The sequence below is a fragment of the Clostridium sp. LXY-7 genome, assembly GCF_056172015.1.
In genome coordinates, this window is record NZ_JBLLJL010000001.1 from 865,071 (window position 1) to 1,095,756 (window position 230,686).

Sequence of the window (230,686 nt, forward strand, 5' to 3'; positions counted from 1 at the left end):
TTCCTTCGGTTTTGTTCATTTGTGTATTTTTCTAAGGAAGTACAACTACAATTATGAGGTATACTGAAAACCTTTATAAACGTTTAATTTAGGTATCCCAATAAATGTAATAAATACAACTCCATCTGTACTGAACGTATGGGTGAGTTTTTTTAGGAAAAGCATAAAACTCTGTTATTACTATAAAAATACAGTTTAGAACTTAACTTAAAATGTCATTTTCTCACAACCTGACGGGGGACGTAAACAAATTCAAGCCAGAGTTTTAGTTCATATGAATTAATACTCTGACTTAATTTGTTTTGTATAGAGGAATATTTTAGTTATATAGTTTTAAATACTTCTTGCAACCTCATAAGCATCCCAAATAGCATTCATAATATTTTTAACCTTACGAGAATCACCTATATTGCAAACTGGAATAGAAGAGTCTTGTAATTCCTGCTGTAATTTGTTTTCACTAAAATATCCAACAGCAGTGATTACAGTATCAGCCTCAATTTCTTTTGTACCATTCTCATTTTCTACAATCACAGAATTGTCTTTTACTTGTATTAACTTTGTTTTGCAGTAAACATCTACCTTATTATAAACCAATAAATCTTTTAACATATCATAATTCATAAATGGTATGCCATGTGGACCGCCAAGAATATCTGTCATCATTTCTACTACACGTACCTTCTTACCTTTTTGTGCTAGCCAAAGAGCAGTTTCGCAACCTACAAGGCCACCACCTATAATGGTAATGTTTTCTCCTACTTGGCATTTTCCATTTAAAACATCATTTGCTGTACAAATATTATTCTTATCACCAAAATTTGGTTGAATCGGTTTAGATCCAGTTGCTGTAATTACAACATCCACACCACTATTTTCAATATAAGCACGATCTACCTTAGTATTTTTCTTTATTTGTACTCCTAATTGTACAAGCTGATTCTCATACCATGCAATTAGCTTGTGATCATCCTCTTTAAAGTCCGGTACACCACCAGGAATAATATTTCCACCTAGTTGTCCACTAGCTTCTGCAAGCACTACTTTATGACCACGTTGTGCACAAACACGTGCGCTTTCTAAGCCTGCTATACCACCACCTACAACAAGGATATTTTTTTCTCTAGCAGCAGGAGTTAAACCGTAAGCAACTTCACGTCCACAAGCAGGATTTACTGCACAAGATAAAGGAAGTCCATGAGCGATACGGCCCATACATCCATCATGACATGAAAGACAAGGTCTAATATCTTCCAATTTATTTGTTTTAATCTTGTTTACCAAATATGGATCAGCAAGTAAGGGACGACCATATGCAACAATATCACAGCAATCATTTAGTGCATCAACGGCGATTTCAGGATCATCCATACGTCCAGAAAGTATAACAGGTACATTTACAGCTTTTTTCACAATACGTCCAAATTCACGATACATTCCTTTTCCAAAATACATAGGTGGATGATTCCAGTACCAAGAATCATAAGTACCAGCATCTACATTAAGTATATCATATCCAGCATCTACAAGAATTTTTGCTGATTCAATCCCTTCCTCATAATCCTTACCTACTTCTATAAATTCTTCACCTGGTAGTGCACCTTGACGTATTCCCTTCATAAAACTTTTCACACTAAAACGAAGTGATACAGGGAAATCAACGCCACAAACAGATTTAATACCTTTTATAATATCGGTAGCAACTTTTAGTCTACTATGTAAATCTCCACCATATTCATCTGTACGTTTATTAAAAATAGATAATGCAAATTGATCAAGAAGATAACCCTCATGCACAGCATGAATTTCTACACCATCAAAACCAGCATTTTTTGCTACAGCTGCACTTTTTATAAAATCTTGAATTAGTTTTTCAATTTCTTCCTTTGTCATTTCTCTATGATTAATACTTGGATCAAAGCGATTGCTATTTTCTGAAGGTGCAATTGCCTTTTTTATAAATGCAGGCATTGCAGAACGTCCAAGACCACCAGTAAGTTGTAGGAAAATTTTTGAATCATGTGCATGAATTTTTTCTACCATTTGTGCTGTAGATTTACAAAACATTAAAGGATTATGTGTTGGACAAGGCAATGATTGCTGTGGAAGCTCCTCATAGTTTACACAACAAATACCTGTAACAATTAGACCAACTCCACCTTTAGCACGTTCAATATAATAATTTTGTGCCTCGTCATTAAATCCACCATTTGCATCAGAATAACATACTAAGCCCATTGGAGCCATTGAAGTTCTGTTTTTAATTGTCAATTTCCTAATTGTAATTGGTTCAAAAATTTTTTCAAATTTAGTTTTCATAAAAATTCCCCTTTCCAAATTGTTTAATCACAAATTCTTACTATTCCATCTGGAGTAATCTCTACCTCATCGCCTTCTTGAATTGTTTCAAGAAAATCATCTCCAAGACCATCAACAGTAATAATTTTTTTATTTTCCCAAACATCAGCAAGAAGAACACCAGCAATTGCCAATGATTCTGCTGTACGAGCAAAAAGAATAGCCTTTGGCTCTACACCTAAAGCTGCAGCTGTTTGAATAATCATTCCTGCTGTAGTTGATCCTATAGCCTGTGGAATACAAATAATATTTCCAGTGAGTTGCTTGCCATAAAGCTCCTTATTATTTTGATCTGCACATATACATGGATTTTGTCCTTCAGTCATACTTTTCATAAAGGCAGCTAAAGGATTAAAGCCTTTATGAGAAACAAGAACCTTACCTTTTAGTTCTCCCGGAATTACTGAACGTCCCTGAAATACTTTCATTATTTAATCCCTCCTTTTACAATGACTTGAACTAACTCATCGTCATCCATATAGCGAGCAGGTGAATAAGTACGGAATTTATTAGAATTAGTAATAACCTCTTTAGTATTACAAAGTGGATTGCTCATATACATTAAAGGACATATAGCTGTAATTTGTGCTCCTGTAGCTATCAAACGCTTATAATATTCTGTCTTTTCAAATTTTTTAATTACATCTGGTGCACTTGAAAAAACAGTAGGTATGTTAACGTTTTCTTGATCTGCATTTCTTAAAGCAGTTTCAAGAATTTCTGTCCATTCACAAAGCTGAGTAAATGATAGATGAGGACAACCTATAAATGCCATCTTAGGGGTTGCATTTATATCTTTCCACATAACAGGATATGATGCTACCACACGTTCTAACTCTGCATCATCAATTACATATGTCTTTGCATTCGAACGTATTAAATTTTCACCAAAATCTTTCGCTTCAGGAGTTAAATTTTCTACATGATATAATCCAACTGCACCATTTGAAGCAGTTGCTGCCCCCATATCTTTCAAATAATCTTTTACTTCAAGTATCAACTCTGTACCCAAATATTTATCTAATCCCTTAATATAAGGTACCTGTTCTACCACCTTCATACCAATAGCACTACCTAATATTTGAGGACGAGGTTTCTTTGTAGTTTTAATCTCAACTGTCCAATCTGCTTTACGTCCTTCATCTGTTAGAAACCCGAATTTTGGAGTTTTTCCTATAATGCCACTAAATAATTCCATTACACCAGAAGTACGATTTGTTCTCGCCCCAATAACAGAATTTGCATAAACTACTGCAGAAGATTCTGCCCATGCTAACACGTCGCCGCGCTTAGGGATATTTCCAACTTCATCCAAATAGCATGTACAACTAAATGCATTGTTATCCTTTAAGCCAATTTTTTTAAGTATATTCTCATATTTTTCTTGATCAGAATAAAGCATTTGAAATGCTTTTTTTTCTTGTTCACTAGTCTCTATATTCTTATAGTCAATAGGACGAGGATCTGCTGTAAATGGTAGTTTAGTTTTGATTCCCTCTGATACATAACTCTCCATAATCTTGAATAAAGGTGTAAATGCTGGCATTCCAAAAGAACATACCATATGTATTGGACCATCTAATGGTACAAGACATTCTGAATCATAAGCATTCCCATATTTCACAAGGGTTTCCATTGTCTTTCTCATACTTTCCCCTTGACTTCCACTTAGAATGTCTAGTTCATCCTGCGTCAATTTCATTTTCGTTTCAATCATATATTCCACTCCCTTCGCATAACAATGTTCACCGAACATTGTTATTTGTTATAAATATAACATTATTTGATTATTCTGTCAATTATAAAATATATAATTTGGGGTAAAGCATTCTTTATTTACCAAACCGAAAATATGTTATAATAGTATTGTTATTTTATTTAAGCTAGGAGTGGAACTTTTGAAACAACTAACGTTTAGACAAAAACAATCACTAGAAACAGAAATGAAAATTGTGAGAACTACATTAGAATTAATGAAAGAAAAAGGATATGAAAATACTAGTATCAGAGAAATTTGCTCAGAAGCCAATATTTCAACAGGTGCTTTTTATCATCATTTTAAGTCCAAAGAGGATATGATTAATATTGCATTTAGCATGTACGATAAATATTTAGCCGAAGTTTTGGATAATTGTAGCGAAACTGATCCTTTGAAAATGCTATACTTTGTACTGTTAAATCAAACTGAGTATCTTGTAAAAGAAGGTGGTAACTTAGTGACCGAGCTTTACCGTGCACTATTTTCCACCCATACTAAATATGCTATCGAGAAGGATAGACTTTATTATCGCACAGTGTGGCTATATACAGATCAATGTATCCGTGAAAAAAAAATCAAAACTTCCATTTCCTGCGATTACCTTTCAGAATTTCTAATTCGTGTGGTGCGTGGTGACATTATTGATTGGTGCCTTCATGAGTTTTCTTATAATTTACAAGAATATGTAAAAAAAGATTTGGATGTAATTTTTAATGGACTTTTTCTTGGCTAAATATATGGGTATTGGATGTAGCTACATTTTTTATAATATTATATTCATTAAAACGTAAACTTGCAAAGCATAAACCCATTACCACCTATTCTTCTTGGTCCTCTAAGGTGTGATAATATGTAAAAAATCACTATTTGTAAATTGAAAACAAATAGTGATTTTTCTTTTATTTATTTGAATACTTATGCATAAATATTCATTTTATAGAACTCAATTTAGTTGTATCACAACATAACTTAATTATATTTCTACTATAACAGTACACGTACAATTATGAGGTATACTAAAGACTCTTATAAACGTTGAAACTACGTAACCTAATAAATGTTAAAAATAGAACTCCACCTGTACTGAACGTATAGGTGGGTTTTTCTTTAATACAACTATGTGGTGTACTGAAGCATAATTATTTTATGATATGCAATATTAAATCTTTTATAACCAGTTTGCAGCGTTATCAAGATTATTAAAACTTTTATAGAGTACTTAAGTAATGTAATATTGGAGCATCATGTTATAAGTTAAAGAATAGCTAATACTTCTAGAGTAATATATTAGAGTATTTTACTTTTTTATGTATATATAGAAGGATATTTATGGACGATTGTTGAATTGTGTTATATAGAATATTTTAGATGAGGTAATAGACAGAGGTTACATATTGTCTATAATTTAGAAGTTGAAAAGGTGGGCGAAATTTGATATGTATATATCAAAATTGAACATTGAAGGATATAAAAATTGTAAAAATAAATCTGAAATACAATTAAATAAAGGATTAAATATATTAGTCGGCGAGAATGCCTCAGGAAAAACAACAATAATAAATGCTTTAAGGATGATTTTAAGAGAAAATGAATTTTCTTTTATGAATATTAATGAAGATGATTTTTATAAATCGTTTAAAGGAAATGAACAGTCACGAAGCATCAAAATAGATATAAGTTTAGAAGAATTAAGTTCTGATGAAGAAGTAACTTTTTTGACTTGGTGTGATGCAGATTTCAAGGCGAAATTGAATTTAGAGATTGATAGTAATCCAAATAGAAAAGGTTATTTTAAGAAGAATATATGGGGTGGTGCTTCTAAATCCAGTGCTTTTGAAGAAGAAATTTTTCATTGTATAGATTGTATTTACTTACCACCGTTAAGGGATGCTGAGGAAAAGTTAAGCAATGGTAAAAAATCAAGATTAGCAACTTTACTAAAGCATCAGTATAAAGACAAAAATGATGAAAAAACTTTAGTTGAAAAAGTTTCAGAATTTAATAATAAAATTACAACAAATGAAGATAACAATTATAAAGAAATATCCAAAGCAAAGGATTATATAAATTCTAATATAAAAAATTCAATGGGTGAAATATTTGGTCAAAGTATTAATTTACAATTTGCAGATGTTTCATTTAATAAAATACTCGAAAATATTAAAATGGTATTTTCCCCTGAAATAAATGTCACAGACATTAAAAGATTTAGGGATGTAGCAATAAATAGTTTAGGATATAATAATTTGTTATATATAGCAACTGTATTCGCTGAATTACAAATAGCAGGAAAAGCAAAAGATTTATTTACAGTATTACTTATAGAAGAACCAGAAGCACATCTTCACCCTCAATTACAAATAAAGCTAATAAAACATCTTGAAACATTGGCAAATCAAAATACTAACACTCAAGTTATTGTTACTACACACTCTCCTATATTAGCATCTTCTGTAAGTATAGATAACCTTATACATATATAATGCAGTTGTCTGGGCTTGTGGTGGTGATGTAAGTGATTAAAGAAGAAATGCAAAATCAAGTAGCTAAAATATTATGTCAAAAAAATAGTGATTTACAATGCGATGAGTGTTATAAGAGTAAAAAGGATATAGATGATATTTGTAGAAATGCAAAAGGTTGTAGGATATCAGAAAAAACAGAAAAACAACTTCTGTATATTTTATCTTCTATAAATGAAAATACACTTTTGGAAGCTTGTCCTGGAAGTGGAAAAACAGAAGTAGTTGGTATGAAATCAGCTTATGAAATAAAAAAATGGAATAGTTACAAAAATGGCATTGCTATTTTAACTTTTACCAATGATGCGACAGATGTTATTAAAGAAAGAGTAAATCAATTTAGTAAAAAGACATATTTCCATCCTCATTTTATAGGCACTTTAAGTAGTTTTATTCATAAATATATAGCTCAACCTTTTGGGTATAGCGAAATAAATTATTTGGGTATAAATGGAGATTATTCTCTTGGATTAATAGACATTGATTTAAGTATCTTTACTAATCCTTGGCTACAAAAATATAAATGTTCAATACCATATATAAATAAGAGTGGAAGCAGAATAGATATATTTGCTCATCAAATATTTTACGATGAAAAAAAAGAAGAATTTCATATAAAAATTGATAAAATTAAGATATCAGTAAATGAATATTATGAGAGTGACCAAATGCAAAAACATATCAAAGATAATAGAAAAAAGTATAATAATAGTAATTACTACTCTAATGTTTATTTTAATAATGAATTTCAAAAGTGTAAAAATATTTTTCTTAAGGATGGATTTGCAACATATGAAGATATGAATTGTATTGCATATCAAATATTGGACATAGATAAAATAACGCAAAAGATTGTAAAAAAATTCCCAGTAATTATAGTGGATGAATGTCAAGATTTATCTTGGATAGAAATTCAAATCTTAAATAAGATGAAAGAAAAAGGAACAATATTACACTTTGTAGGGGATATAAATCAATCTATATTCGAGTTTAAAGAAGTAGCACTAGATTCTCAATACACATCTGAATACATTAAAAATTTTAAAAAGTTAGAACTTATTTATAACTTTAGAAGTTGTCAACCTATTGTAAATTTATCTAATAAGTTGATTGAAATAAATAAGACAATAAAAGGAGCTGAAGAAAATAAATTTTTAGAAAATAGCATTTTATATTTAGAATATGAAACTCCAGAAGAAGCTGTTAATAGATATTTAAGAGTGCTAAATCATGTTGGAATATCTAAGGACAAGTCTTGTATAATTGTAAAACAAAACATACTAAAGGAGCAGCTATTAGGTAATAAAAATATTAATGAAGAGCATTTGTTAATATCAGCTATTCAATTTTGGGGAAGAGGAACCCTTAGCTTGAAAAAAAATCATTGGAGTATGCAGGAAAGCAGATTTCAAAGTAGTTTGGAGGAGCGAAAAACAAAAGTAATTACTATTGTCCTAAAGATATAAGTTCAGTATTTGCTTGGAGAATATTTTTAAAAGATATTTTAAATGAGTGTAGTGCTAATAGTAAATTGATAAATTATGATAGAAAATATGGTAAGTGGTATGATGATGCAAGAAAAGAATTGCCTAGCATTATTGAGAAAAACTATTTTAAAATACAAGATTATGATAATAGTATAAGAGATTTTGATGAAATTTTTTTCTTTAAGATGGTATGTAGGAAAAAAAGTACAAGAAGATATTATTGTAATAGATAATGAATTTAAAAATGGTAATAATATAGTTTAATTTTCTACTATTCATATACTAAGTTTGCCTATTATGAGAAGTTGAAAGTAAAGAATTGTATTGTAAGAAATAATAATCTTAATATATTAAAAAGAGTTAATAACAATGAGTTATGATATGAAGGGGTTAGAGTCAGAAGATTTTGAAAAGTTAACGAGAGATATATTGCAAAAAATATATGCAAATTGCCATATAGAACGTTTTGGAAAAGGTACAGATGGCGGAATTGATCTTAGATTTAAAAATTATTCAAAAGAAACTATAATAGTGCAATGTAAACATTATGCAAATTCTACAGTTTCTAATTTAATTACTGTGCTTAAAAATACTGAATTAAAAAAGGTAGAAAAACTTAATCAGAGTTATCTCTTTCCCAAAGTCTATCTTTTATATAGTCTTGAACAAATTTAGTTGTAAGTATATTTGAATTGTATCTGCCCATTTATATTCCTCCTGATAGTTTAAAAGGATTTATTTGTAACAATTTGTTAAAAATAAAAACCCCCTGGAGTTTCCGCCAGAGGGTGAAGTGCAAAAATCAAACATTAGGATAATGATTTTTAATTTACAAGATGTTCACCTTCTTAGAGAACTAATGTTCTTATAAATTAGTATATTCCAAATTATATATCAATATGTAACAAAAATGACTATTTATATTAAATTTATAAATAGTCGTTTAAAGTTTTATTTAAAAGTAAAATTATATAAATATACATTTTAATAAAAATTTCAGTATACAACAAAGTTGTATTAGGATATGAGATTGTTGTTTGAGTATACAACATAGTTGTTTCGGTATACAACTATGTTGTCTTTATACTAAGGAGCAAAGCGATTGCTTATTTTTTAACTACATCCAGTGGTAGTCCCACAGTCCTGACAAACTTTACAAGTGCCATTTTTAACAAGTCTAGTACTAGAGCAACTAGAACAAGTTTCGGAGTAAATTCGCTCACCTTCTGTAGAAGTTTTTTTATTTTCATTTGACATATTAGTAGTTGATAATTCATTTTCAGCATTAGTTATGCCAAAAGGGAATTTATTGATTGGCGCTACATCAGGCTTAATTTGGCAACGTGAGAAATCACCTAATTCAATATCAATTATCTTGCTTATTAAGTCAGAAATAGAAGTAACATGCTTTATATATGGATGCTTTTGTACAAACCCATAAGGTTCATATTTTTGACCCCTAAGCATTTTAGCTATATCTTTAGCAGGCACGTGATATTGTAGCATAACAGAGATAGATTTAGAGAGAGAACCTAAAAGTCCTGTTATAATTGTACCTTCTCTATCTGTAGTAATATAGATTTCTGATATATCACCATTCTCGCGTCTATTTACTGTGGTATATACTTTAACATCATCTATTTGAGCAGGATGAGTAGTGCCATATCTTATGCCAACAGGTTTTTCTCTAGTAGATATAACATTGGTAGTTGAGTTAACCTTAGCTTGAAATTCTTTAGCCTTTTCAAGTAGTTCTACATAAGTTAAATCTTCTAAAGAGGTATTATTGTTTTCATCCATAGTAGTGTTTAATGGTTGACTAGCTTTACATCCGTCTCTGTAAAGAGATATACCTTTAACACCAAGTTTCCAAGAATCTAATACTACTTTTTTAAAGTCATCTATAGAAGCAGTTTTAGGAAGATTTACAGTTTTAGATATAGATCCTGAGATTAATGGAGTAATAGTTGCCATCATTAAAACATGTCCCATTGGAGATATATATCTTTCACCACTTCCACATTTATTTGCAGTATCGAATATTGGTAAGTGTTCCTCTTTAAGGTGAGGAGCACCCTCTATTTTCCCATCTATAATCTTCTCATATTCAAAGCCATTTTCATTAACTACTTCTTTTCTTAAAATATAGTTCACTATATCTATAACTTCTTCCTCATTATATCCTAGATTTTCAAGAGAAGCTTCTATTACGGGATTTACTATAGTCATAAATCCACCACCAGATAGCTTTTTATAAATAAAGTGAGAGAAATAAGGTTCAATAGAGGTAGCACCACAATCCATAGCAAAAGAAATAGTTCCTGTAGGAGCTACTACAGATACCTGTGCATTTCTAAATCCAAATTCTTCTCCATATTTTATAGCATTTCTCCATAAATTTTTAAGAGGAGCGGAAATATAACTTAAATCATTATTTTCAAGAATAGAATGATTTACTTCTAAAGGAGTATAGTGTAGCTCTTCATAAGGAGTATCTATAGCTTTAGAAACTCTAGCATGATTTCTAATTACTTTCATCATGTATTCACTATTTATATCATATTTTTCAAAAGTCCCAACAATTTCAGCCATATAAGCAGACGTTACATAGGAACCAGCTGTAAGAATTCCTATTAATGCTGAAGAAAGAGTTCTTGCTTCCTCAGAATCATAAGGTAGTCCCATAACCATAAGTAGTGAAGCTAGATTAGCCACTCCAAGTCCTGTGGTTCTAAACATATATGTCTTTCTGGCTATATCTTCTGTTGGAAATTGTCCCCAATGAACAGAAGCTTCAAGAGCTAGTTGAAGTATTGAAACTAAATGAATATACCCTTCAATATCAAACCTTTTATTCTCTAAATCATAGAATTTATACATATTTATAGAAGCAAGGTTGCAAGAGGTGTCATCCAGGAAGGCATATTCGCCACAGGGATTTGTACAATTAATTCTGTTATGTTTCGCACCATATTTGCCATCTTCTCCAGCAGGACATGTATGCCAAGCATTAAAGGTATCATCAAATTGTGGAGCAGGATCAGCACATTGCCATGCAGCAGTGTTAAAGTTATCCCATAAGTCCATTATTTTAACATCTCTATTAATTGCATCATCTACTCTTCCTTTTAAGGTAAGCACTTCATCTGGACTATTATTAAGATTGTCTACCTTGCTCATAAACTCATCACTGAATCTTATGGAGTTATTACCGTTTTGACCTGAAACAGTTTCATAAGCTTCACCCTCAAAAGTAGAATCGTATCCCATTTTTCCAAGAGCACGGACTTTATTTTCTTCTCCAGCTTTCCAATTTATAAATTCCATAATTTCAGGATGGTCCACATCAAGACAAAGCATTTTAGCAGCTCGTCTAGTAGTGCCACCAGATTTTATAGTGCCAGCATTTCTATCAAAGCCTTTTAGAAAGCTCATTACTCCAGAAGATACTCCTCCACCAGATAAGTGCTCATTCTTAGCTCTTAATGTTGAGTAGTTTGTTCCAGTACCAGAGCCACCCTTAAATAGTTTTGTTTCTGTTACATATTGCTCAGAAATTGAGTGAGAACCAAGAAGTCTATCAGCTATTGATAATATAAAACAGGCAGAGGCTTGAGTACGGCTATAATTATCCTTACTTTTAACTACTTTCTTTAAATTTTCATCATAATAGAAATTGTCTTGAGGTTCTCCAGCTATATCATAGGATAATTTTAAGCCAGTATTAAACCATTGAGGAGAGTTAGGCGCATACATTTGACTCAAAAAGCAGTACACCAACTCATCATAAAGAATGTTGAATTCTTCATTAGAAGCAATAATGCCTTCATCCTTTAAGGCTTCACACCAAAAATTCACTATTCTATGAGCAACAAGCTTTAAACTATTTTCATAACCTACTTCGTTAGGTACCATTGCTTTTTTAAAATATTTAGAGGCGATGATATCACAAGCATTCTGTGAATATTCTATAGGGAATTCTAAGTCTTTCATATCTACAAGTATAATATCTTTTTTATGATCCTTTAAAAACACATCCACCTTTTTCCATTTAAATAATTCATAAACAGTTAGTGTATCATTATTCTCTAAGGCCTTTGTGTAGTATCTTTTAATTACTTTATTAATATTTTTCATTATAAAAGCTAATCACATATTACATGATTAGCAGGTCACCTCCTAAATAACTTTTTAAAACCTAAAATAATTATGTACAATATATAGTATTACAACTCAACTTAAATACTATATGTGGTATTATATAATAAAAATTTATATTAATCAATAAAAATTATCCACAAAATTTTTTATGTATTTACATTTTATACCAAAATGAGAGCTATAATTTAAAAGTAATGTTACTAAGTCATAAGTTATATTCTATATAGAAATACAAAAAAATTCAAAGGTTTTTTTGTGGGAATATTTTTCAAAAAAGGACAAAAGAAAATTTTTGTAACCAAATATTTATTCATTATGTTATTATATAAATAAAAAGAATTAAAATTAGAAAAGGGATTAAAAGTTAATTAAAATATAATGAAATAAAATGTAAGGTAAGGTGACAGTAATGATTAAAACTATAAATGGTAAATCTCCTATTATCCATGAAGATTGCTTTGTGGCAGAGAATGCTACAGTAGTAGGAGAAGTTACTATAGGGATAAATACAAATATATGGTATGGAGTAGTTATTAGAAGTGACATGGACATAACCACTATTGGAGAAAATACTAACATACAAGAGAATAGTACAGTACATAATGACTTTGGAATTTCCACTACAATTGGAGATAATGTAACTATTGGTCACAACTGTGTAATACATGGATGTACCCTTGGAAATAATGTGTTGGTGGGTATGGGTTCCATAGTGCTAAATGGAGCAAAAATTGGCGAAAATACTATTATAGGTGCAGGAAGCCTTGTAACTCAAAATAAAAAAATTCCTTCAGGAGTATTATGCATGGGAAGTCCAGCTAAGGTTATTAGAGAGCTGACAGAGGAAGAGATACAATCTATAAAAGATTCAGCAAAGCATTATGTTGAGCTTGCAAAGATACATAAATAATTACCCAAAATTAATTGAGAATGGATTACGAATAATGGGAATTAAAAGAGGGGTTGATATTTTGATAAAATTAGATGCAGTTAAAAATATGACAAAAGAACAAAAATATAAATATATGATTATGGCACTAGAAGCACAATTAAGTTCAGAAAAGGATATCTACGCCAATATATCTAATGCCTCTGCTATCATTTATTTTATTATAGATAAATTAAATTGGAGTGGTTTTTACTTTATGAGAGAGGGAGAGTTGGTGTTAGGACCTTTCCAAGGAAAGCCAGCTTGTAATAGAATAAAAGTAGGAAATGGCGTGTGTGGTACCGCTGTTAGAGATAGAGAAGTTCAAAGAATAGATAATGTTCATGAATTTCCAGGTCATATTGCCTGTGATAGCGACTCTAATTCAGAAATTGTAATACCTATTATAAAGGATGAGGTAGTTTATGGTGTCCTCGATATAGATAGCTATGAATTCAATACTTTTACAGAGCTTGAGGAAGTATATTTAATAAAATTTGTGGAAAAGCTTAACCAATATATAGATTGGAATAAATTATAGGAAATGGAGAATTTAGATGATAGAAATAGGAAAAATGAACGCCTTAAAGGTAGTTAGAGATTGCGAATTTGGACTTTATCTTGATGGAAAAACTGAAAGGTCTGCTGATGATATACTTATACCTACTAAAAGCATAAGAGGAGAGGTTAAGATAGATGATACTGTAGATGTATTCATATATAGAGACTCAAAAGATAGAGTTATTGCTACAATGAAAGAAGTAAAGGCTCAAGTTGGAGAACTTGCTTATTTAGAAGTAGTAGATAAGTCAGCTATAGGTGCTTTTGTTAACATCGGATTAGAAAGGGATGTACTTGTACCTTTTAAAGAGATGGTTTATGATTTAGAAGTGGGTAAGAGTTACTTATTTTATTTATATTTGGATAAGACTGATAGAATAGCAGCCTCTACAAAGGTAGATAGATATCTTAATAACACAAACTCATATCTCATAGGTGAAGAGATAGAGGGGATAGTTTATGGTAAACATAAAAGTGGTAACATAATGATAGCTCTTGAAAATGCTTATAGAGGAATAATACTCACTAAAGAGTATTTTCATGATATACCAATGGGATCCGTATTAAATGTTAGAGTTAAAAGATATTTTGAAGATGGAAAGACTGAGGTAAGTCCTAGAAAGAAACGTATGGAGGAAAGGGATGAGCTTCAAGAGACAATTTACAATTACTTAAAAAGTCATAAAGGAGCTATGAGATTTAACGATAAAAGTTCTGCAGATGACATAAAAAAGCAGTTTAATGCAAGTAAAAATGCCTTTAAACGTGCTTTAGGAGGATTAATGAAACAAGGATTAATAGAGCAGAATGAGAATGGAACTAGGATTAAATAGTTAATTCTATATTAAATATTTAAAAGCATTAGGTTTTCTATAGAAGATAAATCTAAGGCTTTTTTATTGTATTGCTAAAAGATTAGTTTAGTGTTCTTAGAGCTCATAAAATATGTGTTGAAGTAAATAGTTTTATATAAGTTATGGGAATTTAGATATTCTGTAGAAATAAAAACAGGACATGATGGAGAGGTTCTCCAACACATCTTTAGTTAATATTATTTCTACTAGATATTTGATTACATCAAATAATAAATATGCTATTTATTGAATTTAAAAAAGTTAGTATATAAATAATAGCTAGATACTAGACATTGAAGAAATGGAGTCATTTAATAGATTTGTAGCTTCTATAGTGCTTATGTTTTTTATTAAGCTTATTTCATCAATTAAGAATTTTTTTGTATTATTTAACATTTGTTTTTCATTTGAATTTAAAGGCTTACGACTATTAACTTCTGTAAGGTTACAGATTACTTCAACGTAGTCTGTTAAGCTACCGGATTTTAATTTAAGGTTATTAGCATGCATTCTTTCTTTGCAATTACTATTGTTTAAATCTTCTAGTCTACTACTAAAATCATTAATACTATTTAGAAAATTATCTAAAATAGTTCCATCACTAATTAATCTTATATTAGAAGATTCTAAGCGGCTAATTGGAATCATTATTTCTAGGTTGTTATTTAACAGGTTTATCTTGTAGTAATTTTGTACTTTACCTCGAATTTCCTTTTCCTCCACTGAATCAATTATACCTACACCTTGGCTAGGATAAACAATTTTATCACCGATATTAAACAAATAAATCGCCTCCATATTTAATCATAATATAAGTATAACATAAAATGAATTAATTAGCAAAATTCCAATTTTAGCATAAAATAATAAACGTGTCAATTAGTAATTTGGAAGTTTAATATATTAAGGAAATAGTATTAAATTTAAACTTAAGGAATTTATTACTTGTTAAGGTAATCTATTAGAGAGTGTAGAAAATTTTATATTGTGCGGGTAAAGTTTTACTAATAATTAAGTAATGATCATGAATGATTAAAAAGAAAGCATTAACAAATTGCCAATATAATTTGTTTTGCTAGCTATGATGGGTTAGGAGAGAGAGTTATCTAGTAAACTAGTAGCCTCCACAGTAGTTATGTCTTTTGCTAAACTTATTTCTTCAATTAAAAACTTTTTTGTAGCCTTTAACATCTGTTTTTCACTTGAGGTTAAAGGTTTACGCTTATTAACCTCCGTAAGGGTATAGATTACTTCAGCATAATCTATTAAGGTACCTGATTTAAATTTAAGTGTGTTAGTAACCATTCTTTCCTTACAATTGCTATTAAGGGAATCCTCTAGTGTACTATTAAAAGCATCAATATTATTTAATAAATTATCTAAGGTTGTTACATCACTAATTAATCTTATTTGAGAATTTTCTAAACGGTTAGAGGGTATGGTTATTTTTAAATTATTATTTAATAGATTTATTTTATAATAATTTTGCATTTTTCCAGAAAACATCTTTTCTTCGATTACATTAATTATCCCTACACCTTGGCTAGGATAAACAATTTTATCACCAATATTGAACAAATAAATCGCCTCCATATTTTTGTATAATATAAGTATAACACAAAACAAATTTAATAGCAAAATTTCAATTTTATCATAAATTTATTTGTATGTCAATTAGTAATTTAGTGTAAAAATTAAAAAGGATTTGGGGAAATCTAAATGGCAATTTTAATATGAATTCTATATTCTTAGTTAACATATATAGGTTTAAAGAAAAGAAGATTTTCATAATAACTATATAAAACCATATAGGATGGTGGACAAAAGACATATCGAATTAAAGAGACAGAAGCAAGAGGCTCTATAATAGACATAATGAGAACGTAAGAGTTGATTGCAGCCTTTGAAGAGAATTCAGATTTCATCATAGAAAAAACTTAGATAATAGAATGATATAATAAAAGAGGTTAAGGGTTATAAATATACTAAAGTCAAAAAGTTTATTATATATTAAAAGAGGTGAATACATATGAGAATATTAATGATGAAGTTGGGGTTAAGGGCTAGCTGGGTTAATTCTTTAAAGGAAAAAAGAATGGTTATTAAAAGCCTAATGCAGAGAATTAAAAACAAATTTAATGTTTCTGTAAGTGAGGTAGATGACCAAGACATCCATAAAAGCATAGTTATAGGCATAGTCGCAGTTGGTACCAGCCAGGAGATTCTAGACTCGACCTATGAGGCCTTAGTTAATTTTATTGAAGATAACACTGATGGAGAAATAGTATCTATAGAAAAAGAAATAGAGGTATTTTAAATAGTTTTTTCATTAAATTAAGAAATGATTTCTTAAATTTAGTTGTAGATTTATACTTAAAGCATTATTGTACTATAGAAGGATGGTTTTAAGAGAATGTTTATATGATATAATGATTATGCATATTACAAAATATAAAATAGAAAAATTTAAAACATTAATATTTTAGGGGGAAACCAATGAGAAGAAGGGAAATTGATTGGATTAGGAACATTGCTATTTTAATGCTATTTATTTACCATACAGCAGTAATATTTGCAGATTTTGGAGATTTTTATATTAAGGCAGAAGATTCTAATTTGTTTTCGAACCTATTTATTTTATTTACGTTTTCGTGGTATATGCCACTTCTATTTTTTTTAGCAGGAGCTTCTACCTATTTTGCGTTGCAAAGGAGAAGTGGAGGGCAATATATAAAAGAGAGAATTAAGAGACTGCTTATCCCATTCATTTTTGGAATAGTAGTTATAGTTCCACCACAAACATATCTAGCAAGACTATGGAGAGGGGAAACCCATATTAATTATTTTCAGCATTTAGCACAATTTTTTACCAGTGTAAGTGATTTTATGGGGTTTGATGGAAAGTTTAGCCCAGCTCATCTTTGGTTTATAGTTTTTTTATTTATTATTTCAATAGCTGGCGTATATATAATCAAAGGACTTAAAACAACAGTAGGAGAATTTATACTTGAGAAAATTAAGCCTATACTCTTAGGAAAGCAAGGAATTTTTTGGTTGTTTTTTCTCATAGTGGCTATGGAGTTTATTCCTAGTGTAGGTGGAAAAGGAATGATAACAAATTTATTGCTATTTATTTTGGGGTATATAACTTATAGTGATAAGGACTACTTAACACAAATTTCAAAGTATAGGAGAACTTTCTTTATATCAAATATAATAATAATTATATTAGGGGCATGCTATTCACTGGCTATCCGGAATATACTTCAAGGAGAATTAGGATATATATTAGATACTATTATAAAAAATATTCTCTTGATAACAATGGGAATTACAATAATAGGGTATAGTATAAGATACTTAAATAAGGATCATAAATTATTATTCTATTTAAACAAAGCATCCTTTCCTGTATATATATTACATCAAACTATACTTCTTTTAATAGCTTTTTATATTATGCCATTGATGTTACCAGCTTGGATTTCCATGCCACTAATAATTGGATTATCTTTTGGAATGACCTTTTGTGCATATGAAGTATGTAAGAGAATAAAACCAATTAGTATATTGCTTGGAATGAAATAGATATTTCAAAATAGGACAGATTTAAGAAATTTAAATTTCTTAGAATTGAGAGTTCTTATATTTTAGAAAAAAATGACCCTGCATTTAAATGTGAGGTCATTTCTGTTAGAGTTACTAAATATTATAGATATTCTAAATGAAAATTTAGTATTTAGTTACAAAAGTTGTTTAACTTGGATTATAATAATAGTAATTTATATTAAACCAATTAAATTTAAAATGGTTTAATAATATAAATTGTATAGATGAATTTCACTATATATTAATAGTAGTGAAGGTAGGTAATATACTATGGAGGTGTAATAATGTCAGATGTACAAAAATTAAAAACTAGAGAAGAAGTAGAAGAAAAGTATAAATGGAAGGTAGAGAAGATGTATTCTTCTGATGAAATATGGGAAAGAGACTTTAAGAAATTAAAAGAAAGTGTAAGTGTTCTTTTAAAATTTAAAGGAAAGCTTAATAATGGACAGGAACTTTTAGAATACTTAGAAAACTATGAAAAAATATCTAGCCTATATGAAGATTTAATTGTATATGCTCATTTAAGAAGTGATGAAAATACAGCTAATTCAAAATATCAAGTTATGATGGAGAAGATATCTACATTTGGAGCAGAGTTTAGTGGAATTACATCTTATTTTGTGCCTGAATTATTATCTATGGATAGCAAAAAGGTTGAGGAATTAATAGCTAATGTTAGTGGTTTAAAGCATTATGAGATTTACATTAGAAATATTCTTGAGGAAAAACCTCATATTTTAAGTGAAGAGGAAGAGAAGATTTTAGCTACTGTAAGTGATTGTTTAAGTGCTCCTAGTAACATATATAAAATGCTAGCCAATGCAGATATGACATTTCCAATGATTGAAGATGAAAATGGCAATAAAGTAGAACTTACAGATTCAAACTACGGATTGTTTATAACGAACAAGGATAGAACTGTTAGAGAGAATGCTTTTAAAGCATTATTTGGAACCTATAAGAAGTTTGAAAATACGATTTCAACCTCTTATACTGCCTCTGTGAAAAACTTTATTTTTGATGCTAAAATTAGAAAATATAATTCATGCCTTGAAAGTTCACTGAAGCCAGACAAAATACCAGTGGAAGTGTATCATAATGTAGTTAGTACTATAAATAACAGAATAGATTCACTTCATAGATATGTAGAATTAAAAAAGAAACTATTGGGCTTAAATGAAATTCATATGTATGATTTATATGTGCCAATTATAGAAGCCCCAAAATTTAATATTCCATATGAAGAAGGATTGAAATTATGTGAAAAGGCTCTAAAACCAATGGGAGAGGAGTATATATCTATCTTCAATAAGGGAGTTGAAAGTGGATGGATAGATGTGTATGAAAACAAAGGAAAACGAGGAGGAGCATATTCTAGTGGTAGCTATACTTCTATGCCATATATTTTATTAAATTACAAGAATCTTGTAAATGATGTATCTACCCTAATTCATGAAATGGGTCACAGTATTCATTCCTATTATTCAAAAAAGCATCAACCATATATTTATGCAGATTATGTATTATTCTGTGCAGAAGTTGCATCCACTACTAATGAATGTTTACTGATGGATTATTTAATTAAAAATGAAACAGATAAAACAAAAAGATTATATTTGATAAATCAACAACTAGAAGGTATAAGAACTACAGTGTTTAGACAAACCATGTTTGCAGAGTTTGAATTAATTGTTCATGAAAAAATGGAGCAGGGGGAAGCACTATCCAGTGATGATTTATCTAGTATATATCATGATTTAAATGTAAAATATTTTGGAAGTTCTATGACAGTTGATAGTGAAATAGATATTGAATGGGCTAGAATTCCGCACTTCTATAGAGATTTTTATGTATATCAATATGTAACTGGTTTTGCTGCTGCAAACTCTTTCTATCAAAAGATTTTAAATGAGGGAGCAGAAGCTGTAGAGAAGTACAAAGGATTCTTAAAGGCTGGGGGTAGTGATTATCCAATAGAGATTCTAAAAAGGGCGGGAGTAGATATGACCACTCCTAAGCCACTAGAAGATACTATTAATAGATTCGATGAGCTTTTAACTATGCTAGAAGCAGAATTACAATAAAAAATATATATTAGAGAAAGTCTTCATATAATGTCTATGAGGACTTTCTCTAATATATTGATTTTTAAAATTTAAAAGAAAATTCTCAAACTAATTATAGTTAATGTAGGAGATATTAAGCTTTTCTTTGTAGTGACGATAATTATATCAGGTGATGATAATTATGTTAAATGTGGAAATTATTTCAAAGAATAAAAAGTATATTCCATATAAATATATAGGTACTACAAAGGAAAAAAAGGGTGAAGATGAATTGGATTTTAATAAATTACTTGATAATGAAGTTCATAGTATTAGAAGCCAATACAAAAAAGCACAAAATTTTGTAGCAATACTTAATTCATTGTCTCTTGAGGAAAATGAAGATATATACTTAAAAGAAGATGGTAGGTGGGATATTATAAGAATTATTCTTGATTGTGGTTTAAATCCTGAGAATTGTAATTATGAAGAATTAAATAAATGTATAATGGTTATGGTAGATAAAGGAATCATAGAAGATTCAATGGTTAATGATTTTATAAGCATGCCAATGTATCCAATTATTCAAGTAACAAATAATTTTAAAAACAATTTTAATTTTATAAGTTACTTAGAAGAACAAATAAATCTAATGAAATCTTTGGAATTTGATGAAAATGTTGATTTGTTTGAAAGAATAAAAGAAATTTTTATAGATGAGGATTTATAATATAGGATCTAAAAAAAAAGATCTATTAATTATATTATACTAGGAGGTTTCATATGTATTCCATAGTAAAATTGGAAAGTAGTCAAAGTCTTGATTTAGCTAGAATATGTCTTAATGCTTACCCAGGGGTTCCTCTAACCCCAGAAAAATATGCAGAGGGTATAAATATTCAAAATTCCTATGACTTTATAAACTTTTATTGCTTATTTAAGGATAAAGAACTCTTAGGTGGAATGAGGTTGCATGATTTCCAAATGAATTTACTTCAGAAGAAAGTTTTTGCTGGGGGGATTGGGGCTGTCGCTGTAGATTTGCTTCATAAAAAGGAAAAAGTAGCATTGGAGATTATAAAATTTTTTATTTATCATTACAGAGCAAGAGGAGCTTCCATGGGCTTATTGTATCCATTTCGACCAGATTTTTACAAAAAAATGGGTTTTGGATTTGGTACAAGTATTAATCAATTTAAAATCAAGCCTTCTGATCTTCCGAAAGGAAATTCTAAAAAAAATATTGTATTTTTAAATTGTAGTGATAGTGAAGAAATGTGTAGATTCTACAATAGTATGGGGGATAAAACTAATGGACTTATTAAAAAAGTTCCGAAAGAGTTTGAATCTATACTTAATAGAGAATCAAATAAGGTTATAGCATATAAAGCAGGAGAAAGGATTTTAGGATATTTAATTTTTTACTTTCAAAAAGGAGAAACTGGATCTTTTGTGATAAATGATATTTTTGTATCTTCATTATTGTTTGAAAATTATGAAGTTTTCTTGCAGCTTATGACATTTTTATATACACAAAATGATCAAATAAGATATGTAATAATAAATACCCAGGATGAAAATTTTAGATTTGCATTAAATGACCCAAGAAATAACTCGGATAGAATCTTAACATCTGTATATCACGAGTGCAGTACTCAAGGAACCGGTATAATGTATAGAGTTATAGATGTTACTAAACTTTTTATAGACTTAAAGGAGCATAACTTTAATAATATAAATTGTAAATTGAAGTTAAATATAATAGACACCTTTATACCTGAAAATCATGGCAGCTACGTAGTTCACTTTAATAATGGTGTAGCCTCCATGGTGAAAAATTACAATTATGAAGTTCAGCTAACTTTAGATATTGCTGATTTTTCATCATTAATTACTTGTGCAGTTGACTTAAAATCTCTTTATAAATATGGAAGAGCACAATTATATAACAAAGAGTATTTAAATACTTTAAATGAACTTTTTTCAAGTGATAGCAAGCCTTTATGTATGACTGATTTCTAAAACTATAAGTTAGGAATCTTCAAAAAAATAACTAGTTAAGCTACTGTCTATTTGACTAGTTATTTTCTTCAAATGCTTTAAATAAAATTATTGTGGTATAGATTAGTATAACATCATAGACTAAGGAGGGTATTATGGGGAAAATTTTAGTTATGGGAGGAAGTACTTTCGTAAGTAGTTCCTTAGCTCAATATTTAATTCAAAGAGGATATACTGTAGATTTGCTGACAAGGGGAATAAAGGAGATTACATATAGCGGATATAATCAGCATATAGTATGTGATAGAAAAAATAGAGAAGATTTGAAAAAGCATCTAAAAAATGAACAATATGAATTTATCTTCGATATAACAGCTTATTCTAAGGAAGATGTGGAAATACTTTTAGATTCTGTAGCCATTGACAGCTTACATAAGTATATATTTTGCTCCAGTGGTGCTGTATACAAACCATCTGAGGTTGCTGTAACCGAAAGCTATGAAAGAGGGGAGAATATTCACTGGGGCCAATATGGGATAGATAAAAAATCAGCAGAGGATTATATAATATGTAGCGGAATAAATTATACTATTTTTAGACCTACTTACATATATGGAGAGGAGAACAATCTATATAGAGAGGGATATTTTTTTGAGAGAATTAAAGATAAAAAAGTTGTACCAATGCCATATGGTAAGAATATAAGAACCCAGTTTATTTATATAGAAGATCTAATAAAAACCTTTGAAAGTGCTATGCATAGTAAAAATAATTCAGGGATATATAATATTACGAATCCTGATATAATCTCATGGAAAGATTTTATAGAAACTTGTGGATTAGTGATTAAAGAAAAACCTATGATAAAAGAAGTGGATAGTAATAAATATGAGGTGAGAACATATTTCCCATTTAGAGATGTGACTTATATACTAGATATAGAAGCTCTAAAAAGAGATGGATTATATATACCTAACACTTCTTTAAGAGAGGGTTTAGAGAAAACTTATAAATGGTATATAAAAAATAATATAAAATTAGTAGATAATAGAATGGCAAAAATTGAGGAAATAGTTAAAGAGAAATTTTAGACATTCTGAATTTAGAGGGAGAGATTCTGTTTATTGAGAAGAGGCTAGTAATATTGCAAGAGATATGAAATGTTCAGTGGCACTAGTGGCATTAAATAGAATTATAGAGAATCTGATAAAGAAATATCTGTATAAAGGGTATTTCTTTTTTATGACTAGAATAAAAAATGAACTATATTAATGGTGGTGAATAGCATAATAATATAAGTAATAACTATAATAAATATGACTAGGAGAAGGAAAATGGATTTGATTTATATGTTGCCATTTTTTATTAATGATAGTAAAGAGCATTTTAACTATGAAATGAACATGGCTAAGGAGTGCTTTGAGAGTCTAAAGGATTGTGGATCTATAAAATTAATAATATACAATCAAGGGATATTAACTAATAAGGAAATTGAAAATTTATTAAATAACTATTCTAATATTAGCTGTGACATAATAGGAAGTGGAGTAAATGAGGGAATTCCTAAGGCTAGGTATAGAATGCTACAATATATATTTGATAAATATAGGGAAGCTAAGTATATTGCAGAGATACATTTAGACATGATTTTTACTCCTAATTGGGATAAGCCTCTAATAGAATATTTAGAGAATAGTGATGAACCTATAATATCCCCAAGAATCTTAATTCAAGAGGCGTGCGGAAAATATAGATTCATTGATAATGAAATAGGAGTAGATTTTCCAAGCAGTTTATTAGAGCGAGTAAATATGCTTAATAGCTGTTGTGAAGATATAGTTATAGAAGGATTTGCCCATCCTATAATTCACAAGGTAGAAATATTAAAAAACATAAATCCATATGATGTAGGGTTTTTAACAGGAAAACAGGGTTATGAAGATGATAGCATAATTCTTGGATATAATTATTATATTGGAACAAGGCATAAATGGAGCCCTAAAATTAGTTTTAAAACTTGTGTATATCATAAGGGGGTAGGGCAAAGGGATAAAGTTGATAATATAAATATAGATTTTAACCAGAATGTTAATGGATTAAATGCTCAATATGGAGCTTACGGGTTTAAAGAGCTATATAGAATTACGGGGAAATTATCTTTTTTAGATTTATATAATCAATGTGTAAGGGATAAAAAAGCTTACAAATATGACCTGTTTTACGATGACGATTATACTTCAAGATATATAATTACTACAGATATTAACACTAACAATTGCACATTAAAATTTCCTATGGATTGGTGGAGTAGGCTATTTGAATATCCTTGGGCCATGAAATTTGTGAAAAAAGAAGATAGATGTTTAGATGCTGCTTGCGGTGCTCCTCATCCTTTCAAATTTTATCTAGCCAGTGTATGCGAAAAGGCTTGGGCCTGTGATATTGATGAAGACATCACAGATAATAATAAGATACTGTCAAGGGTAGCACACTATTTTAGTAGAGAAGATGTAGTTCTAGCAAAAAAATATATAGATAGAATTGATTTTAAAAAAGCTGATTTAACAAAATTACCTTATGATAATGAAATGTTTACTAAAGTATTTTGCATTTCAGTTATAGAGCATTTACCACTAGAAGCTATAGAGAGCACATTAAAGGAATTTTATAGAGTATTACAAAAGGATGGATTGCTAATATTAACTGTAGATATTCCTACAGCAAATCTACAGCAATTATTAGGATTTATAACAGAAGTAGGCTTTAAATTTGCAGGAGAGGTAATTTTAGATAAACCTAATAATGCAATTTACTCTACATTACTTGGTGGATTAAATTGTTTTAGATTGTTATTAAAGAAATGATTTATTTATTAAAAGGCTCTATCTAAGTCAACATGCTTTTAGATAGATCCTTTTTTAGAAAATTTTATTATTAAAATTCTTGTAATTCCAAGTTAGCTCTTCTATTATCTAAAGGATTAAGATTAATGTGATGGACATTTTCATTATCACTAGGAGTCATAAGAAGCTCATCTAAATAAATTCTTCCATTAGGCGTATTAGCGACAACGAAGATATCATCATATTTCTTATATACTACCCAGTTGTATTCAGCAGTGATAACACTATGTAAGTCTTCTTTAGAAATTAAAGCCTTGGCTTGAGCTTTCCCATATTTATCTTTTAGGATTATACCAATAGTGTTTTCATCTATTTCTTCATGATCATTTATAGTGTTTCTTTCAACTATTTCTAAATTACATTTCCTATTATCTAAGGTATCTCCATTTATATGTCTAATTGGAGCTTTAGGATTAATATTTAAGATTACACTTTGAAGAGTTTGCTTTAGTGGTTTAGATTTTTTATTGGTTTTTGTTGAACTTATATTTTGAGCTATGTAGTTGTTAAAATCTTTATGCCATTCAACAAACCAAGTTCCCATAGCTTTAATTCTCTCTAAATCATCAGCATCTATTTTAGCAATAACCTCTGAGCCATTCTTTTTTTGCATTGTAATTAAAACAACATTGTCTTTAATTTGGTATATGTTTTCTATATTTTTATAATTAGTATTTATGTAAAACACCTCTTTCATGTTCTTTAATATCCAAAAGAAAATAATAAATTAAAATACACTAAATAATAATTAGTGATTTTCTTTCAGATGCTTTAATAATAATAACAAGTATAACAGAGTAAGTGATAAAATGATACTAGGATAAATAATACTGTAATTTGAAAAATAAATACACTTTGTCCAGTAGGAATTTTATTGGAACTTAGGTGTATAAATAAAATAAATAGTTGAGGTGTTTTATGGAGAAGATGTTAGTAACGGGTAGTGAGGGATTTTTTGCTTCAAGGCTTATTGAGTACTATAAGGATAATTATGAATTTATATTGTTAAATAGAAAGAATTTTGATATTACAAATGAAAAGGAGGTAATAGAACTTTTTAAAAGAGAAAATATAGATTTTGTTTTACATACTGCTGCAATTGCTGATACTCAAAAATGCGAGAAATTTCCTAACTTAGCACAACAGATAAATGTAGATGCTACAATTAATATGGCAAAAGGATGTGCTTTGAAGAATAGTACTTTAATATTTACAAGTAGTGAACAAATATTTAATGGAAATATAGAAGAGGGACCTTATAGTGAAAATATTATGCCCATGCCTAATACTGTCTATGGACATAATAAACTAAAAGGAGAGGAGGAGATTATTAAATTCCTTGATAAATATTATAATTTAAGGTTAACATGGATGTTTTCCTTTCCAGAAAGAAATAAAAAAATAAATCATAATATAATTTATAATACGTTAAATGCCTTAATAAATAATAGCGCCATGAAGATGCCAGATGGTGAGTTTAGAGGGATGACCTATGTGTATGAGGTTGTTAAAAACTTTAATAAAATTTTAGAGATTCCTTATGGTACCTATAACACAGGCAGTGAGAATGAATTATCTACTTATGATACTGCACTAAAGATACTTAAGCACATGAACTTAGAGCATAGAGCAGGTGAAATCATAATTAGAGATAGTGAAAAGTTCAAAGAAAAAAAGAGAGATTTAAGAATTTCCAATAAAAAGTTAAGAGATTATGGAATTAAGTTTTCAAATACAGAAGAAGGTATTAAAAGATGTATAGAGGAATTTAGTAATTAGAGATTATTGAATTTAAATATAGTATTTGCTATATTTAAATTCAAGTTATTTTAGATAAATATATTTATGAGGAGGAAACACTATGAAGTGTAGACCAAAATGTGGAGCTTGTTGTATAGCACCTTCTATAACTTCGACTATACCAGGGATGATTAAGGGAAAACCAGCAGGAGTAAGATGTGTGCAACTAGATGAAAATAATATGTGCAAAATATTTGGAGATAAGAGAAGGCCTAGGGTATGTGGTAGCTTAAAACCTTGTAAGGACATGTGTGGTAATAGTAGAGAAGAAGCTATAGAATACCTAGCTAAATTAGAAAAAGAAACAAGTCCAAATTAATTGAACCGTTTCTATATTTTAAATTAATTTATATCATGGACTAGAAGTTCTTTAACATAGTTTGGTAGTGCGAAAGCTCCTAGATGTAAGTCAGTATTATAATATTTTGTATCAATATTTAGAGAATTCCAACAATCGGCATTGAAATCTTTTATTGGATGAAAAAATTTCGATGCAAAACAGAACATCCAATGTCCAGATGGATAGGTTGGCATGTGATATTGATAAGCTTCACATATATTGAATAATTCTTTAAGTTTTGTAAAAGATCTCCTCATTTCTTTTGAATTATTAGGATAATAAGGACTTTCACATTGATTTATTAATATTCCTTTTTCAGTTAAGGAAGTAAAGCAATCATTGTAGAATTCTTTTGTAAATAGACCTTCGCCAGGTCCAATGGGGTCTGTAGAATCTACTATAATTAAGTCATATTTATTTTCTTTGCATTTAATGAATTCTATTCCATCTTCAAAATATAAATTAACACGAGCATCTCTCAATTTATTGGCAGTGATAGGTAAAAATTCTTCACAGACTTTAACTACTTGTTCATCTATTTCAATCATATCTATATTATCTATAGTTGTATATCGAGTTAACTCTCTTACAGTACCGCCATCACCAGCACCGATTACTAGTACATTTTTAATATCAGGATTTATTGCCATAGCTACATGAGATATCATTTCATGATAAATAAATTCATCTTTTTCAGTAACCATTGTCCAGTTATCTATAACAAGAACTTTACCAAACTCATAAGTATCTAAGATATCTATTTTTTGAAAGTTACTTTGAGAAGAGTAAAGGTGATTTTTAACTTTCATTGAAAAATTTACGTTGTCAGTTTGATTTTCTGTATACCATAATTCCATATTAGCCATATCACTTAAGCCTCCATCTTATAGTTCATTTTCATATGGTCATAAGCACCATGACTAAAGGTTTTCACCTTATCAATTAAGCCTCTTGCAACCTCTGTGGATTCACTTCGTTCAGCCTTCAGAACTTTTTCAAGATAAGCAAATCCTAACCATGGGTTAACAGTATCACCACAGGTAAATAAGTCTACTGAAGCATAGCCATACTCTGGCCAAGTGTGTATAGTAAGATGAGATTCCTGGATTATTACAGCACCGCTGACTCCCCAGGGATTAAATTTATGAAAGCAACTTGTGACTATTGTTGCATTAGCCTCAATTGCAGCTTGTTTCATATATTCTTCGATAATAGCATGATCCTTTAAGAGTTCTATATCGCAGTTATAATACTCTACTAAAATATGTCTACCTAATTGTTCAATTTTCATAATAAATCCCTCCGTAAATTAATTTTAATTCTATCCAACAGACAAATATTTAACTAATAAAAATGCTTCACTCATGTGACCTCCTTAAAAAATATAGAAAAGTTTAGTATTTATAAACTCAAAGTTAAATTATACTAACTTTAATTATTTTAACAGGAAAATTATTTGTTGTCAATAATAGTAAATAAAATTATATTATAGTAAATTTATCCAATTTGAAAACAATAGATTTCGAGATTCTTTCCAAAGCTCTTTTATACCTAAATTAGGATTATGATTCTCAAAATAATTATCAGGAATATTTATAGGTAACCCCTTACTTAAATCCCTAAAATACTCATTTTTTAATATCTCTTTATCATATTCGATATGACCTAGAAATAAGACATTTTTATAATCCTTTGAGGTGATAGAAAAAGGACCTACTTCACTAGAGTCTGATAATATACTAAGCTCTGATATCTTTAATATATCCTTCCTATCTATATAGGTATGACGTGAGTGTGGAGCATAAAATTCATCTTTTATACCTTGAACTAAGGGATTAGGATTTACTATTCTATGAGAAAATACTCCAAAGGCTTTTTTCTCTAAAGGATATTTATTTATATTGTAAAAATGATACAGAGCAGCTTGTGCCCCCCAACATATATAAAGAGTTGACTTTATATTTTTATGGGCAAAATTCATTATTTCTTCTAATTCATTCCAGTAATTAACATCAGTAAAATCCATTTTTTCCACTGGTGCTCCTGTTACTATTAGGCCATTATATTTTGAAAACTCCATTGACGAAAAAGTAGTGTAAAAGTCATTTAAATGGCTCTCAGATACATGGGTAGGCTTGTGGGTTTTTGTATATATAAAATCTACCCATATATTTTTTTCATTATGGCCTATAGATTTTAATAATTGTAATTCTGTTTCGATCTTATTAGGCATTAGATTTAATATAGCAACTGATAGTTCTTGCTCTTTTCTCCAGTTTTCTTTAAAGATAACATCTATGCCATTGGTTATTAATTCGTCAATATAAGGTAACTCTTTACTTAAAATTAATGCCATTACTTTATCCTCCTAATAAGGCATATTAAAAAATAGCTAGTTAGTATCCTAGTCTATTTTGTGTCATATGTCTAAAATTTTATTTCAAAGCAAAACCCCCTTTTATCTGTAAAGATAAAAGAGGGTAACTAAACATTATTATTATTAGCTCTTCTTATCTCTCAGGATAAACCTGCTGGATTTGGCACATTGCATATAAGCTGTTGCCAAGACTTCATAGGGCCAGTCCCTCCGCCTTTCTTGATAAGAACATTATTCAATTTTAAAAACATTTTAGAATATAGGAGAGGTTTTGTCAATGGTTTTAGAGAGGTTTTATGGTAAAAGCTTTTATAACTATATTAAGGTATCTTCAAATATTTGTAATTTGTGAAGAATTATAAAAATATAATTAGAGTAGAGCAATAATTAAAATAATGTAATTTTTAACATATGAATAAATATATAAGAATTATAGGTTAGTACATTGAATTTTTTCAAGATACAATCAAAATAGTACTAAATACAGTCAAAATCATATTAAGTACAGTTAGTTGTTGAATATAAATTTATGAGATATATAATATAATTATCAAGTGATTCTTAGCTTTAGATGTAGTTTGCTTATATATGAATACTTTCGCCAGTTGAAGCTTAGGAATTCTACTATCTCCCACTTAAATAGGATGGGAGTGTTACGGATGATAGCCATCGGATAAAAAAATAGGGGTGAATATTTTGGAAAAAGAGATTTTAAATTTACAAGAAGTGTGTGAATTATTAGAAGTAGGAGAAAAAACTATGTTAAAACTGCTTCGAGAAGAGAGTATACCTGCTAGAAAAATAGGAAGAGAATGGAGAATGAGTAAAAAAGCCATTATAGACTGGATAGCTGCAGGAGTGTCCTTAAATTATAATATTTCTGAGTCAAATGTTAGTTATTCTGAATATAAAAGGGATAATTTTAAGGTTTTAATTGAGGAATTAAAAGATAAACTAGACAAATTAAGTTCAACAAATACTGTAAATTCTATAATAAAAGATATGGATAAGAATATAGAAATACCCAAAGAAGTAACCTTAGATGTTTCGTATAAACAGAAAAAAGGAATGGAGAAGATTGGACTTAAATTTTATTGGCCGATAAGAGAAGAATAATAAATGGGGGATTACTATGAGGAATAAAAACAATACAATATTTGCGCCACCTAAAAATGGAGAAAAATTAATATCATATATTATAAAATATCAAAGGCAGTTTTGGATAACAGCTATTACAGGAATAGTTTTTAATACAGCAATTGTATTTGGTCCTATCTTTCAAGGAAAGTTACTGGATGCAGCTATTTCTTCTAAAGGCATAGATGATATAATTGGCGCTGGGTTGCAATTTATAGGAATTACTTTAGGGTTTCAAATAGCTAGATTCTTCAAGAGATATTATGTAAGAAATATGGCAAACGGCATTAGTGGAGATATGCGTATAGGTATAATGGGAAGTATATTACAGGACGATTTAAATAATGTAGAGAAACAAAAAATAGGAGATATGATGTCGAAGACTATTGGGGATGTCGACATTGTAGTGGAAGCTGTAAGAAAAACCATCACTGAATTATGGGATACTTGGGTACTCATGATTGCTTACTTTGTTACACTGATGATCTATGATATAAGAATAACTTTAATAGCATCTATACCAATTCCTTTAGTTATTATATTGGCTCAGAGAATGAAAAAAGTTGTGAGTTTGAAAGCTAAGGCTTCAAGAAAAGCTAATGGTAGAACCACTAACCAAATTAGAAAAATGATTTCTGAAATTAATATTTTACGATTATTTGGAAGAGAAGAAGGAGAGTTGGAAAGGTTAGAAGAAAAGTTAAAAATTCAAGCTAATAAAACAGCGGTGGCTACAGTGCTGAAAAATGGGTTAGCACCGATTTATGCATCTTTAGCAACAGTAGGAATTCTCATAGTTATAGCATTAGGTGGAGAGAAAGTTATAAATGAAAGTTGGAGCATAGGAACATTTACTGCGTATATTACTATGTTTTTATCACTAGCAACTAGAACTACTACAGCTGCTAAGGTTTTTAATATTCAACAAGGAGCTAAGGCTTCTTGGGATAGAGTTAAAACTTTATTAACCAACAATACATTACAGGACTATCCAAAGAAAAATAGTCTTGATCCTCACAGAATAAAAATTAAAAATCTATGTTTTAAATACCCAACAGGAGATAGGTATGCTGTAGAAAATCTTTCAATGGATTTATCTGGTGGAATGATAGTAGGAATTACTGGTGCTGTGGGTTCAGGTAAAACTTCTTTAGCACTTGCATTAACTGGCCTTTATGATTATGAAGGAGATATATTTTTAGATGATGTTGAGTTAAGAAATATATCCTATGAAGATAAATTAGCTACTATAACCTATATGGGTCATGATTCTTTTCTATTTTCTCAAAGTTTAGAGGAGAATATTACTTGGGGAAATACTAATGAGGAGAAGCTTGATGACATATTAAAAATAGTAGCATTAAAACAGGATATCAATATTTTTGAAAAGGGTATAAAAACAGAAGTTGGAGAAAAAGGTATTAAGGTTTCAGGGGGACAAAGACAAAGAATAGCTTTAGCTAGAGCCCTATATAAAGATGCTAATATCGTAATATTGGATGATCCATTTTCAGCTATAGATATAGGTACTGAAAAGAAAATTATTCAGAAATTACGAAAGAATATTCAAAATAGAACTATATTTATTTTTTCCCATAGGCTTAATATGTTTAAGTACACTGATGGGGTTATAGTATTAGATAAGGGGAAAATAGTAGAAAGAGGTACCCATGAAGAGCTTGTTAATTCTCAAGGAATCTATAATAAAATTATAGATTCACAAAGTTTTATAGGGGGTGGTGAGTAATATGAAAAGAAATAAAACAGTAACTACGGCAATTAAAAGTACTTGTAAAAATAGGCCATTAGCTATAATAGGCTTAATTTTAGCTATTATCATGGGAATTGCTATGCAATTACTTCCACCTCAAATTTTAAAAAATATTATAGATAATAATATTTCAAAAGGGATAAGTGAAGGTGTTTGGAAATTGTCTTGGCTTTATCTAATGGCTGTAATCATAAGTGGTATGGCTGATTTTCTACGAGAATTTATGATGGCAATTATAGGACAAAATATACTTTCTAATATAAGACTTAATATGGGGAAAAAATTAAGTAGGCTTCCTATATCATATTTTTCTAATAATAGTGTGGGAGGAATAATGAGCTATTTTACATCTGATGTGGATGCTGTGGGAACTCTATTTACTACCGGAATAATAGGAATGTTGGCAGATGGATTAAAGGCATTAGGAATATTAATATCTCTATATATATTAAGTCCATATTTAATGATGTATGTGATAATTCTAGTTCCTATAATATATCTGTTGGCTAAATTCTTTAAAAACTCTACCTTTAAAGCACAAATGGAAGTTCGTAAGGCTGTAAGTAAAATTAATGGTTTCATACAACAATTATTTAATGGAATTAGAACAGTGAAAGTTTTCGGTATGGAAAGACAGTTCATAGATGATTTTCAAGAACCATTAAATGAAAATATAGAAGCAGTTAATAAAACAAGTATCTTTGATTCAGTATTTCCTTGCTTAATGCAGGTGCTTAGAGCAACTGTTATTACTATAGCTGTGATTATATCAGCTCCAACAGGATTAGGTACACTAGGATTGACTATGGGAGCAATTGCAGCAGCGGTTGACTTAATATCTAGAATGCTTGCTCCTATTGAATCTATAGCTATGGAATTTCAAACAATACAAGAAGCGGTTTCAGGACTAAAAAGAATAAATGAATTTGATGAATTAGAGGAAGAAGTAAGAGATGTGGCACCTGAAGATAAGAACTCAAGAAATTTATTTATAGATAAAAACTTTGATGATATAGCTATATCCGTAAATAACATTTCATTTTTCTATTCAGATGAAAAGCAAGTGGTTAATGGTATTTCTATTAATATAAAGGCTGGAACTAAGGTTGCCTTAGTTGGAAGAACTGGAGCAGGGAAAAGTACTATTCTTAATCTTATAGCAGGATTATACAAGCCTAAAACAGGGGATATAAAAATAGGAGAATTTGACCCGTTTTTAATGCCAGCAAATCTACGTCGAAGAATTATAGGTATAGTGCCACAATCTATTCATATATATGATGGAACTATTAAGGAGGCAATTACCTTATATGATGATACAATTACAGATGAACAGGTTATAGCTGCGGCCAAAACTGTTGGATTGCATAAGGACATCATAAAATTACCCAATGGATATGAAACTGTCATTGGGGAGGGGGAGATTCAGCTATCTAACGGGCAATATCAGTTATTAACTCTTGCTTGTGCATTAGTGTGTAATCCACCTATACTACTTTTAGATGAGGTTACATCAGGACTAGATGCACTAACAGAGCAAAAGGTATTTAAAACCTTAAAAGAAATTTCCAAGTATAGGACTATTCTTACTATAAGTCATAGAATATCTGGAATTATCGATGCTGATGAAGTTGTACTTTTAGAAAATGGAAAGATTGTAGAAACAGGAACACCAGATGAATTAGCAGGAAAGAATGGATGGTATTCCAAATATAATCAAATTGAACAGTTAGGATGGAAAATATAATAGAGGTGCTAAAATGAAGAAAACTATAGGATTATTAGCTCATGTAGATTCTGGAAAAACTACATTAGCTGAAGAGTTACTTTATATAACTAATAGTATAAGAACTAGAGGAAGGGTAGATCATAAAGATGCTTTTTTAGATAATAACATCATAGAGAGAGAAAGAGGTATTACAATATTTTCAGAGCAAGGAGTTTTTAAATATAAAGAAGATACCTATTATTTAATGGATACTCCAGGTCATGTAGATTTTTCACCAGAAATGGAGAGAGCAATGCAGATTATGGATTATGCTATTATCATAATAAGTGGAGTTGAAGGGGTACAGGCACATACAGAAACAGTGTGGAGGTTACTTAGAAAGCATCAGATTCCAACTTTTTTCTTTATAAATAAAATCGATAGGGAAGGTGCAGATGATAAAAGAGTATTAAAAGAGATAAGGGCTAAGCTTACAGAGGATGTTTGTTTTATTGATAGAGAACTAAATAATAAAGAGATGTCGGAAGAGCTTATAGAATTTATTGCAGAAAGAGATGAAAGCCTTCTTCAGAAATATTTAGAAGGAGGATATGAAGAAGGGTTATGGTTAAGTTCTATAAAAATAATGATTAAAGAAAATAGAATATTCTCATGTCATAGTGGTTCAGCTCTACAGCATATAGGAATAGAGAAATTTATAAAAAATCTTCATGAATTAACCTATACAGAATACAGTGATGAAGGCAGATTTGAGGGTAGAGTATTTAAAATACGCCATGATGAGAATGGAGGTCGAATAACTTATATAAAGGCTGTTAAAGGAAATTTACGAGTTAAAGAGGAATTAACTTATGGACGTGAAGATAATAGATTATGTGAAAAAATTAATCAAATAAGAATTTATAATGGAAGTAAGTTTAAAACTGTTGATAAAATTTCCGCAGGAGAAATTTTTGCAGTTACAGGATTATCTACTGCAATGGTTGGAGATGGAGCTGGTGAATTAAGCGAGAGAATTAACTATGAATTAATTCCAACTTTAAAGTCTAAGGTTATATTTCCAAGGAATATAAATGTGAAAGAAGTTCTAGGGTATTTTAAAATTTTAGAAGTAGAAGATCCTATATTAAATGTAGCTTGGGATGAAAGATTGCAAGAAATACAGGTTCAAATTATGGGAGTAATTCAACTTCAGGTTTTAAAGGATATTATTGAGGAGCGATTTAATTTATTCGTGGAGTTTGGTTCCTGTGAAATTCTCTATAAAGAAACTATTAGGTCTCAAGTTGTGGGTTATGGACATTTTGAGCCATTAAAACATTATGCTGAGGTACATCTTAAGTTAGAAGCTATGGAGAGAAATAGTGGTATAACATTTGAGAGTAAATGCCATTCAGATAATTTAACTAATGGAAATCAAAACTTAGTTCGTACTCACATTTATGAGAGAGAGCATAGAGGGATATTGGCAGGTTTTCCGTTGACAGATGTAAAGGTAACCCTTTTAACTGGAAGATCACATAATAAGCATACCAGTGGAGGGGATTTTAGAGAAGCAACCATTAGGGCATTAAGGCAAGGGTTGGAAAAAAGTGAAAATGTAATACTTGAACCTTATTATCAGTTTAGGATAGAAGTTGAATTGGATTATATGGGGAGGGTATTATCAGATATACAAAGATTCAATGGTACCTTTGAGGCACCAGAAAATTTGGGGGACAAAGTGATTATAAAGGGGAGAGGACCTGTAGCTACATTTATGAACTATAGTATAGAATTCATTTCATTTACTAAAGGTAAAGGAATCCTTAGTTTTATTTTTCAGGGGTATGATTATTGTCATAATGAGGAAGAAATTATTAAAAAAGTAGGGTATAATAGAAATGCTGATCCAGAATACACCTCAAGTTCTATATTTTGTTCTAAAGGTCAGGGTTTTATAGTAGAGTGGGATAGAGTAGAGGAATATATGCATTGTTTAGAGTAAGAATAATTTCTAATTTTAAATAGTATGTTCTTATTTCAATTCAATTAAGGTGTAGAAAAAGTAGCAGGACACTTAAATAAAAATACTTAACTTTGAAAGGAATTTAATTATGGAATTTGATAATTATGCTAAAACTTGGGATAGTGATAAAAGAATTGTTAGAGCGAAAACTATAGCAGAAGAAATGATTGGTTCGATAGAAAATAGTGGACAAAGTTCTGCCATGGAGTTTGGATGTGGAACTGGGCTTATAAGCTTTAATATCTATGATAAATTTAAAAGTGTTGCCCTTGTGGACTCTTCGGAAGAGATGATAAATATATTAAAGTCTAAAATCAATAAGTATAATGCAGATAATATGACACCATATCTTTTAGATTTATCTAAGGGAGACGTATTACAGAATAAATTTGATGTTATTTATAGCTCTATGGTATTACATCATATTGATGACATTGAGGGTATAATTGAAAAGCTTTATGGACTTCTTAATAGTGGTGGATGTCTATATATAGTTGACATAGATGAAGAAGATGGTAGCTTTCATAAAAATTATCCAGAATTTAGAGGTCATAATGGATTTAATCAAGAAGCTTTAAAAAATATTTTAAGTAAGGGTGGCTTTAACGATATAGAATCAAATACTTTTTATTATGATCATAAGATTATAGAAGGAGAAAAAATTGATTATTCATTGTTTTTAATAAAAGGTAAAAAAAATTAATCATATTATAATCTATGATTTAATCTTTAGGATGAAAGAATCTTAAATTATATTTTTTATTATAAATTCCAAGGTATGATAAAATAAAACCATAAAACCATAAAACCATAAAACCATAAAACCATAAAACCATAAAACCATAAAACTATAAAAGAAGATATAGATTTCATACAGGATAGAGCTACTTTGATATGAGATTATACTTTGAGCCTGTGTAAAAAATCCTCATTTGATGTTTGTAACATTGAAGTGAGGATTTTATATTATTTATGGTATAAATAACTAAAATTTACTTATATATGGTAAAATTGTTGTAAACTCATTTAAGAGGAGGATATGGTATGAATCGGCTGATATTTATAATAACTATGGCAACATTTTTATAAATGATTTCAGTCCTAAAACATCATGGCATTTAAGTGATGGTTGGAAATTTAAAAGATTATTTAATTACCTTATTGAGAAAAAAATATGGAGGAAGAGAAATGTATTTTAGGGAATATATATTTAATCTAGTATTCTTTTCAATGGCATCTATAGTATTATCAATAAGTCTTTGCTATTTACTTTACCAAATAGTTATGGTAAAGATGCAAAAGGAAAAAAAGAAGATTGAAGTATCAAATTGGAGAATTATTTTGATACTGATATTTGGAGCAATCACAATGATTAGAACTATACCTAATGGCAATATATTTGATGTTTCCATCTCAATTTTATTTTTCAGTGCAGGAATTCATTTATATCAGTATAATTTTATATTAAAAGATGGAATGTTTATAAAGGGGAGATTTATTCCTTGGAGTAGAATAGAAAATTGGGATTATAAAAAGAATAATTTTTATGAAATAAAGATAAGTTATTTATCAGGTAAAAAGGGCATTAAACCAAAAGAGATAGCTTTTGGTTTAAGTGAAAGTATTATGTTAGAATTAGAAAACATATTAAAAGATAAAATTGATAATAGAGCTTATGATATAAGTTTTAATGTGGATAAATTTGGGATAAATAAGGAAATAAAAATATTCTTATCCATGTTCTTAGTTCTATTCATAATAATGGCTATGCTTGGAGTATATAGAACCTTTAAGTTTAAATCTATAAATCAGGTATTAAAAGAAGCCTTTAAACATACCCAAACCTCTACCGTAGCAGTTTGGTATGAAGGGAAGCATACAAAAGCTAATGAGTATGAGATGAATTTTGATTTAGGGATAACAGGAAGAGAAAATAAAATAGAAGAACTTCATAATTATTTTGATACTTTTCAGTTAGGAAGAATTCAATATAAAGACCTATCTTATGATGCAATAATGGGAAAAGCATATCGGATAGAGCTTAATAAGTTAAATGGAAGTATAGAAGTTTTAATTTCTAAGGAAACTCCATTAATAGAAATTACTCATAATAGAAAGACTAGAAGTTATTTTATTTATAAAGGACCAGAGAATTTAGAGTTTATAAATATATTTGGAGAGAGCATAGATTAAATTTTAAAAATAATTTTTACAGAGGAGAGTACAATGATTAAAATTATAGAAGATAGTTTACCAATCAAAATTTCAGATAAATACACAGTTAAATATATTAGTAAAGCTGATACAGAAGCTCTTTTTCAGCTTTATAGTAATGAAAAGATAGCAAAATATGTGGTAAGGAAAGTACACAAATCTATAAATGATACTGAAGAATTTATAAAAATTATAGAACAGCGTATGAAAGTCGGAAATAATCTATACTTGGGAATTTATGATGAATATTTAAAAAAACTTATAGGTGTAGTAAGATTTCTAAAAAAAGAGGAGTTAGGAGTTTTGACTTTAGGATATGCGCTAAATGAGGATTATTGGGGACGTGAAATATTACCAATGGTAGTTAATAATTTAATAGAGCTTATTAAATTAGAAGGAGAGTATTTTAGGCTTAGAGCAACTATAAGACTAGAAAATATTAATTCCCAAAAGTGTATAGAGAAGCTTGGATTTAATTTTCAAGAAACCATTTTAAAGAGTGAAATTATAGAGGATAAAGAAATTGCAACTGAGAGATTGCTATATTATAGAAACTTAGTATAAAAAATAAGAATATATCCTATTGAAAACAGAACACATGTTTGTTATGATAATTTATGTAATCATTGTAATTTATTTGGAGGTATATATGAATATTAATGAGAGACATAAAAAAATCATGGACATTGTTAAAGAGGAATTAACTTGCTCAGCACACAATTTAGATCATGTATTTAGAGTTTATAATTTATGTTTATTAATTGCAAAATATGAGAGAAATGTAGATTTAGAAGTACTTATCCCAGCAGCTTTACTGCATGATATTGCAAGAGTAAAGGAAAGTGAAGATAAAACAGGAGAAATTGATCATGCAATTTTAGGAAGTAATATAGCAGAAGATATTCTTAGAAATTTAGAATATGAAGATGAAAAAATTAACAGTATAAAGCACTGCATTACCGCTCACAGATTCAGAACTGGAAATGAGCCAAAAACCATAGAGGCTAAAATACTTTTTGATTCAGATAAACTTGACGTTATTGGCGCTGTGGGGATAACTAGAACTTTTATGTTAGCAGGACAATTTGGGCAAAGGATAATTATAGATAGTTCTATAGGAGATTATATTAAAGATAACACCGTAGAAAATGGAAGGCTAAAGGATGTATCAAAACACACTCCTTTTATTGAATATGAAATAAAATTTAAAAAGATACCAGAAAAGTTATATACAAAAAAAGCAAAAGAAATTGGCGTTAAAAGATTGAATTTTATGGATGAATTCTTTAAAAAATTAAAGCTAGAAATGGAAGGAGCACAATAAATTGAATTAAATTAATCCTTAGATTATAGGTAACTAGGGATTTTTTTATATATACATTGAAAAAAACAGGATATGGAGATGATGATTTATGCTTAAAATTAATTTTTATAATTTAGATGAAATAGAAGAGAGTAAATTAACCTTTGTAGTTATGATGGCACGGTATAGGGATAAATGGGTGTTTGTAAGACATAGACAAAGGATCACATGGGAGATTCCAGGGGGTCACATTGAAAAAAATGAGAAAGTATTAGAGGCCGCATCAAGAGAATTGCAGGAGGAAAGTGGTGCAAGAGAGTTTAAATTAACTCCTATATGTATTTATTCAGTAGAGAGATTGGATGATGAGTCTTATGGTCAGCTTTTTTATGTAGAAATCAGTGAAATGGGACAACTACCAGATTCTGAAATTGGAGAAGTAAGGTTGTTTGATGAAATGCCTGATAATTTAACCTATCCACTAATACAACCATTTTTATATGATAAGGTCATAGAAATGAGAGCAATTAAAAATGATTAATTATTTTTCAAGAAAAAATTATCCACAGAATCAAACAGAGGCTGAGGCAAAGGCAAAAGAATTGGGATTTGAATCTCTGTTATGTATAACCGAAAGTGAAATATTTATGGGAAGAAGTAAATCTGGAATATGGTGTGTAGGTGTACCTAAAGATTATAAAAGAATAGCATTAAATGTTAAATATGAAAATAACAATGGAAGAAATAATATTATATGGTCAAAGTTTGTTAAAGACTTTCAGAATTTTAATAAACAACTTAAGAGTTATATAGAAAATAGTGAAGAATTATATTTAATTGATGATGAAGAGCTATTATGTCATTCTACACCATTAGAGAGTTTTATAGATATTTTACATGATGGAAAGCTACTTAGTTATAGCCAATTAAAGAAAGAGGAAAAGCATATAAAAAGTGTTAGAGATCTATTAGGAGAGCCAATTGATTACTTTGAATATATAGATTTATGTACTGCTGAGAGTGTTAACTCTGAAATTGTTGTGGCATCTAAGCAGTATGGGAAAATTCCAGATGATGTTAATATAAAATATAAGCCAGGTGTTAGAATATATTTTAGAGGTAGGAATTTAAAGAAGATACTTGGATTTGAAAGTGATGGATTACATATATCTATGGTACGAAATGAGTTAGATTTAGGAATAAGCTATGCTATTGTGGTACCAGATAGGGATGAATTTCAAAGATATATAATAAAGAAAAATATTAATATTTGCGATTATATAAAAAATAAAATTATATATCTAGAAAAAAAGCAATTTTGGACACCTATAGAATTTATAAAGCAGTGTAATAATGTAGTTAAGAGGATTAATTCCAAGGAATGAATATTTTATATGTGAGCTTTATAACAATATAATTGAAGATCCAGATAGTAAAATACCTTTCATAAAAGTAGAAGGAGAATATAGGTTTAGTAAGCAAGCTATAGACTAATGAATGAGATCAGGAGCAATTATAAAATAAATATATCATTATAGCTGTACATGAATTAAAGAAGTTTCTAGAATTAAATATATGATTCTAGAAATTTTTTCATATCTTACATTAATCGAAAATGATAAACTTATGGCAAAATAGTTTATACAAATATAGACAAAATAAATAAATGTTTATATAATGTATTTGAGAGGTGATTTTTATGGAAGGTAACTTAAATGAATTATTTTGGAGTTCAACCATTGAGGAAATAAAGAGGGGATATACTGAAAGTGAAGAAACTTTGCAATGTATAATTTGTGGAGAGATTTTTACAAAAGGAAAGATATACAATATTCAAGATGAATTATATGATGCAAAAAAAGCAGCAAGACTTCATATAAGAAGTAGCCATGAATCTATGTTAAAATATCTACTAGAAATGAATAGAGATTTTACAGGACTAACAGGATCACAGCAAGAGCTTCTACTATTATTTTCGAGAGGAATGTCAGATAAGGATATTTCTAGTAAATTAAAAATAGCTCAATCAACTATAAGGAATCATAGATATAAACTTAGAGAAAAAGAGAAACAAGCAAGATTATTTCTATCAATGATGGAACTCCTTTCAGAGAATACGAATAAGGAGATAAATACACTTGATAGGGACGTTATCTGTGATGCTCATAAGACTGCTACCACCTTAGATGATAGATATAATATAACAGAGGCTGAAAAATTATCTACTATTAAAGCACACATCACTGAATATGGAGCTTTAAAGAATTACCCATCAAAAGAAAAGAAAAAGATAATTGTATTAGACCATATAATGAAAAACTTTAAGAGAGACACTATGTACTCAGAAAAAGAAATAAATAGAATTTTAAAGAGAATTTATGAGGATTATGCTACTTTAAGAAGAGCGCTTATTGAGTATGGATTTATGGATAGATCAGATGATTGTAAGAATTATTGGGTAAAAGAATAAATAGATTTAAGCTGTTGATAGTATTTTTGTCAACAGCTTTTATGGTGATCTATGTTTTTGGAATTGATTTGTTTTCCCCATAATATAGGCTAGTTTAATTATAGATATTTCTTCTTCAGTCATTTGACGATTATACATTTTTTCAAATTGTTTTATCAATCCTTCAGTATCAAGGTCTTCTTTTTGTTGAGATTTCCTAGAGATTTTATTAAATGTGTATGTAGTTGGTTTCATAGAGGGACTATAGATTCTCTTAAATACTTCTACTGTATAGTGTGCATCACTAAGTGCATTATGAAAATCATCATTTATAGGTATGTTTAATAGTTCAACTGAGGTGCGTAATCCAATACTGGATCCCTTGGGAGAGTTAAAGTAGGTAGAGGCATGCTTTTGAATATTTATATATTGTTTAGGAATATTCTTTGAGGAAAGCTGATAATAGATTATATTTCTAAACAATTCCTTTATATCTATAACACCCCATACACAAAGTATAGTTTCTTCATTTCCTAGAAAGGTTAGTAAATCTTCATAAGCATCTTCAAAATCTTCACCATGGCTTAATTCTTTAGTGGATAGGTTGGTTATCTTTTCAACATAGGGGTGGAGAACTGGGTAAATTTTGGGTTTAATAATTTTATTTAAAGTAGAAATAATATTAAAATCTTCATCTAATTTTACAGCTCCAATTTGAACTATTTCAAAGGGACATTTAGGATTAGAATCATTATAATGAGGATTATCATTATATCCTTGATTAAACTCTAAATCATATATTAAATATTGCATATTTAAAATCTCCTAATATATTATTAATTCATTGTGATATAATAGTTACATTAATTTTACCCTAAATAATTAATTTATATAAGTGTAAAATTAAAATTAAGTGTTAACTATAAAAGACAGGAGGATTTTAGATGAGTGATCATATAGATATAGAAGAGTTAAATGAAAGAGAAAGTATAATCATAGATAATAAGGTTTGTATAGATTCAAATGAGGAGGCTTGGAACAAGAGCTATGAGGCATGGATTCAGAGATTTGGAGAGCCAAGAGAGGCGGCAGAGAAAATTAAAGACAATCCAATAAAACCTCTTTCTGTACTTTATGAAAAGTTTGGAGATATTAAAGGTAAAAAAATTATGAACTTGATGGGATCTAATGGAAACAAAGCCGTAGCATTAACTTTGTTAGGTGCAGAGGTGAGTGTAGTTGACTTTTCAGAGGGAAATAGGAGATATGCTATGGAACTTGCAGAGCAGGCTCAGGTTAAGATTAATTATATATTGAGTGATGTGTTAAATATTCCATCGGGGGAACTGAAAGAAGATTATGACATAGTTTTTGCAGAAATGGGTATATTGCATTATTTTACAGATCTATCTCCATTTATAAATGTAATATATAAGCTATTAGCACCTAATGGAATATTTGTGCTTAGAGATTTTCATCCAGTATCAACAAAGCTTATTACTTCAAGAGGAAGTACAGCAAAGGTTCGTAAACATAAGGTTACAGGAGATTATTTTGATGTCTCCTTAGAAGAAAAGGAAATAGCTTATTCAAAATATTTAAAACATGGGGAAGAATCTAAGAAAGTGATGCTAAGAAAGTGGAATATTGGAGAAATTGTTACCGAAGTAGCTAATGGAGGTTTAGTTATTAAATCATTAACAGAAGAGCCCAACTTATCTTCGGAAATGTTTGATAAGGGAATACCAAAAACTTTTACCTTAGTTGCTAAAAAAATATAAAATCAGATGTAAGGGGATATATATGAACTCATATGAAAGTATAGTATATGGAGAATTACAGCATTGGAAAAAGAAAATGACCAAAAGGCCAAGTATAGGAGGCACAATATCTAAAAAGGCACAAGATAAAATTAATAGCTACATCCCAGAAAAATTTCATAGTATAATTACTGAAGCTATAAAGAATATGGTTAAGGTCGTTATCTTTGGTTCAGAGTATACTACTATGGAGCCTATATTTTATGCCCCATTATCCTATAGGGAAACATTAGTTAAAGAGAAAATAGGCTTTTATAAGAAAGCTGCAACTATAAGTGGAGCAAGTACGGGGGCAGCGGGATTTGTAGCAAGTATGGCTGATTTCCCAATACTTATAGGCTTTAAAATGAAACTTTTATTTGAAGCGGCAAGCATATATGGTTATGATGTAGCAAATTATACTGAGAGATTATACATACTTTATGTATTCCAAATTGCCTTTTGTAGTGATAAAAGAAGAATAGAAGTATTTAATATTTTAAACAATTGGGAAGATTATTTAAAGACTCTGCCTAAAGACAAGGAAAAATTTGATTGGAGAACTTTTCAACAGGAGTATAGAGATTATATAGATTTAGCTAAGCTACTTCAGATAGTACCTATTATAGGAGCAGCAGTGGGAGCTGTGGCAAACTATAAATTAGTTGAAAAGCTAGGATATACAGCTATGAATACTTACAGATTAAGATATTTTAAACAAACATAGAAATATAATTATAAAGTATAAATAAATACATTAAAAAAAACTAATACTAATACTAATTCATTAGTAAAGGTAGGGATATAAATGTATTTAGTTATGTTAATGTTATTTAATTTTGTAATTTACTCGTTGTTTGGGTGGATATTAGAGAATGTATATTGCTACTTCATAAAAGGACATTTTCAAAAGGATGGATTTCTAGTAGGGCCTTTTAAACCAATGTATGGATTTGCATTAAGCTTCTTAATAGCTTTCAAGATTATTTTTAATCCTAATATATTTGTTATGTCTTTATTATGTCTAATAATACCAACCACTGTAGAATATTTAAGTGGATATATGTTAAAACAGAGCTTTAATAAAACTTATTGGGATTATTCTAATTTAAAATATAACTTTCAAGGATTAATAAGTGCAAGATTTTCTATATATTGGACAGGGTTGAGTCTACTTACAGTTTATTATATACAGCCCATTATAAATTCATTTTATTATAGATTGATTAATGCATGGGTAATTATAGTTCCTATAATAACTATAGAAATACTATTAGACTTAATGTTTAGCGTAAATGAATTAAAAAAATTCCAAAAATTATCAGAAAACTAAAGTAGATGAATTATACATTGTAGTTAGATAGGGGTTTATACTTAAATTTTATATTTAAATATAAATCTCTTCTAATTTTATAAATTATTATTTTTAAAAAGATATAAAAGATTATTACAATTTAAAACATTGAAATGGGAAAATTTATTTTAATGTTATATATTGAAATAATCATCAGAAGGTGATATATTTTATCAAGAGCTTTAATTTAGTCCAGCGAGACTAAGAAGGAGGTAATAGTTATGATAAATATAGATAAAAATTCAAGTACAATTGTGGATGTAGGTGAAAAACTTCCACTTACAAAAGCAATTCCGTTAAGTGTTCAGCATTTATTCGCCATGTTTGGTGCATCGGTTTTGGTTCCCATTTTGTTTAACATTGACCCAACTACGGTATTATTTTTTAATGGTATTGGAACATTGCTTTATGCTTTTATAACAAAGAAAAGTATTCCTGCTTATTTAGGATCTAGCTTTGCGTTTTTAGCGCCAGTATTTTTACTCATGAGTGAAGGATATAATTTTCAAACCATTCAAGGTGGGTTTGTTATTTCAGGATTAGTATTTTCTTTAGTGGCAATGGCTGTGGGTTATGCAGGGACGGCATGGATAAATAAGCTTTTTCCACCAGCAGCTATGGGAGCTATTTTAGCTATAATTGGACTGGAGCTAGCACCTACTGCAGCAGATATGGCTGGCTTTGCAGTGGGAGGGACAAATTCTCCTGTAATGAATGGTCAGTGGATAACAATATCTATGATTACATTGATTACAGTAATACTATGTAATGTATTATTAAAAGGATTTTTAAAAGTAATACCAATATTAATTGGAGTAGTCACAGGGTATGTAACAGCATGTTTTATGGGTGTAGTAGATTTTACAGCAATAAGAGAAGCTAGCATATTTGTTGTACCTCAAGTAAAATTAGCACATTTTGATTTTAAAGCTATAGTTACGATTTTACCTGCTACCTTTGTGGTAATAGCAGAACATATAGGTCATTTAAAAGTAACAAGTAGCATCGTGGGAAAAGATCTTTCAGAGAGTCCAGGCCTACATAGGTCTTTGCTAGGGGATGGTCTATCTACTATGATTTCAGGTATGTTTGGTTCAGTACCAACCACTACTTATGGTGAAAATATTGGAGTTATGGCATTAACAAAGGTATATAGCGTATATGTTATATGTGGTGCAGGGTTAATATCCATAATACTTGGATTTTCAGGTAAACTATCAGCTTTAATAAGTAGTATTCCAACTCCTGTAATAGGGGGAGTTAGTTTCCTACTGTTTGGGATTATAGCTACATCAGGGCTTAGAACCCTTATAGAGGGAAAAGTAGATTTTTCTAAATCAAGAAATTTGATACTTACTTCTGTTATATTAATTGTTGGACTCAGTGGAATAAAGGTGGTCTTAGGTACTGTAGAATTAAAAGGAATGGGCTTAGCTACTATAGTAGCTATAATACTTAGTATAGCATTCATGGTATTTGATTATTTAGGAATAATGAATGAAGAAGAATAAACTATATAGAATAGAATTGAAGTGAAATATAACTAAGGCTACAGAGAAATCTTCTCTGTAGCCTTAGTTATATTGTAAAAAATATTTTTAGAGACATACTAGATTTTATTAAGATAATCAGAAAATTTCTTAAATCCAGCTATTCCTTTTTCATTCTGTTTAAAGACTCCTGAACACTCTAAAATATTAACAAACTTCTGACCAAGTTCATCATTAATAAATTTGTCAATGTCTAATTTAGAGTTATAGCGTACCTTAAGGTCTAGAGCCCAGAATTTATGATAAGCTTTAACTGAATCCTTTCCAGTTAATATAAAACTTTTAATATCCTCTAGTTCTTTTAGTAATCTTCCAGGGAGTATAGCAAGTCCCATAACTTCAATTAACCCTATATTTTCCTTTTTAATGTGTTGTACATCCTCGTGAGGGTGAAATATTCCTAAAGGAAATTCTTTAGTAGTTCTATTATTTCTTAGAACTAAGTCCATGACAAAAAGGTTATCTTCTTTTCGGCATATTGGAGTAATAGTATTATGAGAAATTTCTTTGGTATTACATAGGATATTTCGTGTTTTATCACTATAGGTTTTCCAATTTTCAAGGATATAATTAGAACATTCTACTAAATTATCTATATCCGCACCCTTAAGCCTAAGGGTGGATAGAGGCCATCTTAGTGCAGTAATATCTATATTAGTAAACGATTTAATTTTAAACCTAAAAAGCTCTTTAGCATTATTTATGGGAAATATATAGTGACCACCTTGATAATGCTCATGAGATAATATAGAACCACCAACTATAGGTAAATCAGCATTTGAGCCTAGGAAATAATGTGGAAATTTATCTACAAAGCATAATAGATTTTTAAAGGTATCCTTAGTCAATGACATAGGTTCGTGAGATTTTGATAGTAATATACAATGTTCATTATAATACACATAGGGAGAATATTGTAGTTTCCACTTCTTATTATTCAACTCTACTTCTATTAATCTATGATTTGATCTATCTGGAGTATTGATGCTACCATCGAAACCCTCATTTTCGATACAGAGCAAACAATATGGATAATGGGAAGATATCTTATTTCTACCTAAGGCAATTTCTGATGGATCTTTTTCGGGTTTAGAAAGATTAATGGTTATATCTACAGATCCATACTTAGAAGGAGCTTTAAAAAAAATATTTTTATTTATTCTATCCATTCTAATATAATTGGAATTTTTACTTAAATTATAAAAATATTCAGTAGCCATCATAGGTAAAGTGTTATATAATTTATAGAATTCATTATTTATTATAGAAGGCTTATCTAGGAAGCAGTTCATAATTTTACTAGAGAATATATCCTTTTCATAGCTTAAATTAGAAATTATATGATTATTAACTGCTATTTCTATTAATTTATCTAGAGTTTCATATAGGTTAAGGGATAATTTCTTATCTGCTTTATAATTATTTTCTTTATAAAGAGATAGTAATCTATTACGGATATAAATCTCATCTAAAGAAGAGATAAGTTCATTTTCTATACCTAGTTCTACTAATCTGTGGATTAATGAGCCCAAATTCATTATGTCACCTCCTAACATCTATTCAATTTCATTTGGACCATCACTGGTGTTTGCAATATAAAAGGAAGCTTCATAGCCAATATGTTTTTTATAGTTGTTTCCTACATTTTTCATAAAAGTATCTACCTTCTGAGAGTCAACGAGTGCTATGGCACATCCACCAAAGCCAGCACCAGTCATACGTGCACCATATACACCCTCTTGGGCCCAAGAAGAAGAAACTAAAGTATCGAGTTCTATTCCAGTAACTTCATAGTCATCTCTTAAAGATATATGAGATTCATTTAAGAGGTGCCCTAAGGTAACAAAATCATTTTCTTGTAATGCATCTATAGATTTTTTCACTCTTTGATTCTCAGATATAACATGATTAGCTCTTTTAACATTGATTTCATCTGTTATAACGTATTTGTATCTTTTAAAATCCTCAAAGGAAAGTTCGCATAATGAGGAAATATTAAATAGATTTTTCAAATCTAAAAGAGCAGCTTCACATTGACTTCTTCGCTGATTATAGTTAGAAGAGGATAATTCTCTTCGCTTATTTGTATTCATAATCACTAGGGATATATCTTTTAGATTGACAGCTATATATTCATACTTTAATGTATTGCAATCAAGTAATAGAGCTGAATTTTTATGTCCTAAGGAGATGGCGAACTGGTCCATAATACCACTGTTCACACCAATATATTCATTTTCAACTTTCTTACCTAGAAGGGCCATAGTAATTTCATTTATCTTTAAACTAAACATATATTTAAGCATTTTACAAATTAGCATTTCTAGAGAAGCTGAAGATGAAAGTCCAGCTCCATTAGGAAGGTTTCCATAGATCAATATGTCAAAACCGCTAGAAATTATATGTCCATCTTCAATTAAAGCTTTTAGAACACCTTTTAAATACTTTGTCCAATTATCATCCTTCTTGCAATCTAGATCATCTAAGGAAATTTCAGTGATTCCGAGGTGTTGAAAATTAAGAGAATAAGCTCTAATTGTCTTATGTTTAGTTAGTTTTATAGCACCATAGGTGCCCAAAGTTATAGCACAAGGGAAAACAAGACCTCCATTATAATCAGTGTGTTCCCCAATTAAGTTAACTCGCCCAGGACAAAAAAATAGTTTTTCACATGAATTTTCAAATATATTATAAAAAGAATTTTTTAATTTTGATGATAAATTCATAGTAATCCTCCTTACAATTTTATACCTTTATAAGGTTATTATAATTGTTTAGTAAAAAAAATCAATATTTTACTAAACAATTTATAGAATTTTACTAATGAAAATTATTATAGTAATTTATAGTTAAAAATGTTTGATTAGGAGAATTAGCAGCTGATAAAATAAAGTCATTAGAGAATAGGGGGAGAGTTATGGATATTAGGGTTGAAACCATATACTTAGGGGAAAAAGATATCTTAAAGTATCAGCTTATAAATGATAATAATATGATAGTGGAATTTTTAAGTCTTGGAGGAATTATTACTAAGATTTTAACTAATGACTATGAGGGGAATTTTGAAAATGTGGTATTGGGATATAGAAATTTAAATATGTATGTTAAAAATCCATCCTATTTAGGTGCTATTATAGGTAGAACTGCAGGAAGAATATACAGGGGAACAATAGATTTCGAAGGTAAAAAAATAACTTTAAACAAAAATAATCTAGAAAATACTCTTCATGGTGGAAACATTGGTTTTGATAAAAAAGTTTGGAGTGGAGAAGAATTTAGAAATAGTGATAGTGTAGGAGTAAAGTTAAAATATAGAAGTGAAGATGGAGAGGAGGGGTATCCAGGAAATTTAAACATAGAAGTATATTATATTCTTAATAATAAAAATGAATTTATGATTTCTATTAAAGGAGTATGTGATGAAGACACCTTATTAAATATTACAAATCACAGTTATTTTAATTTATCAGGAGAAGGAAAAAGAGATATTTTAAAACATGAACTCTATATAAATAGTGATGAGATTTGTCACATTGATGATAGCTGTATTCCTACAGGAAGCTATATGAAGGTTGGAGGGACACCCTTTGATTTTAGAATTAAAAAAGAAGTAGGGAGGGATTTAAATAAGGATCATATACAATTAGTTAGAGGAAATGGTTATGATCATCCTTGGATTTTAAAAGATAATGAAAATATTAGTGTAGAATTTTATGATAATAAATCGAAAAGAGCATTGGAAATTAAAACGGACCAAAAAACTGTAGTTTGTTATTCAATGAATTTTACAGATGGTCTCCCTTTGAACAATGGGAGAAATGCAAAGCCGAGAATGGCATGTTGCTTTGAAACTCAAGCACCACCTATAGGACATAATCAATGTTTTAAGGAGTATTCTATAGTAAAAAAACTCCAGGAATATAGAGCGAATACTAGTTATAGATTTTATATAAAGGAATAATAAAGTAATTATAAATGAAAATATAGAGAATAACTTTCTAAGAGGGATGAGTATAAGTGAAATTACAGGGAATTTATTATTAATATAAAAAGTATTCACTGATGAGTTTGGTAGGTATACTTATTAAAAGATAATTCCCTGTAATTTTATTATAATTATTGATTATTTTTTCTTAAGGTATTTTCTTATATCTATTGCAACAGCACCTATTATAATCAAGCCTTTAACGATGTATTGTAAATATGGATTTAAGCCTATAAAAGCCAATCCGTAGTTTATTACCTGAAAAATAAGCACTCCAGTAACAACGCCACCAACAGTTCCGATTCCCCCAGAAGTAGAAACTCCACCAACCACACAGGCTGCGATTGCATCTAATTCATACATGTTGCCTGTATTGTTTGTAGCGCTTCCAACACGTCCAGCCTCCAGAGTTCCAGCAAAACCATATAATACTCCAGCTAAAAAATACACTAATAATAGAGTTCTAACTACATTTACACCAGAAACTGTTGCTGCTTCAGGATTTCCACCTATTGCATATATATTTTTACCAAATTTAGTTTTATTCCATAAAATCCATATTAAAAATGTAACTATCATAGCATAAATTATTAGATAGGGTATCTTAAAACCAAATTTATCTATGCCACCTAAAGCAAATTCAGTAAAGGCTTTAGATAATCCGCCTACAGGCTGAGCACCATAAGGTGGCCGATCAAAGTAGATAGAGTTAAGTCCATATACTATAATCATCATACCCATGGTAGCTATAAAAGGTGGAACTTGAAATCTAGATACAATAAAGCCGTTTATTAAACCTAACAATCCACAGACTATCATGGCTACTAGGATAGGTACTATAATTGGAAGCTCAGAGAGTTGAGGATACATTTTATAAGCATAGCCTGCAGCTTGGAGTAAAGAAGCTGATAAAACTGCAGAAAGTCCGACAAGTCTACCAGCAGAAAGATCAGTACCAGCGGTTATAAGTATTCCTCCAACTCCTAAAGCTATTATTATGCGAGTAGAAGCTTGACTTAAGATGTTAGTAAAGTTTTTTAAGGATAAAAAATCAGGAGATACTATTATAATAATCAAAAGTAGAACAAATAATATAATATATATGGCGTAATTCATTATCCAATCTTTGTTTAATATTTTAGTAAAGTTTTTCATTTTGTTCTTACACCTCCTATAATTATAAGTATAGTGCTGAAAGATGCATGATTTCTTCTTGAGAGGTAGAATCGGCATTCACAATTCCAGCTACTCTTCCATTACTCATTACTAGGATTCTATGACATACTCCAAGAAGTTCTGGCATTTCAGAAGAAACCATTAAAATTGATTTACCTTCTTCAGCTAATTTATTCATTAATTGATATATTTCGTATTTAGCACCTACGTCGATACCTCTTGTAGGTTCATCTAACATAAGAATTTCGGGATTTGTTAAAAGCCATCTACCAATTATAACTTTTTGCTGATTTCCACCAGATAGTGAGGAAATATGAGTTTTCTGAGAAGGTGTTTTAACGTTCATGGATTCAATAACCCATTCAGTATCAGCTTCTATGTGGCTATTGCTTAGAAAGCCAAAGGTTACATATCTTCCCATATTGGCAATGACTGAATTGAAACTTATACTACTATGCGGAAAAATCCCTGTTTCTCTGCGTTCTTCAGTAACTAGAGAAAAGCCATTTCTCATTGACTTAAAGGTAGTAGAGTTATCTAGATCTTTACCATTAAGCACTATTCTGCCATTAGAAATTTTTCTCATACCAAAAATGGCTTCTAGAATTTCAGTTCTTTTAGCACCTACTAATCCAGCTATACCTAATATTTCACCATGATTTAAATTGAAGGATACATCTATTAGAGAGGGTTGTTTAAGCCCAGTAAGATTTTTAACTTCTAATACCACAGTACCTATATTAGAGCTTTTAGGAGGAAATCTACTGTTTATTTCTCGTCCTACCATTTTTTTTATAATCATATCCATGGTTAAAGATTTTGTGGGTTGAGTAGTTACCCATTTTCCATCCCTCATTATAGTCACTTCATCAGAAATTTTAAGAATTTCATCCATTTTGTGAGAAATGTATATTATACTTATGCCTTTAGCTTTAAGCTTATCAATTATAGAAAATAGATGAATTACTTCTTTTTCTGTTAAAGATGAAGTAGGTTCATCCATTACTATAATTTTTGAGTTGTAGGATACAGCTTTAGCTATTTCAAGCATTTGCATCTGAGATACAGAAAGGGCATTTACCTTAGTTTTAGGGTCTATATAGATATTTAGCTGTTTAAAAATTTCAAGGGTGTCTTTATACATCTTTTTTTCATCTACAAATATCCCTTTATATGGATATCTGCCAAGCCATAAGTTATCCATAACATTTCTTTGACGTACTTGATTCAACTCTTGGTGGACCATAGAAACACCATGATCTAAGGCATCTTTAGAGCTACTAAATTGAATTTTCCTACCATCCAAATAAATTTCGCCTTCATCTTTATAGTATATTCCAAATAAACATTTCATTAGAGTAGATTTTCCAGCTCCATTTTCACCCATGAGAGCATGGACACTGCCTTTTTTTACTCTAAGATTCACTTCATCTAAGGCTTTTACTCCTGGAAAAGACTTGGAGATATTAATCATTTCTAAAATATATGAATTGTCTTCGTTTACAGTAATTTTTGACATATATATACCTCCTTAAATAGCATATATAAATGAGGTGCACATATAATGCACCTCATTTATATATGCTATTTATATGCATCCTCACCAATTTTGATATTATCTTTATTTATACCAATGTAAGGTACACGAACAGCTTTATTATTATCTAATTTCCAGCTAGTACCCTCAACTGGATCTTTACCATTAGCCGCATTTATTGATAATTCAACAGTAGCTTTACCTTGATTTTTAGCATCGTTTAATACCGTTCCTACTATTTTACCGGCTTTTATATTATCAAGAACCTCGGGAATCGCATCAACACCAAATATCGGCATAAATTTATCATCTCTAAAGTATCCTGATTTTTCAAGAGAGGCAAGAGCACCTAGTGCCATACCATCATTATTACAGATTACCATTTCAATATTGTCTCCGTACTTAGCAAGCCATGCATCCATTTTTTCAGTAGCCTTAGCTGCATCCCACATAGCCGTATCCAAAGCCAATTCCTCTGTTTGTATACTAGCATTTTTTAATTCTTCTATAGAATACTTAGTGCGTGCTTCCGCATCAGGGTGTCCAGGTTCACCTTTAAGTAAAACATATTGAATTTTACCATCTTTATTTTTATCCCATTTATCCTTATTTTTGTTCCATTCATCTGATATTATTTTACCTTGAATAACACCAGATTCTTTAGATTCTGTACCTACGTACCACGCTTTATCATAACTTTTAAGAGCAGAAGCTTCGGGCTCCTTATTAAAGAAAACCACAGGGAGATTAGCGGCTTTTGCTTTTTCAATAATTGTTGGTGCAGCTTTAGGGTCAACTAAGTTTATAGCTAAAACTTTTACTCCTTTAGCTATCATGGTATCAATTTGCTCGATTTGTTTACTTTGATCATTTTGAGAGTCATTCATGATAATAGTAGCTTTATCTTTACATTCCTTGTCAATGGTTCTACGAACATAAGACATGAAGTTATCATCATATTTGTAAATTGTAGCTCCTATTGAAGGAAGACTACTATCATTAGTTCCACTATCTCCACTAGATTTATTACAGCCAACTACACCAACTAATAGTAGAGAAGCTAAAATGGTAGCTAATAGACGTTTTCTTTTCATAAATTCACCTCATTAATATTATTTTCAAATTAATAACCATATAAATCAATTATTTACATATTATGTATTTAAAAATATTATAACAACTGGCAAGTTTAAATGTCAATTACTTTATGATATAATATTAAGTAAATATTATGATATTTTTAGTAAAATAACGTAGATGTAGGGAGGAGTTTAATGGCCACTATAAAAGATATAGCTACCATAGCTGGAGTGTCTATAGCTACGGTGTCTAGAGTCTTAAACTTTGATGAAACTTTAAATGTATCAGAGAGTACAAGAAAAAGCATATTTGAGACGGCAGAAGAATTAAATTATATTACAAAGAGAGATAAGAAAAATAAAAATAAAAGCTATACAATAGGAATTCTAAATTGGTATACAGAAAGTGAGGAAATAAAAGATCCTTATTTTTTATCAATTAGAATTTCTATTGAAAAGAAGTGTAAAGAAGAGAATATTGATTTTAAAACCATAACACTTCATGGAAAAAATTCTTGGAGAGATATTAATGGAGTTATAGCTATTGGTAAATTTGGAAAATTAGATGTAGAAAAAATAAAGCATATAAGCAGTAAGGTTGTTTTTGTGGATTCATGCCCAGATGATTTAAATTATGATTCTGTTATTGTGAATTATATTTGTGGGGTAGAAGCTGCATTAACTCATTTGACATCTTTAGGGCATAGAAACATTGCATACATAGGTGGAGAAGAATATATAAATGATGGAAATGAAAAAATTAAAGATTATAGACAAGAAGTTTATGAGAAATTTATGAAGAATATTAGTAATTTGAATAATAGTTGGATATATTTAGGTAAATTTTTACCCGATGATGGATATTCTCTTATGAAAAAGGCTTTAGCTGCACAACGAATACCAAGTGCCTTCTTTATTGCAAGTGATCCTATGGCTATTGGAGCTTATAGGGCTGTATTAGAAGAAGGTTATAAAATACCAGAAGATATAAGTATAGTAGGTTTTGATGATATATACACATCTCAATTTTTAACTCCGGCATTAACCACAGTAAAGGTTTATACAGACTTCATGGGAGAGACTGCTGTAGATGTATTAATGGATAGCTTAAAGTCAGGTAGAGACATATGTAAGAAGACAGTAATACCTAGTAGATTAGTTATAAGGGAAAGTACAGGAACATGTAGATAAAAAATGGTTTGAAGTAAAATGTTTTACTTCAAACCATTTTTTATCTAAGTACAGAGAAATTACAGAAGCGCTATTTTGAGCACTGGGAAGTGCTTAAAATAGCGCTTTTGTAACATCAATTATATTTAAATATCTTTTTTAAACAGTTTAATCACTTCATTAACAATTAATGGGATTATACTCAATCCAAACACTATTGCCCAATCAGAAATAGTTAATGGAACAACATTAAATACATTAGCTATTGGTGGTATATAGATAACTGCTAACTGTAATAAAACTCCAAGTAAAATTGAACCAATTAAGTACATATTTGAGAATAGTCCTATTTTAAATATAGATTTATTTTCATTTCTCATATTTAGAGAGTGAATTAATTGAGTTCCACTTAATACTACAAAGGCTAAAGTTTGAGCATGCATTAATGCTTCTGGATTGCTACCAACAGAAGTAAGAGTTACTGCAGCGCCACCATATGTGTGAACTCCGTATATAAAACCTATAAGTGTTAGAGCACCAATTAACACACCATTAAATAAAAGTGTAAATAAAGAACCTTTAAATATGCTATCTTTTTGATCTCTAGGTTTGTTTTTCATTACATCTTTATCACCAGGATCTATACCAAGGGCAAGAGCTGGGAAAGAGTCTGTAATTAAGTTAACCCATAGTATATGAGTAGCGTTAAGTGGTGATGCCCAACCAAATAAAATTCCAAGGAACAGGGTTACTATCTCACCAGCATTACAAGAAATTAAGAAGATAACAGATTTTTTAATGTTATTAAAGATGTTTCTTCCTTCTTCAATAGCAGATACAATAGTTGAGAAGTTATCATCTGTAAGCACCATATCAGAAGCACCTTTAGCTACGTCTGTACCAGTAATACCCATTGCAACTCCAATATCAGCAGCTTTTAAGGATGGAGCGTCATTAACTCCGTCACCAGTCATAGAAACTATGTTTCCACTAGCTTTAAAGGCTTTAACTATTTTTACCTTATGTTCAGGGGAAACTCTAGCAAATACACTTAGGTTTTTAACCTTTTCCTTAAGCTCTGAGTCAGATAATTTATCTATTTCAGCCCCAGTAGCTACTTGAGATATATCTTCCGCAATCAGTAGTTCTTTAGCTATGGCAAAAGCTGTATTCTTATGGTCTCCGGTTATCATAACTGTTTTAATACCAGAAGTCTTACATAGAGCTATAGAATCTTTAACTTCAAGTCTTGGTGGATCAATCATTCCCACTAAACCAATAAATGTTAAATCTTTTTCAAGATTAGCTTTGTCTATGTCATGTGAAGGTAATATTTTAAAAGCAGAACCTAAAACTCTTAGAGCATCATTTGACATTTCAGTGGCTGCGCTTAAGAATTTGTTTCTAAGCTCTTCAGTAAGTGGAACTATTTTTCCATCTAAATAAGCATTACTACATAGGTTAATAAGATTATCAGTAGCACCTTTAGTCATTACATAATAATCATCACCATAGGCATTCACTGTGGTCATTAATTTTCTATCTGAGTCAAATGGAATTTCATCAACTCTTTTATATTTACTTTCTAAGCCTTCTTTAAATAGTTTATATATATTACCAGCTTCTAATAATGCTATTTCTGTAGGGTCTCCAGTTTTTGAATTTTCTGTAGCAGTTGCATCATTACAAAGTACAATGTTTTCAAGAAGAAGCTTACTTGCATTATTATCAATGTCTAAGTTAGAAATTTCATCTAATTTATTATCAGCAAAAAATTTAACTACTGTCATTTTATTTTGTGTTAAGGTACCTGTTTTGTCTGAACATATTACATTTACAGAACCTAAGGTTTCAACTGCAGGAAGCTTTCTTATAATAGCATTTTCCTTAATCATTCTTTGAACGCCAAGAGCTAGCACAATTGTAACGATGGCGGCAAGTCCTTCTGGAATAGCTGCAACTGCAAGGCTGATAGAAATCATAAACATGTCGGTCATATCTCTACCTTGCATTAGTCCAACTACAAACATAACTAGACATATACCAATAGCTGCAATACCTAAGATTTTTCCTAATTGTTCTAATTTCTTTTGAAGAGGAGTAAGTTCGTTTTCACTTTCATCTAACATTTTCGCTATCTTACCAATTTCAGTATTCATACCTGTAGCGACAGCAATACCAAGACCTCTACCATAGGTGGCAAGAGTAGACATAAATGCCATGTTCTTCTTATCTCCTAAAGGTACATTTTCATCTTGAATAACTAAAGTGGCATTTTTATCCACGGGTACAGATTCTCCAGTTAGCGCAGATTCTTCAATTTGTAAGTTAGCACTTTCCACTAATCTGATATCACAAGGAATAAATCTACCAGCATCAATTACTATCAAATCACCTGGTACAATCTCTTCAGAAGAGATTTCTACAAGTTCTCCATTTCTTTTAACTAGTGCCTTTGGAGAAGAAAGTTGTTTTAGTGCATCAAGAGCTTTCTCAGCTTTAGCTTCCTGAATCATTCCTACAAAGGCATTTACTAAAATAACTATACCTATAATCACGGCATCTCCAAATTCTTTAGCAACTATTACGGAAAGCACAGCAGCTACGATAAGTATATAAATTAAAATATCGTTAAGTTGTGCAAGGAATAGCTGAAGTTTGGTTTTTTTCTTTTTTTCAGCAAGTTTGTTTAGCCCATATTTCTTTTTATGGTCTTCAACTTGAGAAGAAGTTAGTCCTGTAGAAGTATCAGTATTAAATTTACTAATCACTTCTTGGCTTGAGTCATTAAAATACATAAAATCACCTCATAAAGTATTATTTACAAAATGGAGTTAAGATATAATTCCATTAGAAATTACAAAATTTAACTTATTATTATAATAAAAAAAGCTCATGTGTAGCAAATATATGCTATACATGAGTCTCATTATTTAATGCAAGACCAGACTATGAAGTCAGGATGTTGAACCTTGCAGCATAATAAATTATGCCAATTACTCCCTCATTATAGGTATTCAATTTAACTTTATAAATATTATATCATGAGAATAAATAAATAACAATAATATATAGCTATTTATTTGAAAACATATACATCTAAGCTATAATATAAGGAAAGAATCCATAGAATATAATTCCTAATATGCCTGATATTGCTATAATCAATATAGGATGAAACTTAGTTTTGTATAGTAGGAATCCTATGATACAAGCAATAAAAATGCTAGGTAGGTCTTTATAAGCTTCAAAACCTAAGGATAAAAACACAGATATTATTAGACCAATTAAGGCTGGTCTCATACCCTTAAGAGCATTTGATAATAAAGGTGAATTTTTAAATTTATTAAAAAAATAATTAGCAATAGAAACTAATATAAAGGAAGTAGTAACTACTCCTAAAGTAGCTACAATACTACCTAAAACTCCGGCCGTCCTATAACCAACGAAGGTAGCTGAATTTATAGCGATAGGTCCTGGAGTCATTTGTGATATACCTATAATATCTATAAAATCTCTAGGACTTAACCATCTATAAGTATCTACAATTTCTTTTTCTATTAAAGGAAGCATAGCGTAACCGCCACCAAAGCCAAAGGTACCAATCTTAAGGAATACAAGGTAAAGCTTTAAGAGTATCATCTTTCCACCTGCTTTCTATTAGAAAAAATACCATAAGCCGCTGAAAGAATTATTATGTAAACAGGATTAAGATCTAAAAATAGACTTAAAATAACCGTAACTATCACTATAATAATATTAGTGGTAGTTTTGTCCAATACTTTTGCTAAGCTATTTACTCCAACTAATATTAAAAGTGGTACTGCAGCATTTATTCCTTTGAAAATTAATTCTACTAAATACATATTTCTGAATTTACTAAAGATACTTGCGATTATAAGTATAATTATAAAGGAGGGTAGAGCAACTCCTAAAAGTCCAAGTATGGCCCCTAAGGTTCCACATATCTTATAACCTATAAAGGTGCAACTATTTATGGCTAATGCACCAGGGAAACTTTGTGAAATAACTATAATATCTAAAAACTCTTCTTTTGAAATCCAGTTATTTTTTGTTACAACCTCAGCTTCAATAAGAGGAATCATGGCATATCCTCCTCCAAAGGTAAAAGCACCAATTTTAAAAAAGGTAATAAACATATTAAATAAGTTAGTCATTGAACAACCTCCTTTTTTACATACAGGTAAATTATACTCTCTATAAATAATATAATCAATTTTATGGATTAAATACTATAATTTATTTATAATATAATAAAGAAGAGCATTCAAAAGAAAATAAATAAACATACGGGACTAGGTATTTTTTTGAAGATGCCTAAGTTAAAGAGGGGGAGAAACTTTGGAAATATCAAAACTTGGAAGAAACACACCAATTAAAAGAGAAACTTCGGCTATTAGTAGTAAACATGATTTTTCAAGAAACTTTAATTTCGCCCGCCAAAAAAAGTCTGAGGAAGAATTAAAGAAAATGCTAGAGGCAATAAAAAATAAGGGAAGTAGGTTAGTAATATCTAAGTGTTATGCTGATGTACATGCCTATAAAAAAGCTATAAAGGAATATTTAGAATCAGTTTTAGCATTTATGTATTCTGTAAAGAAAGATATAAGTTTTTGGCAAACTCAATATTTTATAACAGTGGAGACTGTTGATAAAAAATTAGAGGAATTAACTCAGATGTTATTGGATGAAGAAAAAGAAAATTTTAATATAGCTATGACCATTGACGAGATATCAGGGCTTATAGTTGATATTTATAAATAAAAAATTAAGGTACTTTATTTAGTGAAGTACTCCCTTTAGTCGCAATGAATTGTGAGCAGTGCTCACAGTGAATTACAACTTGCAGTTGCAGTGAAGCCTTCGATTCTCTCAGCAATAAAGGAAGCTTTTGCTTAGGCAAAAGCTTCCTCTGGTGAATCTTAACGTCTGTGCCGAAGGTGCACTTCACTGCGAACAACGCAAGCCCTTCACTACGAAGGAAGTGAGTAATTCACTAAATAAATCCATTATAGCTGCTATCTGATGGCATTCTTAAATCTCCTCTTGGTGATAAACCTATAGAACCAACCTTTGGACCATCAGGAATACAAGAACGTTTAAATTGTTGAGCAAAGAACCTTTTAATAAATATATTTAACCATTTAGAAATTTCCTCACCAGAATATAAATCTTTGAAAGCTATATTAGCTAAGAAATCTATCCTTTCCTTAGAAGCACCATGCTTCATGAAATGATATAAAAAGAAGTCGTGAAGCTCATAAGGACCTACTATATCTTCAGTTTTCTGAGCAATTTCACCATTTTCATCCGTTGGAAGAAGTTCAGGGCTTACTGGGGTGTCTAATATATCTAGAAGTATATCACATACCTTTGAGTTACTTTCCTTTTCTGCTACATATCTTACTAAATATCTTACAAGAGTTTTTGGAATAGAACAGTTTACTGAGTACATAGACATATGGTCTCCGTTGTAGGTTGCCCATCCAAGAGCTAGTTCGGATAAATCTCCAGTTCCTATTAATAGGCCACCTTCTTTGTTTGCTAAATCCATAGCTATTTGAGTTCTTTCTCTTGCTTGAACATTTTCATAAGTAACATCATGAACATCTACAGGGTGACCTATATCTTTAAAATGTTGAAGACAAGCAGCTACAATGTTTATTTCTCTAAGGTCAGTACCTAGGTTTTTACAGAGCTCTAGAGCATTGTTATAGGTTCTGTCGGTAGTACCAAAGCCAGGCATAGTAATAGTAACGATATTTTCTCTAGGAATTTTAAGCATATCAAAGGTTTTAACTACCACAAGAAGAGCTAAGGTAGAATCAAGTCCTCCAGAAATAGCAATGACAGCTTTCTTAACTCCAGTATGGGTAATTCTCTTAGCAAGAGCTGAAGATTGAATGTTAAAAATCTCTCTAGAACGTTTTTCTCTTTCAAGTTCATTACTTGGCACAAAAGGATGTCTATCGATATATCTATTAAACTCATCTATATTTGTATTTTTAAAGCTAAATTCAATAGTTTCTATGTCAAAAGGAACTACTGATTTATTATCTCTAAAACTAGTGTTTTTAAGTCTTTCAGCTTTTAATCTACCAATGTCAATTATAGAAGTAATGATTTCACTTTCACGGCTAAATCTTTCATTTTCGCAAAGTAGGATCCCGTTCTCGCAGATTAATAGATGACCACTAAATAGTACATCAGTGGTTGATTCAAAAACACCACTGGAAGAATATATATAGGCACTCATACATTTAGCACTTTGGTTTTTAATCAGCTCTTTTCTATAATCAGCTTTGCTGACAAGTTCATTAGAGGCAGAAAGGTTGCATATTATATTGCAGCCAGCAAGAGATAAAAAGCTACTTGGAGGTATTGTAACCCAAAGGTCTTCACAAATCTCAAAACCTAATTTAACCTCATCATTTTTAAATACTAAATTTGTTCCAAAGGGAACATTTTCTTGGAAAGCTAGATTTATCCTTTGTGAAAAAATATTTAAACCAGTAGTAAACCAACGCTTTTCATAGAACTCTGAATAATTTGGTATATAACTTTTAGGAACAATTCCTAATACCTTTCCATTGAGTATTATGTAAGCTGCATTGTATAGTACCTCATTGTACTCAAGAGGGGCACCAACAGCTATTAAGATATCTTTACCTACAGAATAGTCACATAGAGCCTTAATAGCACCTTGAGAATTTTCTAGCAATCTTTCTTGAAAGAATAAATCACTACAGGTATAGGAAGTGATTGAGAGTTCAGGAAAAATTACAATTTTACATTGATTTTCTATAGAATCCTCAATACAGTTTTTTATTTCTGATAAATTAAAATCTATATCTCCTACATTAGTAACTGGGCATGCAGAAGCTACTTTTATAAAATCCATTTAAAAACCACCTTTCATATTGATATTATTTAGTTTTCTTCTTAGCTTTATTTTTATGAATAGATTTATTAATAAAATTTTTTACTTGTTTTTGTTCCTTAGTCTTTTTTAAAGCTGTTTTTTTCTTCATTACGGAATATCCGAATTTGCCAAGGGCATTAGACTTAAGTCCAAAGTATTCTCCATGGGAATAGCTTAATAAATCTGCTTTTTCAAAGTGGATTTTCCCTTGTTCATCTATTAGATTATCATCTACATGGCAGCATACCACTTCTGCTAAAAACAAATCATGACTTCCAAGGGGAGTTATAGATTTTAACTTACATTCAAAAGCTACAGGGCATTCATCAATAATTCCACAATTAATTTCATTTCCTTCACTAAGGGTAAGGTTCATTTCTTTAATCTTATCTACTTGTCTTCCGCTTCTAACTCCGCAAAAGTCTACCTTTTTCACTAAAGATGTAGAAGGTAGGTTAACTACAAAGCACTGTTCTTCTTTTATGTAATCATAGGATAATCTTTCAGGCCTTATAGCCACTGTAATCATAGGAGGTTTAGTGCAAGCAGTACCTATCCAGCCTACAGTAAACACATTATCCTTTCCTTCACTATTTCTACTAGTTATTAATACAGCTGGTACTGGGTTTAGCATAATACTACCTTTAAAAGTAGTCTTAGCCATAATATCACATCACTTTCTAGTTTTAACTCAAACATCTTTATAAAGGTAAATAATTTTTAAAATTATTACTGCAGATGCTTTACAAATGTATTATATATTAAATTGGGTATATTTATCAAAAAATAAGTAGACTTGATGAAAAATATTCATCAAGCTTACTAAAATACGCCTAATTAAATATGCTTTAATATAGTATTGAGTTAAAAGATATATATTAAGACATATCATCTTCTCTAGTTAAGGTTTTTCTAACATTTACAATTTCATAAAGAGCTTCTCCAATATCAACTCCTGAGCGCATACCTCTGTAATTAACAGCAGTGTCAATGAAGTTTATTCCATTTTCTAAACCATAGACTAAAGCTTCTATATACATATTTGAGTCTTTATCTGAAAAATCACCAAGATGAGTTCCCATAGCTATAGGGGAACAATAAAAATGGTCACAAGATTTAAAAGGAATATTTTTATTAAGAAAATAATTTTTACTGTTTATAAGCATGGCGTATCCATTTATTATTAATAAACACCTCAAAAACATTAACTTCATTAACGGTATATGTTAATGAAGGATAAAAAAATAGACTACAAATATGGATAAAATTGTATTATAATATAATTATAGGGAATTGATAAAGTAGAAACTAAATACTAGCTACCTATTTAGTTGCTTTAATTTTTACTAATACCATTGAAAGGCGCATAATCAATATATATTATTAAAAATATATATTCTTATAAATATACAAATATATATTTTTATATTTATGAAGGGTAGTAAAATGTAGAATATAATTATATAAAATAAAAAAAGTTAAAGAGGGGGATTTAATATGAAGATTTATATTTCAGCAGATATTGAGGGAATTAGTGGAGTAATAGATGGAAGTTTCACTGGTGAAGGTGGATATAATTATGATAGAGCAAGAAAGCTTATGACAGAAGAAGTTAATGCAGTCATAAGAGGATTAAAAAAAGCAAGAGCCAGTCATATTTTAGTAAATGATTCTCATGGTCCTATGACAAATATACTAATTGAAGATTTAGATGAAGAAGCTACTTTAATAAGTGGAAATAAAAAAAATTTTGGAATGATGGAAGGTATAGATGAAAGCTTTAATGCAGCAATATTTATAGGATATCATGGGAGGCATAATACCAGTGGAGTATTAGCTCATAGTTATCATGGAGGGGTAGTATCAGAGATTAAAATAAATGGACAAGTAGTGGGTGAGTTTGAGTTTAATTCCTTAATAGCTGGGTATTTTGGGGTTCCAGTAGTTATGGTTTCAGGTGATGATATTTTAGTAGATCAAGCTAAGACATTTAATGAAAACATAGAAATTGTAGAGGTTAAAAAGGCACATAGCAGATATGCAGCAGAATGTATTCAACCTAAAAAAGTTCATAGAATGTTAGAGGAAAGTGCAACTAAGGTGTTAAGTTCAAATTTTAAAAAATTTATCAAAGCTAATGTTATAGAAGGGGAAATTGAATTAGAAATTGCATTTTTAAATAGTGGGTTAGCTGAGGCAACCCTATGTATTCCAGGAGTAGAGATTATAGCCCCTAATAGAATTAAATATTTAGCAAAGGATATTTTAGAAGCCTATAAAATTAGGGGAGGACTAATAACCTTGGCAGCTAGTACATTAAAATAAGGTATTATATTGATATCCTTGTTAAAATATAAAATAACTAAAAAGAACTGAGCAATCAGTTCTTTTTTATGTTTAAACAATTACCTTATTGAATTTAGTATAATTAAGAGTGTAAATTTTATAATGCATATGTAAATTACTTTAATTATATTAGTATATAATTTATAATCAATGATATGTATATAATAAGTTAAGGATGTGTTCATATGAAGTTGAGGAGAGTTAGAGATTTAATATTAATAGATATAGATGATGAGAAAATCTTAGTTATAGCCTGTGATAGCTGTGGAGGAGCTGGAAATAAAGAGAATGATGTTTTGAAAGTACCTCCATTTATTACAGGAAAATATATTGCAAGAGGACCGCTATTAGAGGTAATGTGCAGTGGAGCTAAGGTTATGACAGTTACAGATAATGTATGTTGTGAGATGAAACCTACAGGAGAGGAAATAATTAGAGGAATAAACAGTGAGCTTAAGGATGCTGGGCTTGTGGATGTTGCTTTAGGAGGCAGTACAGAGGAGAATTTTGTAACTTCAATGACAGCACTAGGTATGAATGTTATTGGAATTGCAGAAAAGAAAAATCTTAAGGTGAATAATGTGAAAGAGGGAGGGATAATATACTCAATTGGGGTTCCTAAGGTTGGGGGAGAGGTCAACTTAGAGAAGGGTAGTGATTATTTTTCTTATGATATACTTAATAAGCTTATAACCCTAGAAGGGGTATATGAACTAGTACCTGTAGGATCTAAAGGGATTCTATATGAAGCAGAGGAGTTAGGAAGAAACAATAATAAAACCTTGATATTAGAGAAAAATTTACATGTAGACATATACAAATCAGCAGGTCCATCTACTGTAGCTATAGCTTGTGTTTCGGAAGAATTGTGTAAATACATAGAGCAAATACCTTTTAGCAATAGAATAGGAACTTTAAAGTAATTATAAAAAGGTAACTATTGTTACAGTTTGCAAATTGGAAAAAATGTATAATAAACTTAAAGTTAATTATACACAAATAAGAAAGTAATTTAATGCAGGGGGTTTTATTATGAAGAGAAGAATAATTAAAATACATGAAGAAAAATGCAATGGATGTGGACTATGTGTAACAGCTTGTCATGAAAGTGCCATAGAATTAGTAGATGGTAAAGCAAAGCTTGTTAGTGATATATACTGTGATGGACTTGGAGATTGTCTTCCAAACTGTCCTACAGGTGCTATTGAAATGATAGAGAGAGAAGCTGAGGAATATGATGATGATGCAGTGAAGGAAAGAATAAAAGAGGTTAGGGGAGAGAAGAATTCTGAAGAAAAAAAACTTCCTTGTGGTTGCCCAGGAACTATGGCAAAAACTATAGAAAGAAAGCCAATAGTTACCTTACAGACTCAACCTAAGAAGTCAGAAGTTATAGGTGATATAGCTTCAGAACTTATGCAGTGGCCAGTTCAATTAAATTTAATAAATACTTCAGCACCGTATTTAAATAATGCTAATCTATTAATAGCTGCAGACTGTACAGCTTATGCCTATGGAAATTTTCATAAGGATTTTATGAAAGATCATATTACAGTAATCGGATGTCCAAAGTTAGATGATAATGAGCATTATAAGAACAAATTGACTGAAATATTAAAGAAAAATAAAATTAAGAGTATAACTGTAGTAAGAATGGAAGTTCCTTGTTGTGCTGGAATAGTAAGTTCTGTAAAAGGAGCAATGCTCAATTCAGGGATTATTGTACCTTATAGGGAAGTAACTATTGGAACTAATGGGAATATAATAGAGTAATTTTAATATAAAAGAAGGCGAAATTAAAGCAGTAAAGGTACTTCCTTACTGCTTTGTTTCGCCAATTTTATATACTATTTTTATAGTGTATAAAGAGTTAGTTTTACCAAAATTGGTCACACTTAACTATTGATAAATTTAACTCATCTTTTGTTCTATCTTCTTCTCTTGTTATTAGAAATTTCTATATTAACTTTTCTCTTACCAAATTTCTGACCCTTACAGTTAGTGATTATTACATCAACTAGTTTTGATGGTACATCAATGAAAGAGAATTTATCTAACATATCAATTCTTCCAACTTCTTTTCCTTTAACGCCAGCATTGTTATCAAGGAATTCTAGAATATCCTTAGTTTTTGCTTTATCAAGCTTACCGATAGATAAGAAAAGTCTTGTAGTATCTTCTTCATCTATAATTTCTTCGCTATAGTTATAGTTTAATTCTTTATCAAACATTAACTTAAGAAGAGATGCAGCTACATCTTCACTTCCATATTCACTTATAAGTTCTTTAGCCATTGGAAGGAAAGTTTCATAAGCATTTTCTTTTAATATATTACCAATGTTTTCAAGTAAACTACCTGATTTTGCTGAGAAGATATCACTTAATGTAGGAATTTCTTTCTTTTCAATTTTAGCTTTAGTGTGATTCTCTATTTCTCTAATGAAAGAAGTTTCTTTTCTAGTAGCAAAACTATAAGCTATCCCCTCTTTATTAGCTCTACCAGTTCTACCTATTCTGTGAACGTAAGATTCAACATCTTGAGGTAAATCATAGTTTATTACATGAGTTACATTTTCAACATCTATTCCTCTAGCAGCTACATCTGTAGCTATAAGGAAGTTTAAATTACCACTTTTAAATTTTTTAAGAGTATTTAATCTTTGGCTTTGCTTCATATCTCCATGCATACCTTCAACTACATATCCTTTTCCTTGAAGTGCATCTACTAATTCGTCAACGCCTTTTTTAGTTTTACAGAATAATATTGCACTTGTTGGATTATCTACATCTAATATTCTACAAAGGGATTCTAGTTTGTTAGATTGATTAACTAGGAAATAGTACTGTTTTATCTTAGAAACAGTCATAGATTTTTTAGCAATAGCTATATGCTCAGTATCAGGTTTCATATAGTTTTTAGCTAGATTTTTAATTTGTCTAGGCATAGTAGCTGAAAATAGAAGTGTTTGTCTGTCTTCATTTAAATTTGATAAAATACTTTCTATATCATCTATAAATCCCATATTAAGCATTTCATCAGCTTCATCTAAAACCAAGAATTTAACATCTTGTAGTTTTAAAGTTCTTCTATTTATATGATCTAATATTCTACCAGGAGTTCCAACAACAATATCTACACCTCTTTTAAGAGCAGAAAGTTGTCTTTCAAAGGATTCCCCACCATAGACAGCTAATATTTTATACTTTTCATATTTGCATAGTTTGTTTAATTCTTCGCTAACTTGTAGAGCAAGCTCTCTAGTAGGAGCAAGAATTAAAGTTTGGATTTTACCACATTTTGGTTCCATATTACTAAGTATTGGAGCTCCAAAAGCAATGGTTTTTCCAGTTCCTGTCTGTGCTTGGCCTATTATGTCAAAGCCCTGTAAGCTTACAGGTATACTTTTTTCCTGTATATCACTTGGGTATTCAAAATTCAGATCTTGTATAGCTTTAAGTACTAATTCACCCAAGCCTAATTCTTCAAATTTAGTTTTGTTCATCCATATTCCTCTTCTCTATTTTCTTTAAAATACACTTAATAGTATCATAGTATAACCATAATAGCAAATAAAATAACAAATTTTATCAGATTATTTATATTAAATTTAAAAATAAAATCTACAAATAATCAATTACAAATTATTTAAGAGAAAAATGTAATCCAAAATGTATAATATATAGAATTTTAAAACATAGCTTATTAGTAAAAAATCATATATTATAGTATAGTAGATAAAATTTATAATATAGATAGAGGAGAGTATTAAGAAGAATATATGGATAAACAATTGTTTGATACTTTAGAAATGAATTTAGAGAATGGAATACAATTAATTACTATAAAAAAGACCACGCAAATATCTTCAATTCATATAGGGGTAAAAGTTGGAGCTACAAATGAGGAGAAGAAACAAAGAGGAGTATCCCATTTTATTGAGCATATGCTTTTTAAAGGAACCTGTAATAGAAATAATGAGCAACTTAATAGTGAATTAGAAAATCTAGGTGGGGAGTATAATGCCTATACAGATTATACTTCTACTGTATTTAATACTACTATGTTAAATGAAGAATTAGAGAATGGCATAAAGTTATTAGGAGATTTAGTTCAAAATCCAACCTTTAGAGAAGAGGATATAAATAAGGAAAAAGGGGTTATTTTGGCTGAGCTTAGAAGTGGCAAAGATGATGTAGAGGATTTATCTTTTCAAAAGGTAAATGAAATAGCTTTTGATGAAAGTCCTTTAAAAATAGATGTCATAGGAAAAGAGAGTGTAATAAAAAATATACAGAGAGATGAAATCTTGGAGTATTATAAAGCTCATTATACTCCTAATAATACAGTAATAACTGTGGTTTCTAACTATGATCATGAATATGTAAGAGTGTTAATAGAAAAATACTTTGGACAGTGGAAGAAAAAGTTATTAAATAAGAAACAGGCATTGTTTGAGAAAAATAAAGGTAAAATAAAAAGAACTCACAAGAATAATATGGAGCAAAGCACTATAGTGTATCTATATACATTTAATGATTTAAGCAAGGCAGAAGAATTAGCTTTAAGGGTGTTAAATCATAAATTTGGAGAAAGTTCTAATTCTATTTTATTTAGAGAATTGAGAGAAGACAAGGGACTTGTTTATGATGTGTATACAAGTCTAGACTTAACCACTAATATTAAATCTCTATATATTTATGCATCAGTAGCTAAAAAAGACATAGAAGAAGGGATAAACACTATAGAAGATTGCATAAAAAAGGTCAAGGAGGGAATAATTGTATTTGATGAGCACACCATAAATCTTATGAAGAAGGTATTTAAGACAGCAGTGGCATCTACTTTAGAAGATTCTTCAGATTTGGGAAATTATGTATTACATCAAGCTATGGAAGGTGAATATATATATGAATTTTTAAATGATATGGAAGAAATGAATAGAATAACTTCAGAAGATTTATATAGTGTAGCTAGGAAAGTATTAAATAACCCTACAATCCATGTACTAATATGTGATGGTGATGAGTAAAATGAGTAATACAATAACTAAGATTGAAATACAAAAGAAAAATGAAAATAGGGTAAATATATTTGTTGATGGTGAGTTTTCATTTTCTTGTAGTAGTGAGCTTGTATATTATCATAAGCTTCACAAGGGGAGAGTTATTGAGATAGAGGATTTTAAAAAGGTTATAAGTGAAGATAATTATATTAGAGGGAAAAATATGTCTTTAAAGTATATTGAAAGGACTTTAAAAACTGAAGTGCAAATTAGGGAGTACTTAGTAAAAAAAGAATTTGATGAAAATACTATTGACAGAGTAATAAATTTTCTAAAGGAATATAAATTCATAGATGATTATTATTATACTAAGGCTTTTATAAATACTAATATAAAATCTTGGGGAAAAAATAAAATTATATACAACTTGAAAAGTAAGGGCATAGATGATGATATTATAAATAGAGTGATTAAGGAACTTCCTATGGAGAGTGAAATTACTATTGCATTATCTTTGGCAGAAAAAAAGTTAAAACTGTTATGTAATAAAGAAAATAGCAAAATAAAAATTCTTCAAAAACTTAGTAGTTATTTAGTTTCTAGGGGATATAATTTCGAAATAATTAATGAAGTTATTTCAAAGATGCATATTGAACCTAAACAAGATAGTGAAAAATGCGAAGAGGATAAGTATTCCAAATTACTGAATTTGGCAAGTGGAAGGTATGAAAAATTAAAGAAATCAGAGCAAAGTCATATTAAGTTGAGAAAAAAGCTTCAAGATTTTCTGTTGAGAAAAGGATATAACTATGATGAAATAAAGAAATGTATTAAACATATAGAGGAAGAAGATTTTTAATAATTGGAGGGTAAAATTTTGGATATAGGCAAGGAGATAGGACGTTATATTATGGAATTTGTTAAAAATGTGAATATAGTTTCACTAGGTATATTTATAGCACTTCTTTATCCAATATTGATAGGATTTGTGTTTAAATTGAGGAGTAGCTCTTTAATTAATACTATAAAAAGTGTATTAAATTCTGTATCTATACTAGTGTCTTTAGTTATCAGTTTTCATTTAATAAATAACATATTTGTTTTAAATAAATATAATTTATTAGATTATTTAGCTAAAAAATTATCACCCACTATAATAACAGTAATCACCACCTCTAGAGTTTTTATAACCATAATAAGTATAGTTATATTTATAGTAATACATCAATTAATAAAGCTAGTTATTAGCTTTATTAGTAGAATTACCTTTGAACCATTATTAGATATTTTGGATGAGTTCATTAAAACTCAAAGTAGTATATTAAAGCGTGTAGTTGGAGCTATATTTCAAATTCCTAGAGGGTTGTGCTATGCTTTAGTATTAACTTTTTTATTAAACCTATCTTCAGGATTTCTATTTGATAGTAAAATTAAAGGTATACTAGAGGAATCTAAAATTTATAACTATATTAATAACAATGGTGTAATACCAGTATTTAATTCTCAACTAGCAAAAACCTTACCTAACATAATTAATGATTCATTTAAAATATATGATGGCGAAAACAATTCTATAGATATCGGAAATAATTCTATAAAAGGATTGGTATATTATAATGGAGTTACTCTAGACCAAGGAGTAAAGTCAGATAGTACCATCGATGAAACTGCTAAGGCTATTGCAGAAGAATATAGTTCAACCTTTGAAAAAGGTAAGGTATTATATAGTTGGGTTGGAAGAGAGATAACCTATGATGATGAGAAGGCAGTTAATGTAATGAACAATGATAACAATATTAAATCCGGAGCTATGGAAGCCTTCTATAGTAAAAAAGGAGTATGTTTTGATTATGCATGTTTATATGTTGCCATGAGTAGGGCAAACAATATAAAGGTTAGGTTAGTTGTTGGTGAAGGATATAATGGAGAGTCATGGGTAAGTCATGCATGGAATGAAATCTTTATAGAAGAGTCTCAGAAGTGGATAAGTGTAGATCCAACTTTTTATGATGCAGGGGATTATTATGGGAATGAAAATTTTAATGCAGATCATAGAAAGAGAACAGTTGCAGGAGAATGGTAAAAACAAGCATAAACACTAGGTTTAGCTTGTTTTTTTATATTTAGAGAGAATTAAATTTATGGCTTTTTCACATTCTTCATCAGAGTTATCTAAAGCCCAAGCTGTATTGAAATAATTAAGAGCTTTTCCATTTTCATTTAACATTGCATAGCAGTAGGCAAGATTAAAATAATATTTGCTTTCTTTTTTTAGTTCTATGGCTTTATATATTAAATCTATGGCCTTATAATAATCTTTTAACTTTATAAAACAAACTGCAGAATTATATAGAGCTGGAGCTTCATGTTCCTTTATTTCTACTGATTTTCTGTACATACTTATAGCATTTTTATAATCCTTTGAATTGTACAATTCATTTGCTTTACTGAAATAATTCAAAGTTATTACCTCCTAAATTAGATTACTTTACCTAAATAATTTCCAAAATAATAAAAAATATACCATAAATATGAAGAAAACATTTTAAATTATAATTAATTATATATATTATTAAATGGAGACTATTGATTAATAGAATAATTATTTTTAGTAAATTAATTTAATAAGAAAATATCCTATACTATAGAGATTTAGATAAGTTGAAAAATAAATTATATAGAGATATACTTTATACATATATTGCAATAATTATAATGATTTCTATTTAAAATTGCAAAATAGATGTTAGTGGGGGAGTTAATGTGGGCACAATGCATTTTGGATTAGATATAGGTTCTACTACAGTAAAGTTAGTAGTTGTTAATGAAAGTAATAAAATAATTTATAGTAACTATAAGAGACATTATTCTAATATTAGAAGTAGTATTTATGAACTATTAAAAGAAGCGATTGAAGTTATTTATTGTAATAATATAACAATAACTATAACAGGTTCTGGTGGACTTTCAATTTCAAAATGGTTAGATGTAACATTTGTTCAAGAAGTAATAGCTTGTAGTATAGCTGTAGAAAAATATATTGAAGAAACTGATGTAGCTATAGAGCTTGGTGGAGAAGATGCAAAAATAACCTATTTTAGAGATGGAGTTGAGCAGAGGATGAATGGTACCTGTGCTGGTGGGACAGGTGCATTTATTGATCAAATGGCAATTCTTTTAGAAACAGATGCTGAAGGGTTAAATAATTTGGCCAAAGAACATAAAATTATTTATCCAATAGCAGCAAGGTGTGGGGTGTTTGCTAAAACTGATATCCAGCCACTTCTAAATGAAGGTGCTAGAAGAGAAGATATTGCAGCATCAATTTTTCAATCAGTAGTAAATCAAACTATTAGTGGATTAGCCTGTGGTAGACCAATTAGAGGTAGGGTAGCTTTTCTAGGAGGTCCTCTTTATTATTTGTCAGAACTTAGAAATAGATTTATAGAAACTTTAAAGATAAAAGAGGAAAATATAATTTTCCCAGAAAATTCAAATATATTTGTGGCACTAGGTGCAGCTTTATACTCTAAGGAACAAAAAGTAATAAATATTGAGAGATTAAAGGATAAGATTGAAAAAATAAACAACTATGAAGTTCAAGAAGTAGTAAGACTTAAGCCGCTATTTTCTAACTCAGAAGAGTTACAATGTTTTAAAGAAAGACATAATAAGAATAAAGTTAAAAGAAAAGATATAAAAGATTATTCAGGAAGAGTATTTTTGGGCTTAGATGCAGGGTCTACTACTACAAAAGGAGTTCTAATATCTGAAGAAGGAGAATTATTGTATTCATATTATGGAAGTAATAATGGGGATCCACTATCTCAAGCGGGTAAGATTTTAAAAGAGATGTACAAAGCTATAAATCCTAATATTACTATAGCAGGAGCTACAGTTACAGGCTATGGTGAAGGTTTAATTAAGACAGCTTTTAAAATAGATTTTGGTGAAATAGAAACCATTGCCCATAAAAGAGCAGCAGAATTCTTCCTTCCAGGAGTGGATTTTATTTTAGATATAGGTGGTCAGGATATGAAATGCTTAAGAATTGAGGATGGAGTAATTGAAGGAGTTATGCTTAATGAGGCTTGTTCTTCAGGATGTGGCTCTTTTATTGAATCTTTTAGTAAATCCTTAAGTGTACCTATAGAAACATTTGTAGACGAGGCTATAAAAAGTGAAAAGCCAGTGGATTTAGGGTCAAGATGTACTGTATTTATGAACTCTAGAGTAAAGCAAGCTCAAAAAGAAGGAGCTACCCTTGGAGACATTGCAGCAGGACTTTCTTATTCTGTTATTAAGAATGCGCTTCATAAAGTAATTAGAATCAGAAATCCAAAAGACATGGGTAAAAATATTATTGTGCAAGGAGGAACTTTTTATAATGATGCAATTCTTAGGGCTTTTGAATTAATCTCTGAGAGAGAGGCTATAAGACCAGATATTGCAGGATTGATGGGAGCATTTGGGGCAGCTTTAATTGCAAGGGAGAAAAGTCATAAGGATTCTATAACATCACTTATCTCAAAAGATGAACTAGATAATTTTACTGTTAATACCGATATGAATAGGTGTAGAGGATGTGGAAACAATTGTTTATTAACCATAAACAAATTTTTCAATGGAAAAAGCTTTATATCAGGAAATAGATGTGAAAAAGGTGGTAGTAATATAGAAAAGGATAACAAGCTACCAAATTTATTTCAATATAAATATGATAGATTATTTAATTATGAAACTATACCTAGTAATGAAGCACAAAGAGGTGTAGTAGGTATACCTAGAGTTTTAAATATGTATGAAAATTATCCTTTTTGGCATAGGTTTTTTAGTGAATTGGGTTTTTCAATTCAGCTTTCTAGTAGATCTTCTAAAGAGATTTACGAATTAGGAATAGAAACAATACCTTCTGAATCAGCCTGTTATCCTGCTAAATTAAGTCATGGTCATATTATAGACTTAATAAATAAAAAGGTAGATTTTATATTTTATCCTTGTGTTTTTTATGAACAAAAGGAGCAACAGGGAGCACAAAATCAATATAATTGTCCTATGGTTATATCTTATCCAGAAGTTATAAAAAATAATATTGATTATTTGGATGAAAGTAATGTGAAGTTTCTAAATCCATTTTTAAGTTTTCATAATAAATCTTTATTAAAAGAAGCATTATATAAGGCTTTTAAAGAATTTAATATTTCTAAAGTAGAAATTGGTAAGGCAGTAAATTGCGCTTGGGAAGAGGATATAAGGTTTAAACAAGATATTAAAGACAAAGGTGAAGAAGCTTTAAAATATTTGAAAGAGAATAATAAAAAAGCTATTGTTTTAGCGGGAAGGCCTTATCATATAGATCCGGAAATTAATCATGGCATTGATAAGCTTATCACTAGCTTTGGTATAGGAGTTTTAACTGAGGATTCTGTGGCACATCTTTCAGAGGTAGAGAGACCTCTTCGAGTAGTGGATCAATGGACCTATCATTCAAGACTTTATGCTGCAGCTAGTTTTGTAGCAAAAGAAGAAAATGTGGAGCTTATCCAATTGAACTCCTTTGGATGTGGACTAGATGCAGTTACTACAGATCAAGTTCAAGAAATATTAAAAAGTACAGGTAAGATATACACTCTAATAAAAATAGATGAAGTAAATAACTTAGGTGCAGTGAGAATAAGAATACGTTCTTTAAAAGCTGCTATGGAACAAAGAGAAAAGAAAAAAGTAAAATTAACAATTGCAGAAAAATGTGAAAAAAGAGTAATATTTACTAAAGAAATGAGAAAGAATCATACTATTATTGCTCCTCAAATGTCTCCAATTCATTTTGAGTTGTTACAGGTTGCATTAAGTTCTTCAGGATATAATATAGAAGTTTTACCTGCAGTAGATGAAAAAGCAGTAGAAGAAGGACTAAAATATGTAAATAATGATGCTTGTTATCCATCAATTATAGTAATTGGACAAATTATTACAGCACTAAAATCAGGTAAATATGATCTTAATAATACATCTGTAGCTATAACTCAAACAGGCGGAGGATGTAGAGCGACTAACTATATAGGATTTCTGAGAAAGGCATTAAAAGATATTGGATTAGAGCATATTCCTGTAATATCAATTAATGCAGGAGGATTAGAGGATAACCCAGGATTTAAATATTCTTTCAATATGGTAAAGAAAGCTTTAATGGCCATGTTATATGGAGATTTGTTTATGCGTTGTATTCTAAGAGTAAGACCTTATGAAAAAATCAAAGGTTCTACTAATGAACTTTATAATAAATGGAATGAAATTATTAAGCTACAGATATCCAAAGGAAATTTTAAAGAACTAAAAAATAATATGGAAGAAGTAGTTAAAGATTTTGATAATTTAGAGATAGTTAATATCCTTAAACCTAAGGTAGGAATTGTAGGAGAGATTTTAGTTAAATTTCATCCTACAGCTAACAACGGAGCTATTGATATTCTTGAAAGTGAAGGTGCAGAAGTAGTAGTACCAGATCTTATAGATTTCTTCTTATATTGTGCTCATAACAATTTAGCTAAATATAAAAACTATTTAGGTGGAAAAAAAGGGGAAGTAGTAAGTAAGATATCTATTAATTTTATTGAATATTATAGGAGAACCATGAAAATAGCGCTAGAAAGAAGTAATAGATTCTCACCACCACAATCCATAGAACATTTAGAGAAATTGGCAGAACAGATACTATCTACTTGTAATCAATCAGGTGAAGGATGGTTCTTAACTGGTGAGATGATTGAACTTATAGAAAGTGGAGTAAATAATATTATATGTATGCAGCCCTTTGCATGCTTACCTAACCATGTTACAGGAAAAGGTATGATTAAAGCATTAAAGAAGAAATTTAAAGACAGTAATATTGTTGCTATTGATTATGATCCAGGTGCAAGTGAAGTTAATCAGCTAAATAGAATAAAGCTTATGCTTTCTGTAGCAAATAAAAATTTATATAATGAAGAAAAAATAGCTTTAGAAGAAGTAGCAGCTAATTTAAATGCAGATGATTAGTAATTTAAAAAGCTATTGACAAAATCATCATTATGTATATAATAATATGCAAAGAGTTTAATATAAATATGCTATGATGAAGAGGAGTAAAAATAGAGAATATTAAGAGAGGGAAACTCATCGGCTGAAAGGTTTCCTATAGGAAGTATTTTGAAGGTAGCTTCGGAGCTTTTTTAGCGAAATTTATAGTAGCTAAAAACGGTGGTTCTCATCGTTAAAATTAAGAGAGTCTTAGGAATATTTCCCGAGAAATAAAGGTGGTACCACGCGCTGTCGTCCTTTGGATGATAGCGCTTTTTATTTTGAAAAAATACATCTAAATAAAAAACAAAAATATGTTTACATAGAAAGGTAGGAATTGACATGGATGAAAATAAAAATATAGCAAAAAATTATGATCCAAAAGAATTTGAAGAAAGACTTTATAAGTGGTGGGAGGAGAATGGATTTTTCACCCCAAAGGTAGACGAAAATAAGAAACCATATACTATAATAATGCCACCACCAAATATAACAGGACAATTGCACTTAGGTCATGCTTTAGATAACACTCTACAAGACATGCTTATAAGAACAAAGAGAATGCAAGGATATAGCACTCTATGGCTTCCAGGACAGGATCATGCAAGTATTGCTACAGAAGTAAGAGTTGAAAAATCTCTACTTACCAAAGGTCTTAAGAAAAAAGAGATGGGCAGAGAAGCCTTCCTAGAAAAAGTTTGGGAATGGACTGATGAATACAGGGATAGAATCAGAACTCAACTTAAAAAAATGGGATGTTCTGCTGATTTTACTAGAGAAGCCTTCACTATGGATGAAAATTTAAGCAAGGCTGTTAGAGAAGTGTTTGTTAAGCTTTATAATGATGGTCTTATATATCAAGGAAATAGAATAACTAACTGGTGTCCAAAATGTATGACAGCTATTTCAGATGCAGAGATTGAATATGAAGAGCAAGATGGACATTTCTGGCATATTAATTATCCAGTAATAGGTAGTGATGAAGTAGTTGAGATTGCTACTACAAGACCAGAAACATTGCTTGGAGATACAGCGGTTGCAGTAAATCCTAAGGATGAAAGATATAGTCATTTAGTAGGTAAAAAGCTAAGATTACCATTGGTAGATAGGGAAATAGAAGTAGTTGCTGACGACTATGTTGATATGGAATTTGGAACTGGTTGCGTTAAGATAACTCCAGCTCACGATCCTAATGACTATCAAGTAGGTAAGAGACACAACCTTCCAGAAGTGGTTGTAATTGAAGAGAACGGAACAATATCTAAGGGATATGGAAAATATTCAGGTCTTGATAGATATGAAGCTAGAAAACTTATGGTTAAAGACTTAGAAGAGCAAGGATACCTTGTAAAAATTAAGAATCACAGCCATAACGTAGGAACTCACGATAGATGTAGCTGTACTATTGAGCCAATGCTTTCAAAACAATGGTACGTAAAAATGGAGCCTCTTGCAAAGCCAGCAGTTAAAATTGTAAGAGAAAAAGAAATTAAATTCATTCCAGAAAGATTTGAAAAAATTTACTTTAACTGGATGGAGAATATTCAAGACTGGTGTATTTCAAGACAGTTATGGTGGGGACATAGAATTCCAGTTTGGTACTGTAAGGACTGTGGAGAAATGATAGTGCAAACAGAGGTACCAACTCAATGTACCAAGTGTAATTCTGAGAAGCTAGAGCAAGAAAGTGATGTATTAGATACTTGGTTCAGTTCTGCATTATGGCCATTCTCAACTTTAGGTTGGCCTAATAACACAGAGGATTTAAAATATTTCTATCCAACAAGTACACTAGTTACTGGTGGAGACATAATATTCTTCTGGGTTGCAAGAATGATATTCTCAGGTTTGTATAACATGGATGCTATACCATTTGAAACAGTATTTTTTCATGGAATGGTTAGGGATGATCAAGGAAGAAAGATGTCTAAGTCTCTAGATAACGGAGTTGATCCACTAGAGGTTATAGATAACTATGGAGCAGATGCACTAAGATTCTCATTAGTTACAGGTAATGCACCGGGAAATGACATAAGATTCTATGAATCAAGAGTTGAAGCAGCAAGAAATTTTGCCAATAAGATTTGGAATGCTTCAAGATTTGTTATGATGAACTTTAATGAGGAATTAATGGAAAAATATAAAGGCTCTAAGAATTATTCAATAGCAGATAAGTGGATATTATCTAGATTAAATACAGTAGTTAAGGAAGTAACAGATAATATAGAGAAATTTGAATTAGGAATAGCGCTTCAAAAGATTTATGACTTTATGTGGACAGAATTCTGTGATTGGTATATAGAACTTATAAAACCTGCATTGTATAGTGATGATGAAGAAGCTAAGGGAACTACCTTAAATGTATTAAATAAAGTTTTAATTACAGGGCTTAAGCTTCTACATCCAGTAATGCCATATATTACGGAGGAGATATATACTCACATAACTAAGGAAACAGATTCAATAACTATTGCACCTTGGCCAGTATGGGAAGATGAGCTAGAGGATAAGAAGGCTGAAGAATATATGAATTATATTATAGATGCCATCAGAAATACAAGAAATGCAAGAAGTGAGATGAATGTACCTCCTTCAAGAAAAGCTAAGACTTTTATATTTGCTACAGAAGCTATGGATGCCTTCCAGGAGGGAATACCATATTTTGAGAAATTAGCTTCAGCTAGTGAGGTTGTAATATTAGAGTCTAAAGAGGAAGCTCCAGAAAATGTAGTATCAGTAGTTTCTAAAGGTGCAGAGATATATATGCCACTTTTAGAGCTAGTAGATGCAGAAAAAGAGTTAGAGAGATTAAATAAAGAGAAAGCCAAATTAGAAGCTGAAATAGATAGAGTTGAAAAAAAATTAAACAATGAGAGATTTGTATCTAAAGCACCACAGGCTGTAGTAGATGAAGAAAAGGCCAAAGGTGAAAAATACAAAGAAATGTATCAAGCTGTACTTGAAAGTATAGAGAATCTAAAATAAAACAATAAGTTAAATTTAAAAAATATATTTTTAGAAAAACTCCAGTTATTCTGGAGTTTTTCTATTGTATATAGGAATATAGTAATGTAAAATTAGATAGGAAAATTCTATGATTAGGGGGCAATTTTATGAACTATAATGAAGCTATAAATTATATACATGATACGGCTAAATTTGGTAGTAAACTAGGATTAGAAAGAACAGAAAAAATTCTGGAGTTATTAGGAAACCCACATAAAAAGGTAAAATGTATACATATCGCAGGAACCAATGGAAAAGGGTCTACTACGGCAATGCTTACTAATATTCTTATCAATAGTGGGTATAGAGTAGGATGCTATATATCTCCTTATATTGAAGAATTTGAAGAACGAATACAAATAAATAATACTAATATACCTAAGGAAGATTTAGCTCATATTATTACTGAAGTTGCGAGAGCAGTGGATAGTGTAGCAACTATGGGATATGGAAATCCCACTGAATTTGAGATAATAACCTGTGCAGGATTTTTATATTTCTATGAGAAAAAGGCTGATTATGTAGTGGTAGAGGTTGGTCTTGGGGGAAGGTTAGATTCTACGAATGTTATAGTGCCAGAACTTTCTATAATAACATCTATAAGTTTAGATCATATGAATATATTAGGAGATACAATAGATAAAATTGCCTTTGAGAAGGCTGGTATAATTAAAAATGGGATTCCTCTAGTATTGTATCCTCAGGAGCCTATGGCTGAAGAGGTTATTGAGAGAATTGCATCAGAAAGAAATTCAGAAGTTATAAAGGTCAAAAAAAATAATTACAAGTTTATCAATAGCTATATGGCTGAAGTAAATGGCAAAGATAAAATGTTACAAAACATCATTTATACTACAAAAGAAGATAGTTATAATATAGAACTAGGTTTAATTGGAATACATCAAATAGATAATTGCAATGTGGTAATTCATAGCTGTGAAAAATTAAGAGAGTTAGGTGTTAACATAACTAAGAATAGTATGTTAAAGGGCATTAGAGAAATGGTATGGCCTGGGAGATTAGAAATTATGAGTACTGCACCATTAGTAGCAATTGATGGAGCTCATAATATAGATGGAATAAAAAAGCTAACAGAGAGTGTAGATAAGTATTTTACCTATAATAAGATGATACTTATTATAGGAATTTTGGCTGACAAACAAGTGAAAGAAATGATAAATATTATAGCACCAAAAGCTGAAAGGGTTATAGCTGTAACACCTCATAGTGAGAGAGCAGAGTTATGCGAGGATTTAAGAGCGGAAATAATTAATTATGTTCCAAAATGTGAGGCTATAGCTGATTATGAAGAAGCCTATAAAAAGGCGTTATCCTATTGCGATGAAGATGATTTATTATTAATATCAGGTTCCTTATACATGGTGGGAGATATGAGAAAAATAATAAGACAGCTTTAAAAGTAAAAATTCGTAGCACAAACCCCACTCAATTCATAGTATATGGTGAGGGGGGATTCCATTGAGGTACTTATATATTTGTAACACCACAAGAGATTGCATAAATAAAATAGATGCTAACAGTTTTTCCATAGAAGAAAACATAAGCCTTAAGGGAATAAACCGTGGTAAGATAGGACCACATGGCTTATGTATACAGGGAGAAACATTGTTTACTTCAAATTGTTATGATGGTTCTGTTTCTATAATTGATTTAGAATCCTTAAAAAGCGAGAGTTATTATTTAGGAAGAAATTGTAGAGATTTATGTGCTATAGGTAATCATATTTATATAATTTGTGGAGATTCTAATAATGTTGTTAATTTTGATATATCAAAAAGGGAGATTGTAGAGCTCATACCTTGTGGTAATGCACCTCATAGTATTGATTATTGTAGCAGAACAAATCAAATTGTAGTTGCCAATATGAATGATGATAGTATAACCTTATTTGATGCGCTATATGGATGTAATATTAAAAATATAAAAGTTGGGCCGTTTCCTACTAAGGCTTTAATTAGTAGAAATGGAGATTATATATTAGTATGTGAGAGCAATATGGGGTATTCTGATAAAGGATCTATAAGTATAATTTCTTCTAAAACCTTTAAACTTATAAATAGAACTCCTGTAGGTAATTGCCCTTTTGATATGCATTGCGATGAGAAATATTGCTATGTATCAAATTATGGAGAAGGGAGCATATCTTTAATTGATATGAATAATTTTAAAGAGGTAGACAAAATTAGAATTGGTGGAATGCCTAGAGGTATTGTATGTGACGATGAATTTATGTATGTTGGGGATAGCTATAACGATGTGGTATTAAAAATACATAAGAAAAGTAATGGAAAAATAATCATCCCATTGAAGGGAGAACCTACAGGGATGATTTTAAAGTAATTATTCAATTAAAACACCTATAATTTTATTATATAAGTCAGAAGCATTGTTTTTCCATTTATAGCAAAGCTCTCTGGCTTGTTTATTTGATGCTACACTTATTTTTAAATCAATTAAAGTTATATCATTCTCTGAAGCAGAGAGATTAACTAAATAACTGTTACTATTTTCTATAGTATAATCTGCAGACACCGTAAGTTCTTTTTTTATTATAGACATTTTTTCGCTGATATATTTATTGATATTTTCTATGGTTGATAATGGTAGTCTGTTTTTGAATAGAGAAAGTACTTCTTTACCTTTATCAGACATAATTAGTCTATCTTTATTTTTATAATTAATTATATTTATTAAATCAGAAGAAACTAACTCTACAATATATTGTTGAAGAGTAAAGTAATTTAGTAAATTATTCTCTAGGACAATTTGAGTAAGTTGCATATTTGATATAGGTAAGTTTATATTTTCTATTATATATAATAAGACAAGCTTATTTTCTGCTAGGTTTAAAGACTCATCAAACATAACATCCCTCCTTTAAACTAAAATATAATTAAAACAATACTACTTCAATATTATTATAACATAAAAATTTAAGAAATAAATTAACTTTAATGTGAATATGAATATATTCACATTAAAGGAATATAAATTTAAGGAAAGTTTGATTATTTTAAGGGGAAATATGAAGATAAAATATAAATTAAGAAAAAGAGATATGCTATTAGCTATAATGATAGTTGCTTCCATTACATTGATATTCTGTAGTAGTTTGGTTTCACGGATGGTTATTGCAACAGTAGATAAAGATTCACCAATTTACAGTATAAACACTGGAGAAAAGAAAGTAGCATTAACCATGGATTTTAATTGGAACAATAATAATATAGATAGTATATTAAATACTTTAGATACTTATAAAGTAAATACAACATTTTTTGTAATGGGAAATTGGTGTGATGAGTATCCTAGCAAAGTTAAGGATATGGCTAACACAGGGCATGAAATAGGAAATTTGTCTAATAAATATCCTAATTTCACAGCTATATCTAAAGAGAGAATCGAAAAAGAAGTTCAAATTACAAATGGCAAAATATTAAATTTAACAGGAAAAATACCAACTTTATTCAGATTTCCAGAAGGAAAGTATAATGATCTAGCTTTGGAAACAGTAATGTCACTAGGACTTAATTCAATACAATGGAACGTAGATAGTAAAGATTGGGAGAATTATGAATGGGGAAAAATAGATAAAATATTAAAGAAAGATATTAAAGGTGGAGATATAATTTTGCTCCATAGCAATGATAAAAAAATAGTAGAAAACCTTCCTAAAATCATAGAATCTCTACAAAGTCAAGGCTATGAATTTGTACGGATATCTGATTTAATATATAATGAAGGTTATGCTTAAGATAGTGATAGAGTTCAAAATTGAAAATAAGTGAATATTTAATAAACTAAATCTTGTAAAATTTCCCTAATTATCTTATAATAATTCATATGTTAGGTTTTCAAAGAAACAAATTAATTATGTGAATTTTCAAAAAATAAGTAATACTTTAGATGCTTAAGAATATAAATTATAGTAAACAATTACAAAACTAAAGGGAGAGGGGTTACAATGGATAATCTTATGTTTAACAACAAAATTTACTTAGAGGGGAAAGTAGTATCAGAATTAGAATTTAGCCATGAAATGTATGGTGAAGGATTTTATAATTTTAACTTTGAGGTTTCAAGATTAAGTGATACAAGTGATATACTTATCATTACTGTATCCGAAAGATTAATAACTGGGATAGATGTTAGTATTGGAAGTGACCTTGCTATAGATGGACAGCTTAGGTCTTATAATAAATTTGTTGATGGTGCTAATAGACTTATATTAACTGTTTTCGCCAGGGATGTTCATGAGCTTCAAGAAAGAGGGAAAAATCCTAATCAGATCTTCTTAGATGGATATATTTGTAAAGAACCGGTTTATAGAACTACACCCTTTGGTAGAGAAATAGCAGATATGCTATTAGCTGTAAATAGATTATATAATAAATCTGATTATATACCAACTATAGCGTGGGGAAGAAATTCAAGATTTTGTAGAAGCTTAGAAGTTGGAGATAATATAAGAGTTTGGGGAAGGTTGCAAAGCAGAGAATATCAAAAAAAAGTTTCTGATACAGAGGTAATTAAAAAAATTGCTTATGAAGTTTCTATTTCTAAGATGGAAAAGGTTACTGATGAAAATAGAGATGTCATAACTGATATTCCTCAAAGAGAAGAAATTACTAGTGAAGTTAAACAAGTTAATAAAGAAGAAGTTGTATAAAATTAAAAATGCTATGGTTTAAACCATAGCATTTTCTTACTTTCTTAAATCATCTAAAAGCTCAGTTTTACCTTTTGTTTTTTCATCCACAGTCTTTATTATTTTAGCTGGAGAACCAGCTACTACTACGTTTTCTGGTACATCAGCAGTAACTATGGAGCCAGCAGCCACAACAGAGTTTCTACCTATTTTAACTCCTTCTAAAATAACTGCATTGGCACCTATTAACACGTTATCTCCAATTTCACAAGGGTCTTTGCTAGGGGGTTCTAAAACTCCTGCTACCACTGCACCAGCTCCAAGGTGGACCTTTTTGCCAAGCTTTCCTCTAGCACCAACTACAGCATTCATATCAACCATAGTTTCTTCGCCAATTTCTGCTCCAATGTTTATAACAGCGCCCATCATAATAACAGCATTTTTACCGATAGAAACTCTATCTCTAATGATGGCACCTGGTTCAATTCTAGCATTAATATTTTGTATTTCTAGCATAGGAATAGCTGAATTTCTTCTATCTAATTCTATTTTGTAGTTATGTATCTTATCTTTATTATTATTGATAAATTCCATAATCTCGTTGCTATCTCCAAATAAAACATAGAAAGCACCTTCTCCAAAGCATTCTACGGATCCAAGATTACAGCTAGCTATGTTGCCTTGTACATAAACCTTTAATGGAGTAGATTTTTTTGATTCTTTAATAAATCTTGCTATTTCATAGGGGTCTGTTAAATTATATTCCATTTGATTCACTCCTTTTAAGAGATATTATATTATCTTATTATACATATATATATATTAGTTGAAAAGGAAAAATTAATTTAATTAAAGAGCAACTGTAAGAATTCATATGAAACTGATATAATAATAAATAAAATATGTGATGGGAAGCAGTATGAAATATATAATAATTTTATTAGTTAAAGGAGTTTACAATGAGAAATTTATCAATAAATGTAGAAAATATAGAAATATCAGGTATAAGAAAATTTTATAATAAGGTGAGTAAAATTCCAGGAGCTATTTCATTAACTTTAGGAGAGCCAGATTTTAAAGTGCCAGAAGAAATTAAGAAAGGAATGAAGAAAGCTATTGATGAAAATAAGACTAATTATACCCAGAATGCAGGTATATTGGATTTAAGAGTAGAAATTTGTAGATATTTGAAGATGATGAACATAGAATATGATGCAGAAGAGGTATGCATTACAGTAGGGGGAAGCGAAGGACTATTATCTACATTTACAGCACTCTTAAATCAAGGTGATGAAGTGCTAATTCCTTCTATTGCATATCCAGCCTATGAAAGTTGTGTAAAAATGCTAGGTGGAAAGGTTGTTAACTATGGAATTAAAAAAGATTTATCAATAGATATAGATGAATTGGCAGAACTAGTTAAAAAAAGAAAACCAAAAGTATTAGTAATTTCATATCCATCTAACCCAACGGGTGTGATAATGAATAAGAAAAGTAGAGATAAGTTGCACCATATTTTAAAAGATGAGGATATTATTATAGTTAATGATGAAATATATAGTTCTATAGTATTTAATGAATATTATTCCCTATGTCAATATGAAGATTTAAAGGATAAATGTGTGCTAATTGGAGGATTTTCAAAAATGTTTTCAATGACAGGGGTAAGGGTAGGATATGTGTGTGCACCTTCTAGTATAATGAAAAATATAATTAAGGTACATCAATACAATGTATCTTGCGCACCATCTATAGGACAATATGGAGCTTTAGAAGGATTGAAAAAGTGTTCTTATCATATTGAGCATACTAAAGCCGAATTTTTAAAAAGAAGGAATTATATATATGATAGATTAAAATCTATGGGACTTGAAGTTAATATGCCTGAAGGTGCTTTTTATATTTTTCCAAATATTAAAAAGTATAATATGACCAGTGAAGAATTTTGTGAAAAATTATTAAATGAGAAAGGAATTGCTATAGTACCAGGAAGTGCATTTGGACCAGGAGGAGAAGGATATGTTAGAATTTCTTATTGTTATAGTATGGAAGATTTAAAAAAAGCTTTAGATGGAATAGAAGAGTGGTTAGATGAAATGAATAAAAATATTCAACAAAATTCAACATATATTTAGAAAAAAACCCATTTAGTATAAAATTGAGAGATTTTATACTAAATGGGTCCTCTTATTGATTTATTATAATATCTAGGCAAGAATTTCTATAATGTAAAAAATGTACCAATCATTGTCAATGATAACTATAGTTACATCTATATCATGGTAAATCCTTTTATATCATAGATGTACTTATCTTTACTATATCTTCCATAGAATAAAATCCATTTTCTTTTCCCTTCATAAAAACACAAGCTTTTAATGCCCCTATGGCAAAAACTTCACGAGAAAGTGCAGAGTGCTTAATCTCAATTACTTCGCCTTTACCAGCAAAGATAACTTCATGATCTCCAATGATGTTTCCTCCTCTTATGGCATGAACAGCAATTTCATTGTGGACTCTCTTTTTTATACCTTCTCTACCATAGACTATTGAAGTATCTTGGTCTATGGAATTTTTTATGGTGTTAGCTAACAATAAGGCAGTTCCGCTTGGAGCATCAACCTTTTGATTATGATGTTTTTCTATGATCTCTATGTCAAAATCATCATATAAAATATCACTTATAGATTTCAATATATTATTAACTATATTAACGCCTATGGACATATTAGCTGAGAAGAACACAGGAATAGAATTTTGTAAGGATTTAATCTTTTCTATTTGTTCCTTCGAATATCCTGTAGTACAAAATATTACAGGACAGGTATTATTAACAGCATACTGTACAATAGAATCTAATGTTTCAGGTCTAGAGAAATCAAGAATTACATCAACTTCTTCTTTAACATCATTTATATTTTCATATATATTGTAATTAAAATGGGTTTCAGTATTTCTATCGATACCAGCGCAAATTGTAAGGTTATCCATAGTATTTGCAATTGAGGAAATCATTTGTCCCATTTTTCCATTACATCCAACTAATAAAATTTTTATCATTATAGCTCTCCTTTATATTAATCCATAGTTCTTAAGTTCATTTTTTAATAATTCTAATGTATAATTATCCATATCAACTAGAGGTAGTCTGAGATTTCCTATTTCTTTTCCCATTAGATTAAGTGAAGTTTTTACGGGGATAGGATTAGTTTCAATGAATAGGGCATTAGTTAATGGAATAGTTTTTATAAATAACTCTTGCGATTCTTTAATTTCACCTTTAAAGAAGAGCTCACAGATCTCATGGATATCATCAGGTATAATATTTGCCAGAACAGAAATAACTCCTATACCGCCAATAGCAAGAGTAGGTAGAATTTCATTATCATTTCCAGAATAAATATCAATAGCGTCACCACAAAGAGCTTTAATTTCTGCTATTTGGCTTATATTTCCACTGGCTTCTTTTACAGCTACAATATTTTTAAGTTTACTAAGCTCCAGAAGTGCTTTAGGTGAAATATTCATACCAGTTCTTGATGGAACATTATACACTACTATAGGTGTATTTACGGCTTCTGCAATAGCTTTAAAATGAGCTATTAACCCCTTGGGAGAAGTTTTATTATAGTAGGGATTTATTACCAAAAGACCATCTACCCCAATATTTTCTGCATATTTACTCATTTCTATGGAAGCAATAGTATTATTACTTCCAGTTCCAGCAATTACAGGGATTCTTTTATTAATCACATCTACAGTAAATTTAATAGTTTCCTTTTTCTCGTTCTCACTCATAGTTGAAGCCTCTCCAGTAGTGCCACATACTATAATAGCATCTGTTTTACTAGATACATGCCACTCTAATAATTCCCTTAGTTTGATAAAGTCTACTCCCTTTTCAGTAAAAGGAGTTACGATTGCAACACCTGAACCTTTAAAAATACTCATATTTCATTACCTCTCTAACTTTAAATTATCTTCAACAAAGCATTCAGCGATCTGAATAGCATTAAGAGCTGCACCTTTTCTTATATTATCAGCCACAACCCAAAGGTTAAGTCCATTATCTAAACTGAAATCTTTTCTTACTCTACCTATATATACTTCATCTTTACCAGCAATATTAAATGGCATTGGATAAATTTCATTAGAAATGTCATCCATTAAAATAACTCCAGGGCTAGATTTATATAAGGTAAAGATATCTTCCAAGGAAAAGTTATTTTCAAGTTCAACATTAATACTTTCACTATGCCCATGAAATACTGGAACTCTAACAGTGGTAGAAGTTATTCTTAAGTTATCATCATGAAGTATTTTCCTTGTTTCCTCAATCATTTTCATCTCTTCTTTAGTGTATCCATTATCAAGGAATACATCAATTTGAGGAATAACATTATAAGCTATAGAATGCTTGAATTTTTTAGGAGATTCATTATTAACTCCTCTTTTTAGATCATTAAAACCCTCTATTCCTGCTCCAGAGACAGCTTGATAGGTAGAATACACAATTCGTTTAATGCCATACTTTAATTGAAGAGGCTTAAGTGCAACCATGGCTTGTATGGTTGAGCAATTAGGATTTGCTATTATTCCACTATGCCATTTCAAATCTTCTCTATTAACTTCAGGTACTACAAGAGGTGTATTTACATCCATTCTCCAAGCACTACTGTTATCAATAACTATAGAACCGTTATCTACGAATAATGGAGCATATTCTAAACTAATACTGCCACCAGCAGAGAAAAGGGCAAAATCTATTTTTTTATTTCGTATATTCTTCTCACAGAGTTCTTCGATAATAATATCCTTTTCTTTAAATTTAATCATACTACCAGCTGAACGAGAAGATGCAAAGGCATATAAGTTGTCAATAGGAAAGTCTCGTTCTTCTAATATCTTTAAAAATTGTCGGCCAACCATTCCGGTGACGCCAACTACAGCTACATTGTATTTCAAAAGTATCACTCCTTTGTAATTCTTATAATACATTATATAACTTTATAGCTTTAAGTTATATAATATATTATATAATTATTATTAAGTTTTGATAAAATATATGTTTTTATAGAAAAATAAAACAAAATCATTTTAGAAAATAATTATAATTAAATTTTAAATAATCAAAAATTGATTACAAATAATATGTAAATCAATTATAAAAGTTAATTAATATGCAAACTTTACACTTTTGCACTGCAAAGTGGAGAAGAAATCAATATATAAATTAAAACAAAATGTAAAAAAAATTGACAAATATTAAAAGACTGTGATATATTATAAAAAAATCAATTATTATAATATTTCTAAATTTAAAAGTTCAAATTTGTTTAAGGTTAACTTAAATAGAATGGAACACCATTAAACTATAACAAAATTATCTTTAAGGACAATTTTATAGTTTAGTGAAAACTTAAGATAATACCTTGAATTACAAGAGAAAAGTCTATACAGTAACAAAGAATAAAGCTGAGATTAGCAAAAGAAAAAAAGCTTAATTAAAATATGGAGTAGGTTACAGAAATGTATACGATATCATATTAAATTAAGTTAGTTAATGTACATAAGGATTTTACATATTAGGATTTAATTTTAAAGAAGTTTTAGTAAACTAAAGAAGTATTTTAACATACAAAGGTAACTCAAGGAAGTTGAAATACTTAAAGGATTATTGGTATTTTCAGAATATTTTAAATATAAAGCTGTGCAAAATAAGTAATATTACTTATTTTGCATTTATATATTAAGACTTCTAAGAAATTATTCTTAATTCTAAAATCCAACATATTTAAAATGTAAAGTCAAGGGGATTGTTGAAAGATTACTAAAATGGAGGGATGATGATGTTAAAATTTACTCTTAAAAGGTTTGGGTATATGTTAGTAACGTTATTTCTTGCTTCGTCAATAACGTTCTTTCTTATACATGCCATACCAGGAGATCCGTTAGCCAGCTTAGGTAGAAAATTGCCAGAGCAAATTAGGGCTAACTATTATGCAAAATATGGCTTAGATGAACCAGTGGTGGTTCAATATGGTAAATTTGTAAAAAATCTTGCACAGGGCGATTTAGGACAATCTTTAAATTACCCAGGAAGAAGTGTTAATGACACTATAGTTAAACATGCGCCGATATCAGGTAGAGTAGGTGGACAGGCTTTATTATTAGGAGTAAGTATAGGAATATTTTTAGGAATTATAGCAGCGTTTAATAGAGGAAAGTGGCCAGATTACGTTGTTATGTTTATAGCAATACTAGGAATTTCAGTTCCCATGTTTGTTGTAGCATCTATATTGCAATTTGTTTTCACAGTAAAAATGACTTTATTACCAACTACAGGTTGGGGAGAATTTAAACATACAATTCTTCCAACTATTGCAATGAGCTTTGGATCTATAGCTACTTATGCAAGATATATGAGAGCCAATTGTCTAGATGTAATTGGTCAAGATTACATATTAACAGCAAAAGCTAAAGGGGTATCTAAAGTTAGCTTAGTATTTAAACATGTTATAAGAAACGCAATATTACCAGCTATTACACTTTTAGGACCTCAAATTGCAGGTATATTTATAGGTTCATTCGTTATAGAAAGTATATTCTCTATACCAGGACTAGGACAATATTTCGTGTCTTCAGTTAATGATAGAGATTACACTATGATTATGGGACAAACTATTTTCTTTGCTGCAATATATATAATTGCATTATTTTTAGTAGATGTGGTTTATGGAGTGGTTGACCCAAGAATTAGAATTACTGGTAATAAGCGTTAGGAGGGACAAAGATGGCAGAACTTTCAAAAGAAAAGTTTCAGATTATAGGCTGTGAAAATTTAAATGCAGAGGAAATTCTAAGGCCAAGTATGACCTATTGGCAGGATGCTTGGAGGAGACTTAAAAAGAATAAGGTTGCTACATTTTCTTTGATACTATTGATAGTAATATCAATAATGACTATTATAGGACCTTACATTGCAAAATTTAGCTTTGAAGTGAAAAATAATGATATGGTTAATCTAAAGCCAAATTCAACTTATTGGTTTGGTACAGATACATTAGGTAGAGATATTTTTGCAAGAGTATGGATAGGTGGAAGAGTATCTATATTTATAGGTATAATTGGAGCTATATTAGATACGGTTATTGGAGTTACTTATGGTGGAATAGCGGGATTCTTTGGAGGATTAGTAGATGATATCATGATGAGAATTATAGAGATATTAGCTAGTATTCCTTATCTTGTGTTAGTTATTCTTATCAGGGTTATAATTGATAAACCAGGTTTAACTCCTATTATTATAGCAATGACCATCACAGGATGGACATATATGGCAAGACTTGTAAGAGGGCAATTATTACAAATAAAAGAACAAGAATATGTTTTAGCAGCCAAGGCATTAGGTGCCAATCCGTCAAGAATTATAGCTAGACACTTAATTCCAAATACCATAGGGGTAATGATAGTTGCAATAAGTTTTGATATTCCTGGGTTTATATTTGGTGAGGCTTTCTTAAGCTACTTAGGATTAGGGGTACAATCACCATATACAAGCTGGGGAGCACTATGTTCATCAGCTCAACAGTACTTAATATTCTATCCTTACCAATTGTTCTTCCCAGCATTGTTTATATCCTTAACAATGTTATCATTCCAGTTACTTGGAGACGGTTTAAGAGATGCGCTGGATCCAAAATTACGTCAATAGGGAGGAGTTAAGAAATGGAAAGAATTTTAGATGTACAAGACTTAAGAGTTTCATTTCACACTTATGCTGGGGAAGTTAAATCTGTTAGAGGAACTACCTTCCATTTAAATAAGGGTGAAACTTTGGCTATAGTTGGCGAATCTGGTTGTGGTAAAACTGTTACATCAAAGGCCATTATGAGATTATTACCTGAACCAATGCCAGCAGAGATAAAAGAAGGTTCAAAAATCACCTTTGAAGGTAAAGATATATTAAAAATGAATGACAAGGAATTAAGACATCTTAGAGGTGCGGATATATCTATGATATTCCAAGATCCTATGACTTCTTTAAATCCAACTATGACAGTTGGTAAACAAATAGCAGAGAGTTTGGTCATCCACAGAGGAATGAACAAATCTGAGGCTATGGCAGAAGCTATAAAAATGCTTAACCTTGTTAATATACCAAATGCTGATAAAAGAGCTAATCAATATCCTCACGAATTTTCGGGTGGTATGAGACAAAGAGCTATGATAGCTATAGCACTAGCTTGCAATCCGAAAATTCTAATAGCTGATGAGCCTACTACAGCACTAGATGTTACTATTCAAGCTCAAATTATGGAGCTTATAGGGGATTTACAAGAAAAGCTAGGTACCGCAGTTATACTTGTTACTCACGATTTAGGGGTAGTTGCGGATGTTGCTGATAGAATTCAAGTAATGTATGCGGGACAGATTATTGAAAGAGGAACTGTGGAAGAGATATTTAGTGCTCCACAACATCCTTATACTTGGGCATTACTTCAATCAGTACCAAGATTAGATACAAAGAATAAAGATACATTGTATTCACTAAATGGAACGCCACCAGATTTAATTAAGCCACCAGTGGGATGTCCATTTGCAGCAAGATGTGAATATTGCATGCAAGTTTGTTTAGAGGAGATGCCAGAAGCTAGTACAATCTCAGAAACTCATGAGGTATTATGTTGGTTAAAGCATTCTATGGCACCTAAAGTAGAAATTCCTCAAAGCTTAAGAAGAGGTGAATAATTATGACAGGAAAAAGTAATAGAGAAGTTTTAATAGAGGTTAAAAACCTTAAGAAATACTTTAATGTAGGTAAAAATGCTACACTAAAGGCTGTTGATGATGTATCCTTTCATATTTATAAAGGAGAAACATTAGGACTTGTTGGTGAGTCAGGCTGTGGTAAAACTACTTGTGGAAGAACTGTTATGGGGCTTTATGGAGCTACAGGCGGAGAAATATTATTTGATGGACACGATGTTAGTAAACTTAGTAAAAGTGAAAAGAAAGAGTTTACTAGAAGGGCTCAAATAATATTCCAAGATCCTTATGCGTCATTAAATCCTAGAATGACAGTAGGAGATATTGTTGGAGAAGGTATAGACATCCATGGTCTATATAAAGGAAAAGAAAGACAAGAAAAGATATATGAATTATTAGGATTAGTAGGATTAAATAAAGAACATGCTTCAAGATTTCCACATGAGTTTTCAGGTGGACAAAGACAGAGAATAGGAATAGCTAGAGCTCTTGCTATAGAACCAGATTTTATAGTTTGTGATGAACCTATTTCTGCTCTAGATGTTTCTATACAAGCACAAGTTGTTAATTTATTAATAAAGTTACAAAATGAATTAGGATTAACATATCTATTTATTGCTCATGACTTATCTATGGTTAAACATATTTCAGATAGGGTTGGAGTAATGTATTTAGGTACTATGGTAGAGCTTGCATCTAGTCATGATTTATATGAGAAACCATTACATCCATATACTCAAGCGTTACTTTCAGCTATTCCAGTACCTGATATAGAGGTAGCTAAAAATAAAAAGAGAATACCACTTGAGGGAGAGGTGCCAAGTCCAATTAATCCTAAGCCAGGATGTAGATTTGCGCCTAGATGTAGATATGCTAAACCAGAGTGTAGTGAGAGAAATCCTGAATTTAAAGAGATTGAACCAAATCATTTCGTTGCATGTCATTTATTTTAAAATAAAAACAGTAAGAAGAGAACAATCTAAATGATTGTTCTTTTTGCATATAGAAAAATAACTAATGCTAATAAAATTATTATATATTGAGATGCAACTGTATATAATATTGAAATAAAGAAAAAATTACCAATAAATCCTGTATAAATTTAAGGATATATATCTAAAAAATATATATATTATATAAAATTTTACAATTATCCGTTGACATATAATATGAAATAATGTAATATATTAGCAAGAAAGAAAAGTTTTTACTAACAATAAATGTAATACATTTATTGTTAGCAAAATTATATTCAACTAGGTAAGGGGGATTATTTGTGAAAAGTAAAAAAACGATAGCATCATTATTGGCATTATCATTGATTGCTTCTGTAGCTTTTGTGGGGTGCAATAAAAAAGAAGATAAGCCAGCTACAGATGATAAAAATCAGGAGAATTCAGGTACTGCTAAACTTGATGATGAGCAATATTTAAATTTACTATTAGCTGGAGAACCAAAAACCTTAGACTTATCTAAAGCGACAGATGCTTATTCTTCTCAAATACTGGCTCAATGCCAAGAAGCTTTGACAAGAGTAATACAAGATGAAAATGGAAAAGATAAAATGGAACCAGGTGCAGCAGAAAAGTGGGAGCCTTCGGATGATGGATTAGTATGGACTTTCCACTTAAGAGATATGAAGTGGAGTGATGGACAAGCTGTTACAGCAGATCAGTTTGTGTATTCAATGCAAAGAACATTGGATCCTAATACAGCAGCTGAATATGCAACACTTCTTTATCCAATAAAAAATGCTAAAGCTTTTAATGCAGGTAAGGCAAAAGCTGAGGAATTAGGAGTTAAGGCTATAAATGATAAAACTTTAGAAATTACTTTAGAACAAACATGTCCATATTTTTTAAGTTTAACAAGCTTTAAACTTATGCAACCACAAAGAAAAGATATGATTGATAAAGTTGGAGATAAATATGGATCAGAAGTAGATACACTGGTATATTCTGGACCATTTATAATGAAAGAATGGGTACATCAAAATAAGATTGAATTTGTAAAAAATGATCAATATTGGGATAAAGATAATGTTAAACTTGAAAAGGCTACATTTAAAATTATAAAAGAGCCAAGTGCTAGAATGAATGAATTATATAATGGATCTTTAGATATGGCTGGAGTAAGAGATCCGAACTGGATTACAAAATTAGATGAGACGAAAAATTTCACTGTTAACAAAGGTTATGAAGGAGCAACTGCATATACAATGTTTAATACCAAGGAGAAAATATTTAGTAATGCAAAAGTAAGAAAGGCTTTCTTAATAGCTGAAGATAGAGAAGGAATAGTTAAAACTTTACGTAAAGGCATAGGAGAAGTTGCGTATGCATGGTGTCCACCTGGAGTACAGATAGATGGAAAAGATTATAGAGAGGTAGTCAATTATCGTCCTATAGAAGATTTAATTAAAGAAAATCCAGATCCTAAGAAGTTATTATCAGAAGGTTTAACAGAATTAGGAATGGATCCAGATCCAGCAAAACTAACTGTTAAAGAATTACATTCGGGAACAGATTCTGAAACAAGAACTTGGGCTGAATTTTCCCAACAAAACTTCCAAGAAAAATTAGGTGTTAAAATGGAAATCGAATATGTTGAGTGGCCTATATATCAACAAAGAACAGATAACATGGAATATCAGATGGGAGGAGTAGCTTGGGGAGGAGATTATAATGACCCTAACACATTCTTTGATTGCTTTTTATCAGACGCAGGTTTAATAAATTCAGGATGGAAAAGTGAGAAGTATGATAAGATAATAGAAGAAGCAAATAAAGAATTAGATGTAACTAAGAGAGCTGAGAAGTTTAAAGAAGCAGAAAAAATATTGATATATGATGAAGCGATAGTAAGTCCAAATACTTTTAGAATATTAAATACTTACAAGAGAAATTATGTTAAGAATTTATATACACCGACTTTTGGATCAACTTTTGATATGAAATATGCTTATACTGAAGGTAGATAAGCAAAATAGAATATTAAATCGATTTTAAAATAATTTTATAATAAAAAGAACTAGAGAGAAGATTTTCTTCATCACTAGTTCTTTTTATTTTGAAGAGATTCACAAAAATATTACAAATATCAACATCGTTTATTAAGATAACCGACAAATTATACAAAATTAATACATTGATAATCAAATTGTTTATATACAATTTAACAATTTATCTGTGTAAAGTAAGAGAGGAAATGAAACATGTCGAAAATAGTTATTCCTAATTCTGAAAATTAAGTTGACTTTGAATAAAAGTTAATATATTATATATTTAAGTTAAATGTAAACAAATTTTATGAGTCTTTATGGGATTTTGTGGCATATTCTTAATGATTTTTTTGTTAAGAATGTATTAATTGGGTAAAAACTAAAACATAATTCAAAGGGGGATTATTTGTGAAAAGTAAAAAATTATTAGTATCATTACTAGCCGTATCAATGATTGCATCAGTAGCATTGGTTGGATGTGGTAGCAAAGACGGTGATAAGACTGGAACAGACGGTGGAGATAAGCAACAAGAAGCAAATATGGATAAGGATCAATATTTAAATGTGTTTCTGAAAGCAGAACCTAAGACTATAGATCAATCTAAAAGTACAGATTTGTATTCTTCTCAAATATTATCCAATGTTCAAGAAGGACTTACAAGAATAATTCAAGATGAAAATGGTAAGGACAAAATAGTAGAGGGTGCTGCGAAAGAGTGGAAAACTTCTGATGACGGATTAACTTGGACATTTAGTTTAAGAGACATGAAATGGAGCGATGGACAACCTGTAAAGGCTGAAGATTTCGTTTATGGAATAAAAAGAACTTTAGACCAAGCTACAGCATCTCAATATGCATTCTTATTAGCACCTATAAAAAATGCAGTAGAATTTAATGGGGGAACAGCTAAAGCAGAAGATGTAGGAGTAAAAGCTTTGGATGATAAAACAGTGGAATTTACACTTCACCAACCATGCCCATACTTCTTGGATTTAACATATTTTAAAGTAATGCAACCTCAAAGAGAGGATTTCATTGAGCAAAAGGGAGATAAATATGGTACTGAACCAGAAAATATGCTATATACTGGACCATTTGTAATCTCTGAATGGGTGCATCAAAATCAAGTAGTGTTAACTAAAAATCCAGAATATTGGGATAAAGACAGTGTTAAACTTGAAAAAGTTACCATGAAAATAATAAAAGACGAAAATGCTCAAATGAATGAAATGCTTACGGGTGCTTTAGATGTAGGTCCGGTAAGTGATCCTAACTGGATTACTAAATTGGATGAGACGGGAAACTTTGATATTAAGAAAGGATATGATGGTTCTACAACATATACCTTCTTTAATACAAAAAATAAATTGTTCTCTAATGAAAAAATAAGAAAGGCATTTGCAGTAGCCGAGGATAGAGAAGGAGAAATAAAAACTCTACGTAAAGGGTTAGCAGAACCAGCTTTAGCTTGGTGTCCACCAGCAGTACAGGTAGGTGGAAAAGACTTTAGAGAAACAGCGGATTCACTACCAGTTCAACAGCTTATAGATGAAAATAAGGATCCAAAAGCTCTATTTATAGAAGGATTAAAAGAATTAGGAATGGATCCAGATCCAGCTAAAGTAACAATTAAGTACTTGGCATCAGGTACAACTGCAAAGGATAAGGAATGGTCAGAATACAGACAACAAAACTATAAAGAAAAGTTAGGTATAAACGTTGAATGTGAATATACTGAATGGGCTATATTCCAAAAGAGAACAGATGATTATGATTATGAAATAGCTTCAATGGCTTGGGGTGGAGATTATAATGACCCTAATACTTTCTTTGATATGTGGGTATCTACATCAGGTGTGATTCCAACAGGTTGGGGAAATGAAGAGTATGATAAGTTAATTGATGAGGCTAACAAAGAAGAAGATCAAGCTAAGAGAATAGAAATATTTAAAAAAGCAGAAAAAATATTAATATATGATGATACTGTAGTTAGTCCAGGAGCTTGGAGATTTAAGAATACTTTTATAAGAAACTTCATTAAGGATTATTCATCACCATTATTTGGAACACCAGATTTCAAATATACTTATACTCAAGGAAGAAAATAAAAAATATATAGGGTAAGGCTTAAGCCTTACCCTATATATTTTTGTTTTAAATGTATTTTTAGAGAGTGTTGATATAGCAGATATGCAGGAAATATATGGCTAAGGTTCATTTAATTTAACTAGATAAAGAGGAGGAGATTTCTAATTTGATATGTAAAAATATGAATGAGATTTAAATAAATATACATTCAAAAGTTAATATGGTTATCAATGTAAAAAGATGTAAAGACAATAAAATCTAATTATATAATTTAAGGTATAGTTAGATTTTATTTTGGGGAGGAAAATAGTTTTTTTATTAGGTCGAAGTCAATAAAGAACTATTGAATAATAATATATATAATTTATTGAAGGCTATTCTCACATATATGTAAAATATATGAACAAAACTTTAAAAAACAAGGAAATCTTAAAATATTATTAAGTTTTATGTAAAAAAAACTTGCTTTTTAAAATTTTAGGATATATTATGTTAATAACAGAAAATTATAAAAAATGACAAAGTTAAAATAGAAAATAGTTTATGTTTTAACTTGATAAAACTTTTAACTATATTATATTAGTTATAAGTTGAGAGTGTTGAAAAAAGGGGGATTATAAATATGAAAAGTAAAAGATTACTAGCTTCATTACTTTCAGTTTCATTAATTGCATCTCTAGCATTAGTTGGATGTGGAAGTAAAGATGAAAATGCGGGTGCTACAACCGGAGAAGGTGGTGTAGACAAAGAGCAATACTTAAACTTATTAATACAAGCTGAACCTAAAACATTAGATCAATCAAAATCTACTGATTCCTATTCTTCTCAAGTATTAACTAATACTCAAGAGGGGCTAACAAGAATAGTACAAGATGAAAGCGGTAATGGCAAAATAGAGCCAGCTGGAGCAGTGGATTGGAAAACATCTGAAGATGGATTGACTTGGACTTTCAACTTAAGAGATATGAAATGGAGTGATGGTCAGCCAGTAACTGCACAAGATTATGTTTATGGAATAACAAGAACTCTTGATCCAAATACAGCATCAACATATGGATTTTTATTATTTCCAATAAAAAACGCTACAGAATTTAATGCTGGAAAAGCTAAAGTTGAAGAGGTTGGAGTTAAAGCTATAGATGAAAAAACTCTAGAATTTACATTGGAGCAACCATGTCCGTATTTTTTAGATACAACATATTTTAAGGTAATGCAACCACAAAGAAAAGATATTGTTGAAAAAAATGGAGATAAATATGGATCAGAAGCTGATAGCATGGTATATAGTGGTCCTTATGTAATTTCTGAATGGGTACATCAAAATCAAATAGTACTAACTAAAAATCCTGAGTACTGGGATGCTGAAAATGTAAAGCTTGAAAAAGCTACAATGAAAATAATAAAAGAAGAATCAGCTAGAATGAACGAGCTATTAAATGGCTCACTTGATATGGCAGCAGTTGTAGATCCAAACTGGATTTCTAAATTTAATGAAAGCGGAGAATACGATGTTAGAAAGGGATATGATGGTTCAACAACATACACTTTCTTTAACCAAAAGGATAAATTATTCTCTAACGAAAAAGTAAGAAAAGCCTTTTTAATAGCAGAGGATAGAGAAGGTGAAATTAAAACACTACGTAAAGGTATTGGAGAACCAGCTATGGCTTGGTGTCCACCAGCAGTTCAAATTGGTGGAAAAGCATACAGAGAAACTGTAAACTATTCTCCAGTAAAAGATTTAATGGCTGAAAATACAGATGCTAAAGCATTATTATCAGAAGGATTGAAAGAGTTAGGTATGGATCCAGATCCATCTAAAATAACCATCACTTATTTACAATCAGGAACTGATCAAATATCAAAACAATATGCGGAATACAGACAACAAACCTATAAAGAATTATTAGGGATTAATGTTGAGTGCGAATATGTAGAATGGCCAATATTCCAACAAAAAACTAAAGGACTAGAATTTCAAATAGCTTCACAAGGATGGACAGGAGACTATAATGATCCTAATACATTCATGAATATGTGGACATCTACAGCAGGAATAGTTCCAACAGGATGGACGAGCGCAGAATATGATAAATTAATAGAAGATGCTTCAAAAGAAGTAGACCAAACTAAAAGAGCAGATTTATTTAAACAAGCTGAAAAAATATTAATCTATGATAATGCAGTAGTAAGTCCAGGATGTTGGAGATTTAAAAATACGTATGTAAGAAAATATGTTAAAAATTACTCTCATCCATTATTTGGATCAATTGACTTAAAATATACTTATACAGAAGGCAGAAAATAGTATTTGCTATTTTAAAACAAAGGGGACTTGAAATTCAAGTCTCCTTTATTTTTTATATAACTTAATGATATTTGAATAAAAAAGCACCCATTGTAAAAAATATAAACATATTATTATTGGTGAGGTGCATGGGTATGGGAAAAACGCCACTTAAAAAAATTATTAAATCAAAGTTGAAAGCTAATAAACAATTGACATCTAAGGAGATAGTTAGAGAACAATTAAAGTATGAAATAGCGGAAGAGTTAGGATTAACTGATAAAGTAAAAGAATTAGGTTGGAGTGGTCTTACAGCAGAGGAGACAGGAAGAATTGGTGGTCTTATGACTAAAAAGAAAAAAAGTTTAAATTTACCTAAAAATAAGGATATGATATAATAATTTCTTAGACAAAACCATGATATTGAGGTAAAATGTATGAGGTATTATATAAAAAGTTGGTGAATGTATGGATTGCTATAATGATTTCGCGAAGGTATATGATAGATTAATACATAGTGATATTAATTATGAGGATTGGGGGAAAAAAATCCTAGATATATGTGATGAACATAAAATAGTAAAGAAAGATTACTTAGATCTTGCTTGTGGAACTGGTAATTTAACTACGGTTATTGGTGAAAAATTCATTTTTACTACAGCTATAGATTTGTCAGAACAGATGCTAACTATAGCAGATAGGAAAATGAAAGATTTAAGGATGAAGGGGAAAACCCTATGTCAAAATATATGTGGTTTTAGAGTTGATAAGAAATTTGATTTAGTAACATGTTGTTTAGACTCAACAAACTATATATTAGAAGAGGATGATTTAAGAACATACTTTAAAAGTGTATTTAATCACTTGAAAGATGATGGTGTTTTCATATTTGATATAAATACTGAGTATAAGATAAAAGAACTTCTAGGAAACAATTTGTTTAATTATGACGACGACGATGTAACATACATATGGGAGAATGAATTAGAAAAAGATATAGTTAATATGTATCTTACTTTTTTTATTAGGGAAGGACAAGTTTATCATAGATTTGATGAACATCATATGGAGAGAGCCTATAGTGAAGAGTTTTTAACTCATATAGTAGATGAGATTGGATTTGAAATAATAAAAAAAATGAATAATTACAATAACGAAGATGTTAATTATTATACAGAAAGAATTGTTTTTGTACTTAAAAAGAAGGAGGATTAATATGGATAAATTAGTTAGAGCTACAGCTAAAAATGGAGATGTTAGAATAATTGCAGCTATTACAACAGATACAGTAAAAGAGGCTAGTGAAATTCATAAATGTACGCCTACAACATCAGCAGCGTTAGGTAGAATGATAACTGCTGGAGTATTAATGGGAGCAATGCTAAAAGCTTCTAAAGATAGTTTAACATTGCAGATAGATGGAGGTGGAGAAGCTAAGGGTATTACAGTTACAGCTCATGCTGATTGCTCTGTAAAGGGGTATATTGGTAATCCTACAGTAGATTTGCCACTTAATGAGAAGGGCAAACTGGATGTAGGAGGAGCAATTGGTAAAAATGGATATTTAAATATTATTAGAGATATGGGGCTGAAGGAGCCTTATATAGGTCAAGTACCTATATATACAGGAGAAGTAGGAGATGATTTAGCATACTATTTCACTGTTTCAGAGCAAACACCATCAGCAGTTGCGCTAGGAGTATTAGTCGATACAGACACTAGCATAAAAGCATCTGGAGGATTTATAATTCAAATGATGCCGGGGGCTTCTGATTTTATAGCGGATATAATAACCTATAGATTAGAAGAAATACCTTCTATAACATCTATGATTACTAAAGGTATGTCTATAGAAGATATATTAAATTATATATTTGAGGATATGGACTTGGTTATTCATGAGGACATAACTCCAAGTTTTAGATGCGATTGTTCAAGAGAAAGAGTAGAAAGAGCTCTAATAAGTATTGGTAAAAATGATTTGAATGAAATATATGAAGAGGGTAAAAATGAAGAATTAACTTGTCATTTCTGTAATAAAGAATATATTTTTACTAATGAAGATATTGGTAGTTTACTTAAGGAAATAGAAAGAAAGTAATAATTTGAACAAAATCATAAAAATAGGTTGACATTAGCATATACATTTTATATAATAAACCTTGTCAGATAAAGTCTTTGAAGTTAAACAGAGAAGTTATTGACAAGGTTTATTTAAAATGGTAAAATAATTAATATATTTATGGTCGCATAGCTCAGCTGGGAGAGCATCTGCCTTACAAGCAGAGGGTCACAGGTTCGATCCCTGTTGTGACCACCATATATGGCCCAGTGGCTCAGTTGGTTAGAGTGCCGGCCTGTCACGCCGGAGGTCGAGGGTTCGAGTCCCTTCTGGGTCGCCATTTTTATAAAATATTTAATTAGGCTCGATAGCTCAGTCGGTAGAGCAGAGGACTGAAAATCCTCGTGTCGCTGGTTCGATTCCTGCTCGAGCCACCATTATGCGGGAGTGGCTCAGTGGTAGAGCGTCACCTTGCCAAGGTGAACGTCGCGAGTTCGAATCTCGTCTTCCGCTCCAATATGGCGCTATAGCCAAGTGGTAAGGCACAGGTCTGCAACACCTTTATCCCCCGGTTCAAATCCGGGTGGCGCCTCCAAAAAACTCGTAGATTTTAATCTGCGAGTTTTTTTGTTCCCCTTGATAAATAAAATGCACAATATGGTCTTTTGTTAACTATCCACAGGAGTGGGATAATAAACGTTATACTGATGTGAAAAACTAATTGCATTAGCATTACTCTATGACATTTAGTAAAAATATTATGCGCTTTATTTATTTGGTGAATCAAGAAAAAATATGCTTCCTCTATCTATCAATGTATCATTGTTTAAAAATATTGGATTTATATTATTTTTATATAAAAAATCTAAAACTAACTCTCCATAATAATACTTATTTAGGTTACCATACAATACCAACGTGTTATCATTAAACATTCCACAAGTTCCACCAATAAATCCATAATTTAACCCAGGTAACGATATGTGTCCTGGAGGTAATAAAAGAACTTCTTTTTTCTCATTAATAAGAGCCTTATAAATAGTTTTATCAGAAGTTATAAACAAATTATCATTTAATATAACCGTTGAACATTTAGTATATCCCTGATTAACGCTAATTTTTTTTTTGTTTATACTATTTAATAAGGTTTCATCAGTATATTTTAAATTATGTACAAATAAATCTTTAGTATTAACAGCGTTTAAAATTATATCTTTAGGATAGTTATTACAGAGGGATGATTTTGATAAAGATGTAATAAATCCTATATCAGATAATTTATCCCTGAAATTATTTCCTATATCTCTATGTAGCACTATATTTTTACTATCTATAAAATGTAGAAGTATATCTGGATGACCGCATATAGCTTTGTACAGAAGAGAAGAGGGTGGACAAACAATAACATTACAACCTAATTTTTCTAAATTTGACTGTTCTAAAGAATTTATTCTAAAATCAACAAAAGCATATTTCAATATATCATCTCCGCTTAATACTATTTTAATAATAATATAGTATATGAGTTTTATTACGTCAACAAAATAAAGTTAAGCTTGCTTGATAAGAAGTGTTTCTTCAACTTTCATCAAAAAAAGAAAAATATAACAGCGTTATAAGTGAATACATATTTTATAAACACATATAATATCTATATATTTTTATGAACAAAGAATAAACTTTTATAATAATACCAATTTGTATGGCGGAATGAGGTGATGAAATGCTAATAGTTACCCTTATTAATAATCTTAATAGAGATTATATTTTAGAAGAAGTTAATAGCATTATAGAACTTTTTAAGAAGAAAAAAATAGAATTGAAATTGAATGTAATTAATGAATCAGATAAAGATTTTATAAACATAAGCATAGAGGAAGAAGAATATACTCTAGGTGTAGAAAAATTATTGAACTTATATATAGCAAATATATTATATAATGTAGTTATAAATAGATTTTGTGAAAGAAATGTTTGTAAATATTTAAGTGCAACATATAGCTTCCTAAACTTTAATGACTTAAAAGTTGTAAAAAATATTATAGAAAAAACTTTAAGAGAAGAAAAACCTATAGATGAAACTATGATCTATTGTATGAATAAAAAAAATCATATGATCAGAAAAATTATTCTTTGTTTGGAGGAAAATAAAGAAATTAATGTTAAGGGATTTGTAGATTTTAGAGTAAAGCTGCTAGATAACGATATAAATAATATATTAGAAAGAGTCGTAGAAAGTTATATGGTTGAAAAGGAGTATAATGAATTTATAAATTTGTTAAAATATTTTGTAGATATTCAAGAGTGTAAAGTAGAAGAGGTAAATATTTTTATAGAAGAAAATGGAGATTATATAGTTAAAGATAATTATGGAAATGATGTGCTAAATAATTTGACTACTGAATTATGTAACAATAAAAATATTGATGAAATAAATAAAGATGATTTAATAATAAGTGGACTGATAACTACTTCACCTAAGAAAATTATAATTCACAATGTAGAGAATTGTAGAAATAAAGAATTGATCAATACTATAAAAAATGTTTTTGAGGACAGAGTGAAATATTGTAATCATTGCAATCATTGTGAACCATTAAAAATTTTTTGATAAGTTATAGAAAACAGTTGACAACATAGCTTTAACCTAGTATAATTCATTTTAGTTGTTAAAATTAAATAATAAATTAATGAAGTAGAAGCAGCCGTTTCTCACCTTGCAGCAATGCTAGCTAGGTATTATGTGAGATTATTCTATAGTAATAGTAGGACGGCATTTGTCGTCCTTTTTATTTTAAATATATTATTTAGTACACCTGGAGGTGAAAGTTATTAGCAAAAATAAAGACTTCATGATGAATGAAGATATAAGGGACAAAGAAATAAGAGTTATAAGCTCAACTGGAGAACAGTTAGGTGTTATGGACACAAGAGATGCATTAAAAATGGCTGAAGAAAGCGAATTAGATTTAGTAGCTATATCTCCTAATGCAAAGCCAATGGTTTGTAAGATAATGGATTTTGGAAAGTATATCTATGAACAGCAAAAAAAAGATAAAGAAGCTAAGAAAAAGCAAAAAGTTATAAGTATTAAAGAGATAAGATTGAGTGCTACTATTGAAGAACATGATATAACTATTAAAGCAAATAATGCTAAGAAGTTTTTAGAAGAAGGCGACAAAGTAAAAGTTACTGTGAGATTTAGAGGAAGAGAAATCGAAAACTCAAAAGTAGGACATAAGATATTAAATCTTTTTGTTTCAAAGCTTGGAGATGTCTATACGATAGAAAAGCCAGCTAAACAAGAAGGTAGAAATATGATATTGATATTAGCTCCTAAAAGAGCATAACCGAGAGGAGGACTTTATTATGCCAAAAATGAAAACACATAGAGGTGCAGCTAAGAGATTTAAAAAGACAGGAACAGGTAAGTTAAAAAGAGCTAAGGCTTTCAAACGCCATATCTTAACAAAGAAAAGCGCTAAAACTAAGAGAAATCTTAGAAAAACTGGATATGTTTCAGCTTCACAAGAAAAAGTAATGAAGAAATTATTACCGTATTTATAATAGAAAATTGAACTAGGAGGTAAATAGAGATGGCAAGAGTAAAGAGAGCTAATAACGCTCATAGAAAACATAAAAAAGTATTAAAGCTTGCAAAAGGATACTATGGTGGAAAAAGCAAGTTATTTAGAACTGCAAATGAATCAGTAATTAGAGCATTAAGAAATGCTTATGTGGGTAGAAAATTAAAGAAAAGAGATTTCAGAAGACTTTGGATAGCTAGAATAAATGCTGCTACAAGAATGAATGATCTTTCTTATTCAAGATTCATGAATGGTTTAAAACTTGCAGGTATAGATATAAATAGAAAAATGCTTTCTGAAATAGCAATCAACGATCCAAAAGCATTTGCTGAATTAGTAGAAGTTGCTAAGAAACATTTAGCTTAATATATAATAATTTAATTATTTTACATAAGAATGTAGCCGAAGGCTACATTTTTATATTATTATAATAAATTTTAGACATTAGCTAAATACTAGTATATGATATGAAAGTATTATAAATACATATTAATTTGTTATGAATTAAGTAATTTTATGAATTAGAGGTGTTTCTAATGCAATTAAATAAGAAGGTTTTTTTAAAACATATGCATTTTACTCCTGTACAAATTATAGCTATAGGATTTGCTGTAATTATTTTTTTAGGAGGATTTATTTTAACATTACCAATTTCTTCAGCCAATGGTGAAAGGACACCGTTTATAGATGGAGTTTTTACAGCTACTTCTGCAGTATGTGTAACTGGATTGATAACAGTTGATACCGGAACACATTGGAGTTATTTTGGAAAAACAGTAATAATAATGCTTATACAAATAGGTGGATTAGGATTTATGTCCTTTGCAGCACTGATATCTTTATTGATTGGTAAGAGAATTACATTAAAAGAAAGATTGATTATGCAGGAATCTTTAAACTTAAGCTCTTTACAAGGAATTGTAAAATTAGTTAGATACATATTAGCATTTACATTTTCTATAGAAATACTAGGAGCATTGATTCTTTCAACTCAATTCATACCGGAATTTGGGATAGCAAAAGGGATATATTATAGCCTATTCCATGCCATATCAGCATTTTGTAATGCTGGATTTGATTTAATGGGTAATTTTAATAGTTTAGTGAACTATAGCGATAATGCGGTAATAATAGTAACTATAGCAATGTTGATAATAATTGGTGGATTAGGTTTTTATGTATGGGATGAGATTTATAATTATAGAAAGAATAAGAAATTATCACTTCATGCTAAGCTTGTTATATCAATGACCTTAATATTAATAGTAGTGGGATCAATATTATTTTATATATTTGAATTTTCGAATTCTGAGACTATGGGACCAATGAGTGTAAAGGGGAAAATATTATCTTCTTTTTTCACATCAGTATCGCCAAGGACAGCTGGATTTAACTCAATAAATCTAGGATCTATGACTATGGCTTCAGTACTTTTAATGATAATATTGATGTTTATAGGTGGCTCACCAGGATCTACAGCTGGGGGAATTAAAACTTCAACTTTAGGAGTCTTGCTAATGACAGTTGTATCCGTTATAAGAGGAAGAGAGGACACTGAATTATTTAAAAAGCGAATAAATAAAGAACTTGTTTATAAGGCTTTTGCTGTAGTTGTAGTTGCTTTAAGTTTAGTTTTCCTTGTTACCATAGTATTATCTATAACAGAAAGGGCTTCAGGATCACCTTTTGAATATTATTTATTTGAAGCTGCTTCAGCTTTTGGTACAGTGGGATCTACCTTGGGTCTTACTACAAAACTTACTACTATTGGTAAAATAATAGTGGCTTTAACTATGTATGCAGGAAGAATTGGACCACTTACATTAGTTTTGGCAATTGCTATAAGAAAAAGAAAAAAAGGAAATGCAATTAAGTATCCTGAGGATAAAATTTTAGTGGGGTAAGGTGTGTATTATGAGTAAAAAACAATTTATAGTTATAGGATTAGGAAGATTTGGAAGTTCTGTAGCAGAAACTTTATATGCATTGGGAAATGATGTACTTGCAGTAGATAGAGACGAGGAAGTCGTTCAAAATATATCAGAAAATGTAACCCACGCTGTTCAAGTTGACGCTAACGATGAAAATAGTTTAAGAGCACTAGGAGTAGGAAACTTCGATGTAGCTATAATAAGTATTGGGTCAGATATTCAAGGTAGTATTTTAGCTACCCTTTTAGTTAAAGAAATGGGTGTGAAACATATTATAACTAAAGCTAATAATGTATTACATGCAAAAGTACTATATAAGATAGGAGCTAATAGAGTTATATTTCCAGAGAGAGATATGGGAATAAGAGTAGCTCACAATCTATGTTCATCAAGTATTTTAGATTATATTGAGCTTTCACCTGACTTTAGTATTGCAGAAATTGCTACTCCTAGAGAGTGGGAAGGGAAGACTTTAAGGGATCTTGATTTAAGGGTTCAATATGGAATTAACGTGGTAGCTATAAAAAGAGATAGTGAGATAAATGTTTCACCTTCACCAGATGAAGTTATTCAAGACAATGATGTAATTATTGCTATTGGTGGGACTAATGAGCTAAATAACATAGAAGGTCTTGTTAGGTAAGGAGAGTTTAAATTGATATTCATCACAAGTAGGGATAATGTACACATAAAACATGTAAAAAGGTTAAAAGAAAAGAAATTTAGAGCTGAAAGTTTACAATTTATTGTGGAAGGTTTTAGATTTGTTGAAGAAGCATTAACTTCATCTTTTATAGTGGAAGAAGTGTTTGTAAAAGAAAGTTCTTTAGAAAAATTTAATGATAAATTGAATAAATATATTGAAAATATGAAGATATTTGTGGTGAGTGATAATGTTTTTAAAGCTATCTCATCTACTGAAAATTCACAAGGAATATTAGCCTTAGTAAACATGAAAGTAAGTAATCCTGAAGTTAATAAGGGAGTATATATACTTGTAGATCAAGTTCAGGATCCAGGAAATTTAGGAACTATAATTAGGACTGCTCAAGGAGCAGGATGTGTTGGAGTAATTTTAACTAAGGGAACTGTTGATGTATATAATGAAAAAACCTTAAGATCTACTATGGGATCTATCTTTAAAATTCCTATAATAGAGGATGTAAATTTGTCTTTTACAAAGACCCTATTATCAAAGGAATATAAAATAGTAAGTAGTTCATTAGATACAGATGACAATTTTTATGATGTAGACCTTAAAGGAAACATCATAATTGCAGTGGGAAATGAAGGCAATGGAATTAGTGATGAGATATATGAGCTAAGTAGTTATAAAGTAAAAATTCCGATGCCTGGGAATTCGGAATCCTTAAATGTATCTATAGCAGCAGCTATAATGATATATGAAAGCTTAAGACAAAAAAATATATAAAATATGAAATGAGTATTGAATTTATAGAATAATATATGTATAATGTTTCTAATACAGTATATATGTATACTATGATAGAGAGAGTAGGTATAAGTAAAACTTGCATAAAGGGAAAGAAAACCATAGACTGAAAGTTTTCTTGTAAGAGCAATACTGAAGTTCACTCTGGAGTACTGATTGTGAAAATATTTAGTAGCAATTGGCGGCTATGGTCGATAAAAAGGCTTAAGTGGAATCTTATTATAATTAAGGTTCAATTAGGGTGGTACCGCGGATAATCCGTCCCTTTTTAGGGGCGGCTTTTTTACGCTCAAAATTAGGTTTTATATATTTAAGTCTAGTAAATGATTTTAAATAAAAATATGAAGGGAGCTTAAGTTATGAGAGAACAATTAGAACAAATTAAAGTAGAGGCTTTAAAGCAGTTAAGTGAAATAACTGAGAAAAATGATTTGGAAAACTTAAGAGTAAAGTATTTAGGAAAAAAGGGAGAATTAACTTTAATATTAAGAGGAATGGGAAAGTTATCCTCTGAGGAAAGACCGGTAATTGGTAAAATTGCCAACGAGGTAAGAGAAGAAATTGAAAATGCAATAGTGGAAAAAAGCGATGCAATAAGTAGCGTAGAGAAACAAAAAAGATTACAAAGTGAAGTAATAGATATATCTATGCCTGGAAACAAGCAAATGGTTGGGAAAATGCATCCATTATATTTAACCTTAGAAAAAATTAATGATATATTTTTATCTATGGGATTTTCAATAGAAGAAGGTCCAGAAGTAGAGTATGATTACTATAACTTTGAGGCGTTAAATATACCTAAGGATCATCCAGCTAGAGGAGAACAGGACACATTTTATATAAATGATAATATAGTTTTAAGGACACAAACTTCTCCTATACAAGTAAGAACTATGGAAAAACAAAAACCACCTATAAAAATGATAGCTCCAGGTAAGGTTTATCGCTCAGATGCAGTAGATGCCACTCACTCACCTATTTTCTATCAAATAGAAGGGCTAGTAATAGACAAAGGAATTACTTTTGGAGATTTAAAGGGAACTCTAGAAATGTTTATTCAAAAAATGTTTGGAGAAGAAATGGAAGTTAAATTTAGACCTCACCACTTCCCATTTACAGAGCCTTCAGCAGAGATGGATGCTACTTGTTTTGTATGTAAGGGAGAAGGGTGTAAAATTTGTAAAGGTAGTGGATGGATTGAAATAGTAGGATGTGGTATGGTGCATCCAGAGGTTTTAAGAAAATGTGGAATAGATCCAGAAGAATATAGTGGATTTGCTTTTGGATTTGGATTAGATAGAATAGTAATGTTGAAGTATGGTATAGATGATATAAGATTATTATATGAAAGTGATATGAGATTTTTAAATCAATTTTAATAGGTAATTAGGTAAGGAGGAATATAGATGAAATTTCCAGTTAAATGGTTAAAAGATTATGTGGATATAAATGTTTCACATAAAGAGTTAGCAGATGCACTGACTCTTTCAGGATCTAAGGTAGAAGAGTTAATAGTTAAAGGTGATGAAATTACTAATGTAGTCACAGGAAGAATAATAAAGATAGAACCTCATCCAGATGCAGAGAAGTTAGTTATATGTCAAGTAGATATAAATGCTGAAGATCTTATTCAGATTGTAACAGCTGCTACAAATATGAAGGAACAAGATATAATTCCAGTAGCTCTTCATGGATCAACTCTTCACGGAGGATTAAAAATCAAAAAAGGAAAATTAAGAGGTGCAGTATCTAATGGTATGTTCTGCTCAGAAGAGGAATTAGGAATTGCCGGAGATGAGCCAGTACATGGATTAATGATCCTTTCACCAGACACACCTATTGGTGTAGATATAAAAAGAGTTGTAGATATGGAAAGTGCTATAATAGATTTTGAAATTACTTCTAATAGAGCTGATTGTTTTAGCATTATAGGAATGTCAAGAGAGATTGCTGCAACCTTAGGAACAACATATAGAATGCCTAGGTTAGAATATAGAACTACTTGCAGCGAAAATATAGAAAATAGTTATAAAGTAGAAATTAAAGATGGACTTTGTAGAAGATATTTAGTTAAAGGAATAAAAAACATTAAAATAGCTCCATCACCACAATGGATGCAAGATAGATTATTAGAAGCAGATGTAAGACCTATAAACAATATAGTAGATATAACTAATTTTGTAATGTTAGAGACAGGTCAACCAATGCATGCTTTTGATGCTAGAGATATTAAATCAAATACTATAGTAGTTGAAAGAGCCTTGGATGGAGAAAAGTTTACTACTCTAGATGAAGTAGAGAGAAGTCTTGATGGTTCTATGTTATGTATTAAAGATGGAGAAACTACTATAGGAATTGCTGGGGTTATGGGTGGATTGAATTCTGAGGTTAAAGATGATACTTCTATGATAATATTAGAGATAGCTAATTTTAATGGAGTAAATATCAGAAACACTTCTAAAAAGTTAGGCCTTAGAACTGAAGCTTCAGGAAAATTTGAGAAGGATTTAGATCCTAACCTAGTAGATTTAGCTATGGCGAGAACTTGTGCCTTGATAGAAGAACTAAATTGTGGGGAAATTATGGCAGGAGTTATAGATGTTTATGAAGAGCCAAGAACATCTCATACCCTTGAAGTAAATAGCAAATGGATAAATAGATTTTTAGGTAGTAATATATCTAAAGAAGATATGAAAAAATACTTAGATAATCTTGATTTAAAAACAATTATTAATGGAGAAAACTTAATAGTAGAGTGTCCTACTTTTAGAAGTGATTTAAATATAAAAGAAGATATTGCAGAAGAAGTGGCAAGAATACATGGATATAATAATTTTATATCGACCATACCAAGTTGTGATGCAGTTAAAGTTGGTAAATCAGAAAAGCAAAAACTTGAAGATGTGGTTATAAGAGCTTTAATAGGCAGTGGAATAAATCAATCCATAAGTTATTCATTTGTAAGTAATAAGATTTTTGATAAACTATTAATTCCACAAGATAGTAGCTTAAGAAATATAATAGAGATAAAAAACCCTCTTGGAGAAGACTATAAGGTTATGAGAACTACAACATTAGCTTCTATGATGGAGTGTTTAGGCAGAAATTATGCTAAAAGTAATGAAGTTGCTATGTTATTTGAAATGGGAAGAGTATATATAAAAAATGAAGATGATACAAAACTTCCGGAAGAAAGAAATATCTTAACTATTGGAATGTATGGTGCAGGAGATTATCTAGAACTTAAAGGTGTTGTAGAAAATGTATTGGAGAATCTAGGAATTCAAGGGACATCTTTTAAAAGAGAGAGTGAAAATTCAAGTTTCCACCCTGGAAAAACAGCAGCTTTATATTTAAGGAATCAATATACAGGAGTGTTAGGAGAGATTCATCCAGATGTAGCAGAAAATTACGGAATCGATGTAAGATGTTTTATTGCTGAACTTAATTTAGATTTTTTAATGGAATGTGCTAAAGTTGATAGAAGATATAAGCATCTTCCTAAATTTCCTGCAGTAACTAGAGATATTGCCATACTTGTAGATGATAGTATACTTGTACAGGAAATAGAAGATACTATTAAGAAGCAAGGTGCAGGTATATTAGAAAGTGTTAAATTATTTGATATATATAATGGATCACAAATACCAGAAGGTAAGAAAAGTGTAGCTTATTCAATTGTGTATAGACATTTAGATAAAACTTTGACAGATAATGAGGTTAGTAAGGTACATGATAAAATTTTAAGAAGCTTAGAACATAAGTTAGGTGCAGAATTAAGATAAAAAAATAATACTATTAAAGTACCTCTAAGGTTAATCCATAAAAAAGAGATGCCTTAGAGGTGTTTACATAGATTTTCCATGTAATTCACAATAAGGTGTTCAACAAAGATAGATTTTATGCTAAAATATAGATAAGTTTATATTTAAGAGGGTGTTTGTGTGAACATTGTAACGGTTAAGATAAATGGGATGGAGTATAATATTCGTGGAGAAGAGAATGATGCATACCTTCATATGGTAGCTAGTTTTGTAGATAAAAAAATAAGTAATTTATTAGAAAGTAATTCTAGAATAGGCAGAGCAGATGCAACTATCCTTGCAGCATTAAATTTAGGAGATGAGGTATTTAAAAAGAAGGAGCTTTATGAAAGAGCTAATGAAAACCTAAAACAGACTTTAGAAGATCAAAGGGATTTAATGTCAGAGATAGGAACTATGAAAAATACAATAGAAGAGCTAATGAAAGAGAATGAAGAATTAAAGGCAAAACTAATTAATGTGGAAAGCAAAGAAATAATTGAAAAGGTAAAAGAGGATTTAGGAGATTCAAGAGAGCAAATTAAAATCATGGATGAAATGATTACAGAATTAAAAGATCAGGTTAAGGCATCAAGAATAGCTATAGATAATTATGAAGAATGTGAAGCAGCATTAAAAAGAAAAGTTCAAGTTTTAAAAGAAGAAAAGATTAAACAAGTATCTCTAAATAAAAAATTATTATCTAATAATAATGACTGGAGATATAAGGACATAGAAAAGGCTAGAAAAATTGAGAACCTTACCAAAGAGTTAGAAAAGAAAAATTGTGAATTAATGAGAGTTAATAATAAAAATAATGTCCTAAAGAAAGTTAAAGTATAGTAATATATGAATGTATATTACTATATTTTTTTATAATAAAACTGTATAATTAATTCTAGAGTAATAGGAGATGATAAAGTAATGGATAAAATAGAATTATTAGCACCAGGTGGTAGTAAGGAAAGTGTTTATGCTGCAGTACAAGCGGGGTGTGATGCAATATACATGGGAGGAAGTAAATTTTCAGCAAGGGCCTATGCAAGCAATTTTTCTGAGGAAGAATTGGAAAATATAGTAAATTATTGTCATTTGTATAATGTGAAGGTCTATATTGCTTGTAATACTTTAATTAAAGAAGAAGAATTAGATGAAGCTATAGAATATTGTGAGTTTTTATATAACATTGGAGTAGATGCTATTCTAATTCAAGATATGGGACTATTTTCATATATAAATAAATTACTTCCAGACTTTGAACTACACGCGTCAACTCAAATGACTGTACATAATGGAGAAGGGGCTTTATTTTTAAGAGATTTAGGATTTAAAAGAATTGTTCTTTCTAGGGAAATGAATTTAAAAGAAATTAAATATATATCTACAGATTTAGGTGTAGAAACTGAAGTATTCGTTCATGGTGCACTTTGTATAAGTTATTCGGGACAATGCCTTATGAGTAGTATTATAGGAGGAAGAAGTGGAAATCGAGGTAGATGCGCTCAGCCATGTAGACTTCCTTACAAGCTAATTAGTAAAAATACTAAAGAGAGTAAAGAAGGATATTTATTAAGCCCTAAGGATATGTGTACCATAGGAGATGTAAAGGAACTAATAGATAGCAATACGTCTTCCTTAAAGATTGAAGGAAGGATGAAAAAGCCAGAGTATGTTAGTGGAGTAGTTGGAAGTTATAGAGAAGCTATTGATAGTGTATATGAAGGGAAAGTATTTAAAGAAAATGAAAAGAGGGAAATACTTCACCAATTATTTAACAGAGAAGGCTTCTCTAAGGCATATCTCTATAAAAATGAAGGTAAAGATATGATGGCTTATAATTTCCCTAAAAATACAGGAGTATTGTTAGGAAAGGTAAACAAGGATTTTACTATAAAGTTATTAAAAAATATAAGAATTCAAGATGGAGTAAGAACTCATAAGGACGGATTTATAGTTACATCCATCTTAAAGGGGAATGAAAAAGTTGAGAGTGGGAATAGTGGAGAAGTGATTAAGCTTCTTCCAACTAATAAATATAAGCCTGGAGATTATATTTATGTAATGTCCGACAATACACTATTAGATAAATTAAAAGAAGGATATAAGAATATATACGGCAAAAAAATACCTCTAGATATTAAAGTGAAGTTTGCTGTTGGAAGCAAGCTTTATATATCTACTAATTATGAGGGAAAGTTTTTTCAAGCCTATGGAGAAGTAGTTGAAATTTCAACTAATAGACCTTTGGAAAAAGAAAATTTAATAAAGAATTTAAGCAAGTTAGGTGACACTCCATTCATTCTAAATAAAATAGAGTTTATAGAATTCGAAGAAGGATTTATTAGAGTATCATCAATAAATACATTAAGAAGAGAGCTTATAGATAATATAATAAGTCATATTAATAATAAACATAAAAAAATAGTAAAAAATGAAAGTGGAGAACATATGAAATTAGCAACAAGAGATACTAATTTCAATGAAGAATTACTTATATGCGTAAATAATAATAGTCAGTTGAAAGGTATTTTAAACTTTATAAGTGATAGAAATATAGATAATATAGCTATTGCAGTAGACTTGTTTACTAAGAACTGTGATATTAAGATTAAAGATATTAAGTATAATAAGCTTTATGTAAAAATTCCCAATATTATTAAAGGTGAATTTTCCAAGATATGTGATATTACAGAAGAAAACCTTGTAAACATACAAGGAATAGTTACTGCAAATTTAGGGATTGTAAATAAGTTTAAAGAAAAAACTAAAATTTTAGGTGACTATAAGCTAAATATTTTTAATCATGAAAGTTATAATTTCTATAGTAATTTCATGGACATTTCTGCCTTAAGCGTAGAACTAAACAATAGGGAATTGTATGAATTAGGTAAAAAGGCTTATAATAGTACTCAGGTTATGATATATGGTAAGTATGAACTTATGGTAAGTGAATATTGCGTTATTGGAAGTACCTTTGGAGGCCAGAGCTCAAATACAATCTGCAATGGTATTTGTACTACAGATAATTTTATTTTAAAGGATAGAATGAATGAGGAGTTTATAGTAATTACAGATAAGTTTTGTAGAAGCCATATATATAATAATGTTCCTGTAAATTTAATGCCACATATGAAGGATTTAAAAAACAAAGGAATAAAAAATTATAGAATGGATTTTATAGATGAAAGCTATGAAGAGGTAAAAGAAATTTTACAAGCTTTCATTAATGGTGAGCCATTGAATAATTCTAAAGTTTATACCAAGGGTCATTATAAAAGAGGAGTAGAATAGAAAGCAGGTGAATAGTATGAATGAAAAGACTCTTAAGGTGCTAGAATATCATAAAATAAAGGATATGTTAAAAAAATATACGGCTACAAAAGCTGGGAGAGATATAATTGATGAACTTACACCTTATACAAACATTTATGAAATTAAGGAACATTTAGATGAAACTAAAGAAGCCTTAGACCTACTTATGAGAAAGGGAGCGCCACCATTTGAGGGAATTTATGATGTAAGAGATGCACTTTTTAGAGCGGAAAAGCAGTCTATATTAGGTACTACAGAACTATTGAGAATAGGTAATATGCTTAAAAGTGGAAGAAATTTTAAGGAGTATGTTAAGGTTGGTGAAGAAGATCAAGGATATAGGGTATTAAATGATATTATAGAAGGAATTGTACCTTTTAAATATATAGAGGATGAAATTTTTAATGCTATTATAGGTGAAGATGAAATATCTGATAGAGCAAGTGATACTTTATATAATATTAGAAAAAGCTTAAAAGATAAGACATCTTCAATAAAAGACAGGGTAATGGCGCTAGTAAGATCCAATTCTAAATATTTACAAGAAAATTTATATACTATAAGAGCTGATAGATATGTTATACCAGTTAAATCTGAATATAAAGAGCAGGTTAAAGGACTTATTCATGATCAAAGTTCATCAGGAGCGACCTTATTCATAGAGCCTATGAGTTTAGTAGATCTTAATAATGAAATAAAAGAGCTTATGATTAAGGAAAAGGCAGAAATAGAAAGAATCTTAAGAGAACTTACAAAGAAAATATCAAAGAATATTGATGTGATAAAAAATAATGGAGATATTATTTGGGAACTTGACTTTATATTTGCAAAGGCTAAATATGGTAATGAGTTTAACTGTAGTTGTCCAGAGATAAATGATACGGGAATAATTGATCTTATAGAAGCTAGACATCCACTTATAGATCCAAAAGTAGTAGTGCCAAGCAATATATACCTAGGGAGAGAATTCACGTCTTTAGTCATTACAGGACCTAATACAGGAGGTAAAACTGTAACCCTTAAAACTGTTGGATTAATAGAACTTATGGGTATGAGTGGACTACTAATTCCAGCTAGAGAGGGTTCTATTATAAGCTTTTTCCATAAATTATTTGCAGATATTGGAGATGAACAGAGTATAGAGCAAAGTTTATCTACATTTTCTTCACATATGACTAATATAGTAAATATCATAAATGAAGCTGATGAAAATACATTGGCATTATTTGATGAACTTGGCTCAGGAACAGATCCTACAGAGGGAGCTGCCCTTGCTATGAGTATATTAGATAATCTAAAGAGCAGAGAAGTGAAAATTATGGCCACAACTCACTATAGTGAATTAAAAGGATATGCACTTAAAACCATGGGAGTAGAGAATGGTTCTGTGGAGTTTAATGTGGAAACCTTAAGGCCAACTTATAAAGTACTTATAGGTGTGCCAGGTAAATCAAATGCCTTTGAGATTTCAAGAAGATTAGGACTTCCAGAATACATTATAGGTGACGCTAAGGAGAATATATCTACAGATTCACTAAAATTTGAAGAACTTATTCAAAGTCTTCAACAAAAGAGTATAAAGGCAGAAAATGATGCAAGAGAAGCAGAGAATTTAAAATTAGAAGCTAAAAAGCTAAAGGATAAATTTGAAGAAAAGTTATATAAACTAGAGAAAAGTAGAGAAAATGCACTTTATGAAGCTCAAAGAGAAGCTAAGACTTTAATAAAATCCGCTAAAGAGGAAGCAGATTCTATAGTTAAGAATATCAGAGATTTAGAAAGACAAGGGTATGATTCAGGTACTAGAAATAAAATAGAAGAACAGAGAAAAAAGATAAAGGATTCATTAGATAATCTTCAAGATAAAATAAATAAAAAAGAAGAATATACAGGAGAAGAATTGGTTAAAGTTAATGAGGGCGACGAGGTTTATCTTCCATCATTAAATCAAAATGTAATAATTCTTTCTAAACCTGACAATAAAGGTGAAGTGCAAGTGCAAGCAGGTATTATGAAAATATCTGTAAAACTTAGAGATTTAAGAGTTAAGAAAGTTAGCGAAGAAGATAAGAAAAGAGCCAAAATCCAAAAAAGAGAAGCAAAGCTTAATTTAAAGGCTGTAGCTACTTCAGTAGATTTAAGAGGTATGGATTCTCAGGAAGCGCTTTATACTACTGATAAATATTTAGATGAGGCTTATTTGGCAGGATTAAATGAAGTGACTATTATCCATGGTAAAGGAACAGGAGTACTAAAAAATTCTATTACAGACTTACTGAAGCATCATTCTCATGTAAAAGGCTTTAGATTAGGAAATTATGGAGAAGGTGGTACAGGAGTTACCGTGGCTCAACTTAAATAGTACTACCAGTATAAAGAATTACTGAAGTTTAAATTTATGATTATTAAAAAGTAATATAAATAAAAGGGGGTGGTTAGGTGATATTAGTAAGTGGATGCCTTTGTGGTATAAACTGTAAATATAATGGAGAAAGTAATTTAAATGAAAAAGTTTTAGAACTTTTAAAACAAGGAAAAGCTATTCCAGTATGTCCAGAACAACTTGGAGGTCAAGCAACTCCTAGAGTTGCACATGAGATAATTAAAGGGGATGGAGCTAAAGTTCTAGATGGGAGCTGTAGAGTTCAAGGAACAGATCCAGAAGATGATGTAACGGAAGAGTTTATAAAGGGGGCTTATGAAACTCTAAATGTAGCTAAAGCCGTAGGGGCAAATAGTGCCATTTTAAAAGCTAGAAGCCCTTCCTGTGGAAAAGGGATGATTTATGATGGAACCTTTTCAGGAAAGAAAATACAAGGGAACGGAGTAACTACTGAGTTACTTTTAAGAAATGGTATAAAGGTTTATACAGAAGAAGAGATAGATATATTTTTAGAAGATAGTGGATTAATTGAGCAGTAGAAATCTTATAAGTACTTTATAATAAAGTGAATATAAAATAAATTTGCAGATAAGGTTACTGGTATAAAGGGAAGTAAACTTTTATAGTAGAGTATGTAAATCTGGGGGGAAAATAATGAATTTTAAAGAGATAAAAAAAATTGCTAAGGAAAATTTAAATAATAGTTGTAGAGTATGTAATAGCTGCAATGGAGTAGTTTGTGCTGGCGAAGTTCCAGGTATGGGTGGCAAAGCTACAGGAAATGCTTTTAAAGAAAACTTCAGAGCTCTTGAAAAATATAAATTAAATATGAGAGTTATACATGATGCAAAGAATCCAGATACTTCTGTGGAGTTATTTGGTAAAAAACTGGATATACCCGTATTTGCTGCACCTGTTACAGGAACTACATTAAATATGGGAGGGAAATTTACTGAAGAAGAGTATATTTCTTGGGTAATAGGTGGAAGTTTAGATAGTGGTATTTATCCAATGGTAGGAGACACGGCAGTAGATTCTTTTTTAATAACTAATTTAAAGGTATTAAAGGAATTTAACGGAGAAGGTATAGTTTTTATAAAGCCTTGGGAAAATAAAAATGTAATAGAAAAAATTAAGTTGGCAGAAGAAACTGGAGCTTTTGCAGTGGGTGTAGATATAGATGCCTGTGGGTTAATAACTCTAGCTCTTCATGGAAAGCCTGTTATGCCTAAAAATGTTCAAGATATAAAGGAATTAGTGCAAAGCACAAAGCTTCCTTTTATTCTTAAAGGAATAATGACAGTAGATGAGGCATTATTAGCTGTAGAAGCAGGAGTTGATGCCATAGTAGTTTCTAATCATGGAGGTAGAGTTCTAGATGAAACTCCAGGAGTTGCTGATGTATTAGAAGATATAGCTAAGGCAGTGAAGGGTAAGGTTACAATACTAGCCGATGGAGGAGTTAGAACAGGGGTGGATGTTCTTAAAATGTTAGCGCTAGGAGCGGATGGAATACTTATTGGAAGACCTTTCGTTACGGCATCCTTTGGAGGACAAAGAGAAGGTGTTAAAGCTTATATAGAGGAGTTAAAGGGAGAGCTTAAATCAGCTATGGTTTTAACTGGATGTAAAGATATAAAAAGTGTAGATAAGAGAATAATATTTAATAAATAAATATTATTTTAGACAATAGTTAAGTTAATAGCATTTATTAAGGAAGATACTTTAAATTTAAGGTGTCTTCCTTTAATTTATATACTTTTAATCATAATTGAATCTGCTTTAGCAGTTGAAATTGACACACCGAAGGGAAAATTCTATACTTTAATTAGAATATATAAAATTTTCAGTAAATAGATTTTTATCAAGAGGTGAAAATATGATTAAAAATTTGCAAGGAGTAATTTCTCTAGCAAAAGAGAAAAAGAAAAAAACTATAGCGGTGGCAGCTGCACAGGATAAAGTAGTATTAGAAGCTGTGGTAGAAGCTGTGAATATGGGAATAGTTAATGCAATACTAGTAGGGAACGAAGCAGAAATAATCAGTATTGCTAGTGAAAGTGGCGTAAGCTTAAATAACGTGAAAATAGTTAATGAAAGCAATATACATAAGTCTGCAGAAAAGGCTGTAGATTTAGTGAAAAAAGGAGAAGCTAATTATTTAATGAAGGGGCTATTGCCAACCTCTGATTTATTAAAGGCTGTACTTAATAAGGAAGCTAATTTAAGGACAGATAGCTTGTTATCACATGTCATGGTATATGAAGTTCCAAACTATCATAAGTTATTATTTCTAACAGATGGCGGTATGGTACCATATCCTGAACTTAAGGATAAAATAGGAATTATAAATAATGCAGTTAAGGTAGCTCATGCATTAGATATAGAAAAACCTAAGGTAGCTCCAATATGTGCAGTAGAAGTAGTAAATCCATCAATGCAAGCTACCTTAGATGCAGCTGCATTATCCTCAATGAATAAAAGGGGACAAATTAAAGGTTGTGTAATAGATGGACCATTAGGGTTAGATAATGCTATTTCTTTAGACGCTGCTAAACATAAGGGGATAGTTAGTGATGTAGCTGGTGATACAGATATACTATTAGTGCCTAATATTGAATCAGGAAATTTCTTAGGAAAATCACTAACATATTTTGGAGCAGCTGAGAGTGCAGGGGTTATAGTGGGGGCAAAATGCCCTGTAGTTTTAGTATCAAGGGCTGATAGTGCAAAATCAAAGTTATACTCTATAGCACTTGGGAGCATATTAGGATAAAAATAAAATAGGAATAAATGGGGGGACTGAAATGAAGAAATTTATTATGAGTGGTAATGAAGCCATTGCTAGAGGAGCATATGAAGCAGGATGCCATGTGGCTTCAGCTTATCCAGGAACACCTAGTACAGAGATATTAGAAAATTTTGCAACATATGAAGGGGTTTATGCTGAGTGGGCACCCAATGAAAAGGTAGGATTTGAAGTAGCATCTGGGGCCTCTATTGGTGGAGCTAGAGCGCTAACAACTATGAAGCACGTTGGATTAAATGTGGCAGCAGATCCATTGTTTACAATGGCATATGAAGGAGTAAATGGTGGTTTTGTAGTTGTAACAGCAGATGATCCAGGTATGCACTCTTCTCAAAATGAGCAAGACAATAGATTCTATGCACCACATGCTAAAGTAGCGATGGTAGAGCCATCTAATTCACAAGAGTGTCTAGATTATATAAAAGAAGCTTATGAGATTAGCGAAAAATATGATACTTTAGTACTATTTAGAGTTACTACAAGAATATCACACTCTAAAACAGTAGTGGAAATTGGAGAAAAAGCTGAAGTAGCAGTTAAACCATATGAAAAGAATGTAAAAAAATATATAATGACTCCAAATAATTCAAAAATTAAACATTATGAGGTTGAAGAGAGATTAGAAAAGCTAAGACAGTATTCAAATAGTACTCATTTAAATAGAGTAGAGATGGGCAATACTCAGATTGGTATTATTACTAATGGTATCTCTTATGAGTATTGTAGAGAAGTGTTTGGTGATAACGCATCTTATTTAAAAATAGGATTCTCTTATCCACTACCAGATGAAATGATAAAGGATTTTGCATCAAAGGTAGATAAGCTATATATAGTAGAAGAAAATGATCCATATCTTGAAAAAGAAGTAAAAGCTATGGGAATACCTTGCATAGGTAAAGAAATAATTCCAATTTGTGAAGAGTTAAATCCAGATATTATTAGAAAAGCAATTCTAGGAGAAGAAACTAAAATTAATTACACTGTAGATGAAAAAGCGCCATCAAGACCACCTGTATTATGTCCAGGGTGTCCTCATAGAGGAATATTCTATGCAGTTTCAAAGTATAAAGATGTAATATCTTCAGGAGATATAGGATGCTATACATTAGGTATGAATGCACCACTTAGTGTTACTGACACAGTAATATGTATGGGAGCATCTATATCAGCAGGGCTTGGAATGGAAAGAGCTAGCATGATGGCAGAAAGAAGCGATAAAAAAGTATTTTCGTTTATAGGAGATTCAACTTTTTTCCACTCAGGTATTACTGGATTAATAAATAGTGTATACAATCAAACACCTATAGTATCAGTTATTTTAGATAATAGAATTACAGGAATGACAGGACATCAAGAAAATCCGGGCACAGGAAAAACTCTTCAGAACAGAGAAGCTCCAATGGTTGATATTGAGCAATTAGTATTAGCTTGCGGCATTAAGAAAGAAAACATAAGAGTAGTTGATCCATATAATATAAAACAAACTTCAGAGGCTGTAAAAGAAGCTCATGATAGCAAAGAACCATTTGTTATTATAACGAAGCAACCTTGTGCACTAATTAAGGAAGTATTAAAGAAAAGAGCAAACTTAAAATGTCAAGTTAACCAAGATAAGTGTAAAAAATGTAAAATGTGCTTGAAGACAGGATGTCCAGCATTAAAATTCCAAAATGGGGTAGTAGAAATTGATGAAACTATGTGCAATGGTTGTGAAATTTGTAAGCAAGTTTGCCCATTTAGCGCTATAGAAAAGGTTGGTGAATAATATGAAGGAAGTAAAAAGTATATTATTTATTGGTGTAGGTGGACAAGGAACTATTCTTGCCTCTAAAATATTGTCAGAGGGACTTTTAAGACATGGATATGATGTAAAGATGTCAGAAGTTCATGGGATGGCTCAAAGAGGAGGAAGTGTAACTACACAAGTTAGATTTGGAGAAAAAGTACACTCACCACTTATAGAAAAGGGAAAGGCAGATGTAGTTGTAGCTTTTGAGAAAAGTGAAGCGCTAAGGGCACTTCCTTACTTAAAGCAAGGTGGACATCTAGTAGTTAATGACTATGAGATTCATCCAGTACCAGTATTAATAGGACAAGAAAAATATCCAAGTGGTGTAAATGAATTATTAAAATCAACTGTAGAAAATACTGTAATTGTAGATGCAGCAAAAATATCAAAGGATTTAGGAAATATTAAAGCTCAAAACGTAGTATTATTAGGAGCTCTTTTAAAAGCACTATCTCTTGATGAAATTAATTGGGAAGAAGTAGTGACATCTTTAGTTCCAGAAAAAGCGGTGGAATTAAATAAAAAAGCATTAAAATCAGGAATGAGCTGTTAAAATATGTAATTACCCCAGGGGTGCATCCATTTAATGGATGCACCCCTGGGGTGTTCATATATTGTTAACTATAAATAATATATGAAATTTGATGAATATTTGTACATTAGTTACGTTTCTATTATAATATATATAAAACTATAGCTTTTTTATTATAAGATGGAGGAGAATATATGGAGTTATATAGGGCACTAAAAGATGAAGAGAAAAATATATTAAAGATATATACAAAGGCTTTTGAAGGAGTCACAATATCAGAACCAGTATTATTAGGGAGTAATACATATAGAGAAGTAGTATTTACAAAAAAACTATTCCCTAAATTTAGGGAACATGGTAAATGCTATTTATATTTAGATTCATCAAATAATATAGTTACTAATGAAAATACCCTATTAAGATTAGGAAAGTTATTTTTCTTTATGGATGCCTTTTTAAGTAACGATAAAGGGAGTATAGTAAGTGCATTTTTAAAGGATGGAGACAAAAGAAAAAATGAGAATGATTTAAAATCTATGTTAGAGGGATTAGAACATATACGAAAAAAGGGAAAGAAATATGATATAACTTCAAATGATGTAGACCATGTAAAGAGCATTTTAATAAAATTAAGTGAATTGAGAGAAGTTACTAATGAAAAGTTAGAAGTATTTTTAAAAACTGTAGAAGAAGTAAAAGGTAAACACCAATATTTTAATGAAAGCTTTATTGAAGAGTGTATGCCAATCTATAAAGAGATGATGGTTTGCAACTATAACAAAGTCCAGTTAATTAATAGAGGACTTAGGCATTATAATAGCTTCAAAAAAGCTGCAGCAGGTATTAGAAGAGGGTATGCCCTAGTATTTATAACTAAACATAACGAGCCATTAATGAAGGTAAATTATATGATGAGTTATTTTGAAAATCTATTGAAGGCTTATGGTAGCATCGCTACTATGTCACAAAACGAATATATAAAGAATATAGCTAATGCTGGTAAGACTAATGCTGAATATAAGATGTTAGCTTTAAGAAAATAAATGTAAACAGAAAATCCCACCTAAACTTTAGGTGGGATTTATTATGCTATTCAACATTTATATATACAGCATCCTCTTCTTTTACAACATTTATATATTCTACTTCAGGATCTTCAGTACCTTGAACATACAATCCTGTATCCTTTAAGCGTTGGACATAATCTATAATTTCACGAGTGATTTTTTCACCTGGACAAAGTATAGGTATTCCAGGTGGATATGCCATTAAGAATTCACCACTAATCATACCAACACTCTCTTTTATTCTTACTGCAGTTTTGACACTATTAAAGGCTTCATTAGGAATTTGAATTTGCTCTGGAATCTCAGGTATATCTATAAAATCAGCTTTAGTGGTTCCTTTTCCATAGTACTCATCACTAATTTCTCTTAGAGCTTCCAATAGTCGTTCCATACCTTCTTCTGTATCACCAAATGAACCAACGATTAACACATTGTATAAATCAGAGAGTTCCATTTGAATATGATATTTGTTGGACAATATCATATCTAAATCATAACCAGTTATTCCAAGATCACGACAGGTGATAGTAATCTTAGTAGGATCAAAGGCATAAGCACCAGATCTACCAAGGATTTCTTCACCAAAGCAGTAAAAGCCAGGTATTTTATTTACCTCGTCTCTAACGTAATTTGAAAGAAGTATAGTTTTATCTAAAAGTTCTTCACCCTCTAAAGCTATTTGTCTTCTAGCAGTATCTAGAGATGCCATTAGTATATAAGAAGGAGAAGTAGTATGCATTAAATTAAGCACCTGTTTCACTCTAGGTATATTAACATGCTTAGAGCGAACCTGAAGTAATGAAGCCTGTGTTAAAGCTCCAATTATTTTATGTGTACTTTGAGCGCAGATATCTGCACCTGCTTCCATAGCTGATATTGGAAGTTTGTTGTTAAATTTTAGATGTGGACCATGAGCTTCATCTACTATTAAAGGTATATCATAATCATGAACAATATCTGCAATCTGCTTAATGTCCGTTGATACACCGTAATAGGTTGGATTTATAATTAACACTGCTTTTGCGTCAGGATGAGCCTCTAATGTAGTTCTAACAGTTTCAGGTGTAACACCGTGGGCAACCCCTATTTTCTTATCAAGCTCTGGTTGCATATATACAGGAATAGCACCAGCAAGAATAATTCCTCCAGTAATAGATTTATGTACATTCCTTGGAATGATAATCTTATCTCCGGCACCAACAACAGAAAGAATCATAGCTTGTATAGCACCGGATGTGCCATGAACACAGAAGAAACATGCATCTGATCCATAAGCATCTGCAGCTAATTCTTGAGACTTCTTTATTGGACCTGTTGGATGATGATAACTATCCACAAGCTTAAAAACTGTTACATCGATTTTAAATGGATTTTCACCCATAAAAGTCTTAAATTCATCATCTACCCCTACTCCTTTCTTATGTCCTGGAACATGAAAAGGTAAAGTGTTTCTATTTACGTATTCCATTAAAGCGTCAAATAATGGTGTTTCATTTTGATTTAGCTTATACAATTCAATACCCTCTTTCTATATTCTTTCTATTGGTGTATTATTTGGCGTATTATAAAGTATATTTTATATTCATTACATACTTATTATATAGCAATTTAAAACAAATTAATTATAAAATAATATATTTAGGATTGCAATAAATTTTTACTTATGATTATAATAATATCTGGATTAAAGCAAATTTAATAATAATATTAGAGTTAAATATATATTAAATTGAATAATTGTAAATAATAAGGATAAATATAATTTTAAATTATACCTTTATTTTAACTAATATGAAGTTAATTTAATATAAAGTATGTTAATATATATTGTATTATTTATAAATATTAATATATTTTTTAAAATGTAGTTTATAATAAAAAATGGAAGGTGTTATGAAGTTATGGAAAGTTATTTTTTAGAGAAATTAAATAAGATGCTTTTTCTTGAAATAAAAGAGGGAAGTGTCTTAAATGGATATAGATTTAAAGAGAGCATATATATGCCTGTTAAATCTGATGACATAGTAAATAAGGCTAAAGAAGGAGACAATTTGAAAAATATACCTATTCATATGTTTGTAGAGGGTATGGCATATGTATTAGGAGCAGATAAGAAATTTAAATTTAATGATACATATAAAGAGGTAATAGGATATATACCTAATAGTTGTAAATTTATCAAGAGTAAAATATTTGAGAGTATAAAAAGTGAAAAATATGAAGAAGCGTATGTGCTTTTAAGAGGGCTTATGGAACTAGAGTTTACTGTGGAGGTTTTAGATAAAGCATTACTTTTAATAGATGGAATTAGAAAAAACAATAAAATCCTTGAGGAGGAAGAGAGAAGAATTATAGAATTATCAAAGAAGTTAAATGAATACGCAACTCCATATTACTATGAAGCAATATTAAAAAATGAGAATAAGCAGTTTAGTGAAGCGTTGTTTGCTATTAATCAATATATTTCTTTAGGTGGAGAAGTTACTAAGGAAATAAGTGAATTTAAGTCTGCATTAACTACCATAGAAGAATATGATAGAGGTAAAGAATTAATATATGATGAACCTAAAGAGGCTTTGGAGATTTTATTGCCCTTAATTGAAGTATTAGGTGACAGTGCAGAATTGTATTATTATATAGCAATTGCATATAGAGTACTAGAAAATTATGAAAAAGGAATTTATTATTTAAATGAAGCCTTGACTATAGATAGTAGTTATGCAGATGTATTTAATGAAATGGGAATTAACTATGCTTGTTTAAATGATTTTCAAAATGCTATAAAATATTTTAGAAAGGTATTTGAAGTTACAAAATCAGTAGAGGTTTGTACAAACATAGTAATGTGTTACTTAAATAGTGGTGATATGAAAGGTGCACAAGCACATTTAGAGATAGCTGAGAAACTTAATCCTAAGGATGATATTGTGTTAGAACTAAAAAAAATGTTGAAAGTATAACAAATTTGATTTATTCTAATAATATTGTTAAATTAGTTGTATAATATACTTATATAATTTATAGCTATAATTTTTGTAGCTATATTAGGAAAAATAGGAAAAATACGAAGTTATTTAATTTAATTGTCTTAAATAGACTAAATAGTGACATTTTAGAAATATGTTTTAAGTTTTTTTATGGTACTATATTATAGCTGAGGAGTTAATAAGATAATTAGTCAACAATAACCTATTACCTTTGTTTAGGAAGTGTTTATATGAAAAAAGAAAATAAAATTTTAATTTTTGATATTATATTAATAATTGCAGCATTATATGTATCTCTACTATTAAAATTTGATTTTAATATACCTCAAGGATATATAGAGTTTTTCTATAATTCTATAATACCATTAGTTATATTTACAGTATTGTTCAATATGATTTTCAAACTTTATAGTAATATATGGAAATATGCAACTATGCAAGATATATTATCTATAGTATATTCAGTTACAGCTACTAATATAGTATTTATATTTTACTTATATTTCATTAGTCATGTAGTATTTAATAGTAATTACTTTCGTTTTCCATTAACAGTGCATATAATTTTCTGGAATTTATCTGTTTTAAGTCTAGGTGGTATACGCTTTATGTACAGAATTGTAGATATTAGTCATCTAGGAAAAATAAAATCTAATAAAAAGAAAAATGTATTGATAATTGGAGCAGGTGATGCGGGCGCTATTTTAATAAAGGAAATAATGCGAAATAGCAACTTGAATTATAAGATTGTTGGATTAATTGATGATAATGACTATAAAAAAGGAAAAAGAATCAATGGCATAAAGGTATTAGGAGATAGAGGTCATATTGTAAAAATATGCAAGGATCATAAGGTGGAAGAAATAATCATAGCAATGCCATCAGCAGATTTGGAAACAAAAAAAGAAATTTTAAATATTTGTAAAGATACGAAATGCAAAATGAAAACAATGCCTGGAATTTATGAAATAATAGATGGAGATGTTAATATTAGTCAGTTAAGAGATGTTAACATTGATGACCTACTTGGTAGAGAAGCCATTAAGTTAAAAACAGAGCATATTGATAAATATATAAAAGGTAAGATAGTATTGGTTACTGGTGGTGGTGGTACTATTGGTTCTGAATTATGTAGGCAGATAGCAAAATTTAATCCGGAAAAAATATTAATACTAGACATTTATGAAAATAATGCTTATGAATTAGAGATGGAGTTTAATAGGAATCTACCTAATATTGAGAAACAGGTTTTAATTGCATCTGTAAGGGATAAGGCTAGAATGGAAGACATATTTAGAAAGTATAAGCCTCAAGTTGTATTCCATGCAGCTGCACATAAACATGTTCCATTAATGGAAAACAATGTGGGAGATGCAGTTAAAAATAATATTATAGGAACCTATAATGTAGTAAAATGTTGCCATAAATATAAAGTTGAGAGATTTGTTTTAATAAGTACAGATAAAGCTGTAAATCCAACTAATGTAATGGGTGCCACTAAAAGATTTTGTGAGCTAATTATACAAGCTATGGATGAGGTTAGTGATACTGATTTTGTAGCTGTACGATTTGGAAATGTACTGGGAAGTAATGGTTCAGTAATTCCATTATTTAAGAAACAGATAGCAAAAGGTGGGCCTGTTACGGTTACTCATCCAGATATAAACAGATTTTTTATGACTATTCCTGAAGCGGCTCAACTTGTTATACAGGCAGGGAGTTTAGCTGAAGGTGGAGAAATATTTGTTTTAGACATGGGAAGTCCAGTTAAAATAGTAGATCTTGCTAGAGACTTAATAAGTCTTTCAGGATATAAACCGGATGTTGATATTAAAATAGAATATGTAGGGTTGAGACCCGGTGAAAAACTTTATGAAGAACTTTTAATGGATGAAATAGCACTTACATCCACTGAACATGATAAGATATTTGTAGAGAAGCCAAAGGATGCTCATATAGATTTTATAGAAAATTCTATAAATCAATTTGAGCAAGTAGATAATATGTGTGATGAAGATATATTGCAGCTAATAGAGGAGAAAGTTCCTACATACCATAGGAAAAAGTAATTATTATAAGTTTTAGGAGAGATTGGATATGAAAGTAAATTTATTAGATTTAAATGCACAATATAATACAATTAAAGAAGATATCAACAATGCAATTAAAGAAGTATTGGAGTCTTCAACCTATATAATGGGTCCAAATGTGAAAAAAATAGAAAGTGAAATAGCAGAGTTTACAGGAGTAAAACATGGCATAGCTGTAGCTAATGGAACAGATGCACTAATGCTTGCCCTAAAAGCCTTAGGAGTTAAAGAAGAAGACGAAGTTATAACTACTCCATTTACTTTTTTTGCATCAGCTGAAACAACTTCAGTAGTTGGAGCAACTCCAGTATTTGCAGATGTTTTACCAGATACGTTATGTATTGATCCAAATAGTATTGAGAAGTGTATTACCGAAAAAACAAAGGCTATCATACCAGTACACATATTTGGACAAATGTGTGATATGGATAAGATAATGGAAATAGCTAAAAAACACAACTTATATGTTATAGAAGATGCATGTCAAGCCATAGGTGCAGAGTATAAAGGGAAGAGAGCTGGATCCATAGGGCATATGGGGACTTATTCATTTTTCCCAACAAAGAATTTAGGAGCTTATGGTGATGGTGGTATGGTAGTTACTAATGATGATACATTAGCAGATAAAGTTAAACTTCTAAGAGCTCATGGTTCAAAGGTTAAATATAATCATATAGCAATAGGGCACAATAGTAGACTTGATGAAATTCAAGCAGCCATATTGAGAGTTAAATTTAAACATATAGAACAATGGAATAATGAAAGAAATAGAAAAGCACACATATATAATGAATTATTAAGTGGGCTAGACCTAATTACTCCAACAGAATTGGAAGAGAATAAACATGTATATCATATGTATGTAGTTCAATCCTATAAAAGAGATGAAATTATTAAATTTTTAAAGGAAAGAGGTGTATCTACTGGAGTTTATTATCCATCTCCAGTCCACCTTCAAGAAGTTTATAAACATTTAAAATATAGTGAGGGAGATTTACAAGTATCTGAAGATGCATGTAAAAAAACTTTTGCATTACCGCTATATCCAGAGATAACGTTAGAAGAACAAAAATACGTAGTAGATCAAATTAAAGAATTCTTTAACAAGTAACTATAAATAAACATTGAGGTACTTTGCCTTAGGAGGTTAAATTCATGAGTCAATTAAAAGAAGAATTATTATTAAAACTAAAAAATAAAACAGCTAGACTTGGAGTAGTGGGACTTGGATATGTAGGACTTCCATTAGCTGTGGAAAAAGCTCGAGCAGGCTATGAAGTTATAGGTTTTGATGTTCAAGATAAAAAAGTTAGTATGGTTAATGAAGGAAAAAACTACATAGGAGATATAGTAGATGAGGATTTAGCTGAATTGGTTAAAAACGGTAAGTTGAAAGCTACTACAGATTTTAGTTTTGTGGCTGATGTAGATACTGTTTGTATAGCAGTTCCAACACCGTTAGATTTATATAAACAGCCAGATTTATCGTATGTAGTAAATTCCACTAAGGATGTAGCTAAATATCTAAAAAGAGGTATGTTAGTAGTGCTTGAGAGTACAACATATCCAGGAACTACTGAAGAGGTTATAAAGCCACTATTAGAAGAAAGTGGATTAAAATGTGGAGAAGACTTTTTCTTAGCATTCTCTCCAGAGAGGGTTGACCCAGGTAATAAAGATTTTAATACTAAAAATACTCCTAAAGTAGTGGGAGGATGCACAACTTCATGTACAGAGGTTGCAGGAGAATTATACAGAAGTGTGCTTGAGGGAGATATAATGGAAGTATCTTCACCAGCAGTGGCAGAAATGGAAAAAATATTAGAAAATACCTTTAGAAATATTAACATAGCTCTTGCCAATGAAATGGCTATATTATGTAAGAGAATGGGAATAGATGTATGGGAAGTGATAGATGCAGCTAAAACTAAACCATATGGCTTTATGCCATTTTATCCGGGTCCAGGACTTGGAGGACATTGCATACCATTAGATCCATTCTATCTAGAATGGAAGGCTAAAGAATATGATTATCACACTAAGTTAATAGAGACTTCAGGAATAATCAATGATTCTATGCCAGAGTTTGTACTTGAAAACATAATGAAGCTTTTAAATGGGCATAAAAAGGCTTTAAATGGATCAAAGGTTCTAATAATGGGAGCAGCTTATAAAAAAGATATAGATGATATGAGAGAGTCACCAACATTAAAAGTTATGGAGCTTTTAGAAAAAAATGGTGCTGATATCATAGTTAATGATCCATATATACCATCATTTTCTCACAAAGGTAAAGAATATATATCTGTAGAGTGGGAAAAGGAAATAGATAATGCAGATATAGTTGTTATAACAACAGATCATAGTTGTTATGATTATGAGTTAATAGTTGAGAAAGCAAGTCTTCTTTATGACACTAGAAATGCTACAAAAGGTGTTAAAAAGAATAGAGAGAAAATAAATAAGCTATAATTAAAGTTGAGCCTTAGAAAGCACATAGTTAGTAGCTATGTGCTTTCTATATAAAAAAGGAGCATTTTATGAAATTATTGGTTATATCTCATATGTATCCTAACGATTATAATAAAAACAGTGGTATATTTATACATAAGCAAGTTAAGGCATTAAAAAAAAATTATGGTGAGGAGATAAATATAAAAGTAGTATCTCCTGTACCTTATACTCCATTTCTTCTTTCATTGATTTCTCAGAAATATAAAAAGTATTATAATATTCCTGAGAAATTAGATTATGAAGGGATAGAGGTTTATTATCCAAGGGTTTTATTACTACCTAAAAATTTAAATTTTAAAAATTCTGGAAAAGCTTTATACAAAGGGATGAATAGATTAGTAGAAAAAATTAATAGAGATTTTGAATTTGATTTAATTCATGCACATGTAGCACTTCCAGATGGAGAAAGTGCATTACTATTAAATAAAAAATATAATAGACCTATAATAACAACAATTCATGGTCAAGATATGAATTATACAGTAAATTTAAATAATGATTATAAAGAGAAAGTAATAAATGTTATAGAGAAATCTGATAAGACTGTTTTTGTCAGCAATAAACTAAAAAGAGAAGCTGAAAAGTATACTAATAAAATTTCTAATTTTGAAGTGATTTCAAATGGAATAAGTATAGAAGATATAAAGAAGCAGTATAATGATGAAATAAAAGAGGAATTTACTAATAAAAAATATATTTTAGTAGTTGGAAATTTACTTAAGACTAAGGGTATGCATTATGCCATAGAAGCATTTAGTGAGATACATAAAAAGTATGATGATTATATAATGATAATTATAGGGCGTGGACCTGAAAGAGAGAATTTAGAGAGACTCTGTAAGGATAGAGGAGTTGAAGATAAAATTATTTTCAAAGGTCAGGTACCTAATGAAAAGGTAATGGAATATATGAATTATTGCGAATTTTTTGTATTACCTAGCTATAAGGAAGGCTTTGGTGTAGTATATATAGAGGCAATGGCTCATGGAAAAACTGTTATTGGATGCAAGGGTGAAGGAATTCAAGATGTTATTGAAAATTTAAAAGATGGCATTTTAGTCTTGCCTCAAGATAAAGATGATTTAAGAGATAAGATGGAATTAATAATAACTGATAATGAATTACGAGAAAGTATAGGAGTAAATGCTAAGAAAAAAATTCTAAGTAATTATACATGGGATAATAATGCTGTGAAAAATTATCAGCTATATGAAGAGGTGTTAAATAAATTTTATGGAGGTAAATAACATGAATAAGCTAAAATTTGTAGTTATAGGTTGCGGAAGGATATCTTATAAGGGTATAGAAGCAATAATAAATAATAAAGATATGGCAACTCTAGTTGGAACTTGTGATCCAATAGAGGAAAAAGCAATATCAAAAAAAGATGAGTACATAAAAAATATAAACTGTGATTGTGATGTTAAGATTTTTACAGATTACAAAAAAATGTGTGATGAGTTAGAGTTTAATATAGCTTATATAGCAACAGAAAGTGGATATCACCCAGAAATATCAAAATATCTAATGAATAGAGGAAAGCATGTAATAATTGAAAAACCTATGGCATTATCCATAAAAGATGCAAATGAGATGATAGAAGTTGCTAAGAAAAATGGAGTGGTTTTAAGCGTATGTCATCAAAATAGATTTAATGCGCCAATACAAAAATTGAGGGATGCTATAGAAAGAGATAGATTTGGTAGACTTGTTAATGGTACAGCTAGAATTTTATGGAATAGAAATATGGGATATTATGAACAAGCTCCTTGGAGAGGTACTTGGGAGTTAGATGGTGGAACACTTATGAACCAATGCATACATAATATAGATCTTTTACAATGGATGTTAGGTGGAGAAATAGATACTGTTTATGCACAATGTGATACATTTTTAAGAGATATTGAAGCAGAAGATTTTGGAGCTATTGTAATTAGATTTAAAAATGGTGCTATAGGAATAGTGGAAGGAAGTGCTTGTGTATTCCCTAAGAATCTAGAAGAAACATTAAGTATATTTGGAGAAAAGGGTGCAGTGTGTATAGGTGGCATGGCTGTGAATAAAATTGAAACATGGAGATTTGAGGATAACTTAGAAACAGAAGAAGAAGTTATAAAAGAAGCTTCAGGGGAAATTGAGAATGTATATGGAGCAGGTCATACAGCATTGTTTAAAAATGTGATAGAATCAATAAACAATGAAACAAATCCATTAATTGATGGGAATGAAGGAAAAAAAGCTATGGAAATAATTTTAGCTGCATATAAATCAAGAATGACAGGCATGCCAATAAAATTCCCTATGGAAGATTTTGCTAGTATAGACATGAAAAACATACATAGAATAAAGGATAAGCAATAGTATAAAAATAACAAATTTTAAGTATGAGATGAGAGAGCTCTTTTCATAACTAAAAAGTGTGGAGGACTATATGAAAATTTGTATTTTAACCTCTGGGCATGATGTTTTTGATAATAGAATTTACTATAAGGAAATTTTATCACTAAAAAAAGTATATAATGATATTTATGTCGTAGCGCCAGGAGAGAAAGATTTTATTACAGATGATGGAATTACTGTAAAATGCTTTAGGAAGAGAAGTAGTTGGCATGATAGATTAAGACCAATGAAAGATATGTTTAATATTGCTAAAGGAATAGGGGCAGATATATATCATGCTCATGAGCCAGATTCTTTTCAAGTAGCTTTAAAATTAAAAAAGCATTTGGGATCAAAGGCTATATACGATTCTCATGAATATCATCCGGAAAGTTTTAGTGAGCATTTTAAATTTATGAAAAGATCTATTACAAAAGTAATATATAAATATGAAGAATCAATGGGTAAAAAAGCTGACTATATAATATCTGTAAATGATATTTTGGTAAATAAATTTAAAACTTATAATAAAAATGTAGCATTGATACCTAATTATCCTGTATTACATTTATCAAGCAATGAGAAGCAATTAAGCCATAAACCTACATTTGTATATGTAGGGGGGTTAAGGGAAGATAGAGGTATTTTAAAAATTCTTGAATCTATAAAACTAATTGGAGAAGAATATAGATATATATTCATTGGCGGTTTTGAAAATAAAATCATAGAAGCTAAGGTAAAGGAACTTTTAAATGGGGAATTAAAGAAGGCTGATATAAAGTTTACAGGTAAAATTCCACATATAGAAGTTTTCAAATACCTACAGAGTTCTTGGGCTGGATTTGTGTTATTACAGCCGGTAAACTGGCGATATATAAACTCAGAACCTATAAAAGTATTTGAGTATATGATGAGTCAAACTCCAGTTATTGCTAGTGATTTTCCCATGATGAAAAATATAATTAAAAGTAGTGAATGTGGAGTTTTAGTTAATCCAGAAGATTGTAATGCTATAGCAGATACTATTAAAAAAATGGCAAAAGAAATTGAAATAATTAAAAAACAAGGGAAAAATGGATTGGTAGCAATTGAGAATAAATACAATTGGAACATATGTGAACAAAGATTATTAAAGTTGTATAAGGAGTTATGCTAGAGGTGGGTAAATGAAAAATAATAAAGTGAATTCTAATTTTTTGTTATTGATTATAATGCTAGCAACGATTTTATTATCAGTTGCTACTAAACCAAATTTAATTATAGTAGAAATATTTGCTGCTTTCTATGTTTTACTAATTTATAGATATTTTAATACTAGCAATAGAAAAATGCTTTATTATTTTGCTTTTTTGTTTTCTATAGTTGCATTAGGCAATAGATATAATTATTATTTTGTATTTTTCTTGTATTGTATAATCTTGTTAAAAGACATACATATAAAGGAGCTCAATATAAAAAACATATTTAAAAGTAAATATACAATATTTGTGATTATATTTATTAGTTATATGATAATTAGCATATTGTGGAGTAGTAATAAAAGAGATGCGGTTGAAAGTTTAATGAGATATGCAATAAGTATATCCATGATGTTGATGTTTATTTTTGAAAATAAAGATAGAACAGAGTTAAGTGAATCATTAAAGTTCTTTAGGTTTTTATTTTTGGGAATATTAATATTAGGAGTATTGGAAATATTAAGAGTGAATTTAGGGTTACCTAATCATCTTACAGAAAAGGGAATAACACATGCTTATGCTCAAAGCGTTCCAGTAACATTTTTTAATAATCCTAATAATTATGCTGTATTTATCATTGTAGGTATAATACTAAATGTAGATATATTAATAGAAAATATAAATACAAAATTTTATTACATGAGCAGTATAAGTTATATTTTAGCTATTTTTAATATTATTTTTACAAGATCACGTACAGCTTTTATTGCAGGAGTTTTGTCACTTATATTTATATTTTTTATAGGTATTATTAATTGGAAACAAAGCGAATTTAGAAATAAGTTATTTAAATTTTGTGTAAGATTTTTCTTTATAGGATTTATTATATATTTCTTATTATCGTTAGTTCCTTCTATGGATTATTACACTGAAAAATTTGGGAAAATACCTTTTGTAGACCAAATTAAGAGTATTTTAAACTCTAAAAGTGCAGATGGTGAACTAGGTGAGACAATACCACCAGTAATAGGTGAAGCAGGATCTGATAACGTGAGATTCACTATAATATATGATATAACCACGAATGTAGTTAAAAATGGTAACTATCTAGGCGTGGGGGTAGGGAATACCTATGACTTTTTAAAGAAAGTTGGAAATACAAATGGCACTTATGCAGCACATTCTTATTGGTTTGAATTATTAAGCGACTTTGGAATAGGAATATTTTTATATACAATTCTAGTGTATGCACATATAGGATTAAAGATGGTATTTAATAAAAAACATATGAAATCAAAATTAAATGGTCAATATGTTATAGGAATAACATTACTATTTTCTTGGACAATACTGGCATTTGGACCAAGCTCTTTAGTATCATATCCACCATTTTGGATATCTATGGGTATAATTTATTCTATTTATAAAATACAGTTTACTGTTAAATAAATATGAGATAAAAATATTTATCTTAATTTTTAGGAGGAAGTATGGAAGATGTATATAGAACAGTATCCATAGTAATACCATGTAGAAATGAAAAAAACTACATAGACCAATGTATAAATTCATTTATCAATCAAACTTATCCTAAAGACTTATATGAAGTTTTGATTTGTGATGGCATGTCTACGGATGGAACAAGAGAGATTATTAATGGATACGAGAATAAATACAAAAATATTAAATTAATAGATAATGTAGAATTAACGGCTCCTAAAGCTATGAATAAAGGGATAGAGTATAGTACTTCAGATGTGATTATAATTTTTGGAGCACATGCCTATGCTGATAATAGATTTATAGAGAGTAATGTTAAATTACTTTATAAAGATGAAACCATAGGATGTGTTGGTGGTCCTATTGAAACCATAAGTGAGAATAATATAGGGAATGCTATTGCGCTTGCTATGAGTTCGCCTTTTGGAGTTGGAAATGCATTGTTTAGGTATGCAAAAGAAGAGACTTATGTAGATACTGTTGCATTTGGCGCTTACAGAAAAGAAGTATTGGATAAAGTAGGCTACTTTGATGAGGAACTAGTAAGAAATCAAGACGATGAATTAAATTTTAGAGTTGTTAAAAATGGATATAATATATTATTATCACCACATATAAAATCTGTTTATTATAGTAGGGGATCATTAGCAAAATTATGGAGACAGTACTATCAATATGGATTTTGGAAAGTTAGAGTTATGCAAAAACATGGAAAGCCAGCTTCTATAAGACATTTAATTCCTATGGGGTTTGTAATAGGAAATATAGGTGCAGCAATATTAAGCTTGTTCTTTAAACCTATATTATATGTATGGATTAGTGTTCTAGCGTTATATTTAATTGGAGATATATTTGCATCTTTAAAAGTAACCAGAAGAAAAAGAAAGCTTTTTAAATACGTTTCAATTATTTTTCCTATATTACATATTAGTTATGGAATAGGTTTTTTAGAAGGTTTAATAAATTTTTATATTTTCAAATCAAATAATAAAGTAAAGAAAAATACAAAGATGTCTAGATAGGGAGTGAACATATATGTCAAAGACAAGAGAGAGCTTTTTACCTTATGCATTACCATTAATTGATGAAAGTGACATAAATGAAGTTGTAGATACACTAAAATCAGGATGGGTTGCAAAAGGACCAAGAACTATAGAACTAGAAAAGAGATTTGCTGAATATACAGGAGCAAAGTATGCAATTGCAATGAATTCTGCAACCGCAGCGCTTCATATAGCATTAGTAGCAGCAGGAATAGGGCAAGGAGACGAAGTTATAACTACGCCTATGACTTTCGCAGCAACAGCAAATACTATAATACATACAGGAGCCACTCCAGTATTTGTTGATGTAGACCCTGTAACTTTTTGTATAGATGTAAATAAAATAGAAGAGAAGATAACAGATAAAACAAAAGCTATAGTTCCAGTGCACTATACAGGTCAAGCATGCGATATGGATAAAATTAGAGATATAGCTAAAAAATATAATCTGTTTGTTTCAGAAGATGCAGCTCATGCTATTGATACCTTCTATAAGGGAGACTTGATAGGTAAAAAAGGTGATTGTGCATGCTTTAGTTTTTATGCAACTAAAAATATATGTACTGGTGAAGGTGGTATGCTAACCACTAACAGAGAGGACATAGCCGAGAAGGCTAGAATATTATCTACCCATGGAATGAGCAAAGCTGCTTGGAACAGATATGGTAAGGGTGGAGCCTGGAGATATGACATAGAATATCCAGGATATAAATATAATATGTTTGATATTCAGGCAGCATTAGGATTAAGGCAAATGGATAAATTGCCAGCTATGCAAGCCAGACGTTTGGAGATAGAAAAAGAATATAATAAAGCTTTTAACAAGTTAGCCGGTGTGATAACTCCAAAAGTAGCTGATTATACAGATCACTCATGGCATCTATATGTACTAAGACTTGATTTAGAGAAACTTACAATAGATAGAGATAAATTCATAGAATTGATGGCAGAAGAAAACATAGGTACAAGTGTTCATTTTATACCAGTACACTTAATGAGCTACTATAAAAATACATATGGTTATAAGGAAGGGAATTTTCCTGTAGCAGAGAAGTACTTTGATACTATAGTATCTTTGCCATTATATCCTAGAATGAATAGCCAAGATGTACAGGATGTAATTAATGCCGTAGAAAAGATTATAAGTAGTCATAAAAAATAAATTTAACCTCCATCTTTTATACATAAAAGGTGGGGGTTTTATAAAGAAAATTAAGCATTGTAATTAATTTATTTCCAATGTAAAATACTGAATATATGGAAATAATAAATTATAGTATTTTCAATCCATTTTGAGGAGGAGTAAATTTGGAAAAAAACATACATATAGATGTAGATAAAAAGATAAATGGTAGAAAATTTCAATTTTTTCTAAAGAGAATTATGGATATAGTATTATCTTTAATAGGTATATTAATATTGTCACCCATATATTTAATTATAGGAATAGCTATAAAATTAGATAGTAAGGGGCCTGTGATTTTTAGACAAATTAGAGTTGGGAAAGAGGGCAAAAATTTTACCATATATAAATTTAGAACTATGGTAGTATCAGCTGAGAGCAAGAGAGAATTAGAAATCGATCCTGAGAATGTTAATAATTTTGTATTTCAGACTAAAAATGATAATAGAATAACTAAAGTCGGAGGGTTTTTAAGAAAAACTAGCTTAGATGAGATACCTCAATTATTTAATGTGTTATTTGGAACTATGAGTTTGGTTGGACCTAGACCAGAAATACCAGAGGTAGTAAAATATTATCCGGAAAGCTATTTTCAAAGACTTTTGGTTTTGCCTGGAATAACAGGGCTTGCTCAGATTAGTGGTAGAGGAGAAATAGAATTAGGCAAAACTGTAGAATATGATTTAAAATATATAAATAACTTTTCTGTATGGTATGATATTAAAATTTTATTTTTGACAGTATTTAAGGTGTTTAAAAGTGAAGGTGCATTTTAAATATTATGTCATTAATGTTTTTACATATTATTAGGGGGAGAAAATGGATAAGAAAAATTACATTAAAGGAATATGCTACATAGTTATATCAGCCATTGGCTTTGGTGTTATGCCTATTTTGGCTAAACTTGCCTATAGAGGAGGAGCTAATGCAGTAACAACCTTATGGCTGAGATTTACATTTGCAGCTCTAATACTGTTATACTACATAAAAGATAGAAAACTTTCACTTAAATTAAATAAAATACAAGTAAAATACATGTTAGTGGTAGGGTTATTGAGTTCATTAACCTCAGTGTTATTATTCAGCTCTTATAACTATATTTCAACGGGTATGGCAACTACAATAATTTATTGTTATCCTGTAATAGTGATGGTGCTGTCAGTTATCATATATAAAGAAAAATTAAAACCAATTAAAATAATATGTTTGGTATTTACTTTAATTGGGATGCTTATTATGATGGATATAAATTCATCTATTTATAGTAATAAAGGTTTATTTATGGTTATAGGTGCAGCATTATGCTATGCAGTTTATATTATAGCTGCATCAAATAAGAATTTGGTTAATATAGATAGTTATGTTACTACTTTTTATATTTCAGTTATATCTGGAGTTGTAGGATTAATTAGTGGAGCAGCTTCTAATGAATTAGTATTTCATATAAGTTTTTATGGTTTAATTTCAATAGTAGTTTTAGCTTTTATTTCTACTATAGTAGCATTAAAGGCTTTTATACAAGGGGTAAAGATGATAGGAGCTAGTAATGCGGCTATATTCAGTACTTTGGAGCCTATAGTTAGTTTAATATTAGGAATATTAATATTAGGAGAGCCAGTAAATACAAGAATTATTATTGGATCAATACTCATAATAGGAGCTATGATTTTACTAGCAAAGGGAACAGTTGAAGAGCATATATAGATATATTATAGAACAATCTTTGAATATAAGGATTGTTTTTCTATTTTAAATAGGGCAGATATTGTAAGAGTCAATTCTGCAAACCCTTTAGTGTGCTAAACCGATATCATATTAAAAATATTCAGACAATTTACAGTGGATAAAAATAGAGGGGTTTCAATAGTTTTAAAGAATACTAGTATATAGAACAATATAGATTTAATACATATTTATTATTGTAGGAGGAGTACTATGAAAAAAGTAATAATTGATGGAAATAGTTTGACATTAGAAGACATCATAAATGTATCAAGAAATAACTATGAAGTTGAGTTGAGTAAAGATGCAGAAGAAAGAGTTAAAAAATCTAGAAGCATAGTAGATAAAATAGTTGAAAATAATGAAGTCATATATGGGATAACTACAGGATTTGGAAAGTTTTCAGATGTATCAATATCAGGTGAGGATTGTAAAACACTTCAAAGAAATTTAATTATATCACATGCTTGTGGATTTGGAAGCTTCTTAGAAAAGGATATAGTTAGAACAATAATATTACTTAGAGCTAATGCATTATCTAAAGGATACTCAGGTATTAGATTATCTACATTAAAAACTTTAATAGAGATGTTGAATAAACAAGTTCATCCACAAATACCTGAAAAAGGTTCACTTGGAGCATCAGGGGATTTAGCACCATTATCACATATGGTTCTTCCTATGATAGGTGAAGGTGAGGCAGAATATAAGGGTGAAATCTTAAATGGAAAAGAAGCTATGAAGAGAGCAGGAATAGAAGTAGTAGAATTAGTTGCTAAAGAGGGACTAGCTCTTATAAATGGAACTCAAGTTATGACTGCAGTAGGAGCATTAGCTGTATGTGATGGAATTAACTTAATCAAATCTACAGAAATAGCTTCAGCTTTAACTATAGAAGCGCTAAGAGGAATAAAGGATGCCTTTGATCCAAGAACACATAGCATTCGTCCTCATGAAGGACAAGTTAATACAGCTAAAAACATATTGAACCTATTAGAGGGAAGCTTACTAGCAACTAGACAAGGGGAGATAAGAGTTCAGGATGCTTATACACTAAGATGTATTCCTCAAATTCATGGTGCTTCTAAGGATGCATTGAATTATGTGAAAAATAAAGTAGAGATAGAGATAAATTCAGTAACAGATAATCCAATAGTAACAGAAGAAGGTGATGTAATATCAGGAGGTAATTTCCATGGACAACCAATGGCATTGAGTTTTGACTTTTTAGGAATTGCTATGAGCGAACTTGGAAATGTATCTGAAAGAAGACTAGAAAGACTTATAAATTATCAACTAAATGATTTACCAGCTTTCTTAGTAAAACATGGGGGACTAAATTCAGGATTTATGATAACTCAATATGCAGCTGCAGCCCTAGTATCTGAAAACAAGATTTTAGCTCACCCAGCTAGTGTAGATTCTATACCATCTTCTGCAAATCAAGAAGACCATGTAAGTATGGGAACTATAGCTGCTAGAAAAGCTAGAGATATAATAAGAAATGTAGAGAGAGTAGTTGCAACAGAGATATTAGCAGCATGTCAAGCTATAGATTTTAGAGAAGATAAAACTTTAGGAAAAGGAACTAGCAAGGCTTATGAAAAAGTTAGAGATGTTGTAGATTTTATTGAGAATGATGTAGTTATGTATAAAGAAATAGATAAGGTAACAGAGCTTATTAAGAGTGGACAAATAGTTAACAGTGTAGAAGAAGTTATTAAAATAAATTATTAAAGATAAAATAGGAGGGTTTTTTTATGGCTAAAATAGTTGAGTGTATTCCAAACTTTAGTGAGGGGAGAGAAAAAGAAAAGATAGAAAGAATTATAGATGTATTTAGAGGGGTTGATGGAGTAAAATTATTAGACTATTCTAGTGATGCTGACCACAATAGAACTGTAGTTACAGTAGTAGGAAATCCTGATGCACTAGAAAAAGCTATCATAGCTATGGCTGAGAGAGTTTATGAATCAATAGATATGACTACACACACTGGGGAACATCCAAGAATGGGAGCATTAGATGTAGTTCCATTTGTTCCAATCCAAGATGTAACTATGGATGAATGTGTAGAAATAGCTAATAGAATAGGTAAGACCATAGGAGAAAACTTTAATATACCAGTATATCTTTATGAAAAAGCTGCTACAGCACCACATAGAGAGAACTTAGCTACAGTTAGAAAAGGGCAATACGAAGGATTTTTCACAAAAATTAAAGAGGACATGTGGAAGCCAGATTATGGTCCATCAGAAGTTAATGTTAAAGGAGGATGTATAGCGGTATCAGCTAGACAACCATTAGTAGCGTTTAATGTTAATTTAGGTACAGATAAGATAGAGATTGCAGATAAAATAGCTAAAACTGTTAGACATTTAGGTGGAGGTCTTAGATATGTTAAGGCTATGGGGGTTAAATTAGAGGATAGAAATATAGCTCAGGTTTCAATGAACCTAGTGAATTATGAGAAGACAGCAGTATATAGAGCTTTTGAAATGGTTAAAATGGAAGCTCAAAGATATGGAGTACCTGTAATAGGTAGTGAGGTTATAGGACTTTTACCTATGGCGGCATTAATTAGTAGTGCGGAATATTATTTACAAATAGAGAATTTTTCTATGGATCAAATATTAGAAAAAAGAGTTAATGAATAGCCTAAATTAGGAGTTGATACCATGAGTATTATAATAAAGAATATTAATTGTTTAGTAACCTGCGAAGGAAGTCATAAGAAAAAAGGTCCACAGATGAAGGATGCTAAAATTATAGAAAATGGTTATATTGTAGTAGATAAGGATTATATTACTGCCGTTGGTAGCGGAGAGGAATATAATTCACATATAAAAGCAGATTCTATAATAATTGACGGAACGGGAAAAACAGTTACACCAGGACTTGTAGACCCTCATACTCATGTAGTTTATGATGGAAGTAGAGAGAATGAATTACCATTAAAATTAAATAAGGTTGGATATATTGAAATCTTAAAAATGGGTGGAGGTATATTAAGTACAGTAAAAAATACAAGAAAAGCCTCTATAGAAGAGCTGATGATGCAAACAAGAGCAAGATTAGATATAATGCTAAATCATGGAACTACCACAGTAGAGAGTAAATCTGGATATGGATTGGATTTGGAAACAGAGGTTAAGATATTACAGGTAAATAAAAAACTAAATGAAGATCATCCAATAGATATAGTTTCAACTTTTATGGGAGCACATGCTGTACCAACTGAGTATAAGGAAAATAGAAAAGAATTTATAAGAATTATAATAGATGAAATGCTTCCGCATATTTCAGAGAATAAGCTAGCAGAATTTGTGGATTGTTTTTGTGAAGAGGGAGTGTTTACCACAGAGGAATGTAGGGAAATTCTTAGGAGAGCTAAAGAGTATGGCTTTAAATTAAAGCTTCATGGAGATGAGGTAGAATCAGTAAGTGGAGCAGAACTTGCTGGAGAACTTAAATGCATTTCAGCAGAGCATTTAATTGCAGCTTCAGATGAAGGTATCAAGGCATTAGCTGATAATGATGTAGTAGCGGTACTATTGCCTTCAACTGCTTTTTATCTTATGCTTGGAAGATATGCTAGGGCTAGAGAGATGATAGACAATAATGTGGCTGTAGCTCTTGCAACAGATTGTAACCCAGGAACATCACCAACTGAATCCATGCAGAATGTTATGAGCTATGCGTGCTTTGGTATGAGAATGTTACCTGAAGAAATTATTAATGCTATGACTATTAATTCAGCTTGTGCCATAAATAGAGAAAAATCTATTGGTTCTATAGAGGTTGGTAAGAAAGCTGATATAGTTATATTTAATAGTAAAAATTTAAACTATCTAATTTATCATTTTGGAGTAAATTGTGTGGAAAAAGTAATTAAAAATGGTAAAATAGTTGTAGATAGATAAGAGATTTAATAGGTGGCATATTGCCACCTATATTTTAAAGGAGGAGAATTTATATGTTAGATAATAAAACTGTAAAGGATTTTATAGAGGAATTAGGCTCTAATTCGCCAGCACCAGGTGGGGGAAGCGTAGCAGCACTATGTGGCTCATTAAGTAGTGCTCTTGGCTCTATGGTATTTAATTTAACTGTAGGTAAAAAAGTATATGAAGCATTAAATGAAGAAGAAAAAGGTTTAGTTAATAAACATTTAGCTATAACTAGTGATTTAAAAAATGAGTTTTTAACTTTAATGAATGAGGACACAGAGGCATTTACTGGAGTAATGAATGCACTTAAACTTCCAAAAGAAACTGACGAAGATAAAGCAATCAGAAGTGCAAAGATACAAGAGGGATATAAAGAGGCTATAGCAGTGCCATTATCAGTAGCTAAAAAAGCTTATGAAATGTATGAAAGCATTTTAATCAGTGTTAAATATGGAAATAAAAACACTATATCAGATGGTGGAGTTGCAGCATTATTAGCTCAATGCGCTATAGAAGGAGCTATAATGAATGTAAAAATAAATCTATCATCTATAAAAGATTCCGAGTATGTATCAGAAATATCATCACAGCTAAGAGAGCTAAGGGAAAAAGGCTTAGCAAAACAATCAGAAATTTTAACTGTTGTAAATGAACATATGTAATATTTATTTATAAACTCAGCATTTGCTGAGTTTATATTTTACTACCGAAGATGAGTACATTATACTAATAAATATATAGATATTCATTAGTGGGGAGTTGAGTAGATATGAAGAAAAAATTATTAGAAGACAAACTCTCGTTATTGTCTAAAGAAATAGAAAATTTGTATGGAATAGTAAAAGAATCAAAGGATATATTTATAAGAAAAAAGGTAATAGAAAGTTTTTATGATAAGTTTTTTATAGACAAAAACAATACCATAGGAGATTTTTTTTACAATATTATAAAAAATGATAAAATTAAGGGGAGATATGAAGGTATAGTATATACTCCTGAAATTATATCAAAATACATAATAGAAAATACTATATTAGAAGAAGAATACTTAGAAAATCCTAGGATGAAAATACTAGACCCCTGCTGTGGTATAGGGAATATAACATTACCACTAATAGAACATTTACATAAAATAATAGAAAATAATCTTAGCAAAATTAATTTAGAGCATGGTTTATATTTAGAATCAGAAGATATATATGAGCATATTATAAAAAATAATATAAACTGTTTTGAAATAGATAAGTTAGCAATATATATTCTCACTATAGATATTTTTAGAATCACAGGAGTGCTAATTGAAAATATATGTGACGAGGATTTTTTATTCTATAACCATTATAAGGGCAAATATAATATTATTATAGGAAACCCACCATATATAGGGAGTAAATTTATAGATAGAGAGTATGGATTAAGATTAAAAAAAGAATTTAAAGATGTATATAAAGATAAGAGTGATATATCATATTGTTTTATTAAGAAATCTATAGATATATTATGTAATGGAGGGAAAATTGGTTTCATAACCTCAAGATATTTTTTAGAATCTATTAGTGGAAGAGCTCTAAGAAATTATATATCAGGTAGTATGAATTTCTATAAAATAATAGATTTCTATGGAGTAAGACCATTTAAAGGAGTTGGCATTGATCCAGTAATTGTTTTTATGATTAAAGAGCAAGAAGACAGGATGTTGAAGGTAATAAAACCTAATCCATGTGATACCAAGGGTGAAGAGTTCAATCTAGCAGTATTTTATAGAGCAGATAAAAATAAAGCAGATAAAAAAATTCAAGAGTTTTATATGAAAAACTCTGAGTTAGGCAATTCTAATTGGATTATAGGAAATTTAGAAACTATCAATATTGTAAGGACTATAGAAAAGAAATGTAGTTTAAGTCTAGAAGAAATATGTAATAGTTATCAAGGAATAATTACAGGATGTGATAAAGCTTTTATTTTAGATGAGCAAAGGGCCATAGAAAACAACATAGAAAGGGAATTACTTAAGTCTTGGATTAAGAGTAGTTATATAAATAAGAAATCAAGTTCAAATATAAATTATATTATTTATTCAAATATAATAAAAGATGAAAAAAATTATAGCAATGCATTAACTTATATCAAGAAATATAAGGAAAAATTAGAAAATAGAAGAGAATGTAAAATAGGCATAAGAAGATGGTATGAGCTACAATGGGGTAGAAATACTAGTATTTTTGAGGAGGAAAAGATAATATTTCCTTATAAATGCAATAAAAATAAATTTATTATTGATAGAGGAAGCTATTTTAGTGCTGATATATACGCTTTAAGACTTAAAGAAGAGTGTAAGAAAAACTTATATATGAATCATGAATTCTTATTATATATATTAAATAGTAAGACTTATAATTTTTATTTTAAAACTTTTGCAAAAAAATTAGGGGGAGATATATACGAGTATTATCCTAACACGGTAATGAGATTAAAAATTCCTAATATAAGCTACTTTTGTGAGTTTACGGAAGATGAATTGTATAACTTCTTTAACTTCAATAATAATGAGATTGATACAATAGAAAGCAGCTATATAATATAATAAATTATTTGTTTTACGGTAAGGTAAAGTGTTACTGTAAAACTTTTTTTATATAAATAGGCAAAAAATAAAAATAAAGATAAATATTTAGGGAAAAACTGTAATATTACTATTTTTTAGTGTATAATAACTATATCAAGAATAAATGGTAAAAAATAGAATATAATAATAGGTGGAGGGATATAAATGATATTAAAATTTGAACCTGTAGAAGAGAATCTAATAGTTTATCTACAAGGTGAGCTAGATCATCATTCAGCTGAGGAAGTTAGAAGCAGAGTTGACGATGTATTAGATAAAGAAAACTATAAGAATCTAATTTTTAATTTTGAAGGTGTAAATTTTATGGACAGCTCTGGTATAGGCGTAGTTATAGGAAGATATAAGAAAATGACAGTAAAAAATGGTATTGTCTGTGTTACTAATGTAAAATCATCAGTAAAGCGAATATTTGAATTGTCAGGAATGCATAAAATTATTTCTTTATATGACAAGGTTGAAGATGCGTTAAATGGTATTTAGTGGGGGGAATTATTATGGAAAATAGAATGGAAATAAAATTTACTAGCTCATCTAATAATGAAAGCTTCGCTAGAGTTGTTGTAGCAGCATTTGCATCACAGTTAGACCCGACATTAGATGAAATCAGTGACGTAAAAACTGCAGTATCAGAAGCTGTAACAAATGCTATTATTCATGGATATGGGTGTGAAAGTAAAGATAACTTTGTAACTATAGAGGGAACAATTGATGAAAATGAGTTAACTGTAATAGTAAAAGACAGTGGTAAAGGTATATTAAATTTAGGATTAGCTATGCAGCCATTATACACATCTAGACCAGATCTTGAAAGATCAGGTATGGGGTTTACTGTGATGGAAACCTTTATGGATAGCCTTAAGGTTGAATCAGAAGAAGGAAAAGGAACAGTTATTACAATGAAAAAAGTTTTTAAATCTGTAAGATAGGTGAAAAATATGAGTGATAAAGTTCATAAAAATAACTATAATTATGATGATAATACAGAACTTATAAAACTTGCAAAAGATGGTGACAGGGCAGCTATGGAGTATCTTACTCAAATGAATTTACCGCTAGTATCTTCTATAAGTAAAAAATTTTTAAATAGAGGATATGAGTATGATGATATTTTCCAAATTGGATGTATAGGACTTGTTAAAGCTATAAATAATTTTGATGCAAAATTTAATGTTAAATTTTCTACTTATGCTGTGCCTATGATTATAGGAGAAATAAAGCGATTTTTAAGAGATGATGGAATGATAAAAATAAGTCGTAGTGTTAAAAATACTGCTAGAAAGCTTCATTATGATAGGGATACATTGACAAAGCAACTGGGAAGAGAGCCCACCATTGAGGAACTATCTGTTTTTTCAGGAATAGATAAAGAGGACATAGTAACAGCATTAGAATCATCTACAAGTATGCAATATTTGTATGATACTATACATCAAGATGATGGAGCTCCAGTGCTATTAATAGATAAGTTAAGTGAAGATTATGAAGAAAATAATGAACTTATCGATAAAATAGCTTTAAAGGAAGCATTAAATAAATTAGATATGAAGTCAAGACAGATAATAATACTTAGATATTTTAAAGATAAAACTCAGATAGAAGTGGCAAAAATGATGGGAATTAGTCAAGTCCAAGTATCGAGAATTGAGAAAAAAGTTTTAAAAATTATGAAAGAGAAATTAAGTGGATAAAGATGCTATACAGCATCTTTTTTCGTTAGTTAAAGTATAAATACAATTAATAAAATAGCTAAGCATTCTTTTAGAGTAATTCTAAAAAAAATGCAAACAATATAGTTATATTCTAAAACCAATAAATAAGGAGGTAACTTATGAAGGTAAAAGAAAGCAAAATAAAGCAAAAATTTCAACAAGTATATGAAACCTCAAGGCCAAAGCCTAAAATATTACAAAATTGCTTTAGAGCTTTTTGGACTGGTGGAGTTATATGTGTAATTGGAGAAATAATTTTTAAAGTGTTGATATACTATGGTGTAGAGAAATTAGAAGCAGGTGTTTGGGAATCTATAATACTAGTATTTTTAGGAGCATTGTTAACAGGAATAGGAATTTATGACAAAATTGGAGACTATGCTGGGGCTGGTTCCGTAGTTCCTATTACTGGATTTGCTAATTCCATAGTATCTCCTGCAATTGAATTCAAAAAAGAAGGATATGTATTTGGAGTAGCAGCTAAGATGTTTATTATAGCAGGTCCAGTTCTAGTATTTAGTATATCAGCATCTATAGTCGTTGGTCTTTTACATTATTTGTTTGGGTGGTAATATATATGTCAAGAAAATTGGGATTACAAACATTAGAATTAAAAATTAAACCAAGAGTGGTTTCTACCTATAGCGTGGTTGGACCTAAAGAGGGTGAAGGACCATTAGGTGAAAGATTTCATGAAATATTAGAAGATGATATGTGTGGATGTAAAAGCTATGAATTGGCGGAAAGTAAAATGCATCTTTATACAGTTCAGAAGGTAATTAGTACAGCTAACTTAAAGGAAGAAGATATAGCTTGTATATTTTCAGGAGATTTATTAAATCAAATCATGTCTTCATCATTTATGGCAAGAGAAGTTAACATACCATTTATAGGTTTATATGGCGCATGTTCGACATTTGTTGAAGCTATAGCTATGGCATCCATGGCAATTGAAGCAGATTTTGGAGAATACATGGTAGCTTCTGCATCCTCTCATTTTTCATCTGCAGAACGTCAATTTAGATTACCTTTAGAGCAAGGAAGTCAAAGGTCTCCTGCTGCACAATGGACAGCAACTGCATCAGGGGCAGTATTGCTTGGAACAAAGGGAATGCATCCCTATGTTTCACATTTGACTATTGGAAAAGTAAAAGATTATGGGATAACAGATCCTAATGAGATGGGAGCTGCTATGTCACCAGCAGCAGTTGATACTATAAAACAACATTTCCAGGATACTGGAAGAGTTCCAAAAGATTATGACCTTATTGTAACTGGTGATTTGGGAAGTGTTGGAAAGCAAATAACTATAGAACTCTTAAAGGAATATGGTTATGATATAAGTTCAAATTATATTGACTGTGGAGATGAAATATTTGACTGCGAAACCCAGGGGACTAACTGTGGAGGAAGTGGAGCTGGGTGTTCAGCCTCTGTAGTATGTAGCATGATTTATAATGAAATGCTTAAAGGGAAATATAAAAGAGTATTAGTAGTTGCCACTGGTGCATTACTAAGCACCACATCTCCTCTTCAGGGAGAATCTATTCCAGGAATTGCTCATGGAGTAGTTTTAGAGTATGGGGGTGAGAAGTAATGATACTAGATTTTATAAAAGTATTTATTGTTGGAGGAATAATATGTGTTATTGCACAGATTTTAATGGATACTACTAAATTGACACCTTCTAGAATTTTAGTTGTATTTGTAGTAAGTGGAGTGGTTCTAGGATTTTTTGGACTGTACGATAAATTAATTGATTTTGGGCTGTCTGGAGCAAGGGTTCCATTACCTAACTTTGGGTACGTTCTATATAAGGGAGCAATTGAAGAAGTAGATAAAGTTGGATTAATAGGAATCTTTACAGGGGGAGTTAAAGCAGCATCTGGAGCTATAGCGGCCTCTATTGTATTTGGCTATATAATGTCTGTATTATTTAATTCTAAAACTAAATAAAGTAAAAGCTCTTAACTTAAATTAGTTAAGAGCTTTTATAATTATCTAAAAAATGTATTAAACAAAGGAAATAAAAATTTATTTTGTAAATTTCCTACCATATTAGTAAATCTATTTATGAAGGTTATTGGAGCAGATGAGGTAGCACCTCCACTATTAGGACTATTTAGAATTCTAGTTGAATTGTTATTACTATTACCTGTATTACCAGTATTATCTGTATTAGTATTACCATTATCGTTATTATCACCAGGATTAGCAGGCGTAGTATTATCAGGATTCTCTATATCATCACCATTGTCAGGTGGAGATATAGGATCTGTATTTTCTTCATTACCAGGAGGCACTATATCATATACAGTAGGATCAATTTCTGTAGGAAGAAGATATGCATTATCAGCTAAATTTCCATCATAGTTTGCCTCTCTAGTGATAAAGACTCTTTTTTCAATTTTATCCTTTGGTGTAGTTGGACTAGGTAAATAATATTTACTTTCGTTCTTACCATTGCTGTTAACTTCAACTTTAACAACATCTGCTTCTACGTGAACTTTGTCTATGGTTGTAGGTTGAGTTCCACTTATAAACATTTCACTATAGATTCTGTTACCTCTAGGATCAAGTTTAGTCAAATCTGATGGTAATGTACCAGAATCTTTGGAAATAGAGACATCCACTATACCACTAGGGCGTTCTATTTCTTTATAAGGTAAGTCTTTATGGGCTGATTTCATTATTTTTCCCCAAAGTCCTGCAGAGGTATTACTTCCACGGATATTACGCTCTAATTCAGAGTAGTCATCATATCCAATCCATATAGCTCCAGAATAGTATGGAGTCAATCCAGCAAAATAAATATCTTTATAATCAGAAGAGGTTCCAGTCTTACCACTGACAGGAATATTTCCAAATCTAGCAGAACTACCAGTACCAGATACAGAATCCTTCATTAAATCATACATGATATATGCTGTTTGAGATGAAATAACCTCTGATACTTCATATTTAGGTTCAAGAATAATCTTACCATTTTTATCTGTAATCTTAGTATACATTTTAGAATCAGACATCATTCCTTCATTACCAAAAGTACCAAAGGCTTGAGCCATAGCTAGAGGAGTAGTACCAGCAAGATTTCCACCATTTAATTGGCCAAGAGATAATGCAGATATAGAACTTTCATCAGTGGGATCTATATGAATTCCAAATTTTTTACCGTATTCAGCTCCAAGTTTAAGTCCGATTCTGTCTGCTACTGTAACTGCAATAGTATTTTTAGAATATCTAATGGCATCTCTCAGTGTAATATAGCCATCATATTTATTAGGAAGATTTGTTGGATTATAAGGTTTACCACCCTCACCAGGATATTTTGATCCTACATCTTTAGGTAGTGGGCCATCTACGAAAACCGAACCTGCTGTAAGTTCTTTAGATTCTATAGCTGGTGCGTATACTGTCAATGGTTTAATACTAGAACCAGGGGCACGTAAGAAATTATCAGAAGCTGCTCTATTATAAGATAGAGGTGGTTGTTCACCTCGTCCACCAATAATTGCCTTAACTTGACCTTTTCTATAATCTATTATTACAGCTGAGGCTTGAAGATCATCGTAGCCACTAAAAGATTCATTAATGATTTTTTGGGATGACTCTTGAAGTTCTCTATCCATGGTAGTATATATTTTCAGACCACCATATTTAACATATTCATGGGCTTCAGTTTCACTGTATTTATAGGTTTCCATTAGGTCTTTTATTACTTGTTCTATAACAGGTCTAGAGAACCACTCATAATTCAGCTTATCTACAGATTTATTAGAAAAACTCATCATTAATGGTTCAGCTATAGCTTCATCATATTGTTGTTGAGTTATAGCATTATATTTCAACATTTCACTTAAAACTAACTTAGTTCTAGGTGAGTCAAAAGGTTGATTTTTTGAGAAAGCTTCATAGGCATTGTTATAGGATACAGATGGATTTTGTGCTGCACCAGCAATAAAAGCACATTGCTTTAAAGTCAACTCTCCAACAGATTTGTTGAAGTACATGTTAGCAGCAGCTTCTATTCCATGGGATGAGCCTCCTAAAAAAATTGTATTCATATACTCTTGTAATATTTCATCTTTACCTAGATCTTTTTCTAATTGAATAGCTAAATACATTTCTTGAACTTTTCTCTTAATGGAGCCTCTATTATTAAGAGAATCCTCTAGGAAAAATTTGTATTTTACAAGTTGTTGGGTAATGGTAGAAGCACCTTGGAGACTTCCATCAGATAATCCTAAAAGAATTTTAGCATCTTCGATAGCTACTCCGCCAAGTCTTCTTATGTCTATACCATTATGAGTTTCAAATCTTCTATCTTCAATGAATATAAAGGCATTTTTAAGGTGTTCAGGAACATCCTTAATGTCTACAGATATTCTCTTTTCAGAAGAGTTATACTCATCCATTTCAGTATTATCACTAGCTAATAATATAGTGGTTTCTTCAGATTTTAAGAAATTGTTTATATCAAGTTCAGGAGAAGTTTTTACAATTGCTGAAAAAATTCCAAACCCTATAGATGCAGTAATTAGCAATACAAATAAAAGGGTTATATATATGACTTTAAATGCTTTTCTTTTTTTAGGTTTAGCACTTTTAGTACTCTTTTTCTTACTTTTAGTACTCATTCTTGACCTCCTTAAATAGTTGTTCCTATTTTCAGTATTATATTATAACTACTAACTAATATACAAGTAAAAATATAGTAAGTTATTCTTGAATTAACTATACATTCATATAATAGAACAACGAATACAATTATTATAATTATACCATATTTATAAAGGAGAAATACTATGAAATCATCAGTAAAGATTAAATTTATGTTAGTTATCATGTTTTTACTTAGTTTATTAATGACCTTTATCTATGCTTTAGATGAAATAATAATACCTAGGGTATTAGTTACCTGTGATATGGAAATGAGAGCAGAGGTAACGAACATAATAAATAAGACTATTTTTCAGGAGTATTCTAATAATTTCAATTATGATGAATTAATAAATATAGAAAAAGATAAAAATGGAAAAATAATACTGATGAAAGCAGATACCTTAAAGTTAAACAATTTATCTATTAATACAGTGATAAAGGCTCAAGAGGAAATTAAAGAAATAGGAGAAGTTGGAATTAAAATACCAGTAGGTTATTTATCTAAGAATAACATATTAGCGCCAATTGGACCTAAAATAACTGTTAAAATGCAACCTATAGGATATATTGTATCTAAATATATATCAGAATTTGAGTCGGCAGGAATAAATCAAACAAGGCATAAAATATATATAGAGACCACTACAAAAATGAGATTAATATTGCCATTAGCAAATAGAGATATAGAAGTAATTAATCAAATACCAATTATAGAGACAATTATAGTTGGAGAGGTTCCAGATAATGCAATTAATATGAATTTAAATGATAAATAATAATTAGAATTTATAGATAATAGGGGATTAATAAAACAAATAGGGTGAAGCAACTAATTAATCTTATAAAAAAAGCACTGGAAATCAGTGCTTTTTTATTTCATTTCCCAGTTAAAGATGTAGGGTATATTTCTATAATGATCTCCATAATTTAGACCATAACCAACTACAAATAAATCTGGAATTTCAAAACAACAATAGTTTGGGTTTATTTCAACTTTTCTTCTTTCAGGCTTATCTAAAAGAGTACAACACTTTACGCTTTTAGCACCTAAGCTTTTAACATGATTCATAACGAAGTTCATAGTTATGCCACTATCAACTATATCATCAACTACAAGTACATCAAGCCCTTCTATGTTATCAGGAACATCATTAACTATTTTACAAACACCAGAGCTTTCTTCATTATGACCATAGCTTGAAGTAGTCATAAAACCAATAGTAGTTGGAACTTCAATTTCTCTAACTAAGTCAGCTGCAAAAATAAAACTTCCTCTAAGCAAAGATAAAACGTAAAGATTTTTTCCTGCATAATCTTTAGTAATTTCTTTACCAACTTTTACAACTGCTTCTTGAAGTTGTTCTTTTGAGAACAAAATGTTTCTTTGCTTATCTTCCATGGAATCACACCTCTAATTTATATTTACAATGATGTAATCATAGTATAAAATTAAGTTAAAATTGTCAAGGATTATAGTAGGTTAATTTTAAATTTTGGAGATGAGTTAATATGATATATGGAAATATAGAAGGCGTAAAAAATTCGATTTTAAATAGGTTAGAGGAAATTTATGATTTTAAATTTCAGAGAACAGAAATTACTACAGAGGAGTTAGGTAATATACTAAAGGAAATAACTTTAAGTTTGGAAAGGGAAGTAAGTGTAGCTATAGATAGAAAAGGGAATGTAGTAAGTGTGGCCATAGGAGATAGTTCAACGGTAGATCTTCCACTAGTGGACACAAAGGAAGGAAAGCTATCCCAGATTAGAGTTATACATACCCATCCAAATGGAAATCCTAAATTATCTGCTTTGGATATTTCTGCATTAATTAAGTTGAAATTAGATTGCATAGTAGCTATTGGTATAGAAGAAAGCAAGGAATTAATATATAATATAGGCTTCTGTGATATAAAAGATAATATATTAATCGAGGATGAAGTAAAAAATTTAACTACAGAGCAGATTGTAAACTATAAATTTTTAGATAAAATAAAATATATAGAAAGTATTTTAAAAGATAATAGAGTAGAGGAAGATAATTCTGAGAGAGCTATATTAGTGTCAACAGAAGATGAGGAAAGTTTAGAGGAACTTAAGGAGTTGACTAAAGCTTGTAATGTAGAGCCTATATATGGAACTTTACAAAAGAGAAGTAAAGTAGATCCTGCATTTTTTATTGGTAGTGGAAAGGTGGAAGAGATAGCTTACTTAAGACAATCCATGAGAGCTAATGTAATTATATTTGATGAGGAACTGTCAGGTTCACAAGTTAGAAATTTAGAACAGGCTATGGGGGTAAAGGTAATTGATAGAACTACTCTGATTTTAGAGATATTTGCTACAAGAGCCAAAAGTAAAGAATCTAAAATACAAGTAGAGCTTTCTCAGTTAAAATATAGGTTAAGTAGGTTAGGAGGACTAGGTACAGTATTATCTAGAACTGGTGGAGGAATTGGAACAAAAGGACCTGGAGAGAAAAAGCTAGAAACAGATAAAAGGCATATTAGAGAGAGGATTTATGATTTGAATAAGGAACTAGAGAAAATAAAAAGCTCTAGAGCTACTCAAAGAGAAAAGCGAAGCAGGGATAATTTATCTAAAATTTCCTTAGTAGGATATACTAATGCAGGAAAATCTACGTTAAGGAATGCTCTTTGCGATTACGCACCAATTAAATCTAATAATGCTAAAGAAAAGGTATTCGAGGCAGATATGCTCTTTGCCACTCTTGATATAACTACCAGAGCAATGGTACTACCTGATAATAGAATGGCTACAGTTACAGATACAGTAGGATTTATAAAAAAATTACCTCATGATTTAGTAGAAGCTTTTAAATCCACTTTAGAGGAGGTTGTTTATTCAGATCTATTACTTCATATAGTAGATAGCTCTAATGATGCCGCAGCTAGCCAGGTGGAAGTAGTAGAAGAAGTGTTAATAGAATTAGGAGCAGGAGAAAAGCCTGTAATATTAGTTCTAAATAAAATTGATAATGCTAATGAAGCATTGTTAAGTTCTTTAAAAGAGAAATTTAATAATTACATTATTATAGAGGTATCTGCTAAGGAAAAAATCAATTTTGATATTCTCTTAAAAAAATGTACAGAAATGCTACCATATAAATTAAAAGCTTTTAAAGTGTTAATTCCATATAGCGATTCTTCTACTGTAGCATATCTCCACAGAAATGCATTGGTGGAAAATGAGGAATATGTAGAGGAAGGAACAATAGTACAGGTACAGGGAGATCAAGAGGTCTACAATAAGTGTGAAAAATATATTATATAAATAAAAGATAAAAAGGTAGTTCAATCTAAAGAACTACCTTTTTAAAATCATATTAAAATTTAAGAGGTAAACATATTGTTTACTATAAATATAACAGTACATAAAAATATATTGAAAAAATAATATTTACAATTTAATATAGGAAAAGGCAACTCTAAAAAATAGAGCTACCTTTACACGATAGGATTATTGGACTTTTTACAGATAAATGATATCATATAATAACACATACGTACATAAGAATTAATAAAAATTAATAAAAATTAATAGAAGTTAATAAAAATTAATAAAAACATATAAAAAATCCAAGTGAACATTTTCAAACTATACGGTTTCTGTTGTTATATAAATTATATATAACTGATTATGAGTTATTTCCATGGAAATAGGAAATAATAAAGTTATATTTTTGATAGGAGTGAGATGCATGGAGAGAGTATGTCCATTATGTAATCATTTAAAAAATGAATTATATAAATGTAGTATTTGTGGTGGAATAATGGAGGATAAAGGAAGAGTACAAGAGTATTATGACAATTACACCGCGGAAGAGGAAATTCAAGATAGTGAAAAACTGTGTTTCCATGTATATTATTGTAAAAAATGTGGAGAAATTCAAAGGAAAAACATTGAGAAGATTATAATATAATAATACAATTGATATGATAATAAAAATAAGGAGCGAAGGTTTTGGGTAGTGGATTAATTAAATATAATTGGGAATTTATTAATAATTATAGTGATGAAGAAGTAACTTACTTTCTAAGTCTAGAGGGAAAATCCATAGAGGCAATAAGTAAAATAAGAAACTTGGATGGTTCTACAGTGCAAAAACATATAATCAATTGTAAGATTAAATATAGATTTCTAGCAAAGAGTAATAATATGCCAGAGCTTTTTAAAATCCTTTTATCATGTCCTAAAGATGAAAGAATATTTGTAATAAATGGTTTAGATAGAGTCAATAAAGCTAAACTAATGAATTATATAAAGACTTCTTATATGGATATGGAACTAAAGGAAAAAGAAGGTGCTATATGGATAATGGGTGAGATGAGAGAGAATATTTTTGTAGATATTCTTATTAAGGCTAGTGTGAATAATCATGTAAATATTAGAAGAATGGCCATATCAGCATTAGGGAAAATAGGAGATTTAAAAGGAGAAGCCGCATTAATTCGGGGGTTAAGTGATGAAAATCTCCAAGTAGTAGCTTATGCCATAAAATCATTACAAAAATTAAAATCTATCTCTGCTAAGGAAAAGATAGAACAGTTATTATATACGTCTAAAAAAGAATATGTGAAGAAAGCCTGTGAAGATTACTTAACATACATAAAATCAATTCTATAATATACATCATATAGATATAAAATTAAGAAGAATAAACTCTACGATATAATAAATTAGTAGTTATAGATATAGAATTTTGAGTAAATATATATTTTTTATAAAGAAGAAAGGGGACAAGTTCCTCTCAAGGATTTCATATAGTCATATCATCAGTAGCAATAATTATCATTAATATAGGTAAAAATAATAATTTAAAAGTAATAAAATTAGTTTATATAAAGGGTGATTGGATGAGTTATTTTACAGTAAAGGGTAGTGCCATATCGGAATTTGAGGAAAGAAAATCTATATTCATTGGATATATTAAAAGAGTGGAAAGTGAAGAGGAAGCCAAGAGGTTTATAAGTGAAATTAAAAATAAACATAAGGATGCTACTCATAATGTCTATGCTTATGTAGTAGGGGAAAACAAGGGTATTCAAAGATATAGTGATGATGGAGAACCACAGGGGACCGCAGGGATACCAGTTTTAGAAGTAATTAAAAAAAATAATTTAACAGATGTTGCAGTTGTAGTAACCAGATACTTTGGTGGAATTCTATTAGGTGGAGGAGGACTGATTAGAGCCTACTCTAAAGGTGCGTCTACAGCAATAGAAGAGACAGGTATAGTTGAAAAGGTATTAGGTCAAGAGTTAAAATTAACTTTAGATTACGATTTATTAGGTAAAATTCAGTATTTATGTGGAACTAATAATTGGAACATCGAAGACATAATATATACGAATAAAGTGGAAATTTTTATGTTTTGCGAAATGTTAAATAAAGAAAAAATTATAAATTCTTTTATTGAAGCATCCAATGGTAAAGTGGTTATATGTGAAGAAGATGAGGAGTTTTTATTTAAAGAAGGACATAGATACTTTAGAGCATATTCTAAATAAATGCGGTAATAAGAATTTTTATTTTAAATTAATAGGGATTTATGGAACTTGTTGATAAATTAGTAATATGATATAATATTGTGGTTAATTTGTTTAATTTACGTGGAGTTATCAAAAAATAATTAGTGAGTGTACTAGTTGTTTTAAAGATGGCTAATTTTACATATAGCATAGGAGGGAATAGATATGTCAGGACATTCAAAGTGGCATAACATACAAGCAAAAAAAGGTAAAGTTGATGCAAAGAGAGGAAAAATCTTTACTAAAATAGGTAAAGAAATAATGGTTGTTGTTAAAAATGGAGGAGCAAATGAAGAGGCTAATGCTAAGCTAAGAGATGTTATTGCAAAAGCAAAAGCTGCTAACATGCCTAATGACACTATATATAGGGCAATTAAAAAAGCTTCCGGAGAATTAGGGGCAGTTGATTATGAAACTATAGTTTATGAAGGATATGGTCCAGCAGGTACAGCTGTTATCGTTGAATGCTTAACAGATAATAAAAATAGAACGGCAGGAAATGTAAGACACGCTTTTTCTAAACAAGGTGGAAACATGGGATCATCAGGATGCGTAGGATTTATGTTTCAAACTAAAGGTGACATTGTTATAGAGAAGAGTGATTCGTTGGATGAGGATGAACTAATGATGATGGCTCTTGATGCTGGAGCTGAGGACTTTGCTTCAGAGGATGAAGTATATATTATAACTACAACTCAAGAAGATTTTGGAACAGTAAGAGAAGCATTGGAAGATAATGGAATAGAATTTTTGGAAGCAGATATAAAAATGATTCCAGATACATATACAGCCATAGATGAAGAAACTGCTATTAAATTTCAAAAGATGCTTGATCAATTAGAAGATGATGACGATGTTCAAAACGTTTGGCACAATGCTGAGTTCCCAGAGAGTTGGGAAGGATAATACTATTACTTAGAAAATAGATATAGAATATGTATGATTTTAAACCCTTCTTTGATGGAGTGGAGAGCTTATTTTCCATGAGCTTTAACCTAATCAAAGAGGGGTTTAAATATAAAATATCATATCAATATATTATTAACTATATTAAAAAAGACTAAAATAAAGGTGGTAAAATATATGAATAATTTTAATTTAATCATTAAGGACTGTGAATATAAAATCTCAGAGACAAATCTTCTTTATTTAGACAATGAAGAGGTAGTAGATTTCGAAGTGAATGATGTTATATATTTATTAAATGAAGGTAAAGATAAGGTTAATTTTGATTATGAATATTATAGTGATAATTGCGAAGACTGTAATGAAGGAGTAATTATAAATAAATGTTTTAGATTTCTAGAGTATCATTTTTATATATTTACTAAAGATAATAAATATTTCATGAGTAATTTATCCAAGGAATATGAAGAAACATCATTTGTAAAACTATTGAAGGGGAAAAAGGTAGATAATAGTTACATTGTAGTTATAGTGCTTTGTGAGAAATGTGGTAAATATTACGTAGAAATTGAGCAATGTGAGATGTAGTTTATATAGCAATGTATAAACTGCTAAAATTTGGATAGAATCCCCAATAGGAGGGATTCAAATGAAAAAGTTTTGGAAAAAATATAAGAAAAATTATGTTATATTAACGTTAATAGGTATATTTATCTTTGTAATTAGTTATACTTTTAGTATAAGGATTATAAAAGATAAAGAATTATTTGGAGAAAGTATATTTGAGAAAACTCAAGAAACTCTTAATTTTAAAATGTCGGATATAGTTCTTAGTGAAAATACTAAAGTGAAATTTTATTTAAAATACAATAACTGTTTAGATTCTATTGAGGCTAATGAAAGTTTAGATAAAGGAATAAGGGCTGAAAAAAATAAGCTTATAGGGCTTTCAGGACAAGAATTAGAAAGTATATTTTCAAACTTTGGATATAAGTTAGATAGGTTAACTAAAGAGGAAGCTGTATTTACAAAAAATATAAATGTATATGAATATGATACAGATTCATATTTTATAGGAGTAAAGGGAGACCATGTAGTTATCTATAAAAAAGAAAACAACAGCTCTATAAGAGTAGTAGAGGACGGCGTTATTAATCCAAAATCTGAAAACAGTTCACGTATAACTATTAAGGACATAGAGAACAGAGGTAATTTTTTAAAAACTTTATATGAAGGAAATAAAGATTATCAGTTTTCAAATATACAAGATGCTGTAGAGTATGCTAAAGCTCTTTGTAGCACATAGGAAAAACTTAAGGATTTCAACATCCTTAAGTTTTTTTATTGAATTGTTATATCATAGATGGTAAAGTATAATATAGTTGTAAAAAAAATTAATAGGTGATTTTAATATGTATGATTATATAAAAGGATATTTTATATCTATAGAAAAAGAATATGTTGTAGTAGAATGCGGTGACATAGGATATAGGATTTTTACATCTGGAAGTACTATTTCCAATATGCCAAGTAATGGCGAAAAGGTTAAATTATTTATTCAACAAGTAGTAAGAGAGGATTTTCTAGGGTTATATGGATTCTTAACAAGAGAAGAACTTGAAATGTTTAACCTACTTATATCTATAAATGGAGTAGGTCCTAAGGCAGCTTTATCTCTTATGTCTATTTGTAATATGATAAATCTTAGATATGCAATTATAACTGGAGATGAAAAAACTATTACTAAGGCTCCAGGGATTGGAAAGAAAATTGCACAGAGAATAATATTAGAGCTTAAAGATAAAATTACAGCAGAAGAACAATGGATACAAGAAGGCAAAATTCAGGTTGAGAAGAAACATAATGAAAAGTTATCTGAGGCTTTGGGTGCACTTATGTCATTGGGATACTCTGAAAAAGAAGCAGAGAAAGCTATAGAAGGCATTGATCATAATAGTAGTATAGAGGATATAATAAAAAACTGTTTAAAGAATTTGATGAGTTAAAGTAAATTATAAAATTAAGGAGGGGTATTATGGAAGATAGGGTTATCTCATCTAGTTTTAAGGAAGAGGATATAGAAGTAGAATATTCCTTAAGACCCCAAAAACTTAAGGAATATATAGGGCAATATAGAGTCAAAGAGAGATTGAGTATATTTTTAGAAGCAGCTAAAATGAGAAATGAAGCACTAGATCATGTATTATTATATGGTCCTCCAGGATTAGGAAAGACAACTTTAGCTAATATAATAGCTAAGGAGATGGGCGGAAGTTTAAAAATAACCTCTGGGCCAGCCATAGAGAGAGCTGGAGATTTAGCAGCTATTCTTACTGGTTTAAATAATAATGATGTGCTTTTCATAGATGAAATACACAGATTAAGCAGAGCTGTTGAGGAAATTTTATATCCGGCTATGGAAGATTATGCTTTAGATATTGTTATTGGTAAAGGAGCATCAGCTAAATCCATTAGATTAGATCTTCCTAAATTTACTCTAATAGGAGCTACTACTAGAGTAGGACTTTTAACGGCTCCACTTAGAGATAGATTTGGAGTATTATGTCCTATGGAATATTATAGTGATGAGGAATTAAAAGAAATTATAGTTCGTTCTGCACAGATATTAGGAGTAACAATTAATGATGAAGGATCTATGTCTTTAGCTATGAGATCTAGAGGTACTCCAAGAATAGCTAATAGGTTATTAAAAAGAGTTAGAGATTATTCTATGGTGAAAGGAAATAGTATCATAGATAAAGAAGTAGTTCGTAGAGCCACAGATCTTTTAGAGATTGATAAAGTAGGCTTTGATAGAATAGATAAGAAAATTTTAGAGGGAATAATAGATAATTTTTCAGGAGGACCTGTAGGTATAGAAACCTTAGCTTACTTTATAGGAGAAGAAGTAGGTTCTATAGAGGATGTTTATGAACCATATCTTATTCAAAAGGGATTCATAATTAGAACTCCGAGGGGAAGAATTGCATCTAGAAAAGCCTATGAACATTTAGGAAGAGCAGTTCCAGATAATATGAACTTTAATTAGAAGGAAGGGTGTAAGTTTTGAAAGTAAGGGATTTTTATTTTGATTTACCAAAGGAATTGATAGCACAGCATCCTTTAGAAAAAAGAGATGAATCTAAACTTATGGTTTTAGATAAGAAGACTGGAGACATTGAACACAAAGTATTTAAAAATATAGTGGATTATTTAAATCCAGGAGACTGTTTAGTGTTAAATGACACGAGAGTTATGCCAGCTAGGCTGTACGGAACCAAAGAAGGCTCAGGTGGGAAAATGGAATTTCTACTTTTAAGAAGAGAGTGTGAAGATGTATGGGAAACTCTTGTAAAACCTGGGAAAAGAGCAAAAGTCGGAGCGATTTTTGTGTTTGGAAACGGTGAATTAAAGGCTGAAGTTGTAGAAGTTTTAGAAAATGGAAATAGAAGAGTGAAATTTTATTATGAAGGTATATTTGAACAAGTTTTGGATAATCTAGGGGAGATGCCACTGCCACCATATATAGAAGAAAAATTAGAAGATAGGGAAAGATATCAAACAGTTTATTCTAAAGAGGTTGGTTCCGCAGCAGCACCAACAGCTGGACTTCATTTCACAAAAGAGCTATTGCAAAAGATAAAAGATAAGGGCGTTAATATAGCCTTTGTAACTCTTCATGTTGGGCTAGGAACCTTTAGACCTGTTAAGGCTGAAAACATAGAAGAACATGAAATGCATTCGGAATATTACTATTTAAATAACAAAAATGCAGAAATCATTAATCAGACAAAAGACAATGGAAAAAGAGTAATCGCAGTAGGGACTACATCGAATAGAACTCTTGAGAGCATAGCAAATGATAATGGAAGGGTAAAAGAGCAAGCTGGATACACAGATATTTTTATATATCCAGGGTATGAATTCAAAATAGTAGATTCAATAATTACCAATTTCCATCTACCAGAGTCAACTTTAATTATGCTTATTAGTGCATTCTCAACAAGGGATATAGTTATGAATGCATATAAGGTAGCTGTAGAGAATAAATATAGATTCTTCAGCTTTGGAGATGCTATGTTTATAAAGTAAGTCTAACTGTATAAGAGGTGAATTATGTATAAATTATTGAAAAAAAGTGGTAAAGTAAGAAGAGGTGAGTTTACAACAACTCATGGAGTGGTTCAAACTCCAGTATTTATGAATGTAGGAACTTTAGCAGCAATTAAGGGCGCAGTATCCTCTATGGATTTGAAGGAAATAGGATGTCAAGTGGAACTTTCCAATACTTATCATCTTCATCTAAGACCAGGAGATGAAGTTGTTAAGAAATTAGGTGGATTACATAATTTTATGAACTGGGATAGACCTATACTTACTGATTCGGGTGGATTTCAAGTATTTTCTCTTGCAAATATAAGGAAAATAAAGGAAGAAGGAGTATATTTCAGTTCTCATATAGATGGCAAAAAGATTTTTATGGGACCAGAAGAGAGTATGAAAATACAAAGCAACTTAGCATCCACTATTGCTATGGCTTTTGATGAGTGTATACCTAATCCTTCAACAAGAGAGTACGTTGAGCAGTCTGTAGCAAGAACCACTAGATGGCTAGAGAGATGCAAAACTGAAATGGATAGGCTAAATTCTCTTCCTGAGACAATAAATAAAAAGCAGATGTTATTTGGAATAAATCAGGGTGGAGTTTATGAAGATATGAGAATAGAACATGCTAAAACCATAGCTAAAATGAATTTAGACGGATATGCTATAGGGGGATTAGCAGTAGGAGAAACTCATGAAGAAATGTATAAAGTAATAGATGCTGTTGTGCCACATCTTCCACAAGATAAACCGATATATCTTATGGGAGTGGGAACTCCTACAAATATTTTAGAGGCAGTTTCTAGAGGAGTAGACTTTTTTGATTGTGTTTTACCTGCAAGAAATGGAAGGCATGGACAGGTATTCACTAAGTATGGTAAAATAAATCTCATGAACGCTAAATTTGAGTTAGATCATATGCCTATAGATGAAGGATGTCAATGTCCGGCATGTAGACATTACACAAGGGCATATATAAGACATTTGTTTAAGGCTAAAGAAATGCTAGCCATGAGGCTTTGCGTACTTCATAATTTATATTTTTATAATAAGCTTATGGAAGATATAAGAAATGCTATTGATGCAGACTGTTTCGAAGAATTTAAAGCAGAAAAACTTGCGCAGTGGAATGGAAAAGCTTAAGCTAGTAAATAATGAATATATAATTTTTATATAGTATAAAATTAAAACCTTTGAAAGGAGGGATATTATGCAACAAATAATGGCATTTGCGCCAATGATATTAGTATTTGTACTGTTTTATCTTATGATTTTTTTACCAGAAAAGAAAAGAAAGAAAAAATATAACGATATGCTAAGCTCATTAGCTGTTAATGATGAAATCATGACTAAAGGTGGTATAATGGGAAGAATAATTAATATTCAAGAAGATTACATTATACTAGAAAGCGGTCCAGATAGAGCTAGAATTAAAATGTCTAAAGCTGGAATTGCTAACGTTATAAACTCAGCAAATATTAAAGAAGAAACAGCTGAAAATTAATAATAAATCCCCTCATATAAACATATTCATATAATAAAGGGGGGATTTAAAATGTACAACAAATTTCAATATCCCTGTGTTATACAGGGAGTTATAAGAGCATCAATTTCAACAGTATTATGTATAATAATCTATGCTATACTTATTTCATTTGTACCATTGGGAGATAAGGTTACCTCTGTATTTATAGTGGTAGTTACCTTACTTAGTGTTATGTATGGATCAATCTATGCTACATTGAAGATGGGAAATAAAGGATGGTTGGTGGGGTTATTAGTTGCACTTTTTTATATGTTGATATTATATATAGTATCAATAATATGTGGAAAGGGCTTTGCTATTGATATAAAAGATTTTGTTAGGTTTTCACTGGCATTGATTGTGGGTACACTATCAGGAATGCTAGGAATTAATCTATAGATTTGTGTTAAATTATGCTAAAAAACATATATGGAGGTAATTAAACTATGAAACACATTAAAACAATAAACAAATCAAACATAAAGGAAAGTTTAAAGAAACCAGGATGTAAAGAGTGTGCTAACTCTTGCCAATCAGCTTGCAAGACTTCTTGTACAGTAGCTAACTTAGAGTGTGAAAACTAATTATAGTTTTAAAGGCAGTAACTAAAGGTTACTGCTTTATATTTAATTGGAGGATAAAAAATTGGAATTAATTCATAAGTTTAAACAGGGTAATGATTTTTATGTAATAGATGTAAATTCAGGGGCAGTTCATGAAGTAGATGAAATTGTATACGATTTATTAGATTCAGATAAATTAAGAGATAATAAAGAACTAAAAGAAATTTTTAAAGAAAAGTACTCAAGCGAAGAAATAGATGAAGTTTATGAAGAGTTAAAAAGCCTAGTAAATGATGAAATATTATATTCTAAAGATTTGTATGAAAACATAGCCATGATGAGTGGTAAAGCTGAGGTAGCAATTAAGGCTCTTTGCTTGAACATAATTCATGATTGTAATTTAAAATGTAAATATTGCTTTGCAGATGAAGGTGAATACAAAGGCTGTAGAAAAACTATGAGCGCTAAAGTAGGAAAAGATGCTATAGATTTTGTAATTAAAAATTCTGGAAAGAGAAGAAATATAGAAGTTGATTTATTTGGCGGAGAGCCTCTTATGGCCTTTGATACTATAAAAGAAATTGTAGATTATGCAAGAGAACAGGAAAAGATTCACAATAAAGTTATTAGATTTACTATGACTACCAATGCTACTTTATTAAATGATGAAATAATGGAGTATCTAGATAAAAACATGGGAAATATCATATTGAGTATAGATGGAAGAAAAGAAATAAACGACAAAGTAAGAATTAGAGTAGATGGCAGTGGTTCTTATGATAGGATACTTCCAAATATTAAAAAAATGGTAGAAATAAGGGACAAGTCAAAAACTTATTATGTGAGAGGTACTTTTACAAGAGAGAATACGGACTTTTTTCAAGATGTGAAGCATATGGCGGATTTAGGTTTTGATGAGATATCCATAGAACCTGTAGTTCTACCAGATAATCATGAATTATCCTTAAGAGAAGAGGATTTACCTACTATATTTAGTCAGTACGACTTATTATATGAAGATATGATTAGAAGACATAACGAAGGTAAACCAATTAAGTTTTATCATTTTAACATTGACTTACAAGGTGGACCATGTATATATAAAAGAATCTCAGGATGTGGAGCAGGCCATGAGTATGTGGCTGTTACTCCAGATGGAGAGTTGTATCCTTGTCATCAGTTTGTTGGGAATAAAGACTTTCTTATGGGAGATATATATGATGGAGTTAAAAAGTACAATATAGTTCAAGAGCTTAAAGATGCTCATATATATAACAAGCCAATATGTAAAAAATGTTGGGCTAGATTCTACTGTAGTGGAGGATGCCAAGCTAATAATTTCAACTTTAATGGTGATATGCATATACCTTATGAAATAGGCTGTAAAATGCAAAAAAAGAGAATTGAATGTGCAATTGCACTAAAAGCAAAAACTATGAAATAACTAATTATAGATAATATTGACTATTTTTTACTGAGGATTTATAATTTACACTATAAGTGGAACTTTTTAGGTGAAGTTTTAACTTCACCTAAAGTATATGGGAAATTATCATAGTTTATGCCATAATAATTTAAAAAATAATTGTGGAAAATAAATAGTTGATAAATTTACTTTAGAGTAGAGTGAAAGGGGATAACTATGAAAAAAAAGACAAAGAGTGGAATCTATTTACTTGTTACTATTCTGCTAATTGTCCTATTAGCTTATTTAGGACTTTTTGGAGTAGAGCTTGGGAGTTATAGGATAAAATCTTTTGGAGCTACTATTGATAAAGGTCTTGACTTAGTTGGTGGAACTTCATTACTTATGGAAATTAAAGATGAAAATGTAGACACTTCAGTTATCAACAGAACTATTCAGTTAATTTCTATGAGATTAGATAAGGATGGAGTAAAAGAAATTCCAGTTACCAAAGAAGGTAGTAATAGGATAAGAATTGAAATTCCCGGAGAGTTTGACACTGATAATGTATTATCAACTATAGGTAAGACTGGAGAATTGATTTTTGAAGATCCAGAAGGAAATACAGTTCTTACTGGTAAAGATGTAAAAGAAGCTAGTTCATATATGACTCAAGATGGGAAATATGTAGTTAGTTTAAAAATGAATGAAGATGGAAGTAAAAAATTTGCAGAGGCTACCTCTAAATTTTTAGGAAAACAAATTACTATAAAAATGGATAATGAGATATTAACAAGTCCAACAGTAAATTCTGTTATTAATAATGGAGAAGCTGTAATTGAGGGAATGAGCAGTTCAGATGAAGCAAATTCTATAGCTAATATAATTCAGTCAGGAGCGCTTCCTGTTACAATAGAGCCAGTATCCGTAAAAACTGTAGGACCTACAATTGGAATGGAGGCTCTAAATCTTAGCCAGAAAGCAGCGGTTATTGGTATGTTATGTATTGTGGTATTTATGATTTCTTATTATAAATTACCAGGAGTGGTAGCATCAATAGCATTAGTTGCTTATGGAGTTATACTATTATTTGTTTTTGCTGAATTTAAAGTAGTTTTAAGTCTTTCAGGTATAGCTGGATTAATTCTGACTATAGGTATGGCAGTGGATGCTAATGTACTTATATTTGAGAGAACTAGAGAAGAGCTAAGAATTGGTAAATCTATAAAAAGTGCAGTTGTTGCAGGGTTTGATAGAGCATTAAATTCCATTCTTGATTCTAATATTACAACTATGATAGCAGGAATTGTTTTATACTTTTTTGGTTCAGGAGCAGTAAAAGGGTTTGCAACTACCCTAATGATAGGTATAGTAATAAGTATTTTTACAGCGCTTACATTAACTAAAATGTTACTTACTTGGTCAGTTGATGTTGGTATAATCAACAAACCATCTCATTTTGGGGTGAAAGGAGTTGGAAACCATGAATAACATTGTAGGTAAGAAGAAAATTTGGTTTTCTATATCTGGAATAGCAATTGCTATTGGGTTGGTATTTTTATTCATGAATGGACTTAATTATGGAATAGACTTTAAGGGTGGAACTGTTATAACTATAAATATAAATAAAGATTTCAATAAATCGGAAATAGATGCTATAGTAGATAAATATGCAAAGGATAAGTATTCTACTAAAAAAGCTAATGAGAATAAAGAAATCGAAATTATAGTTCAAGAGGGTATACTTAATGATGAGGAAATAAATTCTTTGGTAAATGAGGTACAGGAAAAATACTCATTGGAGAAAAATTCTCTAATTGGGACAGAGAATATTGGAGCAACTGTAGGTAAGGAATTAAAGCAAAAGGCTCTTTTAGGATTAGTATTATCTGCATTAGGTATATTAATTTATGTAACTATAAGATTTGAATTTAATTTTGCAGTAGCTGCCATTATAGCATTAACTCACGATGTAATACTTACAGTATTATTTTATGCCGTATTTGGAATTCAAGTTAACACCCCATTTATAGCAGCTATTCTTACTATTGCTGGATATTCTATTAATGATACCATAGTTATATTTGATAGAATAAGAGAAAATCAAAAGAAAAATAGGAGGCAATCACCAGAAGAGGTGGCTAATGAAAGTGTATTACAAACATTATCAAGAAGTATAAACACAACAATAACAACATTGATTACAATAGTGAGTGTATATATATTCGTACCCTCCATTCGAGAATTTTCACTTCCACTGATAGTTGGAATTGTTACAGGAGCATATTCTTCAATATTTATAGCTAGTCCTATTTGGGTAATAATGAAAAAGAGAAAAGGCAAAAATAAAAAGGCAGTAACTGCGTAATATTTAAGAAAAGTAGAAAATCTTTAAAATGTTTTCTACTTTTTTTTCGAAAATGTTTGTAAAATGTAGGTTTTTAAATTATAATATATGTGTTTTCTAATTATTTGGAGGAGAGCTCATGGAAGATAATTTAAACGTAAATATATATAAATCATTTAATATTAGAAATATAAAATGTGGATTAAATAGGATAATAGAAGCTGTCAATGAAAGAAAAAAAATAGTATTATATGGGTATTATGATTTTGATACTATATGTGCTTTATCCATATTTATCTTAGTATTAAGATATCTTAATAGTGATGTGGAGTATTTTATACCTAGTGAATATAGAGATGTAAATGATAGAACTTTAAATGTGAATGATATAAGTGATCATATAAAATACTTAGGGACTAATCTTATTATAACTTTAGGATGTAGGGTAACTGAGGAAGAATTAGAATTTTGTAGGAAAAACAGTATTGATGTAATAGTTATTGATAATCATGTTTCGAGTGTACAACCATCTAAGGGAATTCTTATAAATCCTAATCAAGAAGAGTGTGATTATGAATTTAAAGATTTAACTATATCAGCATTGACTTATAAGGTGGTTGAAGTTATATCTTCTTATTATAAAATGAAATGTAAAGATAAATATTTAGATTTAGTTATGATAGGTATACTTACCTCTGGATGTAAAATTGAAGGTGAAAATAAATATATGGTTGAAGAGGGACTTAGAAAGCTTAATTCAACTAATAATTATGGATTGCTTGCACTATTAGAGGAACATAAAAATTCATATAAGCATATTGATTTTTATGATGATGGAATTAAATTATTACCTAATATGATTTCAAATCAAAGGTTGGATAATTCAAAAATAATTGTGGAACTTTTGACAACTAATAATAGCTATAGAGCAACGCAAATAGCTAAATACTTATATATGGAACTGCTCCGGAACATGGGGGAGATTTAGTATATTAAATATTACATTATCCATCTTCTTGCATAAATCTGAGATAGTGATATATAATATTAATTATTACCAGTTAGTAAATTTAGAAATAAATATGGTAGGGGGAAGTAATATGGACCTAAAGGATCATATAAGAATTATTGATGGATTTCCAAAGGAAGGAATAAGTTTCAAGGATATAACAACATTACTACAAGATGGAGAAACTTTAAAATGTACAATAGATTCCATAGTAGATAATTTAAAGGATAAAAATGTAGACGTAGTTGTAGGACCAGAAGCAAGAGGATTCTTGTTTGGAGTGCCTGTAGCTTATGCATTAGGTTCTGGTTTTGTTCCAGTGAGAAAGCCAGGGAAATTACCTTTTGACACTATTAAGGTTTCTTATGATTTAGAATATGGTAGTGATGAGTTAGAAATTCATAAGGATGCAATAAAGCCTGGTCAGAGAGTTGCTATCGTAGATGATTTATTAGCCACAGGTGGAACAGTTTCTGCTGTTGCAAAACTGATAGAGCAAGCTGGTGGAGAAGTTGTGTCTTTAAATTTTGTTATCGAACTAACAGAGTTAAATGGAAGAGGAAAATTACCAGGATATAATGTGACCTCATTAGTAAATTATGATATTTAAGTAAAAACATTTTAAACACAAATTGAAATAATTTAGGTTGTAGTATATAATATAATATAGCAAAAATAGTGGCTGGTTCTATAACCAGCCTTTAGTTTTAGGAGTGAATCCCATGATTGAGAAATTGATAGAAAAAATTAATAGCAATTGTCATAATGTGGATATCGATTTTATTAAGAAGGCCTATGAATTTGCTGTAGAAGCTCATAAGAATCAGAAAAGAGAATCTGGAGAACCCTATGTAATACATCCACTAGAAGTAGCATGTATTTTAGCAGAATTGGGACTTGATACATCAACTATTGCAGCAGGATTTTTACATGATGTTATAGAGGACACGGAGTATACATATGAACAGGTTTGTGAGATTTTTTCAGTAGAAGTGGCCAATTTAGTAGAAGGGGTATCTAAATTAGAAAAAATTAGATATAAGACTAAAGAAGAACAACAAGCTGACAATGTTAGAAAGATGCTTTTAGCTATGGCCAAGGATATAAGAGTTATACTTATTAAACTTGCGGATAGATTACATAATATGCGTACATTAAAATATACTCCTGAGAATAAACAAAAGGAGAAAGCAAAAGAAACTTTAGATATTTACGCACCTTTAGCCCATAGACTTGGAATATCAAAAATTAAGTGGGAATTAGAGGATTTAGCTTTAAGATATTTGAATCCAACAGAATATTATGATTTAGTAAGACTTATATCGGAGAAGCGAGTAGAGCGAGAGGAGCAGATTAGTCATATTATTTCTCAACTTAAATTAAATCTTAACATGGTTGGAATAAAAGCAGATATAGAAGGAAGACCAAAGCATTTTTATAGTATTTATAGAAAGATGATAAATAAAAATAAATCTATAGATCAAATATTTGATCTAACGGCAGTTAGAATTTTAGTAGATGATATAGGTTCATGCTATGCTGCATTGGGAATTGTACACACTATGTATAAACCTATACCAGGAAGGTTTAAGGATTATATTGCTATGCCTAAGCCTAATATGTATCAGTCTCTTCATTCTACAGTAATAGGGCCATTTGGGAAGCCTTTTGAGATTCAAATAAGAACCTATGACATGCACAAAACTGCAGAATATGGTATAGCAGCCCACTGGAAGTATAAAGAAAACGGTGGAGAAGGAGAAAGCACTTCTTTAGATTCTAAGTTATCTTGGCTTAGAGAGATGTTAGAGTGGCAAGGAGAAACCGTAGATGCAGAAGAATTTATGGAAGGGTTCAAAATAGATTTATTTTCTGATGAAGTCTTTGTGTTTACTCCAAGAGGGGATGTTATTAATTTACCTAATAATTCTACTCCTATAGATTTTGCCTATGCTATACATACAGATGTAGGACATAAATGTGCTGGTGCAAAAGTAAATGGTAAAATAACTAATTTGGACTATAAATTAAAAACTGGAGAAATTGTAGAGATAATTACTTCTCCTAATTCTAAAGGACCAAGAAGAGACTGGCTTGGTATTGCAAAGAGTAATCAAGCAAAAAGCAAAATAAAGGCTTGGTTTAAAAAGGCTAATAGAGAAGAGACGGTAGAAAAGGGGAAAGAATTAGTAGATAAAGAATGTAAAAAGTATGGATATGCATTCTCTGTTATCTTTAAGGAAGAGGTACTAGAGAAAATATTAAGGAGATATAACTTAAGAACTATTGAAGATTTATATAATGCTGTAGGCGTTGGAGATTTAAATCCTGGTAACATGATATATAAGTTAAAGGAAGCTTATGAAAAAGATAAACAAAAAAGTAATCCAGTTAGCGTAGAAGAGGTCATTAAAAAAGAACCTGTTAAAAAGCATAATAATAGTAGCTACTCTGGAATCAATGTTAAAGGAACCACAAATATACAAATTAGATTTGCAAAATGCTGTAGCCCAGTGCCAGGGGATGATATAGTTGGTTATATAACCAAAGGTAAAGGTGTTTCTATTCATAGAACTGATTGTAAAAACCTTATAAATCTTAAGAATGAAGAGCCTTATAAAATAATTGAGGTAACCTGGGGAGATGAAAAAGGAGAAAGTTATATTGCAGATATACAAATAAGATCAGAGGATAGAATGGGACTTTTAACAGAGGTAATAGAAGAAGTATCTATCTTAAAAACTAATATATTATCAATTAATGCAAAAGCAAATAAAAATGGTGAGGCAATAGTTAATTTAAAAGTAACTATAAGAGATATTGCTCATCTTAAGCAAATTTTAGCTAAGTTGAAAAAGTTAGAAGGTGTTAAAGATGTGTATAGGAAGAAACATTAAAGAGGAGGATTTTTATTATGAGAGCTGTAGTGCAAAGGGTTACTTCTTCAAGTGTAGAGGTTGAAGGCAATATTATTGGGAGAATTGGTAAGGGATTAAATGTGCTTATTGGAATAAGTAAAGAAGATACTAAAGAGGATATAGAATACATAGTAAGAAAAATTGTAGGAATGAGAATTTTTGAAGATGAAAATGATAAAATGAACTACTCTATTCAAGATATAGGGGGAGAACTACTTTTAATATCTCAATTTACTTTGTACGGAGATTGCCGTAAGGGAAAGAGACCAGATTTTATGAAGGCTCAAGGTGGAGAAGAAGCTAAAAAATTTTATGATGAATTGATAGCGGCATTTAAAAAAGAAATTTCTAAGGTGGAAACTGGAGAGTTTGGCGCAGATATGAAGGTTAATATAGTAAATGATGGACCAGTTACCTTGCTTTTAGATAGCAATAAAGATTTTTAGAAATTAAGTAATAAGTATAAAGAATTTTATATTAGGCATATAAAGAAAAGTTTTAGAGGTGAGACTATGATTATAAAAAGATTAATGGCAGGAGTATATGGAGCAAACTGCTATATTGTGATGGATGAAAATACTAAAGAGGCTGTAGTGCTTGACCCAGGAGGAGATGTGGATGATGTAGAAATTGAATTAAAAAACCTTGGGGCTAATGTTAAGTATATTATATTAACTCATGGACATTTTGATCATACCACAGGAGTACAAAGCTTGAAGCATATAACTAAAGCATTGGTGGCAATTGGAGAAAAGGATAATCAAATGATTCTAAGTGGAGCACAATACTATGGTCCACTTATAGAAGGTGGAGCAGATATATGTTTAAAGCATAAAGGCATTATAAATTTTGGCCAATGTACTATGGAAGTCATAGAAACTCCAGGGCATACGCCAGGCGGAATATGTCTAAAAACAGGAGATTTTTTATTTACAGGAGATACTTTATTTAAACATTCTATAGGACGAAGCGATTTACTTGGAGGCGACCATGCTACCTTAATTAATGGAATTAAAACTAACCTTATGTGTCTAGAGGATCATGTAGTGGTTCATCCTGGTCATGGACCAAGTAGTACCATAGGAGATGAAAGAAGGTATAATCCATTTTTATAGGCCATATTGAACATAGCAAAGGATTTGATGAATAGTGGCGGAGATTGAAAGTAATGTAAAAATATATTTAAATGACTTAAATTTTAGATATGATGTTTTTCAGATGGTGAATTTATTTTTTAATTTTATTCATATAGAATTTGTTGAGGATAATGGTGATATAAATATTGAGATTAACGATAATCTTATATTAATAAAGAGTTATGAAAAAGAAGAAAAACATTATATAAATGGGAAATATAAATTAAAAGAAGAAGTTAGAAAGATTGTATTTAACTTTCTTAAACATCATACAGGTAAGATTTTACCATGGGGAACTTTAGTGGGAATAAGACCTTCTAAAAAGGCACTAGATTTATTAGAGAGTGGTGCTACGGAGGAAGAAATTATTACTAATTTTAAAGATAGATATGAGACCACGAAAGAAAAAGCCCAACTCTGCATTGATGTGGCAAAATATGAAAAGAATATCGTGAATAAGGATAAAAATGTAATAAGTATATACATAGGAATGCCTTTTTGCCCAACAAGATGCGTATATTGTTCCTTTACTTCTAATCCAATAGGTGCTTGTAAATCTATAGTAAAAGACTATTTACAATGTCTTTGGAAAGAAATAGATGAGATAAGTAAATACATAAATTCAAAAGAGCTTGTAATTGAAAATGTTTATTTTGGTGGGGGAACACCGACTTCTGTAAATGATGAAGAATTTCATTATATTATGAGTAAGATATATAATAGCTTTGTGGTCAATAAGGGAATAAAAGAGTTTACTGTTGAATGTGGAAGGGCTGATAGCATAACTTTAAAGAAGCTTAATACCATGAGAGAATATAAGGTAGATAGAATCAGTATTAATCCACAATCTATGAATGATGATACTTTAAAAAATATTGGAAGAAATCATAATTCAAAGGATGTAGAAGAAAAATTCAAGATGGCTAGAGAACTTGGATTTGACAATATCAATATGGACATTATAGTAGGGTTACCAGGGGAAACATTAGTACATATAGAGAACACATGTAGTAAAATTAAAAATTTACGACCAGATAGCATAACAGTTCATGGCATGTCTATAAAGCGAGCATCAAAGTTATATGAAAACTTAATTAATAATGAAAAATTTAAAATACCAGATCAAGAAGAAGTGAATGGAATGTATGAAGCTACTGTAAATTTATCAAAAGAATTAAATATGATTCCATATTATATGTATAGACAAAAAAATATGGTAGGGAATATGGAAAATGTAGGATATGCATTGAATGGTAAGGAATGTATATATAATATACAGATGATAGAAGAAAAGCAAACCATAGCAGCGCTAGGAGCAGATGCTGTATCTAAGGTTGTATTTTTAGAAGAAGATAGAATTGAACGATTTGGAAATATAAAAGATGTAAGAGAGTATAATAAGAGAATTGATGAGATGATTGAAAAAAAACTTCAACTTTTATATACTTTATATGGATGTTAGAAAAGGTAAACAATATTAACTTTAATGAAAAATTGCTAAATTAAAGAGAGTGAGTGATGTGAGTTTAGAAAAGCTTCATTAGATAGCTTAAACTCTTTGGTAGATGTAATAAAAATTCTTTAATAAAGAGGAGGAATAATAATGGGAGAGTCACTTAATGGCTTAAAAAGAACCATAATGTGTGGTGAACTTAGAGAAGATAATATTTCTCAAAAAGTTACCGTAATGGGATGGGTTCAAAGAAAGAGAAACTTAGGAAGTCTAGTTTTTATAGATTTAAGAGATAGAACTGGAATTTTACAGGTGGTATTTGGAGAAGAAATAAATAAAGAGGCTTTTGAGAAAGCAGATCTTGCAAAATCAGAATATTGTATAGCTGTTTCTGGAGAGATTATAAAAAGACAGTCTCCAAATGAGAATCTTCCAACAGGTATGGTGGAGCTAAAAGGAGAGTCTATAAAGATACTTTCAGAATCTGAGACACCTCCAATATATATAAAAGAAGATTTAGATGCAGGTGAAAATATTAGGTTAAAATATAGATATTTAGATTTAAGAAGACCAGATATGCAGAAAATATTAATGATAAGGCATAAGGCTTCTAAAATAGTAAGAGATTATCTAGATGAAAATGGTTTTTTAGAAATTGAAACTCCTATGCTTACAAAAAGTACTCCAGAAGGTGCCAGAGATTACTTAGTTCCAAGCAGAAATTACCCAGGGATGTTTTATGCACTTCCACAATCACCACAGATATTTAAACAATTATTGATGGTATCAGGCTATGACAAGTACTTCCAAATAGTTAAATGTTTTAGAGATGAGGATTTAAGAGCAAATAGACAACCTGAATTTACTCAAATTGATCTTGAGATGAGCTTTGTTGAGATGAATGATGTTATAGCTTTAAACGAAGGATTAATTCAAAGGGTATTTAAAGAAATATTAGATGTGGATGTAAAACTTCCTATTAAGAGAATGCCTTATGCTGAAGCCATGAGTAAGTATGGTAGCGATAAGCCAGATTTAAGATTTGGAATGGAAATACAAAATATCACTGACATTGTTAAAGATAGTGAATTTGGAGTATTTAAAAATGCAATAGATAATGGTGGCTCAGTAAGAGCAATAGTAGCTGAGAACTGCGGAGATATGGGAAGAAAGAAGATTGATAAACTTGGTGAGTTTGTTAAAACCTATAAGGCAAAAGGTCTTGCATGGATAGCCTATAAAGAAGAGGAGATAAAATCTCCAATAGCTAAATTCTTTACTGAAGAAGAGATGAAAAATATTTTAGATACTGCAGGAGCTAAGGTTGGAGATTTAGTTTTAATAGTTGCAGACAATGATAATGTAGTTCTTCAATCATTAGGAGCATTGAGATTAGAACTTGCAAAGGAAATGGATCTATTAAAGGATAATAAGGAATTTAACTTTGTATGGATTACTGAGTTCCCACTACTAGAGTTTGACGAAGAAGAAAATAGATATGTAGCTTTACATCATCCGTTTACATCCCCTATGGATGAGGACTTACATCTATTAGATACAGATCCTAAAAATGCTAGAGCCAAAGCTTATGATATAGTATTAAATGGTGAAGAGTTAGGTGGAGGAAGTATAAGAATTCATAATACTTCACTTCAACAGAAGATGTTTAATCTTTTAGGATTTACAGATGAAAGTGCATGGGAGAGATTTGGATTCCTATTAGAAGCATTTAAATATGGACCACCACCACATGGAGGATTAGCATATGGTCTTGATAGAATGGTAATGTTCTTAGCAGGAACAGATAATATTAAAGATGTTATAGCATTCCCTAAAAATCAAAACGCATTCTGTCCAATGAGTGAAGCTCCAAACAAAGTAGAAGATAAACAGCTTAAAGAACTAGGTATTGAGATATCTAAAGAAGATAATAAATAAGAATATAAAGAATTATACTGGACACACTATTATTAGAAAATATTTGATGTATTTTAAGATATAAATTGCAATTTCGTGAGATGTGCTATATAATGTAATATATAGTTGATAAATAATCTGCTGTGTGCGTGGAAATGGTTTATGTTGAGCCAACATATTGAAATATTGGAAGAAGCTCTTTTTGTGAAGTGTTGACCTATTACGACTGTTTAATGGGTACCAGAAAGAAAAAGGCAATTCCACCCGTAGGAGAACGGGTTCAAATATACCATGGATACGGCACGGCGGTATATCAAAATTTTTTAGATTTAAACTAAGAGTAGATACTATGTTTAGTATTTACTCTTTTTATGTTTTTGATATAAAGTTGAATAAATAATGATTAATGAACAGTATTTACTTAACAATGTAGGAAAAAATTAATAGAATTTTTGAAAATATTCCTATTTTAATATAGTATTGATAATGTATAGTTCTAGAATCAAAAACTATTTAAAATGAAATTTTAAAAATAAATAGTATAAGTGTGAATATAAAATAATAAGTAATTAGGAGGAATACTATGGGATTTCAGAAGACTAATGCCATGAGAATAATTGATAATAATAATATATTTTATAGAGTTTTAACATATGACAATAAGGATGGAAAGATAGATGGAATATCAGTAGCTAGTAAAATTAACAAACGGGTTGAAGAGGTATATAAGACATTAGTACTTCAAGGAAATAGCAAAGAAATTTATGTATTTATAATTCCAGTACATAAAGAATTAGATTTAAAGAAAGCTGCAAAGGTCGTTGGAGAAAAAAAAGTAGATATGATAGCAGTTAATGATATAAATAAATACACAGGATATATAAGGGGAGGATGTTCACCTATAGGCATGAAAAAGAAGTATAGAACTGTTATACATATAGAGGCTAAGAATTTAAATACTATGATTATAAGTGGTGGGAAAATTGGAATTCAAATAGAGATTTCACCCATGGATTTAGTCAATATAGTTGATGGTAACTTTGAAGATATAATAAAATAACCCAGTGAGTTTTATTCTCTGGGTTATTTTATTATTTATTATTACCTTTATGTAATTTCAGCTTGCTTATTGCAATAATTTTATTTAGGAGCCTACTAAGGGTAGAAACAAATATTATTCCTACAGCGAGAGCACCAGCTTGAGATAGAGTCTCTATTCCAGTTATTAAGGACTTATTCACATCTCCTAAAACTGCTTCAAAAATAGTATAATACATACCGCTACCAGGGACTAGTGGAATCAGCGCACATACTAAGAATACAGTAACTGGATTTTTAAGAATTCTAGCACATATCTCTGCATAGATACTAATAGCTATGGAGGCTACAAATAAAGCACTTATAGCAGAATTAAAATTAGCATTTATAAGAGCGTAAAAATACCATCCAATACCTCCTCCTATGGCAGAAAATATTAGGTTTTTATCTCTAACATTAAATAAAAATCCAAAACCTAGGGAACTAATGAAGGCCCAAAATATATTACTATACATTATTAATAAAAACCTCCTTAATATAGAAATCCAAATTTTAATACAAAACCTGCACCTATAGCTATAGCGCCGGCAACTAAAATTGCTTCTAGAGCTCTAGATAGACCTGAGAGTAAATCACCTGCAATGGTATCTCTTATAGCATTAGTGATTAAGAGACCAGGAACTAGAAGCATGATGGAACCTATTATAATCTTATCTTCATGAAATGTAGGAGCTATACGTGCAAAGAATAGTCCTATAGTGGCTGCAATGGTACCACCGGCTACATTTATAAAAAAGCTATTTACATCAAATTTAGATAATAGCGAACAAACAAAATTAATCAACATACCAGCAAAAAAAGCTACTACAAAATCACCTAAACTTCCATTAAATAATAGAGTAAATGCAGAGGTAGTTACTCCAGCAAAAAACATTTTTATTCCATTACTATAGGTAGGATAATTTTTTATATACTTAAGTTCAAAGGCTAAATCTTGTAATGACATAGGAGACTTTTGAATCCTTCTAGATAAGTCATTTACCATTGAAACCTTTTGAAGATCTGTAGTACGTGAAGTAATACGCTTTATTACAGTAGTAGATTCTCCGCCAATATAAGTTATTGAGGTCATAATTATTGTTGGTGAAACAAAGCTCTCAGTTGTTTTTATATTATAGGAGGAGCAAATCATAGAGATAGTCTGTTCAACTCTATAAGTTTCACCACCATTTTCAAGCATTATTTTTCCGGCTTCTGCAGCAAGATGAACTATGCTAGAATCATTCATTATATACTCTCCTTTCAATATGGTATAATTTCTATAGTCAACAATACAATATTATTATATATCAAAAACCTTATCCAGTGAATTTATAGAATATTTAGATTAATTTTCTTGTTAATCAATTTACACACATTAAAAAATTATTTATGATATAAATATAGTATGTGTTAAGAATAATAAACTCATAACTTCATTATGTATCATGGGGTGTTAAAGATGAATAATATAGAAAGTATATTTGAAATACTAATAAATAATTTAAAGGAAGGAATACATATAGTAGATAGCTTAGGTAAAACAATTTATTACAATGAAGCAATGGAAAAAATAGAAGGGGTAAAAAGAGAAGATGTAATGGGAAAAGAAGTTCACGAATATTTAAAAGATATTGGTGAAACTTCTACGCTGATGAATTGTCTAAAAAATGGTCATGAGTTTAAAGGTGTTACTCAAAATTATACTAATGATAAAGGAAAAATCATTACTAGTATTAATACTACTATTCCTGTAAAGATAGAGGAAAATACAGTAGCTGCAATTGAAATAGCTAGAGATATGACTCAGATTAAAAAATTAAATGAAACTATTTGTAGACTAGAAAGTAAAATCGATAAGAAAAAAAAACATTATGTTTTTAGGGATATCATAGGAAATAGTAATGAAATAAAGAACGAGATAAACAAAGGTATAAGAGCATCTGTTTCAAATTCTTCAGTACTTATATACGGAGAGACTGGTTGTGGTAAAGAATTATTTGCACAAAGTATACACTATGATGGAGAAAGAAAAGATAATCCCTTTATTGCAATAAATTGTGCAGCAATACCTAGTGCACTCCTAGAGGGAATGCTTTTCGGAACGGTGAAAGGAAGCTTTACTGGGGCAGAGAATAAAAAAGGACTTTTTGAAGAGGCTCATAAAGGAACTGTACTATTAGATGAAATAAATTCTATGGAGCCCTATTTACAATCAAAATTACTAAGAGTATTACAAGATGGATATATTAGACCTGTAGGAAGTAATAAAATCATTGATGTAGATGTTAGAATTATAGCCACTATAAATGAACCAGCAGAAAAGCTTATAAATGAAGGAAGATTGAGAAAAGACTTCTTCTATAGATTAAGTGTAATTAAAATTAATATACCATTATTAAGAGAACGTAAAGAAGATATTAAAGAAATAAGTTATCATTTTATTAATTATTATAATAAATTATTATTTAAAAATGTAGAGAGCATTAGTGAAGAGGTTTTAGAAAGTTTTTTAAATCATAGTTGGCCTGGTAATGTAAGAGAACTTAAAAATGTAATAGAAAATGCTATGAATATGGTAGATGATGAAGAGGTATTAACGAAAAATTTTTTTGATAGTAAAATTATTATAAATAGTGATAATAGTGAAGAGTCTTCATTTAATGGAAAGGAATCTCTTAGTGAATATTTATATGAAATTGAGAAGAGTATAATAAATAAAGTATATATAGAAAATAAAAAAAATATTACTAAAACTGCAAAAGTGTTAAAAATATCTAGACAGAATTTACAATATAAATTAAAAAAATATGATATAGAGAGTTAATAATTAATAGTTTATAAGGAATGCCGAATTTTAGGCAAAACAGATGCAAAAGTATTTGCATCTGTTTTTTTGCAATTTCATTTTCTCGAAAATTCAATGTAAATATTTACATTGCAATAGAGCAAAAAAATTTGCATATAAAGCGGAAATAAAACCGAATATTCTGAACAGTATGTATATTTATACAAGTTTAGCTATTTTAAAGCATAAATACTTATAATAGTCAGAATTTAAGTTGGCACAATAATTGCTGTATATAAAATACAAAATAGTATGAAATATAAGTTTAAATAAGGGGGATATTCAGATGAATAATGTTAAGGTTGCAATTTGGGGCTTTGGAGCTATGGGAAGTGGAATGGCTAAAATGCTTCTAAAGAAAAAGGGTGTTGATATAGTAGGAGTTTGCGATGTACATCCACAAAGAGCAGGAAAAAGTATATATGAGGTTCTAGGAGTTGAAAGAGGAGATAGAGCGGAAGTTATTATTAATCCTAAAATAGATGAGGTATTAACAGAAAAATGTTGTGATATTTGTTTATGCGCCACAGATTCTTTCACTAAAAATGCATTTCCAAAATTAAAACTAGCATTAGAGAAAAAAGTAAATGTAATTTCTACTGCTGAAGAAATGTCATATCCACAAGCGCAGAATCCAGAAATTGCAGCTGAGTTAGACAGAATTGCAAAAGAAAATGGAGTATCAATTCTTGGAACAGGAATTAACCCAGGATTAATAATGGATTTATTAGTAGTATGCCTGACTGGATGTATGACAGATGTAGAACATATAGAAGCTAAAAGAGTCAATAGCTTATCACCATTTGGTCCAGCAGTTATGGAAGAACAAGGGGTTGGAATGAAGGTAGATGCATTTAATCAAGGTGTTGAAGATGGAAGCTTAGCAGGGCATGTTGGATTTGTAGAATCAATCAGAATGATAGGAGATGCTATTGGATGGAATGTAGAAAAATTCGAGCAACAAATGGCTCCAATAGTAACAAGTGTTGATAGAAAATCACCATATGGTTTTGCAGCAGCTGGAGATGTAGCTGGAGTGAATATGACTGGCCAAGGATATGTAGATGGAGAAGCTAAAATAGACATGATACATCCACAACAAATTGAGCCAGAAATGGAAGGAACATATACAGGGGATTATATAACAATAAAAGGAACTCCTGAGGTTAACATGTGCATTAAGCCAGAGGTTGATGGTGGGCTTGGAACTATAGCCATGTGTGTTAATATGATTCCACATGTTATAAATGCGGATCCTGGTTTAAAAACCATGATAGATTTACCAGTACCAAGAGCTATAATGGGAGACTTTAGAAACTTTATAAAAAGATAGCTTGAAAATAGATAAATATTAATGTTTAAGAAATTTTGGGGGTGAATAATTTGATTAAAAAAGGTACGTTTGTAGAGATAACTACAAAAGTTTTAGATTGTGAGGATAGATCTAATGCCATACCTGAAGATACAAAGAAAACCCCACTTATGATGTGGGTAAAAGGTTTCACAATGAAAGATTGTAATTTAGGAGAAAAAGTTGAGATTGAGACCTCAATTGGTAGAAGAGTAGAAGGCGAAGTAACAGCTATAGAGCCTAGCTATACCCATGATTTTGGAAATTATGTAAGTGAGATAGCTTACATTGGAAAACAGGCTAAGGATATGCTTTTTAAATAGTTGAAAAAGTAGGTGATATTGTGAATAAGTATGAAGTTTTAATGGAAAGAAAAAATGAAATAATGATTAAGTCTGTAGGAATGGACTTTAGTAAATATGAAAGTGGAGTTATATCCTTCGATTATGAAGGTATGATGAGAGATATAGGATATTCATTAAGTGATATTATGAGAATTCAAAAGGAGGTTGGTGTTGGAAATACTCCTCTTCTTGAATTAAGAAATTTAACAGCTTTAGCAAGAAAGGTTTCTAAAACAGGAAAAGCAGCAAGAATTTTTATTAAGGATGAAAGTGCAAACCCTTCTGGAAGTTTTAAAGATAGAAGAGCATCTGTTTCAGTTTTTGATGCAAAACAACGAGGATATAAGGGCGTAGCATCAGCAACTTCTGGAAATTATGGTGCTGCTGTAGCATCTCAGGCAGCAATGCAAGGCTTGAAGTGCATAATAGTGCAAGAATGCTATGACTCAAAGAAGGTTGGACAACCTGAGATAATAGAAAAAGGAAGAAAGTGTGATTGTCTAGGAGCTGAAGTTATTCAATTAACTGTAGGACCAGAGCTATTTTATACTTATTTAAATATACTTGAGGAAACAAACTTCTATAATGCATCGCTATATTCAGCTTATGGTATCGCTGGAGTAGAGACATTGGGATATGAGATTGCAACAGAGTGTAGAGAAAAGTTTGGAAAAGATCCTGAAGTTGTAGTTGTAACCCATGCTGGTGGGGGAAATGTTACAGGCACAGCAAGAGGACTTATTAAAGCAGGCGCAAATGAAACTAAGGTAGTAGGAGCCTCAGTAGATTTAGAAGGATTACACATGGCAAGCGATAATGATTTTAATAGAAAATCCTTTACAACAGGACATACTGGCTTTGGTATTCCATTTATGGTATGGCCTGATAGAAGTGATGTACCTAGAAGTGCGGCAAGACCATTAAGATATCTAGATAGATATGCAACAGTTGCACAGGGACAAGTTTTCTATATGACAGAACTATTAGCACATCTTGAAGGACTAGAAAGAGGACCAGCGGGAAATACATCTTTAGCTGCAGCCTTTGTTTTAGCACAGGAAATGAATGATGATGAAATTATCGTTGTACAAGAAACTGAATATACTGGCGCTGGGAAACATATAATGCCACAACTTACCTTTGCAAAGAAAAATGGAATAAAGGTTCTTAAAGGAGATCCAAAGGATGAAATACCTGGGGAAAATATAATTTTACCAGAACATCCAAGTAAACTTAGTATAAATGAGAAGGATCTAAACACTTATAGAAGATCCTTAATCAAAAATAGTCTTAAAAAGATAATTGGAAACATGATAGACATGGTAGAAATAGAGTTTTTATGTGAAGAAACAAAGTTAAATAAGGAAGAAGTTATAAGTATAGTTAAAGAATATGAATTCAGTGTTAAATAAAATTACTTGGAGGGAATATTGTGAAAAGAGAAGATGATTTTAAGACAAGAAGAGAACATTTAAAGGATTTAACAGATGAACAACTTTATGAAAGATTTTGGAGTTTAACAGAACAAATAGTAGATCCCTTAGTAGAACTTGCAAAAACTCATACCTCATCATCTATAGAGAGATCAGTGCTATTAAGAATGGGATTTTCAAGCATTGAATCTTCTCAAATAGTAGAAGAAGGACTAAAAGCTGGGCTTTTAGGAAAAGGAATGGGAAATGTAGTTTTAAAGTATTCTAAAGCTAAAAATATGCCATATTTAGAAGCGGGAAGAGAACTTGGACAAGGTAATGGTTGGAATGAAGTTTCAGGATTATTCGGGGGGGATAACTAATGCTAGAGCAAAATAAGAAGATAAATGTTAAAGAAATCCTAAAAAACTTAGATAAGTATGAGCCTAAGAGAAGAGGGTGGCATTGGAGAGAAGCCTACAATGAACCTATGGGAGAGTTTAGCTACAAGCAAATAACTAAGCCTTTAAAAAAGAGTAAAGCGCTTCCATCAGCTAGAAGCTTTAATAACATAGATCCTCAACCTATGCCAGTTATAACAACAGAAATAGCATCAGGAAGATTTGAAGATGATATAAGAAGAATGAGGATGGCAGCATGGCATGGTGCAGATCATATAATGGTTATAAGAACAGCAGGTCAAAGTCATTATGACAGCTTAATAGAAGGAAGTCCAGAAGGAATAGGTGGAGTACCAATTACAAGAAAAGAAGTCAGAGCAACAAGAAAAGCTATAGATATGATTGAAGAAGAAGTAGGAAGAGAAATTAATTTCCACTCTTATGTATCAGGAGTAGCAGGTCCAGATATAGCTGTAATGTTTGCAGAAGAAGGTGTAAATGGCGCACACCAAGACCCACAGTATAACGTACTATATAGAAATATAAATATGGTTAGATCTTTTGTTGATGCTGCAGTGGCTAAACATATGATGGCTTGGGCAGATATGCTTCAGATTGATGGAGCACATAATGCCAATGCTACAGCTATGAAGGGATATAATGTAATGCCTGAACTTATGGTACAACATGCCATTAACTCAAAATATTCTGAAAAAGTTGGAATGAAAGCGAGTAACATAGCATTATCTACAGTACCACCAACAGCGCCACCAGCTCCGTGCTTAAGATATGACCTTCCATATGCAGTTGCATTAAGAGACTTATTTAGAAATTATAAAATGAGAGCTCAAATGAATACTAAATACATGGATTCTTGTACAAGAGAAGCAACAGTGACTCACTCACTAAACCTTTTGATATCACAATTAACTTCAGCAGATATTCAAAGTACAATAACTCCTGATGAAGGAAGAAATGTTCCTTGGCATTATAATAATATTCATGCCGTAAATACTGCTAAACAAGCACTAGTTGGTATGGATGGACTAATGGATATGGTAGAACTTAAGAAAGAGGGATATTTACCTGAAAAGGTTAGAGAACTAAAAGAGAGAGCAATACTTTTCTTAGAAGAAATTATTGAAAACCATGGATATTTTAACGCTGTTCAAGATGGTTTCTTTGTAGATTCAGGAGAATATCCAGCAAGAAATGGAGATGGAATAGCTCGTAAAATAGATGCTGGAATTGCTGCTGATACAGTAGTTCCAAGAGATAGTGATTACTTTGCACCAGTATGTGCACATTTTGGATATAATAATGTTCCAGAAGAATATGAACATGCTTGTGATGCTATAGGAGGATGTACTTTCTGTGATAGAAGTAAAATTGTGTATATAGATGAATTAGATGAAGAAGATAATGTGAATAGAAGATTAGAGAAAGTAAAAGAAGATGGAACTATAGTGCCAGAAGTTGAATGGAATAAGGACAAATATGTGTCTGTATCATTATTTATACCGGAAGAAGAGAGAATAGCAGAAGCAGCAGCTCTTGAAATGGGTAAAAATATGAACCTTACAGATGTTGAAATTATTCATAAACAAGTAATGCAGGATGCAGAGGGAACCTTAGTAGAAATAAAAGGTAGAGTTAACTTTGCAATAAAGAAAGATGAACTTAAAGTTCCAGAAAAGAAAAAATTGTTAGCAGATGATGTAATGAGAGAATATGTTAAAGAGCATCCTATTAAAGTTGTTGCAGCAACTGTTGGGGAGGATGAGCACTCTGTAGGATTAAGAGAAATAATTGATATTAAACATGGGGGCATGGAGAGATATGGAATAGAAGCTATTTATCTTGGAACTTCTTGTCCAGTAGAAAAACTAATAGATGCAGCTATAGAAACAAAGGCTCAAGCTATTGTTATCAGTACAATTATTACTCATAATGATGTACACACTAAAAATATGCAGAAACTTCACGATCTTTGTGTAGAAAAAGGCGTGAAAGATAAATTTATATTAGTTGCAGGAGGTACTCAAGTAACTAATGAAATAGCCAAAGCTAATGGTATGGATGCAGGGTTTGGAAGAGGAACACATGGAAATGATGTAGCATCCTTTATAATTGAAACTTTAATGAAAAGAGATTAAAAAAACAAAGGGCATACAAAATGTATGCCCTTTGAAATAGGAGGAAGTTATGAAAGTTGAATATTTAATAGCAGAAATAGGAAGTACCACTACAGTAGTTACTGCTTTCAACTTTAAAAATGGAGTAGAAATAGTAGGGCAAGGAAATGGATATACCTCTGTAGTTCAAGGAGATGTTACTGTAGGATTAAAGCAGGCAATTATGGAGATTGAAAATGGGTTAGGAGAATCTATAGAATATGGAAGAATGCTTGCCACTAGTAGTGCTGCTGGAGGACTTAAGATTACTGTACATGGACTTGTGCAAGATATGACTGTAAAAGCAGCTAGAGAGGCAGCATTAGGTGCTGGAGGCATTATAAAAATGGTTACAGCTGGTAGACTTCGGAAGTCAGATGTAAAGAAGATTAGGGATATAGATCCTAACCTTATTATGATAGCTGGTGGAACGGATTATGGTGAAAGAGAAACGGCTCTTGATAATGCTGAAATTATAAGAGCAGCAGATTTAAATATTCCAGTAGTATATTGTGGAAATGTTGCGAACCAAGATGAAATAAAAGATATATTTGAGGGTAAAGAGCTATATATAATAGATAATGTTTATCCGAGAGTTGATGAATTAAATGTAGAGCCTGCCAGAGCTATTATACAAAATGCCTTTGAAAAAAATATTACAAAGGCTGGTGGGATGGATAAAATTAAGGAAATGGTGGATGGTGCCATAATGCCTACTCCAGGTGCAGTTATGGAAGCTACTAAGCTTTTATATGAACTCATAGGAGATGTAGTAGTAATAGATGTAGGAGGAGCGACTACAGATGTACATTCAGTAACTGAAGGTAGCGTAGATGTCCTTGATATATTAGTTACTCCTGAGCCAAAAGCTAAGAGAACAGTAGAGGGGGATTTGGGCGTATATGTAAACAGGAACAATGTGATAGAGTTGCTAAATGACTATGAACTAGAGGACTTGACTAGAGAAGAGATAGAGCAGTATATCAAGCCTATACCTAGAACAGAGAGAGAAATTAAATGGAGTAGAATATTGACTCAAAAAGCTACCAATGTAGCTGTAAGTAGACATGTAGGATATATAAAGAGACATTATGGAGCAGGAAAAAAATTTATAGCCTATGGTAAGGATTTATCCATGATTAAATATATAGTAGGAACTGGAGGAGCTCTTACAAGATTAGAACAAGGTGAAAATATCTTAGAGGGAATAAAAGAGACAAAAGAAGAGGTAACTATGAATCCGAGAAAAGATTCTAAGGTACTAATAGATAGTATGTATATAGTAGCCTGCGCTGGAGTTCTTAGTAGAGAAAATAAGGATGCAGCAATAACTTTATTAAAGGAGAGTCTTAAGATATGAGAAGAAATTACCCTTGTATTGAAGTTAATTTAGATAAAATAACTCATAATGCCAATACCTTAAGAAAAATATGTGAAGAAAAAGATATAGATGTAGTTGGCGTAAGTAAGGTGTTCTGTTCAGATAAAACTATAGTAAAAGCAGTATTAAAAGGTGGAGTGAAGGCTATAGGAGATTCAAGAATTCAAAATCTAAGAAAACTTTCATCGCTACCCTGTGAAAAAGTACTTTTAAGGATACCTATGAGAAGTGATGCAGGGGCAGTTGTAAGGTATGCTGATATATCTTTAAATTCTGAATTAGAGACTATAAAGAAATTATCAAAAGCAGCTGTTAATGCTAAGAAAACTCATAAAGTTATATTAATGGTGGATTTAGGTGATTTAAGAGAAGGTGTATTAGAATATGATGTACTAGATCTAGCTAGAGAAGTAGTCAAGCTTCCTCAAATAGAATTATTAGGAGTTGGAACTAATCTTACTTGTTATGGAGGAGTAATTCCAGATGAAAGCAATCTTGGTAAGCTTATAGCTATAAAAGAGAAAATAGAAAAGATATTGGAAATAAAATTATCTGTGGTTTCAGGAGGGAATTCTAGTAGTATACACATGGTATTAGGCAATACTATACCTAAGGGTGTAACTCAACTTAGACTTGGTGAGTCTATGTTACTAGGTAATGAAACAGCTTACCAACAAGCTATAGAGAATATATATAGGGATGCTTTTATATTAAAGGGAGAAATAGTAGAGGTCAAAAATAAACCATCTGTTCCTATAGGAAAGATAGGGTTGGATGCATTTGGGGAAGTTCCTAAATTTCAGGATAAGGGTATTATTAAAAGAGCCATAATTGCACTAGGAAGACAAGACATAAAAATGGATGGGATGATTCCAGTAGATAGTAAGATTAATATAATTGGTGCAAGTAGTGATCATTTAATATTAGATGTAACTGAAGGTAGTAAAGAGTATAAGTTAGGGGATGTATTAGAATTTTATATGGATTATGGCTGTTTATTGCAAGCTATGACTTCAAACTATGTATATAAATATTATATTGATGATGATATGATAAATAAATGTAAAGAGAAAGAAATAGAAGGCGTGCTAGATTGCAAATAAAATAACATTGAGCTCTTTTAATAAAAATAGAAAGAGTATAAATAAATTCATAAAAACAGGGAAGTTCAATTACAAAATAAAACAAGTGATTAGCTAGAATTGTAGTATTTAGATAAGTTAATATGCAATTTAATTATCATATATAGTATAATCAGAATATATGAGTTAAGGAGATGAAATGAATATGATTAATTTTACCCAAGAGTTAGATAAGGCTATAATAAATCTAAATGAAAAAGGAGCTTTTTTAACAGTAAAATCTGGTGATGAGATTAATACGATGACTATAGGATGGGGAAATATAGGATATCAATGGAAAAGACCTACCTTTATGGTTATGGTAAGAAAAGTTAGACACACTTATGATTTAATAGATAAAGTTGATAATTTTACTGTTACAATACCTCTAGATGATAATTTAAAGAAAGAACTTACATTTTGTGGGGTAAAATCAGGCAGAGATTATGATAAATTTAAAGAGTGCAGCTTAAATTTAAAACCGGCAAATAAAGTGGATACTCCAGTAATAGATAGGCCTAATGTTTTAACCTATGAATGCAAGATAGTTTATAAGCAGGAGATGGAAAAAGACCTTTTAATAGATGAAATAAAGGACAGTTGTTATAGGGATAACAATTATCACGTACTTTATTATGGAGAAATTGTAGATTGTTATAAACTATAAATAAAAGACGATAATATCGTCTTTTATTTATATGACAAAATGAATTAATGATGTGCCACAATTAATTTAAGGTTTGGGGGACTTTTGTTGAATATTAATGCAGTAAATCAAGTTCTAATATTGTTTTTAATGATGCTAGTTGGAACCTATGCTAATAAAAAGAAGATTATTGATGCAAAAGTAGAAAAGGGATTAAGTGATTTAGTTATGCAAGTAACGTTACCATGCCTTATTTTTAGCGGGTTTAACTTAGAATTTAGTGAGAAGTTATTAAATAATGGGATTAAAATATTAATATATTCTTTAATAATTCATACAGGGTTGCTTGTCTTCACCAAATACATATATTTTAAGGTCGATCAAGAAAAAAAGCCAACTCTTAGATTTATAACTATATTTACTAATTGTGGATTTATGGGATATCCAGTGTTGCAAAGTATCTTTGGCAATATTGGAGTGTTTTATGCTGCAATGTATAATATGATTTTTACAATATTTGCCTGGACTATAGGCGTATCACTTTATGCTGGAAAAATATCCTTTAAACAGGCCGTAAAGGAGGTTATGAAGAATGCATCTATATGGGCTGTCATAGGCGGTATTATATTATTTATTTCTAGAATTAATATACCGGAACCAATTATGAAAACTATAGAGTTGGTAGGTGGAGTAACCACGCCTATTGCCATGATGATTATAGGATCTATGTTGTGTAGATCTAAATTAAGAGAGGTATTAAGTGAAAAAAGTATTTATTTTGGTTCTTTTATTGCATTGATAGTAACACCATTAATAGTATATGTAACTATGAAAACATTAAATCTAGATAGTGAGCTTATTAAAATTTGTACTCTCATTGTAGCAATGCCTGGAGCTGTTATAGCACCAATTATTGCAGCACAATATGATAGTGACTATGTATATGCATCCCAATGTATTTTTTTAACTACAGTATTCTCTATTATAACAGTACCAGCAATAATTTATTTCATTATTTAGATTTGAAGAAAGGCATAGATATATTTTATATATGGGTAAATAATTCACTTATAAAAAATATATTGACATATACACATGAAAGATGTAGAATAAATTTGTAAATTGATGAGTGTCATTAGCTCAGTTGGTAGAGCACCTGACTCTTAATCAGGGGGTCCAGGGTTCGAACCCCTGATGGCGCACCAAAAAATCTCCTAAGCTTCTTAGGAGATTTTTTATTTTTCTTCTAACTTAGGATTAGTAGACAACATATAAGCTAGTGAAGTCATATTTTTTTTAAAATATTATATTTTCTTTTAGTGTATTTTTTGATGAAATACTCCTTAGAGGTGTGTATTCTATACATAGCATATAAAAATCTATCTATTTCTTCAAAAGTATTATACATTCCAAAACTAATTCTTACAGTACCAGGTTGAGATTCTTTTGGTTCATACATAGCTTTTTCAATAATATCAGGAGGCAATTTTAATAAGGTTTGCATATAAGGATGTGCACAAAAACAACCACTTCTTACAGCGATACCAAATTCGTAGGATAAAATTTTAGCTAATAGTGCGTGGTGTATACCATCCATATTAAAATTAATTATACTTACCTTATTATTGTAATTTTTATAATCTCCGTAGATAGTTACTGAAGGAATGTATAGTAGATTCTCAGTAGCATACATTGTTAAATTCTTCTCATGATCTTCAATATGACGCATACCCACTCTAGAAAGTTTTCTTATAGAAGAACTGAGGGCTATAGCTCCTAATACATTAGGAGATCCAGCTTCATGTCTATCTGGAGAAGGAGCCCATGTTACCTTGTTATGTGAAACGTAGGAAATTGTTCCACCTCCAGAATAGTCAGGAGGACAATTATTGAAGAAGGTCTTGTCGCCTAGAAGCACTCCTGTTCCAAAAGGTGCATAAATTTTATGAGCAGAAAAAGCAACAAAATCAATATAATCTATATCATGAGGATTTTTAAGCGAAAAAGGACTGTGTGGTATTAGTTGAGCACCATCCACCAAAATTTTTGCACCATAAGAATGGGCAAGCTTAGCAATTTGATATATATTATTTTTATGACCAGTTACATTAGAAGCTCCTGTAACAGCTACAAGAATTACTTTTCCACTATACTCTTCTAACTTATTTTTTAAATCATCTAAGTTTAGTACACCTTTATTATCTACATCTACATACTTAACATTAAAATTTTCTCTCCAGGGTAAATCATTTGAATGGTGTTCCATAAAGGTAGAAATCACTATGGAACCACTATTTTTAAGAGCTAACAAGTTTGCTAACTTATTTATAGCTTCTGTACAATTTTTCACATATATTATATCGCAAAAATTTTTATTTGCACCGATAAATTTCATTACTTCAATTTTACTCGATTCATAAAGAGCAGTAGATAATTGAGATTTATAACCTTCTCCTCTATGAACAGAAGAGTAATAAGGTGAAACCTTCAGAAGTTCATCTATGACACACTTAAGGGGCGGAGTGGTGGCAGCATTATCAAAGTTTATACCCTCAACAGATTTTCCATCTGCTAGAGTTACTTTGTTGTTAACTCCTAGAACTAGATTCCTAAATTCATTATCTTTAAAGTTACTCATTTTCTAAACCTCCTTAAAGTGGTTATATTATATACTATTAAATTACCTTATAATTGGTACATTTATATAAAATACTCAGTGTTTTATTTAATAGTTGACATGATTACTCTGATTTGATAATATGAAAGTATAGTAAAGTACTCAACATTAAGGAATGATATATATGAAATTATCAACAAAGGGAAGATATGGAGTCAAGGCTATGGTTGACCTAGCAATTAACTATGGAAAAGAGCCTGTATCAATAAAGAGTATTTCCAGTAGGCAAAATATATCAGAATATTATTTAGAACAGCTATTCTCTGTGCTAAGAAAATCTGGACTTATAAAGAGTGTTAGAGGAGCAAATGGAGGGTATATTCTAGATAAAGCACCGCAAGATATTACAGTTTATGAAGTGCTAGAGGTTTTAGAAGGACCTATAGAGATATCTACTTGTTTAGATAGTCATGACTGTAACAATATTGATTGCTGTGCAACTAGGTTAGTGTGGAAAAAAATAAAAGACAGTATGGATTCGGTTACAAGGTCCATAACATTGCAAGATATTGTGGACGATTATTTAAATATGGCTAAACTAAAAGGAGTGAATTTCAATGAATAAACCAATTTATATGGACTATGCAGCTACAACCTTTACAAAACAAGAGGTTTTAGAGGAGATGTTACCATATTTTACTGAGTTTTATGGTAATCCGTCTTCAGTTTATTCAATTTCAAGAGAAACTAAAAAAGCTTTAGATAAAGCGAGAGATAGAGTAGCAAAGGCTATAAATGTGGATGCTAGCGAAATATATTTCACAGGTGGAGGATCTGAAGCAAATAACTGGGCTATAAAAGGAATAGCTTTTGCAAATAAGAATAAAGGAAATCATATAATTACAACTAAAATTGAGCATCATGCTGTATTACATGCATGTGAATATTTAGAGAAACATGGTTTTGAAGTAACTTATTTAGATGTAAATGAAGAGGGCGTAGTAGAAATAGAAGAATTCAATAAAGCTATAAAACATAACACTATATTAGTTACTATAATGATGGCGAATAATGAAATAGGATCAATACAACCTATTAAAGAAATAGGAGCCATCTGTAAAGAGAAAAAGATAGTATTCCATACAGATGCAGTTCAAGCGGTAGGACATATTGATGTAGATGTAAAAGAATTGAATGTGGATTTATTATCATTAGCAGCACATAAATTTTATGGACCTAAAGGTGTAGGAGCACTATATGTAAGAAAAGGTATTAGAATACACAATTTAGTTCATGGCGGAGGACAAGAAAAAGCTAGAAGAGCTGGTACAGAAAATGTAGCGGGAATAGTAGGACTTGGAAAAGCTATAGAACTAGCAGTGGAGAATTTACCTAAACATAAAGAGGAAATGACTAAACTAAGAGATAATCTAATAAATGGATTATTAGAAATACCATATTCAAGACTAAATGGACCAAGTGGAGAACAGAGATTGCCAGGAAACGCAAATATATGTTTTAGATTTATAGAGGGTGAATCTGTACTTCTAATGTTAGATGCTATGGGCGTTTGTGCATCAAGTGGTAGTGCGTGTACATCAGGGTCATTAGATCCATCTCATGTATTATTAGCCATTGGATTACCACATGAAATAGCACATGGTTCGTTAAGATTGAGTATAGGCGATAGAACAACTGAAGAAGAAGTAGATTATGTATTAGAAAAAGTTCCAGGTATTGTTCAAAGATTAAGAGATATGTCACCATTGTATGATGACTTTTTAAACGAGGAGGACAAATAATATGATATATAGTGATAAAGTAATGGATCATTTTACAAACCCAAGAAATGTAGGGGAAATCAAAGATGCAAGTGGTATTGGTGAAGTTGGAAATGCTAAATGCGGAGATATAATGAAGGTTTATCTTAAGATAGAAAATAATATAATAGTGGATGCTAAGTTTAAAACTTTTGGATGTGGTTCTGCTATAGCTTCTTCAAGTATGGCAACAGATCTTATAAAAGGAAAATCAGTTGATGAGGCATGGACTCTAACTAATAAAGCAGTTGCAGAGGCTTTAGATGGACTTCCACCAATAAAAATGCACTGTTCAGTACTTGCAGAAGAAGCAATACACAAAGCAATAAATGACTATAGGGAAAAGCAAGGATTAGAAGCTTGGAATTATGAAGAGCATGATGATATTCATGATCATGTACACGGAGAAGAATAGGTGATTAAATAATGAAGAAAAAAGTTATAATTGGCATGAGTGGAGGCGTAGACAGTTCTGTAGCAGCATATTTACTTAAAGAACAAGGGTATGATGTAATAGGAATTATGATGAAACTTTCTGATAATCCTGATTATGATGAAAATGATGGTGGATGTTGTTCGATTTCTGCAGCTAATGATGCTAGAAGAGTGGCTGATGTCTTAGATATACCATTTTATGTGTTAAACTTTAAGAGACCCTTTAAGACAAATGTTATAGATTATTTTGTAGATGAATATTTTGAAGGGAAAACTCCTAATCCATGTGTTATGTGTAATAAAACTGTAAGGTTTAGTGAGCTTTTAAGGAAAGCTAAGGAATTGGGTGTAGACTACATAGCCACAGGCCATTATGCTACAATTACAGAGGAGAAAAATAGATACATTCTAACAAAGTCCCAGGATGATAAAAAAGATCAAACATACATGCTTTATGGATTAACACAAGAACATCTAGCACATACTCTAATGCCTTGTGGAGAGTATTCTAAGACAGAAATAAGAGCTATAGCTGAAAAAATTGGGTTAGATGTATTTAGAAAAAGGGATTCTCAAGAAATATGTTTTATACCTGATAATGATCATGGAAACTACATTAAAGTATATGGTGGAAGAGTAGTAAAAGAAGGTAACTTTGTAGATAAAGATGGAAAAATCTTAGGAAAGCATAAAGGAATCATTTATTATACCATAGGACAAAGAAAAGGATTAGGTATAGCTTTAGGAAAGCCTACATATGTAATAGATATTATTCCGGAAAACAATGAAGTAGTGTTAGGTGAGGAAGAGGATATTTTTAAAACTACTTTAATAGCAAAAGATATAAATTTAATTCCTTTTGATAAGGTTCCAGGAACTATAACAGTAGAGGCGAAGGTTAGATATTCTGCTAAAACTTCCCCAGCTATTTTAACTCAAATAGATGATAATCATATCAGAGTAGAGTTTAAGGAAAAGCAAAGGGCTATAACAAAAGGACAATCTGTAGTTTGTTATATAGATGACTTAGTTGTGGGCGGAGGAATAATAGAACAGGTATTCTAGCATATTAATTGACAAGGATTTAGAATCAGATTTTTATTTTAATATAGAATTTTTATAATGATTAATTATCAATGTTCAATGTTCAATGTCCAATGAAAGAAGAAGCTCGTGTGGAGATTCTCTAGAAATTGCTTATTGACATTGACTATTGATAATTAATTTTTTAGTTGAAAACTTTCGTCTAAATTATGTTTATACTTATAAAAGTAATAATTTATTTTAAAAATAGAGGTGAAACCATGGAATATAGTGATAAGGTTTTAGAACACTTTTACGCCCCTAGAAATGTAGGTTCGCTGCCAAATGCAAATGGAATTGGTCAGTGTGGAGATGCAAAATGTGGTGATATAATGAAAATATATCTAGATATACAGGATAACATTATACAAGATGTGAAATTTATGACTTTCGGATGTGGTTCAGCAATAGCATCATCAAGTATAGCTACGGAACTTATAAAGAAGAAAACTTTAGAGGAGGCTTGGAGTATTACAAATAAATCTGTGATAGAGGCTTTAGATGGACTTCCAAGTGAAAAAATACATTGTTCTGTATTAGCAGAGCAAACAATTCATCAAGCAATAAACAATTATAGATTGGCTGAAGGGCTAGATAAGTGGAAAGATAAATACGAATAAGCTAGATAAGTATAAAATCTGTCACCATAGGGAAAAATAAGTATAGGATTTTCTATGGAGTGATTGAAATGGCAAAAAGTAGGGATTATATATATACAGATGTAACAGATATTAGTGGTAAAAAACTTGGATATATAAAGGATGTGTTATTAGATTTCAGTAAGGGTCAAGTAGTTGGATATAAAATTATTCCATATAAATTTATAGGAAAAGAGTTCAGTATATTAAAAGAACACATAGTTTATCATAATACAGAGGTAATAGTAAATAGCTTTACGAAAAAGGAATACTTAGATTTTTCAACTATTAAAAATATGTATGTTTTTGATGTGAACTCAAATTTTTTAGGAGTAGTTTATGAGATTTTATTTTCAGAAGAGGATTACAATATAAAGGGTATATGTATAAAAAGCAGTAATTTTTTCTTAGGATTTAGAGAAAGAAAAATTCTTTTAATAAAGGAATTGATATTGGGAGAGAAAAGCATAGTTTATATAGATAGGAAAAAAAATATAGAATGCAGTTGTTTACCTAGGATTAATTTAAAATTTAATTATAGGGAGAATGGGTTAGAATGAAAAAGAAAAAGACTATCTATAATATACTTTTTGTGCTTGGGATTCTAGTTATTATAGGAGCTATAATAATTGCAACTATTAAATTTCCTATATTCATTGAATTATTTGGTGTAATTATACTCTCTTTTGTAATATCCTATACTTTACGTCCTATATGTATATGGCTAGTAAAGCATGGAATAAATAGAAAACTGAGCTCAGCACTAATCATAATTGGATTAATTGTAGGACTAATCCTTATATGGGTTATATTAATACCAGCTATATATGCTCAGAGCTCTAATTTGAATGATACAATTAATGAAATTAAATATTATATACAAAGATTTTCCAGTAGGTTAGAGTATAGTGGAGAAAATGAAATATTAAATCAAGTATTGTCTACTGCTTATAGGAAAATGCAAATAATAATTTCTGGGTTAGCAACTAAAGTAATTGACAAAATTATAAATTTAGCAGGAAACTTAGCACTATTGCTCATAACTCCAACTTTAGCATACTTTTTTTTGAGTGATGGAGAAAATATATTTAATGGAATTATGAGGTTTGTACCAGGGAATAGTAAGGATATAGTAAGAAGAGTAATGTTTCATATTGATAAGGTTATGCAGCGCTATATAATTACTCAATTTGAGCTCTGTGGAATAATTGGAGTGTTAACCTATGTAGCATTGTTAATAAGTGGGGTAAAATATCCACTTATACTTGCTATAATAAATGCTATATTTAACATTATTCCATACTTTGGTCCAATTATAGGAGCTATACCTATTGTATTAATATCTTTAATCATCTCAACTAAAAAAGCAATTGTCGTAATTTTTTGGCTGTTTATTATACAGCAATTAGAAGGGGACATTATATGCCCAAAAGTTTTAGGTGAGAGTATAAGTTCTCATCCAATTACAGTATTACTATTATTAATTATTGGCGGAAGTATAGGCGGAATCATGGGAATGATTTTGATTGTTCCAATATGGGTCATGGCAAAAATCATATATGATGAAGTAGAATATTATTTATTTTAAAAGGCGTATTGACAATTTATAGAACCTTACATATAATTATAAAATATAACTTAATATGAAGTGATGATAAGAATGAGTAAATATGAAAAGCTTACAGAGAGGAAGTAGATGGTGTGAACTTCTAGTGGTACATATTGAAGCTATCTTTGAGCTATAATTAATTAAGAGGCACTATGTTAATCATGTAGTGTAATTAGGGTGGTAACGCGGATAAACTTTCGTCCCTTATTTATTAAGGGAGGAAGGTTTTTTTATTTTATCTTAATTTAGTTATTATCCTATTAATAGATAAATCAATGAAATGTGTATATCAGGAGGTAAATAATATGAATAAAATGGGTTTAAATGAAATTAGAGAGAGCTTTTTAAGCTTCTTTGAAAGTAAAGATCACTTAAGACTGGCAAGTTTTCCACTGGTACCTAAAAGTGATAAGAGTTTGTTATTAATTAATGCAGGAATGGCTCCTCTTAAGCCATATTTTACTGGATTACAAACTCCGCCGAATAAAAGGATAACTACTTGTCAGAAATGTATCAGGACTGGAGATATAGAGAACGTAGGAAAGACATCAAGACATGGTACATTCTTTGAAATGCTTGGAAACTTTTCCTTTGGAGATTATTTTAAAGAGGAAATAATTATTTGGGCTTGGGAATATGTAACAGACGTGTTAAAACTAGAAAAGAATAAGCTTTATGTTACTATTTATACTGATGATGATGAAGCCTTTGAAATTTGGACTAAAAAAACAGATATAGATCCTACTAGGATATTTAGACTTGGTAAAGAGGATAACTTTTGGGAACACGGAGCTGGTCCATGTGGTCCATGTACAGAGATTCATTATGATAGATCACAGGATTTACCGCAAATAGAAAATATAGATGAGTTTTTAAAAGCAAGTGATGATGATAGAATAATAGAATTTTGGAATCTTGTATTTACGCAATTTGATGGCGATGGAAATGGGAATTATGAGCGATTAGCAAACCCAAATATAGATACAGGAATGGGACTTGAAAGAATTGCAACTATAATGCAAGGTGTAGATAGTATTTTTGAAGTAGATACCATAAGAAAAATATTAGACCAAGTATGCAGTGTTTCAAGAGTTGTATATGGAAAAGAAAAAAAATCAGATATTTCTATAAGAGTCATTACCGATCACATAAGAAGTGTTACCTTTATGATTGGAGATGGCATACTTCCATCTAATGAGGGAAGAGGGTATGTTTTAAGAAGGTTATTAAGAAGAGCAGCAAGACATGGCAGACTTTTAGGAATTGAAGATATATTCTTATATAAGTTATGTGATATTGTTATAGAATGTTCTAAAGATGAATATAAAGAATTGGAAGATAAGAAAGATTACATTAAAAAAGTTATAAAGCTAGAAGAAGAGAGATTTAGAGAAACCATAGATTTAGGAATAGATATATTAAAAACATATATAGATGAAATGAAAAAAGAAAATTCTAAATTATTGGATGGAGAAAGGGCGTTTAAGCTTTATGACACCTATGGATTTCCAGTGGAGCTTACCCAAGAGATATTAGAAGAGAAAAATATAGATGTAGATTTAAATGGATTTAATATTGAGATGGAGAAGCAAAGAAATACAGCAAGAGCTGCAAGGTCAGAGTCTAATTATATGGGTAATGATGATGGAATTTTAAATGAAATACCTCAAAATATAGAAACAGAGTTTTGCGGATATGATTCTACTTCCTGCCAAGGCACTATATTATGCATAATAGGTGAAAAAGGCTTTGAAGAAGAAGTTAAAGTTGGAGAAAAATGTGCAATAGTTGTAGATAGAACTCCATTTTATGCAGAAATGGGAGGACAAATTGGAGATAGAGGAATAATCGAAAATTCTAAATTAAAAGCTATTGTTACAGATTGTAAGAAAAATATTGCTGGTAAGGTTATTCATTTTATAGAAGTTAAAGAAGGAAATATTAAAGTTAATGATAAAATAACACTTAAAGTAGATGAAATCAGAAGGCAGAACATTTGTAGAAATCATACGGTTACACATATGTTGCATGAAACATTAAAAGAAACCCTAGGAGATCATGTAAATCAAGCAGGTTCTTATGTGGATGGAGAAAGATTAAGATTTGACTTTACCCATTTTTCAGCGATGACAGAGGAACAGTTAAAAGAAGTAGAAAATAAATTAAATAGAGAAATAGTTAACGCTTATGAAGTAAAAACTGATGTTATGTCAATAGAAGAAGCAAAGGAAAAGGGTGCAGTAGCATTATTTGATGATAAATATAAAGAAGATGTTAGAGTTGTTTCTGTAGGTGATTATAGCAAAGAGCTTTGTGGAGGAACTCATGTTAAGAATTCAGGAGAGATTGGACTTTTTAAGATAGTTAGTGAAGCAGGGGTGGCTGCAGGAGTTAGGAGAATAGAAGCTATTACTTCTGAAAAGGCTGTAAATTATGTTGAAGAAAAGGAAAACATGATAAAAGAAATATGTGCTACATTAAAGTGTAATGAAAAAGAGATAATTAATAAAATAGCATCTTTATTGTCTAATGTTAAAGAAAAAGAAAAAGAACTACAAAATTTAAAAGAAAAACTTACAAATGGAATAGAAGATGAAATATTAGACAAAATAGTAGAGGTAAAGGGAGTTAAAGTGGTAGCTGCTGCTGTTAAGGATGTAGATGGTGAAATTTTAAGAAATCTATGTGATAAGCTAAGAAATAAAGTTTCAGAAGGTGTAGTAGTGCTTGGTAGTAGCATGGGAGATAAGGTTCAATTTGTTGCAATGGCTACCAAGGATGTTGTAGCAAGAGGGGTACATTGTGGAAAAATAATTAAAGAAGTTGCAACCATAGCCGGTGGTGGAGGTGGCGGAAGACCTGACATGGCTCAAGCAGGTGGAAAGTTACCAGAGAAGCTAGAAGAAGCTATTGCTAGTGTGGCTTCAGTTGTAGAAACTTTAGTAAAGTAGTATACTTTTTGTATATAATGCATTATAATATATCTAAGATAAATGGTAATTAAAGATTTTAAGAAGGTGATATAGTGGATAAGCAACATACAGTTCAGTTTGATGTAAATAAAGATAAAAAAGATATGACTAAGATAATATTAACTGACGTATATAAAGCTTTAAAAGAAAAGGGATATAACCCTGTAAACCAGTTAGTTGGATATCTCATATCTGGCGACCCAACCTATATAACCAACTATAATGGAGCAAGAGCATTAGTTAGTAAGCTTGAGAGAGACGATATATTAGAAGAAGTTTTAAAATCTTATCTCGATATAAAATAAAAATGCCTTTATAGGCATTTTTATTTTAAAGTTATAAGCAAAAAATCCTATTAACTTGTTTGAGGATTAAAATATATTTTAAGGAGCTAGGCAATGAGAATACTTGGTTTAGATATTGGTGATAGAACTATAGGAGTGGCTATAAGCGATCCACTAGGATTTACAGCACAAGGAATAACTACAATAAGACGTAAAAATGAAGAAATAGATATTGAAGAGATAAAGAAAATTTGTAGGGAATACAATGTGGAAACTATAATCTCAGGAATGCCTAAAAATATGAATGGAACCATTGGAGAGCAAGCTGAAAAAGTTAAAAATTTTTGTGCGATTCTAAAGGAGCATATTGATATTGAAATAAAATTTTGGGACGAGAGACTTACTACGGTTGCAGCGCATAAAGCTATGTTAGAAGCCGATATGTCGAGAAAAAAAAGAAAGACGTTGGTTGATAAAATAGCTGCTACATATATATTACAAGGATATTTAGATAGCATATATTAATATGAAGGAGGGAAGAAATGGATAACTTTTTAGAAAAAATAACATTAACTGATGAAGATGGGCAAGAAGTAGACTTTGATGTAATAACAAAATTAGAAGTAGAGACAGATGAATATTTTATAGTTACTTTATCTGATGAGGATAGTGATGAAGCCATAGCTCTTAAAGTTGTTAAAGGAGAAAATGGTGAGGAAATGTTCGAAACTGTAGAGGATGATGAGGAGTTTAGTATAGTTGTAGATGCTTATGAAACCTTATGTGAAGAAGGTCTAATATAGAGTATTAGCGTTTGTGAATTAAAAAATAGAGAGGGAAGTGTTGATTTAATGTCTAAGGAAATATTAGAAAATTTAAAAAATGTATTAAAAGATAAAGGATATAAATTAACCCCTCAAAGACGAGCGATTCTTAATGAAATTATAGACAATCAAGGATCTCATCTTACTACTGAGGAAATTTATGATTTAGTTAAGGTTAAATGTCCAGAAATTGGTCTTGCTACTGTATATAGAACGGTACAAATACTTGAAGATATGGGAGTAGTAAGTAAACTAGATTTAGATGATGGATGTAGTAGATATGAACTTTGTGAAGAGGACGATGGACATCAACATCACCATTTAATATGTAATAAATGTGGAAGGGTAATTGAAGTTGAGGGCGATCTTCTTGAAGAGTTAGAAAATATAATAGAAGAAAAATATAGTTTTATGATTGAGAATCATAGCGTTAAATTTTACGGTATATGCGATAATTGTCCCAGATAGAGAGCTATAATAGTATAGTTCTGTGAGTCAATTATATAAATGTGGAATGAATGTAGTATATATGGCAATAAAGGAGGGTAGAAATTTGAAAAAAGAAAGAGACAAGATTAAAATAATTCCACTAGGGGGATTAAATGAGATAGGTAAAAATTTAACTGTTGTAGAATATAAAAATGATATAGTAGTTATAGATTGTGGATTAAAATTTCCAGATGACGAAATGTTAGGAATTGATGTGGTTATACCAGATGTGACATACTTAGTGAAAAATGCTGATAGAGTAAGAGGTATATTCTTGACTCACGGGCACGAAGATCACATAGGAGCATTACCATATGTTTTAAAACAGTTAAATATTCCTGTATACGGAACTAAATTAACGCTAGGAATTGTTCAGAGCAAGTTAAAGGAACATGGATTATTATCAAGTGTTGAGCTAAAATGTGTTAAGGCTAAAGATATAATTAAACTTAATAATGTATCAGTAGAGTTTATTAAAACTAACCATAGTATTGCTGATTCAGTAGCTATAGCTATCCACACACCATTAGGAGTAGTTCTTCATACTGGTGATTTTAAAATTGATTTTACTCCAATAGATGGATGTGTAGCAGATTTAGCTAGATTTGCAGAATTAGGTAAAAAAGGTGTTACGGTTATGATGGCCGATAGTACTAATGTAGAGAGGCCTGGCTATACTATGTCAGAAAGCACTGTGGGAGAAACTTTTGAAAAGATATTCCATAATGCTAAAGGGAGAATTATAGTTGCAACATTTGCTTCTAATATACACAGAGTGCAGCAGATAATAACTGCTGCAAATAAATATGGAAGAAAAGTAGCATTATCGGGCAGGAGTATGGAGAATATTATAGCAGTTGCTATTGAACTAGGATATATAGATATTAATGAAGAATCATTAATTAGTATAGATGCTATTGGGAAATATCCTGATGATAAAATAGTAATGATAACAACTGGTAGTCAAGGAGAGGCTATGTCAGCACTTGCAAGGATGGCATCTTCAGAGCATAAAAAAGTTAATATTGCAAAGGGAGATTTAGTTATAATATCTGCAACACCAATACCAGGAAATGAAAAACTGGTATCAAAGGTTATAAATCAATTGTTTAAAAAGGGTGCTGATGTTATCTATGAAGCATTAGCTGATGTCCATGTATCTGGGCATGCTTGTCAAGAGGAATTGAAGTTGATGCAGACTTTAGTTAAACCTAGATTTTTCATACCAGTTCATGGAGAGTATAGGCATTTAAAGCAGCATGGAGAATTAGCTGTTAAGCTAGGACTGTCTGAAAAAAATGTTTTTTTAGGTGAAAATGGTGATGTTATAGAACTTAATAGAACTAGCATTAAAAAAACAGGTACAGTAGTATCAGGACAGGTATTTGTAGATGGCTTAGGGGTTGGAGATGTAGGAAATATAGTTCTAAGGGATAGAAAGCATTTATCTCAAGATGGTATACTAACAGTAGTAGTTACCATAGAAAAAGAAAGTGGAACAGTAATAGCTGGACCAGATATTATTTCAAGAGGATTTGTTTACGTAAGAGAGTCCGAGGATTTAATGGAAAGAGCAAGAGATATAGTGAAAGAAGCTTTAAAAGAGTGTGAAGAAAAACATATTACTGATTGGCCTACAATAAAAGGAAACATTAGAGAAGTTCTTAGAGCATATCTATATGAGAAAACTAAGAGGAGGCCTATGATATTACCTATTATAATGGAGGTATAAGTATATTATTAAGGTATTTTCAAAATAAATATTAGTAAATATACTTTCATTTGGTATTTAATATAGTTTTTATAACATTGACTTTTTTAAATCATAAGATTAGAATAAGAATAGTAAAAAAAAAGATTGGATACAAAAGTATCCAATTTTATTTTGTAATAAATAATAAAAAAAAATAATACTGGAGGAAAAATATGAATTTATATACAAGAGAAGATATAAGAAATATAGCTATAATAGCTCACGTTGACCATGGTAAAACAACTTTGGTAGATGCACTTTTAAAGCAAAGTAAGGTGTTTAGAGATAATGAAGTAGTTCAAGAGAGAGTAATGGATTCTAATGACTTAGAAAGAGAAAGAGGAATTACTATACTTTCAAAAAATACAGCAGTAATTCATAATGGAATAAAGATAAATATAATTGATACACCTGGGCATGCTGATTTTGGTGGAGAAGTTGAAAGGGTATTGAAAATGGTAGATAGTGTTCTACTTGTAGTAGACGCTTATGAAGGGGCTATGCCACAGACTAAATTCGTACTTAAAAAAGCACTAGAATTAAAACTTAAGCCTATGGTAATAATAAATAAAATTGATAAAAAGGATGAAAGAGCTGCCGAAGTTATTGACGAGATATTTGACTTATTTGTTGAACTTGGAGCAAGTGATGAGCAATTAGATTTTAAGATAATCTATGCTTCAGCAAGAAGTGGATTTGCTAAGGATGAATTAGAGAATGAATCTAAGGATATGGAACCATTATTTGAGGCCATTATACAAAATGTAAATCCACCGAAAGGCTATGTGGACGAGCCACTTCAAATGCTTGTAACTTCTATAGATTATAATGAATATGTAGGTAAAATAGGAATAGGTAAAGTCGAAAGAGGAGTTGTTAAGAAGAACCAAACTGTAGCACAGATAAGAAAAGATGGAAGCATAAAAAATGTTAAAATATCTAATCTTTATGTGTATGAAGGGCTAAAGAGAGTAGAAACAGAAGAAGCAAAACTGGGAGATATAGTAGCTATCTCAGGTATACCAGATATTAACATTGGAGAAACTATAGCAGATAATGCTAGTCCAGAAGCATTACCATTTGTAGATATTGATGAACCTACACTTAATATGAATTTTATAGTTAACAATTCACCATTTGCAGGACAGGATGGAGACTTCGTAACTTCTAGACATTTAAGAGACAGACTTATGAAAGAGCTTGAAACTAATGTAAGTTTGAGAGTGGAAGAAACAGATTCAGCTGATTCATTTAAGGTAAGTGGAAGAGGAGAGCTTCATTTATCTATATTAATTGAAACTATGAGAAGAGAAGGTTATGAGTTCCAAGTATCAAAACCAACAGTTATATATAAAAGAAATGAAGAAGGAAAATTGCTTGAACCTATCGAAGATTTAACTATAGATGTACCAGAAGAGTACATGGGAGTAGTTATGGAAAAATTAGGGCCAAGAAAAGCTGAAATGGTTAATATGACAAGTGCAATTAATGGATATACAAGATTAGAGTTTAAAATACCTTCTAGAGGATTAATAGGATTTAGAAACGAATTTATGACGGATACTAGAGGAAATGGTATAATGAACCATGTACTAGAAGGATATGAGGAATTTAGAGGAGATATTCCAGAGAGAAGTAGAGGATCTCTTGTAGTTTTTGAAGCAGGAGAGTCAATTACTTATGGATTGTTTAATGCACAAGAAAGAGGAAACTTATTTATAGGACCAGGAGTTCCAGTATATCAAGGAATGGTATGTGGAGAATGTTCAAGAGCTGACGATATAGAGGTAAATGTATGTAAGAGAAAACATTTATCGAACACAAGAGCATCTGGTTCAGATGAGTCATTAAAATTAGTTCCAGTTAATCCAATGTCATTAGAACAATGTTTAGAATTCATAGCTTCAGATGAACTTGTAGAGGTTACTCCTAAAACAATAAGAATAAGAAAAAGAATATTAGACCCAACCATGAGAAAAAGAGCTGCGTTAAAAAAGGCTTAATTAATTTTATATCATGAGGTGATGTTATGAGAAAAATCATAGGTATAATCATAGGAGTATTAATCCTTATTATGTTAGGCGGTTTTATATACTATAACTCAGTGACTAAAAATCCATTTACTGGAAATAGTGAATTTATGGTAGAAGTAAAAGAAGGACACTCCTTTTATGATGTAATTTATACTTTAGATAAAACGGGCAATATAAAAAGCACCACATTATCAAAGTTATATATTAAATTAAAGGATTTAAATGTAAAATTAGTGCCTGGAAATTTTAAAGTTCCTACTAATTCTACGATGGAAGAATTTATAGCTATATTAGAGAGTTCTGATTTGGATGAGAGCACTGTTAGTGTAACTATACCAGAAGGATATGATATAGAAGCTATGGCAAAACTTTTTGAAGAAAAAGGTTTATTTTCTAAGGATGAATTTACAAAAGCTGTGAAGGAATTTGAAACACCAAATTATATATCTAAAGTTGAAGGACAAAAATATGCTATGGAGGGATTTTTATTTCCTGATACTTATAAGATAGTAAAGGGAGAAACACCGACAGAAGTTATATCTATGATGAATAAAAGGTTTGATGAGATTATTAAAGATGTAGCAGAATCATCTCAAAAAGAAATTAAGGATATTTATAGAACTGTTTCTATGGCTTCCATTGTTGAGAAAGAAGCTGTAGCTGAAGGAGAAAGACCTATAGTAGCATCTGTTTTTTATAATAGATTAGGAATAAATATGAAATTTCAATCTTGTGCTACAGTATTATATTCATTAGGTGAATATAAAGAAAAGTTATATGAGAAAGACCTAGAAGTACAATCTCCATATAACACTTATTTAGTAGATGGATATCCTATAGGACCTATTTGTTCGCCAGGGAAATCATCTTTAATGGCAGCTGTGAATCCACAAGACACAAACTATTTATATTTTGTTGCTAACAATGATGGAACGCATTTCTTTACAGATGATTATAGTGAATTTTTAAAAGTGAAAGAGAAAACACAAGGATTTTAGCAGTAGTTATAAGTTCAAAATAATTTGAACTTATAACTTTATGTATATAGAGAAGAAAAAGTTTTTAATAGTGTATACGGAGGTTAATATGAGTGGAGTCACACATGATTATATGGAGCAGTACTTAAGAGAATTAATACCAGAGTATAGTGGAGTTTTAGCTGAACTTGAAGAGTTTGCTGAAAAGAATTTAGTTCCTATAGTTCAAAAGGAAACTTCAAAATTTCTTCAATTTATGATTACTTTAAAAAAACCTAGAAAAATATTAGAATTAGGTACAGCCATCGGATATTCATCTATTTTAATGTCTCTAACCTCAGGAAATACTGTACATATTACCACCATTGAAAGAGATGAAAACATGGTTAATATTGCTAGGGATAATATAAAAAAGATGAATTTAGATAGCAATATTAATGTAGTTCAAGGGGAGTGTTTAGAAATGCTTGAGCACCTTGATGATAAATATGATATGATTTTTATGGATGCTGGAAAAGGTCACTATGGTAACTTTTTACCTCATTGTTTAAGAATGCTTAAAGATGATGGAGTTATAATAGCAGACAATGTGTTATTTAGAGGAATGGTTGCAAATAAAGAATTAGTAAAAAGAAGAAAAATAACTATTGTAAAAAGAATGAAAAGCTATTTAGATATAGTTTCAAAGGATAAAGACTTAGTTACAACTGTACTTCCAATGGGAGATGGAATAGCATTAACAATAAGGAGGGACCAAAATGATAAAACCAGAATTATTAGCACCAGCAGGTAATTTAGAAAAATTAAAAGCAGCTATTAACTTTGGAGCAGATGCGGTTTATTTAGGCGGAAACAAACTTAATTTAAGAGCTTTTGCAGATAATTTTACCAATGAACAGTTAATAGAGGGGCTAGAATTTGCCCATACTAGAGGTAAAAAGGTATATGTTACCTTAAATGTATTTCCACATAATGAAGATTTAGATGGATTAGAAGATTATTTAATAGAATTGTATAATATGGGTGTAGATGCAATAATAGTTTCAGACCCAGGAATTATTATGACAGCTAGAGAAGTGGTTCCTAATCTAGAGATTCATTTAAGCACTCAAGCAAATACGGTTAACTGGAAAACTTGTGAGTTTTGGCATAAGATGGGCGTTAAGAGGATTGTTTTAGCAAGAGAACTGTCTTTAGATGAGATTAAAAATACTAAAAGTAAAATTCCAGAAACCTTAGAATTAGAGGTATTTATACATGGTTCTATGTGCATGTCATACTCAGGTAGATGTCTTCTTTCTAACTATATGACAGGAAGAGATGCAAATAGAGGTGGATGTGCTCAACCATGCAGATATAAATATCACTTAGTTGAAGAAAAAAGAGAGGGAGAATACTACCCAATAGTAGAAGATGAAAGAGGCACTTACATAATGAATTCGAAGGATCTTTGTATGATTGAACATATCCCAGAGGTTATTAGCACAGGGGCTATTTCATTAAAAATTGAGGGAAGAATGAAAAGCGCTTACTACGTGGCTACAGTTTGTAAGATTTATAGAGAAGCTATAGATAGTTACGTGGAGGATCCTGACAATTATAAATTTAATAAGAAATGGATTGAGGATTTAGATAAGCCAAGTCATAGAGAATACTACACAGGATTTTACCTTAATGAAGAGAATAAACAAATACAGAGTACTTCAGCGTATATAAGAAAATATGACATTGTAGGAGTTGTAAAATCCTATGATGAGGAAAAGAAAGTAGTTACTATAGAACAAAGAAATAAAGTATTTGATGGTGAATTAGTAGAGATAATGAAACCAGTTGGAGATAATATTGAAGTTAGATTAATGGACCTTCACGATGAAAGAGGCAATAAAATAGAAAGTGCTCCAAGTGCAAAAATGATATTTACTGCAATGGTTGATAAGGCTATGGAAGAAAATGATATAATAATTAAACCCAAGGAGGAAAACTAATGAATCGTCCAATATTAATAGGGATAACTGGGGGCACTGGATCTGGGAAAAGTACTATAGCTAGAGAAATATGCAAGAATTTTGATGAGCATTGCATAGCAATGATAGAGCAAGATTGTTATTATAAAGATCAAACACATTTAAACACTGAACAAAGAATGAAAACAAACTATGATCATCCTCATGCTTTTGATACTGAATTATTAGTAAAGCATTTAACTTCTTTGATTCAATGGAAATCTATAGAAAAGCCAATTTATGATTTTGAAATTCATAATAGAAAAACAGAAACAATAACAGTTGAATCTAGAGATATAATCATAGTAGAAGGAATATTAGTTCTTCAGGAAGAAATATTAAGAAATATGTTGGATATAAAAATATATGTAGATACAGATGCGGATGTAAGATTTATTAGAAGAATGTTAAGAGACGTTAAGGAAAGAGGAAGAACTATAGATTCCGTAATCACCCAATACTTAACGGTAGTGAAACAAATGCACGAGCAGTTCACTGAGAATACAAGAAAATATGCAGATATAATAATACCAGAAGGTGGACATAATAAAGTTGCTATTGATGTAATAATAGGAAAAATAAAGCAAATCCTTCATGATAAATAAAAAAAGTATATAATATCTCCCTTTAGTCAATTATTATGCTAGAGGGAGATGTTTTTTTATGAGATTTAATAGCCAGAAGCATGCAGTAAAAAGAATGTATACTTTTTGTGGACTTATTACTGTTTTATTTTTTCTACTTGTTGTTAGACTATTTTCTATTCAAATAAAAGAAGGAGAAGAATTAGCTGTATCAGCAAATTCTCAATATTATTATGAAGAAAATACAAGTGATCTAAACCTTAAGCTTTTAGATAGAAATAATGAATTGGTCTTTAATTATGAAAAAATTTATTATGCAGTTATTGATCCTAAAGTGTTTTTTACTATGAACAATGAAAGTATGTTTAAGGATATGAGAAATATTGCTTATGTACTTAGAACATATGATAAAGATTATGATTTGGACTTACTACAATATGATATAGAAAAAGGGAAAAAGCATTATGCTATTGATAATCAATGTTATGAAAAGCTTAGGGAAATAAAAGATGTTAAAGGTATATATACTTACGAATTTATGAAATCAAATAAAGCTAAGGATTGGAATATTAAAAATTTGTTAATTAATAATAGAAAATATTCAAATGATAAGGAGCTTAAGGATGAGGGAACTTTAGAAAGAGATTTATACGAGTATACGAAAAATAATAAAGTAGATAAGATTATATTTGAAAAAGATGTGAGCGAAAAAGTAATTAATGAAACTAAAGTTGAAAATGCAGATAATAGGAATGTAATGTTAACTTTAGATAATGATATTCAAAATAAAGCACAGGAGATATTACAAAAGGAAGATTATAAAATGTATTCTCAAATAGGAATACTATTAATGGAAAGTAATACAGGGGATATATTAGCCATGGCACAAAAAGATGATAAACTATCAAATGTAAATATAGGAGTGCCTAGTGGAAATGGATTTTTAATAGGATCAGTGTTTAAAACTATTGTTTATGAAGCTGCATTGAACAATAATTTAATAACTACAGATGAAATCTTCGATATACAAAATATTTTTGAACGTAAAAAAAATAACGAAAAGGCATCTAATGTATCTAGGGCCTATGCTATATCTTCAAATGATATATTTGCTCAAATAGGATGGAGGGTTGGTATGAATGTGTTATTTGAATATGCCAGCAAACATGGATTATTTGAGAAAGTATTAAATTTGCAAGATGAGAGAAATGGAATAATAGAAGGTTATGGTAAGGAGCACAATGATTATTTAATAACTAATACATCTATAGGTCAAACATTAAGAGTTACTCCAATAGAAGCCATAGCAATCCCTAATACAGTAGTTAATGACGGAGTGTATGTTAAACCTAGAATAATAAAAGAAGTACGAGAAAATGATGGCGATATAATAAATACTTATAAAACTGAGAGTAAAAGAATTTTTAATATAGATTTAGCTAAATATATGAAGAATGAAATGATTAATGTAGTTGAAAATCATGAGGGTACTGGAAAAAAAGCTAAACTTGAAGGAATAGAAATAGGAGGTAAAACTGGAACCACAGAATATTTTATAGGAGATAAAGAAGCTTCTGATGGATGGTTTTGTGGATTTTTCCAATATAATAATAAATATTATTCAATGGTAGTTTTTATTCCTGAAATTAACTTAGTAAATGATGCCGGTGGAGGAACAGCTTGTATTATATTTAGAGATTTAGTTGAAAATATAATAAATATGAGATATTTTAAATAGTTGGTCATGGTTTTCCATGACCAATTTTAATTTCAAAAACTTATTGTCAAGAAGGAAATTAAATTTTATAACTAAATATAATTCTAGCTATATAATAGGAAACAAATTATCTCTACTTGAATATTATATTAATAAGCATTATTAGGGGGAACATCAATGTTCTGTTTAAATTTACTACTAAATATACTAAGTGAGTATGCATTACTTACAGGATATGTAGCAGGAAATAATTCTTTTCCGCAGCCATTAACAGAAGATGAAGAAAGGCATTATTTAAACAAACTAAAAGAGGGAGATTGGGAATCAAAAAATATATTGGTGGAAAGAAACCTAAGATTGGTTGCACATATAGTAAAGAAATATTCATTTCCCGGGAAAGAGGTCGATGATTTAATATCTATTGGGACAGTAGGATTGATAAAAGCAATTGACTCTTTTGATAATTCTAAGGGGACGAGACTTGCAACATATGCAGCTAGATGTATTGAAAACGAAATATTAATGTTAATAAGAAATAACAAGAAAATTAAAGGAGAGGTGTATTTACAAGATCCTATAGGTTTAGATAAAGAAGGGAACGAAATTTCGCTCATGGATATATTGAGTAGCGATAAAGATTCTATTTTAGAAATAGTAGAAAATAAAATACAAGTTAAAAAATTGTATACTAAACTAAATACAGTTCTTCAAGAAAGGGAAAGATTGATAATAGAAATGAGATATGGATTAATTGACGGAAAGCCAAAAACTCAAAGAGAGATTGCAGCAATATTATCAATTTCTAGATCATATGTATCTAGGATAGAAAAAAGGGCCTTGAAAAAATTATTTAAGGAACTAAATACTAATATAGGTAATAAAAATATTTAATTCTATAGAGTACTAAAAGGGAGGAGGGCCTTCCTTTTTTTATTAATATAATTTCTAATTTAATTAATATAGATAGATTATAATAAGATGAAGTTTTAATTAACTATATTTATAATAAAATCTATTTGTATAATGTAGAAATTCAATTGCAACATATTAAAGTATATACCTTTACTAAAGCTATAAGAGATATCTAACATGACTATATAATATTATGAATTTTATATAGTCATGTTGGACATAATTCCAATAGATTATTATAGGAGGAGAGTAGCTGTGGAGTTAAAAGAAATTTTAAGACTAGCTGTGAAAATGAAGGCGTCAGATATACATATAGTACCAGAAGTACAACCTAAAATTAGAGTAGAGGGTATATTAGAAAATTTAACTAAAGACAGGTTAAGCAAAGAGATAGTGGAAGGTTACACAATGGAATTGCTAAGGGATAAATATGAGGAATATCAAGCTAAAGGGCAATTTGATCTAGGAATTAACTTAGAAGAAATAGGTAGATTTAGAGTGCATATTTACAAACAGATGGAAGGGAATACCTTAGCCATTAGAATAATACAAGGTACTATTCCTACATTAGAATCATTAGGCTTTTCTAAAATTATTAAAGAACTAACTCATATAGAAAATGGACTGATATTAGTGACAGGTGCTATTGGTAGTGGGAAGAGTACCACCGTAGCCGCTATGATTGACGAAATAAATTCTCATAGGCAATTGAATATCATAACGTTGGAGGATCCCATTGAATATATTCATAGTCATAAAAAATCCATAATAAATCAAAGAGAGTTAGGAAGAGATTTTTACAGTTATATAGAAGCTATTAGAGGAAGTTTAAGGAGTGATGGAGATATTGTATATATAGGCGAGCTAAGAGAAAAAGAAGCTATAAAAATGGCTTTAAATGCAGCAGAAACAGGGTATTTAGTTATATCTACTATGCACACATATTCAGCCTATAAAACTATAGATAGAATTATAAATTTTTTTCAAGGAGAAGAAGAGATAAGGGTAAGATATCAATTATCAACAGTGTTAAAAGCTATAATATGTCAAAGTCTTATTAGAAAAATTGATGGAAAAGGAAGAATAGCTGCTCAAGAAATAATGGTAAATATACCCGCCATACAGAACTTAGTAAGGGAGGGGAAATCATACCAAATCCCTTCAATAATACAAACAGGAGAAAAATATGGTATGAGGCTTATGGATAAACATATAGAAGAACTACGAAATTCTGGTATTATTGAATAAGCTAATTGTTAAGGAATCACAAAAAATATACCTTTATGAGAATATAAGTGTAGATTTTGGGATTTTATTTTTGTATGATACAAAACAAAGTCAATTAGCTATTGTAATTTTTTCACTTAGGTTTTATACTAATGTTAGAAATATAAGTAATTATAAGTGACATTTTATCAATATACTGATAAAATAAAAGGATTACTTGTATAAATTCTATTTGAATGATTAAATTTTGGAGGAATTCTAACTTTCTTGTTGAATATATTTCTTTGGAACTTCTTAGGGGAGGAGTAGGTGTAATGAAGGATTACATTGTTGGAATAGATATAAGTACATCAAAAGTATGTGGTATAGTTGGTAATTTGGGTGATGATAACAAAATAGAAGTTTTGGGTATAACTACCTATGATTGCCAAGGTGTTAAAGATAATAAAATTGTAAATATACATAATACATCTAAGGCAATATGTAATGTTATAAAGCACCTAGAAAATATTGTAGACAAGCAATTACAAGAAGTTTATTTCTCTATACCAATATCCATTTGTGAATCAGTAAGAGTAAAGGGGATTATACCTTTTTCGTCTTATAAAGAGATAACTTTACAGGATATAAATAATGTTAAGGATGCTATGCAGTTTTCAGTTTCTAGGAATAAAGAAATTATAGCTGTTGAAGTAGAGGAATATATAGTTGATGATATGAGAAATATAGACAATCCTTTAAAAATGAAAGCTAAAACTCTTCAAGGAGAAGGGGTTATGTTCATAGCTCCACTAGAGGAAGTAAATAAATTCAAAAGGTGTATGGAAGAGTGCGGTTTAATAGCTAAAGGAATGGTTGTTAGTGCATTAGGTATAGCTAAGGATACATTGAAAAAAGAAGAATTAGATAAAGGTGTAGCTATAATTGATATAGGAGCTACTAATACAGAGGTGACTACATTTAAAAGAAATTATTATTTAGATAGCTTTTCTGTACCATTAGGCGGAGACACTATAACTAATGATATTTCAATATGTCTAAATGTACCTAAAGAGAATAGTGATATTTTAAAATTTAAGTGCGGTAATTTAATAAAAGATACTTCTATGAAAAATCATAGAATAAGATCAAAATCAAGTGATGGAAAACTTATAGATGTTGATTATGATACTTTAGTTGATATAATATATGAAAGAGTTAAGGAATTGCTTGAAATTATTAAGACTAATCTTATTGAAAAAGAACTTTATAATCATATCAATGAAGTTGTAATAGTTGGAGGAGGAATTTCATTATTTCGAGACATTAATGTGGTTGCTACTGAAATTTTGGGAAAGAACTCTAGAGTAGGTGCTCCTAAATATATAGGTGCTGCTAATCCAATATATTCGACAGCCGCAGGTATTCTAAATGAAGTTATCAATGAAAATAAAGAAGTTGATTGTGTTTATGAAAAAGATAAAACTATAGAATGTGAAGAAGTTAAAAATAATAAGGGCATAATTTCTAAGCTAAAAAGTGTGTTTAAAAATTTTTCTAATGAGGAGGTAGTAAAGTGATAGATTTCGATGAACAAAATAAGAATATGTGTAAGATAAAGGTTATTGGTTGTGGTGGCGGAGGAAATAATGCTGTAAACAGAATGATTGAAGAAGGTTTGAAAAATGTAGAATTTATAGGTATAAATACAGATAAACAAGCATTGGCATTATCTAAAGCTGAACTTAAAATTCAATTAGGAGACAAGCTTACTAGAGGGCTAGGAGCAGGGGCAAACCCTGAAATTGGTAGAAAAGCTGCAGAAGAAAGTAAGGAAGAAATAATAGAAGCACTAAAAGGTGCAGATATGGTTTTTATAACTGCTGGAATGGGCGGAGGAACAGGAACAGGTGCTGCACCAGTAGTAGCTGAAATAGCTAAATCTATGGGCATATTAACTGTAGGTGTTGTTACTAAACCTTTCCAATTTGAAGGAAGAAAAAGAATGGTTCATGCTGAAACTGGTATAAAAGGATTAAAAGAATCAGTAGATACATTAGTTACTATTCCAAATGAAAGACTACTATCATTAGTAGATAAGAAAACTACCTTAGTAGAATCTTTTAGAAGAGCGGATGATGTATTAAGACAAGGTGTACAAGGTATATCAGACTTAATAACAATCACAGGATTAATAAACCTAGACTTTGCAGATGTAAAAACTATCATGGTGGATAAGGGACTTGCGCACATGGGAGTAGGAACAGGAAAGGGCGATAATAGGGCTCAAGAAGCTGCTAAACAAGCAATATCAAGTCCATTACTTGAAACTTCAATTATAGGTGCAACAGGAGTGCTTATAAACGTTACAGGTGGAAATGATTTATCTTTGATAGAAATTAATGAAGCAGCTAATATAGTTCAAGAAGAGGCAGATCCAGATGCAAATATTATATTTGGAGCTGTAATTGATGAAAACCTAAAAGATGAAATAAGAATTACAGTTATAGCTACTGGATTTGATAGTGATAGAGAAAAAGAAAAAGAAAATAATATTATGTTTGATACTGTAAGAAAAGAGACAAGTAAAGCAGAAGTTGCAGCAACAAAAGAGCCTGAAATAGTTAAAACTACAAAGGATGAAGATGATTTTGCTGTTCCAACTTGGTTAAGAAAAAATATGAGATAATAAAAATGTATAATAGAAAACAGTAGGGAAAAAATTCCCTACTGTTTTTTTGTTGTAGATTAATGTGAAAAAATCATCGTAAAATGACATAAAATTAAGGGAATAAAATAAGAACTTATGGTATAATTTTACAAATTTTACTTTTGTAACAGGTTATAATTAAATACAGGAGGTGAAGACATGGTAGTATGGTTAGATGTACTTATGGTGGAAAATTTTCTGGTGAATTTTTTCTTATTAACAGTGACAATGAGCACTTTAAAAAAAAGAAGTTCCCTATTAAGATTATTCATAGCATCCCTTGTGGGAAGTTCATATATAATTACAATGGTAGTTCCACAGCTTAATATGTTAACAAGAACTCCATTTAAGATCATAGTGGCAGTGGCGATGATAACTATCGTCAATGGCGGAAAAGAAGTTACAGCTATAATAAAGCATACCATAATATTTATATTATATTCCATGTTGTTAGCTGGTGTAACTTTCTATTTATCTATATCCAATGGAAATTACATAGATATAAATAGCAATATATATGATTTTTCATATAAAAATTTACTTTTAGCAATTATGGTGATATACATTGTAATTCACAGGGTTGTCATCTATGTAAAAGAAAGAAAATGTTTTGAAACTTTTATTTATAATATAGATATTTGTTTTAAAGAGCAAAAGAGAAGTATAAGAGCATTTCTAGATACAGGAAATGAGTTAAGAGAGCCAGCAACTAATTTACCAGTAATAATTGTAGAGAAAGATGTATTTAAGGATTTAAATCTAAAGGAATACAACACATATTGCATTCCTTATTCTGTTATAAGTGGGTCAACTGGTAGACTTATTGGAGTTAAGCCTGATTATATAACAATAGAACTTAATGGAAATGTTATAGAACAGAATGTAATAGTAGCTTTTTGTGATAAGAAACTAAGTAAGCATAATGATTATAAGGGATTATTATCAATAGGGATTATAAATTGAGGGGGAAGAGGTATGAAAAAAGTATTAAGTATTGTAAAAATAGCGGGAGAATGGTTTTACAGTTCTATTAATAAATTGCTCAGTAAATTTAAAATTTTTTCGCGACATATTTATTATATAGGGGGAAATGATGCATTACCTCCACCCTTATCGAAAGAAGAAGAAGAGGAGCTAGTAGAGTGTTTAGTTCAAGGAGATGAGAGCATTAGATCTATACTTATAGAAAGAAATTTAAGATTAGTAGTTTATATAGCAAGAAAATTTGAGAACACAGGAGTCAATGTAGAGGATTTGATTTCAGTAGGGACTATTGGTCTAATAAAAGCTGTTAACACATTTGCACCAGAAAAAAAAATAAAGCTAGCAACATATTCATCAAGATGCATTGAAAATGAAATACTAATGTACTTAAGAAGGAATAGTAAAATTAAAACAGAGATATCCTTTTATGAACCACTAAATATTGATTGGGATGGAAATGAACTATTGCTATCAGATATATTAGGAACTGACAGTAATGTAGTTTATAACTTTATTGAAGATGAGGTTGATAAACAATTATTAGTAATAGCTCTAAATAAGTTAAATGAAAGAGAACGAGAAATAATTGAATTGAGATTTGGCCTTAATGGAGAGCAGGAAAAAACTCAAAAAGAGGTTGCTGACATGCTTGGTATATCACAATCCTATATTTCTAGATTAGAGAAAAGAATAATAAAAAGATTAAAAAAAGAAATTAATAAAATGTTGTAAGGTTGTCTGTAGTATAAAAAATTCCTAGCAGGAGATAATTTAAATGTAACTATTCTGAAAGGAATGAGACCTTATGATGATCAATAAAGTAGAAATATGTGGAGTAAATACTTCTAAATTACCAGTTTTAAAAGAAAAAGAAATGAGAAATTTGTTGATAAGAATTCAAAGTGGAGAGAAAGCGTGTAGGGAGGAATTCATAAGGGGAAACCTTAGGTTGGTATTAAGTGTAATTCAAAGATTTAATAACAGAGGGGAAAATGTAGATGATTTATTTCAAGTGGGATGTATAGGTTTAATGAAAGCAGTAGATAATTTTGATTTGTCTCAGAATGTAAGATTTTCGACTTATGCAGTTCCTATGATTATAGGAGAAATAAGAAGATATTTAAGAGATAATAATTCTATAAGGGTTAGCAGGTCTTTAAGAGATGTGGCTTATAAGGCATTGCAAGTAAGAGATAGGTTAGTAAATAAAGATAATAAAGAACCTACAGTGTCTCAGATAGCACAAGAACTTAACCTTCCTAAGGAAGAAGTGGTTTTTGCATTAGATGCAATTCAAGATCCTATATCATTATTCGAGCCGATTTATCATGATGGTGGAGATGCTATCTATGTAATGGATCAAATAAGTGATAATAAAAACTTGGATGAAGGTTGGCTTGAAAATATATCAATTAAAGAAGCTATGAAAAAATTAACAGATAGAGAAAAATTAATACTAAATTTGAGATTTTTTCATGGTAGAACTCAGATGGAAGTTGCTGATGAGATAGGAATATCACAAGCACAAGTTTCAAGATTGGAGAAAACTGCATTAAAGCATATGAGAAAGCATGTATAAGAGAGCCTTTGGCTCTTTTTTAGTTCTATTATGTAAATTTAAATAATAAATATAAAGTAATGTTTGAGAAAATTTTAAATCTTAAGGGGGAGTGTATATGGAACTACCAATGTTTGCAATTAATAATCTTAGAATTATGGAAATTATAGATATTAATAGTGGAAGTAAATTAGGATATATTAAAGATTTTAAAATAGATTGTGAAGCGTATAAAGTAGTTAGTATAATAATTCCATTACAAAAATCAGGATGGTTCTCTAAAAAAAATGATATAGAGATACCTTGGGAAAAAATAAAAAAGATAGGCATAGATGTAATATTAATAGATGGCGAAGGCATAATTGACAATAATAGTAACTTATAAAAATATATTACTATATACAAAACACTTAATTTTTGTGTATAATCTTAATATAATACAGAAAAGGATGTGAATAGCATGAAATGTCCTTATTGTAATGGAGATGAAAGTAAGGTTGTAGATTCTAGATCAACAGAAGATAATATTGCCATAAGGAGAAGAAGGGAATGTTTAAAGTGTAACAAAAGATACACTACCTACGAAAAAATTGAGTATATTCAGCTTTCAGTTGTAAAAAGAGATTTGACAAGAGAGGTTTTTAACAGAGATAAAATTATAAATGGTATAATAAGAGCCTGTGAAAAAAGACCTATTTCTAGGAATGATATAGAGAAGATTGTGAACTATATAGAAAAGGAACTCAATAATAACATGACTACTGAAATAACTTCAGAGGATGTTGGAGAAATGGTGTTAAATATGCTTAAAGATATTGATGAAGTAGCATATGTAAGATTTGCATCAGTTTATAGAAAGTTTGATGATATAAATAGTTTCATGGAAGAAATAATAAAGCTTAATGGGAATAAGTAAAATAAATATTTTACTTATTTTTTTCTATAAAGATTTATAAGGAGGATTAAGGAATTTTGATAAACTTTAAAAATGAATACTTAGAGTATAGTATAGGTAATATAAGGGTAGTATTTACCACTAAAAAGAATGATAAAAGTTATAATAAAAATACTAGTGAAGGAAAAGAAAACTTAAAAAAACTTAAGTCCATATTTAATTTGGGTGAGATCATATATGTGAATCAAATTCATAGTGATATAGTCATAGATTATAATGGAAGTGAATATATACAAAGCAATGATGGAGATGGAATAGTAACAAATCTAAATAATGTTGCTATAGGAGTTTTTACAGCAGATTGTGTTCCTGTTATAATGGTAGATGAAGAAAAAAAAGTTATTGCAGCAATTCATAGTGGATGGAGAGGTACCATAAGTAACATAGTTGGAAAAGCAATTGAAACTATGGAAGTGAATTATGGGTCTGTTCCCAAAAATATTAGGGTATTTATTGGCCCTCATAATAAAGAATGTTGCTATCAGGTTAGTGAAGAACTCATAAATATGTTTAAGGAAAATATCATATTTAAAAATGATGAAACAATACATAATGGGAGATACTTAAATCTACAAAGATGTATAGAACTACAATTATTAGATAGACATGTTCTACAAGAAAATATAGAATTCTGTAATCTATGTACTTACTGTAATAGTGATATTAAATTTTATTCTTATAGAAGGGAAGAAGATAGAGAGGGAAGAATGTATTCTTTTGTATTTATTGAGTAAGGGGAGATAATTATGTTAGATAAAAAAATTTTAGTAGTAGATGATGAGGAACATATTCTAGAGTTAATTAAGTTTAATCTAATGAAAGAAGGGTATAGGGTTATTACTGCAGATAATGGTAAGGATGCACTAAATATGGCAATTCAAGAGTATCCAGATTTAATTCTTTTAGATTTAATGCTACCAGGTTTAGATGGATTAGAAGTGTGTAAAGAGATTAGAAAAAACTCATCAATCCAAGGGATATCAATAATAATGCTTACGGCTAAAGGTGAAGAGTTAGATAAAATATTAGGATTAGAATTAGGAGCAGACGACTATATAACAAAACCGTTCTCTGTAAGGGAATTAATGGCAAGAGTGAAAGCGATTTTAAGAAGAACTAATTCAAAACAAGAAGACATCACATTTAAATTTGGTGATATAACTATAGATTTTCAAAGACATGAAGTTAAGAAAAATAGCGAAAAGGTTGAATTAACATTAAAGGAATTTGAATTATTGGAAATACTTATAAAAAACAAGGGTAAGGTTATGACTAGGGACTTTTTGCTAGATAAAATATGGGGCTATGAATACATTGGTGAAACAAGAACTGTAGATGTTCATGTAAGACATTTAAGACAAAAGATAGAAAGTGATGATAAGAATCCTATGTACATTAGAACTATAAGAGGTATTGGATATAAGTTTAATTATGGTGAGGATTATGAGTATTAATAGGACATCGGGTAGCATGAAAAAAAAATTAATGGCTTATATAATGGTAGTATTAATATTTGTATTAATTTTTGTAAGCCTATTGTTTTATGCGATATCTAATTATGAAAAGGAGCAGAGAACAAAAGAAGAATTAACTATATATAATCACTTTTTCCAAAGCGATTTTTATTCTGAAAATAACAGTAAAACTAAAGAACTAATACAGGAGTTAAAAAATATTGGAGTGAGAGTAACTGTAATTGATGTAGATGGAGTAGTGATTTTTGATTCTATACATGATGCTAAATCACTATCTAATCATAATGATAGAGAAGAAATTATTGATGCAAGAAAAGATGGTGAAGGCTATGTTATAAGACATAGTATTTCACAAGGAAAAACAAATATGTATTTTTCTACTGTTTTACAAGATGGTAATATACTTAGGACTTCTAAAGAAATTTCATCAATATACAGTATAAATAGTTCTTATATGATTTTGTATATATTGGCTGGAATGATTATACTTGTTATATCTTTTTGGTTGTCAAGTAAATTATCCTACATAATAGTTAAACCTATTAGGGATTTAGATAATATAACATCTATGATAGCTAAAGGTGATTTTGGAAGAAGAGTAAGAGTGACTAGTAATGATGAATTGGGGAAGCTGGCAAGTAATTTTAATTTTATGGCAGATAAACTAGAAAATAGCTTAAATGAGTTAAAGGAAAAACAAAATAGACTTTCTGCAATATTAGAGAGTATGGAGAGTGGAGTTATTGCAATAGATAATACTGATAAGGTTATAATGATAAATAACTATGCAAAGAATTTATTTAACATTACTAATGATGTTGTTGGAAATAATATTCAAAATATATGTAAGGAAATAAACTTCAATAAGGTTCTTAGCACTAGTGATGAAGAGGTACAAGAAGTAAAGTTAGTAACTCCAATGTATAAGGTTCTTAAGTTTAGAACTGCGGATATTATAATAAATAGTAATCAGCATATAGGGGCAGTAACAGTTATTAATGACATAACAGAAGTCAAAAAATTGGAGAATATGAGAACTGAGTTTGTAGCTAATGTATCTCATGAACTAAAAACTCCATTAACATCTATAAGGGGATTTACAGAGACGTTAAAATATGTAGATGATGATGATACTAGAATTAAATTTTTAAATATAATTGAAGAAGAAACTGAGAGGCTTACTAGATTGATAAATGATATATTAATCTTATCTAATATAGAGCAATCTAAAGAAGTTAGAAATGAATATTTCTATGTAGACAAAATTATTGAAAGTGTTTACGATCTAGTTCAAAACCAGGCTAAAAATAAGAATATAGAAATTAATCTTAGTCTAAATAGTAATAGGGGAATTTTTGCAGATCCAGATAGATTTAAGCAAATGATTATTAATTTAGTTGATAATGCAATTAAGTATAATAATGAGGGTGGTAAAGTATTTATTTCTACTAAAAATTTAGATAAAAATATAGAGATAGTAGTTGAGGATACCGGAATTGGTATAAAAAAGGATTATATTGATAGATTATTTGAAAGATTTTATAGAGTGGATAAAGCAAGATCTAGAGTTAAAGGTGGAACCGGATTAGGGTTAGCTATAGTAAAGCATATTGTTTTAGATATGCATGGAAGTATAAATGTAGACAGTACCTTAGGTAAAGGTACAAAGTTTATAATAAAAATATGATATATTAGTAAAAGAGAACCTAACTCAACTTTGAGTTAGGTTTTTTACATGGAGTTTATTATCTTTAGATACAACTATTGAAGCGACTAGAGTGGAGGAATATGAAAGAAGTTTCTGTAGTTGCTGAGAAAATACGAAGATTATTTGAAAAATACTGTTAAATACATTTAACATTACTATAATACTAGTTTAACTTATATTGAGTATACTAAAGTTATAAAAATAAGAAATCAAATTGTAATTAGTGGAGGTAATAAAAAATGAAAAAGAGAGGATTGAAATTAATTATAGCAGCTCTTGCGGTGACTATTATAGGAGGAGCATTTGTAGGGTGTTCATCAAAAAGTGATGGGTCAGATAATGATTCAGGCACATCAACAGGAGGAAGTAAACTCGTTACCATTACAGTATCTGGATCAACTTCTGTAGGTCCATTGATGGAAAAAGAAGCAGAGGTATTTCAAGGCAAAAATAAAAATATAACAGTGGAAATTCAACAAATAGGTTCATCAGCAGGAATTAAAAATGCTATTCAAGGTGTTAGTGAGCTTGGAATGTCATCAAGAGAATTAAAAGATGAAGAAAAGAGTCAAATAAAAGAAGAAATTATAGCTTATGATGGAATAGCACTAGTAGTAAATCCTAAAAATACAGTTACTAATTTGACAATGGAACAGCTTAAAGGAATATATACAGGTAAAATCACTAATTGGAAAGAAGTAGGTGGCAATGATTCACCTATAGTTGTAGTTTCAAGAGAAGATGGTTCGGGAACAAGAAGTGCATTTGAAGAATTAGTAGGATTTAAGGGTGAGGAGATGATACAAACAGCATCAATATCTCAAGGTAATGGAGCAGTAAAAAATACTGTGGTAACTAATGAGAATGCTATAGGATATCTTTCATTTGAATTGCTTTATAAAGAAGGCGGATCACTAGATGATACAATAAAAGCTAGTAAAATAGAGAATATAGATCCAACAGCAGATAATGTACTTAATAAAACATATAAACTATCAAGACCATTTATAGTTGCTTATAAGGAAGATAAAATATCTGCTGAGGGTAAGCAATTTATAGAATTTATTAAAAGTGAAGAAGGACAACAAATAGCTAAAAGCAAAGGGGCTATACCTCTTAAATAAAAAATAACTAATAATTTATTACTCAATTATACAATGTTTCCCCAAGAATATTTAATACGAAGCTATAGGTATGAAATTTATGCCTATAGTTTTTTCTATTAAGTACATTATTTTCTGAAAATTACATAACATAAAGGCATAATTTATGTTATGTAAAATTTCTTTAACATTCATATAATATAAACTTAATTTTCAATGTGTAGAATAACCTTAAGAGGGATTTAAAGAGAGATATTTAACAGTAAAAATTACTTAATTGATTTGGAGGTATTATACAGATATGAATAATAAATATAGGGGGAAAAATACTAATAGTAAGTATATAATAGAATCCACATCTAAATATGTGTTTATGGCATGTGCGTTCATTGCGGTTATAACACTAGCACTAATTATTGGATTTGTATTTTATAAAGGCTTAAATCCATTTGTGTCAGGGAAGTATTCAATTATAGATTTTTTAACAGGTAGAAAATGGTTTCCGAGTTCAGGGAAATTTGGAGTACTTCCTATGATTATAGCATCTATATATGGTACTTTTGGGGCATTAATAATAGGAATTCCCATAGGGATATTAACAGCGGTATTCATAGTAGAAATTGCACCTAAGTGGATGGCAAAAATAGTTTCACCTGCGGTTCAGCTGCTTGCAGGTATACCTTCAGTTTTATTTGGTATATTTGGGTTAGCAGTGATAGTTCCTAGAATACAAGAAATTTTGAATCTACCCAAAGGGCAAAGTTTACTAGCTATAATCATAGTACTTTCAATTATGATGCTACCTACAATAATAACGGTTGCGGAGACCTCTATAAGAGCAGTACCACAAAGTTTTAAAGAGGCATCTCTTGCACTAGGAGCATCAAAAATAGAAACTATAGTAAAAGTAGTAATACCAGCGGCAAAATCAGGAATTTTAGCAGCTGTAGTACTAGGATTAGGAAGAGCGCTTGGAGAAACCATGGCAGTTATTTTAGTGGCTGGTAATAGTCCAGTAATTCCCCATAGCATAACTGATAGTGTGAGGCCACTTACAACTAATATTGCACTTGAAATGGGATATGCATTTGGAACACATCAAGATATGCTTTTTGCTACAGGAATTGTATTATTCTCATTTATAATGCTATTAAATATAATATTATCTAAAATTTCTTCAAAGGTAGGTAATTAGAATGAGAAAGATTAAAGATTATATTTACAACATATTATTTTGGCTTTCAGCAATAATAACTGTGGGAATTTTAGTTATAATAATCGGATTCATATTTATAAAAGGTGCAAGTAAGATTAATTTAAACTTTATTTTTGGTGGATATTCTGCGGATGGGACTGGCGGAATTTTCCCTATGATTATAACTACTATATATACAGTTGCGATATCTTTACTTATAGCTACACCTGTAGGAATATTGGCAGCTATATATCTTCAAGAATATGCGAAGCAAGGTAAGATAGTAAAGGTTATAAGATTTGCTACTGAAAGTTTATCTGGAATACCATCAATTATATATGGATTATTTGGAAGTGTATTCTTTGTTACTGCATTAAAGCTAAACTTCTCAATATTGGCTGGGTCCTTAACTTTAGCGATTATTGTTTTACCAATTATAATAAGAACTACAGAAGAAGCTATAAAAACGGTGCCTATATGGTATAAGGAAGCATCTTTAGGGCTGGGTGCAACAAGATTCCAAACCCTATATAAAATAATAATACCTAGTTCTATGCCAGGTATACTATCAGGAATTATTCTTTCTATTGGAAGAATAATAGGAGAGTCAGCAGCTATATTGCTTACAGCGGGAACAGTGGCAGCAATGCCTAAAGGCATTATGTCCAGTGCTAGAACTCTTACAGTACATGCCTATTTAGTTACAAATGAAGCTGGAAATATAGAGTTAGCATGTGCTGTTGGTATAGTATTGATAGTTATTATCTTAGTGTTAAATATTATAGCTAAATTAATTACTAAGAGATTTAGCAAAGCTAATTATTAAAGCATCGAAAAATAAGTTAATTTATGGGAGGGAACTATGACTATAATAGCTACTAAAAATTTAAATTTATACTATGGTTCTAATCATGCATTAAAGGATATAAATATTGATATTAATGCAAATAAAGTTACTGCATTAATAGGACCATCAGGATGTGGGAAATCAACTTTCTTAAGATCAATAAATAGAATGAATGATTTAATAGATTCAGTAAAAATAACTGGAGAGGTTAACTTTGAAGGAAAAAACATCTATGATAATTATGATGAGATTGAATTAAGGAGAAGAGTTGGCATGGTTTTTCAAAAGCCAAATCCTTTTCCAATGAGTATTTATGATAATATTGCCTATGGTCCAAGAATTCATGGAATAAGAGATAAAAGAAAATTAGATGAAATAGTAGAGACATCTTTAAAAGGGGCAGCGCTATGGAGCGAAGTTAAAGATAGATTAAAGAAGAGTGCACTAGGACTATCAGGAGGTCAGCAACAAAGACTTTGTATAGCAAGAAGTTTAGCTGTGGAACCAGAGATATTATTAATGGATGAGCCAACTTCAGCACTTGATCCTATTTCCACTAATAAGGTGGAAGAACTTATGGAAGAACTAAAGAAGAAATATACAGTTATAATTGTTACTCATAATATGCAGCAAGCAGGAAGAATATCAGATTACACGGCATTTTTTCTAAATGGGGAAATAATAGAATATGATAAAACTACAGACATATTTTATAAACCTAGAGATAAAAGAACTGAGGATTATATAACAGGAAGATTTGGTTAATAGGGAGGGATATATATGACGAGAACAATATTTGATAGATTATTTGAGGAACTAAGCAATGAACTTATGGCAATGGGACATAAGGTCGAAAAACAAATTTCAGATTCTATAACATCACTAGTAAATCAAGATATAGAATTGGCAGATGAGGTAATAAATAATGATGATGAAATAGATGATATGCAAACGAACATTGAAGATAGATGTATTAGGTTAATTGCAAAGGAACAACCTATTGCTACTGATTTAAGAGGTATATTTACCATGATTAAGATAGTTACAGATTTAGAGAGAATGGCTGATCATGCTGTAGATATAGCAAGAATAACAAAGCAGTTAGCTGGTGAAAAGTACATTAAGGCACTAATTGATATACCAAGAATGGGAGAAATCGTGCAAGAAATGATAGAAAATAGTTTAAAAGCTTA

The 230,686-nt window shown here is 30.2% G+C and carries 207 protein-coding genes, 6 tRNA genes, 1 other RNA gene, 1 riboswitch and 4 other annotated features (1 of these 219 running past the window's edge); of the genes, 178 read left to right on the plus strand and 36 right to left on the minus strand.

Annotation, left to right across the window (positions count from 1 at the left end; all coding sequences use genetic code 11):
• Positions 1-333: 333 nt before the first annotated feature.
• From ACI48Q_RS04115 to ACI48Q_RS04125, 3 genes are read right to left on the minus strand one after another with little or no spacing between them, the layout of a single operon-like run.
• Positions 334-2,319, minus strand: coding sequence for an oxidoreductase (locus tag ACI48Q_RS04115; protein ID WP_474917775.1), 1,986 nt, complete (start codon positions 2,317-2,319; stop codon positions 334-336).
• Positions 2,320-2,342: 23 nt separating this feature from the next.
• On the minus strand, positions 2,343-2,786 hold the full coding sequence (locus ACI48Q_RS04120; RefSeq protein ID WP_474917776.1) for an aconitase X swivel domain-containing protein: 444 nt from the start codon (positions 2,784-2,786) through the stop codon (positions 2,343-2,345).
• Positions 2,786-4,075 carry an aconitase X gene (locus ACI48Q_RS04125; protein WP_474917777.1) on the minus strand — a complete coding sequence of 430 codons (1,290 nt, stop codon included), beginning with the start codon at positions 4,073-4,075 and terminating at the stop codon, positions 2,786-2,788. Before ACI48Q_RS04125 ends, ACI48Q_RS04120 begins: the two co-directional genes overlap by 1 nt.
• A gap of 181 nt (positions 4,076-4,256) precedes the next feature.
• On the opposite strand from ACI48Q_RS04125, the gene ACI48Q_RS04130 reads away from it, so the two are divergent.
• The 5 genes from ACI48Q_RS04130 (at position 4,257) to ACI48Q_RS04150 (ending at position 8,801) form a co-directional block, all read left to right on the plus strand.
• Positions 4,257-4,850 carry a TetR/AcrR family transcriptional regulator gene (locus ACI48Q_RS04130; RefSeq protein ID WP_474917778.1) on the plus strand — a complete coding sequence of 198 codons (594 nt, stop codon included), beginning with the start codon at positions 4,257-4,259 and terminating at the stop codon, positions 4,848-4,850.
• A 703-nt stretch (positions 4,851-5,553) separates the two neighbouring features.
• Positions 5,554-6,600: an ATP-dependent nuclease gene (locus ACI48Q_RS04135; RefSeq protein ID WP_474917779.1), complete on the plus strand. Its 1,047-nt coding sequence runs from the start codon at positions 5,554-5,556 to the stop codon at positions 6,598-6,600.
• A 32-nt stretch (positions 6,601-6,632) separates the two neighbouring features.
• Positions 6,633-8,105 (plus strand): UvrD-helicase domain-containing protein, encoded by a 1,473-nt coding sequence (locus ACI48Q_RS04140; protein ID WP_474917780.1) that lies wholly within the window; start codon positions 6,633-6,635, stop codon positions 8,103-8,105.
• Positions 8,106-8,170: 65 nt separating this feature from the next.
• The gene (locus ACI48Q_RS04145; protein ID WP_474917781.1) at positions 8,171-8,359 is read left to right on the plus strand and encodes a hypothetical protein; all 189 of its coding nucleotides are present in this window, start codon (positions 8,171-8,173) and stop codon (positions 8,357-8,359) included.
• A gap of 136 nt (positions 8,360-8,495) precedes the next feature.
• A complete protein-coding gene (locus tag ACI48Q_RS04150; RefSeq protein ID WP_474917782.1) occupies positions 8,496-8,801 on the plus strand; it encodes a restriction endonuclease in 306 nt (101 codons plus the stop codon).
• Between the two features lie 438 nt (positions 8,802-9,239).
• Here ACI48Q_RS04150 and ACI48Q_RS04155 read toward each other — a convergent pair whose 3' ends face one another.
• Positions 9,240-12,263 carry a vitamin B12-dependent ribonucleotide reductase gene (locus ACI48Q_RS04155; RefSeq protein ID WP_474917783.1) on the minus strand — a complete coding sequence of 1,008 codons (3,024 nt, stop codon included), beginning with the start codon at positions 12,261-12,263 and terminating at the stop codon, positions 9,240-9,242.
• Between the two features lie 433 nt (positions 12,264-12,696).
• Here ACI48Q_RS04155 and ACI48Q_RS04160 point away from each other — a divergent pair, with 433 nt between their 5' ends.
• The 3 genes from ACI48Q_RS04160 (at position 12,697) to ACI48Q_RS04170 (ending at position 14,609) form a co-directional block, all read left to right on the plus strand.
• Positions 12,697-13,197: a gamma carbonic anhydrase family protein gene (locus tag ACI48Q_RS04160; protein ID WP_474917784.1), complete on the plus strand. Its 501-nt coding sequence runs from the start codon at positions 12,697-12,699 to the stop codon at positions 13,195-13,197.
• 61 nt (positions 13,198-13,258) lie between these two features.
• Complete coding sequence (locus tag ACI48Q_RS04165; RefSeq protein WP_474917785.1) at positions 13,259-13,756, plus strand: GAF domain-containing protein; 498 nt, start codon at positions 13,259-13,261, stop codon at positions 13,754-13,756.
• 16 nt (positions 13,757-13,772) lie between these two features.
• A complete protein-coding gene (locus ACI48Q_RS04170) occupies positions 13,773-14,609 on the plus strand; it encodes a CvfB family protein (RefSeq protein ID WP_474917786.1) in 837 nt (278 codons plus the stop codon).
• 300 nt (positions 14,610-14,909) lie between these two features.
• Here the strand turns inward: ACI48Q_RS04170 and ACI48Q_RS04175 are convergent, their stop codons facing one another.
• On the minus strand, positions 14,910-15,413 hold the full coding sequence (locus ACI48Q_RS04175; RefSeq protein WP_474917787.1) for a CarD family transcriptional regulator: 504 nt from the start codon (positions 15,411-15,413) through the stop codon (positions 14,910-14,912).
• 306 nt (positions 15,414-15,719) lie between these two features.
• Positions 15,720-16,208 (minus strand): CarD family transcriptional regulator, encoded by a 489-nt coding sequence (locus ACI48Q_RS04180; protein ID WP_474917788.1) that lies wholly within the window; start codon positions 16,206-16,208, stop codon positions 15,720-15,722.
• Between the two features lie 451 nt (positions 16,209-16,659).
• Between ACI48Q_RS04180 and ACI48Q_RS04185 the strand changes: the two genes are divergently transcribed.
• The 7 genes from ACI48Q_RS04185 (at position 16,660) to ACI48Q_RS04215 (ending at position 25,152) form a co-directional block, all read left to right on the plus strand.
• Positions 16,660-16,947, plus strand: a complete 288-nt coding sequence (locus ACI48Q_RS04185) for a DUF503 domain-containing protein (protein ID WP_474917789.1) — start codon at positions 16,660-16,662, stop codon at positions 16,945-16,947.
• Positions 16,948-17,126: 179 nt separating this feature from the next.
• Positions 17,127-18,218 (plus strand): acyltransferase family protein, encoded by a 1,092-nt coding sequence (locus ACI48Q_RS04190; RefSeq protein ID WP_474917790.1) that lies wholly within the window; start codon positions 17,127-17,129, stop codon positions 18,216-18,218.
• 305 nt (positions 18,219-18,523) lie between these two features.
• On the plus strand, positions 18,524-20,326 hold the full coding sequence (gene pepF, locus ACI48Q_RS04195; protein ID WP_474917791.1) for an oligoendopeptidase F: 1,803 nt from the start codon (positions 18,524-18,526) through the stop codon (positions 20,324-20,326).
• Positions 20,327-20,489: 163 nt separating this feature from the next.
• Positions 20,490-21,017 (plus strand): hypothetical protein, encoded by a 528-nt coding sequence (locus tag ACI48Q_RS04200; RefSeq protein WP_474917792.1) that lies wholly within the window; start codon positions 20,490-20,492, stop codon positions 21,015-21,017.
• Between the two features lie 53 nt (positions 21,018-21,070).
• On the plus strand, positions 21,071-22,309 hold the full coding sequence (locus ACI48Q_RS04205) for a GNAT family N-acetyltransferase (RefSeq protein ID WP_474917793.1): 1,239 nt from the start codon (positions 21,071-21,073) through the stop codon (positions 22,307-22,309).
• A gap of 134 nt (positions 22,310-22,443) precedes the next feature.
• The gene (locus ACI48Q_RS04210) at positions 22,444-23,379 is read left to right on the plus strand and encodes an NAD-dependent epimerase/dehydratase family protein (RefSeq protein WP_474917794.1); all 936 of its coding nucleotides are present in this window, start codon (positions 22,444-22,446) and stop codon (positions 23,377-23,379) included.
• A gap of 243 nt (positions 23,380-23,622) precedes the next feature.
• Positions 23,623-25,152, plus strand: a complete 1,530-nt coding sequence (locus ACI48Q_RS04215) for a class I SAM-dependent methyltransferase (RefSeq protein WP_474917795.1) — start codon at positions 23,623-23,625, stop codon at positions 25,150-25,152.
• Between the two features lie 70 nt (positions 25,153-25,222).
• On the opposite strand, the gene ACI48Q_RS04220 is transcribed toward ACI48Q_RS04215, so the two are convergent.
• Positions 25,223-25,888, minus strand: a complete 666-nt coding sequence (locus ACI48Q_RS04220; protein WP_474917796.1) for a hypothetical protein — start codon at positions 25,886-25,888, stop codon at positions 25,223-25,225.
• A gap of 221 nt (positions 25,889-26,109) precedes the next feature.
• On the opposite strand from ACI48Q_RS04220, the gene ACI48Q_RS04225 reads away from it, so the two are divergent.
• Both ACI48Q_RS04225 and ACI48Q_RS04230 read left to right on the plus strand, forming a co-directional pair.
• Positions 26,110-26,970: an SDR family oxidoreductase gene (locus ACI48Q_RS04225; protein ID WP_474917797.1), complete on the plus strand. Its 861-nt coding sequence runs from the start codon at positions 26,110-26,112 to the stop codon at positions 26,968-26,970.
• A gap of 82 nt (positions 26,971-27,052) precedes the next feature.
• The gene (locus tag ACI48Q_RS04230) at positions 27,053-27,310 is read left to right on the plus strand and encodes a YkgJ family cysteine cluster protein (protein ID WP_474917798.1); all 258 of its coding nucleotides are present in this window, start codon (positions 27,053-27,055) and stop codon (positions 27,308-27,310) included.
• Between the two features lie 23 nt (positions 27,311-27,333).
• Here ACI48Q_RS04230 and speE read toward each other — a convergent pair whose 3' ends face one another.
• The 3 genes from speE to ACI48Q_RS04245 form a co-directional block, all read right to left on the minus strand.
• The gene (speE, locus tag ACI48Q_RS04235) at positions 27,334-28,188 is read right to left on the minus strand and encodes a polyamine aminopropyltransferase (RefSeq protein ID WP_474918332.1); all 855 of its coding nucleotides are present in this window, start codon (positions 28,186-28,188) and stop codon (positions 27,334-27,336) included.
• A 14-nt stretch (positions 28,189-28,202) separates the two neighbouring features.
• Positions 28,203-28,622 (minus strand): adenosylmethionine decarboxylase, encoded by a 420-nt coding sequence (speD, locus tag ACI48Q_RS04240; protein WP_474917799.1) that lies wholly within the window; start codon positions 28,620-28,622, stop codon positions 28,203-28,205.
• 195 nt (positions 28,623-28,817) lie between these two features.
• Positions 28,818-29,687: a homoserine O-acetyltransferase/O-succinyltransferase family protein gene (locus ACI48Q_RS04245; RefSeq protein ID WP_474917800.1), complete on the minus strand. Its 870-nt coding sequence runs from the start codon at positions 29,685-29,687 to the stop codon at positions 28,818-28,820.
• A 151-nt stretch (positions 29,688-29,838) separates the two neighbouring features.
• Positions 29,839-29,937: riboswitch (SAM riboswitch) on the minus strand.
• Between the two features lie 467 nt (positions 29,938-30,404).
• Here ACI48Q_RS04245 and ACI48Q_RS04250 point away from each other — a divergent pair.
• From ACI48Q_RS04250 to ACI48Q_RS04300, 11 genes are all read left to right on the plus strand, one after another.
• Complete coding sequence (locus tag ACI48Q_RS04250; protein ID WP_474917801.1) at positions 30,405-30,824, plus strand: helix-turn-helix domain-containing protein; 420 nt, start codon at positions 30,405-30,407, stop codon at positions 30,822-30,824.
• Positions 30,825-30,840: 16 nt separating this feature from the next.
• The gene (locus tag ACI48Q_RS04255) at positions 30,841-32,592 is read left to right on the plus strand and encodes an ABC transporter ATP-binding protein (RefSeq protein ID WP_474917802.1); all 1,752 of its coding nucleotides are present in this window, start codon (positions 30,841-30,843) and stop codon (positions 32,590-32,592) included.
• A 1-nt stretch (position 32,593) separates the two neighbouring features.
• A complete protein-coding gene (locus ACI48Q_RS04260) occupies positions 32,594-34,363 on the plus strand; it encodes an ABC transporter ATP-binding protein (protein WP_474917803.1) in 1,770 nt (589 codons plus the stop codon).
• 13 nt (positions 34,364-34,376) lie between these two features.
• Positions 34,377-36,332, plus strand: a complete 1,956-nt coding sequence (locus ACI48Q_RS04265; RefSeq protein ID WP_474917804.1) for a GTP-binding protein — start codon at positions 34,377-34,379, stop codon at positions 36,330-36,332.
• Between the two features lie 109 nt (positions 36,333-36,441).
• Positions 36,442-37,056, plus strand: a complete 615-nt coding sequence (locus ACI48Q_RS04270; protein ID WP_474917806.1) for a class I SAM-dependent DNA methyltransferase — start codon at positions 36,442-36,444, stop codon at positions 37,054-37,056.
• A 485-nt stretch (positions 37,057-37,541) separates the two neighbouring features.
• A complete protein-coding gene (locus tag ACI48Q_RS04275) occupies positions 37,542-38,546 on the plus strand; it encodes a hypothetical protein (protein WP_474917807.1) in 1,005 nt (334 codons plus the stop codon).
• A gap of 33 nt (positions 38,547-38,579) precedes the next feature.
• Positions 38,580-39,131 (plus strand): GNAT family N-acetyltransferase, encoded by a 552-nt coding sequence (locus ACI48Q_RS04280; RefSeq protein ID WP_474917808.1) that lies wholly within the window; start codon positions 38,580-38,582, stop codon positions 39,129-39,131.
• 85 nt (positions 39,132-39,216) lie between these two features.
• Complete coding sequence (locus tag ACI48Q_RS04285; protein WP_474917809.1) at positions 39,217-39,891, plus strand: HD domain-containing protein; 675 nt, start codon at positions 39,217-39,219, stop codon at positions 39,889-39,891.
• A gap of 88 nt (positions 39,892-39,979) precedes the next feature.
• Positions 39,980-40,411, plus strand: a complete 432-nt coding sequence (locus tag ACI48Q_RS04290; protein ID WP_474917810.1) for an NUDIX hydrolase — start codon at positions 39,980-39,982, stop codon at positions 40,409-40,411.
• Positions 40,404-41,255, plus strand: a complete 852-nt coding sequence (locus ACI48Q_RS04295) for a hypothetical protein (protein ID WP_474917811.1) — start codon at positions 40,404-40,406, stop codon at positions 41,253-41,255. The genes ACI48Q_RS04290 and ACI48Q_RS04295 overlap by 8 nt, the downstream gene beginning before the upstream one ends.
• Positions 41,256-41,569: 314 nt before the next feature.
• Entirely contained in the window at positions 41,570-42,340 is a 771-nt protein-coding gene (locus ACI48Q_RS04300) for a DUF2087 domain-containing protein (RefSeq protein WP_474917812.1), read from the plus strand.
• A 39-nt stretch (positions 42,341-42,379) separates the two neighbouring features.
• On the opposite strand, the gene ACI48Q_RS04305 is transcribed toward ACI48Q_RS04300, so the two are convergent.
• A complete protein-coding gene (locus ACI48Q_RS04305; RefSeq protein ID WP_474917813.1) occupies positions 42,380-43,132 on the minus strand; it encodes a 3'-5' exonuclease in 753 nt (250 codons plus the stop codon).
• Between the two features lie 131 nt (positions 43,133-43,263).
• On the opposite strand from ACI48Q_RS04305, the gene ACI48Q_RS04310 reads away from it, so the two are divergent.
• The 4 genes from ACI48Q_RS04310 (at position 43,264) to uraA (ending at position 46,983) form a co-directional block, all read left to right on the plus strand.
• Positions 43,264-44,100 (plus strand): class I SAM-dependent methyltransferase, encoded by an 837-nt coding sequence (locus tag ACI48Q_RS04310; protein ID WP_474917814.1) that lies wholly within the window; start codon positions 43,264-43,266, stop codon positions 44,098-44,100.
• A 22-nt stretch (positions 44,101-44,122) separates the two neighbouring features.
• The gene (locus tag ACI48Q_RS04315; protein WP_474917815.1) at positions 44,123-44,845 is read left to right on the plus strand and encodes an EcsC family protein; all 723 of its coding nucleotides are present in this window, start codon (positions 44,123-44,125) and stop codon (positions 44,843-44,845) included.
• 81 nt (positions 44,846-44,926) lie between these two features.
• Positions 44,927-45,451, plus strand: coding sequence for a putative ABC transporter permease (locus ACI48Q_RS04320; RefSeq protein ID WP_474917816.1), 525 nt, complete (start codon positions 44,927-44,929; stop codon positions 45,449-45,451).
• 242 nt (positions 45,452-45,693) lie between these two features.
• Positions 45,694-46,983 carry a uracil permease gene (gene uraA, locus ACI48Q_RS04325; protein WP_474917817.1) on the plus strand — a complete coding sequence of 430 codons (1,290 nt, stop codon included), beginning with the start codon at positions 45,694-45,696 and terminating at the stop codon, positions 46,981-46,983.
• Positions 46,984-47,081: 98 nt separating this feature from the next.
• Here the strand turns inward: uraA and ACI48Q_RS04330 are convergent, their stop codons facing one another.
• Positions 47,082-48,563 carry a UDP-glucose--hexose-1-phosphate uridylyltransferase gene (locus tag ACI48Q_RS04330; protein WP_474918333.1) on the minus strand — a complete coding sequence of 494 codons (1,482 nt, stop codon included), beginning with the start codon at positions 48,561-48,563 and terminating at the stop codon, positions 47,082-47,084.
• A 15-nt stretch (positions 48,564-48,578) separates the two neighbouring features.
• Positions 48,579-49,748 carry a galactokinase gene (locus tag ACI48Q_RS04335; RefSeq protein ID WP_474917818.1) on the minus strand — a complete coding sequence of 390 codons (1,170 nt, stop codon included), beginning with the start codon at positions 49,746-49,748 and terminating at the stop codon, positions 48,579-48,581.
• A gap of 191 nt (positions 49,749-49,939) precedes the next feature.
• Here ACI48Q_RS04335 and ACI48Q_RS04340 point away from each other — a divergent pair, with 191 nt between their 5' ends.
• Positions 49,940-50,983, plus strand: a complete 1,044-nt coding sequence (locus tag ACI48Q_RS04340; protein WP_474917819.1) for an aldose epimerase family protein — start codon at positions 49,940-49,942, stop codon at positions 50,981-50,983.
• A 162-nt stretch (positions 50,984-51,145) separates the two neighbouring features.
• On the opposite strand, the gene mglC is transcribed toward ACI48Q_RS04340, so the two are convergent.
• The 3 genes from mglC to mglB form a co-directional block, all read right to left on the minus strand.
• Positions 51,146-52,162 carry a galactose/methyl galactoside ABC transporter permease MglC gene (gene mglC / locus ACI48Q_RS04345; protein WP_474917820.1) on the minus strand — a complete coding sequence of 339 codons (1,017 nt, stop codon included), beginning with the start codon at positions 52,160-52,162 and terminating at the stop codon, positions 51,146-51,148.
• Positions 52,163-52,184: 22 nt separating this feature from the next.
• Positions 52,185-53,702, minus strand: coding sequence for a galactose/methyl galactoside ABC transporter ATP-binding protein MglA (gene mglA / locus ACI48Q_RS04350; RefSeq protein ID WP_474917821.1), 1,518 nt, complete (start codon positions 53,700-53,702; stop codon positions 52,185-52,187).
• Between the two features lie 65 nt (positions 53,703-53,767).
• Positions 53,768-54,814, minus strand: a complete 1,047-nt coding sequence (gene mglB, locus ACI48Q_RS04355) for a galactose/glucose ABC transporter substrate-binding protein MglB (RefSeq protein ID WP_474917822.1) — start codon at positions 54,812-54,814, stop codon at positions 53,768-53,770.
• Positions 54,815-54,994: 180 nt separating this feature from the next.
• Between mglB and ACI48Q_RS04360 the strand changes: the two genes are divergently transcribed.
• Complete coding sequence (locus ACI48Q_RS04360) at positions 54,995-55,990, plus strand: LacI family DNA-binding transcriptional regulator (RefSeq protein WP_474917823.1); 996 nt, start codon at positions 54,995-54,997, stop codon at positions 55,988-55,990.
• Positions 55,991-56,115: 125 nt separating this feature from the next.
• Here ACI48Q_RS04360 and ACI48Q_RS04365 read toward each other — a convergent pair whose 3' ends face one another.
• The 3 genes from ACI48Q_RS04365 to ACI48Q_RS04375 all read right to left on the minus strand — a co-directional run bounded on the left by ACI48Q_RS04365 (position 56,116) and on the right by ACI48Q_RS04375 (position 60,147).
• Positions 56,116-58,767, minus strand: a complete 2,652-nt coding sequence (locus tag ACI48Q_RS04365; RefSeq protein ID WP_474917824.1) for a cation-translocating P-type ATPase — start codon at positions 58,765-58,767, stop codon at positions 56,116-56,118.
• 301 nt (positions 58,768-59,068) lie between these two features.
• Entirely contained in the window at positions 59,069-59,611 is a 543-nt protein-coding gene (locus ACI48Q_RS04370) for a chromate transporter (protein WP_474917825.1), read from the minus strand.
• Complete coding sequence (locus ACI48Q_RS04375; protein WP_474917826.1) at positions 59,608-60,147, minus strand: chromate transporter; 540 nt, start codon at positions 60,145-60,147, stop codon at positions 59,608-59,610. The genes ACI48Q_RS04370 and ACI48Q_RS04375 overlap by 4 nt, the downstream gene beginning before the upstream one ends.
• A gap of 184 nt (positions 60,148-60,331) precedes the next feature.
• Between ACI48Q_RS04375 and ACI48Q_RS04380 the strand changes: the two genes are divergently transcribed.
• The gene (locus ACI48Q_RS04380; protein WP_474917827.1) at positions 60,332-60,754 is read left to right on the plus strand and encodes a YaaR family protein; all 423 of its coding nucleotides are present in this window, start codon (positions 60,332-60,334) and stop codon (positions 60,752-60,754) included.
• 232 nt (positions 60,755-60,986) lie between these two features.
• Here ACI48Q_RS04380 and ACI48Q_RS04385 read toward each other — a convergent pair whose 3' ends face one another.
• From ACI48Q_RS04385 to ACI48Q_RS04395, 3 genes are all read right to left on the minus strand, one after another.
• A complete protein-coding gene (locus tag ACI48Q_RS04385) occupies positions 60,987-62,891 on the minus strand; it encodes an NAD(+) synthase (protein WP_474917828.1) in 1,905 nt (634 codons plus the stop codon).
• 25 nt (positions 62,892-62,916) lie between these two features.
• On the minus strand, positions 62,917-63,576 hold the full coding sequence (locus tag ACI48Q_RS04390; protein ID WP_474917829.1) for a flavin reductase family protein: 660 nt from the start codon (positions 63,574-63,576) through the stop codon (positions 62,917-62,919).
• A gap of 214 nt (positions 63,577-63,790) precedes the next feature.
• Entirely contained in the window at positions 63,791-64,111 is a 321-nt protein-coding gene (locus ACI48Q_RS04395; RefSeq protein WP_474917830.1) for a hypothetical protein, read from the minus strand.
• Between the two features lie 298 nt (positions 64,112-64,409).
• Between ACI48Q_RS04395 and ACI48Q_RS04400 the strand changes: the two genes are divergently transcribed.
• The 3 genes from ACI48Q_RS04400 (at position 64,410) to ACI48Q_RS04410 (ending at position 67,031) form a co-directional block, all read left to right on the plus strand.
• Positions 64,410-65,237 carry a M55 family metallopeptidase gene (locus ACI48Q_RS04400; protein WP_474917831.1) on the plus strand — a complete coding sequence of 276 codons (828 nt, stop codon included), beginning with the start codon at positions 64,410-64,412 and terminating at the stop codon, positions 65,235-65,237.
• A gap of 206 nt (positions 65,238-65,443) precedes the next feature.
• The gene (locus ACI48Q_RS04405) at positions 65,444-66,181 is read left to right on the plus strand and encodes an AIR synthase related protein (RefSeq protein ID WP_474917832.1); all 738 of its coding nucleotides are present in this window, start codon (positions 65,444-65,446) and stop codon (positions 66,179-66,181) included.
• Positions 66,182-66,290: 109 nt separating this feature from the next.
• Positions 66,291-67,031, plus strand: coding sequence for an ATP-binding protein (locus tag ACI48Q_RS04410; RefSeq protein WP_474917833.1), 741 nt, complete (start codon positions 66,291-66,293; stop codon positions 67,029-67,031).
• A 155-nt stretch (positions 67,032-67,186) separates the two neighbouring features.
• Here the strand turns inward: ACI48Q_RS04410 and ACI48Q_RS04415 are convergent, their stop codons facing one another.
• Positions 67,187-68,761, minus strand: a complete 1,575-nt coding sequence (locus tag ACI48Q_RS04415) for a DEAD/DEAH box helicase (protein WP_474917834.1) — start codon at positions 68,759-68,761, stop codon at positions 67,187-67,189.
• Between the two features lie 276 nt (positions 68,762-69,037).
• Between ACI48Q_RS04415 and ACI48Q_RS04420 the strand changes: the two genes are divergently transcribed.
• Genes ACI48Q_RS04420 through ACI48Q_RS04430 form a run of 3 tightly spaced genes read left to right on the plus strand, consistent with a single transcriptional unit; the run spans position 69,038 to position 72,344 of the window.
• Positions 69,038-70,288, plus strand: a complete 1,251-nt coding sequence (locus tag ACI48Q_RS04420; RefSeq protein WP_474917835.1) for a M16 family metallopeptidase — start codon at positions 69,038-69,040, stop codon at positions 70,286-70,288.
• Between the two features lies 1 nt (position 70,289).
• Entirely contained in the window at positions 70,290-71,120 is an 831-nt protein-coding gene (recX, locus tag ACI48Q_RS04425; RefSeq protein ID WP_474917836.1) for a recombination regulator RecX, read from the plus strand.
• Between the two features lie 18 nt (positions 71,121-71,138).
• Positions 71,139-72,344 (plus strand): transglutaminase-like domain-containing protein, encoded by a 1,206-nt coding sequence (locus tag ACI48Q_RS04430; protein WP_474917837.1) that lies wholly within the window; start codon positions 71,139-71,141, stop codon positions 72,342-72,344.
• A 21-nt stretch (positions 72,345-72,365) separates the two neighbouring features.
• On the opposite strand, the gene ACI48Q_RS04435 is transcribed toward ACI48Q_RS04430, so the two are convergent.
• Positions 72,366-72,722 carry a tetratricopeptide repeat protein gene (locus ACI48Q_RS04435; RefSeq protein ID WP_474917838.1) on the minus strand — a complete coding sequence of 119 codons (357 nt, stop codon included), beginning with the start codon at positions 72,720-72,722 and terminating at the stop codon, positions 72,366-72,368.
• Between the two features lie 311 nt (positions 72,723-73,033).
• Here ACI48Q_RS04435 and ACI48Q_RS04440 point away from each other — a divergent pair, with 311 nt between their 5' ends.
• From ACI48Q_RS04440 to ACI48Q_RS04455, 4 genes are all read left to right on the plus strand, one after another.
• Complete coding sequence (locus tag ACI48Q_RS04440; protein WP_474918334.1) at positions 73,034-77,299, plus strand: acyl-CoA dehydratase activase-related protein; 4,266 nt, start codon at positions 73,034-73,036, stop codon at positions 77,297-77,299.
• A gap of 64 nt (positions 77,300-77,363) precedes the next feature.
• Positions 77,364-77,583 (plus strand) — a binding site (T-box leader).
• A 79-nt stretch (positions 77,584-77,662) separates the two neighbouring features.
• Positions 77,663-80,305 carry a valine--tRNA ligase gene (locus ACI48Q_RS04445; protein WP_474917839.1) on the plus strand — a complete coding sequence of 881 codons (2,643 nt, stop codon included), beginning with the start codon at positions 77,663-77,665 and terminating at the stop codon, positions 80,303-80,305.
• Between the two features lie 128 nt (positions 80,306-80,433).
• A complete protein-coding gene (locus ACI48Q_RS04450; protein WP_474917840.1) occupies positions 80,434-81,744 on the plus strand; it encodes a bifunctional folylpolyglutamate synthase/dihydrofolate synthase in 1,311 nt (436 codons plus the stop codon).
• Positions 81,745-81,805: 61 nt separating this feature from the next.
• The gene (locus tag ACI48Q_RS04455) at positions 81,806-82,687 is read left to right on the plus strand and encodes a YncE family protein (RefSeq protein WP_474917841.1); all 882 of its coding nucleotides are present in this window, start codon (positions 81,806-81,808) and stop codon (positions 82,685-82,687) included.
• Here ACI48Q_RS04455 and ACI48Q_RS04460 read toward each other — a convergent pair whose 3' ends face one another.
• Positions 82,688-83,212, minus strand: a complete 525-nt coding sequence (locus tag ACI48Q_RS04460) for a DUF4364 family protein (protein ID WP_474917842.1) — start codon at positions 83,210-83,212, stop codon at positions 82,688-82,690.
• A gap of 160 nt (positions 83,213-83,372) precedes the next feature.
• Between ACI48Q_RS04460 and ACI48Q_RS04465 the strand changes: the two genes are divergently transcribed.
• Both ACI48Q_RS04465 and ACI48Q_RS04470 read left to right on the plus strand, forming a co-directional pair.
• The gene (locus ACI48Q_RS04465) at positions 83,373-84,101 is read left to right on the plus strand and encodes a polysaccharide deacetylase family protein (protein WP_474917843.1); all 729 of its coding nucleotides are present in this window, start codon (positions 83,373-83,375) and stop codon (positions 84,099-84,101) included.
• A 210-nt stretch (positions 84,102-84,311) separates the two neighbouring features.
• Positions 84,312-85,016, plus strand: a complete 705-nt coding sequence (locus ACI48Q_RS04470; protein WP_474917844.1) for a single-stranded DNA-binding protein — start codon at positions 84,312-84,314, stop codon at positions 85,014-85,016.
• A gap of 36 nt (positions 85,017-85,052) precedes the next feature.
• On the opposite strand, the gene dapD is transcribed toward ACI48Q_RS04470, so the two are convergent.
• On the minus strand, positions 85,053-85,763 hold the full coding sequence (dapD, locus tag ACI48Q_RS04475) for a 2,3,4,5-tetrahydropyridine-2,6-dicarboxylate N-acetyltransferase (RefSeq protein WP_474917845.1): 711 nt from the start codon (positions 85,761-85,763) through the stop codon (positions 85,053-85,055).
• 191 nt (positions 85,764-85,954) lie between these two features.
• On the opposite strand from dapD, the gene ACI48Q_RS04480 reads away from it, so the two are divergent.
• A complete protein-coding gene (locus tag ACI48Q_RS04480; protein ID WP_474917846.1) occupies positions 85,955-87,130 on the plus strand; it encodes a pyridoxal phosphate-dependent aminotransferase in 1,176 nt (391 codons plus the stop codon).
• Between the two features lie 157 nt (positions 87,131-87,287).
• Here ACI48Q_RS04480 and dapB read toward each other — a convergent pair whose 3' ends face one another.
• From dapB to ACI48Q_RS04495, 3 genes are read right to left on the minus strand one after another with little or no spacing between them, the layout of a single operon-like run.
• Positions 87,288-88,055 carry a 4-hydroxy-tetrahydrodipicolinate reductase gene (gene dapB / locus ACI48Q_RS04485; RefSeq protein WP_474917847.1) on the minus strand — a complete coding sequence of 256 codons (768 nt, stop codon included), beginning with the start codon at positions 88,053-88,055 and terminating at the stop codon, positions 87,288-87,290.
• A 12-nt stretch (positions 88,056-88,067) separates the two neighbouring features.
• Complete coding sequence (dapA, locus tag ACI48Q_RS04490) at positions 88,068-88,946, minus strand: 4-hydroxy-tetrahydrodipicolinate synthase (RefSeq protein ID WP_474917848.1); 879 nt, start codon at positions 88,944-88,946, stop codon at positions 88,068-88,070.
• A gap of 6 nt (positions 88,947-88,952) precedes the next feature.
• The gene (locus ACI48Q_RS04495) at positions 88,953-89,960 is read right to left on the minus strand and encodes an aspartate-semialdehyde dehydrogenase (protein ID WP_474917849.1); all 1,008 of its coding nucleotides are present in this window, start codon (positions 89,958-89,960) and stop codon (positions 88,953-88,955) included.
• An 884-nt stretch (positions 89,961-90,844) separates the two neighbouring features.
• On the opposite strand from ACI48Q_RS04495, the gene ACI48Q_RS04500 reads away from it, so the two are divergent.
• The 15 genes from ACI48Q_RS04500 (at position 90,845) to ACI48Q_RS04570 (ending at position 103,798) form a co-directional block, all read left to right on the plus strand.
• Positions 90,845-91,777, plus strand: coding sequence for an ABC transporter permease (locus tag ACI48Q_RS04500; RefSeq protein ID WP_474917850.1), 933 nt, complete (start codon positions 90,845-90,847; stop codon positions 91,775-91,777).
• A gap of 11 nt (positions 91,778-91,788) precedes the next feature.
• Positions 91,789-92,709 (plus strand): ABC transporter permease, encoded by a 921-nt coding sequence (locus ACI48Q_RS04505; RefSeq protein ID WP_474917851.1) that lies wholly within the window; start codon positions 91,789-91,791, stop codon positions 92,707-92,709.
• Positions 92,710-92,723: 14 nt separating this feature from the next.
• Positions 92,724-93,746, plus strand: a complete 1,023-nt coding sequence (locus ACI48Q_RS04510) for an ABC transporter ATP-binding protein (protein ID WP_474917852.1) — start codon at positions 92,724-92,726, stop codon at positions 93,744-93,746.
• Positions 93,747-93,748: 2 nt separating this feature from the next.
• Positions 93,749-94,717, plus strand: coding sequence for an ABC transporter ATP-binding protein (locus ACI48Q_RS04515; RefSeq protein WP_474917853.1), 969 nt, complete (start codon positions 93,749-93,751; stop codon positions 94,715-94,717).
• A gap of 323 nt (positions 94,718-95,040) precedes the next feature.
• Positions 95,041-96,744 (plus strand): peptide ABC transporter substrate-binding protein, encoded by a 1,704-nt coding sequence (locus ACI48Q_RS04520; protein ID WP_474917854.1) that lies wholly within the window; start codon positions 95,041-95,043, stop codon positions 96,742-96,744.
• A 429-nt stretch (positions 96,745-97,173) separates the two neighbouring features.
• On the plus strand, positions 97,174-98,874 hold the full coding sequence (locus tag ACI48Q_RS04525; RefSeq protein ID WP_474917856.1) for a peptide ABC transporter substrate-binding protein: 1,701 nt from the start codon (positions 97,174-97,176) through the stop codon (positions 98,872-98,874).
• Positions 98,875-99,476: 602 nt separating this feature from the next.
• On the plus strand, positions 99,477-101,162 hold the full coding sequence (locus tag ACI48Q_RS04530) for a peptide ABC transporter substrate-binding protein (protein ID WP_474917857.1): 1,686 nt from the start codon (positions 99,477-99,479) through the stop codon (positions 101,160-101,162).
• Positions 101,163-101,296: 134 nt separating this feature from the next.
• Entirely contained in the window at positions 101,297-101,539 is a 243-nt protein-coding gene (locus ACI48Q_RS04535) for a small, acid-soluble spore protein, alpha/beta type (protein WP_474917858.1), read from the plus strand.
• Between the two features lie 70 nt (positions 101,540-101,609).
• Entirely contained in the window at positions 101,610-102,356 is a 747-nt protein-coding gene (locus ACI48Q_RS04540) for a class I SAM-dependent DNA methyltransferase (protein ID WP_474917859.1), read from the plus strand.
• Between the two features lies 1 nt (position 102,357).
• Positions 102,358-103,242, plus strand: coding sequence for an Hsp33 family molecular chaperone HslO (gene hslO / locus ACI48Q_RS04545; protein WP_474917860.1), 885 nt, complete (start codon positions 102,358-102,360; stop codon positions 103,240-103,242).
• A gap of 143 nt (positions 103,243-103,385) precedes the next feature.
• A tRNA-Val gene (locus ACI48Q_RS04550) sits at positions 103,386-103,461 on the plus strand.
• A gap of 5 nt (positions 103,462-103,466) precedes the next feature.
• Positions 103,467-103,543: transfer RNA gene (locus ACI48Q_RS04555), tRNA-Asp, on the plus strand.
• Positions 103,544-103,564: 21 nt separating this feature from the next.
• Positions 103,565-103,640 (plus strand) — tRNA-Phe (locus ACI48Q_RS04560).
• Positions 103,641-103,644: 4 nt separating this feature from the next.
• Positions 103,645-103,719: transfer RNA gene (locus tag ACI48Q_RS04565), tRNA-Gly, on the plus strand.
• A gap of 4 nt (positions 103,720-103,723) precedes the next feature.
• Positions 103,724-103,798 (plus strand) — tRNA-Cys (locus tag ACI48Q_RS04570).
• Between the two features lie 172 nt (positions 103,799-103,970).
• Here ACI48Q_RS04570 and ACI48Q_RS04575 read toward each other — a convergent pair.
• A complete protein-coding gene (locus ACI48Q_RS04575) occupies positions 103,971-104,681 on the minus strand; it encodes a DUF6873 family GME fold protein (protein WP_474917861.1) in 711 nt (236 codons plus the stop codon).
• Positions 104,682-104,926: 245 nt separating this feature from the next.
• Here ACI48Q_RS04575 and ytxC point away from each other — a divergent pair, with 245 nt between their 5' ends.
• The 18 genes from ytxC to ACI48Q_RS04665 all read left to right on the plus strand — a co-directional run bounded on the left by ytxC (position 104,927) and on the right by ACI48Q_RS04665 (position 125,845).
• On the plus strand, positions 104,927-105,814 hold the full coding sequence (gene ytxC, locus ACI48Q_RS04580; protein ID WP_474917862.1) for a putative sporulation protein YtxC: 888 nt from the start codon (positions 104,927-104,929) through the stop codon (positions 105,812-105,814).
• Positions 105,815-105,890: 76 nt separating this feature from the next.
• Positions 105,891-106,001 (plus strand) — a sequence feature (ribosomal protein L20 leader region).
• Positions 106,002-106,025: 24 nt separating this feature from the next.
• Positions 106,026-106,553 (plus strand): translation initiation factor IF-3, encoded by a 528-nt coding sequence (infC, locus tag ACI48Q_RS04585; protein ID WP_474917863.1) that lies wholly within the window; start codon positions 106,026-106,028, stop codon positions 106,551-106,553.
• Between the two features lie 19 nt (positions 106,554-106,572).
• On the plus strand, positions 106,573-106,770 hold the full coding sequence (gene rpmI / locus ACI48Q_RS04590; RefSeq protein ID WP_474917864.1) for a 50S ribosomal protein L35: 198 nt from the start codon (positions 106,573-106,575) through the stop codon (positions 106,768-106,770).
• A 29-nt stretch (positions 106,771-106,799) separates the two neighbouring features.
• Entirely contained in the window at positions 106,800-107,156 is a 357-nt protein-coding gene (rplT, locus tag ACI48Q_RS04595) for a 50S ribosomal protein L20 (protein ID WP_474917865.1), read from the plus strand.
• A 170-nt stretch (positions 107,157-107,326) separates the two neighbouring features.
• On the plus strand, positions 107,327-108,694 hold the full coding sequence (locus ACI48Q_RS04600; protein ID WP_474917866.1) for a TrkH family potassium uptake protein: 1,368 nt from the start codon (positions 107,327-107,329) through the stop codon (positions 108,692-108,694).
• 10 nt (positions 108,695-108,704) lie between these two features.
• Complete coding sequence (locus ACI48Q_RS04605) at positions 108,705-109,364, plus strand: potassium channel family protein (RefSeq protein ID WP_474917867.1); 660 nt, start codon at positions 108,705-108,707, stop codon at positions 109,362-109,364.
• Between the two features lie 12 nt (positions 109,365-109,376).
• Positions 109,377-110,153, plus strand: a complete 777-nt coding sequence (locus ACI48Q_RS04610) for a TrmH family RNA methyltransferase (protein ID WP_474917868.1) — start codon at positions 109,377-109,379, stop codon at positions 110,151-110,153.
• A 62-nt stretch (positions 110,154-110,215) separates the two neighbouring features.
• Positions 110,216-110,443 (plus strand) — a binding site (T-box leader).
• Positions 110,444-110,533: 90 nt separating this feature from the next.
• On the plus strand, positions 110,534-111,553 hold the full coding sequence (gene pheS, locus ACI48Q_RS04615) for a phenylalanine--tRNA ligase subunit alpha (RefSeq protein ID WP_474917869.1): 1,020 nt from the start codon (positions 110,534-110,536) through the stop codon (positions 111,551-111,553).
• A 27-nt stretch (positions 111,554-111,580) separates the two neighbouring features.
• The gene (gene pheT, locus ACI48Q_RS04620; RefSeq protein WP_474917870.1) at positions 111,581-113,959 is read left to right on the plus strand and encodes a phenylalanine--tRNA ligase subunit beta; all 2,379 of its coding nucleotides are present in this window, start codon (positions 111,581-111,583) and stop codon (positions 113,957-113,959) included.
• Between the two features lie 159 nt (positions 113,960-114,118).
• The gene (locus ACI48Q_RS04625) at positions 114,119-114,820 is read left to right on the plus strand and encodes a cell division protein ZapA (RefSeq protein ID WP_474917871.1); all 702 of its coding nucleotides are present in this window, start codon (positions 114,119-114,121) and stop codon (positions 114,818-114,820) included.
• 81 nt (positions 114,821-114,901) lie between these two features.
• The gene (locus ACI48Q_RS04630) at positions 114,902-117,268 is read left to right on the plus strand and encodes a U32 family peptidase (protein ID WP_474917872.1); all 2,367 of its coding nucleotides are present in this window, start codon (positions 114,902-114,904) and stop codon (positions 117,266-117,268) included.
• 16 nt (positions 117,269-117,284) lie between these two features.
• A complete protein-coding gene (locus ACI48Q_RS04635) occupies positions 117,285-119,651 on the plus strand; it encodes an endonuclease MutS2 (protein WP_474917873.1) in 2,367 nt (788 codons plus the stop codon).
• Positions 119,652-119,728: 77 nt separating this feature from the next.
• The gene (locus tag ACI48Q_RS04640; RefSeq protein ID WP_474917874.1) at positions 119,729-120,211 is read left to right on the plus strand and encodes a 2-thiouracil desulfurase family protein; all 483 of its coding nucleotides are present in this window, start codon (positions 119,729-119,731) and stop codon (positions 120,209-120,211) included.
• Between the two features lie 115 nt (positions 120,212-120,326).
• Positions 120,327-121,346 (plus strand): alpha-hydroxy-acid oxidizing protein, encoded by a 1,020-nt coding sequence (locus ACI48Q_RS04645; RefSeq protein WP_474917875.1) that lies wholly within the window; start codon positions 120,327-120,329, stop codon positions 121,344-121,346.
• A gap of 205 nt (positions 121,347-121,551) precedes the next feature.
• Complete coding sequence (locus tag ACI48Q_RS04650; RefSeq protein WP_474917876.1) at positions 121,552-122,448, plus strand: phosphate butyryltransferase; 897 nt, start codon at positions 121,552-121,554, stop codon at positions 122,446-122,448.
• A 31-nt stretch (positions 122,449-122,479) separates the two neighbouring features.
• The gene (gene iorA / locus ACI48Q_RS04655) at positions 122,480-124,246 is read left to right on the plus strand and encodes an indolepyruvate ferredoxin oxidoreductase subunit alpha (protein ID WP_474917877.1); all 1,767 of its coding nucleotides are present in this window, start codon (positions 122,480-122,482) and stop codon (positions 124,244-124,246) included.
• A gap of 1 nt (position 124,247) precedes the next feature.
• Positions 124,248-124,823, plus strand: a complete 576-nt coding sequence (locus ACI48Q_RS04660) for an indolepyruvate oxidoreductase subunit beta (RefSeq protein WP_474917878.1) — start codon at positions 124,248-124,250, stop codon at positions 124,821-124,823.
• A gap of 173 nt (positions 124,824-124,996) precedes the next feature.
• Positions 124,997-125,845, plus strand: coding sequence for a hypothetical protein (locus ACI48Q_RS04665; protein ID WP_474917879.1), 849 nt, complete (start codon positions 124,997-124,999; stop codon positions 125,843-125,845).
• 46 nt (positions 125,846-125,891) lie between these two features.
• Here ACI48Q_RS04665 and ACI48Q_RS04670 read toward each other — a convergent pair whose 3' ends face one another.
• Complete coding sequence (locus ACI48Q_RS04670; RefSeq protein WP_474917880.1) at positions 125,892-127,382, minus strand: aminotransferase class I/II-fold pyridoxal phosphate-dependent enzyme; 1,491 nt, start codon at positions 127,380-127,382, stop codon at positions 125,892-125,894.
• Positions 127,383-127,770: 388 nt separating this feature from the next.
• Between ACI48Q_RS04670 and ACI48Q_RS04675 the strand changes: the two genes are divergently transcribed.
• From ACI48Q_RS04675 to spoVAE, 23 genes are all read left to right on the plus strand, one after another.
• The gene (locus ACI48Q_RS04675; protein WP_474917881.1) at positions 127,771-128,829 is read left to right on the plus strand and encodes a tetratricopeptide repeat protein; all 1,059 of its coding nucleotides are present in this window, start codon (positions 127,771-127,773) and stop codon (positions 128,827-128,829) included.
• Between the two features lie 257 nt (positions 128,830-129,086).
• Complete coding sequence (locus tag ACI48Q_RS04680; RefSeq protein WP_474917882.1) at positions 129,087-130,925, plus strand: polysaccharide biosynthesis protein; 1,839 nt, start codon at positions 129,087-129,089, stop codon at positions 130,923-130,925.
• A gap of 28 nt (positions 130,926-130,953) precedes the next feature.
• Positions 130,954-132,057: a DegT/DnrJ/EryC1/StrS family aminotransferase gene (locus ACI48Q_RS04685; protein ID WP_474917883.1), complete on the plus strand. Its 1,104-nt coding sequence runs from the start codon at positions 130,954-130,956 to the stop codon at positions 132,055-132,057.
• 44 nt (positions 132,058-132,101) lie between these two features.
• On the plus strand, positions 132,102-133,418 hold the full coding sequence (locus tag ACI48Q_RS04690; RefSeq protein WP_474917884.1) for a nucleotide sugar dehydrogenase: 1,317 nt from the start codon (positions 132,102-132,104) through the stop codon (positions 133,416-133,418).
• A 68-nt stretch (positions 133,419-133,486) separates the two neighbouring features.
• Positions 133,487-134,707 carry a glycosyltransferase gene (locus tag ACI48Q_RS04695; protein WP_474917885.1) on the plus strand — a complete coding sequence of 407 codons (1,221 nt, stop codon included), beginning with the start codon at positions 133,487-133,489 and terminating at the stop codon, positions 134,705-134,707.
• A 1-nt stretch (position 134,708) separates the two neighbouring features.
• Positions 134,709-135,821: a Gfo/Idh/MocA family protein gene (locus ACI48Q_RS04700; protein WP_474917886.1), complete on the plus strand. Its 1,113-nt coding sequence runs from the start codon at positions 134,709-134,711 to the stop codon at positions 135,819-135,821.
• A 70-nt stretch (positions 135,822-135,891) separates the two neighbouring features.
• Positions 135,892-136,995, plus strand: a complete 1,104-nt coding sequence (locus ACI48Q_RS04705; RefSeq protein WP_474917887.1) for a glycosyltransferase family 4 protein — start codon at positions 135,892-135,894, stop codon at positions 136,993-136,995.
• 10 nt (positions 136,996-137,005) lie between these two features.
• Positions 137,006-138,466 (plus strand): O-antigen ligase family protein, encoded by a 1,461-nt coding sequence (locus ACI48Q_RS04710; RefSeq protein WP_474917888.1) that lies wholly within the window; start codon positions 137,006-137,008, stop codon positions 138,464-138,466.
• Positions 138,467-138,507: 41 nt separating this feature from the next.
• The gene (locus ACI48Q_RS04715; protein WP_474917889.1) at positions 138,508-139,539 is read left to right on the plus strand and encodes a glycosyltransferase family 2 protein; all 1,032 of its coding nucleotides are present in this window, start codon (positions 138,508-138,510) and stop codon (positions 139,537-139,539) included.
• 13 nt (positions 139,540-139,552) lie between these two features.
• Positions 139,553-140,722, plus strand: a complete 1,170-nt coding sequence (locus ACI48Q_RS04720) for a DegT/DnrJ/EryC1/StrS family aminotransferase (RefSeq protein ID WP_474917890.1) — start codon at positions 139,553-139,555, stop codon at positions 140,720-140,722.
• Between the two features lie 146 nt (positions 140,723-140,868).
• Entirely contained in the window at positions 140,869-141,519 is a 651-nt protein-coding gene (locus ACI48Q_RS04725; RefSeq protein WP_474917891.1) for a sugar transferase, read from the plus strand.
• Between the two features lie 43 nt (positions 141,520-141,562).
• On the plus strand, positions 141,563-142,447 hold the full coding sequence (locus ACI48Q_RS04730; protein ID WP_474917892.1) for a DMT family transporter: 885 nt from the start codon (positions 141,563-141,565) through the stop codon (positions 142,445-142,447).
• Between the two features lie 231 nt (positions 142,448-142,678).
• The gene (hutH, locus tag ACI48Q_RS04735) at positions 142,679-144,202 is read left to right on the plus strand and encodes a histidine ammonia-lyase (protein WP_474917893.1); all 1,524 of its coding nucleotides are present in this window, start codon (positions 142,679-142,681) and stop codon (positions 144,200-144,202) included.
• 23 nt (positions 144,203-144,225) lie between these two features.
• Complete coding sequence (gene ftcD / locus ACI48Q_RS04740; protein WP_474917894.1) at positions 144,226-145,122, plus strand: glutamate formimidoyltransferase; 897 nt, start codon at positions 144,226-144,228, stop codon at positions 145,120-145,122.
• Positions 145,123-145,143: 21 nt separating this feature from the next.
• Positions 145,144-146,388, plus strand: a complete 1,245-nt coding sequence (gene hutI / locus ACI48Q_RS04745; protein WP_474917896.1) for an imidazolonepropionase — start codon at positions 145,144-145,146, stop codon at positions 146,386-146,388.
• 53 nt (positions 146,389-146,441) lie between these two features.
• The gene (locus ACI48Q_RS04750) at positions 146,442-147,077 is read left to right on the plus strand and encodes a cyclodeaminase/cyclohydrolase family protein (protein WP_474917897.1); all 636 of its coding nucleotides are present in this window, start codon (positions 146,442-146,444) and stop codon (positions 147,075-147,077) included.
• A gap of 107 nt (positions 147,078-147,184) precedes the next feature.
• Positions 147,185-148,999, plus strand: coding sequence for an Eco57I restriction-modification methylase domain-containing protein (locus ACI48Q_RS04755; RefSeq protein ID WP_474917898.1), 1,815 nt, complete (start codon positions 147,185-147,187; stop codon positions 148,997-148,999).
• 186 nt (positions 149,000-149,185) lie between these two features.
• Positions 149,186-149,521: an anti-sigma F factor antagonist gene (spoIIAA, locus tag ACI48Q_RS04760; protein WP_474917899.1), complete on the plus strand. Its 336-nt coding sequence runs from the start codon at positions 149,186-149,188 to the stop codon at positions 149,519-149,521.
• A gap of 11 nt (positions 149,522-149,532) precedes the next feature.
• Positions 149,533-149,967 (plus strand): anti-sigma F factor, encoded by a 435-nt coding sequence (spoIIAB, locus tag ACI48Q_RS04765; RefSeq protein WP_474918335.1) that lies wholly within the window; start codon positions 149,533-149,535, stop codon positions 149,965-149,967.
• Between the two features lie 9 nt (positions 149,968-149,976).
• Positions 149,977-150,729 carry an RNA polymerase sporulation sigma factor SigF gene (gene sigF / locus ACI48Q_RS04770; RefSeq protein WP_474917900.1) on the plus strand — a complete coding sequence of 251 codons (753 nt, stop codon included), beginning with the start codon at positions 149,977-149,979 and terminating at the stop codon, positions 150,727-150,729.
• Positions 150,730-150,869: 140 nt separating this feature from the next.
• Positions 150,870-151,322 (plus strand): stage V sporulation protein AC, encoded by a 453-nt coding sequence (spoVAC, locus tag ACI48Q_RS04775; RefSeq protein ID WP_474917901.1) that lies wholly within the window; start codon positions 150,870-150,872, stop codon positions 151,320-151,322.
• A 5-nt stretch (positions 151,323-151,327) separates the two neighbouring features.
• Positions 151,328-152,347: a stage V sporulation protein AD gene (gene spoVAD / locus ACI48Q_RS04780; protein ID WP_474917902.1), complete on the plus strand. Its 1,020-nt coding sequence runs from the start codon at positions 151,328-151,330 to the stop codon at positions 152,345-152,347.
• A complete protein-coding gene (spoVAE, locus tag ACI48Q_RS04785) occupies positions 152,347-152,706 on the plus strand; it encodes a stage V sporulation protein AE (RefSeq protein ID WP_474917903.1) in 360 nt (119 codons plus the stop codon). The genes spoVAD and spoVAE overlap by 1 nt, the downstream gene beginning before the upstream one ends.
• Before the next feature lie 41 nt (positions 152,707-152,747).
• Here the strand turns inward: spoVAE and ACI48Q_RS04790 are convergent, their stop codons facing one another.
• Positions 152,748-155,387, minus strand: a complete 2,640-nt coding sequence (locus ACI48Q_RS04790; protein WP_474917904.1) for a transglycosylase domain-containing protein — start codon at positions 155,385-155,387, stop codon at positions 152,748-152,750.
• A gap of 168 nt (positions 155,388-155,555) precedes the next feature.
• Here ACI48Q_RS04790 and yunB point away from each other — a divergent pair, with 168 nt between their 5' ends.
• On the plus strand, positions 155,556-156,188 hold the full coding sequence (gene yunB / locus ACI48Q_RS04795; protein ID WP_474917905.1) for a sporulation protein YunB: 633 nt from the start codon (positions 155,556-155,558) through the stop codon (positions 156,186-156,188).
• Positions 156,189-156,283: 95 nt separating this feature from the next.
• Here yunB and hpt read toward each other — a convergent pair whose 3' ends face one another.
• Positions 156,284-156,811 (minus strand): hypoxanthine phosphoribosyltransferase, encoded by a 528-nt coding sequence (hpt, locus tag ACI48Q_RS04800; protein WP_474917906.1) that lies wholly within the window; start codon positions 156,809-156,811, stop codon positions 156,284-156,286.
• Positions 156,812-156,921: 110 nt separating this feature from the next.
• On the opposite strand from hpt, the gene hflX reads away from it, so the two are divergent.
• The 26 genes from hflX to ybaK all read left to right on the plus strand — a co-directional run bounded on the left by hflX (position 156,922) and on the right by ybaK (position 181,307).
• A complete protein-coding gene (gene hflX, locus ACI48Q_RS04805) occupies positions 156,922-158,706 on the plus strand; it encodes a GTPase HflX (protein WP_474917907.1) in 1,785 nt (594 codons plus the stop codon).
• Positions 158,707-159,133: 427 nt separating this feature from the next.
• Positions 159,134-159,355 (plus strand): hypothetical protein, encoded by a 222-nt coding sequence (locus ACI48Q_RS04810; RefSeq protein WP_474917908.1) that lies wholly within the window; start codon positions 159,134-159,136, stop codon positions 159,353-159,355.
• Between the two features lie 41 nt (positions 159,356-159,396).
• The gene (locus tag ACI48Q_RS04815; RefSeq protein ID WP_474917909.1) at positions 159,397-160,059 is read left to right on the plus strand and encodes a HEAT repeat domain-containing protein; all 663 of its coding nucleotides are present in this window, start codon (positions 159,397-159,399) and stop codon (positions 160,057-160,059) included.
• Between the two features lie 230 nt (positions 160,060-160,289).
• Positions 160,290-160,943 (plus strand): YigZ family protein, encoded by a 654-nt coding sequence (locus tag ACI48Q_RS04820; RefSeq protein ID WP_474917910.1) that lies wholly within the window; start codon positions 160,290-160,292, stop codon positions 160,941-160,943.
• Between the two features lie 186 nt (positions 160,944-161,129).
• On the plus strand, positions 161,130-161,870 hold the full coding sequence (locus ACI48Q_RS04825) for a YebC/PmpR family DNA-binding transcriptional regulator (protein WP_474917911.1): 741 nt from the start codon (positions 161,130-161,132) through the stop codon (positions 161,868-161,870).
• 177 nt (positions 161,871-162,047) lie between these two features.
• Positions 162,048-162,458, plus strand: coding sequence for a DUF3785 family protein (locus ACI48Q_RS04830; protein ID WP_474917912.1), 411 nt, complete (start codon positions 162,048-162,050; stop codon positions 162,456-162,458).
• A 61-nt stretch (positions 162,459-162,519) separates the two neighbouring features.
• On the plus strand, positions 162,520-163,176 hold the full coding sequence (locus ACI48Q_RS04835) for a hypothetical protein (protein ID WP_474917913.1): 657 nt from the start codon (positions 162,520-162,522) through the stop codon (positions 163,174-163,176).
• 106 nt (positions 163,177-163,282) lie between these two features.
• Complete coding sequence (ruvA, locus tag ACI48Q_RS04840) at positions 163,283-163,876, plus strand: Holliday junction branch migration protein RuvA (RefSeq protein ID WP_474917914.1); 594 nt, start codon at positions 163,283-163,285, stop codon at positions 163,874-163,876.
• A gap of 29 nt (positions 163,877-163,905) precedes the next feature.
• Positions 163,906-164,919 (plus strand): Holliday junction branch migration DNA helicase RuvB, encoded by a 1,014-nt coding sequence (ruvB, locus tag ACI48Q_RS04845; protein WP_474917915.1) that lies wholly within the window; start codon positions 163,906-163,908, stop codon positions 164,917-164,919.
• Positions 164,920-164,936: 17 nt separating this feature from the next.
• On the plus strand, positions 164,937-165,962 hold the full coding sequence (gene queA / locus ACI48Q_RS04850) for a tRNA preQ1(34) S-adenosylmethionine ribosyltransferase-isomerase QueA (RefSeq protein ID WP_474917916.1): 1,026 nt from the start codon (positions 164,937-164,939) through the stop codon (positions 165,960-165,962).
• A gap of 24 nt (positions 165,963-165,986) precedes the next feature.
• A complete protein-coding gene (tgt, locus tag ACI48Q_RS04855) occupies positions 165,987-167,117 on the plus strand; it encodes a tRNA guanosine(34) transglycosylase Tgt (protein WP_474917917.1) in 1,131 nt (376 codons plus the stop codon).
• Between the two features lie 67 nt (positions 167,118-167,184).
• Entirely contained in the window at positions 167,185-167,478 is a 294-nt protein-coding gene (gene yajC / locus ACI48Q_RS04860) for a preprotein translocase subunit YajC (protein ID WP_474917918.1), read from the plus strand.
• A 51-nt stretch (positions 167,479-167,529) separates the two neighbouring features.
• A complete protein-coding gene (locus ACI48Q_RS04865; RefSeq protein WP_474917919.1) occupies positions 167,530-167,898 on the plus strand; it encodes a TIGR04086 family membrane protein in 369 nt (122 codons plus the stop codon).
• A gap of 47 nt (positions 167,899-167,945) precedes the next feature.
• Positions 167,946-168,083: a six-cysteine ranthipeptide SCIFF gene (scfA, locus tag ACI48Q_RS04870; RefSeq protein WP_035134469.1), complete on the plus strand. Its 138-nt coding sequence runs from the start codon at positions 167,946-167,948 to the stop codon at positions 168,081-168,083.
• Positions 168,084-168,144: 61 nt separating this feature from the next.
• Positions 168,145-169,506, plus strand: coding sequence for a thioether cross-link-forming SCIFF peptide maturase (gene scfB / locus ACI48Q_RS04875; protein ID WP_474917920.1), 1,362 nt, complete (start codon positions 168,145-168,147; stop codon positions 169,504-169,506).
• Positions 169,507-169,704: 198 nt separating this feature from the next.
• Positions 169,705-170,958, plus strand: coding sequence for a protein translocase subunit SecD (gene secD, locus ACI48Q_RS04880; RefSeq protein WP_474917921.1), 1,254 nt, complete (start codon positions 169,705-169,707; stop codon positions 170,956-170,958).
• Positions 170,951-171,835: a protein translocase subunit SecF gene (secF, locus tag ACI48Q_RS04885; protein WP_474917922.1), complete on the plus strand. Its 885-nt coding sequence runs from the start codon at positions 170,951-170,953 to the stop codon at positions 171,833-171,835. Before secD ends, secF begins: the two co-directional genes overlap by 8 nt.
• Before the next feature lie 118 nt (positions 171,836-171,953).
• Positions 171,954-172,802 carry a DHH family phosphoesterase gene (locus ACI48Q_RS04890; protein ID WP_474917923.1) on the plus strand — a complete coding sequence of 283 codons (849 nt, stop codon included), beginning with the start codon at positions 171,954-171,956 and terminating at the stop codon, positions 172,800-172,802.
• A 112-nt stretch (positions 172,803-172,914) separates the two neighbouring features.
• Positions 172,915-173,433 (plus strand): adenine phosphoribosyltransferase, encoded by a 519-nt coding sequence (locus tag ACI48Q_RS04895; protein WP_474917924.1) that lies wholly within the window; start codon positions 172,915-172,917, stop codon positions 173,431-173,433.
• Positions 173,434-173,545: 112 nt separating this feature from the next.
• On the plus strand, positions 173,546-175,720 hold the full coding sequence (locus ACI48Q_RS04900) for a RelA/SpoT family protein (protein ID WP_474917925.1): 2,175 nt from the start codon (positions 173,546-173,548) through the stop codon (positions 175,718-175,720).
• A gap of 17 nt (positions 175,721-175,737) precedes the next feature.
• The gene (gene dtd, locus ACI48Q_RS04905) at positions 175,738-176,187 is read left to right on the plus strand and encodes a D-aminoacyl-tRNA deacylase (RefSeq protein ID WP_474917926.1); all 450 of its coding nucleotides are present in this window, start codon (positions 175,738-175,740) and stop codon (positions 176,185-176,187) included.
• Positions 176,188-176,253: 66 nt separating this feature from the next.
• Positions 176,254-176,856, plus strand: coding sequence for an MBL fold metallo-hydrolase (locus tag ACI48Q_RS04910; protein ID WP_474917927.1), 603 nt, complete (start codon positions 176,254-176,256; stop codon positions 176,854-176,856).
• A 34-nt stretch (positions 176,857-176,890) separates the two neighbouring features.
• Positions 176,891-178,339: a coproporphyrinogen III oxidase gene (locus tag ACI48Q_RS04915; RefSeq protein WP_474917928.1), complete on the plus strand. Its 1,449-nt coding sequence runs from the start codon at positions 176,891-176,893 to the stop codon at positions 178,337-178,339.
• Positions 178,340-178,480: 141 nt separating this feature from the next.
• Positions 178,481-180,268: an aspartate--tRNA ligase gene (gene aspS / locus ACI48Q_RS04920; protein ID WP_474917929.1), complete on the plus strand. Its 1,788-nt coding sequence runs from the start codon at positions 178,481-178,483 to the stop codon at positions 180,266-180,268.
• 111 nt (positions 180,269-180,379) lie between these two features.
• A non-coding RNA gene (gene ssrS / locus ACI48Q_RS04925) (6S RNA) lies at positions 180,380-180,563 on the plus strand.
• 267 nt (positions 180,564-180,830) lie between these two features.
• Entirely contained in the window at positions 180,831-181,307 is a 477-nt protein-coding gene (ybaK, locus tag ACI48Q_RS04930) for a Cys-tRNA(Pro) deacylase (RefSeq protein WP_474917930.1), read from the plus strand.
• Between the two features lie 31 nt (positions 181,308-181,338).
• On the opposite strand, the gene ACI48Q_RS04935 is transcribed toward ybaK, so the two are convergent.
• Together ACI48Q_RS04935 and ACI48Q_RS04940 are read right to left on the minus strand one after the other, a co-directional pair.
• Positions 181,339-181,800 (minus strand): threonine/serine exporter family protein, encoded by a 462-nt coding sequence (locus ACI48Q_RS04935; RefSeq protein ID WP_474917931.1) that lies wholly within the window; start codon positions 181,798-181,800, stop codon positions 181,339-181,341.
• A 17-nt stretch (positions 181,801-181,817) separates the two neighbouring features.
• A complete protein-coding gene (locus ACI48Q_RS04940) occupies positions 181,818-182,573 on the minus strand; it encodes a threonine/serine exporter family protein (RefSeq protein WP_474917932.1) in 756 nt (251 codons plus the stop codon).
• A 213-nt stretch (positions 182,574-182,786) separates the two neighbouring features.
• On the opposite strand from ACI48Q_RS04940, the gene ACI48Q_RS04945 reads away from it, so the two are divergent.
• From ACI48Q_RS04945 to ACI48Q_RS04995, 11 genes are all read left to right on the plus strand, one after another.
• Positions 182,787-184,151: a sigma-54 interaction domain-containing protein gene (locus ACI48Q_RS04945; RefSeq protein ID WP_474917933.1), complete on the plus strand. Its 1,365-nt coding sequence runs from the start codon at positions 182,787-182,789 to the stop codon at positions 184,149-184,151.
• 307 nt (positions 184,152-184,458) lie between these two features.
• The gene (gene ord, locus ACI48Q_RS04950) at positions 184,459-185,505 is read left to right on the plus strand and encodes a 2,4-diaminopentanoate dehydrogenase (RefSeq protein WP_474917934.1); all 1,047 of its coding nucleotides are present in this window, start codon (positions 184,459-184,461) and stop codon (positions 185,503-185,505) included.
• Positions 185,506-185,546: 41 nt separating this feature from the next.
• On the plus strand, positions 185,547-185,846 hold the full coding sequence (ortA, locus tag ACI48Q_RS04955; RefSeq protein WP_474917935.1) for a 2-amino-4-oxopentanoate thiolase subunit OrtA: 300 nt from the start codon (positions 185,547-185,549) through the stop codon (positions 185,844-185,846).
• A gap of 20 nt (positions 185,847-185,866) precedes the next feature.
• Positions 185,867-187,279 carry a 2-amino-4-oxopentanoate thiolase subunit OrtB gene (ortB, locus tag ACI48Q_RS04960; RefSeq protein WP_474917936.1) on the plus strand — a complete coding sequence of 471 codons (1,413 nt, stop codon included), beginning with the start codon at positions 185,867-185,869 and terminating at the stop codon, positions 187,277-187,279.
• Between the two features lie 20 nt (positions 187,280-187,299).
• Positions 187,300-187,662 carry an ornithine aminomutase subunit alpha gene (locus tag ACI48Q_RS04965; RefSeq protein ID WP_474917937.1) on the plus strand — a complete coding sequence of 121 codons (363 nt, stop codon included), beginning with the start codon at positions 187,300-187,302 and terminating at the stop codon, positions 187,660-187,662.
• A complete protein-coding gene (oraE, locus tag ACI48Q_RS04970) occupies positions 187,662-189,836 on the plus strand; it encodes a D-ornithine 4,5-aminomutase subunit OraE (RefSeq protein WP_474917938.1) in 2,175 nt (724 codons plus the stop codon). Before ACI48Q_RS04965 ends, oraE begins: the two co-directional genes overlap by 1 nt.
• A 49-nt stretch (positions 189,837-189,885) precedes the next feature.
• Positions 189,886-191,214, plus strand: coding sequence for a GlmL-related ornithine degradation protein (locus tag ACI48Q_RS04975; RefSeq protein WP_474917939.1), 1,329 nt, complete (start codon positions 189,886-189,888; stop codon positions 191,212-191,214).
• Entirely contained in the window at positions 191,211-192,338 is a 1,128-nt protein-coding gene (gene orr, locus ACI48Q_RS04980) for an ornithine racemase Orr (protein WP_474917940.1), read from the plus strand. Before ACI48Q_RS04975 ends, orr begins: the two co-directional genes overlap by 4 nt.
• A 184-nt stretch (positions 192,339-192,522) precedes the next feature.
• A complete protein-coding gene (locus tag ACI48Q_RS04985; RefSeq protein WP_474917941.1) occupies positions 192,523-193,023 on the plus strand; it encodes a flavin reductase family protein in 501 nt (166 codons plus the stop codon).
• 87 nt (positions 193,024-193,110) lie between these two features.
• Positions 193,111-194,022: an AEC family transporter gene (locus ACI48Q_RS04990; RefSeq protein WP_474917942.1), complete on the plus strand. Its 912-nt coding sequence runs from the start codon at positions 193,111-193,113 to the stop codon at positions 194,020-194,022.
• 109 nt (positions 194,023-194,131) lie between these two features.
• Positions 194,132-194,207, plus strand: a tRNA-Lys gene (locus tag ACI48Q_RS04995).
• Positions 194,208-194,287: 80 nt separating this feature from the next.
• On the opposite strand, the gene ACI48Q_RS05000 is transcribed toward ACI48Q_RS04995, so the two are convergent.
• The gene (locus tag ACI48Q_RS05000; protein ID WP_474917943.1) at positions 194,288-195,640 is read right to left on the minus strand and encodes an aminotransferase class V-fold PLP-dependent enzyme; all 1,353 of its coding nucleotides are present in this window, start codon (positions 195,638-195,640) and stop codon (positions 194,288-194,290) included.
• Positions 195,641-195,803: 163 nt separating this feature from the next.
• Between ACI48Q_RS05000 and ACI48Q_RS05005 the strand changes: the two genes are divergently transcribed.
• The 36 genes from ACI48Q_RS05005 to phoU all read left to right on the plus strand — a co-directional run.
• Positions 195,804-196,244 carry an RrF2 family transcriptional regulator gene (locus tag ACI48Q_RS05005; protein WP_474917944.1) on the plus strand — a complete coding sequence of 147 codons (441 nt, stop codon included), beginning with the start codon at positions 195,804-195,806 and terminating at the stop codon, positions 196,242-196,244.
• Positions 196,237-197,421 (plus strand): cysteine desulfurase NifS, encoded by a 1,185-nt coding sequence (nifS, locus tag ACI48Q_RS05010; protein ID WP_474917945.1) that lies wholly within the window; start codon positions 196,237-196,239, stop codon positions 197,419-197,421. Before ACI48Q_RS05005 ends, nifS begins: the two co-directional genes overlap by 8 nt.
• 1 nt (position 197,422) lies before the next feature.
• Entirely contained in the window at positions 197,423-197,854 is a 432-nt protein-coding gene (gene nifU / locus ACI48Q_RS05015; protein WP_474917946.1) for a Fe-S cluster assembly scaffold protein NifU, read from the plus strand.
• Between the two features lie 11 nt (positions 197,855-197,865).
• Entirely contained in the window at positions 197,866-198,939 is a 1,074-nt protein-coding gene (mnmA, locus tag ACI48Q_RS05020; protein WP_474917947.1) for a tRNA 2-thiouridine(34) synthase MnmA, read from the plus strand.
• Positions 198,940-199,178: 239 nt separating this feature from the next.
• On the plus strand, positions 199,179-199,577 hold the full coding sequence (nifU, locus tag ACI48Q_RS05025) for a Fe-S cluster assembly scaffold protein NifU (RefSeq protein WP_474917948.1): 399 nt from the start codon (positions 199,179-199,181) through the stop codon (positions 199,575-199,577).
• A 68-nt stretch (positions 199,578-199,645) separates the two neighbouring features.
• Positions 199,646-200,155: a PRC-barrel domain-containing protein gene (locus ACI48Q_RS05030; protein WP_474917949.1), complete on the plus strand. Its 510-nt coding sequence runs from the start codon at positions 199,646-199,648 to the stop codon at positions 200,153-200,155.
• A complete protein-coding gene (locus tag ACI48Q_RS05035) occupies positions 200,152-201,183 on the plus strand; it encodes an AI-2E family transporter (protein WP_474917950.1) in 1,032 nt (343 codons plus the stop codon). The genes ACI48Q_RS05030 and ACI48Q_RS05035 overlap by 4 nt, the downstream gene beginning before the upstream one ends.
• 54 nt (positions 201,184-201,237) lie before the next feature.
• Positions 201,238-201,412: a binding site (T-box leader), on the plus strand.
• 97 nt (positions 201,413-201,509) lie between these two features.
• Entirely contained in the window at positions 201,510-204,155 is a 2,646-nt protein-coding gene (alaS, locus tag ACI48Q_RS05040) for an alanine--tRNA ligase (RefSeq protein ID WP_474917951.1), read from the plus strand.
• 71 nt (positions 204,156-204,226) lie between these two features.
• Positions 204,227-204,481 carry an IreB family regulatory phosphoprotein gene (locus ACI48Q_RS05045; protein WP_474918336.1) on the plus strand — a complete coding sequence of 85 codons (255 nt, stop codon included), beginning with the start codon at positions 204,227-204,229 and terminating at the stop codon, positions 204,479-204,481.
• Positions 204,482-204,574: 93 nt separating this feature from the next.
• Positions 204,575-204,985, plus strand: coding sequence for a Holliday junction resolvase RuvX (gene ruvX, locus ACI48Q_RS05050; protein ID WP_474917952.1), 411 nt, complete (start codon positions 204,575-204,577; stop codon positions 204,983-204,985).
• 17 nt (positions 204,986-205,002) lie between these two features.
• Complete coding sequence (locus tag ACI48Q_RS05055) at positions 205,003-205,263, plus strand: DUF1292 domain-containing protein (RefSeq protein ID WP_474917953.1); 261 nt, start codon at positions 205,003-205,005, stop codon at positions 205,261-205,263.
• A 48-nt stretch (positions 205,264-205,311) separates the two neighbouring features.
• A complete protein-coding gene (locus ACI48Q_RS05060) occupies positions 205,312-205,752 on the plus strand; it encodes a Fur family transcriptional regulator (RefSeq protein WP_474917954.1) in 441 nt (146 codons plus the stop codon).
• An 85-nt stretch (positions 205,753-205,837) separates the two neighbouring features.
• Positions 205,838-207,505 carry a ribonuclease J gene (locus ACI48Q_RS05065; protein ID WP_474917955.1) on the plus strand — a complete coding sequence of 556 codons (1,668 nt, stop codon included), beginning with the start codon at positions 205,838-205,840 and terminating at the stop codon, positions 207,503-207,505.
• A gap of 194 nt (positions 207,506-207,699) precedes the next feature.
• The gene (gene typA, locus ACI48Q_RS05070) at positions 207,700-209,529 is read left to right on the plus strand and encodes a translational GTPase TypA (protein ID WP_474917956.1); all 1,830 of its coding nucleotides are present in this window, start codon (positions 207,700-207,702) and stop codon (positions 209,527-209,529) included.
• 26 nt (positions 209,530-209,555) lie between these two features.
• Positions 209,556-210,557 carry an endolytic transglycosylase MltG gene (gene mltG / locus ACI48Q_RS05075; protein WP_474917957.1) on the plus strand — a complete coding sequence of 334 codons (1,002 nt, stop codon included), beginning with the start codon at positions 209,556-209,558 and terminating at the stop codon, positions 210,555-210,557.
• An 88-nt stretch (positions 210,558-210,645) separates the two neighbouring features.
• On the plus strand, positions 210,646-211,329 hold the full coding sequence (locus ACI48Q_RS05080; protein WP_474917958.1) for an O-methyltransferase: 684 nt from the start codon (positions 210,646-210,648) through the stop codon (positions 211,327-211,329).
• Positions 211,295-212,521, plus strand: a complete 1,227-nt coding sequence (locus ACI48Q_RS05085) for a peptidase U32 family protein (protein ID WP_474917959.1) — start codon at positions 211,295-211,297, stop codon at positions 212,519-212,521. Before ACI48Q_RS05080 ends, ACI48Q_RS05085 begins: the two co-directional genes overlap by 35 nt.
• Positions 212,521-213,144 (plus strand): uridine kinase, encoded by a 624-nt coding sequence (gene udk, locus ACI48Q_RS05090; RefSeq protein WP_474917960.1) that lies wholly within the window; start codon positions 212,521-212,523, stop codon positions 213,142-213,144. The genes ACI48Q_RS05085 and udk overlap by 1 nt, the downstream gene beginning before the upstream one ends.
• A 58-nt stretch (positions 213,145-213,202) precedes the next feature.
• The gene (locus ACI48Q_RS05095) at positions 213,203-214,861 is read left to right on the plus strand and encodes a penicillin-binding transpeptidase domain-containing protein (protein WP_474917961.1); all 1,659 of its coding nucleotides are present in this window, start codon (positions 213,203-213,205) and stop codon (positions 214,859-214,861) included.
• 156 nt (positions 214,862-215,017) lie between these two features.
• Positions 215,018-215,731: an RNA polymerase sporulation sigma factor SigK gene (sigK, locus tag ACI48Q_RS05100; protein ID WP_474917962.1), complete on the plus strand. Its 714-nt coding sequence runs from the start codon at positions 215,018-215,020 to the stop codon at positions 215,729-215,731.
• A gap of 276 nt (positions 215,732-216,007) precedes the next feature.
• Positions 216,008-217,000: a type IV pilus twitching motility protein PilT gene (locus tag ACI48Q_RS05105; RefSeq protein ID WP_474917963.1), complete on the plus strand. Its 993-nt coding sequence runs from the start codon at positions 216,008-216,010 to the stop codon at positions 216,998-217,000.
• Between the two features lie 293 nt (positions 217,001-217,293).
• The gene (gene ftsA, locus ACI48Q_RS05110; RefSeq protein ID WP_474917964.1) at positions 217,294-218,538 is read left to right on the plus strand and encodes a cell division protein FtsA; all 1,245 of its coding nucleotides are present in this window, start codon (positions 217,294-217,296) and stop codon (positions 218,536-218,538) included.
• Complete coding sequence (gene ftsZ / locus ACI48Q_RS05115) at positions 218,535-219,647, plus strand: cell division protein FtsZ (protein ID WP_474917965.1); 1,113 nt, start codon at positions 218,535-218,537, stop codon at positions 219,645-219,647. The genes ftsA and ftsZ overlap by 4 nt, the downstream gene beginning before the upstream one ends.
• Before the next feature lie 180 nt (positions 219,648-219,827).
• Positions 219,828-220,631: a sigma-E processing peptidase SpoIIGA gene (gene spoIIGA, locus ACI48Q_RS05120; protein WP_474917966.1), complete on the plus strand. Its 804-nt coding sequence runs from the start codon at positions 219,828-219,830 to the stop codon at positions 220,629-220,631.
• A gap of 12 nt (positions 220,632-220,643) precedes the next feature.
• Positions 220,644-221,384 carry an RNA polymerase sporulation sigma factor SigE gene (gene sigE, locus ACI48Q_RS05125; RefSeq protein WP_474917967.1) on the plus strand — a complete coding sequence of 247 codons (741 nt, stop codon included), beginning with the start codon at positions 220,644-220,646 and terminating at the stop codon, positions 221,382-221,384.
• Positions 221,385-221,457: 73 nt separating this feature from the next.
• Positions 221,458-222,231, plus strand: a complete 774-nt coding sequence (gene sigG / locus ACI48Q_RS05130) for an RNA polymerase sporulation sigma factor SigG (RefSeq protein ID WP_474917968.1) — start codon at positions 221,458-221,460, stop codon at positions 222,229-222,231.
• A gap of 97 nt (positions 222,232-222,328) precedes the next feature.
• The gene (locus tag ACI48Q_RS05135) at positions 222,329-222,595 is read left to right on the plus strand and encodes a YlmC/YmxH family sporulation protein (RefSeq protein WP_474917969.1); all 267 of its coding nucleotides are present in this window, start codon (positions 222,329-222,331) and stop codon (positions 222,593-222,595) included.
• 75 nt (positions 222,596-222,670) lie between these two features.
• A complete protein-coding gene (gene nrdR, locus ACI48Q_RS05140; protein ID WP_474917970.1) occupies positions 222,671-223,126 on the plus strand; it encodes a transcriptional regulator NrdR in 456 nt (151 codons plus the stop codon).
• Positions 223,127-223,182: 56 nt separating this feature from the next.
• Positions 223,183-223,899 carry a peptidoglycan editing factor PgeF gene (gene pgeF, locus ACI48Q_RS05145; RefSeq protein WP_474917971.1) on the plus strand — a complete coding sequence of 239 codons (717 nt, stop codon included), beginning with the start codon at positions 223,183-223,185 and terminating at the stop codon, positions 223,897-223,899.
• A 12-nt stretch (positions 223,900-223,911) separates the two neighbouring features.
• The gene (locus tag ACI48Q_RS05150) at positions 223,912-224,619 is read left to right on the plus strand and encodes a response regulator (RefSeq protein WP_474917972.1); all 708 of its coding nucleotides are present in this window, start codon (positions 223,912-223,914) and stop codon (positions 224,617-224,619) included.
• Complete coding sequence (locus ACI48Q_RS05155; RefSeq protein ID WP_474917973.1) at positions 224,609-226,327, plus strand: HAMP domain-containing sensor histidine kinase; 1,719 nt, start codon at positions 224,609-224,611, stop codon at positions 226,325-226,327. The genes ACI48Q_RS05150 and ACI48Q_RS05155 overlap by 11 nt, the downstream gene beginning before the upstream one ends.
• A gap of 260 nt (positions 226,328-226,587) precedes the next feature.
• Positions 226,588-227,472 (plus strand): phosphate ABC transporter substrate-binding protein, encoded by an 885-nt coding sequence (locus tag ACI48Q_RS05160; protein WP_474917974.1) that lies wholly within the window; start codon positions 226,588-226,590, stop codon positions 227,470-227,472.
• Positions 227,473-227,752: 280 nt separating this feature from the next.
• Positions 227,753-228,646, plus strand: coding sequence for a phosphate ABC transporter permease subunit PstC (pstC, locus tag ACI48Q_RS05165; protein WP_474917975.1), 894 nt, complete (start codon positions 227,753-227,755; stop codon positions 228,644-228,646).
• Between the two features lies 1 nt (position 228,647).
• Positions 228,648-229,472: a phosphate ABC transporter permease PstA gene (gene pstA / locus ACI48Q_RS05170; RefSeq protein ID WP_474917976.1), complete on the plus strand. Its 825-nt coding sequence runs from the start codon at positions 228,648-228,650 to the stop codon at positions 229,470-229,472.
• Between the two features lie 36 nt (positions 229,473-229,508).
• On the plus strand, positions 229,509-230,258 hold the full coding sequence (gene pstB / locus ACI48Q_RS05175; protein WP_474917977.1) for a phosphate ABC transporter ATP-binding protein PstB: 750 nt from the start codon (positions 229,509-229,511) through the stop codon (positions 230,256-230,258).
• 15 nt (positions 230,259-230,273) lie between these two features.
• On the plus strand, positions 230,274-230,686 hold the 5' portion of the coding sequence (gene phoU, locus ACI48Q_RS05180; RefSeq protein ID WP_474917978.1) for a phosphate signaling complex protein PhoU. The gene runs 244 nt beyond the window's last position; the window shows 413 of its 657 coding nt (coding positions 1-413); it begins with the start codon at positions 230,274-230,276; the stop codon falls past the right edge of the window.

Excerpts from the sequence above, each read along its gene's own strand:
- ACI48Q_RS04115 (WP_474917775.1), bottom strand. The coding sequence starts at position 2,319 with ATGAAAACTAAATTTGAAAAAATTTTTGAACCAATTACAATTAGGAAA.
- ACI48Q_RS04120 (WP_474917776.1), bottom strand. The coding sequence starts at position 2,786 with ATGAAAGTATTTCAGGGACGTTCAGTAATTCCGGGAGAACTAAAAGGT.
- ACI48Q_RS04125 (WP_474917777.1), bottom strand. The coding sequence starts at position 4,075 with ATGATTGAAACGAAAATGAAATTGACGCAGGATGAACTAGACATTCTA.
- ACI48Q_RS04135 (WP_474917779.1), top strand. The coding sequence starts at position 5,554 with ATGTATATATCAAAATTGAACATTGAAGGATATAAAAATTGTAAAAAT.
- ACI48Q_RS04150 (WP_474917782.1), top strand. The coding sequence starts at position 8,496 with ATGAGTTATGATATGAAGGGGTTAGAGTCAGAAGATTTTGAAAAGTTA.
- ACI48Q_RS04155 (WP_474917783.1), bottom strand. The coding sequence starts at position 12,263 with ATGAAAAATATTAATAAAGTAATTAAAAGATACTACACAAAGGCCTTA.
- ACI48Q_RS04160 (WP_474917784.1), top strand. The coding sequence starts at position 12,697 with ATGATTAAAACTATAAATGGTAAATCTCCTATTATCCATGAAGATTGC.
- ACI48Q_RS04170 (WP_474917786.1), top strand. The coding sequence starts at position 13,773 with ATGATAGAAATAGGAAAAATGAACGCCTTAAAGGTAGTTAGAGATTGC.
- ACI48Q_RS04185 (WP_474917789.1), top strand. The coding sequence starts at position 16,660 with ATGAGAATATTAATGATGAAGTTGGGGTTAAGGGCTAGCTGGGTTAAT.
- ACI48Q_RS04190 (WP_474917790.1), top strand. The coding sequence starts at position 17,127 with ATGAGAAGAAGGGAAATTGATTGGATTAGGAACATTGCTATTTTAATG.
- pepF (WP_474917791.1), top strand. The coding sequence starts at position 18,524 with ATGTCAGATGTACAAAAATTAAAAACTAGAGAAGAAGTAGAAGAAAAG.
- ACI48Q_RS04200 (WP_474917792.1), top strand. The coding sequence starts at position 20,490 with ATGTTAAATGTGGAAATTATTTCAAAGAATAAAAAGTATATTCCATAT.
- ACI48Q_RS04205 (WP_474917793.1), top strand. The coding sequence starts at position 21,071 with ATGTATTCCATAGTAAAATTGGAAAGTAGTCAAAGTCTTGATTTAGCT.
- ACI48Q_RS04210 (WP_474917794.1), top strand. The coding sequence starts at position 22,444 with ATGGGGAAAATTTTAGTTATGGGAGGAAGTACTTTCGTAAGTAGTTCC.
- ACI48Q_RS04215 (WP_474917795.1), top strand. The coding sequence starts at position 23,623 with ATGGATTTGATTTATATGTTGCCATTTTTTATTAATGATAGTAAAGAG.
- ACI48Q_RS04220 (WP_474917796.1), bottom strand. The coding sequence starts at position 25,888 with ATGAAAGAGGTGTTTTACATAAATACTAATTATAAAAATATAGAAAAC.
- ACI48Q_RS04225 (WP_474917797.1), top strand. The coding sequence starts at position 26,110 with ATGGAGAAGATGTTAGTAACGGGTAGTGAGGGATTTTTTGCTTCAAGG.
- ACI48Q_RS04230 (WP_474917798.1), top strand. The coding sequence starts at position 27,053 with ATGAAGTGTAGACCAAAATGTGGAGCTTGTTGTATAGCACCTTCTATA.
- speE (WP_474918332.1), bottom strand. The coding sequence starts at position 28,188 with ATGGAATTATGGTATACAGAAAATCAAACTGACAACGTAAATTTTTCA.
- speD (WP_474917799.1), bottom strand. The coding sequence starts at position 28,622 with ATGAAAATTGAACAATTAGGTAGACATATTTTAGTAGAGTATTATAAC.
- ACI48Q_RS04245 (WP_474917800.1), bottom strand. The coding sequence starts at position 29,687 with ATGGCATTAATTTTAAGTAAAGAGTTACCTTATATTGACGAATTAATA.
- ACI48Q_RS04255 (WP_474917802.1), top strand. The coding sequence starts at position 30,841 with ATGAGGAATAAAAACAATACAATATTTGCGCCACCTAAAAATGGAGAA.
- ACI48Q_RS04260 (WP_474917803.1), top strand. The coding sequence starts at position 32,594 with ATGAAAAGAAATAAAACAGTAACTACGGCAATTAAAAGTACTTGTAAA.
- ACI48Q_RS04265 (WP_474917804.1), top strand. The coding sequence starts at position 34,377 with ATGAAGAAAACTATAGGATTATTAGCTCATGTAGATTCTGGAAAAACT.
- ACI48Q_RS04270 (WP_474917806.1), top strand. The coding sequence starts at position 36,442 with ATGGAATTTGATAATTATGCTAAAACTTGGGATAGTGATAAAAGAATT.
- ACI48Q_RS04275 (WP_474917807.1), top strand. The coding sequence starts at position 37,542 with ATGTATTTTAGGGAATATATATTTAATCTAGTATTCTTTTCAATGGCA.
- ACI48Q_RS04280 (WP_474917808.1), top strand. The coding sequence starts at position 38,580 with ATGATTAAAATTATAGAAGATAGTTTACCAATCAAAATTTCAGATAAA.
- ACI48Q_RS04285 (WP_474917809.1), top strand. The coding sequence starts at position 39,217 with ATGAATATTAATGAGAGACATAAAAAAATCATGGACATTGTTAAAGAG.
- ACI48Q_RS04290 (WP_474917810.1), top strand. The coding sequence starts at position 39,980 with ATGCTTAAAATTAATTTTTATAATTTAGATGAAATAGAAGAGAGTAAA.
- ACI48Q_RS04295 (WP_474917811.1), top strand. The coding sequence starts at position 40,404 with ATGATTAATTATTTTTCAAGAAAAAATTATCCACAGAATCAAACAGAG.
- ACI48Q_RS04300 (WP_474917812.1), top strand. The coding sequence starts at position 41,570 with ATGGAAGGTAACTTAAATGAATTATTTTGGAGTTCAACCATTGAGGAA.
- ACI48Q_RS04305 (WP_474917813.1), bottom strand. The coding sequence starts at position 43,132 with ATGCAATATTTAATATATGATTTAGAGTTTAATCAAGGATATAATGAT.
- ACI48Q_RS04310 (WP_474917814.1), top strand. The coding sequence starts at position 43,264 with ATGAGTGATCATATAGATATAGAAGAGTTAAATGAAAGAGAAAGTATA.
- ACI48Q_RS04315 (WP_474917815.1), top strand. The coding sequence starts at position 44,123 with ATGAACTCATATGAAAGTATAGTATATGGAGAATTACAGCATTGGAAA.
- ACI48Q_RS04320 (WP_474917816.1), top strand. The coding sequence starts at position 44,927 with ATGTATTTAGTTATGTTAATGTTATTTAATTTTGTAATTTACTCGTTG.
- uraA (WP_474917817.1), top strand. The coding sequence starts at position 45,694 with ATGATAAATATAGATAAAAATTCAAGTACAATTGTGGATGTAGGTGAA.
- ACI48Q_RS04335 (WP_474917818.1), bottom strand. The coding sequence starts at position 49,748 with ATGAATTTATCATCAAAATTAAAAAATTCTTTTTATAATATATTTGAA.
- ACI48Q_RS04340 (WP_474917819.1), top strand. The coding sequence starts at position 49,940 with ATGGATATTAGGGTTGAAACCATATACTTAGGGGAAAAAGATATCTTA.
- mglC (WP_474917820.1), bottom strand. The coding sequence starts at position 52,162 with ATGAAAAACTTTACTAAAATATTAAACAAAGATTGGATAATGAATTAC.
- mglA (WP_474917821.1), bottom strand. The coding sequence starts at position 53,702 with ATGTCAAAAATTACTGTAAACGAAGACAATTCATATATTTTAGAAATG.
- mglB (WP_474917822.1), bottom strand. The coding sequence starts at position 54,814 with ATGAAAAGAAAACGTCTATTAGCTACCATTTTAGCTTCTCTACTATTA.
- ACI48Q_RS04360 (WP_474917823.1), top strand. The coding sequence starts at position 54,995 with ATGGCCACTATAAAAGATATAGCTACCATAGCTGGAGTGTCTATAGCT.
- ACI48Q_RS04365 (WP_474917824.1), bottom strand. The coding sequence starts at position 58,767 with ATGTATTTTAATGACTCAAGCCAAGAAGTGATTAGTAAATTTAATACT.
- ACI48Q_RS04370 (WP_474917825.1), bottom strand. The coding sequence starts at position 59,611 with ATGATACTCTTAAAGCTTTACCTTGTATTCCTTAAGATTGGTACCTTT.
- ACI48Q_RS04375 (WP_474917826.1), bottom strand. The coding sequence starts at position 60,147 with ATGACTAACTTATTTAATATGTTTATTACCTTTTTTAAAATTGGTGCT.
- ACI48Q_RS04385 (WP_474917828.1), bottom strand. The coding sequence starts at position 62,891 with ATGGATTTTATAAAAGTAGCTTCTGCATGCCCAGTTACTAATGTAGGA.
- ACI48Q_RS04390 (WP_474917829.1), bottom strand. The coding sequence starts at position 63,576 with ATGGCTAAGACTACTTTTAAAGGTAGTATTATGCTAAACCCAGTACCA.
- ACI48Q_RS04400 (WP_474917831.1), top strand. The coding sequence starts at position 64,410 with ATGAAGATTTATATTTCAGCAGATATTGAGGGAATTAGTGGAGTAATA.
- ACI48Q_RS04405 (WP_474917832.1), top strand. The coding sequence starts at position 65,444 with ATGAAGTTGAGGAGAGTTAGAGATTTAATATTAATAGATATAGATGAT.
- ACI48Q_RS04410 (WP_474917833.1), top strand. The coding sequence starts at position 66,291 with ATGAAGAGAAGAATAATTAAAATACATGAAGAAAAATGCAATGGATGT.
- ACI48Q_RS04415 (WP_474917834.1), bottom strand. The coding sequence starts at position 68,761 with ATGAACAAAACTAAATTTGAAGAATTAGGCTTGGGTGAATTAGTACTT.
- ACI48Q_RS04420 (WP_474917835.1), top strand. The coding sequence starts at position 69,038 with ATGGATAAACAATTGTTTGATACTTTAGAAATGAATTTAGAGAATGGA.
- recX (WP_474917836.1), top strand. The coding sequence starts at position 70,290 with ATGAGTAATACAATAACTAAGATTGAAATACAAAAGAAAAATGAAAAT.
- ACI48Q_RS04440 (WP_474918334.1), top strand. The coding sequence starts at position 73,034 with ATGCATTTTGGATTAGATATAGGTTCTACTACAGTAAAGTTAGTAGTT.
- ACI48Q_RS04445 (WP_474917839.1), top strand. The coding sequence starts at position 77,663 with ATGGATGAAAATAAAAATATAGCAAAAAATTATGATCCAAAAGAATTT.
- ACI48Q_RS04450 (WP_474917840.1), top strand. The coding sequence starts at position 80,434 with ATGAACTATAATGAAGCTATAAATTATATACATGATACGGCTAAATTT.
- ACI48Q_RS04460 (WP_474917842.1), bottom strand. The coding sequence starts at position 83,212 with ATGTTTGATGAGTCTTTAAACCTAGCAGAAAATAAGCTTGTCTTATTA.
- ACI48Q_RS04465 (WP_474917843.1), top strand. The coding sequence starts at position 83,373 with ATGAAGATAAAATATAAATTAAGAAAAAGAGATATGCTATTAGCTATA.
- ACI48Q_RS04470 (WP_474917844.1), top strand. The coding sequence starts at position 84,312 with ATGGATAATCTTATGTTTAACAACAAAATTTACTTAGAGGGGAAAGTA.
- dapD (WP_474917845.1), bottom strand. The coding sequence starts at position 85,763 with ATGGAATATAATTTAACAGACCCCTATGAAATAGCAAGATTTATTAAA.
- ACI48Q_RS04480 (WP_474917846.1), top strand. The coding sequence starts at position 85,955 with ATGAGAAATTTATCAATAAATGTAGAAAATATAGAAATATCAGGTATA.
- dapB (WP_474917847.1), bottom strand. The coding sequence starts at position 88,055 with ATGATAAAAATTTTATTAGTTGGATGTAATGGAAAAATGGGACAAATG.
- dapA (WP_474917848.1), bottom strand. The coding sequence starts at position 88,946 with ATGAGTATTTTTAAAGGTTCAGGTGTTGCAATCGTAACTCCTTTTACT.
- ACI48Q_RS04500 (WP_474917850.1), top strand. The coding sequence starts at position 90,845 with ATGTTAAAATTTACTCTTAAAAGGTTTGGGTATATGTTAGTAACGTTA.
- ACI48Q_RS04505 (WP_474917851.1), top strand. The coding sequence starts at position 91,789 with ATGGCAGAACTTTCAAAAGAAAAGTTTCAGATTATAGGCTGTGAAAAT.
- ACI48Q_RS04510 (WP_474917852.1), top strand. The coding sequence starts at position 92,724 with ATGGAAAGAATTTTAGATGTACAAGACTTAAGAGTTTCATTTCACACT.
- ACI48Q_RS04515 (WP_474917853.1), top strand. The coding sequence starts at position 93,749 with ATGACAGGAAAAAGTAATAGAGAAGTTTTAATAGAGGTTAAAAACCTT.
- ACI48Q_RS04530 (WP_474917857.1), top strand. The coding sequence starts at position 99,477 with ATGAAAAGTAAAAGATTACTAGCTTCATTACTTTCAGTTTCATTAATT.
- ACI48Q_RS04535 (WP_474917858.1), top strand. The coding sequence starts at position 101,297 with ATGGGAAAAACGCCACTTAAAAAAATTATTAAATCAAAGTTGAAAGCT.
- ACI48Q_RS04540 (WP_474917859.1), top strand. The coding sequence starts at position 101,610 with ATGGATTGCTATAATGATTTCGCGAAGGTATATGATAGATTAATACAT.
- hslO (WP_474917860.1), top strand. The coding sequence starts at position 102,358 with ATGGATAAATTAGTTAGAGCTACAGCTAAAAATGGAGATGTTAGAATA.
- ytxC (WP_474917862.1), top strand. The coding sequence starts at position 104,927 with ATGCTAATAGTTACCCTTATTAATAATCTTAATAGAGATTATATTTTA.
- rpmI (WP_474917864.1), top strand. The coding sequence starts at position 106,573 with ATGCCAAAAATGAAAACACATAGAGGTGCAGCTAAGAGATTTAAAAAG.
- rplT (WP_474917865.1), top strand. The coding sequence starts at position 106,800 with ATGGCAAGAGTAAAGAGAGCTAATAACGCTCATAGAAAACATAAAAAA.
- ACI48Q_RS04600 (WP_474917866.1), top strand. The coding sequence starts at position 107,327 with ATGCAATTAAATAAGAAGGTTTTTTTAAAACATATGCATTTTACTCCT.
- ACI48Q_RS04605 (WP_474917867.1), top strand. The coding sequence starts at position 108,705 with ATGAGTAAAAAACAATTTATAGTTATAGGATTAGGAAGATTTGGAAGT.
- pheS (WP_474917869.1), top strand. The coding sequence starts at position 110,534 with ATGAGAGAACAATTAGAACAAATTAAAGTAGAGGCTTTAAAGCAGTTA.
- pheT (WP_474917870.1), top strand. The coding sequence starts at position 111,581 with ATGAAATTTCCAGTTAAATGGTTAAAAGATTATGTGGATATAAATGTT.
- ACI48Q_RS04630 (WP_474917872.1), top strand. The coding sequence starts at position 114,902 with ATGGATAAAATAGAATTATTAGCACCAGGTGGTAGTAAGGAAAGTGTT.
- ACI48Q_RS04635 (WP_474917873.1), top strand. The coding sequence starts at position 117,285 with ATGAATGAAAAGACTCTTAAGGTGCTAGAATATCATAAAATAAAGGAT.
- ACI48Q_RS04645 (WP_474917875.1), top strand. The coding sequence starts at position 120,327 with ATGAATTTTAAAGAGATAAAAAAAATTGCTAAGGAAAATTTAAATAAT.
- ACI48Q_RS04650 (WP_474917876.1), top strand. The coding sequence starts at position 121,552 with ATGATTAAAAATTTGCAAGGAGTAATTTCTCTAGCAAAAGAGAAAAAG.
- iorA (WP_474917877.1), top strand. The coding sequence starts at position 122,480 with ATGAAGAAATTTATTATGAGTGGTAATGAAGCCATTGCTAGAGGAGCA.
- ACI48Q_RS04660 (WP_474917878.1), top strand. The coding sequence starts at position 124,248 with ATGAAGGAAGTAAAAAGTATATTATTTATTGGTGTAGGTGGACAAGGA.
- ACI48Q_RS04665 (WP_474917879.1), top strand. The coding sequence starts at position 124,997 with ATGGAGTTATATAGGGCACTAAAAGATGAAGAGAAAAATATATTAAAG.
- ACI48Q_RS04675 (WP_474917881.1), top strand. The coding sequence starts at position 127,771 with ATGGAAAGTTATTTTTTAGAGAAATTAAATAAGATGCTTTTTCTTGAA.
- ACI48Q_RS04680 (WP_474917882.1), top strand. The coding sequence starts at position 129,087 with ATGAAAAAAGAAAATAAAATTTTAATTTTTGATATTATATTAATAATT.
- ACI48Q_RS04685 (WP_474917883.1), top strand. The coding sequence starts at position 130,954 with ATGAAAGTAAATTTATTAGATTTAAATGCACAATATAATACAATTAAA.
- ACI48Q_RS04690 (WP_474917884.1), top strand. The coding sequence starts at position 132,102 with ATGAGTCAATTAAAAGAAGAATTATTATTAAAACTAAAAAATAAAACA.
- ACI48Q_RS04695 (WP_474917885.1), top strand. The coding sequence starts at position 133,487 with ATGAAATTATTGGTTATATCTCATATGTATCCTAACGATTATAATAAA.
- ACI48Q_RS04700 (WP_474917886.1), top strand. The coding sequence starts at position 134,709 with ATGAATAAGCTAAAATTTGTAGTTATAGGTTGCGGAAGGATATCTTAT.
- ACI48Q_RS04705 (WP_474917887.1), top strand. The coding sequence starts at position 135,892 with ATGAAAATTTGTATTTTAACCTCTGGGCATGATGTTTTTGATAATAGA.
- ACI48Q_RS04710 (WP_474917888.1), top strand. The coding sequence starts at position 137,006 with ATGAAAAATAATAAAGTGAATTCTAATTTTTTGTTATTGATTATAATG.
- ACI48Q_RS04715 (WP_474917889.1), top strand. The coding sequence starts at position 138,508 with ATGGAAGATGTATATAGAACAGTATCCATAGTAATACCATGTAGAAAT.
- ACI48Q_RS04720 (WP_474917890.1), top strand. The coding sequence starts at position 139,553 with ATGTCAAAGACAAGAGAGAGCTTTTTACCTTATGCATTACCATTAATT.
- ACI48Q_RS04730 (WP_474917892.1), top strand. The coding sequence starts at position 141,563 with ATGGATAAGAAAAATTACATTAAAGGAATATGCTACATAGTTATATCA.
- hutH (WP_474917893.1), top strand. The coding sequence starts at position 142,679 with ATGAAAAAAGTAATAATTGATGGAAATAGTTTGACATTAGAAGACATC.
- ftcD (WP_474917894.1), top strand. The coding sequence starts at position 144,226 with ATGGCTAAAATAGTTGAGTGTATTCCAAACTTTAGTGAGGGGAGAGAA.
- hutI (WP_474917896.1), top strand. The coding sequence starts at position 145,144 with ATGAGTATTATAATAAAGAATATTAATTGTTTAGTAACCTGCGAAGGA.
- ACI48Q_RS04750 (WP_474917897.1), top strand. The coding sequence starts at position 146,442 with ATGTTAGATAATAAAACTGTAAAGGATTTTATAGAGGAATTAGGCTCT.
- ACI48Q_RS04755 (WP_474917898.1), top strand. The coding sequence starts at position 147,185 with ATGAAGAAAAAATTATTAGAAGACAAACTCTCGTTATTGTCTAAAGAA.
- spoIIAA (WP_474917899.1), top strand. The coding sequence starts at position 149,186 with ATGATATTAAAATTTGAACCTGTAGAAGAGAATCTAATAGTTTATCTA.
- sigF (WP_474917900.1), top strand. The coding sequence starts at position 149,977 with ATGAGTGATAAAGTTCATAAAAATAACTATAATTATGATGATAATACA.
- spoVAC (WP_474917901.1), top strand. The coding sequence starts at position 150,870 with ATGAAGGTAAAAGAAAGCAAAATAAAGCAAAAATTTCAACAAGTATAT.
- spoVAD (WP_474917902.1), top strand. The coding sequence starts at position 151,328 with ATGTCAAGAAAATTGGGATTACAAACATTAGAATTAAAAATTAAACCA.
- spoVAE (WP_474917903.1), top strand. The coding sequence starts at position 152,347 with ATGATACTAGATTTTATAAAAGTATTTATTGTTGGAGGAATAATATGT.
- ACI48Q_RS04790 (WP_474917904.1), bottom strand. The coding sequence starts at position 155,387 with ATGAGTACTAAAAGTAAGAAAAAGAGTACTAAAAGTGCTAAACCTAAA.
- yunB (WP_474917905.1), top strand. The coding sequence starts at position 155,556 with ATGAAATCATCAGTAAAGATTAAATTTATGTTAGTTATCATGTTTTTA.
- hpt (WP_474917906.1), bottom strand. The coding sequence starts at position 156,811 with ATGGAAGATAAGCAAAGAAACATTTTGTTCTCAAAAGAACAACTTCAA.
- hflX (WP_474917907.1), top strand. The coding sequence starts at position 156,922 with ATGATATATGGAAATATAGAAGGCGTAAAAAATTCGATTTTAAATAGG.
- ACI48Q_RS04810 (WP_474917908.1), top strand. The coding sequence starts at position 159,134 with ATGGAGAGAGTATGTCCATTATGTAATCATTTAAAAAATGAATTATAT.
- ACI48Q_RS04820 (WP_474917910.1), top strand. The coding sequence starts at position 160,290 with ATGAGTTATTTTACAGTAAAGGGTAGTGCCATATCGGAATTTGAGGAA.
- ACI48Q_RS04825 (WP_474917911.1), top strand. The coding sequence starts at position 161,130 with ATGTCAGGACATTCAAAGTGGCATAACATACAAGCAAAAAAAGGTAAA.
- ACI48Q_RS04830 (WP_474917912.1), top strand. The coding sequence starts at position 162,048 with ATGAATAATTTTAATTTAATCATTAAGGACTGTGAATATAAAATCTCA.
- ACI48Q_RS04835 (WP_474917913.1), top strand. The coding sequence starts at position 162,520 with ATGAAAAAGTTTTGGAAAAAATATAAGAAAAATTATGTTATATTAACG.
- ruvA (WP_474917914.1), top strand. The coding sequence starts at position 163,283 with ATGTATGATTATATAAAAGGATATTTTATATCTATAGAAAAAGAATAT.
- ruvB (WP_474917915.1), top strand. The coding sequence starts at position 163,906 with ATGGAAGATAGGGTTATCTCATCTAGTTTTAAGGAAGAGGATATAGAA.
- tgt (WP_474917917.1), top strand. The coding sequence starts at position 165,987 with ATGTATAAATTATTGAAAAAAAGTGGTAAAGTAAGAAGAGGTGAGTTT.
- yajC (WP_474917918.1), top strand. The coding sequence starts at position 167,185 with ATGCAACAAATAATGGCATTTGCGCCAATGATATTAGTATTTGTACTG.
- ACI48Q_RS04865 (WP_474917919.1), top strand. The coding sequence starts at position 167,530 with ATGTACAACAAATTTCAATATCCCTGTGTTATACAGGGAGTTATAAGA.
- scfA (WP_035134469.1), top strand. The coding sequence starts at position 167,946 with ATGAAACACATTAAAACAATAAACAAATCAAACATAAAGGAAAGTTTA.
- secD (WP_474917921.1), top strand. The coding sequence starts at position 169,705 with ATGAAAAAAAAGACAAAGAGTGGAATCTATTTACTTGTTACTATTCTG.
- secF (WP_474917922.1), top strand. The coding sequence starts at position 170,951 with ATGAATAACATTGTAGGTAAGAAGAAAATTTGGTTTTCTATATCTGGA.
- ACI48Q_RS04890 (WP_474917923.1), top strand. The coding sequence starts at position 171,954 with ATGGAAGATAATTTAAACGTAAATATATATAAATCATTTAATATTAGA.
- ACI48Q_RS04895 (WP_474917924.1), top strand. The coding sequence starts at position 172,915 with ATGGACCTAAAGGATCATATAAGAATTATTGATGGATTTCCAAAGGAA.
- ACI48Q_RS04900 (WP_474917925.1), top strand. The coding sequence starts at position 173,546 with ATGATTGAGAAATTGATAGAAAAAATTAATAGCAATTGTCATAATGTG.
- dtd (WP_474917926.1), top strand. The coding sequence starts at position 175,738 with ATGAGAGCTGTAGTGCAAAGGGTTACTTCTTCAAGTGTAGAGGTTGAA.
- ACI48Q_RS04910 (WP_474917927.1), top strand. The coding sequence starts at position 176,254 with ATGATTATAAAAAGATTAATGGCAGGAGTATATGGAGCAAACTGCTAT.
- aspS (WP_474917929.1), top strand. The coding sequence starts at position 178,481 with ATGGGAGAGTCACTTAATGGCTTAAAAAGAACCATAATGTGTGGTGAA.
- ybaK (WP_474917930.1), top strand. The coding sequence starts at position 180,831 with ATGGGATTTCAGAAGACTAATGCCATGAGAATAATTGATAATAATAAT.
- ACI48Q_RS04935 (WP_474917931.1), bottom strand. The coding sequence starts at position 181,800 with ATGTATAGTAATATATTTTGGGCCTTCATTAGTTCCCTAGGTTTTGGA.
- ACI48Q_RS04940 (WP_474917932.1), bottom strand. The coding sequence starts at position 182,573 with ATGAATGATTCTAGCATAGTTCATCTTGCTGCAGAAGCCGGAAAAATA.
- ACI48Q_RS04945 (WP_474917933.1), top strand. The coding sequence starts at position 182,787 with ATGAATAATATAGAAAGTATATTTGAAATACTAATAAATAATTTAAAG.
- ord (WP_474917934.1), top strand. The coding sequence starts at position 184,459 with ATGAATAATGTTAAGGTTGCAATTTGGGGCTTTGGAGCTATGGGAAGT.
- oraE (WP_474917938.1), top strand. The coding sequence starts at position 187,662 with ATGCTAGAGCAAAATAAGAAGATAAATGTTAAAGAAATCCTAAAAAAC.
- ACI48Q_RS04975 (WP_474917939.1), top strand. The coding sequence starts at position 189,886 with ATGAAAGTTGAATATTTAATAGCAGAAATAGGAAGTACCACTACAGTA.
- orr (WP_474917940.1), top strand. The coding sequence starts at position 191,211 with ATGAGAAGAAATTACCCTTGTATTGAAGTTAATTTAGATAAAATAACT.
- ACI48Q_RS04985 (WP_474917941.1), top strand. The coding sequence starts at position 192,523 with ATGATTAATTTTACCCAAGAGTTAGATAAGGCTATAATAAATCTAAAT.
- ACI48Q_RS05000 (WP_474917943.1), bottom strand. The coding sequence starts at position 195,640 with ATGAGTAACTTTAAAGATAATGAATTTAGGAATCTAGTTCTAGGAGTT.
- ACI48Q_RS05005 (WP_474917944.1), top strand. The coding sequence starts at position 195,804 with ATGAAATTATCAACAAAGGGAAGATATGGAGTCAAGGCTATGGTTGAC.
- nifS (WP_474917945.1), top strand. The coding sequence starts at position 196,237 with ATGAATAAACCAATTTATATGGACTATGCAGCTACAACCTTTACAAAA.
- nifU (WP_474917946.1), top strand. The coding sequence starts at position 197,423 with ATGATATATAGTGATAAAGTAATGGATCATTTTACAAACCCAAGAAAT.
- mnmA (WP_474917947.1), top strand. The coding sequence starts at position 197,866 with ATGAAGAAAAAAGTTATAATTGGCATGAGTGGAGGCGTAGACAGTTCT.
- nifU (WP_474917948.1), top strand. The coding sequence starts at position 199,179 with ATGGAATATAGTGATAAGGTTTTAGAACACTTTTACGCCCCTAGAAAT.
- ACI48Q_RS05030 (WP_474917949.1), top strand. The coding sequence starts at position 199,646 with ATGGCAAAAAGTAGGGATTATATATATACAGATGTAACAGATATTAGT.
- ACI48Q_RS05035 (WP_474917950.1), top strand. The coding sequence starts at position 200,152 with ATGAAAAAGAAAAAGACTATCTATAATATACTTTTTGTGCTTGGGATT.
- alaS (WP_474917951.1), top strand. The coding sequence starts at position 201,510 with ATGAATAAAATGGGTTTAAATGAAATTAGAGAGAGCTTTTTAAGCTTC.
- ruvX (WP_474917952.1), top strand. The coding sequence starts at position 204,575 with ATGAGAATACTTGGTTTAGATATTGGTGATAGAACTATAGGAGTGGCT.
- ACI48Q_RS05055 (WP_474917953.1), top strand. The coding sequence starts at position 205,003 with ATGGATAACTTTTTAGAAAAAATAACATTAACTGATGAAGATGGGCAA.
- ACI48Q_RS05060 (WP_474917954.1), top strand. The coding sequence starts at position 205,312 with ATGTCTAAGGAAATATTAGAAAATTTAAAAAATGTATTAAAAGATAAA.
- typA (WP_474917956.1), top strand. The coding sequence starts at position 207,700 with ATGAATTTATATACAAGAGAAGATATAAGAAATATAGCTATAATAGCT.
- mltG (WP_474917957.1), top strand. The coding sequence starts at position 209,556 with ATGAGAAAAATCATAGGTATAATCATAGGAGTATTAATCCTTATTATG.
- ACI48Q_RS05080 (WP_474917958.1), top strand. The coding sequence starts at position 210,646 with ATGAGTGGAGTCACACATGATTATATGGAGCAGTACTTAAGAGAATTA.
- ACI48Q_RS05085 (WP_474917959.1), top strand. The coding sequence starts at position 211,295 with ATGATAAAACCAGAATTATTAGCACCAGCAGGTAATTTAGAAAAATTA.
- udk (WP_474917960.1), top strand. The coding sequence starts at position 212,521 with ATGAATCGTCCAATATTAATAGGGATAACTGGGGGCACTGGATCTGGG.
- ACI48Q_RS05095 (WP_474917961.1), top strand. The coding sequence starts at position 213,203 with ATGAGATTTAATAGCCAGAAGCATGCAGTAAAAAGAATGTATACTTTT.
- sigK (WP_474917962.1), top strand. The coding sequence starts at position 215,018 with ATGTTCTGTTTAAATTTACTACTAAATATACTAAGTGAGTATGCATTA.
- ftsA (WP_474917964.1), top strand. The coding sequence starts at position 217,294 with ATGAAGGATTACATTGTTGGAATAGATATAAGTACATCAAAAGTATGT.
- spoIIGA (WP_474917966.1), top strand. The coding sequence starts at position 219,828 with ATGGTAGTATGGTTAGATGTACTTATGGTGGAAAATTTTCTGGTGAAT.
- sigE (WP_474917967.1), top strand. The coding sequence starts at position 220,644 with ATGAAAAAAGTATTAAGTATTGTAAAAATAGCGGGAGAATGGTTTTAC.
- sigG (WP_474917968.1), top strand. The coding sequence starts at position 221,458 with ATGATGATCAATAAAGTAGAAATATGTGGAGTAAATACTTCTAAATTA.
- ACI48Q_RS05135 (WP_474917969.1), top strand. The coding sequence starts at position 222,329 with ATGGAACTACCAATGTTTGCAATTAATAATCTTAGAATTATGGAAATT.
- nrdR (WP_474917970.1), top strand. The coding sequence starts at position 222,671 with ATGAAATGTCCTTATTGTAATGGAGATGAAAGTAAGGTTGTAGATTCT.
- ACI48Q_RS05150 (WP_474917972.1), top strand. The coding sequence starts at position 223,912 with ATGTTAGATAAAAAAATTTTAGTAGTAGATGATGAGGAACATATTCTA.
- ACI48Q_RS05155 (WP_474917973.1), top strand. The coding sequence starts at position 224,609 with ATGAGTATTAATAGGACATCGGGTAGCATGAAAAAAAAATTAATGGCT.
- ACI48Q_RS05160 (WP_474917974.1), top strand. The coding sequence starts at position 226,588 with ATGAAAAAGAGAGGATTGAAATTAATTATAGCAGCTCTTGCGGTGACT.
- pstC (WP_474917975.1), top strand. The coding sequence starts at position 227,753 with ATGAATAATAAATATAGGGGGAAAAATACTAATAGTAAGTATATAATA.
- pstA (WP_474917976.1), top strand. The coding sequence starts at position 228,648 with ATGAGAAAGATTAAAGATTATATTTACAACATATTATTTTGGCTTTCA.
- pstB (WP_474917977.1), top strand. The coding sequence starts at position 229,509 with ATGACTATAATAGCTACTAAAAATTTAAATTTATACTATGGTTCTAAT.